This is a genomic window from Thermosynechococcus sp. NK55a (assembly GCF_000505665.1).
GTDB lineage: Bacteria > Cyanobacteriota > Cyanobacteriia > Thermosynechococcales > Thermosynechococcaceae > Thermosynechococcus.
In genome coordinates, this window is the sequence record NC_023033.1 from 741415 (window position 1) to 972100 (window position 230686).

The 230686-nt window shown below is 53.5% G+C and carries 208 protein-coding genes, 5 tRNA genes, 1 other RNA gene, 5 pseudogenes and 1 CRISPR repeat array (2 of these 220 running past the window's edge); of the genes and pseudogenes, 115 read left to right on the forward strand and 104 right to left on the reverse strand.

Annotated elements, in window-relative coordinates; all coding sequences use genetic code 11:
• The 4 genes from NK55_RS03615 to NK55_RS13085 all read left to right on the forward strand — a co-directional run.
• Positions 1-514, forward strand: the 3' portion of a protein-coding gene (locus NK55_RS03615; RefSeq protein WP_024124456.1) for a nicotinate-nucleotide adenylyltransferase. 47 nt of this gene lie to the left of the window's left edge; the window shows 514 of its 561 coding nt (coding positions 48-561); the start codon falls outside the window, past its left edge; it ends in the stop codon at positions 512-514.
• Positions 511-1212: an NrtR DNA-binding winged helix domain-containing protein gene (locus NK55_RS03620; protein ID WP_024124457.1), complete on the forward strand. Its 702-nt coding sequence runs from the start codon at positions 511-513 to the stop codon at positions 1210-1212. Before NK55_RS03615 ends, NK55_RS03620 begins: the two co-directional genes overlap by 4 nt.
• A gap of 17 nt (positions 1213-1229) precedes the next feature.
• Positions 1230-2948 carry an NAD+ synthase gene (locus tag NK55_RS03625; protein ID WP_024124458.1) on the forward strand — a complete coding sequence of 573 codons (1719 nt, stop codon included), beginning with the start codon at positions 1230-1232 and terminating at the stop codon, positions 2946-2948.
• Between the two features lie 554 nt (positions 2949-3502).
• Entirely contained in the window at positions 3503-3652 is a 150-nt protein-coding gene (locus tag NK55_RS13085; protein ID WP_157869651.1) for a hypothetical protein, read from the forward strand.
• On the opposite strand, the gene NK55_RS03635 is transcribed toward NK55_RS13085, so the two are convergent.
• Genes NK55_RS03635 through murC form a run of 3 tightly spaced genes read right to left on the reverse strand, consistent with a single transcriptional unit; the run spans position 3647 to position 7076 of the window.
• Positions 3647-4744, reverse strand: a complete 1098-nt coding sequence (locus tag NK55_RS03635; RefSeq protein ID WP_024124459.1) for a glycosyltransferase — start codon at positions 4742-4744, stop codon at positions 3647-3649. The genes NK55_RS13085 and NK55_RS03635 overlap by 6 nt on opposite strands.
• A 5-nt stretch (positions 4745-4749) precedes the next feature.
• On the reverse strand, positions 4750-5655 hold the full coding sequence (gene murB, locus NK55_RS03640; protein WP_024124460.1) for a UDP-N-acetylmuramate dehydrogenase: 906 nt from the start codon (positions 5653-5655) through the stop codon (positions 4750-4752).
• Positions 5652-7076: a UDP-N-acetylmuramate--L-alanine ligase gene (gene murC / locus NK55_RS03645; protein ID WP_041429041.1), complete on the reverse strand. Its 1425-nt coding sequence runs from the start codon at positions 7074-7076 to the stop codon at positions 5652-5654. The genes murB and murC overlap by 4 nt, the downstream gene beginning before the upstream one ends.
• Positions 7077-7459: 383 nt before the next feature.
• Here murC and NK55_RS12355 point away from each other — a divergent pair, with 383 nt between their 5' ends.
• The 5 genes from NK55_RS12355 to fba all read left to right on the forward strand — a co-directional run bounded on the left by NK55_RS12355 (position 7460) and on the right by fba (position 12196).
• Positions 7460-8539: a Ycf66 family protein gene (locus NK55_RS12355; RefSeq protein WP_024124462.1), complete on the forward strand. Its 1080-nt coding sequence runs from the start codon at positions 7460-7462 to the stop codon at positions 8537-8539.
• 538 nt (positions 8540-9077) lie between these two features.
• Entirely contained in the window at positions 9078-9281 is a 204-nt protein-coding gene (locus NK55_RS03660; protein WP_011056228.1) for a DUF2811 domain-containing protein, read from the forward strand.
• 27 nt (positions 9282-9308) lie between these two features.
• Positions 9309-10709, forward strand: coding sequence for a protoporphyrinogen oxidase (hemG, locus tag NK55_RS03665; RefSeq protein ID WP_024124463.1), 1401 nt, complete (start codon positions 9309-9311; stop codon positions 10707-10709).
• Positions 10710-10711: 2 nt separating this feature from the next.
• Positions 10712-10957 carry a type II toxin-antitoxin system HicB family antitoxin gene (locus NK55_RS03670; protein ID WP_051372775.1) on the forward strand — a complete coding sequence of 82 codons (246 nt, stop codon included), beginning with the start codon at positions 10712-10714 and terminating at the stop codon, positions 10955-10957.
• A 159-nt stretch (positions 10958-11116) separates the two neighbouring features.
• The gene (gene fba, locus NK55_RS03675; protein WP_011056231.1) at positions 11117-12196 is read left to right on the forward strand and encodes a class II fructose-bisphosphate aldolase; all 1080 of its coding nucleotides are present in this window, start codon (positions 11117-11119) and stop codon (positions 12194-12196) included.
• A gap of 129 nt (positions 12197-12325) precedes the next feature.
• On the opposite strand, the gene NK55_RS03680 is transcribed toward fba, so the two are convergent.
• Positions 12326-12399: transfer RNA gene (locus NK55_RS03680), tRNA-Arg, on the reverse strand.
• A 123-nt stretch (positions 12400-12522) separates the two neighbouring features.
• Here NK55_RS03680 and NK55_RS03685 point away from each other — a divergent pair.
• A complete protein-coding gene (locus tag NK55_RS03685) occupies positions 12523-14190 on the forward strand; it encodes a hypothetical protein (protein WP_024124466.1) in 1668 nt (555 codons plus the stop codon).
• Between the two features lie 34 nt (positions 14191-14224).
• A tRNA-Leu gene (locus NK55_RS03690) sits at positions 14225-14306 on the forward strand.
• A gap of 4 nt (positions 14307-14310) precedes the next feature.
• On the opposite strand, the gene NK55_RS03695 is transcribed toward NK55_RS03690, so the two are convergent.
• Positions 14311-15750 (reverse strand): TldD/PmbA family protein, encoded by a 1440-nt coding sequence (locus NK55_RS03695; RefSeq protein ID WP_024124467.1) that lies wholly within the window; start codon positions 15748-15750, stop codon positions 14311-14313.
• Positions 15751-15795: 45 nt separating this feature from the next.
• Here NK55_RS03695 and NK55_RS03700 point away from each other — a divergent pair, with 45 nt between their 5' ends.
• Positions 15796-16431: a TMEM165/GDT1 family protein gene (locus NK55_RS03700; protein ID WP_041429043.1), complete on the forward strand. Its 636-nt coding sequence runs from the start codon at positions 15796-15798 to the stop codon at positions 16429-16431.
• Positions 16432-16461: 30 nt separating this feature from the next.
• On the opposite strand, the gene NK55_RS03705 is transcribed toward NK55_RS03700, so the two are convergent.
• The 5 genes from NK55_RS03705 to NK55_RS03725 all read right to left on the reverse strand — a co-directional run bounded on the left by NK55_RS03705 (position 16462) and on the right by NK55_RS03725 (position 22641).
• The gene (locus NK55_RS03705) at positions 16462-18159 is read right to left on the reverse strand and encodes a hypothetical protein (RefSeq protein ID WP_024124469.1); all 1698 of its coding nucleotides are present in this window, start codon (positions 18157-18159) and stop codon (positions 16462-16464) included.
• Positions 18160-18416: 257 nt separating this feature from the next.
• Complete coding sequence (locus tag NK55_RS13445) at positions 18417-19457, reverse strand: SpoIID/LytB domain-containing protein (protein ID WP_024124470.1); 1041 nt, start codon at positions 19455-19457, stop codon at positions 18417-18419.
• 55 nt (positions 19458-19512) lie between these two features.
• Positions 19513-20601 carry a glycosyltransferase family 4 protein gene (locus NK55_RS03715; RefSeq protein WP_024124471.1) on the reverse strand — a complete coding sequence of 363 codons (1089 nt, stop codon included), beginning with the start codon at positions 20599-20601 and terminating at the stop codon, positions 19513-19515.
• Between the two features lie 10 nt (positions 20602-20611).
• On the reverse strand, positions 20612-21559 hold the full coding sequence (locus NK55_RS03720; RefSeq protein WP_024124472.1) for a F0F1 ATP synthase subunit gamma: 948 nt from the start codon (positions 21557-21559) through the stop codon (positions 20612-20614).
• Positions 21560-21621: 62 nt separating this feature from the next.
• Positions 21622-22641, reverse strand: a complete 1020-nt coding sequence (locus NK55_RS03725; protein WP_024124473.1) for a hypothetical protein — start codon at positions 22639-22641, stop codon at positions 21622-21624.
• Between the two features lie 559 nt (positions 22642-23200).
• On the opposite strand from NK55_RS03725, the gene NK55_RS13655 reads away from it, so the two are divergent.
• A complete protein-coding gene (locus tag NK55_RS13655; RefSeq protein ID WP_041429044.1) occupies positions 23201-23518 on the forward strand; it encodes a hypothetical protein in 318 nt (105 codons plus the stop codon).
• Here NK55_RS13655 and NK55_RS03735 read toward each other — a convergent pair.
• A complete protein-coding gene (locus NK55_RS03735; RefSeq protein ID WP_024124474.1) occupies positions 23488-24072 on the reverse strand; it encodes a GerMN domain-containing protein in 585 nt (194 codons plus the stop codon). The genes NK55_RS13655 and NK55_RS03735 overlap by 31 nt on opposite strands.
• Positions 24073-24220: 148 nt before the next feature.
• Between NK55_RS03735 and NK55_RS03740 the strand changes: the two genes are divergently transcribed.
• Positions 24221-24466, forward strand: coding sequence for a DUF6439 family protein (locus NK55_RS03740; protein ID WP_041429045.1), 246 nt, complete (start codon positions 24221-24223; stop codon positions 24464-24466).
• Here the strand turns inward: NK55_RS03740 and NK55_RS03745 are convergent.
• The gene (locus NK55_RS03745; RefSeq protein ID WP_024124476.1) at positions 24463-24954 is read right to left on the reverse strand and encodes a metal-binding protein; all 492 of its coding nucleotides are present in this window, start codon (positions 24952-24954) and stop codon (positions 24463-24465) included. The genes NK55_RS03740 and NK55_RS03745 overlap by 4 nt on opposite strands.
• A gap of 273 nt (positions 24955-25227) precedes the next feature.
• Here NK55_RS03745 and NK55_RS03750 point away from each other — a divergent pair, with 273 nt between their 5' ends.
• Positions 25228-27033, forward strand: coding sequence for an N-acetylmuramoyl-L-alanine amidase (locus NK55_RS03750; protein WP_024124477.1), 1806 nt, complete (start codon positions 25228-25230; stop codon positions 27031-27033).
• Here NK55_RS03750 and ssrA read toward each other — a convergent pair.
• The 5 genes and pseudogenes from ssrA to NK55_RS03770 form a co-directional block, all read right to left on the reverse strand.
• Positions 27031-27416: a transfer-messenger RNA gene (gene ssrA / locus NK55_RS12660) on the reverse strand. The two genes, NK55_RS03750 and ssrA, sit on opposite strands and share 3 nt — an antisense overlap.
• Positions 27417-27477: 61 nt before the next feature.
• Entirely contained in the window at positions 27478-29184 is a 1707-nt protein-coding gene (locus tag NK55_RS03755) for a helicase HerA domain-containing protein (RefSeq protein ID WP_024124478.1), read from the reverse strand.
• 85 nt (positions 29185-29269) lie between these two features.
• A complete protein-coding gene (locus NK55_RS03760) occupies positions 29270-30079 on the reverse strand; it encodes a TPM domain-containing protein (RefSeq protein WP_024124479.1) in 810 nt (269 codons plus the stop codon).
• Positions 30080-30344: 265 nt separating this feature from the next.
• A pseudogene (locus tag NK55_RS03765) lies at positions 30345-30788 on the reverse strand (SufE family protein).
• 115 nt (positions 30789-30903) lie between these two features.
• A complete protein-coding gene (locus tag NK55_RS03770; protein WP_024124480.1) occupies positions 30904-31947 on the reverse strand; it encodes a 1,9-bis(guanidino)-5-aza-nonane synthase in 1044 nt (347 codons plus the stop codon).
• 507 nt (positions 31948-32454) lie between these two features.
• On the opposite strand from NK55_RS03770, the gene NK55_RS03775 reads away from it, so the two are divergent.
• Together NK55_RS03775 and NK55_RS03780 are read left to right on the forward strand one after the other, a co-directional pair.
• Positions 32455-32898 carry a PepSY domain-containing protein gene (locus tag NK55_RS03775; RefSeq protein WP_024124481.1) on the forward strand — a complete coding sequence of 148 codons (444 nt, stop codon included), beginning with the start codon at positions 32455-32457 and terminating at the stop codon, positions 32896-32898.
• A gap of 154 nt (positions 32899-33052) precedes the next feature.
• Positions 33053-33802, forward strand: coding sequence for a hypothetical protein (locus tag NK55_RS03780; protein ID WP_255325308.1), 750 nt, complete (start codon positions 33053-33055; stop codon positions 33800-33802).
• Between the two features lie 17 nt (positions 33803-33819).
• Here NK55_RS03780 and NK55_RS03785 read toward each other — a convergent pair whose 3' ends face one another.
• From NK55_RS03785 to mrdA, 5 genes and pseudogenes are all read right to left on the reverse strand, one after another.
• The gene (locus NK55_RS03785) at positions 33820-35067 is read right to left on the reverse strand and encodes a cell wall metabolism sensor histidine kinase WalK (protein ID WP_024124483.1); all 1248 of its coding nucleotides are present in this window, start codon (positions 35065-35067) and stop codon (positions 33820-33822) included.
• An 11-nt stretch (positions 35068-35078) separates the two neighbouring features.
• Positions 35079-35756 (reverse strand): response regulator transcription factor, encoded by a 678-nt coding sequence (locus tag NK55_RS03790; protein WP_024124484.1) that lies wholly within the window; start codon positions 35754-35756, stop codon positions 35079-35081.
• A 659-nt stretch (positions 35757-36415) separates the two neighbouring features.
• A pseudogene (locus NK55_RS03795) lies at positions 36416-38517 on the reverse strand (M3 family metallopeptidase).
• 11 nt (positions 38518-38528) lie between these two features.
• Entirely contained in the window at positions 38529-39485 is a 957-nt protein-coding gene (locus tag NK55_RS13965; RefSeq protein ID WP_024124486.1) for a M23 family metallopeptidase, read from the reverse strand.
• Between the two features lie 62 nt (positions 39486-39547).
• Positions 39548-41326 carry a penicillin-binding protein 2 gene (gene mrdA / locus NK55_RS03805; RefSeq protein ID WP_024124487.1) on the reverse strand — a complete coding sequence of 593 codons (1779 nt, stop codon included), beginning with the start codon at positions 41324-41326 and terminating at the stop codon, positions 39548-39550.
• Between the two features lie 118 nt (positions 41327-41444).
• Here mrdA and NK55_RS03810 point away from each other — a divergent pair, with 118 nt between their 5' ends.
• On the forward strand, positions 41445-42104 hold the full coding sequence (locus NK55_RS03810; protein WP_024124488.1) for a hypothetical protein: 660 nt from the start codon (positions 41445-41447) through the stop codon (positions 42102-42104).
• A gap of 15 nt (positions 42105-42119) precedes the next feature.
• A pseudogene (gene hisF, locus NK55_RS03815) lies at positions 42120-42961 on the forward strand (imidazole glycerol phosphate synthase subunit HisF).
• Here hisF and NK55_RS03820 read toward each other — a convergent pair.
• Entirely contained in the window at positions 42936-45374 is a 2439-nt protein-coding gene (locus NK55_RS03820) for a phosphoketolase (RefSeq protein ID WP_024124489.1), read from the reverse strand. The pseudogene hisF and the gene NK55_RS03820 sit on opposite strands and share 26 nt — an antisense overlap.
• A 246-nt stretch (positions 45375-45620) precedes the next feature.
• On the opposite strand from NK55_RS03820, the gene NK55_RS03825 reads away from it, so the two are divergent.
• Genes NK55_RS03825 through NK55_RS03840 form a run of 5 tightly spaced genes read left to right on the forward strand, consistent with a single transcriptional unit; the run spans position 45621 to position 51285 of the window.
• Positions 45621-46049: a DNA methyltransferase gene (locus tag NK55_RS03825; RefSeq protein WP_200865514.1), complete on the forward strand. Its 429-nt coding sequence runs from the start codon at positions 45621-45623 to the stop codon at positions 46047-46049.
• Positions 46025-46276 (forward strand): hypothetical protein, encoded by a 252-nt coding sequence (locus NK55_RS13970; protein ID WP_200865515.1) that lies wholly within the window; start codon positions 46025-46027, stop codon positions 46274-46276. The genes NK55_RS03825 and NK55_RS13970 overlap by 25 nt, the downstream gene beginning before the upstream one ends.
• Entirely contained in the window at positions 46260-47816 is a 1557-nt protein-coding gene (locus NK55_RS03830; protein WP_041429046.1) for an Eco57I restriction-modification methylase domain-containing protein, read from the forward strand. Before NK55_RS13970 ends, NK55_RS03830 begins: the two co-directional genes overlap by 17 nt.
• Before the next feature lie 47 nt (positions 47817-47863).
• Positions 47864-48769: a COG2958 family protein gene (locus tag NK55_RS03835; protein WP_024124491.1), complete on the forward strand. Its 906-nt coding sequence runs from the start codon at positions 47864-47866 to the stop codon at positions 48767-48769.
• Positions 48769-51285, forward strand: a complete 2517-nt coding sequence (locus NK55_RS03840; RefSeq protein WP_024124492.1) for a GIY-YIG nuclease family protein — start codon at positions 48769-48771, stop codon at positions 51283-51285. Before NK55_RS03835 ends, NK55_RS03840 begins: the two co-directional genes overlap by 1 nt.
• Here NK55_RS03840 and NK55_RS03845 read toward each other — a convergent pair.
• Genes NK55_RS03845 through NK55_RS03875 form a run of 7 tightly spaced genes read right to left on the reverse strand, consistent with a single transcriptional unit; the run spans position 51282 to position 60744 of the window.
• Positions 51282-52091 (reverse strand): TatD family hydrolase, encoded by an 810-nt coding sequence (locus tag NK55_RS03845; protein WP_024124493.1) that lies wholly within the window; start codon positions 52089-52091, stop codon positions 51282-51284. The genes NK55_RS03840 and NK55_RS03845 overlap by 4 nt on opposite strands.
• Positions 52092-52096: 5 nt before the next feature.
• Positions 52097-52393, reverse strand: coding sequence for a 30S ribosomal protein S20 (gene rpsT / locus NK55_RS03850; protein WP_024124494.1), 297 nt, complete (start codon positions 52391-52393; stop codon positions 52097-52099).
• Positions 52394-52435: 42 nt separating this feature from the next.
• Positions 52436-53197, reverse strand: coding sequence for a nickel pincer cofactor biosynthesis protein LarB (larB, locus tag NK55_RS03855; RefSeq protein WP_024124495.1), 762 nt, complete (start codon positions 53195-53197; stop codon positions 52436-52438).
• On the reverse strand, positions 53198-54658 hold the full coding sequence (locus NK55_RS03860) for a site-2 protease family protein (RefSeq protein ID WP_024124496.1): 1461 nt from the start codon (positions 54656-54658) through the stop codon (positions 53198-53200).
• A gap of 25 nt (positions 54659-54683) precedes the next feature.
• Complete coding sequence (gene htpG, locus NK55_RS03865) at positions 54684-56612, reverse strand: molecular chaperone HtpG (RefSeq protein WP_041429047.1); 1929 nt, start codon at positions 56610-56612, stop codon at positions 54684-54686.
• A gap of 37 nt (positions 56613-56649) precedes the next feature.
• Positions 56650-57849: a radical SAM family heme chaperone HemW gene (gene hemW, locus NK55_RS03870; RefSeq protein WP_041429048.1), complete on the reverse strand. Its 1200-nt coding sequence runs from the start codon at positions 57847-57849 to the stop codon at positions 56650-56652.
• Positions 57850-57873: 24 nt separating this feature from the next.
• Positions 57874-60744 (reverse strand): UPF0182 family protein, encoded by a 2871-nt coding sequence (locus NK55_RS03875; protein WP_041429049.1) that lies wholly within the window; start codon positions 60742-60744, stop codon positions 57874-57876.
• Between the two features lie 96 nt (positions 60745-60840).
• Between NK55_RS03875 and NK55_RS03880 the strand changes: the two genes are divergently transcribed.
• Complete coding sequence (locus NK55_RS03880) at positions 60841-61380, forward strand: peroxiredoxin (RefSeq protein WP_024124500.1); 540 nt, start codon at positions 60841-60843, stop codon at positions 61378-61380.
• Positions 61381-61382: 2 nt separating this feature from the next.
• Here the strand turns inward: NK55_RS03880 and NK55_RS03885 are convergent, their stop codons facing one another.
• Complete coding sequence (locus NK55_RS03885) at positions 61383-62228, reverse strand: lipopolysaccharide assembly protein LapB (RefSeq protein ID WP_024124501.1); 846 nt, start codon at positions 62226-62228, stop codon at positions 61383-61385.
• A gap of 122 nt (positions 62229-62350) precedes the next feature.
• Here NK55_RS03885 and NK55_RS03890 point away from each other — a divergent pair, with 122 nt between their 5' ends.
• The 3 genes from NK55_RS03890 (at position 62351) to NK55_RS03900 (ending at position 64126) form a co-directional block, all read left to right on the forward strand.
• Positions 62351-62578, forward strand: a complete 228-nt coding sequence (locus NK55_RS03890) for a hypothetical protein (protein ID WP_024124502.1) — start codon at positions 62351-62353, stop codon at positions 62576-62578.
• A gap of 12 nt (positions 62579-62590) precedes the next feature.
• Positions 62591-63616 (forward strand): ABC transporter permease, encoded by a 1026-nt coding sequence (locus NK55_RS03895; protein ID WP_024124503.1) that lies wholly within the window; start codon positions 62591-62593, stop codon positions 63614-63616.
• Positions 63617-63688: 72 nt separating this feature from the next.
• On the forward strand, positions 63689-64126 hold the full coding sequence (locus NK55_RS03900; RefSeq protein WP_024124504.1) for a peroxiredoxin: 438 nt from the start codon (positions 63689-63691) through the stop codon (positions 64124-64126).
• A gap of 93 nt (positions 64127-64219) precedes the next feature.
• Here the strand turns inward: NK55_RS03900 and NK55_RS03905 are convergent.
• From NK55_RS03905 to NK55_RS03940, 9 genes and pseudogenes are all read right to left on the reverse strand, one after another.
• A tRNA-Ser gene (locus NK55_RS03905) sits at positions 64220-64306 on the reverse strand.
• Positions 64307-64385: 79 nt separating this feature from the next.
• Positions 64386-66737: a polysaccharide biosynthesis tyrosine autokinase gene (locus NK55_RS03910; protein ID WP_024124505.1), complete on the reverse strand. Its 2352-nt coding sequence runs from the start codon at positions 66735-66737 to the stop codon at positions 64386-64388.
• Between the two features lie 19 nt (positions 66738-66756).
• A complete protein-coding gene (locus tag NK55_RS03915) occupies positions 66757-67773 on the reverse strand; it encodes an NAD-dependent epimerase (RefSeq protein ID WP_024124506.1) in 1017 nt (338 codons plus the stop codon).
• Between the two features lie 18 nt (positions 67774-67791).
• A pseudogene (locus NK55_RS14195) lies at positions 67792-69064 on the reverse strand (nucleotide sugar dehydrogenase).
• Positions 69054-69836 (reverse strand): glycosyltransferase family 4 protein, encoded by a 783-nt coding sequence (locus tag NK55_RS13450; RefSeq protein ID WP_081711754.1) that lies wholly within the window; start codon positions 69834-69836, stop codon positions 69054-69056. Before NK55_RS13450 ends, NK55_RS14195 begins: the two are co-directional and overlap by 11 nt.
• Before the next feature lie 68 nt (positions 69837-69904).
• On the reverse strand, positions 69905-70240 hold the full coding sequence (locus tag NK55_RS13455) for a glycosyltransferase family 4 protein (protein WP_162147169.1): 336 nt from the start codon (positions 70238-70240) through the stop codon (positions 69905-69907).
• Between the two features lie 19 nt (positions 70241-70259).
• On the reverse strand, positions 70260-71249 hold the full coding sequence (locus tag NK55_RS03930) for an EpsG family protein (protein ID WP_041429050.1): 990 nt from the start codon (positions 71247-71249) through the stop codon (positions 70260-70262).
• Positions 71250-71731: 482 nt separating this feature from the next.
• Entirely contained in the window at positions 71732-71980 is a 249-nt protein-coding gene (locus NK55_RS03935) for a FeoA family protein (protein ID WP_024124507.1), read from the reverse strand.
• A complete protein-coding gene (locus tag NK55_RS03940; protein WP_024124508.1) occupies positions 71977-74136 on the reverse strand; it encodes a CHASE2 domain-containing serine/threonine-protein kinase in 2160 nt (719 codons plus the stop codon). Before NK55_RS03940 ends, NK55_RS03935 begins: the two co-directional genes overlap by 4 nt.
• 405 nt (positions 74137-74541) lie before the next feature.
• On the opposite strand from NK55_RS03940, the gene NK55_RS03945 reads away from it, so the two are divergent.
• The 7 genes from NK55_RS03945 to NK55_RS03975 all read left to right on the forward strand — a co-directional run bounded on the left by NK55_RS03945 (position 74542) and on the right by NK55_RS03975 (position 80211).
• Entirely contained in the window at positions 74542-75582 is a 1041-nt protein-coding gene (locus NK55_RS03945; RefSeq protein WP_041429052.1) for a LysR family transcriptional regulator, read from the forward strand.
• Between the two features lie 106 nt (positions 75583-75688).
• Positions 75689-75958 (forward strand): 30S ribosomal protein S15, encoded by a 270-nt coding sequence (gene rpsO, locus NK55_RS03950; RefSeq protein WP_024124510.1) that lies wholly within the window; start codon positions 75689-75691, stop codon positions 75956-75958.
• A 177-nt stretch (positions 75959-76135) separates the two neighbouring features.
• Complete coding sequence (locus NK55_RS03955; protein WP_255325310.1) at positions 76136-76426, forward strand: PAM68 family protein; 291 nt, start codon at positions 76136-76138, stop codon at positions 76424-76426.
• Positions 76427-76738: 312 nt separating this feature from the next.
• A complete protein-coding gene (locus tag NK55_RS03960) occupies positions 76739-77296 on the forward strand; it encodes a methanogen output domain 1-containing protein (protein WP_041429053.1) in 558 nt (185 codons plus the stop codon).
• 43 nt (positions 77297-77339) lie between these two features.
• Positions 77340-78344, forward strand: coding sequence for a GGDEF domain-containing protein (locus tag NK55_RS03965; RefSeq protein ID WP_024124512.1), 1005 nt, complete (start codon positions 77340-77342; stop codon positions 78342-78344).
• Positions 78345-78509: 165 nt separating this feature from the next.
• Positions 78510-79670, forward strand: coding sequence for a ferredoxin--NADP reductase (gene petH, locus NK55_RS03970; RefSeq protein ID WP_041429054.1), 1161 nt, complete (start codon positions 78510-78512; stop codon positions 79668-79670).
• 184 nt (positions 79671-79854) lie between these two features.
• The gene (locus tag NK55_RS03975) at positions 79855-80211 is read left to right on the forward strand and encodes a hypothetical protein (RefSeq protein ID WP_024124514.1); all 357 of its coding nucleotides are present in this window, start codon (positions 79855-79857) and stop codon (positions 80209-80211) included.
• Here NK55_RS03975 and NK55_RS12365 read toward each other — a convergent pair.
• Positions 80135-81511: an isochorismate synthase MenF gene (locus NK55_RS12365; RefSeq protein ID WP_024124515.1), complete on the reverse strand. Its 1377-nt coding sequence runs from the start codon at positions 81509-81511 to the stop codon at positions 80135-80137. The two genes, NK55_RS03975 and NK55_RS12365, sit on opposite strands and share 77 nt — an antisense overlap.
• A 128-nt stretch (positions 81512-81639) precedes the next feature.
• Here NK55_RS12365 and msrB point away from each other — a divergent pair, with 128 nt between their 5' ends.
• The 7 genes from msrB to NK55_RS04015 all read left to right on the forward strand — a co-directional run bounded on the left by msrB (position 81640) and on the right by NK55_RS04015 (position 89032).
• Positions 81640-82047 carry a peptide-methionine (R)-S-oxide reductase MsrB gene (gene msrB / locus NK55_RS03985; RefSeq protein ID WP_024124516.1) on the forward strand — a complete coding sequence of 136 codons (408 nt, stop codon included), beginning with the start codon at positions 81640-81642 and terminating at the stop codon, positions 82045-82047.
• On the forward strand, positions 82044-84260 hold the full coding sequence (locus NK55_RS03990) for a GAF domain-containing protein (protein WP_024124517.1): 2217 nt from the start codon (positions 82044-82046) through the stop codon (positions 84258-84260). The genes msrB and NK55_RS03990 overlap by 4 nt, the downstream gene beginning before the upstream one ends.
• A gap of 275 nt (positions 84261-84535) precedes the next feature.
• Positions 84536-85108, forward strand: coding sequence for a cell division protein SepF (locus NK55_RS03995; protein WP_024124518.1), 573 nt, complete (start codon positions 84536-84538; stop codon positions 85106-85108).
• Positions 85083-85904, forward strand: coding sequence for a pyrroline-5-carboxylate reductase (gene proC / locus NK55_RS04000; RefSeq protein ID WP_041429055.1), 822 nt, complete (start codon positions 85083-85085; stop codon positions 85902-85904). The genes NK55_RS03995 and proC overlap by 26 nt, the downstream gene beginning before the upstream one ends.
• Before the next feature lie 6 nt (positions 85905-85910).
• Positions 85911-86339, forward strand: a complete 429-nt coding sequence (locus tag NK55_RS04005) for a hypothetical protein (protein ID WP_024124520.1) — start codon at positions 85911-85913, stop codon at positions 86337-86339.
• Positions 86336-87226 (forward strand): 4-hydroxy-tetrahydrodipicolinate synthase, encoded by an 891-nt coding sequence (gene dapA, locus NK55_RS04010; protein WP_041429056.1) that lies wholly within the window; start codon positions 86336-86338, stop codon positions 87224-87226. The genes NK55_RS04005 and dapA overlap by 4 nt, the downstream gene beginning before the upstream one ends.
• A gap of 60 nt (positions 87227-87286) precedes the next feature.
• A complete protein-coding gene (locus NK55_RS04015; protein ID WP_024124522.1) occupies positions 87287-89032 on the forward strand; it encodes a ribonuclease J in 1746 nt (581 codons plus the stop codon).
• A 52-nt stretch (positions 89033-89084) separates the two neighbouring features.
• On the opposite strand, the gene NK55_RS04020 is transcribed toward NK55_RS04015, so the two are convergent.
• Entirely contained in the window at positions 89085-90383 is a 1299-nt protein-coding gene (locus tag NK55_RS04020; protein ID WP_024124523.1) for an AMP-binding protein, read from the reverse strand.
• Positions 90384-90433: 50 nt separating this feature from the next.
• Here NK55_RS04020 and rsfS point away from each other — a divergent pair, with 50 nt between their 5' ends.
• Together rsfS and NK55_RS04030 are read left to right on the forward strand one after the other, a co-directional pair.
• Complete coding sequence (gene rsfS / locus NK55_RS04025; RefSeq protein ID WP_024124524.1) at positions 90434-90853, forward strand: ribosome silencing factor; 420 nt, start codon at positions 90434-90436, stop codon at positions 90851-90853.
• Positions 90854-91299: 446 nt separating this feature from the next.
• Entirely contained in the window at positions 91300-94125 is a 2826-nt protein-coding gene (locus tag NK55_RS04030) for a cation-translocating P-type ATPase (RefSeq protein WP_024124525.1), read from the forward strand.
• Positions 94126-94130: 5 nt separating this feature from the next.
• Here the strand turns inward: NK55_RS04030 and thrC are convergent, their stop codons facing one another.
• On the reverse strand, positions 94131-95219 hold the full coding sequence (gene thrC / locus NK55_RS04035) for a threonine synthase (RefSeq protein ID WP_024124526.1): 1089 nt from the start codon (positions 95217-95219) through the stop codon (positions 94131-94133).
• Positions 95220-95342: 123 nt separating this feature from the next.
• Here thrC and NK55_RS04040 point away from each other — a divergent pair, with 123 nt between their 5' ends.
• Positions 95343-95957: a histidine phosphatase family protein gene (locus NK55_RS04040; RefSeq protein WP_024124527.1), complete on the forward strand. Its 615-nt coding sequence runs from the start codon at positions 95343-95345 to the stop codon at positions 95955-95957.
• A gap of 85 nt (positions 95958-96042) precedes the next feature.
• On the opposite strand, the gene cas5 is transcribed toward NK55_RS04040, so the two are convergent.
• From cas5 to NK55_RS13805, 11 genes are all read right to left on the reverse strand, one after another.
• On the reverse strand, positions 96043-96660 hold the full coding sequence (gene cas5 / locus NK55_RS04045; RefSeq protein ID WP_024124528.1) for a type I-MYXAN CRISPR-associated protein Cas5/Cmx5/DevS: 618 nt from the start codon (positions 96658-96660) through the stop codon (positions 96043-96045).
• Positions 96660-97577 (reverse strand): type I-B CRISPR-associated protein Cas7/Cst2/DevR, encoded by a 918-nt coding sequence (gene cas7i, locus NK55_RS04050; protein ID WP_024124529.1) that lies wholly within the window; start codon positions 97575-97577, stop codon positions 96660-96662. Before cas7i ends, cas5 begins: the two co-directional genes overlap by 1 nt.
• Before the next feature lie 104 nt (positions 97578-97681).
• Positions 97682-98764: a hypothetical protein gene (locus NK55_RS04055; RefSeq protein ID WP_200865516.1), complete on the reverse strand. Its 1083-nt coding sequence runs from the start codon at positions 98762-98764 to the stop codon at positions 97682-97684.
• A complete protein-coding gene (locus NK55_RS13665) occupies positions 98737-99171 on the reverse strand; it encodes a hypothetical protein (RefSeq protein WP_200865517.1) in 435 nt (144 codons plus the stop codon). The genes NK55_RS04055 and NK55_RS13665 overlap by 28 nt, the downstream gene beginning before the upstream one ends.
• 10 nt (positions 99172-99181) lie before the next feature.
• Entirely contained in the window at positions 99182-101467 is a 2286-nt protein-coding gene (locus NK55_RS04060; protein ID WP_024124530.1) for a CRISPR-associated helicase/endonuclease Cas3, read from the reverse strand.
• Entirely contained in the window at positions 101457-102125 is a 669-nt protein-coding gene (gene cas6 / locus NK55_RS04065) for a type I-MYXAN CRISPR-associated protein Cas6/Cmx6 (RefSeq protein ID WP_024124531.1), read from the reverse strand. The genes NK55_RS04060 and cas6 overlap by 11 nt, the downstream gene beginning before the upstream one ends.
• A gap of 289 nt (positions 102126-102414) precedes the next feature.
• A CRISPR array of direct repeats spans positions 102415-104164; the repeat unit is 36 nt; unit sequence GTGCTCAACGCCTTACGGCATCAGAGGTAGAGGCAC.
• Positions 104165-104414: 250 nt separating this feature from the next.
• Positions 104415-104708 (reverse strand): CRISPR-associated endonuclease Cas2, encoded by a 294-nt coding sequence (cas2, locus tag NK55_RS04070; protein WP_024124532.1) that lies wholly within the window; start codon positions 104706-104708, stop codon positions 104415-104417.
• Between the two features lie 3 nt (positions 104709-104711).
• Complete coding sequence (locus tag NK55_RS04075) at positions 104712-106379, reverse strand: type I-MYXAN CRISPR-associated endonuclease Cas4/Cas1 (protein WP_041429058.1); 1668 nt, start codon at positions 106377-106379, stop codon at positions 104712-104714.
• 299 nt (positions 106380-106678) lie between these two features.
• Positions 106679-107293, reverse strand: a complete 615-nt coding sequence (locus tag NK55_RS04080) for a hypothetical protein (RefSeq protein WP_024124534.1) — start codon at positions 107291-107293, stop codon at positions 106679-106681.
• Positions 107294-107304: 11 nt separating this feature from the next.
• Positions 107305-108339 (reverse strand): RDD family protein, encoded by a 1035-nt coding sequence (locus NK55_RS13800; RefSeq protein WP_225871782.1) that lies wholly within the window; start codon positions 108337-108339, stop codon positions 107305-107307.
• Positions 108255-109055, reverse strand: coding sequence for a hypothetical protein (locus NK55_RS13805; RefSeq protein WP_041429059.1), 801 nt, complete (start codon positions 109053-109055; stop codon positions 108255-108257). Before NK55_RS13805 ends, NK55_RS13800 begins: the two co-directional genes overlap by 85 nt.
• A gap of 219 nt (positions 109056-109274) precedes the next feature.
• Between NK55_RS13805 and NK55_RS04095 the strand changes: the two genes are divergently transcribed.
• The 4 genes from NK55_RS04095 (at position 109275) to NK55_RS04110 (ending at position 112591) form a co-directional block, all read left to right on the forward strand.
• Positions 109275-110327 (forward strand): adenosine deaminase, encoded by a 1053-nt coding sequence (locus tag NK55_RS04095; RefSeq protein WP_024124535.1) that lies wholly within the window; start codon positions 109275-109277, stop codon positions 110325-110327.
• A gap of 9 nt (positions 110328-110336) precedes the next feature.
• On the forward strand, positions 110337-110927 hold the full coding sequence (gene leuD / locus NK55_RS04100) for a 3-isopropylmalate dehydratase small subunit (RefSeq protein WP_024124536.1): 591 nt from the start codon (positions 110337-110339) through the stop codon (positions 110925-110927).
• A 383-nt stretch (positions 110928-111310) separates the two neighbouring features.
• The gene (locus NK55_RS04105; RefSeq protein ID WP_024124537.1) at positions 111311-112051 is read left to right on the forward strand and encodes an FHA domain-containing protein; all 741 of its coding nucleotides are present in this window, start codon (positions 111311-111313) and stop codon (positions 112049-112051) included.
• Positions 112052-112264: 213 nt separating this feature from the next.
• Positions 112265-112591 carry a 2Fe-2S iron-sulfur cluster-binding protein gene (locus NK55_RS04110; RefSeq protein ID WP_024124538.1) on the forward strand — a complete coding sequence of 109 codons (327 nt, stop codon included), beginning with the start codon at positions 112265-112267 and terminating at the stop codon, positions 112589-112591.
• Positions 112592-112696: 105 nt separating this feature from the next.
• On the opposite strand, the gene glmS is transcribed toward NK55_RS04110, so the two are convergent.
• Complete coding sequence (gene glmS, locus NK55_RS04115; RefSeq protein ID WP_024124539.1) at positions 112697-114577, reverse strand: glutamine--fructose-6-phosphate transaminase (isomerizing); 1881 nt, start codon at positions 114575-114577, stop codon at positions 112697-112699.
• A gap of 36 nt (positions 114578-114613) precedes the next feature.
• Complete coding sequence (locus NK55_RS04120) at positions 114614-114919, reverse strand: hypothetical protein (protein WP_041429060.1); 306 nt, start codon at positions 114917-114919, stop codon at positions 114614-114616.
• Between the two features lie 330 nt (positions 114920-115249).
• On the opposite strand from NK55_RS04120, the gene NK55_RS04125 reads away from it, so the two are divergent.
• The gene (locus tag NK55_RS04125; protein WP_024124541.1) at positions 115250-116743 is read left to right on the forward strand and encodes a UDP-N-acetylmuramoyl-L-alanyl-D-glutamate--2,6-diaminopimelate ligase; all 1494 of its coding nucleotides are present in this window, start codon (positions 115250-115252) and stop codon (positions 116741-116743) included.
• 20 nt (positions 116744-116763) lie between these two features.
• Positions 116764-118257: a helicase C-terminal domain-containing protein gene (locus NK55_RS04130; protein ID WP_024124542.1), complete on the forward strand. Its 1494-nt coding sequence runs from the start codon at positions 116764-116766 to the stop codon at positions 118255-118257.
• Here the strand turns inward: NK55_RS04130 and larE are convergent.
• Positions 118229-119041 (reverse strand): ATP-dependent sacrificial sulfur transferase LarE, encoded by an 813-nt coding sequence (gene larE, locus NK55_RS04135; RefSeq protein ID WP_024124543.1) that lies wholly within the window; start codon positions 119039-119041, stop codon positions 118229-118231. The two genes, NK55_RS04130 and larE, sit on opposite strands and share 29 nt — an antisense overlap.
• Positions 119042-119193: 152 nt before the next feature.
• Between larE and psb30 the strand changes: the two genes are divergently transcribed.
• Positions 119194-119334, forward strand: a complete 141-nt coding sequence (gene psb30, locus NK55_RS04140; RefSeq protein ID WP_011057084.1) for a photosystem II reaction center protein Ycf12/Psb30 — start codon at positions 119194-119196, stop codon at positions 119332-119334.
• Here psb30 and recJ read toward each other — a convergent pair.
• The gene (gene recJ, locus NK55_RS04145) at positions 119297-121648 is read right to left on the reverse strand and encodes a single-stranded-DNA-specific exonuclease RecJ (protein WP_255325311.1); all 2352 of its coding nucleotides are present in this window, start codon (positions 121646-121648) and stop codon (positions 119297-119299) included. The two genes, psb30 and recJ, sit on opposite strands and share 38 nt — an antisense overlap.
• Positions 121649-121785: 137 nt before the next feature.
• Between recJ and NK55_RS04150 the strand changes: the two genes are divergently transcribed.
• The 3 genes from NK55_RS04150 (at position 121786) to NK55_RS04160 (ending at position 125181) form a co-directional block, all read left to right on the forward strand.
• The gene (locus NK55_RS04150) at positions 121786-123387 is read left to right on the forward strand and encodes an iron uptake porin (protein ID WP_024124545.1); all 1602 of its coding nucleotides are present in this window, start codon (positions 121786-121788) and stop codon (positions 123385-123387) included.
• Positions 123388-123458: 71 nt separating this feature from the next.
• Positions 123459-124199, forward strand: coding sequence for a DUF561 domain-containing protein (locus NK55_RS04155; protein WP_024124546.1), 741 nt, complete (start codon positions 123459-123461; stop codon positions 124197-124199).
• Complete coding sequence (locus NK55_RS04160) at positions 124177-125181, forward strand: RsmB/NOP family class I SAM-dependent RNA methyltransferase (RefSeq protein ID WP_225871783.1); 1005 nt, start codon at positions 124177-124179, stop codon at positions 125179-125181. The genes NK55_RS04155 and NK55_RS04160 overlap by 23 nt, the downstream gene beginning before the upstream one ends.
• Here NK55_RS04160 and NK55_RS04165 read toward each other — a convergent pair.
• The gene (locus tag NK55_RS04165) at positions 125103-126212 is read right to left on the reverse strand and encodes a hypothetical protein (RefSeq protein ID WP_024124548.1); all 1110 of its coding nucleotides are present in this window, start codon (positions 126210-126212) and stop codon (positions 125103-125105) included. The two genes, NK55_RS04160 and NK55_RS04165, sit on opposite strands and share 79 nt — an antisense overlap.
• 87 nt (positions 126213-126299) lie before the next feature.
• On the opposite strand from NK55_RS04165, the gene NK55_RS12885 reads away from it, so the two are divergent.
• From NK55_RS12885 to NK55_RS04210, 9 genes are all read left to right on the forward strand, one after another.
• Positions 126300-126443, forward strand: coding sequence for a DUF3417 domain-containing protein (locus tag NK55_RS12885; protein ID WP_225871784.1), 144 nt, complete (start codon positions 126300-126302; stop codon positions 126441-126443).
• A 475-nt stretch (positions 126444-126918) separates the two neighbouring features.
• Positions 126919-127176, forward strand: a complete 258-nt coding sequence (locus NK55_RS04175) for a hypothetical protein (RefSeq protein ID WP_051372780.1) — start codon at positions 126919-126921, stop codon at positions 127174-127176.
• A gap of 12 nt (positions 127177-127188) precedes the next feature.
• On the forward strand, positions 127189-129804 hold the full coding sequence (locus tag NK55_RS04180; RefSeq protein ID WP_051372781.1) for an ATP-binding cassette domain-containing protein: 2616 nt from the start codon (positions 127189-127191) through the stop codon (positions 129802-129804).
• A gap of 126 nt (positions 129805-129930) precedes the next feature.
• The gene (locus NK55_RS04185; protein ID WP_024124550.1) at positions 129931-132117 is read left to right on the forward strand and encodes an amylo-alpha-1,6-glucosidase; all 2187 of its coding nucleotides are present in this window, start codon (positions 129931-129933) and stop codon (positions 132115-132117) included.
• Between the two features lie 78 nt (positions 132118-132195).
• On the forward strand, positions 132196-134913 hold the full coding sequence (locus NK55_RS04190; RefSeq protein WP_024124551.1) for a bifunctional acetate--CoA ligase family protein/GNAT family N-acetyltransferase: 2718 nt from the start codon (positions 132196-132198) through the stop codon (positions 134911-134913).
• Positions 134914-134985: 72 nt separating this feature from the next.
• Positions 134986-136122, forward strand: coding sequence for a 5-(carboxyamino)imidazole ribonucleotide synthase (locus tag NK55_RS04195; protein WP_024124552.1), 1137 nt, complete (start codon positions 134986-134988; stop codon positions 136120-136122).
• Between the two features lie 12 nt (positions 136123-136134).
• Positions 136135-137670, forward strand: a complete 1536-nt coding sequence (locus tag NK55_RS04200) for a hypothetical protein (protein ID WP_024124553.1) — start codon at positions 136135-136137, stop codon at positions 137668-137670.
• A gap of 2 nt (positions 137671-137672) precedes the next feature.
• Positions 137673-137966 (forward strand): DUF2103 domain-containing protein, encoded by a 294-nt coding sequence (locus tag NK55_RS04205; RefSeq protein ID WP_024124554.1) that lies wholly within the window; start codon positions 137673-137675, stop codon positions 137964-137966.
• Positions 137967-137969: 3 nt separating this feature from the next.
• The gene (locus NK55_RS04210; protein WP_024124555.1) at positions 137970-138971 is read left to right on the forward strand and encodes an ABC transporter permease; all 1002 of its coding nucleotides are present in this window, start codon (positions 137970-137972) and stop codon (positions 138969-138971) included.
• Positions 138972-139041: 70 nt separating this feature from the next.
• Here NK55_RS04210 and NK55_RS13105 read toward each other — a convergent pair whose 3' ends face one another.
• Positions 139042-139185 (reverse strand): hypothetical protein, encoded by a 144-nt coding sequence (locus tag NK55_RS13105; protein ID WP_157869657.1) that lies wholly within the window; start codon positions 139183-139185, stop codon positions 139042-139044.
• Positions 139186-139239: 54 nt separating this feature from the next.
• Between NK55_RS13105 and NK55_RS04215 the strand changes: the two genes are divergently transcribed.
• A complete protein-coding gene (locus NK55_RS04215) occupies positions 139240-139602 on the forward strand; it encodes a single-stranded DNA-binding protein (protein ID WP_024124556.1) in 363 nt (120 codons plus the stop codon).
• 54 nt (positions 139603-139656) lie between these two features.
• Complete coding sequence (locus NK55_RS04220) at positions 139657-141891, forward strand: transglycosylase domain-containing protein (protein WP_041429064.1); 2235 nt, start codon at positions 139657-139659, stop codon at positions 141889-141891.
• Here NK55_RS04220 and NK55_RS04225 read toward each other — a convergent pair.
• Positions 141888-142958 carry an ABC transporter ATP-binding protein gene (locus NK55_RS04225; RefSeq protein WP_024124558.1) on the reverse strand — a complete coding sequence of 357 codons (1071 nt, stop codon included), beginning with the start codon at positions 142956-142958 and terminating at the stop codon, positions 141888-141890. The two genes, NK55_RS04220 and NK55_RS04225, sit on opposite strands and share 4 nt — an antisense overlap.
• Positions 142959-143220: 262 nt before the next feature.
• Positions 143221-143688 carry a DUF4079 domain-containing protein gene (locus NK55_RS04230; RefSeq protein ID WP_024124559.1) on the reverse strand — a complete coding sequence of 156 codons (468 nt, stop codon included), beginning with the start codon at positions 143686-143688 and terminating at the stop codon, positions 143221-143223.
• Positions 143689-143961: 273 nt separating this feature from the next.
• On the opposite strand from NK55_RS04230, the gene NK55_RS04235 reads away from it, so the two are divergent.
• Positions 143962-144894: a DUF1517 domain-containing protein gene (locus NK55_RS04235; protein ID WP_024124560.1), complete on the forward strand. Its 933-nt coding sequence runs from the start codon at positions 143962-143964 to the stop codon at positions 144892-144894.
• 3 nt (positions 144895-144897) lie between these two features.
• Here the strand turns inward: NK55_RS04235 and NK55_RS04240 are convergent, their stop codons facing one another.
• Together NK55_RS04240 and purC are read right to left on the reverse strand one after the other, a co-directional pair.
• Positions 144898-145881, reverse strand: coding sequence for a glucokinase (locus tag NK55_RS04240; protein ID WP_024124561.1), 984 nt, complete (start codon positions 145879-145881; stop codon positions 144898-144900).
• Positions 145882-145894: 13 nt separating this feature from the next.
• On the reverse strand, positions 145895-146626 hold the full coding sequence (gene purC, locus NK55_RS04245) for a phosphoribosylaminoimidazolesuccinocarboxamide synthase (RefSeq protein ID WP_024124562.1): 732 nt from the start codon (positions 146624-146626) through the stop codon (positions 145895-145897).
• A 142-nt stretch (positions 146627-146768) separates the two neighbouring features.
• Between purC and NK55_RS04250 the strand changes: the two genes are divergently transcribed.
• Together NK55_RS04250 and NK55_RS04255 are read left to right on the forward strand one after the other, a co-directional pair.
• Positions 146769-147575, forward strand: a complete 807-nt coding sequence (locus NK55_RS04250; RefSeq protein ID WP_024124563.1) for a helix-turn-helix domain-containing protein — start codon at positions 146769-146771, stop codon at positions 147573-147575.
• 10 nt (positions 147576-147585) lie between these two features.
• The gene (locus NK55_RS04255; RefSeq protein ID WP_024124564.1) at positions 147586-151077 is read left to right on the forward strand and encodes an AAA-like domain-containing protein; all 3492 of its coding nucleotides are present in this window, start codon (positions 147586-147588) and stop codon (positions 151075-151077) included.
• Here the strand turns inward: NK55_RS04255 and NK55_RS04260 are convergent.
• Positions 151074-151394, reverse strand: coding sequence for an MgPME-cyclase complex family protein (locus tag NK55_RS04260; RefSeq protein ID WP_011057339.1), 321 nt, complete (start codon positions 151392-151394; stop codon positions 151074-151076). The genes NK55_RS04255 and NK55_RS04260 overlap by 4 nt on opposite strands.
• A gap of 132 nt (positions 151395-151526) precedes the next feature.
• On the opposite strand from NK55_RS04260, the gene NK55_RS04265 reads away from it, so the two are divergent.
• From NK55_RS04265 to NK55_RS04275, 3 genes are all read left to right on the forward strand, one after another.
• Complete coding sequence (locus NK55_RS04265) at positions 151527-152588, forward strand: Rpn family recombination-promoting nuclease/putative transposase (RefSeq protein WP_024124565.1); 1062 nt, start codon at positions 151527-151529, stop codon at positions 152586-152588.
• Positions 152589-152716: 128 nt separating this feature from the next.
• Entirely contained in the window at positions 152717-153454 is a 738-nt protein-coding gene (fabG, locus tag NK55_RS04270; protein ID WP_024124566.1) for a 3-oxoacyl-[acyl-carrier-protein] reductase, read from the forward strand.
• Positions 153455-153479: 25 nt separating this feature from the next.
• Positions 153480-156221: a valine--tRNA ligase gene (locus NK55_RS04275; protein ID WP_041429065.1), complete on the forward strand. Its 2742-nt coding sequence runs from the start codon at positions 153480-153482 to the stop codon at positions 156219-156221.
• A gap of 139 nt (positions 156222-156360) precedes the next feature.
• On the opposite strand, the gene NK55_RS04280 is transcribed toward NK55_RS04275, so the two are convergent.
• From NK55_RS04280 to NK55_RS04290, 3 genes are read right to left on the reverse strand one after another with little or no spacing between them, the layout of a single operon-like run.
• Complete coding sequence (locus tag NK55_RS04280; RefSeq protein WP_024124568.1) at positions 156361-156717, reverse strand: ribulose bisphosphate carboxylase small subunit; 357 nt, start codon at positions 156715-156717, stop codon at positions 156361-156363.
• A 30-nt stretch (positions 156718-156747) separates the two neighbouring features.
• Complete coding sequence (gene rcbX / locus NK55_RS04285; protein ID WP_024124569.1) at positions 156748-157128, reverse strand: RuBisCO chaperone RbcX; 381 nt, start codon at positions 157126-157128, stop codon at positions 156748-156750.
• Between the two features lie 53 nt (positions 157129-157181).
• A complete protein-coding gene (locus tag NK55_RS04290; protein ID WP_024124570.1) occupies positions 157182-158609 on the reverse strand; it encodes a form I ribulose bisphosphate carboxylase large subunit in 1428 nt (475 codons plus the stop codon).
• 412 nt (positions 158610-159021) lie between these two features.
• Here NK55_RS04290 and ylqF point away from each other — a divergent pair, with 412 nt between their 5' ends.
• On the forward strand, positions 159022-159885 hold the full coding sequence (gene ylqF / locus NK55_RS04295) for a ribosome biogenesis GTPase YlqF (RefSeq protein ID WP_024124571.1): 864 nt from the start codon (positions 159022-159024) through the stop codon (positions 159883-159885).
• A 276-nt stretch (positions 159886-160161) separates the two neighbouring features.
• Positions 160162-160314 carry a hypothetical protein gene (locus NK55_RS13110; protein WP_162147170.1) on the forward strand — a complete coding sequence of 51 codons (153 nt, stop codon included), beginning with the start codon at positions 160162-160164 and terminating at the stop codon, positions 160312-160314.
• Between the two features lie 21 nt (positions 160315-160335).
• Here NK55_RS13110 and bchI read toward each other — a convergent pair whose 3' ends face one another.
• Positions 160336-161403, reverse strand: a complete 1068-nt coding sequence (gene bchI / locus NK55_RS04300) for a magnesium chelatase ATPase subunit I (RefSeq protein ID WP_200865518.1) — start codon at positions 161401-161403, stop codon at positions 160336-160338.
• Between the two features lie 341 nt (positions 161404-161744).
• Here bchI and NK55_RS04305 point away from each other — a divergent pair, with 341 nt between their 5' ends.
• The 3 genes from NK55_RS04305 to rsmI all read left to right on the forward strand — a co-directional run bounded on the left by NK55_RS04305 (position 161745) and on the right by rsmI (position 163689).
• On the forward strand, positions 161745-162179 hold the full coding sequence (locus tag NK55_RS04305; RefSeq protein WP_255325314.1) for an RNA-binding protein: 435 nt from the start codon (positions 161745-161747) through the stop codon (positions 162177-162179).
• Between the two features lie 62 nt (positions 162180-162241).
• Complete coding sequence (cbiT, locus tag NK55_RS04310; RefSeq protein ID WP_024124573.1) at positions 162242-162844, forward strand: precorrin-6Y C5,15-methyltransferase subunit CbiT; 603 nt, start codon at positions 162242-162244, stop codon at positions 162842-162844.
• Positions 162844-163689, forward strand: coding sequence for a 16S rRNA (cytidine(1402)-2'-O)-methyltransferase (gene rsmI / locus NK55_RS04315; RefSeq protein WP_024124574.1), 846 nt, complete (start codon positions 162844-162846; stop codon positions 163687-163689). The genes cbiT and rsmI overlap by 1 nt, the downstream gene beginning before the upstream one ends.
• Here rsmI and cofG read toward each other — a convergent pair.
• The 5 genes from cofG to NK55_RS04340 form a co-directional block, all read right to left on the reverse strand.
• Complete coding sequence (gene cofG / locus NK55_RS04320; protein ID WP_024124575.1) at positions 163670-164617, reverse strand: 7,8-didemethyl-8-hydroxy-5-deazariboflavin synthase subunit CofG; 948 nt, start codon at positions 164615-164617, stop codon at positions 163670-163672. The genes rsmI and cofG overlap by 20 nt on opposite strands.
• A gap of 59 nt (positions 164618-164676) precedes the next feature.
• Entirely contained in the window at positions 164677-164910 is a 234-nt protein-coding gene (locus tag NK55_RS04325) for a hypothetical protein (RefSeq protein ID WP_024124576.1), read from the reverse strand.
• A 9-nt stretch (positions 164911-164919) separates the two neighbouring features.
• Positions 164920-165165, reverse strand: coding sequence for a ferredoxin-thioredoxin reductase variable chain (locus NK55_RS04330; RefSeq protein WP_041429066.1), 246 nt, complete (start codon positions 165163-165165; stop codon positions 164920-164922).
• A 119-nt stretch (positions 165166-165284) separates the two neighbouring features.
• Complete coding sequence (locus NK55_RS04335; protein ID WP_024124578.1) at positions 165285-166277, reverse strand: CHAD domain-containing protein; 993 nt, start codon at positions 166275-166277, stop codon at positions 165285-165287.
• Between the two features lie 207 nt (positions 166278-166484).
• Positions 166485-167087 (reverse strand): superoxide dismutase, encoded by a 603-nt coding sequence (locus NK55_RS04340; RefSeq protein ID WP_024124579.1) that lies wholly within the window; start codon positions 167085-167087, stop codon positions 166485-166487.
• Positions 167088-167278: 191 nt separating this feature from the next.
• Here NK55_RS04340 and NK55_RS04345 point away from each other — a divergent pair, with 191 nt between their 5' ends.
• The 4 genes from NK55_RS04345 to NK55_RS13115 are packed head-to-tail and all read left to right on the forward strand — an operon-like array spanning position 167279 to position 171274.
• Positions 167279-168757: a phosphoglucomutase/phosphomannomutase family protein gene (locus NK55_RS04345; RefSeq protein ID WP_024124580.1), complete on the forward strand. Its 1479-nt coding sequence runs from the start codon at positions 167279-167281 to the stop codon at positions 168755-168757.
• Positions 168758-168790: 33 nt separating this feature from the next.
• Positions 168791-170224: an MFS transporter gene (locus NK55_RS04350; RefSeq protein ID WP_024124581.1), complete on the forward strand. Its 1434-nt coding sequence runs from the start codon at positions 168791-168793 to the stop codon at positions 170222-170224.
• Positions 170221-171063 carry a dihydropteroate synthase gene (gene folP, locus NK55_RS04355; protein ID WP_024124582.1) on the forward strand — a complete coding sequence of 281 codons (843 nt, stop codon included), beginning with the start codon at positions 170221-170223 and terminating at the stop codon, positions 171061-171063. Before NK55_RS04350 ends, folP begins: the two co-directional genes overlap by 4 nt.
• Positions 171064-171109: 46 nt before the next feature.
• Positions 171110-171274 carry a hypothetical protein gene (locus NK55_RS13115; RefSeq protein ID WP_157869659.1) on the forward strand — a complete coding sequence of 55 codons (165 nt, stop codon included), beginning with the start codon at positions 171110-171112 and terminating at the stop codon, positions 171272-171274.
• 7 nt (positions 171275-171281) lie between these two features.
• Here the strand turns inward: NK55_RS13115 and NK55_RS04360 are convergent, their stop codons facing one another.
• From NK55_RS04360 to NK55_RS04370, 3 genes are read right to left on the reverse strand one after another with little or no spacing between them, the layout of a single operon-like run.
• Positions 171282-171752, reverse strand: coding sequence for a hypothetical protein (locus NK55_RS04360; protein ID WP_024124583.1), 471 nt, complete (start codon positions 171750-171752; stop codon positions 171282-171284).
• An 11-nt stretch (positions 171753-171763) separates the two neighbouring features.
• Positions 171764-172057 (reverse strand): Asp-tRNA(Asn)/Glu-tRNA(Gln) amidotransferase subunit GatC, encoded by a 294-nt coding sequence (gene gatC / locus NK55_RS04365; RefSeq protein ID WP_024124584.1) that lies wholly within the window; start codon positions 172055-172057, stop codon positions 171764-171766.
• A 33-nt stretch (positions 172058-172090) separates the two neighbouring features.
• The gene (locus NK55_RS04370) at positions 172091-172612 is read right to left on the reverse strand and encodes a photosystem I assembly protein Ycf3 (protein WP_024124585.1); all 522 of its coding nucleotides are present in this window, start codon (positions 172610-172612) and stop codon (positions 172091-172093) included.
• Between the two features lie 175 nt (positions 172613-172787).
• Between NK55_RS04370 and NK55_RS04375 the strand changes: the two genes are divergently transcribed.
• The 3 genes from NK55_RS04375 to NK55_RS04390 are packed head-to-tail and all read left to right on the forward strand — an operon-like array spanning position 172788 to position 175405.
• Positions 172788-173642: a universal stress protein gene (locus tag NK55_RS04375; RefSeq protein WP_024124586.1), complete on the forward strand. Its 855-nt coding sequence runs from the start codon at positions 172788-172790 to the stop codon at positions 173640-173642.
• Positions 173643-173657: 15 nt separating this feature from the next.
• Complete coding sequence (locus tag NK55_RS12375) at positions 173658-174281, forward strand: DUF4129 domain-containing protein (protein ID WP_024124587.1); 624 nt, start codon at positions 173658-173660, stop codon at positions 174279-174281.
• Entirely contained in the window at positions 174278-175405 is a 1128-nt protein-coding gene (locus NK55_RS04390) for a DUF4350 domain-containing protein (RefSeq protein ID WP_024124588.1), read from the forward strand. The genes NK55_RS12375 and NK55_RS04390 overlap by 4 nt, the downstream gene beginning before the upstream one ends.
• 4 nt (positions 175406-175409) lie before the next feature.
• On the opposite strand, the gene NK55_RS04395 is transcribed toward NK55_RS04390, so the two are convergent.
• Positions 175410-175736 carry a 2Fe-2S iron-sulfur cluster-binding protein gene (locus NK55_RS04395; RefSeq protein ID WP_157869660.1) on the reverse strand — a complete coding sequence of 109 codons (327 nt, stop codon included), beginning with the start codon at positions 175734-175736 and terminating at the stop codon, positions 175410-175412.
• A gap of 189 nt (positions 175737-175925) precedes the next feature.
• On the opposite strand from NK55_RS04395, the gene psbB reads away from it, so the two are divergent.
• The 4 genes from psbB to NK55_RS04415 all read left to right on the forward strand — a co-directional run bounded on the left by psbB (position 175926) and on the right by NK55_RS04415 (position 180423).
• Positions 175926-177458: a photosystem II chlorophyll-binding protein CP47 gene (gene psbB / locus NK55_RS04400; protein WP_024124590.1), complete on the forward strand. Its 1533-nt coding sequence runs from the start codon at positions 175926-175928 to the stop codon at positions 177456-177458.
• A 19-nt stretch (positions 177459-177477) separates the two neighbouring features.
• Positions 177478-177576 (forward strand): photosystem II reaction center protein T, encoded by a 99-nt coding sequence (locus tag NK55_RS04405; protein WP_011057371.1) that lies wholly within the window; start codon positions 177478-177480, stop codon positions 177574-177576.
• A 147-nt stretch (positions 177577-177723) separates the two neighbouring features.
• Positions 177724-179130, forward strand: coding sequence for a histidine phosphatase family protein (locus NK55_RS04410; RefSeq protein WP_024124591.1), 1407 nt, complete (start codon positions 177724-177726; stop codon positions 179128-179130).
• 3 nt (positions 179131-179133) lie between these two features.
• Positions 179134-180423 carry a dihydroorotase gene (locus tag NK55_RS04415; RefSeq protein WP_024124592.1) on the forward strand — a complete coding sequence of 430 codons (1290 nt, stop codon included), beginning with the start codon at positions 179134-179136 and terminating at the stop codon, positions 180421-180423.
• Here the strand turns inward: NK55_RS04415 and fumC are convergent.
• Positions 180351-181754 carry a class II fumarate hydratase gene (gene fumC, locus NK55_RS04420; RefSeq protein ID WP_024124593.1) on the reverse strand — a complete coding sequence of 468 codons (1404 nt, stop codon included), beginning with the start codon at positions 181752-181754 and terminating at the stop codon, positions 180351-180353. The genes NK55_RS04415 and fumC overlap by 73 nt on opposite strands.
• Positions 181755-182213: 459 nt before the next feature.
• Here fumC and hisH point away from each other — a divergent pair, with 459 nt between their 5' ends.
• The gene (gene hisH, locus NK55_RS04430; protein ID WP_041429540.1) at positions 182214-182807 is read left to right on the forward strand and encodes an imidazole glycerol phosphate synthase subunit HisH; all 594 of its coding nucleotides are present in this window, start codon (positions 182214-182216) and stop codon (positions 182805-182807) included.
• Positions 182808-182881: 74 nt separating this feature from the next.
• On the opposite strand, the gene NK55_RS04435 is transcribed toward hisH, so the two are convergent.
• A complete protein-coding gene (locus tag NK55_RS04435; RefSeq protein WP_225871785.1) occupies positions 182882-184186 on the reverse strand; it encodes a PrsW family glutamic-type intramembrane protease in 1305 nt (434 codons plus the stop codon).
• A 225-nt stretch (positions 184187-184411) separates the two neighbouring features.
• Here NK55_RS04435 and NK55_RS04440 point away from each other — a divergent pair.
• Positions 184412-184484, forward strand: a tRNA-Ala gene (locus tag NK55_RS04440).
• 424 nt (positions 184485-184908) lie between these two features.
• Here NK55_RS04440 and NK55_RS04445 read toward each other — a convergent pair.
• Both NK55_RS04445 and chlG read right to left on the reverse strand, forming a co-directional pair.
• Positions 184909-185844, reverse strand: coding sequence for an RluA family pseudouridine synthase (locus NK55_RS04445; RefSeq protein WP_024124596.1), 936 nt, complete (start codon positions 185842-185844; stop codon positions 184909-184911).
• A 9-nt stretch (positions 185845-185853) separates the two neighbouring features.
• Positions 185854-186849, reverse strand: a complete 996-nt coding sequence (gene chlG, locus NK55_RS04450) for a chlorophyll synthase ChlG (protein WP_024124597.1) — start codon at positions 186847-186849, stop codon at positions 185854-185856.
• Between the two features lie 205 nt (positions 186850-187054).
• On the opposite strand from chlG, the gene NK55_RS12380 reads away from it, so the two are divergent.
• The 5 genes from NK55_RS12380 (at position 187055) to NK55_RS12685 (ending at position 190815) form a co-directional block, all read left to right on the forward strand.
• Positions 187055-189988: a CHASE2 domain-containing serine/threonine-protein kinase gene (locus tag NK55_RS12380; protein WP_024124598.1), complete on the forward strand. Its 2934-nt coding sequence runs from the start codon at positions 187055-187057 to the stop codon at positions 189986-189988.
• 139 nt (positions 189989-190127) lie between these two features.
• Positions 190128-190382, forward strand: a complete 255-nt coding sequence (gene psbE / locus NK55_RS04465) for a cytochrome b559 subunit alpha (protein ID WP_024124599.1) — start codon at positions 190128-190130, stop codon at positions 190380-190382.
• Positions 190383-190389: 7 nt separating this feature from the next.
• Positions 190390-190527, forward strand: a complete 138-nt coding sequence (psbF, locus tag NK55_RS04470) for a cytochrome b559 subunit beta (RefSeq protein ID WP_011057382.1) — start codon at positions 190390-190392, stop codon at positions 190525-190527.
• 12 nt (positions 190528-190539) lie between these two features.
• The gene (locus NK55_RS04475; RefSeq protein ID WP_011057383.1) at positions 190540-190653 is read left to right on the forward strand and encodes a photosystem II reaction center protein L; all 114 of its coding nucleotides are present in this window, start codon (positions 190540-190542) and stop codon (positions 190651-190653) included.
• 42 nt (positions 190654-190695) lie between these two features.
• Complete coding sequence (locus tag NK55_RS12685; protein ID WP_071823295.1) at positions 190696-190815, forward strand: photosystem II reaction center protein J; 120 nt, start codon at positions 190696-190698, stop codon at positions 190813-190815.
• Here the strand turns inward: NK55_RS12685 and NK55_RS04480 are convergent.
• A pseudogene (locus NK55_RS04480) lies at positions 190812-191698 on the reverse strand (carbohydrate ABC transporter permease). The gene NK55_RS12685 and the pseudogene NK55_RS04480 sit on opposite strands and share 4 nt — an antisense overlap.
• 82 nt (positions 191699-191780) lie before the next feature.
• Here NK55_RS04480 and NK55_RS04485 point away from each other — a divergent pair.
• The 4 genes from NK55_RS04485 (at position 191781) to NK55_RS12690 (ending at position 196762) form a co-directional block, all read left to right on the forward strand.
• On the forward strand, positions 191781-192815 hold the full coding sequence (locus NK55_RS04485; RefSeq protein WP_051372882.1) for a ribose-phosphate pyrophosphokinase: 1035 nt from the start codon (positions 191781-191783) through the stop codon (positions 192813-192815).
• Between the two features lie 36 nt (positions 192816-192851).
• Positions 192852-194408 carry a bifunctional phosphoribosylaminoimidazolecarboxamide formyltransferase/IMP cyclohydrolase gene (purH, locus tag NK55_RS04490; protein WP_024124602.1) on the forward strand — a complete coding sequence of 519 codons (1557 nt, stop codon included), beginning with the start codon at positions 192852-192854 and terminating at the stop codon, positions 194406-194408.
• Between the two features lie 9 nt (positions 194409-194417).
• Positions 194418-195512 (forward strand): metallophosphoesterase, encoded by a 1095-nt coding sequence (locus NK55_RS04495; protein ID WP_024124603.1) that lies wholly within the window; start codon positions 194418-194420, stop codon positions 195510-195512.
• 110 nt (positions 195513-195622) lie between these two features.
• Positions 195623-196762: an AI-2E family transporter gene (locus NK55_RS12690; protein ID WP_024124604.1), complete on the forward strand. Its 1140-nt coding sequence runs from the start codon at positions 195623-195625 to the stop codon at positions 196760-196762.
• Between the two features lie 1252 nt (positions 196763-198014).
• On the opposite strand, the gene apcD is transcribed toward NK55_RS12690, so the two are convergent.
• Positions 198015-198500 (reverse strand): allophycocyanin subunit alpha-B, encoded by a 486-nt coding sequence (gene apcD, locus NK55_RS04505; RefSeq protein ID WP_024124606.1) that lies wholly within the window; start codon positions 198498-198500, stop codon positions 198015-198017.
• A 197-nt stretch (positions 198501-198697) separates the two neighbouring features.
• Between apcD and serS the strand changes: the two genes are divergently transcribed.
• The 3 genes from serS (at position 198698) to NK55_RS04520 (ending at position 201450) form a co-directional block, all read left to right on the forward strand.
• Positions 198698-199990 (forward strand): serine--tRNA ligase, encoded by a 1293-nt coding sequence (gene serS, locus NK55_RS04510; protein ID WP_024124607.1) that lies wholly within the window; start codon positions 198698-198700, stop codon positions 199988-199990.
• The gene (murF, locus tag NK55_RS04515; protein ID WP_024124608.1) at positions 199987-201330 is read left to right on the forward strand and encodes a UDP-N-acetylmuramoyl-tripeptide--D-alanyl-D-alanine ligase; all 1344 of its coding nucleotides are present in this window, start codon (positions 199987-199989) and stop codon (positions 201328-201330) included. Before serS ends, murF begins: the two co-directional genes overlap by 4 nt.
• A gap of 48 nt (positions 201331-201378) precedes the next feature.
• Positions 201379-201450, forward strand: a tRNA-Asn gene (locus NK55_RS04520).
• 1 nt (position 201451) lies between these two features.
• On the opposite strand, the gene NK55_RS04525 is transcribed toward NK55_RS04520, so the two are convergent.
• The 9 genes from NK55_RS04525 to NK55_RS04565 all read right to left on the reverse strand — a co-directional run bounded on the left by NK55_RS04525 (position 201452) and on the right by NK55_RS04565 (position 209000).
• Positions 201452-202066, reverse strand: coding sequence for a hypothetical protein (locus NK55_RS04525; RefSeq protein ID WP_024124609.1), 615 nt, complete (start codon positions 202064-202066; stop codon positions 201452-201454).
• A gap of 119 nt (positions 202067-202185) precedes the next feature.
• Entirely contained in the window at positions 202186-203094 is a 909-nt protein-coding gene (locus tag NK55_RS04530; protein ID WP_024124610.1) for a MoxR family ATPase, read from the reverse strand.
• Entirely contained in the window at positions 203087-204034 is a 948-nt protein-coding gene (locus NK55_RS04535) for a bifunctional riboflavin kinase/FAD synthetase (protein WP_024124611.1), read from the reverse strand. The genes NK55_RS04530 and NK55_RS04535 overlap by 8 nt, the downstream gene beginning before the upstream one ends.
• Before the next feature lie 106 nt (positions 204035-204140).
• Positions 204141-204401: a 2Fe-2S iron-sulfur cluster-binding protein gene (locus NK55_RS04540; protein WP_024124612.1), complete on the reverse strand. Its 261-nt coding sequence runs from the start codon at positions 204399-204401 to the stop codon at positions 204141-204143.
• Positions 204398-205393 (reverse strand): aspartate carbamoyltransferase catalytic subunit, encoded by a 996-nt coding sequence (locus tag NK55_RS04545; RefSeq protein WP_024124613.1) that lies wholly within the window; start codon positions 205391-205393, stop codon positions 204398-204400. Before NK55_RS04545 ends, NK55_RS04540 begins: the two co-directional genes overlap by 4 nt.
• Positions 205390-205908, reverse strand: coding sequence for a phosphoribosyltransferase (locus NK55_RS04550; protein WP_024124614.1), 519 nt, complete (start codon positions 205906-205908; stop codon positions 205390-205392). Before NK55_RS04550 ends, NK55_RS04545 begins: the two co-directional genes overlap by 4 nt.
• 5 nt (positions 205909-205913) lie before the next feature.
• The gene (locus NK55_RS04555; RefSeq protein WP_024124615.1) at positions 205914-206849 is read right to left on the reverse strand and encodes a phytoene synthase; all 936 of its coding nucleotides are present in this window, start codon (positions 206847-206849) and stop codon (positions 205914-205916) included.
• Complete coding sequence (gene pds, locus NK55_RS04560) at positions 206833-208266, reverse strand: 15-cis-phytoene desaturase (RefSeq protein WP_024124616.1); 1434 nt, start codon at positions 208264-208266, stop codon at positions 206833-206835. The genes NK55_RS04555 and pds overlap by 17 nt, the downstream gene beginning before the upstream one ends.
• Positions 208267-208364: 98 nt before the next feature.
• A complete protein-coding gene (locus NK55_RS04565) occupies positions 208365-209000 on the reverse strand; it encodes a chorismate lyase (RefSeq protein ID WP_024124617.1) in 636 nt (211 codons plus the stop codon).
• A 127-nt stretch (positions 209001-209127) separates the two neighbouring features.
• Here NK55_RS04565 and NK55_RS04570 point away from each other — a divergent pair, with 127 nt between their 5' ends.
• The 3 genes from NK55_RS04570 (at position 209128) to NK55_RS04580 (ending at position 212441) form a co-directional block, all read left to right on the forward strand.
• On the forward strand, positions 209128-209784 hold the full coding sequence (locus NK55_RS04570) for a Mo-dependent nitrogenase C-terminal domain-containing protein (RefSeq protein WP_024124618.1): 657 nt from the start codon (positions 209128-209130) through the stop codon (positions 209782-209784).
• 19 nt (positions 209785-209803) lie between these two features.
• Positions 209804-211126, forward strand: coding sequence for a 30S ribosomal protein S12 methylthiotransferase RimO (gene rimO / locus NK55_RS04575; protein ID WP_024124619.1), 1323 nt, complete (start codon positions 209804-209806; stop codon positions 211124-211126).
• 76 nt (positions 211127-211202) lie between these two features.
• Positions 211203-212441: a sensor histidine kinase KdpD gene (locus NK55_RS04580; RefSeq protein ID WP_024124620.1), complete on the forward strand. Its 1239-nt coding sequence runs from the start codon at positions 211203-211205 to the stop codon at positions 212439-212441.
• On the opposite strand, the gene NK55_RS04585 is transcribed toward NK55_RS04580, so the two are convergent.
• Positions 212411-213265: a DNA-formamidopyrimidine glycosylase gene (locus NK55_RS04585; RefSeq protein WP_024124621.1), complete on the reverse strand. Its 855-nt coding sequence runs from the start codon at positions 213263-213265 to the stop codon at positions 212411-212413. The genes NK55_RS04580 and NK55_RS04585 overlap by 31 nt on opposite strands.
• Positions 213266-213276: 11 nt before the next feature.
• Entirely contained in the window at positions 213277-213507 is a 231-nt protein-coding gene (locus NK55_RS04590; protein WP_011057407.1) for a photosystem I reaction center subunit IV, read from the reverse strand.
• A gap of 200 nt (positions 213508-213707) precedes the next feature.
• Between NK55_RS04590 and NK55_RS04595 the strand changes: the two genes are divergently transcribed.
• Positions 213708-214046: an STAS domain-containing protein gene (locus NK55_RS04595; protein ID WP_024124622.1), complete on the forward strand. Its 339-nt coding sequence runs from the start codon at positions 213708-213710 to the stop codon at positions 214044-214046.
• A gap of 27 nt (positions 214047-214073) precedes the next feature.
• Here the strand turns inward: NK55_RS04595 and NK55_RS04600 are convergent, their stop codons facing one another.
• From NK55_RS04600 to NK55_RS04615, 4 genes are read right to left on the reverse strand one after another with little or no spacing between them, the layout of a single operon-like run.
• A complete protein-coding gene (locus NK55_RS04600) occupies positions 214074-215135 on the reverse strand; it encodes a 3-deoxy-7-phosphoheptulonate synthase (RefSeq protein ID WP_024124623.1) in 1062 nt (353 codons plus the stop codon).
• Between the two features lie 35 nt (positions 215136-215170).
• Positions 215171-216307: an LptF/LptG family permease gene (locus NK55_RS04605; protein ID WP_024124624.1), complete on the reverse strand. Its 1137-nt coding sequence runs from the start codon at positions 216305-216307 to the stop codon at positions 215171-215173.
• 2 nt (positions 216308-216309) lie between these two features.
• Positions 216310-217098 carry an LPS export ABC transporter ATP-binding protein gene (gene lptB, locus NK55_RS04610; protein WP_024124625.1) on the reverse strand — a complete coding sequence of 263 codons (789 nt, stop codon included), beginning with the start codon at positions 217096-217098 and terminating at the stop codon, positions 216310-216312.
• On the reverse strand, positions 217058-217504 hold the full coding sequence (locus tag NK55_RS04615; protein ID WP_024124626.1) for an LptA/OstA family protein: 447 nt from the start codon (positions 217502-217504) through the stop codon (positions 217058-217060). Before NK55_RS04615 ends, lptB begins: the two co-directional genes overlap by 41 nt.
• 60 nt (positions 217505-217564) lie before the next feature.
• Between NK55_RS04615 and holA the strand changes: the two genes are divergently transcribed.
• A complete protein-coding gene (holA, locus tag NK55_RS04620; protein WP_024124627.1) occupies positions 217565-218572 on the forward strand; it encodes a DNA polymerase III subunit delta in 1008 nt (335 codons plus the stop codon).
• On the opposite strand, the gene NK55_RS04625 is transcribed toward holA, so the two are convergent.
• A complete protein-coding gene (locus tag NK55_RS04625; protein WP_024124628.1) occupies positions 218509-218964 on the reverse strand; it encodes a hypothetical protein in 456 nt (151 codons plus the stop codon). The two genes, holA and NK55_RS04625, sit on opposite strands and share 64 nt — an antisense overlap.
• Before the next feature lie 213 nt (positions 218965-219177).
• Here NK55_RS04625 and NK55_RS04630 point away from each other — a divergent pair, with 213 nt between their 5' ends.
• From NK55_RS04630 to NK55_RS04645, 4 genes are all read left to right on the forward strand, one after another.
• The gene (locus tag NK55_RS04630) at positions 219178-219594 is read left to right on the forward strand and encodes a hypothetical protein (RefSeq protein ID WP_024124629.1); all 417 of its coding nucleotides are present in this window, start codon (positions 219178-219180) and stop codon (positions 219592-219594) included.
• Positions 219595-219654: 60 nt separating this feature from the next.
• Positions 219655-219978, forward strand: a complete 324-nt coding sequence (locus NK55_RS04635; RefSeq protein ID WP_024124630.1) for a metal-sensing transcriptional repressor — start codon at positions 219655-219657, stop codon at positions 219976-219978.
• Positions 219979-220005: 27 nt separating this feature from the next.
• Positions 220006-220299 carry a YggT family protein gene (locus NK55_RS04640; RefSeq protein ID WP_041429070.1) on the forward strand — a complete coding sequence of 98 codons (294 nt, stop codon included), beginning with the start codon at positions 220006-220008 and terminating at the stop codon, positions 220297-220299.
• Between the two features lie 74 nt (positions 220300-220373).
• The gene (locus NK55_RS04645) at positions 220374-221171 is read left to right on the forward strand and encodes a DNA adenine methylase (RefSeq protein WP_255325318.1); all 798 of its coding nucleotides are present in this window, start codon (positions 220374-220376) and stop codon (positions 221169-221171) included.
• Positions 221172-221177: 6 nt separating this feature from the next.
• Here the strand turns inward: NK55_RS04645 and NK55_RS12385 are convergent, their stop codons facing one another.
• Positions 221178-222032 carry a hypothetical protein gene (locus tag NK55_RS12385; protein ID WP_024124633.1) on the reverse strand — a complete coding sequence of 285 codons (855 nt, stop codon included), beginning with the start codon at positions 222030-222032 and terminating at the stop codon, positions 221178-221180.
• A 101-nt stretch (positions 222033-222133) separates the two neighbouring features.
• Between NK55_RS12385 and NK55_RS04660 the strand changes: the two genes are divergently transcribed.
• The 3 genes from NK55_RS04660 to NK55_RS04670 are packed head-to-tail and all read left to right on the forward strand — an operon-like array spanning position 222134 to position 226529.
• Positions 222134-223888 carry a M48 family metalloprotease gene (locus NK55_RS04660; protein WP_024124634.1) on the forward strand — a complete coding sequence of 585 codons (1755 nt, stop codon included), beginning with the start codon at positions 222134-222136 and terminating at the stop codon, positions 223886-223888.
• A 26-nt stretch (positions 223889-223914) separates the two neighbouring features.
• Positions 223915-225342: a YdiU family protein gene (locus NK55_RS04665; RefSeq protein ID WP_024124635.1), complete on the forward strand. Its 1428-nt coding sequence runs from the start codon at positions 223915-223917 to the stop codon at positions 225340-225342.
• On the forward strand, positions 225339-226529 hold the full coding sequence (locus NK55_RS04670; protein WP_024124636.1) for a lipid-A-disaccharide synthase-related protein: 1191 nt from the start codon (positions 225339-225341) through the stop codon (positions 226527-226529). Before NK55_RS04665 ends, NK55_RS04670 begins: the two co-directional genes overlap by 4 nt.
• A gap of 122 nt (positions 226530-226651) precedes the next feature.
• Here the strand turns inward: NK55_RS04670 and psbC are convergent, their stop codons facing one another.
• Entirely contained in the window at positions 226652-228037 is a 1386-nt protein-coding gene (psbC, locus tag NK55_RS04675; RefSeq protein WP_024124637.1) for a photosystem II reaction center protein CP43, read from the reverse strand.
• Positions 228021-229079, reverse strand: a complete 1059-nt coding sequence (gene psbD, locus NK55_RS04680) for a photosystem II D2 protein (photosystem q(a) protein) (protein WP_024124638.1) — start codon at positions 229077-229079, stop codon at positions 228021-228023. The genes psbC and psbD overlap by 17 nt, the downstream gene beginning before the upstream one ends.
• A 542-nt stretch (positions 229080-229621) precedes the next feature.
• On the opposite strand from psbD, the gene rbfA reads away from it, so the two are divergent.
• Complete coding sequence (gene rbfA, locus NK55_RS04685) at positions 229622-230002, forward strand: 30S ribosome-binding factor RbfA (RefSeq protein ID WP_024124639.1); 381 nt, start codon at positions 229622-229624, stop codon at positions 230000-230002.
• Here the strand turns inward: rbfA and NK55_RS04690 are convergent.
• Positions 229999-230686: the 3' portion of a sulfite exporter TauE/SafE family protein gene (locus tag NK55_RS04690; protein WP_024124640.1), read on the reverse strand. 200 nt of this gene lie beyond the right edge of the window; 688 of the gene's 888 nt are visible here — the last part of the coding sequence; the start codon falls outside the window, past its right edge; it ends in the stop codon at positions 229999-230001. The two genes, rbfA and NK55_RS04690, sit on opposite strands and share 4 nt — an antisense overlap.

Sequence of the window (230686 nt, forward strand, 5' to 3'; positions counted from 1 at the left end):
CCACGGGGACATTCTCCAGTGGTTGAGCGATCGCTATGACCGCATTTTGGTGTGGGCAGCCGATAACCCCTTTAAGGGGCAACAAACCCCCTTGCCCTATCGCCAAGCCATGCTGAATTTACTGGTGCGCAGTCTCAACCGCCCCAATGTCGAGCATCACCCCGAACTCAGCCACCCTTACACCCTCTATTCCGTTGAGCAGGTGAAGCAGCAGTGGCCAGGGGAACTCCTCACCCTTGTGGTGGGCAGTGATGTCCTTGCGAAGCTACCCCAGTGGTACCAGGCGGAAAAACTCCTCGGCCAGGTGCAACTGTTGGTCCTGCAGCGTCCTGGCGTTGTCATTGCCCCTAAGGATTGGCAAGTGGTGCAGCGGCTGTGTCCCCACGTAGAACTGGCGAACTACTGCGGGCCAGCGGTTTCCTCGACAACCTATCGGCAACAGGGGGATACCCAACAACTCCTGCCAGCGATCGCCCAGTATATTCAGGAGCAAGGACTTTACTCGCACCCATGACGGTCTCCCCTTTGCCCCTGGCAGAATTTGTCGTTGGCGTGGACAACGTCATTTTCTCCGTGGATACGGATCAAAATCGCCTCCTGGTGCTACTGGTGCAGCGACAACAGCCCCCCTTTGCCGGTTATTGGAGCCTGCCCGGCACCCTCGTACGGCAGGGGGAATCCCTTGAAGCCGCTGCTTACCGCACCTTGGCGGAAAAAATTCGCGTCAGTAACCTCTATCTGGAGCAACTGTACACCTTTGGCGAATCGGACCGGAATCCCACCTATGGCAAACGCTATTTGTCTGTGAGTTACTTTGCCTTGGTGCGCTTTGCCGATGCCGAACTCATTGCTCCTGGGGAGTTGCCAGTGCAGTGGTTTGCCCTGAGTGCCTGTCCTGATCTGGCCTTTGATCACAGCAAAATTTTGGCCTATGGTCACCGCCGCCTCTGCAATAAGCTGGAGTATAGCCCTGTGGCCTTTGATGTGCTGCCGGAGTATTTCACCCTCAACGATCTCTATCAGTTCTACAGCACCGTCCTAGGGGCTAACTTTTCCGACTACTCTAACTTCCGCTCCCGGCTTCTGAAATTGGGCATCTTGCAAGATACGCACCAGAAAGTCATCCGCGGGGCGGGGCGACCGGCAACCCTCTACCGCTTCGATCGCGAGGCCTTTGCACCCCTGAAGGATAAGCCCCTTGTTTTTGTCTAACCTTTGAGGAATTGTCTATGGCTGTGCATCTGTGGATTGCACAACTGAACCCCACCGTCGGCAGTCTCAGAGCCAATGCGGCAGCGATCGCCACCGCCGTCCAGGAGATCCGCAGCCAGCACCCTGTGGATTTGGTCATTACCCCGGAGCTGGCCCTCTGTGGCTATCCCCCCAAGGATCTGCTGCTCAACCGCCATTTTGTTGAGGCAATGCAGCAGGAACTGCACCACCTGGCCAGTGCCCTGCCCCCAGCGGTGGCTGTACTGGTGGGAACCGTTTTGCCCAACCCTGACGCTGGCCTCAAGGGTCAAAAGCCCCTCTACAATGGCGCTGCTCTCCTGCGGGCAGGTGAGGTGCAACAGGTCTTCGCCAAGCAGTTGTTGCCCACCTACGATGTCTTTGATGAGTGCCGTTACTTTGCCCCCGGCAGTACAGAGAATCTCTTGACATTGACGACGGCCACCGATCAGCTCAAAATTGGCGTCACAATTTGTGAAGACCTGTGGAACAATGAGCAGTTTTGGGGGCAGCGGCACTACGAGCGCAATCCCGTTGCGGAATTGGTGGCTCAGGGAGCGGATTTGATTGTGAATCTCTCGGCCTCCCCCTACTGTGTGGGCAAACCCAAGTTGCGGCAGGCGTTGATTGAGCACACAGCGCGGCAATATAACTGTCCCTTGATCTATGCCAATCAGGTCGGGGGCAATGATGACTTGGTTTTTGATGGCACCAGTTTAGCGGTAAATCGGCAGGGGGAAGTGGTGAGCCGCGCCAAGGGGTTTCGTGAGGACTACCTAGCCGTGCGCTGGCGAGATGGCGATTTGCAACCCACCGCTATGATTGCTCCCTTGGCCAGAGGTGAAGCGGCGGAAATTTGGCAAGCCTTGGTTTTGGGGGTGCGGGATTATGCCCGTAAATGTGGCTTTCGGCAGGTGGTGATTGGTCTCAGTGGCGGTATTGACTCAGCCTTGGTGGCGGCGATCGCCACCGCTGCTGTTGGCAACAAACAGGTGCTGGGGGTGCTGATGCCCTCCCCCTACAGTTCCGAGCACTCGATTACGGATGCCAAGGACTTGGCAGCGAACCTGGGCATTGCCACGCAGGTTTTACCCATTGCTCCCCTGATGCAGACCTACAGCGAGGTGCTGGCTCCCCTTTTTGCCGGCACTGCCAGCGGCGTGGCTGAGGAAAATATCCAAGCCCGCATTCGCGGTACCCTGCTGATGGCGATCGCCAACAAGTTTGGCCACTTGCTCCTTTCCACCGGCAATAAATCAGAACTAGCGGTGGGCTACTGCACCCTCTACGGCGACATGAGTGGCGGGCTCGCCGCCATTGCCGATGTCCCCAAAACCCGTGTTTATGAGCTGTGCCATTGGCTGAACCAGCAGGCAGCGCAGGGCAGTCCTATTCCCGATCTGCCAATCGCTGGCCCCGTGGTGATTCCCCCCCACATTCTCAGCAAAGCCCCCAGTGCTGAGCTCAAACCCGGCCAACGGGATCAGGATAGCTTACCACCCTACGACATTCTTGATGGCATTTTGGCACGGATGATTGATCGCCACCAGTCGGATCAAGAAATTGCCGCTGCAGGATACGATCTCGACCTTGTGCAGCAAGTGCGGCGCATGGTTCAACGGGCAGAATTCAAGCGCCAGCAGGCAGCACCGGGCTTAAAAATTACCGATCGCGCCTTTGGTTCCGGTTGGCGCATGCCGATCGCAGCCCAGTGGTAGGCCGAGGGTAGCACTCCCAGCAGCGGGAAAAATCATGGTGGTGGATCCGATGAGCATCGCTGTTGCGGTGGGTATTTTCGTCTTTGTCTTTTTGTTGGCCAATTGCCAACCGCATCCTGGAATCGCGAACCCCCTTAAGGAGGTGTTACTCCCCTTGGGTTTTACATGGATCGAGACCACTGATCCCTACCTCTGCGAGCGCAAAGCCACCCTCCGGCTATGCAGGAACCCTTGAGCAAGCCTATTCTCGCCCCATTGACGGCCCGCTGCTGGCTATCTGAGAACAACGCCCATCTGGTTGGCCCATCTGGTTGGGATGATCGCCCAGCCTTTCCCCACTGAGCCCTGGATTTTGGTGTCTGTGCCTACCGCCAAAGGAATGATTGGCGCAATGGTACGCAGGATGTTTGATAGGGTCCTATTGCCATCCCACTTTGTCAAAATCCCGGTTTGTCAAAGTTGAGCCGCAGCTCTTCGGAGCCTCTGGCGTAATTTGCACTCTCCACCCAAACCCCTCCTCCTGTTCCCTGCCCTAGGGCCAAATTTGTCAATGTATGACCTGTATTACCTGCGGCAATGTGATTCTGCGCTCTGGTGGTCAGAGACTCCTGATTGAGCGCCTGTCGTTGACCGGTCAAGAACCTTGGGATGAGGCAATTCAGCAACGGGTACGGACAACTCCCCTCATCCAAAAGACTTTATGAACTCTTCCAGCTGGGTGAGAGGAATCCCATTGCTTGGAGTTCTTGGGTGAGGCGCTGGGCTTCCGCCGGATTTTGATCCCGCAGCAGGACAATGGCTTGACGTAGTTTGTCAAGGCCGGCACTGACCTGTCCTAGACGCAGCAGCAGTGCCCCCTGGTTTTGATAGGCCAAGGCACAGGTCGGATCTAACCTTTGCAGGCGATCGTAGGTGGCCAGGGCATGCCCCCAGCGTTTTAATTGCTTTTGGGCTTCCGCCAGCCGCAGATAGGTAGCAAGATGCATCACCTCAGGGGTGGGCGTCCCTAGAGCCATTTCATAGGCGGCAATTGCCGCTTGCCACTCCCCGCGCTCAGCGTAGAGATTCCCTTGCTGATAGTAAAGTTCATGGGCGATCGCTGGCGGAAGTATCTCAGTCTTTAAGCCCTGTTCTAAACACTGCTGAGCCTGCTCCCAGTCGCCCCTAGCCAGATATACACCGGCTAATTTACTCCACAGGTAGGCATCCTCAGGGTGCTGCTCAAGGTGGTGACGCATGATCCGCTCAGCCCGTTCCTGCTTTTGCTGCCGCTGGTCGCCCAGATAGCCACTGTGGACAATGGCAACACCATTGACATGACCAATTTGCCAATGGGGTTCTCGCTGTTGTAGCGCCAAAACGCTGTCATCAATGGTTTCGTGGTAGGGGCGCTGAAAGGAGATGGCGGGATGACGGCGAAAGAGACGCGCTACGGGCGTATAGGGGGGAATGACACCCAGTTCCTGCCGCAGCAAGGTCACCACCAGCCAGTTGGGTTGCTGGCAAATTTGGGGCAGCAAAGCAGCAAAGGCAGGGGTGAGGGTTTCATCAGCATCCAAAACTAAGACCCACTCAGTGGTCACATACCCTAAAGCAACATTGCGGGCAGCGGCAAAATCATCTTGCCAAGGAATTTCATAGACCTGTGCCCCCCAAGCGCGGGCGATCGCCACCGTTTCATCCTGCGACCCCGTATCCACAATTACTGCCTCATCAACAACGCCGGCAACACTGGCTAGGCACTGGGGTAAGCGTGCCGCCTCATCCCGCACAATCATGCAGAGGGTAATGGCCATAGACCCTAGGCAAAGTCGCCAATCAGCTTTACTTCCGGGTGCAGCCACACCGCCCAGCGATCGGCCACAGCAGTTTGCACATAGCGGATCAGATGATAGACATCCATGGCCGTTGCACCACCACAATTAAGGATAAAGTTGGCGTGTTTTTGGGAAACTTGGGCATGTCCAATCTGGTAGCCCTTCAGGCCCGTTTGCTCAATTAGCCAACCCGCTGTCCACCCTTGGGGATTGCGGAAGACACTGCCACAGTTGGGGAAATCGTAGGGCTGCGTCCGCAGGCGATCGCTCAGGTGTTTTTGGGTATCTGCTTTCACTTGGGCAGGATCATGGCCGGGTTCCAACTGCCATGTGGCTTGCAGGACCAAGCGCTGCGTATCCTGAAGACTCGATGTGCGGTAGCCATAGCCCAACTCCCGTGCCGACACCACTGCCAACGTGCCATCGGGTTCTAAAATCACTACTGACACCAGCCGCTCCGCTGTACAGCCGCCATGGGCACCGGCATTCATCACCACTGCCCCTCCAACGGTGCCGGGGATGCCAACAACCCACTCCAGACCACGCCAGCCGAGTTTGGCACTCTGGTGAGCCAACTTGGGCAAGGGATAGCCTGCACCCACCGTCAGTTGTCCCGTCTCTAGATCAGTTGTGAGATAGCGCAGATGCTTAGTGGAGATCACTAGCCCCGGCACACCGCGATCGCTCACCAGCAGATTAGACCCTGCCCCCAAAACCGTAATCGGCAGTGCCTCCTCCTGTGCCCAAGTATAGGCCGCTTGCAGTTCAGCAATCGTACGCGGTTCCACAAACCATTCGGCACAGCCACCGACGTTGAGGGTGGTTAAGCCCGCTAGGGAGACTTGACGTTGTAGGGGGCACTGGGTTTGGGGCAAGCAGGCCAAGGTCATAGGGCGATCGCCTCAGTGAGGGGAGAGACACTGAATTGTTCCTGATCCGCCATGACAGACGGAATCAGTTGATTGAGGTTGCCAGCCCCAAGGAAGATGACCAAGTCGCCCGGCTGCAGCAGATGCGCCAAGCGAGTTTGTACCGCTTCAAAGGTGGGGCAGTAATCCACTGAAGCATGATACTGACGGGCACAGGTGGCAACATCGGCACCACTAATGGTGCCGGGATTGGGTTCGCCGGCACTATAGATATCCGTGAAGATCACGTGATCCGCGGCGCTGAAGCACTGGCCAAAGGCCTCGAGAAAGATTTGGGTACGGCTATAGCGGTGGGGTTGAAACACCGCCACGATCCGTTGCCAAGGGGCTTGAGTACCCACTTGGAGGCGGGCTGCCTCTAGGGTAGCCATAATTTCACTGGGATGGTGGGCATAGTCATCAATGAAGCGAATTCCATTCACCTGTCCCCGTTCTTCAAAGCGGCGGCGGGCACCGCGAAACTCTAAAAGAGCAGCAGCAATGGTGGCAAAGTCAATGCCGAGATACCGTCCCACTGCAATCACCGCTAGGGCATTTTGCAGGTTGTGGGCACCCAAAACATTCAGTTGCAAAATTCCAAGGGAGGTGCCCCGCTCCCAAATCCGTGCCGTCGTCCCCTCAGAGGTGTATTGAATATGATCCACACAGTAGTCCACCCCTGCTTGCCGTTGCAGACTATAGGTCAACAGGCGCGGATGATGCAGGCGATCGCGGATATTTGGACAATCGGCACAGGCAATCACAATGTCTGCTTGAGTAGCAAACTGCTGAAACGTGGCCACCACCTCTTCAAGGGAATTGTAGTGATCGGGGTGGTCAAGTTCAATATTAGTAATGACGCCAATATGGGGATGGAATTTGCGCAGGGAGCCATCAGACTCATCAGCTTCAGCCACAAGGTAAGGACTTTGACCCACACGGGCGTTGCCCTGCCATGCCGCCACTTCCCCCCCAACAATAATTGTTGGATCTAGCCCAGCCTGTAACAGCAAATAGGCAATCATACTGCTGGTGGTTGTCTTACCGTGGGTACCGGCAACGGCAATACTTTGGCTGCGGTGCATCAGTGCCGCCAGTACATCGGAACGGTGAAAGATTGGACAGCCTAAGTGTTGAGCCGCTTGATATTCAGGGTTATCGCTGCGAATGGCGGTGGAGCAAATGACCTGAGGGAGTGGGGTGAAGGGATACGTTTCAAAGTTAGCAGCACTCTGGCCAATAAAAATCCGCACACCTAACTCAGCCAGTTGCTCGGTCAAACGATTGGGACGCAAATCGGATCCAGACACCCTAAAGCCCTTTTTGGCCAGAATGTAGGCAAGGGCTGACATCCCAATACCGCCAATGCCAATGAAGTGGAATGGACGTCCGCTAAACTCCATCACTGGCCGATTTGCCACAAGCAACTCCTTTACTCCGCCAAAAGAAAATTTTTAGAACCAAAAATAGTAGTGTCAATAGACTCAAGTCAATGAATTGAATATCAACTTAGGCATGAACTAGGTATAAATTCTTAGGCTAATCATAGCAGGTTACCTTGAAGCTCCATGGGCTAATACTGGCAGATCTGGGGTGAATATGTCACCTTGAGCGAAAAAATTTTTTGCAGGCAGTTTATTGAGCATAGCTCAGTCTAGGGTTGATTTCAGGAGTGGCTCAAGAGTTCGACAAAGAATAAACTCTAGCGGAGATAAATTCAGCGGGGTGTATGGTAGAAGGTTGATACCGCCTTGTCGGTGTGCCGTTATCTTGCTGAGGACTGGGAATGCTGACGAACTTGCTAGCTTGGAGTATGGCGATCGCCAGTTTAGGCTTGTATCTGTTGGGCTTCTTTCTGCCGGAACTGTACCGTAGGTTTGATCTGGTGGCCAGTGGCGCGGGATTATTCTTTGCCTTGACCCTGTGGATCTATGGCGATCGCATTGGCGGTGGCTTGCTCCTAGGAATGACAGCTGCAGTGGCTTTAATCCTTTGGTTTGGCGGGCAGACCCTCAGCTATCGCTGGCAACTGACCCACCCCGGCGATCGCACCGATACCCAAAAAGCCCAAGCCCTTTGGCAAAAAGTCCAGTCTCTGCTGCCCGAAGGTACCTTTGCGAAAATCAGTGAGCCACTGAAAGGCCTGGTGAGTCGCTTGGGCAGGGGCTTCCGGAAGCAGCCCGATCGCCCCCAGGCTGCCGTGGATACTCCGCCACCGCCGATGGATACTGGCAACATCAAAGCAGATCTGTGGACAGCAAGCACCCCCACTACCGTTGCTGAACAACCCACTCCAGCCACTGCGGCAGCTGCCGCAGTCCCAGCAGAATCTGCGGAAGCTGAACCAACGGCCAGCCCAACTGCAGACACACCGGCTAATCACGAAGGGGCCGAAACTATCGCCCCAGAAGAGTCAAGTGTTGAAACGCTACAGCCGCCAACTGCTAGTACCCCAGAAGAGCCAGCACCAGCAACAATTACTGCTTCAGAAGCAGCGGTGGCCCCCTCGGAAGAGCCAGCCCCTCCTGAAAAAGGGGTTGAGGCTCCAGAAGCCACAGTGACCGCCGCAGCACCAGAAGAACCCGCATCTCCTGAAACAGTTGTCAATGCTCCAGAACCCACAGCAACCCCTAAGGCAGGGGCAGAGCCGCCTTTAGTCTCTGAAGCTGCTGCCGATGCTCAACCCACAGAAACGATGCCCCCAGCACCGCAATCGCGCACCTCTGCCGCCGATCTCCTAGGGGATATTCCTGAAAATAGTGATGTTGAGGATGCTGAGGACGAGGCAATGGCAGAGGGGATAACCATTGAAAATCCAGAACCTACTGAGGACAGTGACTGGCCGCCCCCCGAAGCCCGTCTGTAACATCTCACTCCAGCGGGTACAGGGCAGGACGAATCGCCGCAAAAGTTCATAAAGTCAGGAATTCATAACTTTTGCCACTTTTATTTTCTCTGAAGCAAAGCTTAATAGAATCTTAATTTTCCCCTAACTTTCCCCAAAAATGCCCCAATTTTCCCAAGGTTTTCCACAGATGGGGGTAAAGTTTTCCACAGGCCTTTGCGCTGTGATTAGGGTTCAAGACATTTCTGGGGATAACTGCCGCTGGCGCCTTGGGGAAAACGTGAGGAGCGCCAAAAGTCTGGAAATGCCCATTCTGTCGTCGATTGTGATCGCCAAGATGGGTGAAAACAAGGATTGACAGCCCCTAGGATAACCCAGACAATGGAGTTCCACCGATAGAGATTCACTTGCTCTGAAACCTTGGGAGTGTAGGGCTAAATCCCGCTCTGAGTCAGCGGTTTGGGGATTTGGTCAGAACTTTTATGGGAGTTTTCCACAGGTTTACCCAGGGCGAGCTGATTGTGCCTGCAATTTTGTTTTTATTGAGGTAACTGACGGTATGAACGCGCAAGCCACGATTAGTATTCTTGCCGAGATTCCAGAGGAGCTACACGAAACCCTGAAATACTACCTCGAGCGGCATCCCGATTGGGATCAGGATCGCGTATTTGTGGCCGCACTGTCACTCTTTTTGCTGCAAAATGGAGAATGCGATCGCCGCACGGCACGGGTCTATCTCGACTCGTTGTTTAAGCGATCCTAAACACTTTGGAGGGTAGCAAAACGGGTGATGGAGGTAGATGTCGCAATTGTTGGGGGTGGTCTCAGTGGCCTGAGTGTTGCTTGGCGGTTGCAGCAGAGCGCCCCGCAGTACAGTGGGGTTCTTTTAGAGGCTAGCGATCGCCTGGGGGGGAATATCACGACCCAAGGGGCGGAGGGTTTTGTCTGGGAACTGGGTCCCAATAGCTTTGCACCCACCCCTGCCCTCCTACAACTCATTGCTGAGGTGGGCTTGCACTCAGAGCTAATTCGGGGCGATCGCCACCTACCGCGCTACATCTACTGGCGGGGGGAACTCTACCCCCTCGAACCCACCCGTCCCCTTGCTTTGGCCACCTCAAATTTACTCAGCCCTTGGGGAAAAGTGCGGGCAGCCCTTGGTGCCTTGGGGTTTGTGCCCCCCTATCTGGGCAGTGGGGATGAGTCGGTTAATTCATTTTTCCGTCGCCATTTGGGGCAAGAGGTGGCTGAACGACTGGTGGCCCCCTTTGTCTCTGGGGTTTACGCCGGTGATCCGCAACAATTGAGTGCCGCTGCTGCTTTTCGTCGTATTGCCCAACTGGAAAAACTAGGGGGTGGGCTCATTGCCGGCGCCCTGCGCCTGCGGCGCCAACAACCTCCTAAACCAAGGCCACCTGCAGAGGTGCAAATGCGACCAGGGGAACTGGGCTCCTTTAAGGAAGGCTTGGCTGCTCTGCCGCGGGCGATCGCCCAACAATTGAAGGCACCGGTTCACCTGCAAACCCCCGTTGAAGCAATCACCCCAGAACCCAATGGTGGCTATCTGCTGCGCAGTGGTGAGCAAACGTGGCAGGCCCGCAGTGTGGTCTTGGCAACGCCTGCCTATCAAACCGCGGCGTTGGTAGCGCCCTTTCAGCCAGCGATCGCCCGTGTTTTGGCTGCCATCCCCTATCCCACCGTGGCCTGTGTGGTCTTGGCCTACCCCGCGGGACTGGGACGCAGTGTACGCCCCGGATTTGGCGTACTGATTCCTCGTGGCCAGGGCATCCGTACCCTTGGCACCATTTGGTCGTCCTGTCTTTTTCCCCAACGCACCCCCGCCGGCTGGCAAGTCTTTACAAGTTTTATTGGCGGTGCCACGGATCCTGATTTGGCTAGCCTTAGGGAAGAAGCCATTGTCCAGCAAGTGCAGCAGGATTTGACCCGCCTCCTTGATTTACCCGCCGCCAAGGCACGATTACTCGGTATGAAAGTTTGGCGACGGGCGATTCCCCAATATCTTGTGGGCTACCCTCAGCAGTGGCAGCAGGTGACCCATGCCCTCAGCCAAACCCCTGGGCTTTTCCTGTGTAGTAACTATGCGGAGGGGGTGGCCTTGGGCGATCGCGTCGAACATGGCAATCGAACCGCTGCTGCTGTTGCTGCCTACCTTTCAGGAGGTCAATCCTAGGGATGTCGCTGTCGGACTATATGAATGCGGCTCTGGAGCGGGCGGTTTATCACTTCAATGCAGAGGATGGTCTGATTTACGGTGAAATTCCTGACCTTGAGGGGGTCAAGACCAATGGCAAGACCGTACTTGAATGCCGCGGGCGTCTTGCCGAACTCTTGGAGGATTGGATCTATTTCCATGTCTCGCGGGGGATTCCGGTACCGGTAATTAACGGCATTGAAGTTCCCGTACGCGAGACTTTCTGAGCCCTAGCCTCTTTGGATACCGCTTATCTATAGAAAAAGGTTGTATTCTCAATAGGCCGGCGATCGCTGCCCTGTAACATAAACGAGCAAACATAGCATAAGATTATCGGTAAGGTTAACGAAGCGATACATCCGCTCTACTAAGGAGGACATCACCCTATGGCACTCGTACCCATGCGCTTGCTGCTAGATCACGCAGCCGAAAATGGCTACGGCATCCCCGCCTTCAACGTCAACAACATGGAGCAAATCCAAGCCATCATGCAGGCGGCCCACGAAACCGACAGTCCCGTGATTTTGCAAGCATCGCGGGGTGCCCGTAAATATGCTGGGGAAAACTTCCTGCGTCACCTGATTTTGGCTGCGGTGGAAACCTACCCCCACATTCCCATCGTGATGCACCAAGACCATGGTAACGAGCCTGCCACCTGCTACTCCGCCATTCGCAATGGGTTTACCAGTGTGATGATGGATGGCTCCCTCGAAGCCGATGCCAAAACCCCCGCCAGCTACGAGTACAATGTGGCTGTCACCAGTGAAGTGGTAAAAGTCGCGCACTCCATTGGTGTTTCTGTGGAAGGCGAGCTGGGCTGCCTTGGTTCCTTGGAAACCGGTAAAGGGGAAGCTGAAGATGGTCACGGGTTTGAAGGTGCCCTCGATCACTCGATGCTCCTCACCGACCCCGATCAGGCTGTAGACTTCGTTGAGCGCACCCAAGTGGATGCCCTTGCAGTGGCCATTGGAACCAGCCACGGTGCCTATAAATTTAGCCGCAAACCCACCGGCGAAATCCTCGCCATCAGCCGCGTGGAAGAAATCCACCGCCGCTTGCCCAATACCCACTTGGTGATGCACGGCTCTAGCTCGGTGCCCCAAGAATTGATTGACATCATCAACCAGTACGGCGGTACAATTCCCGAAACCTACGGGGTGCCCGTGGAAGAAATCCAAAAAGGCATCAAAAGCGGTGTGCGCAAAATCAACATTGACACCGACAATCGCCTAGCCATTACCGCCGCGGTGCGCGAAGCTCTGGCCTTGGCACCCAAGGAATTTGACCCTCGTCACTTCCTCAAGCCATCTATTAAATACATGCAAAAAGTGTGTGCCGATCGCTATCAGCAATTTGGTACCGCGGGTAACGCCAGTAAAATCAAGCAACTCAGCCTCGATGACTATGCCGCCAAATACGCCAAGGGTGAACTGAAGCAAGTAACTCAGAAAACCGTGGTGGTTTAGGAACTCTGCGATCGCTAAGAAACGATAAGTCATGCAACGGAGGGTGGCTACGGTCACCCTTTTTCATTTGAATATCAATAAAAAAACGATGCTTCTATAGTTATCAATGTTTAGTATAGTTTCACTCAACGGGCTTGGAGGGACTCGAACCCCCGACCTGCTGATCCGTAGTCAGCCGCTCTAATCCACTAAGCTACAAGCCCAAGTCAGGAACACTATACTAGCATGAATTTTCCAAGATCTCAAAGGGGGAACAAAAAATTTGCCCACTGGTGTGCCATAGTCGGGAGCGGAGGCCATTGACCCAAAGAGACCCAAAGAGATAAATGCTGAAGAAACTCCACCGCTGGTGCTTGACCACTCCTCATCTGCCGCGATCGCTGGTGGCCTTTGCTGTCAGTCTGGCCGCCCTTACCCTTTTAGATAGCGGTGCTCAGGTCGTCGTAGCTCACCTCAAACGCACTGCTCCAACCCTCTTTGCTTGGTCAGTTGCGGGCACCTTTGACACCAGTTTTGCCCCAGAGGTGTGGCTGTCAGTCATCGGCCTCACCCTTGGCACGTTGATTATTGTGATTTCCATTGCCGCCCAAAATATCCCCAAGATTACTGAACTGTACATGCAGGACTGGATCAGCCTGATCTATGTCTGGAGCCTAGTTTTGGGAGGTGCTCATATCTTCTACATCAAGGTTTTGCAGGACTTGGGGAGGCAGCCCGTTGGCAGCATTCTCTTGAATTTGTATGGACTGTTGCCCTTAGCCATTTTGACGGCGCTACCCTACATTTTCTATATCCTGCAGTCGATCCAGCCGGAAAGTGTGGTGCAGCAAATTTACCGCCACCAGTCTCGCTACATGAGTCAACTTGCCGTCATCTTCAGGGATAGATTCTCCTACCAACCCCAGTTTCTGCGCCGTAGTCAAGCCTACCTCATTGCCGGCCTAAACCAATTGGACGATTTGCTGGCCTATGTGGCATTTCGTGGGACGCAAGCAGAAATTATTAGCGCTGTCAGTGAACTGCTTCAGGACTATATCAGTTGCAAGCCGAACTATCCAGACTATTTCTTTCGCTTGAGTGGTGCGGTGAAGGGGGATATTGCCTTCAAGACCATGTTTGATCAATTTAGCCAGATTGAAGAGAACCACACCTTCTACGAGCAAAAGTGTTTCCGGCTCCTAGGGAATGCCTATGTGCGCTTTTTGGAGGAGGGGCAGTTTCCCCTAGCATCGTTGTGTGGCTCCCAGATGTGCGCGATCGCCCAACACATTCTCAGTAGAGGCGATGACATTTTGCTGGACTTAATCATTATTCGCTTCAATACCATGATGCGCTTTGCCATTAAACACGGTAATCGTCACAATGAGGCACGCAACCTCTATAACTTAGCCTTTCACTATCGGCGGTTTATTGAGAGTCTGGTACATTACCAGCGCCCCCACCTCACCCAAAAATGTGTGAATCATCTGCGGGCTTACGGCAATGAAGTGTATGAGTTGGCGCAAAGTAGTCCTGCCCTTTATTTCATTGTGGATGTCTTTGCCGCTGAGCTCAAAAAGGTCTTAATCCTCGTGAATGAGCAGCGGTGGGAGGAGCGACTACAACTGGAACTCCTTGAGGAAATGCTTCGTTTGGATAATCCGCCGGAACTGCGCCCACCCCAAAATAGCGATCGCCCCTATGGCAAAAGTACAGGCGTGCGCCTACTGCAAATGGGGCTCGCTCTCTTTTACTTGGCACGGCAGCAACCCCAGTTTGCCCAGCGGATTGTTGAGGACATGGTGGAGGATGCAGTGGTTTTGGGCCTGTCGGAATTCAAGCGCCTCTTTCATCAAAATTGCGATCGCCTGCGCCAAGCTGAGCCAAGGTTTTGGGAGGACACCGATCGCGGCAATGCCAACCTATACTACTCAGAGCACACTGAGCAACTCGGCGCCCTACAGACCCTTGTGGATCGCGCTTGTCACACTCTGGAGCTGGCTGAGTCGTCCTAAAGCATGGTAAAGCATGGTATAGTAATAAGTCTGAGGGCGAGTGGCGAAATGGTAGACGCACTACACTCAAAATGTAGCGGGGTTTCCCCATGTCAGTTCGAGTCTGACCTCGCCCATTCCCTAGCCACCACCAAAGACTTGGATATTGGCAAAGGCACATACCGGTGAAGCATGGCCGACACGAATGGCTTGATTGGGTTCGCCCTTGCCACAAAACGGTGTGCCAAAGAGGCCCAAGGTGGAGACATCTCCCACAGCAATCAAACTCTGCCAAAATTCTGGGGTCGTGCCGCGATAGTTGGGATTGCGCAGTGTGCGGGTCAGGCGGCCATTTTCAATCAGCTTGGCATATTCACAGCCAAACTGAAATTTGAGGCGATAATCGTCAATTGACCAAGAGCGATTGGATGCCATGTATACCCCTGACTCGATGTTGCTGATCATCTCATCAAAGGATTGTGTCCCCGGCTCGATGTTCAAGTTGGCCATACGATCAATGGGGGGACGATTCCAAGAACAGGCACGGGCATTGGCCACACCATCAACCCCTGCGCGCTGCTGGCTTTCAAGGCTCCCTAGACCCCGCAGCAGGCGTCCTTCCTTGATCAGATAGAGGCGTTTCGCCGGCACCCCCAAGTCATCAAAGGCATAGCTGGCCAGTTCACCGCTAACGGTGGGATCAAACGTCACATTCAAGAGGGGGGAACCATACTGCCGCTGCCCAAAGTCCTCAAGGCGAATAAAGCTGCCGCCGGCGTAGTTGCGCTCATCCCCCAAGATGCGGTCCAGTTCTAGGGGATGGCCAATGCTCTCATGGATTTGCAGCATCATTTGGTCGGGGGCAAGGACCAGCGTTGTGGTTGTTTCTGGGCACTCTTGGGCCCTGAGGAGTTCAACGGCCTGCTCGCCAATGTGACGGGCGCGATCCCTCAACTGATCAGCACTCAGCCACTCTAGCCCTCCTTGATAGCAGCGGGCTAACCAACCGTGATCTGTCCGTTGCTGCACGACCCCTGGCCCCTGAGCCGTAGCACTCATGTCCGTGAGCACTTGATAAAACTGCTGTTCAATTTGACCGCCATCACTGCTGAACCACTGGCTAGTGGTCTCTACGGTTTGGACAAAGGCGCGGGTTTGTATAATCTCGTCACTCACCTTCAGGCTATGGCAAATATCCTGAAGTAGGTAATTCAACTCCGCCGCTGAAAGGTTATCAAAGGGTTGCTGTTGGGGCGATCGGTAGTGCCCCTTGCCCTTGCCCCGCGCGGCTGGTGTAAAGTTAAAGACCCGCCAATGGGCGGCCGTTTTCGCCTGTTGATAGGCCCGCCGAATCGCCCCATGGATGGCGCTGGGGCGCAAATCTGGGGTTGCTGTATAGGCAAATTGACCATCCACAAGGACCTCTACCATGACACCCCGTTGGCGCGATCGCTGGTTCATTTCAGGATGTCCATCCCGAGCACTGCGAGTCGTGACAATTTCCTCAACGTAACGTAGGCCTAGCCAATCGAGGGGTAAATCAACCTGATTCAAAATAGCAGTCAAGTTCGGTGCAGTCATGCCAGCGTGGTACTGTAGGGGATGGTAAAGTTTGAATCTTTTCCTATGCTAACGGCTTTTACTGCGGGGCTAACCCTAATCACAATTTCTGAGTTAGGAGACAAGACCTTTTTTATTGCCATGATTTTGGCAACTCGTCATAGCAAGCGGTGGGTCTTCCTAGGATCATGGGCAGCTCTAATGGTGATGACAGTGCTTTCAGTGGCCGTGGGCAAGGTCTTTCAACTTTTACCCCGAGAGTTCACCGTTTCCGCCACGATTTTGCTCTTCACCTTTTTTGGTCTCAAGATGCTGATTCAAGGCTGGCGGATGGGGAATAGTCCCTGTGAGGACGAGTGTGAAGCGGCAGTGGAAACAGTGGAAAAAGCGGAAGCCAATCTCAGCCGTTGGGGCAGTAACCCTGCTTGGGCAGCATTTGTGGAAGCCTTTAGTTTAACCCTTATGGCCGAATGGGGCGATCGCACCCAAATTGCCACAATTACCCTTGCTGCCGCTAGCCAGGCCTTCGGTGTTGCCCTCGGTGCCATTGCTGGCCACGGGATTTGTACCGCGATCGCTGTCTTGGGTGGCGGCTTGCTAGCTGGGCGCATTTCAGAACGGACACTGACCTTGGGCGGTGGTGCTTTATTTTTAATCTTCGCGATTGTCACCGCCTTACAAGGGACGCCCAAGCTGTCTTAGGTTGATTATCTTGCTCTCAATCGGAAGCACCTATAGGAGTCGGCCAGAGGTGGAAAACGCCTGCACCGCAGCACAAATAAACTCCTCAAGGGAGCGCACTCCCGCCTGATCCTCAAACACGTTTGGGAGATTGTTTTGGATTTTGGCGCGAATCCACTGGCGATAGTCAGCATTTTGACCCAGTTCGATCGCTTTTTGAACATAAGCAGACGCATCTGGGGCAATTAACTCGGGTATCCCCAACAGCGTCAGAATAGCAGCTGTATGCCGCCCCCGCATAAAGCGCCCCGGTGTCGTCACCATCGGTACTTGGGCATAGTACAGCGCTTCTAGGGTTGAATTGCCCCCTGACCATTCTAAACTGTCTAAGAAAATATCCAGACAGTGCAACACTGAGGTGAAGCCATAGAGGTTTAAGGGGCGAGAGAAAAAGCAGTACTCCCTATAGTCAAGATTTTTGGCAGCAAAGGCCCGTCCTAGGCGCTGTTCAAACCGTTGGCGGCTCTTTTTAGTCATAAAGTGGGTAATAAAGACAAATTGGCAATTTTCCACAGCTGCGGCAATTTCTGGATAGACATAGTCAAACTGTGGCAGATACTTGAAGACACTCTGGAGGCAGCCGTAGATAACCGCATCACTTTTGAGGCCAAATTCCTCGCGGGTAATGGGCGATCGCGAGTCTGGCGGCATAGGACTAAAGGCAATCCCCAAGTTTTTTAGCCTGATGAGTTTTTCAGCGTAATACTTTTCGCCATCGGCTGGTTCCATCAGCTCACTACTGAGGAAATAATCAATTGTGGGCAGGCCAGAGGTGTCGGGATGCCCCCAAGACATACATTGAATAGGGGCCAATCTTAAAGCGGCAATCTGAATCACTTCTAAATCCATCCCCAGTTCGGGAAAAATCACTAAATGCAATTGATCAGCGCGGATCTCCTCAAACCATTCTTGAGGGGATTTGCTGCCCATGACAAAACGATGACAGTAGGTTTTTGCTTGCTCCGTGCAGCGATCGCTAAAATCCCTCACATAGTAACCGTACATCTGAAACTTTTCTCGATCGAGATGTTTGAGCCAGCCATGGAGCATCAGTTTCCAAACCGTATGCTCAAAAAAGTGACCGGAGACGAACCCAATCCGCAGTGGCTCATTGGCCTTAAGGGCTGGCATCTGTGGCCGTTCCTGGGCAGATGGAATAACACTCATCATGACTTCATGGACCATCCGGCCGTATTTTCGTTGCAGATCGCGGGTTTCATCCCCCTGATAGGGCAGTAAAAATGTCCCCAGCATCCCCAACCACTGATACAGATATTTCTTCTGATCCAAAGGGAAGCTTTGAAACCGTTGATAGAAATCGGATATCGATTCCCTAATTTTTTGGCGACATTCATTTAGCTCTTCTACATCTTTGTAAACGTAGAGGAGATAACTTAGAGATTTGAGAAAATCAATGCCAATTTGCCAGTCGGGTCTGAGTTCAATGGCTCTTTCGTAGGCCCTAAGGCACTGTTGCAAATCGCTATCAGCACCACTGAGCAGTGCCAAACGATACCAAGCTTCTGCTAGGTTAGGATCTATTGCTAGGGCATGATTGAGAGCGGAGATGGCTGCTTGATGGTTTTTGTACTTCCATTGATTCAGCGCCAGTTTTTGCCATCCCTGGACAAAGGCAGGATGGGTTTTTTGCGCAGCAGTTTGTTGAATAAATTCCTCGATACACCCCATAATTGAGAGCCTAGCAATGACGACGGTATTGGTCCAAATTTAGGAATGCTCTTCCTTGCTTTGGGACACAATCTCACTATGGTTGTAGATTTTTGCCTATCCGTTTTACAGCTTGCCACACTGCGCACCCACTCCGAGCACTATTCTATTTGTGTTTTCTTGTGCTGCCACAGGAGCGGGCACCCTGGCGATCGCCCGACTTGGCACGTTCCTGAGTGACATTCAAAATAGGCACCCTCTACTGCGGTGAAAAATCGTTATTGGGTTCGAATTTGGGACAAACCTGCCCCTGGGTAGTAGGCGCCTAAGATTTGCAGATAGTTGTAACCGCGCTTGCCCAACTCATAGGCGCCTGTCTGACTCATGCCACGCCCGCCAAAGACCTCCCGCACAATATCGTCGGTAGCGGCATACATCGAAATCATGATGCGGCCGCTTTTGGTGAGAACAATACCCCGCGTCGCTTGCACTGCCGCTTGAGTGGTGTTCCACTCCGTCTCAATGCCGCGATACACTTGCCAGCGTTCGTCGTTCCCCAGATCAAAAAAGCGGCTAGCGGGCTGGAACATGTGGGCAAGGGCATAGGAACGGGCGGCGATCGCCTGGGCCTTTAGGGTCTCCATTGGCCAGTCGGGATAGACCTCTGAACCGACCACACTCACTAAGTACTCTTCTAAGTCCACTTGATTGACAGCCGTGATGGCATTGCCCTGGGCAATGAGGCGGACAATACCGCGATACCATTTATCGCCAACAAAGGTGAGTTGATTGCTGGGGCGAAGCCACAGGGAGGGGGCAAGGGGTTGACCATTCCAGAGCAACATACCCTCGCGGGCCGTTACCACAACTCCCTGGGAAGGAGCAAGGTGCGTTATCACCTGCTGTTGATCATTGGTGACGGTAGTGGCGACTGCGGTGCCAACAATGAGTTGACTTTGATCGCGGGCGATCGCCACCCGTACTTGAGGGGCAGGGCCTTGGCTCGGAGGCACGGGTTGCAAAGCCACTGGGGGCAACATTGCCTTGGCATGGGTAGAGGCAGCCATCGGTGGCTGAGGGGCTGTCTTCGGGACAGTTGCCAGTAGGGGATCGCGGCCATCCAAAATCCGCCGGGGTAGCGGTCGTTCGAGCTGAACGGCATTCGGTAAAGGCATTGGTTCTGACAGCGCAATAGGTGTCGGTGATAAACTCCGCAAAAACCAGACTCCCAGACCCCCACTGGCGATCGTGGCCATCGTAAAGGAAATGAGCAAGGGTGAGCGTCCCCGTTTTGTCCCTTGGAACAGAACCCAGCTCATTCAGGTGTCATCTCCGCTAGCACCTTGCCTATTGTATAGGGGAGCACGGAATTTGCTATGCAACATTTGTTGATTTAGGATGGAAGGAAGCTGCGATCCGCTGGAGCCATTGCTCCACCGTATCCCCATAAACAGCTAAGCTATACTCCTGTTCTGCCTGCTGCCGACAGGCGGCCCGCTCAATTTGATCAATCTTGCCAATGGCGGCAATTAAAGCCTCAACAGAATCTGGGGTAATGAGAAACCCCGTTTGGCCATCGCGGATAATTTCCCTCGGCCCACCACGATTGTAGGCAATGACGGGAACGCCACAGGCAAGGCTCTCAATGACCACGTTGCCAAAGGCCTCAACCCAACGGGAGGTGAGCAACAGGGCGCGACACCGCCGCAGATGGGCTTGCATTTCTCGAGTGGGGAAAAATCCCAGATATTCAATGGGGGCATTGGGGTAGTCAGCTTGGATGCGCTGCCAATAATCTATATCCTGCAACTGTCCCATAATTTTTAAGGGGGTGCGAGTGACATTGACAGCGGCAACCGCATCTTCGAGTCCCTTTTCGGGAGCAATCCGCCCCAGCCAGCAAAGGGCATCCTCTGGTTCTGTACAAAAGTCATAAAGCGAAAGATCAAGGCCACTGCCTAAACACACACAGCGATCGCCAAAGGGGAAGGTGGCCGCTTGGGTACGGGTATAGACACCAATGGTTCCCGGATACTTGTCAATGACACTGGCGATCGCCTGATCCATGACCTCGGAGACTGAGGCCATACTTACCAGATGCCCCACAGGACGGCTTAAAAACGGTGTCAGGTAAAAGGGCAGCCAATCGTAGGCAAAGTTGACAATGACATCAAAGTCCTGTTGAAGCTGCCGCACCCGTGCCCACATATTGGCTAAGACACTATTGGGGGGCAGGAGAATCGGTTGATCGCGGGTTTGATGCTGCGCTGGCACTTGCAGGTTTCCCGCTACTTCTTCAATGGTTGCCGCTACTGGCAAGTGAGAACCCTTGGGGGCAAGGATGTGTAGGGTGTGCTGGCGATCGCCCAAGGCCTGAGCCATATTGAGGATCGTCAATTCAACGCCGCCCCCCTTTCCTGTGCCTAGGGGGCCAACCGAAGTGGAAACAAAAAGGAGCTTCAAAAGTCAACTCCTAGCGCAGAGCCTCAGCACCGGCCACCACTTCGAGAATTTCTTGGGTAATGGCGGCTTGACGCGCTTTGTTGTAGGAGAGGGTCAGGGTACCAATCAGGGCTTGAGCATTATCGCTGGCGTTGTTCATTGCCGTCATCCGTGCTGCTAATTCTGAGGCGGCGGCCTCTTGCAGTGCCCGTAGCAACTGGTTATTCAAGTACAAGGGCAGTAGGGCATCGAGAATTTGCACCGGATCCTGCTCAAAAATCATATCGGGGGGTAGAGCAGGCAGGGTCGAGGTCACTTTCTCGCGGTTGACTTCCAAATGGGAGGCCCGGGTTGTCAGGCGGAAAATTTCATCATCGGCGGTTTCCAGCCCTTGAGGATCTAAGGGGAGCAGGGTTTGGACAACCGGCTTTGAGCTAATGAGGGAGACAAACTTGGTGTAGATGAGCTCCACCCGATCTACCGTTTCCGAAAGGAAGAGGGAGAGCAGTTCACTGGCAATTTGACCCGCTTCACTGGCGGAGGGGATCTGCTCTAGGCCAGAATAGACTGCATCAATGGGATAGTCGCGGCGCTGGAAATATTGAGCTGCCTTGCGACCAACAATCACTAAGGTGTATTTGAGGCCCTCAGCTTCGAGTTCTTGGATACGTTCCTTGGCTCGGCGAATGACGTTGGTATTGTAACCACCGCATAGCCCGCGATCGCCCGTCACCACCAGCAACGCCACCGTCTTCACAGGGCGCTTTGCCAACAGCGGTAAGTCCACGTCCTCAAAACGCAGTCGAGTCTGCAAGCTGTAGAGCACCTGGGCCAAGCGATCGGCAAAGGGACGGCTCGCCATTACTTGCTCTTGGGCACGGCGAACTTTTGCTGCCGCCACAAGGCGCATAGCTTCAGTGATCTTGCGGGTATCTTTAATTGTTTTGATGCGATCGCGAATAGCTTTGAGATTGGCCACGGTAATCTAAACTCCTAAGCAAAGCGTCCCTGCCCTAAAATTTTAGCCCAGAGGGGGATCGCCTAAGCAGTCTTTTCCCTAGGGGTTGACCCACCGGCCAGCATTGTGATCACAGGAACCGCTAAGGCAGCAACAGGGGGAAGAATGCGGCCAAGGGGTTGAGGGAGATTTAAGCTGACGCTCAAGGCAGAAACCACAGTTGCTGCAATGCCACTGATCCAAAGCACTGTGTCGCGTCGCCGTTGTTGTCGCTTCAGGCGGTGATTTTCCTGGGCAGCAAGGGTGAGGTCGGTGGGCACAACGGTTGAGGATTGATTGCGCAATCCTTCTAAATCCTGCTGTAGGCTCTGCAGTTCGTTTTGGACTTGAGAAAGTTCCTCGTGCAGGCGATCGCGCTCTTCTTCCACTTGGGTGAGTTGCCGTGTCACCTCCACCAAGCGTTGAGCAAGGTCTGCATTGGGAGACTTCCCTAAGAGTGCCGTATCCTCCAAAGGCGCCGCTGGGGCAGCAGCTAGGAGAGTTTGCACTTGCTGTTCCAGAGCCGCCTTTTCGGTTTGCAGGGCAGTTAGCTGAGCTTGCAGTTCCTGTACTTGGGAGGCTTGAAGTTGCAACGTCGCGAGTTGCTGCTGCAGTTCGTCCTGCTGAATGAGAGCCTGTGCCAGTTCCTGTTCAAGATTTTGCCGCAGGCCGCTCAAGGTGTCATTTTCTTCGCGAAGACGGGCAATTTCCGCCTCTAGAGGGGCTGTTTCTATCGCTGGGGTTGCTACCTGTGCCCCTAGTTCGTTCATCTTAGCCAAGAGGGCTTCATGCGCCTGCTGAAGGCGCTCCAGGTCTTGGCTCAGTTGATCTCGTTGCTGTTGAACATTGTTGAGTTCTGCAGTGAGCTCGCTAATTTGCGCCTGTAGGGATTGGTTGTGGGCGATCGCCCGCTGTTGTGCAGTAAGGGTGAGGGACTCCAATTCAGCCGTCAGGGAGTTGAGATCAATACCCTGTGCAGGGGGGCCGTCCACCTCACCCAAATCACTGATGATGCTCTCTAATAGGTCGTCGGGTTGGTTGCTAGGGGATTCTGGACTGGCCATGATCCGGATACCTGTGGGAGTGCTAAGAATTGCTCCAATTATAGCGATCGCCGTCCCTATCCTCTAGGCTAGAAGGCGTTCGTTAGTTCTCAAGCTACCTCCATCCTCAAACGCGAACTGGGACTTTGGGGCGCAATTTTAACGGTCCAGGCTCAATGATTGGTACGGGCCTGTTTGTCAGTTTAGGCATCGCCACCGACCTCAGTGGCTCTTGGGTGTTGATAGCCCTCATCCTAGCAGCAGCGATTGTGTAACGGCCTCAGGAGTGCCCAATTGGCTGTCTCCCATCCTGTGAGTGGGGGGCACTGACGACTATGGGTACCACTCCCCTTTTCGGCTCTACAGCAGGGTGGATGTTTTTAGTGGCCAAATCGGTTCCCTCGGCACTGCCGCCCTTGGGTCTGTGGCTTATCTCCTCCAAGGTTGGGCCTAAAAGACAGCAGCAGGCGCTGGCAAGTGATGGCTGCTCTGGGGCTACTGGCGGTCTTGACCGGCGTGGTGGTTTTGGGGCTCCGCCGATCGGCTCAAGTGAATCTGGGGATTCTCCTTTTGAGCTCAGATGCCACCCCAAGGCAAACAACCTGTCGCTGCCATTCTCACTGGGAGTGGGGGGATTGGCTTATTGATCCCCATTGGCAATGTGAAAACTACATGGTCCTTTAGTCCCTTTAGCATGCTGATTGACTACGCCCTTACCAACCTTGCCGCACTGCAACTGAAGGAGCGACAATTCCCCCGCTGGCTTGCGGTTGTGGGTTTACTTGGCTGTCTCGGGCTGGTCTTTTGGGTCGAAGTGCAAGTGGGGGTAGCGGGGTGTGATCTCATGCTTCTTGGACTTGCTTGGCACTACTGGATGCGGAGGGCAAAGGCCGTTTGAAAGTCTTGACGGGTCATCGGTTGCGTCACCTCTAGCCCCTCACCCCCTAGGACACGGAGCGGTTCACCACCAATGGAAATCCAAACCGGTGCCTTGGGATCACTTGCCGTTGCTGTGTACAAGACCTGCCCTAAGCGCGCTTGCATCGAAGCACTCCCCCCGCCCTTGGTAAACTCTGGGGAGAGATCGATATGGATGCCATCGGCTTTGACTTCTACCCAATTGACACGGGTATTTTCCGGAATGCCGGTGGTGACATCTTGATTGGCAGGCCCCGCCAAAAGCCGCTCCAGACGCGATCGGATAGAGAGTTCTGGCCGTGTTGCCGAGGTATTAATCCGTACTGTTGTAGGCACTAAAATGAAGGTGTCCCCTTCATTTTTAACCCAAAAGATTTGAGTTTCCTGCTGCTGGGCAACTTCCGCCGAATTGAGAACTGGATCTCCCTGCCGAGGAGGATTCAAGGTTAGCCATGCCGCTGTACTAGCCGAGGCAAGGCCAATAACAGCCAGCACAATCAATGCGGGGCGGGAGCGGGTGACTTTTGCTACCATCACGATCTCTCCTTGGCGGGATGCACCTGCCTTTATTTTAGACGTGACCATTCAAGGGTAAGGTTCCATTTCCAGGGGCGTTAGGGGCAGGGGACAACTCCTTAAACTAGTTAAACTAATAGTTGTCTCTTTGGATATCGTTTAAGTCATCGTGCAAACCACTCTCAGTACAAAAGAACTGGCTACTGCTCTTTTTGACGCGGTTAGGATTGCTCCCGAAGATTGGCATCGCCTCAAAGGCAATCGCCGTGCCCGTGCCCTCGAACAAGCGGCTGCCGCTCTGGTCTATCTTCTCAAGGAAAATGATGCTGAGGCACTGGCGCATCTCCAACAGGCAGTGGGTTGGCTCGATCGCTCGATTAGTCCACCTCCCTGCCGTACACACCACCACTAGCGGTGCCAGCGTCGCCACTGGGAAACCACCAAATCGCTTGTGACATGGAGTAGTGCCGATAGCTCTAGGCCAAGGGCGATCGCGACTCCGCAGCGCCAATCCACTCGCCACCAGTGATGCAGCCATTCCTGTAGTCCCGTGAGATGACCCGTACAGGCGGCTACGCCAGCAATCAGTCCCAGCCCTAACCCCAGCCAAAAACTGAGATACAGCAAACGAATAAGGGTTCCCACTACTGGGCCATGGGTCCAAAGGGAGCGGTGGCAAAACATCTTTTGATAGGGCAGCCAAATTATCCGTAGCCAGCCCCAACGGTAGTAGGGTAATGAGACTGTATCTAGATCAGGGCTGAGGAGAAAGCCGCCAATGCCAAAGCTGCTACTGGCAATTGCCCCCCAAACCCAATCGCGGGTCAGGGCACTGACTGTAAAGCCAACCATTGGCATAACGATCCATGTCAGGCGATCGTGGGTGCGACCACTGGGCATCCACTCCTCCGAACGCACTTTCCCTGAGAAACTACGGACAGGTACGCTGGATCATGCAATAGCAGAACTTATTGAGGACGGTGTGCGTCTAAGTGAGCTTGAAGCAACTAGGCTGAAATTTGAATTTGATGCAGGGCGATCGCGCAAAACTAAATCGCAGGGTATGCCAGTTCACACACCTATCCCCGATCAGGTATGCTGAGCACGTTTGAGGGCATGGGTTGGCGAGCCAACTGAACCGTGGGATTGCGCATCGCTGGTGGAGGAAAGGGAATGGAGCAACCGTGGCATTCTTGGCAATTTCGAGCTGTGGTGAGTTGTCTATGGGCACCCACCGCCGCATGGGTTATGGCTCAGCCAGCTACAGCCAGGGATCTGCAATTGTGGCGCCTCAACCCTGCCACTAATCAACTGGAAATTCGCACCGAACGCGCTGTTCAGCCCCGTGCTGAGTTGGTCTATAACCCAACCCGCCTTGTCATTGACTTGCCTGGTGTCGTTCTCGGTAGCCCCCCAATCAGTCAAAACTACGGTGGTGCCATTCGCCAAGTGCGGGTTGCCCAGTTTGACCCCCAAACCACGCGGATTGTGGTTGAATATGCGGCGGGTTTTACAATTGACCCACAGCAGGTGCGCTTTCGGGGAGTCACAGCCAATAACTGGTTGGTGCAACTGCCCACACCCCAGCAACAACCCGTTTCGCTACCGACGCCGCCCCCACCGTCTTCCCCTTCCACCCCTTCGGTACCGCCCACAGAGCCCCTGCAAATTCGGAGTTGGCGTGCCGATGGAATAGGTTTTCTAGTGTTTGCCGATCGCCCCTTGGCGGAAGGAAGTTACACCATTCGCCGGCCGTGGCGCGATCGCATGGAAATCCTCCTTAGCAATAGTGAACTCATTCGCAACTTTAGTCCTCGGCGCTTGGAACTGCGCCGCTTTGGTGGGGATCGCATCCGCGCCGAAATCCGTGCCCAGAGCAATCGCCAAGTCCAAATCACCCTCGATATTGACGCCCAAGATGCCGATTGGCAAGTGACTCCCCGTCATGATGGCTTCGTGATTGTGCCCTCAAGCACGGCAATTACCCCGCCGACGGCTCCGCCACGCCCCCAACGACCTAGTGTGATTCCGGCGGCCAGTGCGCAAACCCCGGTCACAACCATCCAGCGCGTTGACTTGGGAGGACGAGAGTTGCTGATTCAGGGCGATCGCACCGTTTTCTATAGCGTGGGCTGGGAAGGCAATCGCTATCGCATTCGCCTACGGCAAGCACAGTTGGACGGTAACCTGCGCGAACCTCGGGTTGTCACCGGTAGCCCCCTGAGCAATATTGAATTTCGCCAAGAGGATGATCAAACGGTTTCTATTCTCCTGACACCAGCGCCCAACTTTCGCATCCTTGGACCTCGTCCCCTCTCTGCGGAATCCTTTGTGGTGCAAATCCAAGGGGTGAATGACTCGCCCACCAGTGCCCCAACACCCATTGATATCCCCCCCACAACCAAAACCCAGCCCCCCAGTCAGCCCGTACCTCGGGGTCGTTTTGTGGTGGTCATTGATCCTGGACATGGCGGCAGCGATCCCGGCGCCATTGGCATTGGCGGCATTCGCGAAAAGGATATTGTACTTGATATCAGCCTGCAAGTTTCGCAATTTTTGCAGCAGCAAGGTGTTCAGGTGATTATGACCCGCACTACAGATATTGATTTAGACTTGGCGCCTCGGGTGGCCATTGCCGAGCGGGCACGAGCAAATGCCTTTGTCAGTATTCACGCCAATGCCATTGGCATCGCTCGCTCCGATGTGAGTGGATTGGAAACCTACTTTGCCCCCGGACGCTCCAGCCGCCTTGCCGTTGCCATTCACAACAGTATTCTCAGTTCCTTGAATATTCGCGATCGCGGGGTACGCTCAGCCCGCTTCTACGTTATCCGCAATACCTCAATGGACTCTACCCTTGTCGAGACAGGGTTTGTGACGGGCGCAGAGGATGCTGCCAATTTCCAGAATCCAACCTGGCGAACCCAAATGGCACGGGCGATCGCCCAAGGTATTCTGAATTTTTTGAATGGGAGATGATGGAGCTGACGGGAGTCGAACCCGTGTCCGCCCTAGCTATTCATCGACTGCTCCTTCACAGGCTTAGCCTTTTTGACCCTCAGGCGGGGACTGTTCCTTATCCCGAACAGTAGGATACTCTGGTAGAGTCTTTGCTAAACAGTCCACCAGAGAGAACTGCCTAGCGCATCCGTTGGGGTTAACCCGCTGCCCTTAACGGAGTCGGACAACGAGTGCTCGAACCTGTTTAGAGGTCTTAGGCTACCGCAGCAGCTTTACGAGCGAAAGGAACGATATTGTTCGCAGTTACTTTTAGGTTGGACTTTGGATTAACGAGAGATAGTCCACTCTCGACCTGCATCACAGCCCAACTTTCACTAGGACGTCGAAGCCGTTTCAGCCCCTTGGCAAGAGCTACTTTTAAGCTAGCGCATTCTTTTAGAGTTGACAACGGGTAGTTATTAGTTATTCGAGTGACCTCCTGCCAGCGGTTTGCGGTTTAGGACGGGGTGCTGCGCCTGCTGTGGCCACTGTACGCTCCAACTGTTTGTGTTTATCAAAATACTGTTGCCACAGGGCAGGAGCATCCAGCGTGTCACCCCCGTGAGTCGTCAAGCGTTGCCGTACCCGGCAGAGGACGGGGGTATTCACACAGGCCCCCGCAATAATCACTTGCCCCTTACTGAGGGCGGGCAGTTCTCTGAGTAAATCTCGACCAGCAGCCTCGACGCCATGCTTGAGGCTCTCTTGATCCACGGGGTTGACAATCCGCAGAATAAACTGGCTCATACACTGGGAGAGAACATCGCTATCGAGTTTGCCCGGACGCTGGGTAATCAGTCCCACCCCCAGGCCAAATTTACGGCCTTCACTGAGAATCATGCGCAGCACCCGCTTACATTGCGAAGGTTCATGGGCAGGGGCAAAGCGATGGGCCTCCTCAATCAAAATAAACACTGGGTAAGGTAGGTATTGCTCATCGTCTTCACAGACCCGGCCTTTTTGGGTATTCATGCGGGCATGGTTGGTTTGGCGCAAAATTGCTGTGGCAATGACCTGCTGCTCCTCAAGGGGAATCTCATTCATTTGCAGAATAGTCACTTGGCCGGGGGTGAATAACTCCTTTGGTGGTAAGTGTTCCCAGGCATGGAAATAGTCGGAGCGCTGCATTTTTTCCAGCTTCCAAGCCAAAGCATCGGCAGAGGAACCGTGCTTGACCTTGCCCTCTTCATCTTCAACGCAATCCACCTCATAGACCGCTGCAATCAAATCTTGGGTACTCCAATGGCGATCGGGATACTGGCGGCGTACTTCATCGTGGGCTTTTTTGAGAATGGCCTGCTGGCGATCGCTCATCTGGGGAAGGAGGGTGAGAATATCGTAAAACTCAAGGGAGGAGACCCGAATTTTAATGTTTTCTGGTCTAATGATCTTCACCTGGGGTTGATAGCCATCTTCCCCTTGAAACTTTGAGTTTCCCCTCATTTGGGTCAAGGTGTCATATTCCCCATGGGGGTCAAGGATCAGCACCGCTGCCCGATTTTTGGGGGACAGCAATTCCTCCACCAACACACCTGCGGTATAGGATTTTCCTGACCCTGTCCCTGCAAGGATGGCCACATGGGTACTCACCAGTTCTTTGACATCAAGGGCAATGGGAACCGCACCCTCCTCGCGCAACAAGAGCGACCCGATATGAGCGGCCCCCGGCATCTCTGGCTTTTTCTTGTTGAGGACATCCTGTAGCAGTTGATCTTCCGCTAAATAGACCTTGGCACCGGGCAGGGGCAGCCGCCGCAAATTATTAAAGCCAAAGACCTTATGAAATTCGCCGATAACTTCTACGGTCATCTCATAGAGTTCCGACGGTTCACAGGTAAAACCAATGAGAGCAGCCACAGCACCAGGATTCAGTTCGTGATCGGCAAACATCCGATCCGGCAGATGCTCAATCAGACGGCAGCCAGTAATTTTACCCAAGACTTGGCGAACAGCACCATCATGGGAGTTTGAGGTTGCACTGGGGGAGTGGCTCAGCTCGTAATAGACAAATTCACCGATTCGCACCGGCTGGATATCAGGAGTAATAAAGACGTATTCGTTACCGCTGTCGCCAGGGCCTTTGACAATGCCGACAATATGACGATGACGCGAGGAATGATGACTGTTCATGGCACAGGATGGGCTCCCCAACCAAGATTGCAGTGTAGCTAACCCCAATCCTACGCGATTTTCCAATCCAGATACTGAAAGGTGCCTATTCCTCAGGTACTAGCGGTGGCCCACTGGGCGCAGGAATCAAAAAGGCAACAATAGCACCTAAGGCAAAACCGGCAACATTGCGCAGAACGGGTAGCCATTCTTGGGTGCGCACCAAAACAGGACCAAGGCCAAAGGCAAAGAACAGCATCCCCCACAGCGGCGAAAAGAGGAGAATCCATTTCCAAGCCACTTTTGCATCGGCACGGCGGGGACGAGCCACAAATCCCAAAATGATGCCGCCAAAGATCGAGGTGGCGAGGGTAAGGAGCCATTGCTCTTGGGGCAATCCCGGCACAGCACGACAGCCTCCCTGGGCAAGGCAGGTTTCAATGGCATGGAGAGATTGTAGAATGGCCTGATCTTCGCCGTTGTCGCGGACAAAGTATTGGTTGCCAAAGCGGGTTTGCAATTCGACCCAAAAGGTGCGCTGGAGGACGCGGTAGGCAGTGTCACCAACATTGAAGTTCAAGAGATTGCCGCCCCGCGTGTCGGCCACTAGCAGAATACTGCGATCGTCTAAGTCCCAAAAATCTCGCACTGCCAAGCCGGGGGTGCGATCGTACTGGGTGAGGACGCGCAATTTCCAGCCCGTCTGTGCTTCAAATTCTGCCAGTTCGCTGTCAAGGTGTTCTTTTTGAACGGGTGTCAGAATCTGTGCTAAGTCAACGACATTGGTAGGCTCAGCGGGCAACAACTCTGGATTGTTGAAGCTATGGGCAGGAGCGATCGCCCCCAACCAGCAGAAGCTAATAAGCACCACGACCAAGCCAATTTGGCAAAACCAGCGCCGAAGTTGTTGAGGCATCGTAATAAAAATTTACAAACGCGATATCTTTTTTAATTATCTTAAGGGCAGACTGTGGAACATGGCAATCAGCCTTGCCCCCGTTTCAGGAAATAATGCAGTATTTGTTCAAACTCCCCCCATCTTTAGATTGTCTTAGATTGTCATTGCTGCCCTGCCCGCCTAAGTTTCCCCTGCACTTTTCAGTGGCACAGGAATAGGACGCTGAGAAAGGCCCACTAAATTCTGGATAGACCTACATGACTGGGTTGGAGATAATAAATCCTCAAGTTGCTGAGCAAGTCTCAGCCAGATGATCGACCAGTGCTTTCTGTTTCATGGTTTGAAAAGTATTGTCAAAACCATTGGCACCAGAAGGAGCCAAGCTCATATCCAGCCCAGTTTGTCGAATGAAATCAGGCTTTAACTGGATGATTTCTGCGGGAGCCAACCCGTTTAATCCTTCGACCAACAGCGCCAGTAATCCCGTGGTTAGTTGCGAGTCGGAGTCGCCCTCAAAAAACACCTTTCCCTGCTGCAAACTGGCAGTCAGATACACCTGAGACACACAGCCGGGGACCTTATTTTCTGCTTGCTCATGGGGAAACACTGGTAGGCGCTTGGCAAACGAAAGCAAATATTCATAGCGCCGCTTCGGTTCCGCCATCTACTGGCAGCGCTGGACAATCCGCTCAAGGGAGTCAGGCAAGGGTTGGGAGGCGGTCAGCATGTCGCGATCGCGGCGTAAGTCGTGTAGTGAAAATAATAATTATTCTTACTATACAAAAAGCAGAGGAACTGCTGGAGGTCCTCTGCTATATCCATAGCATTAGCGCGGGGGACTGCTACAGAGCTAATAGATTGGCGGACGGCTGGCTAAATAATTGGGCAAACTGCCGGGCTGGGCGATCGCGCCAACCACCTTTGCCATAGGCATACCCCGCAATCAGAGGGAAGGCAATCGTTGCTTCCGAAAAAACCATCTGCTCAACATTCTTGTTCACCTTGCCCCAGGAATGGGCCTCCCGCAAGGTTGAACCAGACAGCGCCCCATCGCGTTCATCGGCAACTGTCACCTGAATCGCGTACTTGTGCATCGTCACATCGAACCCCAGCAGTTCCGCCGCAACCACCGTATCTTGGGCAAAGTTTTTGGGAACTCCCCCGCCAATCATGACCAAACCCGTGGATGGACTCGCCAGTTTACATTGGGTTAACTCGCGAAAATCGCGCACTGAATCAATCGTCAGATGAGCATCCGGAGAATTCCACTGGTGATGAACTAAGCCAAAACCTGCGGAACAATCGCTGAAGGCTGGAACAAAAATGGGCACATGATGCCGGTAAGCCGCCAATACCACTGAGGGCGTATCAGTGCCGCCTTGTTCCAGGTAGCGTCCCATTTCTTGGATAAATTCCCGTGAAGAATAAGGGCGCTTTTCCAGCGATTCGGCAATCTCGGCAATGGTCATATCGCAAACCCGCAGTTGATGTTCATCAATGTAAGTGTCATAGATGCGATCAATGCCGTGTTGGCGCAGCAGCTCATCATCCGCCAGCGGATCACCCACATAATGATAAAATCCCAATGCTTCAAAGAAATCTTGATCAACAATATTGGCCCCAGTGGAAACAATCACATCCACCATGTTATGGCAGATCAAATCATAGACCACTAACTTTAGACCTGCACTAAACAAAGAACCTGCCAGACAGAGGATAATCGCGCAATCCGGATCACGTAGCATTTCGTCATAGATTTTGGCAGCCCGTGCCAAGTTGCGTGCTTGGAAGGCCATGTGACTCATGGCCTCCACTAAGGGCACCACATCCAACGTTTTAATGTCAATGGGTTGAACAGTTTTTTGTAGCAACAGCTCGCGATTCATGCCTTTCTCCTGAACCTACTAAAAAAATACGACGTTACCGACGAATTGCTCAGTAAACTGATTACAGGGACTAACTAACAAGCCAGACCGCTCATACTGGGCGCTTCGCAGTGGTCGTACCAGGAGATAGCTGGATCAGATTGTCGCCGCTTGTCTAAGGAAATCTGGAGATCCCAACTTTTAAGCAAGATCGTGAGTGGATTCACCAATTCTGTTTTTGTACACCCCATTGATAAAACAGATAAAACATTTTTCTTACCTTACCTAGATTGAGCCCCCTAGAACACCCCCCCTAAGGGGATAATGGAATCCCTAGGCAAGATGGCTCGATTGCAGTGACTTGAAAATTTGTATCTCAGGCGCAATCAGTAAAATCCAAGAGTGATCAATCAGCGATCGCCCCCCCCACGCGGTTTGGTATCTTGTCACTTTCTTGACACTTGATTTCTAAAGTAGGCTTACCTTCTCTAAGGAAGGCTGAAGTTGATCTACTGGAGAACCATTCCCATGAAACAGCTACTCGCTTTACTTACCCTCGGTTTGCTGGGTCTTTCAGGAACTGGTATGGCGGCAACTAAAGTCCTTGCCCGCCAAAACCACCCCCAGATGGCAACCTTGCCGCAAGCAATGACTGCACAACTGGGGCGCGGTGAAGATCAGGAAATGGAGGAGGCCCGTAAAGAACAACAAGAAGACGCTCAACTGAAAAGCCTAGCCAAAATTACCCCGCAACAGGCAGAGGCGATCGCCCGCCAGGTGACTCCTGGCAATGTGAGTCGTATCTCCCTAGACAACGAAGATGGGAGCGTCGTTTACAAGGTGATCATTGGCCAGCGGGAAGTCATGGTTGATGCCGGCAATGGCCGCGTATTAGAGACGGAGCCATTGGGTCAGGAAGCTGCACACGACACTGCCCCCACAGGCAGTATTCGGGTGCCGCAGAATAACTAGGCTACTCAAGTAAGAGAGAAGAGAGGAAAAGAGTTTTTGCTTCTGATGCTTTCCTCTCTTTTCTTTGCTTTATTGTTAAACTCAGATCATTCTCGGAGAAACCATGATGAGACAACACAATAAAGTTGCCGAGGTCAATCTCTATTTTTGGATCATGAAAATTTTGGCCACGACTCTGGGGGAAACTGCTGGCGATTATCTCTCTATGTCCCTTGGATTGGGCTATTACACAAGCTTTGCCATTACCTTTTCAATTTTGGCAATCATTTTATGGTTGCAAATATCCATACTCAGGCAATATCATCCTGCAGTTTATTGGGCAGCGATCGTGGGAACAACAACGGCTGGCACTGAAGTTTCTGATTTAATGGATCGCTCCTTTGGTCTTGGCTATGCCAAGGGGTCTTTCATCCTAGTGACGGGTTTACTAGTGACTTTTGGCATTTGGTACTTTCGGGAACGCAATTTGAATTATTATCCCATTGTCAGGAAAGACATTGAGTTAATGTACTGGCTATGCATTATTTTTTCCAATAGCTTGGGTACAGCTTTTGGAGATTATCTCACCACTAATCTAGGACTGAGTTACCTGTCAGGTGCCATGCTAACCGCGGCGATTATTGGTGTAATCATGGCATTACATTACTTCACTCAGGTTAATGATATTGTTTTATTCTGGTTAGCTTTTATCTTGACCCGACCATTTGGGGCCACCTTTGGTGATTTCCTGACGAAGCCCCTTACTCAGGGGGGGCTGAGTTTATCCCGCAGCATTGCTTCTTTGGTTACCCTGGGGTTGCTAGGCATTCTTTTAATTGTTTCTACACGGTACCGGCGGCGCAAACATTCGCAAAGGGACTTCAGCCAGCCTCAGGCATTAGAGGAACATGAGGATCAAGAGTGATAGCTATGTAGGTGGAATCAGTCCAGAACTTTCTGCTGTCTTGGAAGCTTCACAGTAAAGCAACTGCCCCGTTGTAGTTGACTACTGACAGTAATTGTGCCGCCATGACGCTGTACAATGGCCTGAGTGATGGACAGACCTAATCCAGAGCCGCCTTCATCGTAGTGCCGGGCTGTATCTGCCCGCCAAAAGCGGTTGAAGATCTGCGGCAGATCCTCAGCCGCAATGCCAATACCAGTGTCCTTGACTAGGATGTAAACGGTGTGGCGATCGCTCCTTACTTCGACGTAGACATGTCCCATAGCAGGTGTGTATTGAATTGCGTTTTGCAGGAGGTTCGCAAAAGCGCGCCCTAACTGTTCTCGGTCACCGCGCACCTGCAAATTGGGGGCAATAGTTGCGGTTAAGACCAGACCACGGCTTGCGGCTTGCGGCTGGTAAAAAGCGACTTGTTCTCTCACTAAATCGGAGAGATTCACAGAACTGGTAGGGAGAGGTGCATTGCGATCGCCACGGGCCAACAGCAGCAAATCTTCTACCAAGCGAGTCATTTGTTGGGTTGCGCTACCAATAGCCATCAACGCCTCACGGTCTTCTGGGCGCATCCCCTCAGCGTACTTAAGAGAAACCTCCACATTGCTGGCGATCGCCATTAGGGGACTGCGCAACTCATGGGAAGCATCGGCTGTAAACTGCTTCAGTTGCTCAAAGCTGGCCTCAATGGGTCCCATAGCTTGGCGGGTCAGCCACAAAATCCCCCAACCACTCACGGCCAAACTCACCATTACCCCCACCCCTAAGCCCCAATCCAAGCGCCTCATGGTATCCTCGAAGGCCGTTAACGATTGGCTGATGCGCACATATCCCACCTGTTGACCGGTGTCAGGATTGAGGATCGGCAAGGTGACTGCCTGCATCCCTGGCTCTCCTACTTGCGTCTGTACAGTTGCCTTGGGATCGAGGGGCAAGGCTAGCACGTTGATTCCCTGCTGCGCAATTAAACGACCCCGTAAATCAAACCACTGCAATGCCTGTTGTTGCCGCTGCAACTGCGCCAAGTCTATATCATCTGTTACTTTAAAATGACGATCTTCGATTTCAACATTAGCCATGACCCCTTGGCCAAGTGCAGTTAGCCGATCGGTCAGTTGTTGGCGTAGGCTCTGCCAAAAGGCAACGCGCACCGCTGCAGCAAAACTGCCTAACACCACCGCCAAGGTCAGTAAATTAGATAGCAGCAAGCGCCAGCGGATGGGACGAAACATGGCTATTGTGCCTAATCTAGCAATTCTAAACAGTACCCCATGCCATAGACATTCTTGATGGCGATCGCCTTACAACCAGCAGCTTTGAGCTTGTGGCGCAAGTTGGTAATGTGAGTTTTGATGGTGTTGTCTCCTGACTCTTCGTCGAATTTCCAAAGCTTATCTCTCAAGACAGAACGACTTACCACATGGTGGGGATGGTTCAAAAAATACTCTAAAAGAACATATTCCTTAGGAGTAAGATGTAGGGGCTGCCCCTGCACTGTTACCCGTTGAGCCGCAGGATTCAATACCAAGTCTCCATACACAAGACAGGGGGGAGCTAGCTCACGGTAGCGACGAGCTAAGGCGCGAATGCGGGCAGAGAGTTCTTCTAAGGTAAAAGGCTTCACTAAGTAATCATCGGCTCCGGCATCGAGGCCAATGACTTTATCTTCCGTTGTGTCCTTGGCTGTGAGCATCAAAATCAATGCAGGAGAGTGGGCTTGGCGTAGGCGCTTGCATAAAGTCACGCCATCCAATTTTGGCAACATCAGATCTAGCAAAATCAAATCAAAATTGCCCGCCTCAGCATAGTTCCAGCCTTCTAGCCCATCTCGAGCAACATCAACAATATGGTGCTGGTGGCGTAAATCCCGAGCTAAGGATCTGGCAATGCGATCATCATCTTCTACGATTAGAATTCTCATGCCTCCATCCCCTTTGCAAGTCATGCCCCCATATCTTAATCCTAAGCAGCATGGTAAGACTACTCAAGATTTATCCACTTTGCGCACCCCATAGGATGCCTGCAACCTCTGGAAAATTCACCCGGACTCGGTGTTGTCAACACTGGAGGCATTCAAAAGACATTCAAAAGACAATGACTAACCTGTGCCTCCAGCCGTCGGCTTCTTGGCAATTTGTCCCCTACGATGTGACGCGAGGAACCAACCTGCCGGAACCATTGCATCATGTTTTGAGCTTTTTTGAGCTTTGCCAAGCAGAAGTTAGCACAGATCACGCTCCTGACTCAGACACTCACAGGAGCAGTTACAGAACCACCGGATTGAGTAAAAACAGGCCGCTGCAAGCCCCTAGCTTCAGATACGGGATGAGTCGCACCTTTTACATAAGCTCTTCATCTTACATAAACAAAGTGACCAACGTGAATCCTTGTTGAAAACCCTGAAACGAAGCCAGGCAAAGGCTTAATTGTATCGGCATTGTGTCGGCAAAGCTGAATAATCAAATCAAGGATAGGCAGCATAAGCTGACGATAAGACTTGTTTCCAACCTCAAGAATACCGAGGTGCAAACCCTTGTGATTGGCGACATCCGAGAGATTCGCAAGTCGGTTGATTCCTTACTAAGGTGATAATCCGCGGTGCCGGAGTAGGGGTTCGGTGCTCGGTGCGCGGCCTCGGAAGGCTTTGAAAATTTCCAGGGGGGTTGGCTGCCGCCAAGGGCAAGCACGGTTTCGCGGTAGCGTCGTCCCATTTCAGCGATGGCCTGCTCATTGTCTAGGCCGACTTCTTCAAAGGCAGCAAAGGCATCGGCACTGAGAACTTCTGCCCAAAGATAGCTGTAGTAACCCGCAGCATACCCCCCGGCAAAAATGTGGCTAAAGCTACAGAGAAAAGCATCCTCTGGCAGGGGGGGCAAAATTGTTGTTGTCTGTGCTAGGCGATCGCGCACCTGTTGCGGGGTTTCTCCCCCTTCTGGTCGGTAGCGGTGGTGCAGCTCCAAATCCAACAAGCTAAAGTGCAACTGCCGCAATAGGGCACTCCCTGCACGATAGGTACGGGCGGCAACCAGTTTTTCGTAGTAGTGTTCTGGCAGAGGTTCCCCGGTTTCATAGTGGCGTGCCATGCCAAAAAGGGTCGGGCGATGGTAGCACCAATTTTCCATAAATTGACTGGGGAGTTCGACGGCATCCCACTCCACATTGTTAATGCCGGCAGCGCCCGCTTCGTCCACCCGTGTCAGCATGTGGTGCAAACCATGGCCAAATTCGTGGAAGAGGGTTTCCACTTCACTAAAGGTCATCAGGCTGGGCTTGCCATCCACAGGCGGCGTTTGATTGCAGATTAAGTAGGCAACGGGTAAACGGGTACGCCATTCTCCCTGCAGGCGATATTTAGCGCGACCCAGGCAGTCATCCATCCAGGCACCACCGCGTTTCTCGCCAGGACGGCTATAGGGATCAAGGTAAAAGTGGGCGATCGTTAGATTGTTTTCATCTAGAATCGCAAAAAAGCGCACATCGGGATGCCAAACGGGGACTTGGCCATCGGCTGGCACAACCGTCACCCCAAAGAGCCGCTTCACTAAGCCAAATAGACCCTCAAGCACTTGAGGTAAAGGAAAGTAGGGGCGTAGTTCCTCGTCCTTGAAGTCAAAGCGGGCTTCCCGCTGACGTTCTGCCCAATAGGGAATATCCCAGTGCTGCAGATCATTGGCTTCGGGTGCCCCTTGGGCAGCAGCAAAGGCTTTGAGTTCTTCCAGTTCCCGCGCAGCAGCACTGTAGCTGACTTGGCGCAGTTCCTCAAGGAGTTGTTCCACACTGGCCACACTGTCTGCCATTTTGCTGGCAAGGCTGAGTTCAGCATAGGTGTTGAATCCTAAAAGCTGGGCCTCTTCGACGCGCAGGGCAAGGATGCGCTCAAGAATTGGCCGATTATCCCACTCACCACTGCTGGCACGGGAGATGTAGGCACGATAGAGCTGTTCCCGCAAGTCCCGCCGCTGGCTGTGCTGCATAAAGGGGCCAAAGCTGGGGAAGTCGAGGGTAATGTGCCATGGCCCTGTTTCTGGAGTTGCGGTGTCAATGCCATCTTGGCGAGCGGTTTGGGCAGCCAGCGCCAGTAAACTGGGGGGAAGTCCAGCCACTTCATCGGGTTGGGTGAGCTTGAGGCGAAAGGCCTTGGTGGCATCTAAAAGGTTGTTGGAGAATTGGGTAGATAGCTCCGCCAGTTCCAGTTGAATGGCATTGAAGCGCTCCTTGGCGGCACCGGTGAGGCCAACCCCACTGTGTTCGGCATTGCGAATGGCTGCTTCAACGATGCGTTTGCGGGCGGGGGGATAGCTCTGAAATTCTGGACTGGCAGCCAGTGCCTTAAAGCCTTCATAGAGGGGGCGCGATTGTCCCAGACGGGTGTAGAATTCCACCACTTGGGGTTGAACTGCTTCGTAGGCTTGACGCAGCTCAGGACTGTTTTTGACCCCTGTAAGATGGCTAACAATACCCCAGGTCCAATCCAACCGATCGCTGAGGCGTTCTAGGGGTTCCACTAACCCTTCCCACGTGGGGGTAAAGGATTGCTCAAGGGCTTCTAGTTCTTGGGTGAGTTCCTGCAACAGTTGGCGCAGGGCGGGCTCAACATGGCTCACCTGAATCTGATCAAAGGGGGGAAAACCATCGCCCCGCAATAGGGGATTCTCGGTGTGAGGGGAGGTCGCAATAACCATTGGTGTCCTACCTAGGTGCGATTCGACTGCTGACGCGCATGGGCGATCGCCCGCTTTAATTGGGCTAAGGCCAATTCTAACCGCGCTTCGGGAGCCACGGGAACCAACCCTTGGGCGGTCATTTCCTGAATTTCAAAGTGAAGGTGCGGCCCTGTGGCGTTGCCTGTACTTCCCACCAGGCCAATCACATCCCCCTGCTTCACCCATTGGCCAGGATTGACAAAAGTCTGGGAGAGATGGGCATAAAGGGTTTGGTGCGGTTCTGGCGGGTGTTGCAAAATGACGGTGAGGCCATAGCCCCCTAGCCAGTTGGACTCAACCACGCGGCCATCAAAAACCGCCAGCACGGGTGTTCCTTGGGGAGCGCCCAAATCTGTTCCTGAATGGAAGCGGCGATCGCCAAAAATGGGATGGATGCGCCAGCCGAAGGTTGAGGTAATGGGCACCGGAAACGGCAAGGGAAAGAGCAGTTGGCCGCGGTTGACGGTCAGCCAACGCAAGGGATTCGCTCCTGGAAAAGGCTGACGTACATAGGCGGGCGCAGCCGCTTGGGCAGATGGCAAAACATTTCTTGGGTTGGCAGCAACCACAGGGCGATGGAAGACTGGAGCAGAGGGTTGGCGGGTGGCAGGGGTGGTGGGGGGTTGAGGACCTGGGGCTTGGCAAATGTTGTGGGGAATGCTCTCGCTAACGATGGCTTGACAGCCTGTGGAGCGTTCTTGGATCACGATGGGAATGGCGCGGGTGGGCTGAAGGTTTTCGAGGGGTTCACTACCGGGGGGTGGATCCACGGGTTCTGTGGAGAACACAAGAGGCTCACTATCCACTGGTTGAACAGGATTCACTAGGATCGGTGCAGCCGCTTCTGGTTCGACTGGCACAGTTTCGGCAACACTCTGGCGAGTCCCCCAGGTCGCTGTCAATAGACCCAGTGTCAGCCCAAGGGCAATGACGCGCTGCTCGATCATGATTCATCCCATCACATCCATTCTTTCAAATTCTAGGCGCAACCTTAGGGAATGACAATCTTCTAGCGATCGCGAATCCGCATATAGGCCTGAATCACCTTGAGGACCATGGGGCCACAGACAGACCCACCGCCACCCCCTGAGTTTTCGGCAAAGGCCACAACAACAATTTCCGGGTTCTCGGCAGGGGCATAGGCGCCAAACCAGGTGTGGTTAGGCCGAGGTGGATCTTCCCCTGTACCACTTTTGCCGGCGATCGCCACCTCGGCAATATTCAGAGCCGCTCCTGTACCATTGGTCACCACCTGTCGTAAGCCTTGGCGGAGCACTTGTACGGTAGAAGGCTTCAAATTCAATGACTGTCGCCAGCGATCAGGATTTTCAGAAGCAATCAGGTGCGGACGCACTTTGTAGCCCCCATTCGCAGGCACGGCAAACATCACCGCCGCTTGAACCGGACTCACCTGCAACGCCCCTTGGCCAATGGCCGTGATTAAGGTGTCGCCGTCGTACCAGCCTTCGCCAAAGGTTTTCCGCTTCCACTGGGGATCTGGGACAAAGCCCGCTGCTTCTCCCGGTAAGTCAATGCCCGTTTTGGTGCCCATGCCAAAGCGCCGTGCCCACTCAATCAGCGTTTCAGGACCAATGGCACGTGCAACTTGACCAAAAAAGGTGTTACTGCTCCAAGCTAAGGCGCCCGCAAAGCCCAAAGGCCCAAAGCCTGCCCGATTCCAATCGTGGAAGGCAAAGCCCCCTGTATAAAGAGCAGGATAGGTCATGAGAACAGTATCAGGGCGGAACTTCCCAGACTCTAGAGCCGCCACCGTTGTTACAATTTTGAACGTACTCGCGGGGGGAAACCCTTGGAGGGCACGGTTGACAAAGGGAAATTGCCGCCGCTGGAGCTCATCCCATTGCTCTTGGGTCATACGGCGAGCAAACCAATTGGGGTCAAAGGCAGGGTAACTGGCCAGAGCAAGAATCGAACCATCGCGGGGATTCATCGCCACGATCGCCCCCGGTCGACTCCCTAGGGCCGCTTCCGCCGCTTTTTGCAGGTCTAAATCCACCGAAAGCATAATATCATTCCCCGGGCGGGCCACCTTTTGCCCAAGAATGCGAATGACTTTGCCTTGGCCATCCACCTCCACCTGCTGACCGCCCCAAGTTCCCCGCAGTACTTTTTCATAGGTGGCTTCCACGCCCATTTTGCCTATAACATCCCCAAGGCGATAGCCCTGATCTCGCCGCGCCGCCAGTTCCTCTTCATTCAGTTCCCCAATGTAGCCAATGATGTGGGCCGCCGTTTCACCATGGGGATAAAAGCGCAGGGCTTCACGGTCAATTTCGACCCCCGTCAGCAAATTGCGGTGTTCTTCGAGAGCAACAATTTGCCCTTGGTTAATCCCTTGGGCAATGCGAATCAACGAAGGGGAATTCACCCCCGCTTGTTTGACCCGCGCCTCGATCTCACTGGCGGGGATATTGAGCACCCGCGAGAGAATCCTCACCGTCTGCGGCCACTCCGGCTTTTTAGCAGCAAGGGGCCAGAGAAAGACGGAGTAGGAGAACTTATTTCCGGCCAAGATCCGCCCTTTGCGATCCAGAATCTTTCCCCGCTCCGGCGGTTTGGGAATCAGGCGAATGCGGTTTTCATCGGCCATCTGGCGGTTGCGATCGCCTTCAACAATTTGCAGGTAAGCCAAGCGACTGCCAATGCCCCCCAGCAAAAATACCGTCATGATTGAGAGCAACACCAAGACCCGACCCTGTTTGCCAACCCCGCGATCGTAGGCTGGGTAGGTGAGGGAACGAGTGGGGTGTGGTTTTAGCATTGCCATAGGCAGGAGGAGTTGATCACTGCGTCTATTCAATTGCCACTCTATCAGATGGGCTGAAACCAGCGTTGGAGAATTCCGATAACCTATAACCTAGAAGAAGTTGAAGTATTGCGGCTGCATGAAGCGATCGCGCCCCCGTCCCCAAGTCCAAGCCCCCAGTCAAAATCTGGACTCATTCCTCGATGTCCTCACGAATACTGTGGGGGTGATGATCTTTGTTTGCCTCTTTGCTAGCTTGACGGCAGCAGTATCTCCTGCTCTTGTGCGCACCCCCATTGCCCGCGAAACCCGCAAGGAGGTGTATTTCTTTGAGTGCCGCGAAAATCGCGTCCTGCCCCTTGAGGCAGATCAAGCCAGTGAGGCCATCGATCGCCACCTAAGGCACGTTAGTGACAACCCCTTTGCATCCCCCGATCAAATTCAGCAAGAACTGGCGTCCTTTCGCTACAGTACCCGCTACTACGATGTACGCCTGAGTCTGGTTCTCCAAGGAGAGAAACCCATTCTGCAAACCCGCTTTGAGCCCCGCGATCGCCTTGGTGGGGAGTTTTTCAACACGCTGGAAAAGCCCAGCTCCAACTTTCGCCGTGTTCTTGATCGCCTCTCACCAGCGCGGTATTCCTTGGTTTTCTTTGTGCGTCCCGATGGCTTTGATTGTTTTCGAGCTGCCCGTGGGATTGCTTGGCGCAGTGGTTTTGATGTGGGTTGGGAACCGATGGGGGAGGGGCGTCCCATTGTCTTTGTCAGTGGCGGTGGTCGCCGTGTTACTGTGCAGTAGCCACAAGGAGGGATGATGCTTGCCAAACGAATTTTGCCCTGTCTGGATGTGAAGGCGGGGCGGGTGGTCAAGGGGGTGAACTTTGTTAACCTGCGGGATGCTGGCGATCCCGTAGAACTGGCTCAGGCCTACAATGCAGCGGGTGCCGATGAACTGGTGTTTTTAGATATTACAGCTACCCATGAAGAGCGCAACATCCTCATTGATGTTGTCTATCGCACCGCGGATCAGGTGTTTATTCCCCTAACGGTGGGGGTGGCATTCAGTCCCTGACGATGATCAAGGATCTATTGCGGGCCGGGGCAGATAAAGTCAGCCTGAATTCGGCGGCAGTGCGGCAACCTGATCTTGTGAATCGGGCCAGCGATCGCTTTGGTGCCCAATGTATTGTTGTTGCCATTGATGCTCGACGCGAAGCCCATTGTGCTCCTGACAATCCCCGCTGGCAAGTCTATGTGCGCGGCGGACGAGAAGCCACGGGTCTAGATGCCGTAGAGTGGGCCGTGGAAATGGCCAAGCGGGGCGCTGGGGAACTATTGGTGACCAGTATGGATGCCGATGGCACCCAGGCGGGCTATGACCTTGAATTGACGCGGGCGATCGCCGAGCGAGTGGAGATTCCTGTGATTGCCTCTGGGGGGGCAGGCACCTGTGAGCATATTCGCGCTGCCCTTGTGGAAGGGAAAGCAGAGGCGGCCCTCTTAGCCTCGCTCCTGCACTACGGCCAACTGACGATCGCTCAGATCAAGGACTATCTACATCAGCACCAAGTGCCCGTGCGCCAAGCAGAACCCCTCCCTCAACCAGCCAGAGAGGGGCTAGGGCATTCAGCTAGAACGGCCATGTCCAGTGGCTAAACTCTGGCTTGTCCACACCATACTCGTAGGCATAGCTGCGGGCGGCAATTTGCATGTTGCGGAATTTTTCCTTGGCATGGGCACCCGCCACCTGAAGTTCAGGGAGGCGATCGATGGCATCAATGGCCAGACTAAAGCGATCAATCTCATTATTGATGGCCAATTCTAAGGGGGTGTTGATGTTGCCCTTTTCCTTGTAGCCCCGCACGTGCAAGTTACGGTGATTGTGGCGGCGGTAGGCAAGGCGGTGAATTAACCACGGGTAGCCATGGAAGTTAAAGATAATCGGGCGATCGAGGGTAAATAGGCTATCAAAGTCGCGATCGCTCAGACCATGGGGGTGTTCGGTTTCCGGTTGCAGCTTAAAGAGATCCACCACATTAATGTAGCGAATCTTGAGCTCCGGAAACTCCTGCCGTAGGAGGGCGATCGCCGCCAACGCCTCTTGGGTGGGAATATCGCCAGCGCTAGCCATGACCAGATCCGGCTCGTAGCCTTGATCGTTGCTGGCCCAGTCCCAAATGCCCACACCTTTCGTGCAGTGAATAATGGCCTGATCCATCGTCAGGTACTGCAAGTGGCGCTGCTTGTCTGAAACAATCACGTTTACATAATTTTTGCTTCGCAGGCAGTGATCTGCCACCGACAGCAGCGAATTCACATCGGGAGGCAGGTAAATGCGGGTCACCTTGGCACTCTTGTTGCAGACAATATCCAGAAATCCTGGATCCTGGTGAGTGAAGCCATTGTGATCCTGCCGCCACACCGTTGAGGTAATCAGCAAGTTCAAAGAGGAAATATCTGCCCGCCACGACAGTTCATTGCAAATGCTCAACCACTTGGCATACTGGTTGAACATCGAATCAATCACATGGACAAACGCCTCATAGGTGGCGAAAAAGCCATGGCGACCCGTGAGCAGATAGCCCTCCAGCATCCCCTCCAGCGTGTGCTCGCTCAGCATTTCAATGACGCGCCCCTCCGGGGACAGCTCACCGCCATCGGCATCCTCATCAAAATACTCGGCAATCCAAAACTTTTTGCTGGCCTCATAAACCGCATTGAGCTTATTTGAGGTGGTTTCATCGGGACCAAAGATGCGAAAATTCGTGGGGTTGTTGCGCATGACATCCCGCAGAAAGACCCCCAAGGGACGGGTATTTTCCGCCTCGATTTGCCCCGGCTTGTCAAATGTAAGACCGTATTGACGAAAATCAGGCATTTTCAAATCTTTGCGCAAGAGCCCACCATTGGCGTGGGGATTCATGCCCATGCGGTAGTGACCCGTGGGCGCCAAAGCCTTGAGGTCAGGACGCAGGGTGCCATTTTCATCAAAGAGTTCCTCAGGGCGGTAGCTGCGCAGCCAGTTTTCCAAAAGCTGGAGATTTTCGGGATTGGTGTGCACATCCGCCAGCGGAACTTGGTGCGATCGCCACGACCCCTCGATCCTATGGCCGTTAACTGCTGCCGGGCCAGTCCAACCCTTGGGAGTGCGCAGGATAATCATCGGCCAACGGGGAAGGGTGGTCACACCCTCCTCACGGGCGGCCCGCTGAATCTCCTTGATTTTGGTTAAACAGTCGTCCAAGGTTGCTGCCATTGCTTGGTGCATAGAGGGGCGATCGGAGCCCTCCACAAAACAGGGCTCATAGCCCAAGCCGCGGAAGTAGCTTGCCAAATCTTGATGGGAAATGCGCGCTAGAATAGTGGGATTGTTAATCTTGTAGCCATTCAAGTTCAAAATAGGCAGTACTGCCCCATCCCGTGCCGGGTTCAGAAACTTATTGATGTGCCACGAGGTCGCCAAGGGGCCTGTTTCTGCTTCACCATCGCCGACAACCGCTGCCACAATCAAGTCTGGATTATCGAAGGCCGCCCCACAGGCATGGGAGAGCACATACCCCAGCTCTCCCCCTTCGTGAATTGAGCCGGGGGTTTCGGGGGTGCAGTGACTACCAATGCCGCCGGGAAAGGAAAACTGCTTAAAGAATTTTTTGAGACCGGCGGCATCCTCACTGATGTTGGGGTAAATCTCGCTGTAGCTACCCTCAAGGTAAACCGGCGCTAACACGCCTGGGGCACCATGACCCGGTCCTGCTAAAAAAATAACCTCCTGTTGATACTTTTTGATAATGCGGTTGAGATGCAAATAGCAAAAGGCCAAGCCAGGACTGGAGCCCCAGTGACCGAGAAGACGTTTTTTAATGTGTTCAGGCTTGAGAGGTTCCCTAAGCAGGGGGTTATCCAGCAAATAGATCATGCCCGCTGCTAAATAGTTACAGGCGCGGAAGAAGGCATCCATGGCCTCAACTTCAGCAGCACTCAGTGGCTGTCCTTGAATTGTGGCGCGAGCAAGACCAAAAGCATGGATATCCTCGGTGAGTGGGGTGGGACAGGGAGGAGAGCTGACCATATAAAGTCCTCGTCAAGTCAGTATGGGTCCTTAGAAAATCAACCTCGACGCTATGGATCAAAGTTGAGCGGCCTGTAAGAAGGGCCGTAGGTCCCCAACAGTCCCATCCTAGGACCTCAAAAGGAAGCAACCAGCAAATGGGCTAAATTTTTAATTATCCACTTAATTATCCATTCGGCCACTGCTGGTTCTTGATGGCAACGCTGAGCAGTCAGCTAGCCCTCGTGAAAAGGATATTCAAACGTCATGAATCCCCAAATAAAATCAAAGCAACGTATAGCCGATTACGGCGAAGTTCTGACGCCGCGGCCCATTGTCAATGCCATGCTCGATTTGGTGAAGCAGGAAACTGAGCGGATTGACTCGCGTTTTCTGGAACCGGCCTGTGGGACAGGCAACTTTCTCACGGAAATTCTAAAACGCAAGTTAAAAATCGTTGAGAAGCGCTACGGCAAGAGTCAATTGGAATACGAGCGCTACGCCGTCCTGGCCGTTTCGTCCCTCTACGGGATCGAGATTCTGGAAGACAACGCCCAGGAGTGCCGCCAAAGGCTGTTTGCGGTTTTCGATGAAGCCTACACGCGGCTTTTCAAGGAAAAACCAAGGAGCAGTGCCGCGAAACGGCGCGCTATATTCTCAAGCGAAATATCGTGCATGGAGATGCCCTTTCCCTAAGAACTGTGGGTGAAAATCCGCAGCCAATCGTTTTTCCCGAATGGTCGCTGGTCAACGGCAGTCTGCTCAAGCGGCGCGACTTTGCCTTTCATGAGTTGGTGAACCATAGCGCGATGCGAGAATTGCCCCTCTTCTCCGACCAAGGCGAGGAGGTGTTCATTCCCGAGCCGGTGAAGGACTATCCGCCGGTTCATTTCCTGGAGGTGGCCCATGCCTACGATGACTAATTACAACCCGGACGTGCTCTCCTGCCTGGCTAACCTCTCCAGCGATGAGGTGTTCACGCCGCCGCAACTGGCTAACCAGATGCTGGACCTGCTGCCGGCTGAGCTGTGGAGCAATCCCGATGCCCGCTTTCTCGACCCCTGCTGCAAATCGGGCGTGTTCCTGCGCGAGATCGCCAAGCGGCTGGACAAGGGATTGGAAGCCAAAATCCCTGACCGGCAGGCACGGATTAACCATATTATGAAAAACCAGCTCTTCGGCATCGCCATCACCGAGCTGACCGGGCTGATGGCGCGCCGTTCGCTCTACTGCTCCAAGACTGCCAACGGCAAGTATTCGGTCTGCACTGCCTTTGACAACCCAGACGGCAATATCCGCTACCGGCGCATTGAGCACACCTGGAAAGACGGCCGCTGCGTCTTCTGCGGCGCCAACCAAGCCAACTACGCCCGCGGCGCGGAACTGGAAACCCACGCCTATGAGTTCATCCACACCGACAACCCCCTTTGCCTTTTCGACGAGCGAAGTGAGGGTTGTCATTTCGACGAGCGAAGTGAGGAGAAATCCATGAAATTCGATGTGATCATCGGCAATCCGCCGTATCAGTTGAGTGACGGCGGCTTTGGCCGAAGCGCGACGCCGATTTACAACAAGTTTGTCCAGCAGGCGAAGAAACTGAATCCTCGCTACTTGGTGATGATTATTCCCTCCCGCTGGTTTGCCGGCGGAAAGGGCTTGGACTCTTTCAGGGCCGAGATGCTAAAAGATGATCGGATTCGCAAACTCGTTGATTTCGAGGATGCCTCCGAAGTTTTTCCGGGTGTGGATATTGCCGGTGGTGTTTGCTATTTCCTCTGGGAACGTGACTCGCGCGGGCCTTGCGAAGTGACCAACGTGCATAAGGGTGAAAAGGTCGTTTCGGTGAGAAGACTCGATGAATTCCCAACCCTTATCCGCCATAGTCAGGCCGTGGCTATTGTCAGAAAGGTGCTCGCCAAGAAAGAGAAGAGCATGAGCGAACAGGTATCATCAGCAAAACCCTTTGGACTTCGTACCTTTGCTCGCCCTCAGAAAGAAGGCGATATATTACTTAGGTGGCATAGTGGCGAAGGCCCTTACAACCGAAAAGACGTAAAGGCCGGCATTGAGATGATCGATAAGTGGAAAGTCATTACTTCAAAGGTCTCTTATGACCACGCCGGGCTGCCTGACAAGAATGGACAGAGACGAGTTTTTTCCAAAATTGACATTCTGCCTCCTGGGACAATTTGCACTGAAACATATCTAATAGTTGGAGTCTATGACAACAAGGACAATGCAGAAAACATGGTTAAGTACCTAAAGACCAAGTTTGTTCGTTTTCTGGTGGCGCAATTATCGTTTTCGCAAGACGTATTCAAAGAGAAGTTTAGCTTCGTTCCCCTCCTCGACATGAACACCGAATGGACGGACGAAAAGCTTTATAAACGATACGGGCTTACGGAAGAAGAGATCGCCTTCATCGAGTCGAAGATTCGCCCGATGGAGGCAACCAATGAGTAGCAATGTTTCTCCATCCATCAGCCTATTTTGACCATGGGAGGCTGATCATGACATTTCTTGAATTAGCAGAGCTGATACTTCGGGAAGAGAAGCGCCCGTTAACTTCTAAGGAAATCTGGCGCATAGCACAAGAAAAAGGCTATGCGGACCAAGTTGGCTCAAGGGGCGAGACGCCGTGGGCTACGATAGCGGCAAGCCTCTATACTGATATAAAAGATAATCTCAACACCAAGTTCACCAAACCAGAACCTGCTCACTTTGCTTTGAAAGAATTTGCCAATGTCGCGGTATTAACTAGCGATGAGCCAAAAAATAACAGGACATCTGAGTACAGAGAAAGAGACCTTCATCCATTCTTGACCTATTTTGCTTACACTTACCAAAGGATCTACACCAAAACGATTTATCATGAAAGTTCTTCCAAAGACCGCTATGCTCAGTGGCTGCATCCAGACATGGTAGGTGTATACTTCCCTTTAGATACTTGGCAACCAGAGGTGCTGGAAATTGCGCGCGATTTGGGAAACCTGGTCCTGAAGTTGTACTCTTACGAAATAAAACGAGAACTTACCTTTAGTAATTTGCGCGAGTCCTTTTTCCAGGCAGTATCTAATTCCTCTTGGGCACATCAAGGATATTTGGTTGCAGCAGAGGTTGATCAGGATGAAGATTTTATAGAGGAATTGAGTAGACTGTCAACTTCTTTTGGAATAGGCGTAATCAAGCTCGATATTCATAATCCGGATAACTCGGAAATTTTAATACCGGCCAAAGAAAAGGAGCTTCTGGATATAAACACAATGAACAGACTTGTGTTAATCAATGGCAATTTCCGCGAATTTCTTAAAGGAATTAAAATTGATTTTTCTAGCCGAGAAATACGCAAAGAGCGTTATGATCAAGTTCTTGGTAGTGAAAAGCTAATAGAATTTATGAACAGTCGAGGAAGCTGATGAGTAGCACCTTCTTCCCCCCGCGCCCCAAGGTCGAGCCGAAAATCTACGCCTACGAGGATACCAACCCCGAATACGCGGGCTTGCTCAAGATCGGCTACACCACCAAGAGCGTGCAGGAGCGGGTGGCGCAGCAGTATCCCACCCTGCGGCCCGGCGGCAAGCTGCCGTATCGCATCGTGCTGGAAGAGCCGGCCATCCGCAACGATGGCACTGCCTTCACCGACCACGACGTGCACCGCATGCTGCGCATCAACGGCATTCAACGGGCGGGCGGCGAGTGGTTCCGCTGCACCGTGGAACAGGTCAGGGCGGCCATCAACGCCGTGCGGGCGGGACAACTCTTGGAAGAGCAGCGCTCCCTCAACTTCACGATGCGGCCAGAGCAGGAGGCAGCGGTGGCAAAGACCATGGCCTACTTCCAAAGCTACCGCCGGGAAAACGGCAAGCCGCCCCATTTCCTCTGGAACTGCAAGATGCGCTTCGGCAAGACCTTCGCCGCCTATCAACTGGCCAAACGCATGGGCTGGAAAAAGGTTCTCGTGCTGACCTTCAAGCCAGCGGTGCAGAGCGCCTGGGAAGAGGATTTGCGCTGCCACGTGGATTTTCAGGGCTGGCAGTTCATCAAGCCCGGCGGGCTGACCTACGAGCAGGCAGATAAAAACAAGCCTATCGTCTGCTTTGGCTCGTTTCAGGACTATCTCGGCCGCAATCCGAAGACGGGCGGCATCAAAGCCAAGAACGAATGGGTGCATGCCACCCACTGGCACTGCGTCATCTTTGATGAATACCACTTCGGCGCCTGGCGCGAGAAGGCCAAAGACCTGTTTGAGGGCGAGGATGAAGCGGAACGCAAAGCGGCCGAGGGCGAAGCGATTGAGTATTTCGATGAGGACATCCTGCCCATCACATCCGACTACTACCTCTACCTTTCCGGCACGCCGTTCCGTGCTATTGCCACCGGCGAGTTCATCGAAGAGCAAATTTACAACTGGACATATTCTGATGAACAGAAGGCAAAAGAGGAGTGGGACGACAGCAACGGCCCCAACCCCTATGCCGCATTGCCGCGCATGGTGCTGATGACCTATCAGTTGCCCGATGACATTCGCGAAGTGGCGATGCAGGGAGAGTTCAATGAGTTCGATCTGAATCTGTTCTTTTCGGCGGAGGGGGTGGGCGACAAGGCGCGGTTCAAATACGAAGACGAGGTACAGAAGTGGTTGGACCTCATCCGTGGGGAATACCTGCATACAAACCTAGATAACCTCCCGCCGGGCGCGCAGAAACCGAAACCGCCGTTGCCCTACGCGGATGTACGACTTTTGAATGTGCTCACCCATACGGTCTGGTTTTTGCCCGGCGTGGCCGCCTGTTACGCCATGCGCAATCTCTTAGCCAAACCACACAACAAGTTCTACCACGATTACAAGGTCATCGTGGCCGCCGGCGCCGCCGCGGGCATCGGGGTGGGTGCCCTGCCGCCGGTGCTGGAAGCGATGGGCGATCCGCTCAAGACGAAAACCATCACCCTGACCTGCGGCAAACTGACCACCGGCGTCACGGTTCGGCCCTGGATGGGCATCTTCATGCTGCGCAACACATCTAGCCCAGAAACCTACTTCCAGGCCGCCTTCCGCGTGCAGAGTCCATGGACGATTCAGAATCCTGACGGAACCTCACCCAACGCGGAGCTGATTCTGAAAGAAGAGTGCTATGTGTTCGATTTTGCGCCGGATCGCGCCCTGCGGCAGATTGCCGACTACAGTTGCCGCCTGAACGTGAACGAGGATGATCCTGAAAAGAAGGTGGAGGAATTCATTCACTTCCTGCCGGTGCTGGCGTATGATGGCAGCGCGATGAAGCAGATAGACGCCGCCGGCGTGCTGGAGATGGCCATGAGCGGCACCACCGCCACCCTGCTGGCCCGCCGCTGGGAGAGCGCGCTGTTGGTGAACGTGGACAATGACACCCTGCGCCGGCTGATGACCAACGAACAGGCGATGCAGGCGCTGATGAACATTGAGGGCTTCCGCACCCTCAATCAGGACATCGCAACCGTCATCAACAAGTCGGAGGCCGTGCAACGGGTCAAGAAAGAGGCCAACGATAAAGCGCTGTCCGCTCAGGAAAAGCGCGAGCTGACCGAACAGGAGAAGGAAGTCAAGAGCAAGCGCAAACAGATTCAGGAAAAGCTCATCAAGCTGGCGACGCGCATCCCCATTTTTATGTATTTGACCGACCATCGGGAACGAACGCTGCGCGATGTGATCACCCAATTGGAACCGGGATTGTTCAAGAAAGTTACGGGGCTGACGGTGAAAGATTTTGAACTCCTCGTCAGCCTCGGCGTCTTTAACAGCGCGCTGATGAACGATGCGGTGTACAAGTTCAAGCGCTATGAAGATCCAAGCCTGGTTTATACGGGTATTAACCGTCACGAAGGGGAAGATATTGGGCTGTACGATACCGTTTTGCGCCGCTCCGATGACTGGCTAAATCAATCTTTAGCCTAGGAAAAGGTGGCAATAGAGGCCTCTGTGGGCAGTGGTAGCCGAAAGAGATGACAGGCGTTGAGAGTTGTCTGCCGTTCTAGTTCCGCAAGGTCACATTGTCGCAGGCGGGCTACGGCTTCGGCCACAAAGCGCAAATAGCTGGGTTCGTTCCGCTTTTCACCCCGCTTGGGCACAGGGGCCAAAAAAGGACAATCGGTTTCAATGAGCAGGCGATCGCTGGGAACTATCTGCGCTGAGGCGTGAATTTGTTTAGCGTTCTTAAAGGTGACCGTGCCGCTAAAGCTAATAAAAAGACCCAGATTGAGAAACCATTCAGTTTCTTCGGGAGTTCCGCCCCAACAGTGCATGACCCCTCGAACCGGACCGCGATCGCGCACAAATTGCTGCAACAGATCCCGGGCCGCCGCCGCTGCTTCGCGACAGTGGATGATCACGGGTAAGTCCAATGCCTGGGCGACCTCCAACTGTGCCCAAAAGGCGGCCTCCTGTTGCTCGCGGTTCGTGGCTTTGTAAAAGTCTAGGCCGGTTTCGCCAATGGCCACCACCTTGGGTTCATTGCTGGCAAGGCTGGCAATTTTCTCCTTGAGTTCTGGCTGCCACTGCTGGGTATCCAAGGGATGGAGACCCACGGCCATAAACACTTCTGGAAACTGGGCACTCAGGCGCTGAATGGCTGGAAATTCCTGCGGTTCGACACAAGCATGCACCAAACGCACCACCCCCGCCGATCGCCAGCGCTCAGCTACTGCTTCCAGATCGGCCGCGTACTCTGGAAAATTCAGATGGACGTGGGTATCCACCAACATGGGGATTAGGCGGCAGGTTGCAGTGTTTTGTTGAGAATCCGTGTCAAGCGCGCCTTGCGACGGGCACCGGTATTGCGATGGAGAACGCCGCGCTTAACGGCTTTGTCAATTTTGCTAAAGGCTAAGTTCAGGCGTTGGTGGACTTCCGCCAGTTTTTCTGGGGTGGGGTCGGCGCTGTACTGACTAATGGCATTCAAGTAATTTTTAATCAAGGTACGCACTGCCGAGCGATAGGCCTTGTTGCGCAGACGGTTCCGCTCAGCAATTTGGGCACGTTTAGCGGCAGATTTAATGTTAGCCACAGCTCACCTGATGATCAATCACACGTTAAGAACAAATAACCATTATAACCGTTGACTGAGCGATCGCAAGATCTTGGCCGCTAGCATGGCGGCCCCAAAGCCATTGTCAATATTGACAACACCAATGCCGGGGGCACAGGAATTGAGCATTGTGAGCAGCGCCGCCAAACCAGCAAAGTTCGCGCCATAGCCAATACTGGTGGGCACCGCAATCACGGGCACTGAGACTAGCCCCGCCACCACACTGGGCAGTGCCCCCTCCATACCGGCAACAACAATTAGCACCGCCATCTGCTCAAGGCGATCGCGCACACTCAAGAGGCGATGAAGTCCCGCCACCCCCACATCCCAAAACCGCTCAACGCTAAACCCTGAGAGCTGCAACGTCACTGCCGCCTCTTCGGCCACGGGCAGATCCGCTGTACCGGCACAGACCAAACCCACCTGAAGCGGAAACTGCGGCGGCAAAATGGGGGCTGTACTGCAAATCTGTGCCTTTTCAAAATAGTGCAGTCCCCCAAGGCGCGATCGCACCGCCTCAAAAACCTCTGGGGAAATACGCGTGGCCATCACACAGGGATAGTGGGGACGCATCCGCTCCAGAATTTCAGCAATTTGCTGGGGGGTTTTCCCAGGCCCCCAAATGACCTCTGGAAAGCCCGTGCGCTGCTGCCGCTGGTGATCAAGGCGCGCGAAATCGCCAACGGGTTCGTAGGCAAGGTGTTGCAATTGGCGATAGGCCGTCTCTACAGTCAGTTCTCCTTGGGCAACTGCCGTCAAAATTTGCCGCAGTGAATCGGGCATTTAGCCTCCAATCCCCAGCCGACCAGCCAGCCCCGGTGCCATTGGAATGAGGGTAGCTGCCATCAAGAACAACAACAGCAGCCCCAAACCGGCACGGGTATCGTCCGGTTCTGTTATTTCATCGAGACTGGGCTGATCCACATCCCGCTGCAATAGCAGGATCACCAACGCCCAATACAGGGCCAAGGGGTTGACAATTGCCACCAAGCCCAAGACCACAAGGGTAATAATCGTCAGTCGTTTGGCGGTTTTCGTACCGTAAATAGCTTGAATAATCCGCCCGCCATCCAGTTGCCCTGCAGGCATCAAGTTCAAAGCAGTCATGATCAGCCCCAGCCAGCCCAGAATCACCAAGGGATGCACCATCACCACTTCGCTGTGCAATTGCTGCCCCAAAAAGAGCTTGGCGATCGTCCCCACTAAAATCGATCCTTGGAAAAAGAGGGTCGGCACCTCTAAACCCTGACCTGTGGGCGAGAGGACAAAGCCAATGCTCAACAGCAGCAGCGAAACACTACCGGCGGCGATCGCCCCCGCGGCCCCGATATCAAACAGTTGACTGCGATTGGCCAGGAAGGATTCAAGGCGGGTCATCGCACCAAAAGTCCCCAACTGCCACGCCGGCAAAAAGATCGGCGGCCCCAAGCGTGCCCGATAGCGTTTGGCCATTAACCAGTGGCCCACCTCCCGCACAGCCGCAATGCCAAAGAGGCCGAGGGCAAAGGGGAGCGATCGCTGAAAGAGGCCGGCAGTAGGATTCCCCAGTAGGCTAAAGCCCTGCAAAATGGCACTGGTCTCGAGACAGGTGCCCAGGGTGGCCACCGCCAACAGCACCGCCGCTAGCTTTTGGAGCTTGCCGGAGCGGATCGGCTCAGTGGTCATCGGCAAGATGACCACCATGGGCTTGCCCTCACTATTGGGCACCATAAAGAGGCGATAGCGATCGGGCAAGGCGGCCTGTAGTCGTTCGGTGAGTTGCTGATGCACCGCTTTAGCCTCACCCCGCAGATTCCCTGGACAGATCACGCCTCCCTTGTAGGGAATGTAATCGGTGGCAAAGTAGGTATCAACACTAAAGATGCTTTGAATGGCTTGCAAATCCTCAGGGGGAAGGCTAGGTTTCTCGGTAGGCGGCGCGGCGGTTGTCTGTTCTGTGGTGGCTTGCTCCAGTTCAGAACGCCCAGAAGCAGCCAAGGGGAGTTCTGCGGTGACTGCCAGCGATCGCAACCACCGCCCCAGGGCAATATAGGCCACAATCGAAAACACCAGCCCAAAGAGGACGGCAGCAAAGTTAATCACAATCCCAAAGCTGAGGCTGCCGAAAACCACCAGCCAAGGGAGCATCAGGACAAGGGTTTGCAGCCATGCCACTATCCCCACCTTGCCATAGGGCAGGTTGCGGTAGAGTCCCCAGGCCAATAGGGCGATCGCTCCCGCCAATAAGCCTACCGTAACTATCATGGATTACCTCCCATATCTGTAAAGGTTAGCGCGTGGCCATCGCTGTCAGTTGGGTTAGCACTTGACTGGCCCGCTCCGTAAATTGCTGCATACCATTGGCATCAAAGGCCCGCTGGGACATCAAGGCCAAATCGTAGATATACTGACACAGCTTTTCGACCAATGTACCCGTTTCTGAGGTGCCGCTGGTTTGAATAATCGTTCCTTGGTTAAGGCTGAGGAGATTTTGCACCAAGGGATGGGCGGTGTTGACAACTAAGATATGCTCCTCCGGCAACTGCGCATTAGCTTGCTGCTGCATCATTGCCATCATCTCCTGCATCCGCCGACTGGCTTCAGGGAGTAGGATCATCGCCGGCGGGGCATCGGCCTTGAGGGCCTCGGTGCGGATTGTCAGCTTTGGCTTTTTCAGCACGGATTCAAAGAGGGCTTTAATCTGCTCACTGCGGGTTTTGTTGGTGGTGGGGTCAATGAGTTCGCTCTCTTTGCTCTTATCAATCAGGGTTTCATCCAGCTCCGCATCCACCCGCAGAAACTTGACATTGCTGTAGTTCTGCTCCAGCCACGGTACAAAGTGAGTATCAATAAAAGTGTCCATAAAGAGAACTTCAATCCCTTGGCTCTTGAGCAGTTGCACATAGGTGGCTTGGTTCACCTCATCGGTGCAGTAATAGACGCGATTGCCTTGGCGCTCCTTGTTGCGCTCTAGGTATTGTTTGAGGGTGGTATAGGTTTTGCCATCCACTTGAATGCCCCCCTCAGCTGCCCAAACGTCGTCGCTGTCTTTGGAGGTCAATTCGGCAGTGGTGCGGTAGATGAGAATGTCTTCCACCTGCTTTTTGAACTTCTCATCGTTGATGGAGCCAAATTTAACAAAGGTGCCAAGGTCTTGCCATAGGTGCACGTAGGCAGCGGGGTCTTCGCGATATAGCTCCTTCAGGCGATCGCCCACCTTCTTGGCAATGTAGTCAGCAATTTTACGAACAGTGCGATCGTTTTGCAGGAAACTGCGGGACACATTTAGGGGAATATCGCTACTGTCAATCACCCCCCGCAGAGGCAGCAAAAAGCGGGGAATGATCTCTTCGCAGTTGTCACTGACAAAGACCTGATTGCAGTAGAGCTTAATTTGCCCCTTGGTGACATCAATATCGGGGCGCAGCTTGGGGAAGTAGAGAATCCCATTCACCACAAAGGGGTAGTCGGTATTGAGGTGAACCCATAGCAGGGGGTCTTCTTGGAAGGGATAGAGATAGCGATAGAACTCCAGATAGTCCTCTTTGCTGAGGCTATTGGGGGCACTCTTCCACGGCGCAATTTGTTTATTGATTTGCTCCCCTTCAAGTTGAATGGGAACGGGTAAAAAGTCACAGTACTTGCGAACCAACTCACGAATACGGGCTGGCTCTAGATACTCCAATTCACTGTCTTGAAGCGTCAGGGTGACTGTGGTGCCCACAGTGGTGCGCTGGCCATCGGAAAGGGTAAATTCCGTGGAACCATCACAGGTCCAATGGACAGGAACGGCGCCTTCACGGTAGGAAAGGGTATCAATTTCCACACGCTCAGCCACCATAAAGGCGGAGTAAAACCCCAATCCAAAGTGGCCGATGATGGCGTTTTCCCCTTCCCCTTTGTACTTTTGCACGAATTCCTCGGCACTGGAAAAGGCCACTTGGGTAATGTATTTTTTGACTTCCTCAGCGGTCATGCCGATGCCATTGTCGGCGATCGCTAACTTTTTGTTTTCTTTATCAATCGTGATCGTCACTTCGGGGTGATCCACATCGCCGCTATATTCCCCAGAGCGTGCCACCATCCGCAGTTTTTGAATGGCATCGACGGCGTTAGAGACCAGTTCCCGCAGGAAAATCTCATGATCGGAGTAGAGCCACTTTTTAATGATTGGAAAAATGTTCTCAGTGTGGATTGAAATGGTTCCCTGTTCCAACATGATCCTTCCCGTGAGTGTATTCTTGGTCAGACAACCTCTAGTGTATCGGTAGGGGTTGCCCTTCCTGTTGGCGGAAAACCGATCCCTCCAATGCTTCCCAAAGACTGACAATGACGTGATTAGCCACTAGAAATCCCTCTGGCTGTGTTAAGTGCAGGCGATCGCCCGCCAAAGAAAGCAACTCTGGAGACATTTTTACCGCTGCTGCCTGTAGGGCCTCAACCCAGGACGCAGGAAATTCAGCCGCCAAAGCCCTCAAAGACAGGCCATCGCTGAGGCGCAAGCCCAACATCAGGGTTTCCAACCAGCGATCCCACAGGGAATCTGGACTCCCTTGATTGAGACTCTCTGGTAAGCTTTGTAGCCATTGATAGTATTCACGGCGGGTACGCGGGCGGCTGAGACGGCGATGTTGGAGATAACTGGTGGCGCCCATGCCAAAGCCATAGTAGGATTGATTGCGCCAATAGACTTGATTGTGACGACAGGCAAACCCCGGTTGGGCATAGTTAGAAATTTCGTAGTGATCGTAGCCCGCTGCTGTTAACATCTCGTGAGCAAGGTGATAGGCGGCGGCAGTCTGATCGTGGCTGGGTAGGGGGGCTGCTTCGGGTTGATAGCGTTTGCTGAAGACGGTTTTTGGCTCAATGATGAGGTCATAGATAGACAGATGCGTTGGCTTGAAGGCGATCGCTTGCGCTAGGGAGGATTGCCAGTCCGCTAAGGATTGTTGCGGCAGGCCCGAAATTAGATCCATGCTCCAGTTTGCTACCCCCGCCCTATGAATCATCTCAACTGCACGCTCAACATCGGCCCCATCGTGACTGCGGCCACACAGCCGCAATAGCTCACTGTCAAAGGCCTGTACGCCCAAGCTGACACGATTGACCCCTGCCCTGAGATAGCCCTGCAATTGTTCTAAGTGAAATGTCCCCGGATCCATTTCCATGGAAATTTCCGCTCCTGGGGCAATGCCCATCTGGCGATCGAGGGCTTCCAGCAGTTGGCCAAAGTATTGAGGCGGGACTAGAGAAGGCGTTCCACCACCAAAAAAGATAGTTTGCAGCGGTAGCCCCTCAGTGGGGGTGTGGGCAATTTCTTGACACAGCGCCGCCACATACTCTTGAATCAGTGAGTCCGCCAGCGTCGGAGAATCTCCCACCACCGTAATTGGAAAGTCACAGTAGAAGCAGCGGCGCCGACAAAAGGGCAAATGGAGGTATGCAGCTGTAGTCATAGGCGTCTTCACTGGTTTTTGCCCCTATTGCGGAAAGAGTCGTTTCAGGGCCTCCTCTAGGGTGGGTGCCATCACAATCCGCTGATTATCCATCACGATGACCCGTGCCAAGGTGGGCAGTCGATTTTGATCGGCTTCGAGGTAAAGGGGTTCAACATACAGGAGCGATCGCTGGATGGGGATAATGAGGAGATTGCCCTGCACCGATCTTGACCCTTGGCGATTCCAGAGGGAAATTTGCTGCGAAATGACGGGGTCCTGATTGATCCGCGCCTCCATTTGTTCAGGACCAAAGACCAGTTCTTGCTTGGGAAAGACGTAGAGCAGAAGCTTGCCATAGTTCTGGCCATCGGAACGAGCCGCTAGCCAACCAATGAGGTTGGGACGATTCACGGGCGTAAAGGGGACCAGGAGAATAAACTCCTCCGTGTAGCCAATGGGCAGCTTGGTAATGAGATAGTAGGGGGCAACCGCTTGGGGTTTTTCGCGGTAGATCTCCTTGGGAATCTGCCAGAGGTCCTCGCGGTTGTAAAACACCACGGGATCGGTCATGTGGTATTTCAGGAGCTGCTCGGACTGCACTTGCAGCAGATCAATGGGATAGCGAATGTGGCGATAGAGCTGGTGGGGCATCGTACTCAAAGGATGAAAAAGAGTTGGGAAGATCCGCTGCCACGTGCGAATCATGACATCCTCAGGTTCCACCACATAAAAGGTGACATCGCCGTTATAGGCGTCCACCACCACTTTCACAGAGTTGCGAATGTAGTTAAACGAGTGCTCCCCCGGATCGCTGTAGGGATAGTAGCGACTGACGGTATAGGCATCAATCATCCAGTAGAGATAGCTGACCCCCGCCGTGCTCGAGCTAGTAGCAATCTCCTGTTCAGAGCGTGGATCAGCCACAACAAGGTAGGGCTCACTGTCAAAGCGCAGGAAGGGGGCGATCGCCCGCACGCGATCCTGAATCAATCGCCGAAAGAGAACCCGTGAGTCTGGCCGCAAGTTGGGGGTCAACAGGAGTTGCCAATCTCGAAAATAGACACTGTAGACCAAGCGTCGCCACCAACTGGCAATGGGCACACCCCCCGTGCCGTCATAGTGGTTATAAACATTTTCAGCCCCCCGCGGAAAGTCCAGTTCCGGGACCTTAGAGGGGACAAAGATATAGGTATTGGTGAGTTCACCGTAATAGATCCGTGGGTAGAAAAAGGGAATACTCTCCCGAATCTGTGGGGGATTGACCAGTAGCTCACCCGTATCGCCAATATCGCGAACAAAGTACTTGGGCAGACCATTGGCTTCCGCCGTATTTACCGGACTGATCGTGAAGCCATAGCCGTGGGTAAACACGAGGTGCTCATTAATCCAACTGCGGGCAAACTGCTGAACCGCACTGTAGTCCACTTCACGAGCAGCAATGAGGACTTGGCGAATTTCTGATTGGTCTTGATCGGGAGCCAGTTTCAGATAGTAGCGATCCAGAAAAGCCGCTGGAAACCGATAGTAGGAGCGCAGTTGTTGCAGTTGGCGGTTGGTTTCGAGAAGGGGGCGGGTATCCCAAAGGCGAATATTGCGGGTGGTGGCCGCATTGGCAGCAATGATTTCGGCATTCAGGTTATTTTCCGGCTGGAAAGGTTCCACCCGCATTTTTTCAAGGTTAAAACCTTCGCAGGTGTGGGTAAGGGTGCGTTGAATGTAGGGGAGTTCCCGTTGCAGTTGGTTGGGTTGAACAATGGCTGCTTCAATGGCTGTGGGTAGGAGCCAATCTACAATCAGGATGACCACCAGATAGCCCAAGGTAAAGCCAAAGAGGCCAGGGGCAATGGGGCCCAACCGCCGCTGCCCTTCTCCGCCCCGTCGAATCGCTGACCAAGCCAACAAACAGGCAACGGCAAAGGCTGAGGCCGAGAGCCAACCATAAAGGGGTAAGCGTACGGTGACATCGGTATAGCCTGCGCCAAAGGCTGCCCCCTTGGTCGAATAGAGAAGTTTATAGCGCTCTAGCCAGAAGCTAAGGGCCACTGTGGCAAAGACAAAGGCACTTAAGCCCTGTAAATGCCGCCGTTGCGATCGCACGAAGCCGAGGAATTTGCCATGACTGAGACTTTCATTGGCAAGGAGATAGCCCAAGGCCGTTCCCCCTAAGCCGACAACACTGAGGTTCACCAACCATAGGCGCAACAGTTCCCACAGGGGGATTTGAAACAGGTAAAAGCTAATGGAATGGTGAAAGAGCGGCTCAGTATGGGGATCACTGGCGGCAAACAGTCCCTTGAGGACAACTGGCCAACTGAGGCTGGCGATCGCCCCCATCGCGAGGCTCAAGAGAATGCCCAATCCCTGAAAGAGACCTACAGGCAACCACAGCCCCAGTATCAAGGCCACCAAACTCAGCCCTAGTAGCCAAGGATTCTGCACCATTTGCAGCGATAGCTCCGCCACCCGCCAAACACTCAATTGCGGCAGCAAAGGGCTGTTAAATGTCATTTCTGAGCGCTGTTGCCACAGTTGCAGCGCGATCGCCCCAATGTGGTAAGTTGCAACAATGAGCAGCCAAGTTAAACCGCCAGCACACAACAAAAGCCGCCATAGCCCCAGCCCCCGATAGGTACTCTGTGCCCTCAGGACTGGATCAAGGGTCACCGTACGTTGCCGCAGCAGCCAGCGTTGCTGCCAGCCATAGAAAAGCTGCGATACCCCCGCAACCGCCAGAAACAGTAGGGCTTGAACACTCCAGCGCTGCCAAACCACCGCCAAATAGCCCAGTTGATGAAACCAAAGGCTCTCGGCAATCAGGCGGCACAGCCCCACCCCAAGGGCGATCGCCAGCACCAATGCACAGAGCCAGCGCAACCAACGGGGCATGAGCTGTACAACGGCGAGCGACGGCATCAACCTCGAAAACTCGAAAAATCGTTAAAAGTAGGGTACAGTGCAGCTAGATACGTTCCTAAGGCCAGTTTAGCGATTTCACTAAGCGATTTCACTATGTTCTTGCGCTCAGGACTTGTTGCCCTTTTGAGTTTGATCCTGTTTCTTAGCCCAGCAGCCCCCAGTTGGGCCCTCGGGGGTGAATTGCCGCCCCTGAATGCCCCCGCACCCGACTTTTCTCTTCCCAGCAGTGTCAACGGTCAGCTCATTTCCCTCAAGGATTATCGCGGTAAGTGGGTGGTGCTGTACTTTTACCCCAAGGACTTTACCGCTGGCTGTACTCTTGAGGCCCAACGCTTTCAACGAGATATTGAGCAATTTCATGTCCACAATGCCGAAGTCATTGGCGTCAGTGCCGACTCCGTGGACTCCCACGCAGATTTCTGTGACAGTGAAGGCTTGACCTTTCCCCTCCTATCTGACCCCGATGGCCAAGTCAGCAAAGCCTATGGTTCGTGGTTGGGGTCTGTCTCGCTGCGCCACAGTTTCATCATTGATCCTGAGGGCATCCTGCGGGAGCGCTATGTGAAAGTGAACCCCGCTATTCACAGTCAGGAGGTACTGGCTCGCCTCGAGGAACTGCAGCAGCAAGTATAACTCTATTGCTGCGGTGAGGGTTCAGGGGTCGCTGGAGATTCCTTTGGCACCTGCTGGGCCGCCCGCTGAATGGCATCTTTATACTTGGCAGGAGCTAATTCCACCGCTTTAGCATAGAGGGAAGCCGCCTCGGTCTTTTTCCCCTGTTCCGTCAGTGCCATCGCTTGGGCAAGCACTGGGCGAAAATCGTTGGGATTTTCTTTGCCAAGATTTTGGAAAAGGGTTAGCGCCTCATCATAGCGTTTTTGAGTCATATAGACATCGCCAAGCAGGAGTTGTACAGCCGTGACATCCACGCTCCCCGGTTGGACTTTATTGGCTTGCTCTGCTCCTTGGAGGGTCTCTTCAATCAGACCAATGGCAGCTTGAGGACGATTTTCCTTGAGGTAGAGATCCACCAGTGCCCGCAGGGCATTGAGGTTCCCCGGCGATTTAGCCAAAACCCCTTGAAACGTTTGGGCAGCCCCCTCGCGATCGCCCGTTTGTTGTTGCGCTTGCCCTAGGAGAATGGCATAGTCTGTTTGTTCGGGTCGCTGAGCCGCCAACCGCCGCAGGGGGTCAATGACGCTGGCAATCTCTCCTTTGCCCAGTTGAATCAGTTGCAACCGCGCCAGCACTAAGCCTTCTAATGCTGTGGCATTGTTAGGTTCCCGCTCCAGCACCAATTGATAGCCCTTTTCTTGGGCTTGCAGCTCTGCAACTTTGTCCCCAGCGGCAGGACTAGCCATCGGGCTTGGGGTAGCTTGGGGTGGCGTAAAGGCACTAGTGAGCAGAGGCATCACAGAAATGGCAATGAAGGGAATCATCCCCAATAGCAACACGAACAGGGTGATCCATTTCTTGCGCATTTTGCCTCCTAACCAACGTTTCCCTTGCCAGTATGATTCTAGCCTAGGGGGCATGGTCATCACTGCCAATTTTCATTTGGCTTCCCCTTGCTAAAATTTGAAAAATTCCTCGGAGAGCTGCCATGAGTGAACTAACGCCAGAAACCATCAATTGTGCAGAGGCCTGTGTCAATGGCTGTGTCTTGGGCGATCGCTGTCCTAACCGCGAGTACATTGCTGCTGCCAGCAAGTTTATGCATGAGACCCCCCTCGATCAGATTTTGCAAATTGCAGCAGATAGCTACCCAAAACGCCTCTTGGCCTCAATTGAGCGCGATCGCCAGCGAGCAGCAAGCCCACCCCAAGAATAACTCCAGCTGTTGATGTCTCGTCTGCGTGCATTGCAGGGGTACTTGCTCCTGCGGCTTTTACTTGCGCCACTCATGCTGTGGACAATTGTCACCGTCGTCTTTTTGCTGCTGCGAGCCACGCCAGGAGATCCCGTGGATGCGATTTTAGGCCCCCGTGCTCCGGCCGCTGTAAAGGAGACCTTGCGGCAACAATTGGGCTTGGCGCAACCCCTATGGCAGCAATACTTGAATTATTTAGGGCAACTTCTGCAATTTGATCTGGGAACCTCCCTCACCAGTCAAGGGGAAGCAGTCACTAGTATCATTGCCAAGCATTTTCCGGCCACAGCAGAATTGAGCCTCGTCAGTCTGGCGATCGCCTTTGGCTTAGGAGTGCTCATTGGCAGTCTCGCTGCGGTTAAATCCGGAACTGCTTGGGATATGGCTGGCCGTCTCTTTGGCATCATTACCTATGCCTTGCCCCTCTTTTGGTTCGGGATGCTCCTGCAACTGCTCTTTGCGGTGAAGCTGCGTTGGCTTCCCTTGGGCAGCCGCTACCCCATCACCGCAACACCCCCCCAAGGCCCCACTGGGCTGTACATGCTTGATGCGCTCCTGAATGGCAATCTTCAGCAACTGGGAACTGCGTTGACCTACTTGCTTCTACCTGCGGTCACGCTGGCGATCGTCCTCAGTGGCATCTTTGAGCGCATTGTGCGGGTGAATCTCAAGCAAACGTTAGTGGCAGATTATGTAGAAGCCGCCCGGGCCCGTGGTATTCCTGAACATCGAATCCTCATTCACCATGCCCTCAAGAACGCCCTAATTCCCGTGATCACGGTTTTGGGCTTCACCCTTGCCAGCCTCTTGGGGGGAGCAGTGTTAACAGAGGTAACCTTTTCTTGGCCGGGACTGGGGCAGCGACTCTACGAAGCCATTACTCTGCGGGATTATCCGACGGTGCAAGGAATTGTGGTTTTCTTTGCCGTGATTGTGGTCGCTGCCAGCATTCTCATTGATGTGGTCAATGCTTGGATTGACCCCCGCATCCACTACTAACTTTTTGGCACCTACCGATACAATAAAGAGCGAAACAACGTAACAAATCTTAAAGCTAGGAGGTTATGCACCATGGCTCTAGCCGTTGGTACACCCGCCCCCCCCTTTACTGCCAAAGACACCCATGGCAACACGGTCTCCCTCAGTGACTTTGCAGGTAAAACCGTGGTGCTGTACTTTTACCCCAAGGATGATACCCCCGGCTGCACTAAGGAGGCCTGTAGCTTTCGCGACAACTATGCCGCCTATCAGGACAAAAATATCGTCGTTTTGGGCGTGAGTGCAGATGACGAAACCTCACACCAAAAGTTCACTGAGAAATTTAACCTTCCCTTCCCCCTGCTGGCGGATGTTGATAGGTCAATTATCAAAGCCTACGACGTGGATGGGGGCGGCTACGCCAAGCGAGTTACCTATGTGATTGACGGCAATGGCATCATTTCCCATGTCTATACCAGCGTGAAAACCGAGACCCACGCCACCGACATTTTGGCGGATCTTGGCTTGTAGGCCACTCCAATAAAGGCATCATTAATAAACATTAATAAAGTAATAGTGAGGCGGCTAGAGCAGCTCTGGCTGCCTTTTTGTTAATTAATTGAACGGAGAGAGAGGGATTCGAACCCTCGGTGGCATCACTGCCACACTCGATTTCAAGTCGAGCGCATTCGACCACTCTGCCATCTCTCCCAGCATTCTTTATTTTAGCCTTAGTTCGAATGCCAAGGGCCAAGGAGTAGACGGCAACAGGTGAAGGATTAGCTGTTCTTCAGGCAGAAAGCCCAGAGATCGAACCCATCTCTAAGTCAGTAGTCTGAGTTTGGAAGTTGCCAAACGCTTGGTTGGCCTTGGCTACATCATTCACCACAATCCCCAGAATCTTTTGCCGTAAACCCAGATCGCAGGCTTTCAGCACTTCGGCCAAGGCCTCCTGTCGTGTTTGCCTTAGGCGCACCACCAACAGAGCCCGCTCTAGTGCTGTCAGCACTCGATATGTATCCGCAGCAGCGAGGATCGCAGGGATATCAACAATCACGAAGTCAAAAGTTTCTTTAGTGCTGTCTAGGAAATCAAACCAACGATAAGAACTAAACAGTGCCATGGGTTCCTGCTGCGCCTGACCTGCGGTCAATACCCAGAGTCCTTCAGTAGAATTGGCCAAAAGACTAGACCAGTGGGGCAGAGGCATTGTTCCCTGCAACAGTTCCCCTAAACCAGTGACGTTGGGAATGCCAAGAGCTTGATGGAGGCTTGGCTGGTGCAAATTGGCATCCACCAGCAAGACCCGCTTTCCCGTCGCCGCTGCCGCCAAAGCAAGATAAAGGGCAACGGTGGTTTGTCTTTCTTGACCACTGATGCCCATAATTGCTAAGGAGTGGGGTAACCCCAACGCTTCTAACTGCGTCAACAGGAAGTAAAAACTTTCCTTAAAAGCAGGACTTACCCCCGGCAAACGGTGCTGCAACCCCCACAACGTCAACGGTGTCTCTAAACGACTAAAAGCCAGTTGATCAAAGGTCTTGGTCACAGGAATCTGACCCAAAATAGGTAAGGGGGTCTGTTGGCGAATCCGCTCCACCTCTAGACAGCGATCATCCAACCAATCCACGATCAAGGCAACCAGCACCCCAGAGACTCCCCCAAGCGCCAAAGCGATCAACAATGCTGTTGACAAACGCATGGTCAACTCATACCGCTTCAGATCCCCAATATCGGAAAGAAGCTTCCATGTAAAGTCGCGCTGGGCAATTTGGAGTTGCAGGTTTTGCCGTGTCTGCAATAGCAGTGTTAGGGATTCTAGTGTGGCTGCAAAACGTTGCTCAATTTTGCGGTAAGGGTTTGCAAGCCTTATCAGTCGGGATATTTCTGCTTCAGTTGCTTGAATTTGATTACTCAATTCCGTATCTGCTCTTTTGAGAGCTTCAAGCTCAACTTTTGCCTCTAGGTATTTCTCAATCAGGGAGTCAGAGACTGCACTTTCGTAACCAATTAAGGCTTCAGGGCGAGGAACTTGGTTCCGGTATCGAATCGTTATTTGTCGACCTTGGCGCTTAGCCTGAGCCAGTAGTTGCCGCTTTTGTTCTTCTAGGGCTTGGACTGTGGGCGATCTGTCCGTTAACTTGCTCCGCTGTTCCACCAACTGTATTTCCGTTTCGGTGAGTCCCTCCAGTAATTTTTCATAATTTTTCGAAGCAGCTAAGTTAGAAGCAGCTAATGCCTCATCAGGAGAGAGCTTTAACTGCGCCTTTAGGGAGTTAAATGCTTCCTGTGTAGATTCCAGTTTTACTCTATTTCGTTTTTTAGATTCCAACTCAGTTAGAAGGTTAGCATAGAGCTGAAGATCACTGATCTCAGAGACTGGAGTTTTAGAAGTCGCAGAAGGTATAGAATCAGGACGTAAAACTCGATTTTGATACCGGAACTCATTGAGTTGACTGTCAAGATCATCAATTTGACTAAGGGCCTTTTGAATTTCTTGGTTAACGTAGCGAAGATTATCTGATATTTGCTCTTGTTTTTGTGTCTCATTAAACTTTTTTAATTCCTCAGCAATGATTTTTAAGGCAGATTCTACCTTTGTTTTATCTTTGGCAATAAAAGTAATATTTACTATTTTTGAGCTACCTTTGCTAAGCAATTTTCGTTCTTCTTGATTCTTACTAATTTTTATGGACTTAAGAAACCTTTTATAGGAATATTTCTCTCGATCTAAATCGGGATTATCTTGAAGAAACTTTTCATAAATGGGTTGGAGGATGGTATCACTACTGAGTATCTGAACTAGTGTTTCTACATCCCCCTCCGTTGATTCTGATTCTAGAGGTAGAGGCAGAGGTGCAAGATTACGGATTAAATCTAACCTTGCCGCTGGTCGAGTACCTAAGGGTTTGATGGGTTCAACTTGCAGCAAAATGGAGTATTGATAGTTCCTCACAAAGAGGTAATAGTACCCCAAGTAGCTAATTGCAACAAATGCACCAACTAATGCAGCAACCGCTGAACGCCGCTTCAAACCTCGCAATAGTTCGTCAATGGTGACTTTGTCAATGGGTCGCGGCTGCCACAAACTCAGTTGTGAAGCTTCAGGGGAAAAGGACAGATGGTTATTTTCACTGGACATGGTGGACTCTCAAGAAATTTTAAAGACGATAGTAGTCACGATACCACTCCACAAACTGTTGTACACCAATCTCAACAGGGGTAACGGGTTCATAACCTGTATCTTCTTTGAGGGCGGTTACATCGGCATAGGTATCAGGCACATCTCCCGGCTGCAAGGGTAAAAAAGTTATGAGAGCCTTTTTGCCAAGGTACTGCTCCAAAAGCTCAATGTAGCGGAGAAGCTCAATGGGACGATGGGCGCCAATGTTGTACACTCGCCAGGGTGCTAAACTGGTGGCGGGATCTGGTGTTTCGCCACACCAAGCAGGGTTGGGGACTGCTGGCCGATCCAAGACGCGCAGAATACCTTCGACAATGTCATCAATGTAGGTAAAGTCACGGTGATGTTTCCCATAGTTAAAGACGGGTAGGGGTTCATTATTCAGGATGGCCCTAGTGAACTTAAACAGTGCCATGTCAGGGCGACCCCAAGGGCCATAGACGGTAAAAAAGCGCAGTCCCGTTGTCGGAATATTATAGAGGTGGCTGTAAGTGTGTGCCATGAGTTCGTTGGCCTTCTTGGTTGCTGCATACAGGCTCAGTGGATGATCAACGTTATCGTGAACAGAAAAAGGTAACTTTCTATTGGCGCCATAAACACTGGAACTACTGGCATAGACCAAATGCTCTACTTGGTGATGGCGGCAAGCTTCTAAAATGTGGAGAAAACCAACGATATTACTATCAATGTAGGCAAAAGGATTTTCTAAGGAATAACGCACGCCTGCCTGGGCTGCTAAGTGGATCACCCTTTGGGGAGAAAAATCTGCAAAGAGCTGGTTTACCCCTTGGCGGTCAACTAAATCAATTTTTCGGAAAATAAACTGACCTGGCTGGCTAGAAGCATTCAGGTGCTCTAAGCGAGATTTCTTAAGGTTGACGTCATAGTAGTTATTCAAATTATCCAATCCAATTACGCGATCGCCCCGCCGTAGGAGTGCTAGAGCCACCCCATGGCCAATAAATCCGGCCACACCGGTTACCAAAACATCCATCACTACCTCCTTGAAAACTTAAAGGCGTCCATCTGCATCTTCCTTGGACAACACCCACTTGACATCATACAGAGCACTTGGGGTTTTTAAGCAACGGCGAATTCCAGCAGCACCCAATTCACAAAATTGACGATGAGCAACTGCAATCACTGCACCATCCCAGTACTCTGGGTACAACTCCTCAATCAGTGAAATGCCATACTCCTTTTTAGCCAATTCAGGATCAGCCCATGGATCATAAACATCTACTTGAATACCATAGTCTCGCAACTCGGAAATCACATCCACAACACGTGTATTGCGAAGGTCAGGGCAATTTTCCTTAAACGTTAGACCCATGACGAGCACCCTTGCTTGTTGTGGATGAATTCCTTTTTGGATTAAAAGCTTAATAAACTGTTAGCTACATAAATGCCCATATAGTCGTTAATTCGTCGGCCGGCTAAAATCAATTCAGAGTGATAACCGTAGGCAGATGCCTGATAGGTTAAATAGTAAGGATCTACACCAACGCAGTGACCGCCTACCAATCCCGGACGGAAAGGTAGAAAATTCCACTTTGTTCCTGCGGCTGTTAGTACCTCTTGGGTGTCGATCCCTAAGCGATTAAAGAGAATAGAAAGCTCATTCATTAAAGCAATATTCACATCTCGCTGAATATTTTCGATGACCTTAGCAGCTTCTGCTACCCTAATTGAGCTGCATTTATAGGTTCCTGCGGGTATAATTGAAGCATAGACACAATCTACAATCTCTGCCACTTCAGGAGTTGATCCAGAGGTAATTTTAACAATCGTTGTCAAACGATGTTCTTTATCTCCTGGATTGATTCGTTCTGGACTATAACCTACAAAGAAATCTTGATTAAAAATAAGGCCAGAAGCTTGCTCAAGAATGGGTACACAAATTTCTTCAGTGACACCTGGATAGACGGTGGATTCATACACAACAATACTGTTGCGAGGGGGAACACTACCGAGATGTTGAGAAGCGGTTTTAAGAAACCCTAAGTCAGGCACTTTGTGATCATCCACAGGAGTTGGAACTGCGACCACAAAAAAGAACATTTTTTCAAGTCTTGAATATTGGTTGTGTAAGTTAAATATGAGGCACTTTTTAGCTCTTCAGAACTAATTTCACCTGTGTGATCATGTCCTTTGATAAGTTGTGATACTCGCAGTAAATTGAGATCATATCCTAATGTAGGATATTTTTTGCCGAACTCTACTGCTAAAGGAAGGCCCACATATCCAAGACCAATCACAGCAATTGAAAGTTTGTTATGTTCCATCTGAATCATTCCACTCTCCTAGCTCCTCTGTAAATAATTGAAGGTACTGGGCATTAATTTTTTTGACGTCAAAATCTTCAACAGCTTTTTGATAACTACGGTACCCCATTAAGGGAATCAACTCTGGTTGCTGAATAAATACTTCCATAGCTTTTGTTAAGGCACTGACATCACGCGGCGGAACCAAAAAACCACTATAGCTGTGAATAACGGTTTCACGACAACCCGGCACATCTGTGGTGATAATTGGTCGACCAATAGCCATGGCCTCCTGAATACTTCGAGGAATACCCTCTCGGTAATAAGAAGGAAGGACAAAAATACTGGTTTTGCCGAAATAGCTTTTACAATCCACAAAGCCAAACCATTGAATAATCCCAGCATCAATGAACTTCTGAAGATCTTCTTTAACTAGAGATCCAGGATTGGTATCAAAATCTCCCAATAGCCAAAATTCAACTTTTGGATAGTTTGCTTTTAGTCGGGATGCTGCTTGCACAAACTCCAAAATACCTTTCTCTCGGAGGAGACGTGCAGCTAGAGTAAAGACTAAAGGAGATGTAGGAGCAGGAGAAAACTGCCACTCATTGAAGTTAACACCAGTACCTTTAATCAAAGCTACTTTATCGCCTGGCAGTTGGCATAGCTTCTTAATTTCAGCACAGTCATCTGAGTTTTGGAAAATTACTTTTGTTGCTGATGGCAGAGTGATTTTATAAAGTAAAGCTAGTATATTTCCTATACATTTATCTCTCATTGATTTATCATTCATACAAAAGAAATATCCTAAGCCTGTAAACAGTGCAAATCTTTTTTCAATTCCTAGGAGCTTGGCAGCAGTTAATCCCCAAACAATTGGCTTAGCAGTAAATGCAAGAATACAGGATGGATTAATTTTTTAATGAGACTCATTAAAGATACTAAAGTGTGAATATCATGAAATGGATTAGCACTATTCCGCTCAAGGTAGAACTCGTCAAAAGATGCCCCTAATTCTAGGATTGCTCTTTTTTCCTTCTCTGAGGATGCAGGAACCATACAGTGAACACTATAACCAGATGTAATTAAGTCAATAATTAAATCCTTACGAAAGTTAACTAGCATAGAAGCTTTATTACCAATGATGGCAAGTCTATAGCTTTCTCTATTAGAAGTATTAAGTGTTGATTCAGACATAGAATACCCCATAATGGTGCTATACGAACGGATACATACGATAGGGCAGCCAAGCAAAAGCATGATCTGCAAAATTGAGCCAAACCCATAATACCGCAAAGCTATAAGCAATAATAAGTATTAGCCACTTGATAAATAGTTTCCAGCTCTTGTCTATAAATAGATAGGGGAACTGACCAAGAACATAGATCTGAATAGGAATAAAATAAAGGCTGAGACGATCAGCTGCGGTACTGGAGCCAGTTAAGAGCAGCAGTGGGGATAAAATAGCTAACCAAGACATTGATAAATAAACTCTACTTGATAGCCTAAAAAGATTTCTAGCAGTATAGCGCTCCAGTAAAAATATGAATCCTGGTAAGAAATTCATTAATAATCTGATAAGAGTACCGGAGGATTGCAGTTGTGCTTCAATATAAGAAGTTGAAAATGCCTGGTTTAAGCTTAAAATAAAGTTCGAAGCGACAGTAAATACAATAAATAAAAAAGATAGATTGATAATATTCAATACTTTTCTGTTTTCAATGGCAGTAATGATTTGTGCGGTCAAAGGGATTAAGAGAATAAATATAGCAGTCTTATGCAGTAAAGTAGCTAGAAATAGGTTCAGAAAAAATGCAGTCAATTTACCTTCAACTAAATCAACTAAGGCAATCATTTCAAAGCCAATGGCGCCGGATTGGCGTGTATATCCCATTGCAACGACAGTGGTCAGGTATGGAAATGCAACTAGTAAACCTGCGTAAGGGTTTTTAATTTGGCGACAGAAGTAAAATAGACCAGATGTAAATATCAAGGCAACCACTGAGTTAACAAAGTAGATGTCTTGGTTCAGAGTTCCTGCTAGTTTGTTTATTGAATGATAACCAAAGTCCTTCAAAATTGCTTCTATGCCAAACCAGGACTGAGATTGTGCTTCATCGAATATGCGTAAGTACGACCCCCAATCAGCACCAACTTCAAATCTTAGGCCAATGAATAAAACATACAAAAAAACAGAAAAAACCATACCATCTCGGTACTTGGAGAATCACTGGTATAGCTGTTAGGGCAAAAACAATGAGGTAGGGCAGCATGAGAGAGCCGTATCTTACTGTAGCTATCTATATTACTTCAAGTGAGCTTGAAACATTGCCGCTATCTACAGTTTAGCCATCCACTGTTTGTTCTGGCTCTAGGGAACTTGAGCTGCTAAACCTATTCCCACGGAATGCCCAGCCAGTCCTAAACGCTGCAGATCAAAGCACTTTAGGTGAGCAGCCACGCAGTTGCTAACTGGGATCGCATCCTGATCCGGTTCGCTATCAGTGTGTGGATAAGACTCGCCACTTCTCCTGCATCCGTGGCGATCGCGACAAAGCACCTCACCAGCCAAGGGTTCCCTGGTTTCCTTGGTACAATTCACGCCATGCCACACCATACAAACCTGAGGAACAAAAGCCCAATGATTAATGGAATAGGCTGTTGCCAATAATCAAGATTTGACCATCTCTAAGGTGGGCCCAGCGGCTCCACGAGAATGGTGCCAGCATCCCCTGCCCGTATAGCTACATCCGTCAGGGCACCCACCCGGACGGCCAAGGTTTGACTGCAGGGGGCACGACGCAGCGGGGTGACAGTTTGACCGACCGTAAGTCCTACGGCCGCAAGGCGGCGCTGCCAAGCGGCTGTCCCGCCAATAGCAGTGATCCGCGCCGGGGTACCCAGGGGAAGGTCAGAGAGCAAGACAGGGCAATTCATGGGCCTAAACGCCGTACCTCTTGAAGGGCTTCTTTTGCCGAGGGGTAGCGATCGCTAAAGTTAAATTTCACCATCTTATTGAGTACTGCCGCTAAACCTTCACTGACTCTGACACACCGTTGCCAATCCAGTTCACCCGTGCGCGCATCTCGCGGTAGATCACGGGGCTTAATGCCCGTTAACGCCTGAAGGATAATCATGCCGACAGCATAAATATCACTGCTGAGGGTGGGCTGACCAGAGAGTTGCTCAGGGGGAGCATAGCCCATCGTACCAATAACAACGGTACTCCCCTGGGCCTTCTCCACTTCTTGAGGTTGAATTTGCTTCACTGCCCCAAAGTCAATTAGGACCAGTTTGCGATCGCTGGCACGGCGAATAAGATTATCGGGCTTAATATCGCGGTGAATCACATAGTGACTGTGGACAAAATTCAAGACTTCTAAGATTTCCCGCAGGAGTTGGATAGCCTCGGCTTCCGTGTGTTTGCGTTTCAGTTCCTCACTCAGGGAGGCACCATCAATAAATTCCTGCACTAGATAGAATTCCCCATTTTCCTCCACATAGGCAAGCAAGAGGGGAATTTGATCGTGGCGTCCTAGCTTTTCAAGGATTTCTGCTTCGGTATGAAAGAGTCGCCGCGCCACCTGCATAAAGCGCTCGTCGGTGCGTCCCGGGCGCAGATGCTTGACGACACAGAGGGGGTTTCCCGGTCGCTGGGTATCCTGAGCCAAATAGGTGCAGCCAAAGCCCCCTGACCCCAAAACTTTTTGGATTTTGTAGCGACCACTGAGGAGGGAACGAGGTTTGCCAGTAATTTCTGTGGGTTCTCGCAGCGCTGCATTGAGGGCTGCCGTATCCTCGGCCATTAACGATCGCAACAGCGCCAAGGCTTTTTCTTGCTCCTGCACTTTTTTTTGGAAAGATCTTTGCTCCTGCTGCGCCTGATAGCTGACGTAGCCTACCATCCCCACACTGCTGAGCACAAGGGCGATCGCCGGCGGCACCACAGGAATCCAGCCACTCGCCATGACAAAAATGCCAAAGCCACCACTAAAGAGGACAATGAGCCCCCCCACGACTGCGCCTCCCAACCACAGGGGTTGCCGCAGCCACCAGCCAAGGACACTCCCCACCCCAGCCCACAGGAGAATCCAGCCTAGCACCAGCGGCAGCGGCCAATACCAAATGGGACCTTCCCCTTCAAGGGCAGCCCTCAGGAATTGACTCACCATTTGCCCATGAACCACCACCCCCGGCATTTGCTGCGTCACCGCATCACTACCGCTATAGGGGGTGAGGAAAGTATCCTTAATACTCGGCGCAGACACACCAATCAAAACCACGCGATCGCGAATGAGGTCTTCGCTCACCCGTCCACTCAGTACATCCGTTAGGGAAACCGTTGGCCCCACCGCGCCGCGTGAGCGGTACTTAAGGAGGGTTTGCATGCCGCGATCGTCCACCCCCACATAGCCACCGGCATCACTGGTAAGGAGGGGAAAATGCACATCATTCAGCGTCAAACCCCTGTCATCGAGTTTGATAGTTTGAGAGGGGTCTTGTTGTAGATAGCGCAGTGCCAACATCAGAGCAAAGGAAAAGGGCGTTGTACACCGCTGCGCCTTGGGATTGCTGATCACAAATAGGTTGCGGCGAATGACACCATCGCTATCGAGGGGAATATCCGCAAAACCCACACGGTCTGGCACCTGTGCTGGGGGAATACTTGGTGGCGGGGGCACCTCGGGTTGTTCCACTGTTTCGCCCGCTGATTTGCACACTGGAATAATGCGTGGGTTGATACGAATCATGTTTTGCAGCTCATCGTGGCCGGGGGGCTGGGGCAAATCACGGAAAATATCCAAGCCAATGGCACGTGGGCTGGCGGCATTGAGGCGGGCGAGAAGTTCTGCCACAGTGGCATCCGGCAATGGCCACGTTTTTTGGGCTTGAATGTCCTGCTCCGTCACCACCACCGTCAGGATGCGGGAATCAGGATCACGAGCGGGTTGCGATCGCACATAAAAGTCATACAAACTCAGTTCCGACGGCTGAAGCAGTCCCAGTTGGCGCACACCGATCACCACAGTAGCCGCCCCTAGAGTCGTGGCAAGAACTGGCATCGGCAGCCATTTTGGCCAAGGGTAGGACACGATTTCAACTCCTCGGGCAATTGTCCAGCGGCTCCCCAAGAGCAACGCTAGACCGATTTTAGCTTTATCGGCAGAAAGCCCAGCGCTGTATTGGTGAATGCTGCTCGAGCAACAGGGTATGGCTTTAAGAAGCGGCCAGTGCAAGCACATGCTCGCGCGGTGCTAGATGGGCGATCGCTCGCTCCCCAGCCCAATAATGTAACAAAACAATGTAACAATTTGTAACAAAAATCAGTAATCGCGCGGGGAAAACCCAACCCTTACAATAGGTTTCAGACGTGCTATTTTGCGTTACTGGCACGCCAAGCTCAGCTTTCTTGTGCGGGGATACATACCATATTGGGCATGATTCCTGATAAGTTCAGAAAAACGCCTCTTGGTGGCACGCCTATGGCCTCAATGCCTATGTCCGAACTGCCCTTTTCCCTTGATCAATTGCGAATCCTCAAGGCGATCGCCCTCGAAGGAAGTTTTAAGCGAGCCGCTGACAGCCTCTACGTCTCCCAACCCGCAGTGAGTTTACAGGTGCAAAACCTTGAGCGCCAACTGGATGTTCCCCTATTTGACCGGGGGGGGCGCCGCGCCCAACTCACCGAAGCTGGACAGCTCCTACTGGCCTACGGCGATCAAATTCTCTCCCTGTGCCATGAAGCCTGCCGTGCCATCGAAGACCTGCAAAAATTACAGGGGGGTACCCTGATCATTGGCGCAAGCCAAACCACGGGCACCTACCTGATGCCCCGCATGATTGGGCTATTTCGCAGCAAATATCCCGAAGTCGCTGTTCAGCTACATGTGCATTCCACCCGCCGCACCTGCTGGAGCTTGGTCAATGGTCAAATTGATCTAGCGATTATTGGCGGTGAAGTTCCCTCAGAACTGAGTGAGCAAATCACTGTTACCCCCTACGCGGAGGACGAACTGGCACTGATCTTACCTGTGGATCATCCCTTAGCTAGTGCCGAAACCCTCACCAAAGAAGACTTGTATAAGCTGAGCTTTATTGCTTTGGATGCCCAATCCACCATTCGCAAGGTGATTGATCAGGTCCTTCAGCGCGCCAACATTGACCCTCGCCGCCTCAAGGTGGAGATGGAGTTAAATTCCATCGAGGCGATTAAAAACGCCGTGCAGTCGGGCCTGGGGGCTGCCTTCGTCTCCATTTCCGCCATTGAGAAGGAGTTACAACTGGGGAGCCTACGGCGGATGGGTATCGAAAATGTGGTGGTGAAACGTACTCTATCGCTGATTACCAATCCCAATCGCTACCGATCGCGGGCAGCGGAGGTCTTCTGCCGCGAAATTCTCACCCAATTTGCCACCTTCGCCATCGATACAGAACTGACAACGGCCAAACCGCCCATCTCCGATAGTGAAAAGCCCCTTAAGGAACTGCTGACGATCGCCCCCCTTGAGGAAAACAGCACCAATGTCAGTAATTCTTAGGGCAAAGCACGACCAGCCCAGGGGCAGAATAGTCCCCTTCACGGGAGTTTATTATTTCGAAAAATCGGAGTATGATAGTAGATCGCGCTGTTCATAACGGATGACCATGGCCCTGCAACACGACGTCAAACAAGAAATTATCAACACCTACCAGATCCACGGTACGGATACTGGCTCTGCGGATGTCCAAGTTGCCATCCTCACAGAGCGGATCAAGCAGCTTTCTGAGCATCTCAAGGTGAATAAAAAAGATCACGCCTCTCGCCGAGGACTCCTGAAAATCATTGGCCGTCGCAAGCGGCTATTGGCCTATATCCATCGCCACGATCCCCAACGCTATCATCAACTCATTGAACGTCTGGGAATTCGGGGTTAAAGACAATGGCAAAACGGTCGGATCTGCCTTTTGAGCCTAAAAAGAAAAAGGAGCAACCAATTCTGCTAAAGCTCCTGCTGCCGCAGCCGTCCGTTCTAAGGCCCCAAAATCCTCAGCCAAGCAAGCCAAAAAAGTACAGGTATTCCAGAAATTGTCAGCCAACGGATGGTCACTCGGATGGCAATCTTCTGCGGTACCCCCACCCTCTTGGGACTGATGACATTTCCCCTCAGCTATTTCATTGTCCATGAGGGCTGGTTCAAGTTGCCCAATGTGGTCGTTGTCATTGCTAGTCTCAGTCTTTTTGGCCTTGGGGCCCTGGGGCTAAGCTATGGGATTCTTTCTGCCTCTTGGGATGAGCACGAGCAGGGAAGTTGGCTCGGCTGGCGAGAATTCCGCACCAATTTTGGTCGTGTTGTCGAGAGTTGGCAAGCCTATCAGGCCAAGCGATCGCAAAATGCTGAATAGGCGGAATGCTGAATAGTCGAATAGGTGCGATCGCTGATTCGCGTATGCTTCTCTAATTAAGTTCAATTCTAATGTCTAATCAAGAAAATATCAGGAATTTTTAGAGATTTTTAGCAATTTCTGTAGATTCTTTACTATAACCTTATAAGCTTATATTTGCCATCAATTCCTATAGTTACCCCCTTTCGCGAATAACTGAGCACACTCAGCAGCACCTCAGGGGGAGTTCCTGCCAACATCCGGTGCTCTCAGCATGGCCAACGGCAAAGGGTGCTAAAATCGCTCAAACCCTGTTCCCCTCGGAGAATCCCTATGACAGCAAAGGAAATGTTCCGAGCTGAAGCCTACACAAACGTGGGAAATTTGCCCATTGACCTACAGTCCTCTAGCTTTCTGCAACATTTGCTGGGGTTAGTGGCAGAGACCCTTGAAGATATTGTCGGGCTGGATGATGCTTCTGGCTTTATTGCCCTTGTGGGACAGCAAATGGGCAATCACATCAACGAGCTTTACACCCAAGCCCTTGGCGATCGCCCCCTTGATGCTAAGACAGTGGCTCAAATTCTTGTAGATCTCAAAAACCGCATTGAAGGGGGATTTTTCCTGATTGAGCAAGATGAGGAACGCATTATTTTAGGGAATCAGCGTTGCCCCCTTGGCAGTGGTGTGATTGGTCATCCCTCGTTGTGCATGATGACCTCAAGTGTCTTTGGCGTCATTGTGGCGCACCACTTGGGCTATGCCAAGGTTTGTATTGAAGCGGCGATCGCCAATGGAGATCAAGGGTGCCGCGTGGTGATCTATACCCAACCCACTGCTGCTGCCGCTGCTGCCAAAGGACGAGAGTACTATCCCATTGAATCACATTAGGCCAGTCTAAGCTAGGCAAGTAGTTCATTGCAGCGGGATCAAGATGAGCAACTTTACACTCGATATTGGCGCATGGATTGATCTGTTGCCGGAGCCAACGCTGGTCATGGATCCCCAGGGCAACATTGTGGCCATTAACTCCAGTGGCCGTGAATTTTTTGGCGGCAGTGTGCTTGATTGCAACCTTAGGGAACTCGTAGCCACTCCTGCGGAGAAACTCAAAAAATGGCTGCTTCTTTGGCAACAGGCGGCGCAAATGGTGCCCGGCACTCTGCGAGACCCCCAAGGCCAAAAAATTGAAGTGGAAGCCGTGGGCATCCACCGTTGCCAGCCCCCCTTGATTCTGCTGCGCGTCTTGCGCCAACCTCGGTTTCTACGGCAGTTTATTGTCCAACGGCAACAGTTTGAGCAGTTGCAACAGCAGATGGCACGGCAAACGGCCTTGATTGTAGAGCTCCAGCAGCGGCAAAAACAACTAGAGGCAGAAAACCACCATCTACAGGAGATCTCACAGCAAGATAGCCTGACCAAACTGGCAAATCGGTGTGCTTTTGAGTCCTATCTGCGGTTGGTCTGGAAGGAAGCGGCAGCAACCCATACTCCCTTTGCCATTGCTCTGCTGGATATTGACCACTTCAAGCGCTACAACGACACCTATGGCCATTTGGCGGGCGATCGCGCCTTGCAACAGGTTGCCCATGCCATTCAGTCCCAAGTGCAAAAGGCGGATCTGGTGGCTCGCTATGGTGGTGAAGAGTTTGTGCTTCTGTTGTGCCAGAGCCACCATGACGCTGCCATTTGTATCTTAGAGCGGATTTTTAACCACATCCGCAGTTTAGAAATTCCCCATGCCAGTTCACCGGTAAAACCCTATCTCACCGTAAGCGCTGGCATTTGCATTGCAACTGCAACCCCCAGGGACTGCCCAATCTCTGAGGTTATCGCAACCGCCGATGCCGCTTTGTACGAGGCCAAACGCTCAGGGCGCGATCGCTATGTGTTGCAAACCTATGCTTGGATGAGTGCGCCTATCTCCTCCAGCCAATAAATTCAGCCCTGTCCCTCGGGAAAGGCCCTGTAGCTGCCGCCGCTAGATATAATGTGGGTGACCAAAGCACGGCCATCCCGTAGCCAAAACGTGATAGTTGATCGCGGTTGGGACGTTGTGTTGCAGAATGTAAAGCTGAGTTAATTTTTGGAGATCGTGTAGCCCATGTACAATGCGACGAATTCTGGCAGTCGGATGTTTCGCTATGAAGTGGTGGGACTGCGACAAAATGCCGAAACTGAGAAAACCAACTATGCCATCCGCAACAGTGGCAGTCAATTTTTCAACGTTCCCTATGACCGCATGAATCAGTTTATGCAGCAGATTACCCGTTGGGGGGGCAAAATTGTTAGCATTCAACCCCTCAATGGTACGGCTGCGCCCTTGGCTGCCACCACGGAACCTGCCTCCAATAATGGTGCTGCCCCCCTTAAAGAAAAGAAAGTTGATATTCCTGTCAATATCTATCGCCCCAACAATCCCTGCATTGGTAAGGTCATCTCCAATGAAGAGCTGGTGCGTGAAGGGGGCGAGGGAACGGTCAAGCACATTATCTTTGACATTTCTGGTACCGAGTTGCGCTATCTCGAAGGTCAAAGTATTGGCATTATTCCTGCGGGTACCGATGCCAATGGCAAACCCCACAAGCTGCGCCTCTACTCTATTGCCTCGACCCGCCACGGTGACTTTCAAGATGATAAAACGGTCTCCCTGTGTGTGCGGCGGCTAGAGTACAAGGACAAAGAGACGGGGGAAACCATCTATGGCGTTTGCTCCTCCTACCTCAACCAACTGCAACCTGGCGATGAGGTGAAAATTACAGGGCCCGTGGGTAAAGAAATGCTCCTGAGCGATGACCCCGAAGCCACAATCATTATGCTGGCAACGGGAACTGGGATTGCCCCCTTCCGTGCCTTCCTGTGGCGCATGTTCAAAGAAAATAACCCCGATTATCAATTCAAGGGGCTGGCATGGCTCTTCTTTGGTGTCGCTTACACTGCAAATATTCTCTACAAGGATGAGCTAGAGGCAATACAGGCCCAGTATCCCGATCACTTCCGCCTCACCTACGCCATCAGCCGTGAGCAAAAAACTCCTGACGGCGGCAAGATGTACATCCAAGGTCGCATTGCTGAGCATGCGGATGAAATCTGGCAACTCCTCCAAAAGAAAAATACCCACGTCTATATGTGTGGTTTGAGGGGGATGGAGCCGGGTATTGATGAGGCAATGACGGCAGCGGCAGCCAAAAATGGTGCCGATTGGCAAGAGTTCCTCAAGGGCACGCTCAAAAAAGAAGGCCGCTGGCACGTCGAAACCTACTAGGGAGATCATTGGGGGGCGATCGCCCCCTTTTATGCAATTGCCGCTTGGATCTGTCAGGATAGGAGTAAAGGGAACAGTGACCGAGCAATCAATGTCGGGTGTTAGGGTCACTAAAAGGTACCCTACTTGACGCTAAGTTGTCAGTATTCCCGTATTCTAATGGTGAGTCACCCAGCGATCGCGTATGATTTATCCTCGCTTTCTGCGCAAAGCCTACCGTAAAGAACCCATCTCGGCTTTTCTTCTGCTGATGGGAGGGGTGGATTCCACCATTGGTGGCTTGGGGGGCTACAACGGTCTGCTGCTATTGGGTCTAAGTGTGATGGGAAGTGCACTTCTCTATCGCCTGCTCCAGCGATCGCCCGAACGTCCTCTTCCTGAGAAAGTACCCCAGTATGCGCTGCCGCCCCAATCCTCCCAGCCCTTGCCGATGCTGACGATGACCCGAAAGCACCCCCCCTGCCCTAGGCCAAAGCTGAGATCATTGTCTGAAATTTCCACAAGATTTCCTGCCATTCCCGTTCAGGGTGAGAGCCCTTGACAATACCTGCCCCAGCAAAGAGATGGGCATGGTTGTCCTGAAGGTGGGCAGAGCGAATTCCGACAATGAATTCCCCTTCTCCAGTGGGTGTTACCCAACCAAGGGGCGCAGCATAGCCATTGCGATCAAAGGGTTCCAGTTGCCGCAGCCAATGTTGGGCCCGGGCAGCAGGATAGCCCGCCACTGCTGGTGTCGGATGCAAGGCCGCCACCACTTGGAGAATATGAATCGGTTGAGGCAGGGGTGCCTGAATCAAGGTTTGCAGATGTTGAATATGACTCAATTCAAGGATGCGGGGTTTTGCGGGCACCTCACAGGTCATGCCCAGCCGTTGGAGGGTTTGGCAGAGAAATTCAACAATGACCTGATGCTCGTAGCGTTCCTTGGGGCTGTGGTAAAGGCCATGGCGCAGGTTTTGATCCTCCTGTTGGGTTTGCCCCCGGGGACGGGAACCCGCCAAGGCATCGGCCCAGAGAACGCCATTGGCAATCTTGACCAAGCGTTCGGGACTGGCTCCCAAAAAGACCTGCTGCCCCTGTTGGCCAACACTGAAGATGTAGGAATTGGTGTACTGCTGGCGCAGGTTTTGCAACGTTCCCAGCCAGTTAAACCCCTGAGGCTGCTCTAGGGTGAGGGCAGCGGCTAAGACCAATTTTTCGATGTCTCCCTCCTCGAGGAGCTTGAGGGCATGCTTGACCCTGCTAATGAATTGTCCATACTGCTCAGTCAGGGGGGGTCGGGCGATCGCCAGGGGGGGTGGACAGGGGGGCGGATCAGCGAGAATGTGTGCCATTGCCCGCTGCACCAGTTGCCCGTCTTGCCAGAGGCGATGGGGTGTAGTGGTCTCTAGGGCACAGTTGAGGGTGAGCCAAACCTGATCCAGACGCTGAATGACCTGCCAGCGGGGTAAGACCCCCCGGTTAGAGCCTGTGTGATCCCAAAAACTGAATTGACAGAACATACGCGGTTCGGCTGGAGCGATCGCCCACACGCGGCTGAGGATGTGTTCACTAAAACGCTGCAGTTCCCCAAACCGTTGATGTCCCTGAACACTGCTGGTCGCCACTGCACCACAGGCAGCAACAATCTCCCCCGCTTGCTCAAGGTAAAAATGCTCACTTTCACCACTGACGTGCATCAGACCAGCCAGCAGCATCAGGGGATCAACTGTTGGTAAAGCGATGCCTAAACTGAGGAACTGACAATTGGCCTGCTGTGCTGCCTGAATTCCAGCGCTGACCTGAGTATAAAACTCGGACTCAGAGGATAAATCAAAAGTAAGGGGCAGCGAAACCGGCATAACCAAACAAGGTCAAGATTGCCCTTACATTTTCCCCTTGCTAGGGAACCTTTGGCAAAAAGACTGGAACTTGCCAATGTCACTGATTATGCTGAGGAGTAGGATCACAGTCTATTTCTGAGGCAAGTATGACTAAGGTTGTGAAAACAGATGCAGAATGGCAAGCTCAACTGACTCCTGAGCAGTACTATGTCACCCGCAAAAAGGGAACGGAGCGCGCCTTCACGGGCTGCTACTGGAATAACAAAAAGCCCGGTCTCTATCGCTGTGTCTGCTGCGGCACACCCCTCTTTCGCTCCGAGACAAAGTATGATTCCGGCACGGGTTGGCCCAGTTTTTGGCAGCCCCTTGATCCCAACAATATCCGCATGGAGCGGGATCTTTCCCACGGCATGGTGCGCACGGAAGTCTTGTGTGCTGTCTGCGATGCCCACCTGGGTCATGTCTTTGAGGATGGCCCGCCACCCACAGGACTGCGCTACTGCATTAACTCAGCAGCACTGGCATTTATCCCTGAATCTGCCGCCTCTTCATGAGTCCCGTGATTGAGCAACTGCAAAGTCTCAACCGCATTTTGGTCAAACTGGCACGGCGGCAGCCCTTCCATGGGGCGAACTTTGAGGAGATTTTGCAGGATATTCTCTGTACGAGTGCCCGGAGTCTCAATGTGGCACGGGTGAGTCTTTGGTTTTACGCCAGCGATCGCCAGCAGATTGAATGTGTGCACCTGTTTCCAGCGTCGGGGCAAGGGTTGACGGCAGGGATGAAGCTGACCGCCAGTGACTATCCTCGCTACTTTGCGGCTTTACAAGAGGAGCGCACGATTACCGCCCATGAGGCCTGGGTTGATCCGCGCACCCAAGAGTTTCGCCAAAGTTACCTCGAACCCCTTGGCATTACCTCGCTGCTGGATGTGCCTATTTGGGTCGAAGGGGTGATGATGGGCATTCTCTGCCATGAGCACGTGGGGCCGCCTCGCCAGTGGACGGTGGCGGAGGAGCAGTTTGCTGCTTCCCTGGCTGATCTCCTGTCCTTGGTAGTGGCAAGTCGCGATCGCCACCGCGCCCTCAAAGCCCTAGAGGAAAGTGAAGCCCGCTTGGCCACCTTCTTTCAAGCCACCTCTGAGGCAGTCGTCATCCATGAGCAGGGGACAATTCTCGATGTGAATGCAGCCACCGAACGGCTGTTTGGCTATAGGGCTGCAGAACTGGTGGGTCAGTCGGTGTTATTGCTGACACATCCAGAATCGCGATCGCTGATTTTAGAGCGAATTCAGCAGCCAACGGATGTTCCCTTTGAAGCTCTTGCTCGCACCAAAAGTGGTGAAGTACGGATTGTTGAGGTTCAGGGAAAATCAATTGTCTATCAGGGGCGCTGGGCACGGGTGGTGGGGATCCGGGATATTACACAACGTAAAACCGCTGAACAGAAGGTGCAATTGGCTGCCCAACAGCAACAACTACTTGCGGAAATTGCCCTGCGCCTTCGCCAAACGCTGGAACTGCCAGAGGTGCTCAATACCACAGTGGTGGAAGTGCGCCGCTATCTCCTCAGCGATCGCGTGTTTATTGTCTCTTTTGATCCGAGCACAGAAGAAATTCAAGTGGTGGCTGCGGCCATGGCTCCCCAGTGGCACACGAACCTGGAGGCTCTCCTGCAAAACGTGCCTTATCGTTCACAGCTGCTGACGACACCGGCCCCCCTCTCCTGCGGGCAGGAAAGTCTTGATTCCCATCTGCGACAGGTGTATGAAGCGCACCACATCCAATCCTGCCTGCTGATTCCAATCCAACATCAGCCCCAAGGCCTGTGCTTTTTACTGGGTGTCCACCAATGTGACCGCCAGCGAGAGTGGCAGCCCCACGAACGCGCTTTCTTGGAGCAGCTGGCAACTCAGGTAGCGATCGCCCTCCAGCAAGCAGAACTTTATCAACAATTGGCAGCCTTGAATGCCAATTTGGAACAGCAGATAGCCGAGCGCACTGGGCAGTTGCAGCAGAAAATGAGTGAACTGGAGGAACTCAACCGCCTCAAGGATATCTTCTTGCATGCGGTGTCCCATGATTTACGCACCCCGGTCCTAGGTACCCTCATGCTGATTAACCATCTCTTGCAGAGCAACACCAGCGACACGATTGCTGTACCCCGCAGCACCTTAACCTGTATTCAGCACAGCCAGCAGCGTCAACTGCATCTGATTGACACACTGCTGCATATCCAGGTGGACCGGCAACCTTCCCTCTCCTTGGCGATCGCCCCCACATCCTTAGCAACGCTTGTCAACGACATCTTGGCTGATTTGCAACCGCTGCTTCAGAAAAATAAAGCGACGGTGAACCTACAAATTCCTCCCACATTGCCCCTTGTGCCCGTTGATCCTATCCAACTGCGACGAGTCTATGAGAATTTGATCACCAACGCCCTAAAACACAATTGTCCTGGGATAACCCTCACGCTGATCGCAGAGGAACAGGGAGATAGCGTTTACTGCATTGTCAAGGATAATGGCGTCGGCATCCCCCCTGAGCAGCAACCACACCTCTTTGAGCTCTATTATCGTGGCGGTGCAAGCCACCTTCGTACGGGCATCGGTTTAGGTTTATATCTCTGCCGACAAATTATTATCGCTCATGGGGGGGAGATCGGGGGTCAAAGAGGGGGATTCCGAGGGAGCGACTTTTTGGTTTCGGATTCCCTTAGCCGACCGAATTTAGCGAATAGGCAGGCAGCCCCGCACTGTTACCCTTGACAAACCCAAGGCAAAAGCGAGACACTTAAGGCCAACATCATCTTTTTATCTCGGTTTTGTGTAAAATGGCCAGTTGAAGTTTCCTGTTTTAACTTTACTCTCGTGGACATTTGTGCATAGGTTCCCTTCTAGCCACGAAACTAAGATTGTTAAAACACGAGAAATCCCATCTGGCTTTTACATTTCTGACCTGTCGCGGCAACAATACCACGGCACTTCAGAAGGGTTATACAACTCATACATTTACATTGACTTAGGAGCAATAGTGAGTCGTTATGTTGGGCAAACTCCGTGACCTGATGGGTCTAACCCCCGAAAGTGACATCTACGATGAGGAATACCCTCAAGGAACGGCACGAACACTAACCAGAGAAGCTGATGTGGAACCGCTGCCCACATCGCGGCCAAGCCTGAGTCATGACTTCGACACCAGTTCATCCCCTTCGGTGACCACTGGTTCAGTACCGACAGGATCAACTGCCTCCAATGTGATTGGTATGCCTAATGCCGGCCGTTGGTGGGGGGCAGTGGCCGAAGTGTTGGTGATGCAGCCCCGCAGTTTTAGTGAAATGCCTGAGGTGATCAAAGCCCTCAAGGAGCGCAAGTCTGTGGTGCTCAATCTGACCTTGATGGAGCCAGAGCAAGCCCAACGCTCGGTGGATTTTGTTGCCGGTGCCACGTTCACCATTGATGGCCATCAAGAGCGTATTGGCGAGAGTATTTTCCTCTTTACGCCAAGCTGTGTCCAAGTGAGTACCCAAGTCGGCGGCGTTCGCCCAAGTGCCACACCAACCCCCACACCCCCGCCCGCTTGGGGTATGGATGCCCAACAACAGCGTAGTGCCTAGGGTGCCTGCCGTTGGGATCATTGGCTGTGGCCGCATGGCGGAGGCAATGCTTTCGCGGCTGCTTGTGAATGGTCTATTGCCAGACCAGGTGTGGGTATCGGCGCGATCGCCCCAGCGGCAACAGTACTTAGCCCACACCTACGGGGTTAGAGTAGCAACGAACCTAGAGGTAGCCACTGCCGAAACGCTCCTAGTGGCGGTCAAGCCACAGGTCTTTGCCGAGATTGAGTCGGAACTCGCGGATACGCCGGTAGCTCAGGAGATGGGGGTTGTCCTTTCTATCATGGCGGGCATCCATAGTGGGCGGCTGCGGCGGCTTTTTCCCCAGCGGTTGATCTTTCGGGCGATGCCGAATACACCAGCACAGGTGGGCGCCGGCGTGATTGCCCTTGCGAGTGACAGTGCCGCCAGTGAACTGGAGGTTCAAAAGATTAAGAATTTGTTGGGGGTGCTGGGGCAGGTGGTGGCTGTCAGTGAAGGGCAAATGGATGCGGTCACGGCGCTGTCTGGCTCTGGCCCTGCCTTTGTTGCTCTAATTGTCGAGGCCCTCTGTGATGCTGGGGTAGCGGTGGGCCTATCGCGATCGCTGACACAGGAACTCGTTTATGGCACAATAGCAGGCACAGTACAATTACTTAAGGAGCGTGGGCTGCATCCGGCGCAACTCAAGGATGCGGTCACCAGTCCTGCGGGGACAACCATTGCGGGTCTCGAAGTACTGGAAGCTGCCGGTATGCGTGGAACCCTTATGCAAACGGTAAAAGCGGCCTACGAGCGTTCCCAAGCCCTCAATTAAGTGCCTATGCCCAACTCTCCCACAACCGCTGATCCCCCCGCCATTGAAGGTTTAGATGTGAAGGTGGTGTTCATTGACTCCTTTGCCTGTGTTACTGCCATCACCGCCCTGGGTTTGAGCCAAATTGGCCACTGCAGTCTATTGTCTTCTGTACCCTACCGTTGGGGATTCGCCGTGGGAGCGATCGCCGCCTATCGGAATCATACGAAAATTCTGGCGCTGACCCTCTCGCAACTGGTGCAGCGGGAGGCAGGGCTCAAGGACAAGGGCTACGCCGTGAGTGAAACCGCAGAGAAGTTGACCATTGATTGCTCGCCCCAAAGCTGGCAATGCGGGGCAACCATTCTGGAAAATTTGGGCGATCGCCGGCGCCTGTATAGCCGTGCGGTCACGATTCGGCAACTGCAACCACACTTGGCTGAGGGTGGACTGTGACTGACTTGGGACGTGTAATTACCGCCATGATTACGCCATTTACAGCCGATGGCGCGATCGCCTACGATGTGGCGGCAAAACTGGCACAGCACCTTGTGGCCAATGGCTCCGATGGCATTGTTGTTTGCGGCACCACCGGCGAATCTCCCACCCTCACTTGGGAAGAGGAATTTCAACTCTTTCAAACGGTGCAGCAGGCTGTGGCGGGCAAAGCCAAAATTATTGCCGGTACGGGTTCCAACTCCACCCGGGAAGCTGTTTATGCCACGGCAAAGGCCGCAGAACTCGGCCTCGATGGTGCGCTCTTGGTTGTCCCCTACTACAACAAACCGCCCCAAGAAGGACTCTACGCCCATTTTCAAGCGATCGCCAAGGCAGTGCCGGACTTTCCCCTCATGCTCTACAACATCCCCGGCCGCACCGGGCAAAACCTGCTGCCAGAAACAGTCATCCGCCTTGCTGAGTACCCAAACATCGTTGCCATCAAAGAAGCCAGCGGCAGCCTTGATCAAGCCAGTACCCTGCGCGCTGCTCTACCGCCGACCTTTCGCATTTACGCCGGCGATGATTCCCTGACGTTGCCACTACTGGCCGTTGGTGGTTATGGTGTAGTCAGCGTGGCTAGTCACCTTGTTGGCTCACGCATTCAAGAAATGATCCAAGCCTTTGTCCAAGGAGACACGGCCAAAGCCACAGCTATTCACTGTCAACTATTGCCACTGTTCAAGGTTTTATTTGTGACGACAAACCCGATTCCGATCAAAGCCGCCCTTAGCCTCCAAGGTTGGTCAGTGGGTGAACCCCGACTGCCCCTCACGTCTGCGAGTGACGCTGTGATTGGCCAATTGAAGGCTGTTTTAGATGACCTTGGCCTACTGCAGTCTTAAGACAACGCCGGGCATTTCCCAAGCTGCACCTTTTTTGTTCGTTTCATTGTAAGGAGACCTATGAGTCAATCCGCTGCAACTGCTGCCCTAAAAATTATTCCTCTCGGTGGGCTGCATGAAATTGGCAAGAACACCTGCGTTTTTGAATTCCAAGATGAAATTATTTTGTTGGATGCAGGGCTGGCCTTTCCCACGGATGGGATGCACGGGGTCACTATCGTCCTACCTGATATGACCTACCTGCGGCAAAATCGCGACAAAATCAAGGGGATGATTGTGACCCACGGCCATGAAGATCACATTGGTGGCATCCCTTTTCATCTGAAGCAGTTTGATATTCCTGTCATCTATGGCCCGCGCCTTGCCATGGCGCTACTGCAAGGGAAACTGGAAGAGGCGGGGGTTGCCGATCGCACCGAACTTCGCCCTGTACAGCCTCGGGAAATGGTGCGCTTGGGCAAAAATTTCCTCGTGGAGTATATCCGCAATACCCACTCCATTGCCGATAGCTTCTCGGTGGCGATTCATACCCCCATTGGCGTGATTATCCACACAGGGGATTTCAAGTTTGATTTTACCCCCGTTGATGGCGAATGCTTTGACCTGCAGCGGCTAGCGGAGCATGGGGAGAAGGGGGTGCTCTGCCTCATTAGTGACTCCACCAACTCAGAAGTCCCCGGCCATACCCCCTCGGAGCGATCTGTCTTTCCCAACTTGGATCGTGCCTTTAGCCAAGCGGAGGGGCGGATTATTTTTACTACCTTTGCCTCTTCGGTGCATCGTCTCAGTATGGCCTTGGAATTGGCTCAAAAGCATGGCCGCGTGGTCTCGGTCTTGGGTCGCTCGATGCTCAATGTGATTGCCCATGCCCGGCAGTTGGGCTATATTCGCTGCCCCGATGATCTCTTTGTGCCGCTGCACATGATGCACAAGTACCCGGATCATCAGGTGATGTACCTCACCACGGGCTCCCAAGGGGAACCCCTCTCTGCCCTGACGCGGATTTCCAAGGGGGAACACAACAAAATTAAAATCCGCCCCGGGGATACTGTCATTCTCTCGGCTCACCCGATTCCAGGGAACACGATTGCCGTGGTGAACATGATCGATCGCCTGATGCTGCAAGGCGCCAAAGTCATCTATGGTCGCGAACAGGGCATTCACGTCTCTGGTCATGCCTGCCAAGAGGATCAAAAGCTGATGCTGGCCTTGACGAAGCCCAAGTTCTTTTTACCTGTGCATGGAGAACACCGCATGTTGGTGAAACACGCCCAAACGGCTCAGAGCATGGGTATTCCCCCTGAGAATATGGTCATTATTGACAACGGCGATGTGGTGGAACTGACCCGTGACTCGATTCGGGTCATAGATAAGGTACCCGCTGGCATTGAGCTACTGGATCGCGGTGGCATTGTCAAAGCCCATGTGCTGCAAGAGCGGCAACAACTGGCTGAGGAAGGCATTATCACCGTGGCGGTGGCGGTGGGGACTGATGGCAGTCTGAAAGCTACGCCCGAAGTTCACCTGCGGGGCGTGGTCACAGCCATTGAGCCACAGGCTTGGCAGGCTTGGGTACAGGCCACGGTTGAAACCGCCTTGAGCGATCGCTGGAGCGAATATGCCCGCAATGGCGATGTGGACTGGGCGGGGGTCAAAGCCCACATTGAACGGGAACTGGTGCGACTGGTGCGCCGTGAACTTCAGGGCAATGCCTCAGTCCTATTGCTCCTGCAACCCATCGAAGTCACCCCCCCTGTGGCAACAGGAATCCGCCGGCGTCGCAGCACGACTTCTGTGGTTGGCTAGGGACCAGAGCCACCCCTTGCCTAGGGTTCTGCGTTTGCAGGCGGCTGCTTTCCTAGGAAACATTGGGGAGATGGATGGCAGACAATGGCACTTTTCCCTGAGGGGTACGGGGAATGTGGTCAACCGGAACCCAGCGCTTGGGGCATTTGTAGGCGCTGCACTGCTGCTTGAGCCATCTGCTGAGGACTTCCGGGGAAGCCTCTCCCACATAGAGAGCAACGACCTGTTCGCCCCAAAGGGGGTCGGGGGCGCCGTAAATATAGATATCTTGCACAAGGCCGCTGTTGAGCAGTAATGCCTCTAGCTCTTCAGGGTAGATATTCTCGCCACCGCTGATGATTTTGCGGCTGCTGCGTCCCAAAATGTAGAGGCGATCGTCTCGCCATTGAGCGCGATCGTCGGTTGGGAAGATGGCTGAGTGAAAGAACTCAGGGTAATAGCCAAGGGCAAGGGAAGCCGCCTGAATCTGAATCTCGCCCGTAGGGGTCAAATCAATCTGGGCATGGGGTAAGACTTGACCACAGGAGCGATCGCCCGCCCAAAATTCCCCCTGTCGCTGGGCACAGATCATACCTGCGGTTTCTGTCATTCCATAGGTGAGACATAAGGGCAATCGCTGCGTTGCCGCTTCCTCTAACAGTTGTAACCAGGTGGGGCCGCCGCCAATAAAAATCCCCCTTAACTTCCCTAACCACGGTAGCGGTTCCGTGAGCACCTGCTGCAGTTGCCGAGGCACCAGCGAGAGCCACAGATCAAGATTGGCAGGGGGTATGGTTTGCCGTAAGTCCTGTAAATGGCTCGCCAGATAGAGTTCTCCCCCACTCCATAGCGATCGCACCACGGGCATCAGGCCACTGACATGGTACAAGGGCAAAATACTCAGGCAATGAATCGTTGATTGCTGGAGATGACTTTGCAGCCCCATCACCGCTGCCTGCAGGCTGTCCACCGTGTGAATTGCCCAACGCAACCGCCCTTGCGTGCCGCCAGTGGGAATTAGAATCCAGCCCTGGGGCCATCGTTCTCCAGATCCTTGGGGGTCTAGGGGGGGCACCGTTCCCCAAGCCATAAAATTCTGCGGCAAGATTGCTGCCACCTGCTGCCACTCTTGGGACTGCCATTGGGGATTGGCCAGTAACAGGGGCGTGCCTGTGGAGAGTGCTGCTAGAAAACCCCTGAGAAAAGAGAGGGGATCGGGTTCGGCGAGCACGAGTACCGTTGGCTGCTGCTGCTGGAGTTGCGCCTGACCGTGGGCTAATTGTTCGAGGAGGATGGCGGTAGCACTGTGCCATTGTCCGTGGCGGGCGCACCACAGCCAGTGAGGGGCAATACTCGTAAGGTTTTGTAACAAATTTGTCCTGCACCTCCCGAAACCAATGGGTAAAATCAAAGGATGAAGGAGTGCGTTTAGGAGAGAGCAGCCTGAGTATTCAACAGATGCAACAGGTAGCGGCAATTACTGACCCTAGCCTTAAACTAGCATGGACCGCCGCCTATGCCGCCGACGATCGCAAGGGAGTGGATATCTGTCTTTTAGATGTAAGGGGCGTGTCCTACCTCAGTGATTACTTTGTGATCATTACGGGACTCTCAAAAACCCAAGTGCGTGCCATTTACCAAGGGATTGAGGAGGCGGCTCTCGAACATTGCCAACGCCAACCCCAACATATTGAAGGCCAAGCGGAATGTTCATGGGTGCTGATGGACTACGGTGATGTGATTGTCCATGTGCAGTTGCCCAAGGAGCGCCAATACTACAACCTTGAGGCCTTCTGGGGCCATGCCCAGCGCCTTCCCTTTGCGCCCTTGGTGACGACCTAGGGGGTACAGGTAGGCGGTTCTTTTTGGCCTGCTACGGGGGGCGATCGCCAAACATAGCGCCATACCGCTTCTCGCACCCTTGACCCCTATTGCTGCCCCATTCCCAGAGTCAGGGCCCGACTGATTTGCTCACGGGTTCTCCTCCTAGCCGAACAACTACCCCTGACTCTGCCCGTTATCCTCTATCAATCGCAACTGGCCGCGAAACGCTACACGCTGTTGCAAAATGCGAGCGATCGCACCGCAGTACTCACCTTTGATCTGGCAACCTGAGCACCCTTGCCGCCTACAAATCGTAGCCCCGCCATCAAGACACTGGGGCAACGGAACAGTGTGGGGTTTTGGACACAGCCTGAGCAACCCCTAACGCTTACGGGGACTATTGGCAGCGGTTTGGTATGGTGAAGATAAAGAAAGGATAAAAACAGTTTATCTGCCCATCCACCATGACCTCCTCCAACGCCACCTCCAACCTTGATCGTGAGTCAGTTTGGCATGCTCTGAGTGCCGATGAAGCCATTAGCCGTCTTGGGAGTGATCCCCAACAGGGGTTAAGTTTTGCAGAAGTGCAACGGCGACAAGCCCAATATGGGCGCAATGAACTTGTTGACAATGGCCGCCGCCCCCGCTGGCAGATCTTCACGGATCAGTTTCGCAATGTAATGCTGATCATGCTGCTGGTGGTGGCCTTCATTTCTGGCACATTGGAGATTCTTGAATCCCTCCAGGAAAACAGGATTCCCTTCCCCAAGGACGCAACCGCAATTCTGGTGGTGGTGATTCTCAATGCCATTTTGGGCTATGTTCAAGAAGCCCGGGCTGAGGAGGCTCTAGCAGCCCTGAAAAATATGGCCGCACCCAAGGTGCGTGTCCTGCGGGAAGGCAAAGTCATGGCAATTGACTCCCCTGAACTGGTTGTCGGGGATATTTTCTTTTTGGAAACGGGGGTAAAAGTGGCTGCCGATGGTCGGCTTCTAGAAGCCGTTAACCTGCAAATCCGCGAGGCTGCCCTTACAGGTGAAGCAGAAGCCGCTAGTAAAAATGCTGCGAACATTTTGCCCCTTGATACTGAAGTGGGCGATCGCGCCAATCTAGTGTTTGCAGGCACAGAGGTCAGCCAAGGGCGAGGGGTCGCCGTCGTCACCGCGATCGGCATGGATACCGAACTGGGGAAAATTGCTGCTGCCCTCCAAGGGGTCGAGCAGGAACCCACACCACTGCAAAAACGGATGACCGAGCTGGGAAATCGCTTAGTGGGGTTTTCCTTGGTGCTGGTGAGCATTGTTGTGATGGCGGGGGGGCTGTACGACCCTTCACTGCTGCGGCATCTCATTGAAGTTTCCCTGAGTATGGCGGTGGCAGTGGTCCCCGAAGGCTTGCCCGCTGTGATTACCGTCACCCTTGCCTTGGGAACGCAACGGATGGTGAAACGCCATGCCCTGATTCGTCGGCTGCCGGCAGTGGAGACATTGGGGAGTGTGACAGTTATCTGCTCCGACAAAACAGGTACCCTCACCCAAAACAAAATGGTGGTGCAGGCGATCGCCACAACGTCCTATCGTGCCAAGGTGAGGGGCAATGGCTATGAACCCAAGGGGGACTTTTACGACGCCAATACCGATGACCCCTTAGCACTGTACGAACGGCACCTACTGCTACTGGCAGGGGCACTGTGTAATGATGCCCTGCTCAAACAACACGCAGCCGAATGGGTGATCCTCGGTGACCCGACAGAAGGCTCCCTCCTGCCCTTGGCCGCCAAGGGGGGCATTGATCTGAAAGCGCTACGGGAAACGGCGGAGCGGGTCGCTGAGTTTCCCTTTGATGCCAATCGCAAGCGCATGAGCACCTTCTATCGCAGTGAGTCTGTTCCTGCGATTCCCGCCAAGGAACCCTACTGGATGATCACCAAAGGGTCACCCGAGCTAACCCTGGAACGCTGTCAATGGCGGCAGGTGGGACAAGAGATTCAACCCCTAACACTGGCGGAGCGCCAAGAGATTCTCGCTGAAAACGATCGCTTTGCCGCTCAGGGTCTGCGGGTCTTGGGGATTGCCCATCGCTACTGGTCAGAGTTGCCGCCGCCAGAGAGTGTCGAGACCAGTGAGCAGGAGTTAATTTGGTTGGGGCTGGTGGGCATTCTTGATCCCCCCCGCCCGGAGGTGCTGGAGGCCGTCGCCACCTGTCGCACTGCCGGCATTCGCCCGATGATGATTACAGGCGATCATCCACTGACTGCCCAGGCGATCGCCAGTCAAATTGGCATCTGTGAGTGGGGCGCTCCGACCCTCACGGGTCGGAACATTGAAAAAATGAGTAGCGAGGAATTGGATGCTGTCACCCCCACCGTCAGCGTCTATGCCCGGGTTTCCCCAGAACATAAACTGCGGATTGTCAAATCGCTGCAACGTCACGGTGAAATTGTGGCCATGACTGGCGATGGTGTGAATGATGCCCCCGCCCTTAAACAAGCGGATATCGGGATAGCCATGGGGATGACGGGTACTGATGTCACCAAGGAAGCCAGTGATATGGTGCTCTTGGATGATAACTTTGCTACGATTGTGGCCGCTACCGAGGAAGGGCGAGTCATTTACAGCAACATTCGTCGCTTTATTAGATACATTCTCGGCTCCAATATTGGCGAAGTGATTACGATCGCCTGCTCACCCCTGCTGGGACTAGGGGGCGTTCCCCTAACGCCCTTGCAAATTCTCTGGATGAACCTAGTCACTGATGGCCTACCTGCCCTTGCTCTGGCCGTTGAACCGGGGGACCCTGAGGTCATGAAGCGCCCTCCCATTCAGCCGAATGAGAGCATTTTTGGCCGCGGCATGGGTTCCTACATGATTCGCGTTGGCTTGATCTTGGCCATCGTCGGCATTGCCCTCATGGTATGGGCGTATAGCTACACTGCCGAGCACATGGAGGGGGGTCTAGATCCACAGCGTTGGACAACTATGGTCTTTACCACCCTCTGCCTTTCCCAAATGGGTCATGCCCTTGCTGCTCGTTCGAGTACACGACTGACCATTGAAATGAACCCCGCCTCCAATCTCTTTGTTTGGGCATCGGTTATTTTGACAACGATTCTGCAACTACTGCTAATCTACGCTCCACCCCTGCGGCAGTTTTTTGGTACCTACCTGATCTCGGGAACTGAGCTAGCCGTCTGTATTGGCTTTAGCATGCTTGTCTTTGTCTGGGTGGAGCTGGAGAAACTGGTGTTGCGGCTATTCAATAAGGGCCCAGAACTCAAGCTATTGGAATAGGCTCCCTAAAAGCCCATCACCTTGGCCACGGTTTGTTCTGTGGGTTCAATGTGGCGGTGGAAGCGATCGCTCTCCTGCTTGAGCGCTGTTTCTGGATCCTTGAGGCCATTGCCCGTCAGCACACAAACTACCGTGGCACCGCTGGGCACCTGATCTGCTAACTTCAAAAGGCCAGCCACAGAAGCGGCACTCGCAGGTTCACAGAAGATTCCTTCCTCGGAGGCCAGCAGACAATAGGCATTCAGGATTTCCTCATCCGTAACGGCATTAAAGGCACCTTGGCTGGCTTCCTTGACCGCGATCGCCCGTTGCCAGTTGGCAGGATTGCCAATACGAATGGCCGTCGCAACCGTTTCGGGATGCGTAACAATCTCACCCTTGACAAGGGGGGCAGACCCCGCTGCTTGAAAGCCCATCATCCGCGGCAGGCGATCGCAACGGTTTTGCTCACGATACTGGCAAAAGCCCATCCAGTAGGCGGTAATGTTACCGGCATTGCCCATAGGAATGCAGAGCCAGTCGGGGGCATTGCCCAAGCTATCTACCACCTCAAAGGCCGCTGTTTTCTGTCCTTCCAGCCGATAGGGATTGACGGAATTGACCAGGGTCACGGGGTAGGTTTCCGCCATGAGGCGCACAATTTCCAAGGCTTTATCAAAGTTGCCCTCAATGGCAATGACTTCAGCACCATACAGAAGCGCTTGGGCGAGTTTTCCTTGGGCAACATAGCCCTCTGGCACCAGGACATAGGCGCGTAGTCCAGCTCGTCGGGCATAGGCCGCCGCAGCGGCTGAGGTATTCCCTGTGCTGGCACAAATCACCGCCTCAGCACCTACTTCCTTGGCCTTGGAAATGGCCATGGTCATGCCGCGATCCTTGAAGCTCCCGGTGGGGTTAAGGCCATCGTACTTGACATAAACTGAGACGTTGCGGCCAATCCGCGCTGCAATTTGAGGCACCGGAATCAATGGCGTATTCCCCTCATAGAGGGTGATCACTGGGGTGCGATCGCTCACGGGCAAAAAGTCACCGTAGGCGTGAATTAGGCCATGCCAAGCAGGACGGATGGGGGGAGCAGAGAGGGTTACAGGCACAGGTACGCAGTCAAGAAATATGAATAAACTTGAGGCTGAGGATAGAGTGCAGCCACACAGTAGGATAATTTTAGCCATCAGGGGTTACACTTGCCAATTGCCTCGCTGGGGGAGAGCTACACAATGCGTTTAATTTTGATTCGTCATGGAGAAGCTGTTGGCAATGATTCGGGCGTCATGCTGGGACGGCAAGATGTGCCCCTCACAGAACGGGGACGGCAGCAAGCCCTTGCCCTGCGGGAAAAACTCCCCCGACCGAATACCATTTACACCAGTCCACTGCAACGCTGCTACGATACGGCTACGCTGATGAATCCCTGTCCCGACTTAAAAATTCAAGAGCTAGCGGAGTTAATTGAAATTGATCAAGGAATTTTTACGGGACTGACATGGGCACAGGCACAGGCACGACATCCTGGCCTCTGTGAAGAACTGGAAGAGAGCGATCACCTGATTCCAGTCCCCGAAGCCGAGTCAATGGCCATGGCTTGGCAGCGGGCAAAACAGGCTTGGAAACAACTGCGACGCCACAGCGATGAGGACTGCGTTTGGTGTATTAGTCATGGCGGTTTTTTGCAGTGCCTCGTTAGTGTGGTGCTGGGGAGCGATCGCCTCTGGGGAATGGAGATTCCCCCCGCCGCTTGGTTTGACTTCTCAGTACGGCTGGATTTAGATGGACGCTTTGAAGCGGAAAATACCCGCTGGTGGCGCATCAATGCCTTCAATCAGTTCCCCTAGCCATCCAGCCGCATTAGGTTGTCAACAAACTGCACTGGGCGCAACTAGGGTAAAGATGGCGCCCGCAAAACACTGAGACCCTCAGCTAAGGAATTGTTACCCAGCACGCTTCTTCATCAAATTCATCAACTAAACGAAAGCGTTGAAATGTTCCTCGGCCGCTTTGGCGATCGATCCAGATGGGCAGGCTAATCAGACCGCGGTTGTCCCGAATGAGCCAGTGGATTGAACCGTCGTTGTCACGATAGGGGCGGATGCCATTCACCAGTGCCCAGGATTCTCCTAGACTGAGCCCCCCAAAGCGAGTGATTTGAGCGGGGGTGGAAAGGGCCCTCGCCACCCGGTCGGCGAGCTTCACTGTCCCCGCTTCTTTATTGGAATCAATCCGAACAACCACTTTCAAATCTGTGAGCAGTTCGTGGTAATTGGGTTTTGAGAACTGGCTAGTTGAATAAGTTCCCAAGTTTTGTTTGCTGTACTTATGATGCCGTTGCTTCCTCAAAATTCGGGAGATTGGTGGATCGCCACCGATGATGCCAATGGCTAGCTTTACTCCCTGATGTTTGTTTATGTCAACTTCCCCTACAAGGGATAGAAGAAGTCCATAAATTGTGGATGGCGGTGGGTAACGATAGGTTTCTTTGTAGTCTCGGGCAAAGTTGCGGGGAAAACTGGTACAGGGACAATCAATGTAAAGTTGCATTAGGCAGGCACCTTAATGTTCAGTTGTTGCTGGAGTTGTTCTTTGGCTTGGGCGATCGCTTTCTTTACCCCACGGTAGACTTGAACCCCTAAGGTCTTTAACTGCTCACCATAGGGAGTATCCGCTATCTCACCGCCAACAATTAACTCATTAGCTTCTACATCCCCCACTTCAATCAGCCGCACTAGCTGTGGGCAGCCCACCGATTCCCCAATGCGTTTGAACACGCCCATAATCCAAGGGCTTGGATCATCTGTTATCCGCAGAACAATTGACTCTGGGCGAAAGTCGTACAAGAAGCGAGCATGGTTGCCCCCCACATGACGTACAGCGGCAATGGCATCCAAGGCTAACAGTGCCCGCTCAGGTTTGCTCAGGCCTTCAGGCGTGAGGGCAATCGTGTATTGATAGGCAGTGTAGTGAACCTCAGTGTTATGAATCGAGGTTTTGCCCTTCTCACCTCCCTTGGAACCAAAGGTCACATCGCCCCAGTAGGGGTCAAGGCTCATAGCACGGCTAACTTCCAAGGCACCGCGCCGTTTTCTGGTGTCATCCTTTTTATCTTTCCCCTTTTTGGCGTCCATATAACCAAATAGGTCGTCATCAATGTATTTTTTGTGGCTGAATTCTTCATCTTTGAAGCTATATTTGTCGGTCTTAGAGTCATCGGTCTTAGAGTCATCGGTCTTAGGGTCATCGGTCTCAGGGTTAAATGTACGATTCACTTCTGGTTCGTAATGATTTTGAAAATACTCCCGCAATCCCCAACGAATTGCCTCTGCACTGACAGTGGTGTATTGATCATTGCCGCGGGTAATTTTTTGCAGTGTTGAGAGGGTGCTGCCGTCTCCTTCTCCCCGATTGTTAGCGGCAATAGCTGTTGCAGTGACGATAGTGGCAAATAGGTGCTTGGTCATGATTTAGATCTCCTTGTCAAAACTTGTCAAAATTAATTAAGCATTTGTGTTGAACCCGCCGCCACTCAACCTATCCCCAGTGCTACGTATTTATTGAAAAGATCTCAGCCTGCTGCTTCTAATTCTTCAGAGGTGCTGGTTGAGTCTTCAGATTTTTCATCAGATTTTCCATAGGTAGCGATCGCCAGCAGCACCAAATCCCGCGCTCGCCGCCAGTGTTTCTCTCGATGTATCCAGTGGAAAATCTGCGGTCCTTTGCCCTGGGCATTTTTACTGCGGAACTGACTCAGGAAGCTAACCAACGCTGTAGCAAATTCCTGCTGTGTGCTAGGTCGCTTCAAACGATAAATGACCTTATCGGTCACTTGCTGATAATCCAGATCACGATGTTGTTTTTCAGCTTGATTGATCTGTCCAGACAGATATTTTCTAAATGCAGCCTGCACCACATCAAACAGCACTTGTTCTTCAGCATTTAAGTATTCAGTCATTTTTACCAATCCTTTGCGTTCATGGCCATAGATTTGGTTGGCTTTACGAAACTCAAAAAAGCCTGCATACCAAGGTTTACCAGTAATCAAGTTATCACAGATCCAAGACAGTGTTGTAGAAGTACGCAGCCAATTTTCTTGATTTTTATTTTGTTGAATACGTGCCGGAAAGGTCTGCCGAGCCACTTCATACAAGTCCAGAACTTCATCCGTAGCTTGGAAACGATATACCGCTTGCTTTAAATAACTTTGTTGTGCATCCCAGATTTGCTTGCCTAACTGGTAAACTTCACAGTAGGTCACCCGAAACTGTCTGAATTCTTCGATGGTTTTTTCCTGCAACAGAAAAGATAGAGCAGATTCGCTAGCACTGCTGCTCCGAAAGTCTCGATAGGTACGCCCTGGTAGGGCTCGGCGTCTCTTGACCCAGTGCGTTAAGTTTTGAACCTCGGGAATCACCAATGCTGACCGTTTTGAACTTTTGCCACCAATCGTTTGGGGAGGCAGTTCATAGTAGCCACAGGCAACGGGCAGAAATAGTAAGGCCAGAAAACCTTCGGGAGATTCCCCATAAGCCCCATTGACAGGGCATTCCAGCAATCCAGGCAAGTGATTTCCCTTGACTGGAATTTCTTTCTTGAAGGCACCCTCACGGTTAAAGGCATCGTTTATTTTTCCTCTTCCGTGTAATAGCACTCCGACAGTGGCTTTATCTCGGTTCGAATTTCCGGCTCACCTGGCTCAATCAAAAACGTGCGGGTGATAGTTTTTTCTTTGAATTGTCGCTGTTTATTGTGCTGGAGAAAAGTTGATAATACGCCCCGAGTGAAACTATATTGCCCCTGCTCATCGAGCTTGAGAGCAGGAACATTGAGATAGCCCGGTTCGTTAATCTGATACGTTCGGTTCAGTAGCCATCGCACAACATCCTTGTCTTTCCCTTGCCATTGAAGTTCAACGGACTCATCAGTCACCTGCCAAGTCAAGGGAGCCTGATGACGTTGAGGTTCCAGGTCGGCTAGCACTAAGGCCAACCCTGCAATCCCAGCGCGATGGGGTAAAAGAAAGTTTGGATCAAAAATTGATAAGGTAAATTTTCTCACAATCCCTCTCCTACTTAAGCGCAAACGCACCCAATTCTGAATCATAGCCCCACTGTTCCTGAGGGGCGATCAAGTATCCCCGGCGGTGGCGCTGCCAACCTTGGATATTGTTCGCAGGTAGTGGAACAGTGTATCGAGCGAGTTCACTCCATTTAAGCTGGGCAACTGTCGGCTGATCCTGTTCCAGAAGAGCAGTGACGGTATAGCCCGCCTTGCGCAAGGGGGCCGGGTAGGTTTTCCATTTGCCGTCTAGCCAGACAAAGTGATCTTTGGGTGTGTGTTGGATGTTTAAGTTCTCTAGCCAAGCAGCTAACTGTCTTTGACTGACTTCTTGAGCAGCAAACTTTTGGATCAGTGCTTCACCTGCCTTTAGCTGATCCTGACTGTAGGGAAAACCAGTTTTTTCATCGGGGTAAAAGAGGGCATCCCGGGGATGGCCACAGTACTGGCGGTTGAGGCGCCCCAAACGCTGGATTAAGCCTGCCGGGTCAGCTATTTGAGAGACTAAAAGTGTTGCGGATAAGTCTAGGGACATCTCAGCAACCTGTGTAGTGATGGCCAAGATGGGCTGATCCTGTTTGAAGGCATCTACAACTGCCCGATGGCGATCGACGCGATCGCCATAACGAAAGCGACTGTGATAGAGAAAGGGTCGCAGTCCCCGAGCTTTGGCTTGCTGATACACAGCGATCGCCGTATCCACTTGGTTGCAGACCCACAGGACTTTACCGCCCTTGGCCAATTCCTGCTGAACCCATTCCCAGTCGGGCTCGGTCAGTTGATGGAAACGATAGCGAGGCAAGTCTTCCAGCTCTTGCGGACCTTGGACAACCTCTACAGGCTCTCCCACTGCTTCCTTAATTGCCTCTACCTGGGTGGGTAAAAACGAGGCAGACATGAGTAAGATGGGCGCTTTAACCACCTTGAGAAATCGCAGTAAGGCGCCAAAGAGGGCCTCATCATAGCAGTGAACCTCATCAAAGACGAAAGCAGCATTGGCGATCGCCGGGAAGCAATACAGGGGACGGCGATGACATTGCAGAAGTCCCAAAACAGTATCGACAGTGCAAATATTGACCTTTGCATCCCATGCTTTGAAGGCTTCCAATTTCTGAGCTGTTTCATTCACTGATCCATCGCCATTATTTACTTCTTCGCCTGTGCAGGCTAGCTCCAGGTCAACAGCCGAGCGGGAGTGCAACAGTTCCGACTCCACTTTGTTATGAACATAGCCTAGAAAGCCTTCGGTGCTCGTGCCTGTAGTGGGATAGCAGAAAAACAGCTTGCGCCCGATCGCGTGTTTTTGTGCCCAGCAGTAGGCACCGAGAGTTTTACCGCTACCGCAACCTGCACGTGCCAGCGTTACCCGCTGAGGTGTATTGGCTAGATCCGTTTGAAATGGCCGCAGTGAATGACCACACAGCCGTGTGTTAATCACTGTTTGCAAATCAGCCTCGGTCAAGGTCTGTTTTAGGACGTCCTCAATCCACTGCTGGAGGCTGATTGCCATCTGTCCTGAGGCTGAGGCAATAGCATCTGCTGCCACAAGGAGTGCTTTCACTACCGCAACAAAGGCAGCATCTGGCTCCCACTCATCAATAAAAGCATCCAAGACCTTCTCCCCTTTATCCTTGATAGTTTTAATTTCCCATTGCTGCGAAAACTGAGAGAGGGGAAGATCTTGCGGCAGCCCTAGCGTTCTCACCCCGTAGTGAATCAGCTTGCAGAAGTAAGGATGCTTGACATACCAGTGCAGGCAAGTGTCTCCACTGCCTTCCCGGACTTCCACAAGTTTACCGGTGTCTTTACCGTCTTTGCCCCCTAGTTTGAGGTGATGACCCCCAGCAGCAGCGATCGCTGTCATGAAGTCAGCATTTGGACATTGAACAAGCCATTCTCGGAACTCCCATGCCAGTAGCACAGACCCCACTTCATGACGGATCAGTTGAGGGCGCTCCAAGGGATTACGTTGCGGCGACACCGATGGATTGGAACCAATGAGAGAGTATCTAACAACCCCTTGGAATTGGTGGTTTGCCTTTCCCCAATCGTGAAGATAGGCCGCTAGTCGTGCCGTTGCCTCCAGGGTTGCAAAGCTGCTATGGCGATCGCCCAACCCAAACTGCTGGAGCAAATTTGAGCCTAAGGAATGAACTAAGGTGGTTATTGACTTCACAACGGCAGCTGTGTGGCCGACCAAGTCATGGTCTTCTCCCCAGTCAGGATTTCCTGGTAGCGAGGATTTTGCCAACAAAATATCTGGCTCTAGTTTGGGTGGAGTAAACCTAGGCGGCATCCAAGCTCTCCTTTACAGGATAAAACCAACCACAGCCAAAATGTTGGCGTCCGCCTAAACCATGCCATTGCAGCTTGAGTGAGTCCGCTGCGCTCAAATCCTCGACCACTAAACGGTAGCCCACCACTTTTTTGCCCTTTACTTGAATTGTGCGCCGTGCAAGGTTACCGTTGGGGTCAGAGGGAATAAATGCTGTCCCCTTAATCCCCAAATCACTGAGAGCCTTTTGACAAGATTTTAGAAAATACTCCGGCACCTCTAAATGATCAATTGTCTCTAACTTGAAAGTGACCAACCGAGAAGCAAGGGTTTGTGAGGGTTTTGGCAAGGCAATGCGGGGCTGCACCAGTCGAATCAAATGCCCCTGAATATCAAGCACTTGGTTCTGGAAAAAGCGGTACCACACTTGTACCCGATCGCTCAGACAACGGATGCGAAAGCGTGAAGCACGGTTGAGATAAACAATCCCCTCACCGTTAGGAATTCCAGGAATACTGCTAAGCCGCAGGTCGCTTGGTATGTCTGAAGGTAGATTGGGCTGGGGTGATTTTTGCAACTGTTGCTTAATCGCTGAGTACAATGCGTAGCCATGATCGGCTGGCAAAGTTCTTCCCCGCAGGCTGTAGTGCAGTTCAAGAAAAGAACATTGATCAGTCATTGCTTGGTCCTAAATAATGTTGCCCCCACCCTAAAGGGAGCTTTCCAGTTATTCAGTTATTTATTGCTCCCTAAGGACAGGGTACCTCATATTCATGCCCTTTGAATCATTATTTTTAATGATTTTCTCAATCATTATTATTGCTAAACTCACCATAGATGTAAGCTAACAACGTCCTTTAGTCTGTATGTTAAACAATAGGATAGCGAAAGAGGTGCTTGGTCAAGATTCTTAATTAATTCGTAAAGAAAGGTAATTTATCAGAGCACAAGTCTCTAGGGTAATGCCTGTGCTCAACGCCTTACGGCATCAGAGGTAGAGGCACAGGTCCGCAGGGTTCTTTCCAAGGGGCTTCCGTGCTCAACGCCTTACGGCATCAGAGGTAGAGGCACCTTCCAATTTCTGGGCGTAACAGAAGGTCTCCCGCACGTGCTCAACGCCTTACGGCATCAGAGGTAGAGGCACTTCTTCATTCCGCCGCCTACTCTAGTCAAAAAGAGTGCTCAACGCCTTACGGCATCAGAGGTAGAGGCACTTGAGAATTCCAAGGTTCTGGCCGATACCAGCTAGTGTGCTCAACGCCTTACGGCATCAGAGGTAGAGGCACTTAGATAGAGGTAGAGGCACCAACAAAAGGCGGTGCGTGCTCAACGCCTTACGGCATCAGAGGTAGAGGCACGGGAATCCGAGAAGTCAGTAACTATCAAAAGGCGGTGCTCAACGCCTTACGGCATCAGAGGTAGAGGCACGGTTTTCGGGGTACTAGACTATCCTATAAATAGGGTGCTCAACGCCTTACGGCATCAGAGGTAGAGGCACTCTGAGCTCCGCCGTTTAATCTGCCGGGCTTTCGTGCTCAACGCCTTACGGCATCAGAGGTAGAGGCACTCTCATTCGGGTCATACGGTGCAATCACATCGGCAAACAATGCGTGCTCAACGCCTTACGGCATCAGAGGTAGAGGCACTGCTCTATAACCCACCTGCGTATCTTTCGGTAGCTTTTGTGCTCAACGCCTTACGGCATCAGAGGTAGAGGCACTCGAGCGTAAGGATTCCTAGCGCAAAAGCCGCGCATGGTGCTCAACGCCTTACGGCATCAGAGGTAGAGGCACTTTTTCCGCCAAGCGGAAAGGAAGTTCAAGATCTCGTGCTCAACGCCTTACGGCATCAGAGGTAGAGGCACGCTCTGCGAGAACGGTGATTACGATTTTGCGTTATAGTGCTCAACGCCTTACGGCATCAGAGGTAGAGGCACAAAAGGAGGAGAAAATGACGGACAAGGATAGTGTTGTGCTCAACGCCTTACGGCATCAGAGGTAGAGGCACGTCCAGATTTTCTGGCCCTTGCCGGATCGTTGGGGTGCTCAACGCCTTACGGCATCAGAGGTAGAGGCACTGATCACCTCGTAACCCCTGAGACTACCCATTAGTGCTCAACGCCTTACGGCATCAGAGGTAGAGGCACAAGGTTGACGGGCCTGCAGAAGACTTTGCTTTAGTGTGCTCAACGCCTTACGGCATCAGAGGTAGAGGCACCAACTAATAGACGGGACAGATGTGGATATTCAAAAGTGCTCAACGCCTTACGGCATCAGAGGTAGAGGCACTCTAGGTTCCGCCGACGGGACCCCCCGTAACTCTTGATGTGCTCAACGCCTTACGGCATCAGAGGTAGAGGCACGCAATCTTATCCTCAAGCTGCCAACAGCAGAAAAGTGCTCAACGCCTTACGGCATCAGAGGTAGAGGCACCGTCGTCACTATAATAATCAAATTTGTCGCCAGCCTCACAGTGCTCAACGCCTTACGGCATCAGAGGTAGAGGCACATGAAAGAAAAAATACTAATCTCAGACCAACCGGTGCTCAACGCCTTACGGCATCAGAGGTAGAGGCACTCTTGACGCGAGATTGGGCACTTTCCACTTCAGAGGTGCTCAACGCCTTACGGCATCAGAGGTAGAGGCACAAGGTAAAGATTGCTTCCAGCTGCTCTAGGTTTTGTGCTCAACGCCTTACGGCATCAGAGGTAGAGGCACTGACCCGCCTCAAAAGCCTCTCTAGAACTATATTAGCACAGGTCATTTTCAAGTATGTCAGCCACTTGATTTTTTTGGCTGTAAAGTTTTTAGCCTGGCCCCGTATTCAGTTGTCAATTCCACTCTGGGGAATAGGTTCAGAGATTTTCAAGCACCTCTAAATCTAACAAAAACTCTCAAACCATGTCAAGGGGCTATTTTTGAATATTGATGAATTGAGAGAATATTTGAGTCCAGAGGTGCTTGCACGCTAGAAGATCTTGAAATTCTGCTGCGACACTGGCCATGCCCCTGAACGGTTGCAAGCACGGACCCGCTCTATGCATTGGTTGCACAGTCCTACGATTAGGAGATCATCTTCCTCAGTTAGGACTTTTTCGAGCTGCCAGCGTAGCTTTTCCCGCTCTCGAGGTGTGAGACGACAGCGAAAAATTGAAAACTGCAATCGTTCACCGTAGCCCTCCAACTGCTTATAAACCTGTCGCCATCGCTTGGGATCGCGGATGTCATAGCAGATGAGGTACCAATTTTTAGATTCAGCCATGGTTCAGCGCAAAATGAGTTTGCCAAACAACCCCGCTTCCCCGCTCCACTCCTTTTCTAGTAGGCGCACTTCCAGTTCCAAGAGTCGCCGATAGGTGAGGGAGTAGTTGGTGACTGGGTGTTTCCATGTTTCACCTTTGCGAGCTTCATAGAGCTCAATGAACTTACGCCGACCATAGTCACTCAGCCATACGTGATCTCGGCGTACTTCAAAGCACTGGTCAAGGTTCCACTGCATGCGGTTAATTGACCCAATAACCACCATATCCACAAGGGGGACACGGAAAATTTCCATCAAATCTAACGCAAGGGGCGGTGCTTGAGTACGCGGCTGGTGATAAAAGCCAAAGGCTGGCTCAAGACCAACCGTGAGAATAGCATTCATCACATCCCTGAGGAGCATGCCATAGCCAAAACTCAGCAACGCATTAAACGGATCTTTAGGGGGGCGGCGATTGCGACCGTTGAAGTGCAACTTCTTGGGAACGTGATCCGCCAGTAGATAGGGCAACGCTGAAAAATACAGGGCAGCGAGATGGCCTTCAATACCCCGTAGAGTCTCTAGGGAATCGGCTTGGGAGAGGGTACTGAGGTGCCGCTCCATTTGGGTGGTGATATCCTGTAATGGCGGCAGAGGGTCTTGGCGATTCCGCTGTCCTCGCAGGAGCAGGCGGCGCTGACTCTGTCCCCGACAATTCACCAGTAACCGGGCAAGATGTAAACACTGATCTGGGTTTGTCAGGGCTTGATATTGACGAATACGCCGCTGAATACTGCCTTTGCGGTTGTCAATGCTGCCGATGTAACGCCCACCACTGCTGATGAAGTGAATACCAATACCCTCATCGGCGCACAGATGAATGGCGGGGGTGGTAATTTGGGCAAATTTGTGGATCACGACTTGACCCACCTGCTGAATGGGTAGCTTTTGCTCAGGTTGATCTTGAATCGCAATCCTGAGCTGCTTGCCAGCGCGCTTGATGAGAGCTTCGCCAACGGTGATGTGGATAATCTCCCGTTCGTCATCCCTTGGAAATAACCGCAGGGGTAAATGCTCAGGATCCCGAGCGAGGCGGGCTTCTTCGGGTAGGCAAACAGGTGCTAAGGAGCAGTTGAGGCAGAGTCTTTCATTGCTGCATACAGGGGGACGTTCTAGGGAAGCGCGCAGTTGACGTGCTTGCTCAATCGTGTCGCGCACCAGTTGGCGGCCTGACTCATCCACAGGAACTCGGACAGTGACGTTATCCCGGTGATAGTGAATGCGGCCTTCGGGCACAGTGACGCCGAGAACGGTTTCCAGTAAGCAGGCATAGGCCAAAATTTGTACCCTGTCACTGTGCCAAGCTTGGGGCTGTCGCTGGCGATCGCGATAACAGCGACCGATTTTGTGCTCATAGGGAATTAAATGTCCCTCAAGGGTGCGCAGGGCATCAACTTGTCCGCGTAAGCCCAGAGCGATGCTTTCAAGACGGAATTCTTGCCAATCTCCCCGTTCTAGCTTTTGTAGTTCTACGTGGAGCCGTCGCCCCGCAAAGACTGACTCATTTTGGGTGTACAGCTCTTCAACTTCTTCAAGATAAAATAGCCGCCGACAGTAGGTAAAAGCCCGCAGGGAGCTGACGCGCAGGGTCTCCGTTTCCGCACAGGCAACCATCTGTTCCATGATTGACATCTCCAGTCAGAAGATGCCACTAGTTTATCCATTGCCCTTCAGAGGAAAATGCAAGGTAAAAGGGGAAAAGAATTTCCTCCTCTGAAAATGTTGCTGGCAGGGACACGCCCTTGGGTGTTTACTAGGGGCAATGAATTGCTGCCATCGACGCTTGGCAGACAATCAACCACCCTAGGCAGCAGCTGTTGCCGAATCTATCTCCTGCATTTTTAGCCTTCAGCAAGACAACTCATTACTAAATTGGGGCAAGGAGACATCATCCCTTGGCATTGTTCTAGGGTTAGGAGCTGCAACGCTCTCTAAAGATGGTTTCGCCACTGAAAACTGCGTTTCCATGCGGGCGATCGCGGGGGCAATTCCTGCAACGAAGCTGTTACATGGTTAAAGACCTCCTCCATTACCGGTAGGGGCACTTGATCCTCAGCCTCCAAAAGAAGCGCCAGCCGCTGTCCCCCCTGTAGCTGCATGAAGTACAATTCTTGGTGAATTGGTCGTGGCACTGGCAAATAGCGCACTTCACCGCGCAGGCGCCGTCCCAAAATGCGTCGCTCAACTGGGGTGGATGTGGTAGTGGGGGAGCCCCCCAGTTGGGTAAAGCGCAGCCAATTGCGCAACTCCTGATCCGAGAGACCCCCTAGTACTTCATCTATTTTGGGTAGAGCAATGAGGCTCACCATTAACTCGTGCTCCCCGGGTACAGCATTGGCGGGATAAACCACAGCAACGCCATTCTCACCAAAAGGGGTGGGGGGCGAAAATGGGAGGGGTGTTTCAAAGGATAGCCCCAGCAGTTGATAGCGTTGGGGGACAAGGGCAACCGTCTGAATTGTCGGTTCACTCGCCCGCCCCATGAGCAGGGGAAACGCTCCCAAAAGGGCCAGACTACAACAACCAAGGGTCAGCAGCAAACGCATAAACTCTCACACTAGGGGGATGATTGATGTCGTTGACGATAGGCAATGTATAGACCCTCTAGGAAGTCTTCGGCGCTCAGGGAGGGCCAGTGGGCAGGATAGGTGGGCAGCAACAGGGGTTCTAATTGTTGGCGCAGCTCTTGAGCTGCTTGGTAACGACCCACAGGACTCAGGCGATCGCGACTATTGAGGTAGTTCCGTAGTAGGAGATAGTGTTCGGGGGTCATCTGTTCCCAGTGGGCGAGCGATCGCAACTCCTGCACCCAAGCCGCCTGTGATTGCCGAAGGGTTATCCCTTGGGGTGCAAACCGCGTCGCCTGTTCATCTTGAATCACCAAGGTACCTGCCACCCTATCTCCTAGGCGTTTTTCTGATGGAGATAACGTCACCAGGAATGCCCCTATACCCAAAAAAGCAAAATCAATGGATTGCAGCAAACTGCGCAGCGTCGCCTCCCGCAGACCAATGGGGCGGCCATTATCCTGAACAACCCGAATTTCTGCGTATCGCTTGCCGGGGGTTTGTCCCTGCCAATAGGTTTCAAAGAAAATGTAATAGCCGTTGTAGAGGACAAAGATCACCAATAGGTAAATGCCCAAACTCCAAGCTTCAATACTCTGACCACTGGCGGGTAGCACCTCAATCAGCCACGGGTAAAGCGCATAAAAGATGTACCCTGCCGCCAACGAAAAGAGCACAAGGGCGGTGTAGAGAATCACCTGATCAATGACCCAAGCTAAAACACGGCTGCCGATTCCCCCAAGGGCAAAGTCCAATTCAATACTTTCGGGCGTGCGTAATGTTACCCGCCGCAACCAACGCAAGGGGTTGACCGCTTTAGAGTGCACTTGAAACGCTGCCCCTTCATTGCGTACCCGCAGATCCCAATAGAGAACTGCCTTGATCCCTTGCCACAGGGGCAGGAGCAAAACTGCGACAAAGAGGCCAGCGACGGGAATAATCACCACACTATTGAGAATACCGCCAAGGAGATTGACGGGAATAGTTGCCAGGGAAGCAACAAAAACACCGCTAGGGTATGCCATGCCTGTCCCTGCGTCAGTTGCCAACTGCGCCAAATGGACTTGAGGGGCGTACATTCCGGTTCAAGAGCCAAGACCACATCAACGAGGGAAAGCCGCGCCATAAAGTAGCTAATCACCAACAGCGCAAGGAGCACTAGCAACAGGATGCCGAGGAGAAAACTTAACAAGAAGAGACCTCTTGCGGGCTCAGTTTGGATATTCTGCTCCAGGAATTGCCCTAAGGGCGATCCCACCAAATAAAGTAAGTAGCCGATCGCCCCCAAGACCATATAAACCAAAAGCAAAATAAAGCTGACAATCAGAGTAGCCAGCAGATAATTCCACATCTTGGGAAAAATGAAGCTGCGGGCTTCCGATTCCGATTCCTCAAGGGCAGTGAGAGCAGCATAGATCCGGCGAGAAAGCAGGGCACCACTGGCCATCAGCCGGGTCCAACCAAAGAGATAAAAAGGCAAAGCGACCAGGATACCAATGCCTGCAAGCAAGAGAAACAGAGCAACATTATTGATGGCTCCAGCGAGAATCCCGCCAACAATCAGGGCCACAGCGACGATCAGCACGGCGGCAATGGTGAGCAGAAAAAACCACGCATGGGCAAAAAGGCTCAAAAGAAAATAGCGGTTGCCCTGATGACGGTACAGTTCCAAAGCAATCGTGACCACATTGCCACTAGAGAGAGAAGGGAAAAGCCGTCCTCGCTGTTGAAAAGGCCACATTCGCAATACTCAACCAATTGGAAATCGAGACGATCCTAACGTTTGCACCTATCGGTCCCTGCGCCATCTTTGTAAAATTTGTTAACATTAGAACCATTTAACCCTTCTTTTCTTCGTTCATCGCTGTTGTTGTTCTGTTCTTGATGGCTGAGGTGTGGGCATTGACCCCCCTGGTCAGCTCAGGTATTGGTTGCGTTTTCGCCAGTTCAAGGAGCACGTATGGCACTGTACGCAGAACTACATCGACATTTAGGTGGCTCAGTGGTACCGCGCATCCTTTGGCGGTATTTTCAGCGGAACGATCGCTCCCTTGCTGATCGCTTTCCCGACTATGAGGAATTTGAAGCCTTTTATACTCGCCCCCGCCAATCCCTTGAAGAATACCTCGAACTCCACACCCTAGTGGAGAGTGTGCAAACGCCGCAAACCTTGCCCTATTTCATTTTTCGTTTGATTCGCGGCGCCTATATTTTTGAAAATTTGGCCTACTTGGAGTTGCGCTATACCCCCTACCTGCGCACGGATCCGCAGCGATCCCAGAGCGATCGCATTGAGCAGATGGCAGACATTGTCAAAACCGTGGGTCTAGCTTGCCAAGTGCCCGAGTACCCAATTGTCACTAGCCAAATTCTCTGCATGCACACGCGGCTACCCTATGCCGTCAACCGTGCCATCGTTGATCTGGCGGCGAGTTTTCCTGAGTTTGTCTGTGGGATTGACTTGGCTGGGGGCGATAGCGTCTATGGCGATCGCCTGGCGGAATTTATTGACCTCTATGCCTATGCCCGCGATCGCGGTCTGAAAACCACGGGTCACCTCTACGAAACGGTGAATGGCTGCTACCCCGAATTGCTGCCCTATCTACAACGCATTGGCCATGGCATTCAAATTCCGCTGCGCTACCCAGAGCTGCTCAAAGAAGTTGCTGCAGCGGGGCAATGCCTTGAAGTGTGCCCCACCACCTATTTTCAAACGGGTACCCTTGAGAGCTATGAACAGTTGCGGCTGATTTTTGAACGCTGCTTTGAGGCAGGGGTGGATGTGGCCATTTGTACCGATAATGCGGGTCTGCATAATGTGCGGCTGCCCTTTGAGTACGAAAACTTGCTGACCTATGACATCCTGAACTTCAAGGAATTGCAAGCCTGTCAGGAAGCGGCTTTTCGCCATGCCTTTGCTTGGCCCCATCCGCAACCGCCGACCCTGCTCCTGAGTAACCTGCTTCAGAGCAATTCACCGCAAACTGCCCTTGCTGGCTGCGGTATCCAGTAAGATAGACTTATGAGCAAGATTGAACGCATTACAGGTCGGGGCCTTCCCCTGCGAGGCAACGATATCGATACCGACCGCATTATTCCAGCGCGGTTTCTCCGCTGTGTCACCTTTGATGGCCTCGGAGAACATGTTTTTGCAGACGATCGCCAGTCGGGGCAGCACCCCTTTGACCTGCCTCAGTACCAAGGGGCCCGGATTCTAGTGGTGAATGCCAATTTTGGCTGTGGCTCGAGTCGTGAGCACGCCCCCCAAGCGATCGCCCGTTGGGGCATTCAAGCAATTGTCGGCGAAAGCTTTGCTGAAATTTTTGCGGGGAACTGCTTGGCAATGGGGGTTCCCTGTCTGACGGCAGCCCCAGAACAGGTACAGGCACTGCAAACGCTCTTAGAGAATCGGCCCAGCACAGAACTGACCCTAGACCTGCACGCCCTGACCCTGACGGCGGGGGATCAAGTGATTCCCCTAACCGTAGCGGAAAGTAGCCGACAAATGCTCATTTCTGGTCAATGGGATGCCTGTGGTCAGCTCTTGGCCCATCGTGACAAAATCCAGGAAGTAGCAGCGCGACTACCCTATGTGCAGTGGGCCATTCGGTGATGTACCCCCGACGCTGATGCTGACAGACTGATCCATTAATACATTTTCCATTGATACATTTAGAGTGCGGGCTGCTCAGTGACCTCTGCTACTGCAGCGGGCGTTTCCTGAACTGTAAGGAGGGGATGCCCCACCGCTGGTATTGACTGCCCCATGGGTAAAATTTCGCTAAAAACCTGCCTAGAATGTGATCAATATCACAGCAACCCTAGGGAAAACCGGCAAAGGTAGAAGTAAGCACACAATTTAGACCACTTGTTGAAGTGTCACGTTTTGCAACGTTGTTCCTGCCCTAACTTAAGCTGAAGGCGGAAAGTATTTAGAAAGTATTTAGATTTGCAGAGGGAATGATTTTTTGAGGGCGATTAAGACGGAGAGATAAAATGAGTGGCCTGCAAGAGGAACGGCATGTCTTGATTTTGAATACGGTCGGTGGACGGCGGGCGATCGCCCTTGAGGCAGCGGCCTACTCCCTTGGGCGCGATGAGAGTAATGCCATTGTTATTGATTTTGAAACAGTTTCCCGCCAGCACGCCATTCTCCTGCGGGTCCCTGTCCCCGGCACCACCAGCTATCGCTATCGTTTGGTGGATGGCAATGCCAATGGTAAACCCAGTACCAACGGCACTTTTGTCAATGGCAAGCGCATTAGCAGTCATGAATTGCAACACGGCGATGTCATTCTCTTTGGCCGTAAAGCCAAGGCCTCCTATCTCCTGCTCTCCATGGCGGATACAGAGTTTAGCCAATATCTGCAATCCATTGCTTTCCAAAGCATTAAATCCGATCTGCGGGGTGCAAAGGAAACCCTGGTGGGCATGGAGCTAAGTGGCGAACTGCGGCGAACCCCCAACCGTGAATTGGTGGCAGCTGCAGCCACCCAGTTACACCCTGAACTTGAACCAGCAAAAGATACGTTGCCTAGTGAGAGCGACAGCGAGGCAAAGGGGAACAACAAAGAAACCCTCCATGAAAAAGAAAGCCAAGGATTAAAAACGAACCTCGTGGCTCTAGGGGCGATCGCCCTTGTGGTTGTTGCCATTACCATAGGAGCGGTCTGGAGAGCGGGCCTCTCCCCCAATCAACCGCAGGGATCACCACCTGCCACCCCAACCCGCAACTAGCTTAACCCAGATCCTTACATCGCTTTGATAAATAGTTTCAAAGTATAAACAATCCCGTATAATAGTCGCTCCCCTGAGTCCCTTTGCTAAAATAAAATCAATAATGAAATGCGTTCTACAACTAGCTGGGAGGTTGCGATCGCCCTAAAATCATAGGTTCCGCAAAGAAACATAGAGACATTTCAAAAGCAAGCAACTTTTAGGAGAACCTGAATGACAAAGCGAGATCACAACAAAGTCTATAATGTCACTTTGGTGAACGAAGCAAGGGGCCTAAATAAAACGATTCGTGTTCATGCCGACGAGTACATTCTCGATGCGGCTGAAGCCCAAGGTATTTCTCTACCCTACTCCTGCCGTGCTGGCGCCTGTGTCAACTGCGCCGGTCGCATCATTAAAGGTACTGTGGACCAGTCAGATCACTCCTTTTTGAAACCCAAGGAGCTGGATGCTGGCTTTGTGCTGCTGTGTGCCGCCTATCCCACATCGGATTGCATCATCTCAACCCACGAAGAAGACAATTTATTGAACTTAACTTAGCTTTTGCCTCAACGTTGTTGTTGAGGAGTGTCTCCACTTCGGCTTTATAGATTTCCCTCCAGCCGAGGGGGTGGTAGGATTAATAATTCATAATTCCTGAAAAGGCTACTCAACGGTTACTGACTTGGCAAGGTTGCGGGGTTGATCAACATCTAGACCACGGCGGGCAGCAATGTGATAGGCCAACAGTTGCAGAGGCATCACCGTCAAGACCGGGGAGAGAAGCTCATCAACCTCAGGCACCGGTAAGAGCTTATCAAAGGTGTGCTGGGCTTCGGCCTCGTCAAGGGGGGTAACACCAATGAGGCGAGCATCACGAGCGCGGGCCTCTTGGGCATTGGAGAGGACTTTTTCAAAGACACTGCCGGGCATGGCGATCGTGAGCACTGGGACTTTGGCATCGAGGAGGGCGATCGGGCCATGTTTCATCTCACCCGCAGGATACCCCTCGGCATGGATATAGCTAATTTCTTTGAGTTTAAGGGCACCTTCAAGGGCAATGGGAAAGTTGATCCCGCGTCCCAAAAAGATAAAGTCTTGGGTTTCCCAGAAGTCATGGGAGAGAGCTTCAATATAGCGTTCTTGGCTTTCTAAAATTTGCTCCATCTGGGCGGGCAATTGCCGCAACCCAGTCACCAGTTCCGCTAACCGGGAGCGATCGCAAGACTGCCGCTGCCACGCCAATTCGAGGGTCAGCAGATAGAAGGCTATCAACTGGGCAACAAATGTTTTTGTAGCTGCCACGCCAATTTCAATGCCGGCACAGGTATCAATAATGTGGGGCACCAGATGCCCTAGAGTACTTTCGGGCCGATTGGTAATCCCTAACAAACGAGGTTGGAGAGCGCCATCAAGGCCTCGGCGGCGTTTTAGCTCCATCTCTAGGGCCGCAAGGGTGTCTGCTGTTTCCCCAGACTGGGTGACACCAATGGTGAGGGTATAAGGTAGCAGAGGCGGCGGCGCATAGCGAAACTCTGAGGCATATTGCACACTCGTGGGAATCTGAGCCACCTGCTCAAGCAGATATTTGCCCACCAGGCCGGCGTGCCAACTGGTTCCACAGGCAACAATTTGAATGTGCTGTAGATTATCCAGCAAACTGGGAGGAAGATTTAATTGCACAGGACTAAAGGGACTGGCCACATCCCAATCGGCTCGTAAATAGTTCTCTAAACAGGTGCGGACCACCCCCGGCTGCTCATAGATTTCCTTGAGCATGTAGTGCTTAAAGCCCTGCTTTTCGACCATCACAGGGGTCCAGTTGAGGGTACGGGGGGTTTTGCGTAGGCGATGTCCCTCAAAGTCATAGACCTCAACCCCTGTGGGCGTCAGCCGAGCCAGTTCCCCATTTTCCAGCGGCAACACCGCACGGGTATAGGGAATAATCGCTGGGGTATCCGAGGCACAGAAAAATTCCCCTTGGCCAAAACCAATCACCAGAGGAGCCTGTTGCCGTGCCACGATCAATTCATCCGGGTAGTCTGCACAGATAACGGCGATCGCAAATGCACCTTCCAATTGATGTACGGCTTGGCGTACCGCTTCTAGGAGGCCGTTGGCCGTGGGGGTCTCAGGCAATACTTCGGCAATCAGGTGGGGGATGACTTCGGTATCTGTTTCCGAGCGGAAAATGTGCCCCCGCGCCTGTAGTTGGTCCCGCAGTTCCCGATAGTTTTCAATGATGCCATTTTGCACCACAGCTAGGCGATCGCGACTGTCACGATGGGGGTGGGCATTGTGTTCCTCTGGTTTACCGTGGGTTGCCCAACGGGTGTGGCCAATACCGACATGGGCAACAATGTCCAGCTGTTCAACCTTCTCCACCAAGTTCTGGAGTTTGCCCTTGGCGCGCACACAGAGGAGTTCGCCCTCATTGAGTGTGGCAATGCCAGCGGAATCATAACCTCGGTATTCCAGCTTTTGCAGGCCCTGGAGTAGGACTTGCGCCGCTTGCTGGGGGCCAATATAACCAACAATGCCACACATAAATAGACCTCGTAATCTGAGAGAAACAGGGGTGCTCTAACGACGGCTGGCAAACTGGGGCAGTTCCACCTGTGGTTGTTTCAGGGGAGGTCGTGAACGGGTAGCAAAGCGTTCTTTGGTGAATTCGGCTTGCCAAGGCTGAATGCCAATCGGCTGAATCGAACGCCGATGGGAAACTGCTGACCTAGTGATCCTGTCTAAGGGTTTGGAGGCGGTGCTGGAGGGAGCCTCAACTTGCTGAATTGTTCTTTGCCAAGAGGTTTCGATCTGGCGGCGAGAATTGGCGATCGCTTGCCATTCTTGATCATCAATGTTCCACGCTACTTTCTGCCACTCACTCATCACCCAACACCCACACTTTGATGACAGGTTATTATTCGGATTTTTATGAACTAGATTATCGGAATTTTAACAAAAGGCAAGCTTTGGGCAAAAATTGTCACAGGATGCCAGAAAGACAGCCTGTAACTCCCGTCACCTGCTGTGTTGAGCAATTACGCCCATCTCCTAGGGTTCATGCGGTTTCAGGGGAACTCAAGACACTTCACAAACTGGCACGTGCCTTTCCGGTTCCGCCTCTGGGGAGCGGGGCAATTTGTTTTCGTATCTTTTACAGACGAGTGCCGTAGTGCCACAATACCCTAAACAGCCTATCACTGGAGATGCACAGCCATGAACCTGCGGGAACTCCTGACAGCGGCAGCGATTACACCGGGTTTTGAGCATCCTGCCCTCGATCAAGAGGTGAAGTCCCTGAGTACGAATTCTTGGGAGTGTGAGCATGGCTCGTTGTTTATTGGTATGCCGGGCACACGGGTGGAGGGGGGCAATTTTTGGCCAAGTGCCTTGGCGGCAGGGGCGATCGCCGCGGTGGTGTCTCCCCAAGCCAAACCCCGTGAGGGAGATGCCTGTGTAATTGTGGTGCCCGATATTGAGCGTGCCTGTGGTCGGCTTGCAGCTGCTTTTTATAATTACCCCGGCCAACATCTCAGCCTGCTAGGGGTTACGGGTACCAACGGCAAAACAACCACCACTCACTTGGTGGAACATCTCCTCAACAGTGTTGGCTCGCCAACAGCACTCTTGGGGACGCTCTACAGTCGGTGGCCGGGACACTGTGAGGTGGCTAGCCATACAACGCCCTTTGCGGTGACCCTTCAGGCGCAATTGGCCGCTGCAGTGGCCGCAGGCTGTCGCTTTGGGGTAATGGAGGTCAGTTCCCATGCCTTAGCGCAGGATCGGGTGTGGGGCTGTCAGTTTGAGGTGGCGGCTTTTACTAACTTGACCCAAGATCATCTAGACTATCACCGCGATTTGGAGGACTATTTTGCCGCTAAGGCCAAGCTCTTTACCGCTGACTACCTGAAGGGTCGCGCAATTCTCAATGGCGATGATCCCTTTGGCCAGCGACTGGCTCAGCAGTTGCCCCGCGATCGCTACTGGACCTATGGCTTAAGCAAGGATGCGGATTTTCGGGCTGAGAATCTCAACTATCGCATCAATGGTGTGGCGGGCACGGTTCATACCCCCCTCGGTAGCGGTACCCTAGACTCACCGTTGGTGGGACAGTTTAATGTGGCCAATGTGCTGGCAGCGATCGCGATGGGAGCAGCGGTGGGGCTACCCCTTGATGCCATGCTCAAGGCCCTGCGTGACTTTCCAGGGGTGCCGGGGCGCATGGAGCAGGTGCGCCTTGACCCAGAACAGGACATTACCGTTGTCGTGGACTATGCCCACACTCCCGATAGCCTTGAGAACCTGCTGAGGGCAGCTCGTCCCTTTATTCCTGGCAAACTGATCTGTGTCTTTGGCTGTGGGGGCGATCGCGATCGCAGCAAACGTCCCCAAATGGGAGCCATTGCCGCTCGCTTGGCGGATCAGGTAGTGGTCACCTCGGACAATCCCCGCACTGAGAATCCACAGCGGATTCTCGATGACATCCTTGCCGGTATCCCACCTGAAACAGCGATGATTGTTGAGGGCGATCGCCGCCAAGCTATTCTCCAAGCCATTCTGAGCGCCGCCCCCGGCGATGGCGTGATTATTGCCGGCAAAGGCCATGAGGACTACCAAATTCTCGGTACCGAAAAAGTGCACTTTGACGATCGCGAGGAAGCCCGAAATGCCCTCAAGGAGCGACTCAAACAACCACGGCAGGGGGGCTAACATGCCACAATAGGGGATTGTTGTCCCAAAGCGAGCAGATTGTGATTGAGGCAGAGGTTCACCGCCAATTACGGGCATTTTTACGCAGCAGTGGCGATCGCCGGTGGCCTCACCATCTCACCTTGGCGCGGTTGGTGGCCCGTGCCCTGCGGCTGCGGCGGGGGTGTTTACTTCAGGTCAGCCAGCGGGCGGTGTTACAACATCGCTATGGCCTGAGTTATCTGTTGCCGCTGCTGTTGTATCCTGAACCGGCCCTGCTAGTTGTCCCCCAGGAGCGACTGACACGGCTACTGCACCAAGAAATTCCTGAACTGCTCACCTTCCTTGCCGTCACCAAACCAATTCAGCATAGCCACTGCCCGCAGCCAGTGTTTGAGGGAGTGCTCGTGATGAACCTCGAGGACTGGTGTCGCCAAGCCACCCCCCACCCCAAGGTTGTCACGATTATTGATGGCATTGAAGCCTTGCCCCAAATTGCCCAGCAGCAGATGACCTGCACAATTACCACCAGGGATTGGGAGCACTTGAAACTAGCGATTCCCAGTGCCGTTGGCGCCATTCGCCAAGTTTATGCCCAGTTGGTGCAACACCTCTTTCAGCGGCCTCAGAATCCCTATGGCGACTATCTGCTCACCCCCACAGAACAGCAACCCCTCCTTGATCTGCTCCATCAATGGCCGCAGTCGCTGCCTCCCCAGTGGTCGCAATTGCGGGACTACCTCAACCGCAGTGACACAGTCATCTGGGGCCGCCGCCATCCCACGGTAGGCTACTTTACCCTCCATGGCCACCCCCTGAATTTGCGTCCCTATTTTCAGGAGATTTGGTGCCAAGCCCCCTTTGTCCTCATTGGCAGCGGACCCGATACAGACTCCCCTCTGGCCTATGTGCAGCAGGACCTAGGGATTCCGCCCCAAACGACGATTAAATTTGCCAGCGATCGCCACAGTGAAGCCATTACCCTTGCGATCGCCGAAGACTTACCCCTGCCCAATACCCCGGAATTTGCCCCGGCGGTTCTGCGGCGTCTCTACGATCTCATTGGCACGATTGGCCATCAACGGGCAGTGATCCTTGTCAGTGATGTACCCCTGCGGGAACAGTTGGCCACCCAATTGGCTGCCCTCTACGGTTCACGGGTACAGGTGGAGACGACGGCCCTTGAGACGAACACGATTTTAGTAACGGGGGAAACCTTTTGGCTGCGCCATGGGGCACAGTTACCCTGCCCGGCCCTATTGGTCCTGACGACGTTGCCCTTCCCCTCCCCGGAAAAAGCAGTGGTGAGTGCCCGCATTGAATGGCACAAGCGGCAAAAACAAGACTGGTTTCGTCAATATCTCTTGCCCGAGTGCTTGACGGTGCTAGATCGTGCCCTTGCCCCTGTCCGTCAGGATGATACCTTGGTGGCCATTTTGGACCGGCGGCTTACGGAGCGCAGCTATGGCCGCGAAATTCTCCAGAGTCTCAGTCCCTACAACCGCGTTAGGGATCGCGCCCAATCCCCGCGTTGAGTTTGCCACTGCGAAAGCCCTCCAGATCCAAGGTGACATCGGTAAAACCAAGGGACTGAAAGTGATTCACCAGTTGCTCAAGATCCGTCATCGTTACAAAGTCAGCAATCTGCTGTTGGGGCACCTCAATGCGAGCGGTATCGCCATGACTGCGGACACGACACAGTTCCCAGCCCTGCTTGCGCAGGTAGTATTCGGCATTGCCCACCCGTTGCAGCTTGGCAAGGGTAATTTCTTCACCGTAGGGAAAGCGCGAACTGAGACAGGGTTGGGCGGGTTTATTCCACCAGGGCAGCCCTAGGGATTTGGCAATTTCTCGCACTTCTAGCTTGCTAATGCCAATTTCGGCTAGGGGCGATCGCACCCCACGTTCTTTGGCCGCCGCAATGCCCGGACGATAGTCTTGGAGATCATCAGCGTTTACCCCATCAAGAACATACTCATAGCCCCAAGCCTGCGCCAGTTCCCGCAGGCGATCGTGGAGTTCACTTTTGCAAAAGTAGCAGCGATTCACGGGGTTGGTGGCGTAGTTGGGGTTCTCCAGTTCATGGGTTTCAATCAATTCATGGCGAATGCCAATGGCTGCCGCTTGAATGCGCGCATCCTCTAGATCCGCTGGAAATAGGGAAGGGGAGACCGCCGTGACCGCCACCGCCCGATCGCCCAAGACATCCTGAGCAACTTTGGCCACCAGGGTACTATCAATACCACCAGAGTAGGCAATCAAGGCTCGATCGAGTTGACCGATGAGATCGCGTAAGGCCGCTAGTTTGTCCACGCCCATCACCGACCGATTTTCTGAGAATTCTGCTCCTACAGTGTAGCTTAGGGGTGAGAGCAAAACACTCAGGCACCCGTTGCCAAATGCTGCGAGTGCTCCCCCCTGCTCTAAAATAAAATCACGAACGGATAACCGCTGATTACTCGGGAGAACCTATGGGAATTTTCAATGGTATTATTGAGTTTCTTAGCAATATCAACTTTGAAGTCATTGCTCAACTCACCATGATTGCCATGATTGGCATTGCAGGACCAATGATTATTTTCCTGTTGGCCGTGCGTCGCGGCAATTTGTAGGCCATTTCTTTTTCAAAACTTTGGCAGTCCCCCACGTTTGTGCTAACCGTGCCAAATCCTTGGCTTGCAGTTGATACCAGCGTTGCAATCGTGCCAGTTCTTCGGTAATGCTCAGGGTGGGGGCAAATTCTTCGCAGCCATAGCCCAGATGGCGCAGGATCGCTACCAGCGTACAGGGGGCAATCCAATAGGTTTGACTTAAGGCTAAAAGATTCACTTTAGCCCCTTCTTTGGCTTTCAGCTCATTTTGAATGGAGAGGATGAGGGTCGGTGGGGGGGCGATCGCGGGTCGTTGGTACCCCACATAGACTATTTCGGGCTGGGCAATGGCCAATAACCAACGCAAATGGGTAGAAGAGGGGGGCAGGGACCAGAGGATGAGTGTGCGACAGCGGTCGCGGGGGCGATCGTAGTGAATGGCTGCTGTGGTGAAGTTGGGAGGGACCTCAGGGCGGCCATAGCCATAGAGCAAGACATGGTCGCGCAACTGCGGCAGGAGCGTTGTCAAAGGCGGGAGGGGTTGCCAACTGGGAATCGGGTGACTCGGTGGCTCGGGGACGTACCACGCCAGTGAGGGTTTGACTCCCTTGAGTTCGAGTTCCAACTGGGTTTCGCCATTCCAAGTGTGGGCTGTGAGGTGATAGGCAATATCTACTCTGGTTGGCAACGGCAAAAATGGTCCCCAGCGCCAAGCCTTAGCGGTCATCTGCTGCCCATTCTGCTCTAGGGTGAGTTTCAGGTGCTCCCCCTGCTGACCCATGGGCGTTTGTTCGAGGATCTTGACCCCGCGACTACAGAAAATAGGCTGAGGATTCTCACTGCCAAAGGGTTGCAATTGCTCCACTTGAGTGTAAAAGTCCCAGGTCAGTTGCTCAAAGGAGATTTCGGCATCAAGGGTGACCAGGGGACGCAGATCCTCGGGTTTGAGACAGGTTTGGGCAAAGGCCCGCAGGCGATCGCGCCAAGCCGCTAAATGCTCTGCCCGTAGGCTAAACCCCCCGGCCGCTTTATGACCGCCATATTTCAACAGCAAGTCCTTGGTGGCCTCAAGAGCCTCAAAAACATGGAATTCTGGAATACTACGAATTGAGCCACGAATTGTCGTCTCATCTTCATAGGTGCCAATAAACACAGGTACGCCGTAGCGCTCCACAAGACGGGAGGCCACAATGCCAATGACCCCATGGTGCCAGTTGGGCTGGACGATCACCAAAACCCATTCCTGTTGGGGATCAAAATCCGTCTCTTCGAGGTGGGCGATCGCCGCCGCTTCAATCTCGGCACAGAGATCCTGACGGCGACGGTTGGTTGCTTCACAGAGGGCTGCCAGCTCCTGAGCACGGTCTGGATCGTCCGTTGTCAACAATTCAATCACTACTTGCGGGTCACCAATCCGGCCAATGGCGTTGATCCGCGGTCCGAGACGAAACCCCACGGCCGTGGGTTTTAGGGAGGCGTCCTGCTCGGGTAAACAGCGCGCCATTTGCATCAGTGCTTGGACGCCCACCAGAGGAGAGGTGGGAAGGGTTTGCAATCCCTGCTTGACCCAGCGGCGATTCACCCCCGTCAAGGGCGCCAGATCGGCAATTGTGCCAAGGGTACACAGCTCCCGCAACGGCCGCACCAGTGGCCGCCAGTTGCCCAATCGCTGCGCCAGGGACACAGCTAGAATATAGGCCATCCCCACCCCTGCGAGGGTATGGTAAGGCGAGGTCGGGGAAACTAGTTTTGGATTGAGAATGGCATGGGCAGGGGGCAGTTGCGGTGGTACATCGTGGTGATCCGTCACAATGACTGTCAGTCCCAGTTCCCGCGCCTTGAGAATCGGTTGGAGAGCAGCAATGCCGTTGTCCACGGTGAGAATCAGTTTGACGCCGCGGTCGTAGCACTCCTGCACAATCCGCTCATTGATGCCATAGCCTTCATGCATGCGCGAGGGAATTTCATAGTCAATGTCTGCTCCCAGATGGCGCAGGGCACGCAACAGCAGGGCGGTACTTGTCATGCCATCGGCATCGTAATCCCCACAAATGGTCATCTTGTCGCCGTGGGCGATCGCCCGTTGCAGCAATTCCACTGCTAAATCAAGGTCAGGAAAGACCCTGTTGGGAGGCGGTAGCTCTAGGGTTTCCGGTTCGAGAAACGCCCGTACGGCTGTAGGGGTTGTAAGACCCCGCCGCAAATAAATTTCCGCCAGCGATGAGTGGCAACCCAGAGTCCGCCTCAAGGCGTCCCGACACTTAGGATCAATCGGCGGCAAAAGCCAACGTTGCTGGGGAAGAACACCCATGATGCGGAGGGGGGAGATAGGCAAAGCAACAACCCCAATGCTAACTTGAGGCTGGCTTTGGTTGACAGGCTGAAAGAATTAGAATGATAATCATTAGCATTCTTATAGAGCCTTAGTGAATCCCCTAGGCAAGGTCTTGGTGTGAGGTTAGGAAGGCAAGTATGGCAAAATCCCTAGCAACGGCCATTGTCGGTGCCGTTGGCGTTAACGTTTTCTTTTTGAATTCCGCAGTTTTCGCCCAGAGGCCAAATCCGCTGTCGGCAAGTGCCAGCATGGGGCAAGTCACCTCTGTCTCGCAGCTTTCTGATGTGCGCCCCACTGACTGGGCCTATCAAGCCCTAGCCTCCCTTGTGGAAAAATATGGCTGTGTTGCCGGCTATCCCGATGGCACCTTTCGCGGCAGCCGCGCCCTGACGCGGTTTGAAATGGCGGCGGCATTGAATGCTTGCCTCGATGTGGTGAGCGATCGCTTTGCCAGTAAAGAAGATCTCGCTACACTGCAACGGCTCTCTCAGGAATTTGCTGCCGAATTAGCCACGCTTCGCGGGCGGGTAGATCAGCTTGAAGCGCGTACTGCCAACCTAGAAGCTCAGCAATTTTCCACAACTACCAAGTTATCCGTGGATGCCGTGATGGCCTTTCAAGCCGGTGGAAATACAGGCCAAGTAGTCGATCCCGTCACGGGGACTGGGTTCGCAGGGGGAAGCTACAACCCCACAGCGATCAGCCGTGTAGAACTGACCCTGAATACCAGTTTCCGCGGTGACGACTTGCTGACCACTACGCTGGAGGTGGGTAACAATGGCGTAGATACGTTTGGAGCAACGGGGATTGGTACCAACGGCCTCCTTGCCGGTGGTTCTGTAGATTATGGCGGTGTTGCAGCGGCTGCGAATCTATTTCGCCTTTTTTATACCTTCAAGCCCACGGCAGACCTGACAATCGGTATCGGCCCACAGTTTTACCCCAGCGATATTGTGGATACCAACAGCTACGCTAACAATTCATTCACGCATTTTAGTTCCAACTTTTTTATCAACAATCCTCTGATTGTTCCCTTTGCCGTAAATGATCCCGGAGGGGCAGGGGTGAGTATTGAATGGAACCCAGGAGGAGGGTTCTTTACCCTGCGCAGCGTCTATGTTGCCGCCACTGCCAACGCCCCCGGCGGTGTAGCCACAGGGGGGGGGCTGTTTGGGGATCCCTATCAGGGAACTGTGGAATTAGAGTTTGCGCGTGCCTTTGGGGCCAATGAACAAAACAATTTTGCTGTTCGCCTGCAATACACCAACGCCTCGACCTTGAACATTTCCCAAAATGCAGCTGGGATCAATGCCGAACTCTCCCTGGGCAAGTTTGGCCTCTTTGGGCGCTATGCCTACTCCGATATGAAGCTCTATGGGGATGGGGCCACCATTAATGGTCTAGGGCCCTTTGCCGTCGATCCGGGTGCCCTAATCATTCCTGCCGGTGGGCAAGTGAATACTACGGCGCACACATGGATGGTCGGCCTTGCTTACCGGGATTTGCTCACCGAGGGGTCACTATTGGCAGCGGCAGTGGGCCAGCCCTTTATTAATTCGCTGCCCTCAGCCCCGCAAGTTAATGATGCCACCCAAATGAACTATGAACTCTTTTTCCGCTATCCCCTGAGCGACCATATTTCAATTACACCGGTGTTTATGGCGGTAACCAATGCCCACAATCGGTCTGACAGCAGTCCCCTTTTTCAGGGGCTGATCCGCACCACGTTTAGCTTCTAGGGAAAGACCTACAGTTGTTGTGAAATGGGCGGTAGGATAAAAAAATGCACAATTATGGAACGCTTAAGTCTATGCTGCATCCGCGTTTGGCTGCTGCCTTTGAGCAGCGTTCGGCTCTCAAGATTATCAGTGGCCTGAATAACTTTGATCGCGATCGCGTGCGGGCGGTGGTGACCGCTGCCGATCAAGGGGGCGCCACCTTTGTGGATATGGCTGCCGATCCTGAACTGGTGCGCCTTGCAAAGGAACTGACGACGCTGCCAGTCTGTGTGTCGGCGGTGGAACCGTTGCAACTCCTACGGGCAGTGGCCGCTGGTGCCGATCTGGTGGAAATTGGCAACTATGATAGCTTCTATGCCCAAGGGCGAGTGTTCAGTGCTGAGGAAGTGCTGGCCTTGACGCGCCAAACCCGTGAGCTGCTGCCCCAGACTATGCTGTCGGTGACCGTGCCCCATACGCTGTCCTTGGATCAACAAGTTGCCCTGGCTGAGGCCTTGGTGGCCGCTGGTGCCGATGTCATTCAAACGGAGGGGGGGACGAGTAGCCAGCCCCACCACGGCGGCACCTTGGGTCTCATTGAAAAAGCAGCTCCCACATTGGCAGCCGCCTATGAAATTTCCCGTGCCGTTTCGGTGCCGGTGCTGTGTGCTTCGGGGCTTTCGACGGTGACGATTCCGCTGGCGATCGCCGCTGGGGCTGCGGGGGTTGGGGTTGGTTCTGCCGTCAACCAACTCAACAGTGAAGTGGCCATGGTGGCCAGTGTGCGTGCCCTTGCCGAAGCCGTCAAAGGTGCCATTGCCGTCCACCGCTAACCCTGTGGTCAACCCCTCTCGATTGGCGCTGGCCTGTGCGAATCGCCTTTTTGAGACGGCGGACAATCGGGAGCGGTTCCTCCAGGCGCTAATGACCCCCCCAGCTTATCCTGCCACTGTGCTTTGGTGTGGGGAGCCGGCTGCTGCGCTCCCTTTTGTGGCCTTACCGCCGCTGCCGTGGCAGCCCCCCTGGGTGAGCCGCTTTGTTGCCGGTAGTCCAACGGGTCAACACCCTCTCCATGCAGCCGGTGCTTATTATTGCTTGGATACCTCCTCGGTGTTTGCGGCGGTTCCCCTGCTCACCCTGCCCCAGGAGCCGTCCTTGGTGATAGATGTGTGTGCGGCGCCTGGCGGCAAGAGTCTCTTTGCGTGGCGATCGCTGCGCCCTCGCTACCTCATCTGCAATGAGACCATTGGCAAGCGGGTGGGGATGCTCATTGGCAATCTCAAGCGCTGTCGCGTGCATCCCGTAGGGGTCACTGCTTGGGATAGTGAAGTGCTGGCTGCTGAGTTCCAAGGCACTGCCGATGTGGTGATTGTGGATGCCCCCTGCTCTGGCCAATCCCTGCTGGCCAAGGGGCAAAAAGCCGATGGGTGCTTTCATCCACTGACGATTCGCCACAACCAACGGCGACAAAAACGGATTCTAGCGGCGGCAAGCGCCATTGTGCGCCCGGGGGGATGGCTGCTCTATAGCACCTGCACCTTTAGCCAAGATGAAAACGAGGATGTGGCGGCTTGGCTCATGGCAAAGTTTCCGCAGTTGCTTCCTCAACCGGTGCCGGCGCTGGCGGCCTATCAATCCCATTTAGCAACATTTCCTTGCTATCGACTATGGCCCCACCAAGGGGAAGGGGCGGGTGCCTTTACAATTCTCTGGCAACATCAGGGCAAGGGAGAATCTCATCCCTTCCCGGCATTGGGGGAACGTGGCGCCTTTGGCGATCGCTGGCGCTGGCACTCCAGTTCCCAACCGGCATAGGTGATGGCAGCAAAGGCATTTTGATCTAAGTACCGACTGAAAATGCGACTACTGGCGATCGCCGCCCGTCCCATTAATGTTGCTCCTAGAAGCTGCCCTTGGCGATTGATCACCACTTGCCCTAAACTCTGACCCTCGGGAGTCAACTGCTGAATCTCCCAGCATTGAATGGGTTCCCTAAGGTACTGCTGCGCTTGCCGCACATTCCAACCCACACGAGCAATGGGCACAGGTAAGGCAATCCACCACGGTTGACGGTAGTAGTCCAGGGTCATGGGCTTTCGCTGTAAAATCTGGCGGGCGATCGCAAAGGCTTCAAAGAATGTCAGGGAGGGCAAATGGTATCCCCGCTGCCAACCGCCACAGGCGTAGACTTGGGGATGACTCGTGCGCCCTTGGGGATTGATTCGCAACCACCCTTGCGCATCCCGCTGCAGGTGTTGCACATTCAAAGAGGTCGGATCAGGTGCTTTGCGCCTTCCCAGAAGTGGAACCCCCAAACCGAGACCACTTAGAGCAGCGTGCAGGCGATCGTTGAACCAGGCATCTTCCGTTGTTACAACCGGCAGCCCTTGTCCATTAGCATCAGAAGCTTTGCCAGACCAGTGGTGCCAACAGGCTCGCTCAATCCTGCTGAGGGCGTCCAGATCATGAAAATCCATTGCCGCCGGCGCATCAAGGAGCAAATAGCCTCGGGCATAGAGGCGATCGCCGCCCACCTGAAAATGACAGCGCGGCCGCCAAACAAATTCCCCCACCCCTGTGATCACATCTACCCCCACCAGTTCCAAGACCCTAGGGGCATAGCGCCGCTGTCCGTGGCGGAGGTGGGCTTGAAAGTGCTGCCAATGCTGAGCATCTAAGCTTAGGGGCGGAAACTGCGATAACCACCAGCGTTGCCACTGCCACTGCCACTGCTCATCAGGAGGTGGGATCACCAAGCCAATCCGCCCCAAAGGGGCACAGCGATAGGCAAGATCCAGCGCAAGGGGACTGGCCGCAACAATCAGCAAATCGTACTCAAAACGCATCGGAAATTAAGAGAAATTAAGATAGAAACGACAACACTGGCAGCGCCCATCCGCACGTTTAACGTTCGTCCCCACTGGCCACAACGTTTGGCACCCCTGTGGGAATTGGCCTACAACCTCTACTGGACGCGGCACGCAGCGGCAATCGCCCTCTTTCGCCGCCTCGACCCAGAACTGTGGGAGCAACAACCACAGCCCGATTTTGGGATGCATTGCCCAGATCCCCACTGAGAACCGCTTTTGGGCATAGAGGGAGCGGGTAATCAACCAATTTCAAGAATATGCCCAGCCTGTGCAGACGTGGTACCAGCAAACCCGCACCAATGCGCCCCGGCGATTGTATTGCCTATTTTTCCCTTGAATTTAGCCCCACGGAGTGCCTGCCAATCTATTCGGGGGGCTTGGGATCACCTCAAATCCGCCAGCGACCTAGGACTCCCCTTGGTGGCGGTGGGGTTGCTCTATCAAAAAGGCTATTTTTATTGATTTTTATACCCTGGCCCTGAAGCTGATCACGACTTCCCAAGGCCAAGAACTCCGCATTCGCGTGGATTACTCCAATCGGGAAGTGCAAGCACCGATCTGGCAAATCTAAGTGGGGCAGCTTTCCTTCTATTCACTGGACACAAACTTGCTAGAAATGCTAAGAAACAGTCCCTACGATCAGCCGACAAGGCGATCTACAGCGAAAGTGGCACACCTACAGATGGCCGATCAAGGCCTCTTTCAAAAACTCTTTATGGCAGTAGGGGCGGCACAGTGGGAGGAAAACAGTGATCTGGCAGAGCGCGCGGATGCTTTTGTAGCACACTTTGGCCGCCTTCAAGATACCCTAGGGAGTAAGCTCTTGCCCGCTTCTCTGAGGGTCTTTGCCCAACCAGTGGCGACTTTCTTGGAAAACCTTGACGATGCTGAGCGGCTCGGCTTTCTGCCCGATGCAGGGGCTGGGTTTACAATCCAGTAACTGCACAGTCAAATGGTTCATGACTACATTCGAGATCCAGCCGTTTTAGTCCCTAGTTTGCAGGCCGCCCATGAGTTTGTTCCTGTCCTGATTGAAACGGCTGCTCGGTTTTGCTCAGGCATCAAACACGCATCAAACAAGCATCCCCTTTCTCAATGGCCTATGCGATCGCCCCCGCCAAAAACGGTTGTTGATCTACCCACCGTCACCCTTACCCTCGAAAGTCAAGGGAAAACGCTGACCTATTCCCTGACCCAACCAGAGCATCGCTTGGGGCGCGATCACCAGTGGGCGGATTTGGTGGTGCCCGATGATCCACTGTGGTCAGTGATTTCCGGCCGCCATGCCGTTTTTAAGCAACAGGGGGCAACCTACTACCTCTGGGATGGAGATGGCAATCAACGCCACAGCACCAATGGCACCTTCTACAACCGACGCCGCATCGGCATTGAAGAGGGCTTTGCCCTCGGGGAAACCCTACGCCTAGAAATTGGCCAAGACCCAAAAAACAAAGTGCAATTGCTGGTCCAGATCCAGTTTGCGGGAACCGCCAGTCCACCACCCTTACCGCAGCAGCGCCGCCTTGTCCTCAAAACCCTCAAGGAATGGCCGCTGACTTTAGGGCGCCAAGCGAGCAACAGCTATCAGCATTGGCAACTGGATGCCCCCACGGTGTCCTTGCGCCACGCCAGCATTGATCGCACCAGTGCGGGTCTCTACGTTCTGAGGGATTTGGGCAGCAGCAACGGCACCTATGTCAACGCCAAACTCCTAAAAGGTCCCTACACGCTGCGCAACGGTGATCAGATTCGCATTGGGCCTTTTGTCCTTCTCTACCGCCATGAGACCTTAGAAATTACGGATCAGGGCAGTCATCTTCGCATTGATGCTTGGGGATTGGAACGACGGGTAAAAACACCAGCGGGCGATCGCTCCCTCTTACAAGGGGTTTCCTTTGTGGCGGAGCCGAGACAACTTGTGGGTATTGTCGGTGGCAGTGGTACGGGGAAATCCACCCTCTTAAAAGTGTTGATGGGGCTAGATCCACCTCAGGAAGGACAGGTGCTGCTCAATGGTTTGAATTTGCATCGCCATCTTGGCACCTACCGCCACCAAATTGGTTATGTACCCCAAGATGATATTGTCCATGCCCGCCTCACAGTGGCCGAAGTCCTGAATTATGCGGCGCAACTGCGCTTACCGGCGGATACCGATGCCCAAAACCGCAGGGCAGCAATTGAGCGAGTGCTTGAACAGGTGCAGTTAAGGGGTACGGAACATCAACTGGTGGCCAGCCTCAGTGGCGGTCAGCGCAAGCGGGTGAGTATTGCCGTTGAGCTATTGGCCAATCCCAAGCTCTTTTTCCTTGACGAACCCACCTCGGGTCTAGATCCCGGGCTAGACTTTTTGCTGATGCAGTTGCTGCGGCAATTGGCAGATCAAGAACGCACAATTGTTTTGGTTACCCACGCCACGAGCCATGTGTATCTGTGCGATCGCCTACTCGTTCTTGGTCCCGGGGGGCGTCTTTGCTATTTTGGCCCGGCCGATGAGGCTCGTCAATTCTTTAGTCCAACGGGCGATCGCCCCCTGAATTCTGTGGCTGAAATTTATGCCCTCCTGACTCCCGAAAATAGTGCTGCATGGAGTCAAAAATTTCGCCAATCTGCCCATTATGAACGCTACCTTGCCAGCCACCTCAGTATCGGGTCCCACTACGAGAGTACCAGTGTTCTGGGGGCGGAGAGTCGTCCCAATGCCGAACCCCCACCGCAGCAGCCGGCACCGCCTCACCTCTACCAATGGCGGGTATTGTGCCAACGCCAGTGGCAACTCCTCTGGCGCGATCGCCTCAGCCTTGTCTTAAATTTGATCAGTGTCCCTATTGCCCTGCTGCTCACCCGCTTTGCCAGCGATCGCTCCCCCTTTGGGCCCCAAGATCCCCCCAGTCTGCTGCAAGCGGCTCAAACCCTGCGCATTCTCTTTGTCTTTACCTGTGCCTGTCTTTGGGTGGGACTCTCGGGCTGGGCGCAAGCCTTGATCACAGAGGTGGCCATCTACCGCCGCGAACGCCTTGCCAATCTCAGTCTCTGGGCCTACATGGCAGCCAAACTCACCCTTGGCAAGGGCATGGCCTTGGCACAAACGCTGCTCATTACCCTGGTGGGACTGTTGGCCTTTGGTCTGCCAAAGGGTGCCCTCCTCCCTTGGCCCCTAGGGTTTGGCATCACCACCTTCCTGACGCTCGTGGCGAGTCTCTGTTTGGGTCTTTTGATCTCGGCGGCCGTGCACAACAGCGATCAAGCAAGCAAGATTTTACCGCCGTTGCTCCTGCCGCAAATTATCTTTGCCGGCGTCCTCTTTAAGCTCACGGGCGTTGCAACGGCTCTCTCTTGGCTGACAATTGGCCGTTGGACCATGGGTGCCTATGGTACCTTGATTGACGTGAATGGTATGGTACCGCCACCCCTCGATTTTGGCCTCTTTGAACCACCGCCCCAGCCCTTTGATCCGACGCCTGTCTATGCCCCCACTTGGGATAATCTGCTGCTGAATTGGGGAATGCTGATTCTCCACAGCCTCATTTACACGGGTGTGGCCACGTATCTGCAAAGCCGCAAAGGCTAACACCGCCTGTGCAAACTGCTGCTGTACCTTCCGCATATTTACCTATTGCGATGTCCCCCATCGTAAAGGACGATCTAGTCAATTAGCTAAAATTTTTCCATCTCAAGTGAGACCGCTGCTGCACCCATGGAGACTGATGTTGTTTCCCTGTACGGGCGCGACTACATTCCCATTGTTGCTCCGCCCCTGCCGGCCACCAAAATTCAAACCCACCCTAAAACCGTTCCCGTTCTCAAGGATGATGATGTGCTGCTCATCTGTGATGAGTTGGGCAATATCTGCAATGATGAACAGCAAACGGCGATTACGGGGCTGTTTTGCCAGGATACCCGCTTCCTGAGTCAAGCGGAGTTGCGGGTGGGGGGCGATCGCCCAGTGCTGCTGAGTTTTCACTGTACGGGTAGCCACGCCCTCAAGGTAGTGTGTACCAACCCCAAACAACCCGATGTGCCAGCGGAAGCGTTGGCGATCGAGCGCTTCCTAGTGGTACGGGGCGCCCTCTTTGAAACGCTTCTGATTACCAACCACCAAGTACAGCCGGCAGTGGTGGATATTCAACTTACCTTTGCAGCAGACTTTCAGGATTTATTTGAAATTCGCCAATACGGTGGTGGTCGCCCACAGCGGGGACAGACGTTGCAACCCGTCGGTTGTGAATTACGCCACACCAAGGGACGCGCCGATCTCTGCTTCGCCTATCAAGGTCTGGATGGGGCCCTGATGGAGACCCAAGTTCAGTTTTTGGGCACTCCCCCCGACCGTCTTGATGACACCACAGCCACATGGCACCTTAAGCTCGAACCCCAAGGCTACCACCGTATTCACTATTGCGTCCGTCCCTTTACCAATGGGGCACCTACGGCACAGGTAGCAGTGCCTTCCTCCCTAGCGGCTGCGGATCAAGCGGCTCGACAGGAACGGCAACAATGGTGGTCAGACTGTACAGAAATCGTCACCTCGAATCCGCAGTGGAATCGCATCCTGCGGCGGGGGATGGCGGATCTCTATATGCTGTTGCAGTCCTTTGGCCATGGCAAGGTTTTGACTGCGGGTATTCCGTGGTTTGCGACGCTCTTTGGTCGCGACTCCATTATTTCAGCCATGCAAACGCTGATCCTCAATCCGGCGATCGCCCGTGATACGCTGCGCACCCTTGCCCACTACCAAGGCAGGGAGGTCTGTCCTGAGCGCGATGAGCAACCGGGGAAAATTCTCCACGAGCTGCGCTTTGGCGAAATGGCACGCAACCGCGAAATCCCCCATACCCCCTACTACGGCACAGTGGATGCCACCCCCCTCTGGCTAATGCTCTACAGCGACTACTATGCGTGGACAGGCGATCGCGCCACCTTAGCGCAGCTATGGCCCCATGCCCTTGCTGCCATGGCTTGGATTGATCAACAGATGGCTGCCACAGGCTACCTCAGCTACAATCGCCAAGCCGGAAAGGGGATTGACAACCAGGGCTGGAAGGACTCCGGTAACTGCATTGTCAACCGCTGCGGCGAACTTGCCCAGGGCCCCATTGCCCTCTGTGAAGTCCAAGGCTATGTCTATGCTGCCAAAACTCGCCTCAGTGTCATTGCTCACGCCCTGGGCTATGGCGAGTGGGGCGATCGCTGGCAGCGGGAGGCCACCGACCTCAAAGCACGCTTTAACCGCGACTTTTGGCTGGAATCCGACGGATTCTATGCCCTTGCCCTCGACGGTGACGGTCGGCCGGTGGATAGCCTCACTTCCAATGCTGGCCAATGTCTGATGACAGGGATTTGTGACCCCGAGAAAGCCCAACGGGTGGGGCAACGTCTGCGGCTCCCGGATCTGTTCAATGGTTGGGGGATTCGTACCCTGAGCAGCACCTCCCCAGCCTACAATCCCATTGGCTACCACTTGGGGTCAGTGTGGCCCCACGATACCAGCCTGATTGCCTTTGGCCTGCGGGCAATTGGCGATAGTGACTTTGCCCTGACGCTTGTGGATACCCTTTTTGATATGACCTGTCGGCAGCCGGATTTGCGTCCCCCAGAACTGTTCTGTGGCTTCGATCGCCAGACCTATCCCCAGCCCGTACAGTACCCAGTGGCCTGCTCCCCCCAAGCCTGGGCAACCGCCAGCCTCTTCCAGTTCATCCAGATCATGGTTTGGCCACTTGTGGATGCCCCCCAAGGCAAATTCTTGCTCCACCAGCCCCTGTTGCCCGCCAGTATTGAGGAACTCCACATTCGTAATCTACGCCTTGGCAACAGTCGCTTTGAGCTGCGGCTCTGGCGCACGGGGGCAAATGGCTGTGACTGGGAACTCCACACCGCGTAACAAAGCGTAACTTGGGGCGATCGCCCTCGCTAAAGTAGAGGTGGCTCAGTTCCCACCTTTTGTAGCACCAGTAACCGCATGACCCGAACCACGACCTACGACATTTGGCGCGCCGGTCATCAGCCCCTGCGTCCCCTCTTTGCCCCCAAAAGTGTGGCTGTCATCGGTGCCAGCGAAAAAGAAGGCAGTGTTGGCCGCACCCTGCTGTGGAATTTGATTCAAAGCCCCTTCGGCGGCACCGTCTTTCCCGTTAACCCGCACCGCAGTTCTGTGTTGGGCATCAAGGCCTATGCCAGTGTGACGGCTATCCCAGAGGCGGTTGATCTCGCAGTCATTGCCACCCCTGCGGCTACAGTGCCAGCGGTGGTTGCCGAGTGTGCCGCAGCAAGCGTCAAAGGAGCCATTATTGTTTCAGCGGGGTTTCGCGAAGTAGGGGCAGCGGGACTGGCTCTTGAGGAGGAGATTTTAACCATTGCCCGTCAGGCACGGATGCGCATTATTGGCCCCAATTGTTTAGGGGTGATGTGTCCGCCCACGGGTTTGAATGCCACCTTTGCTGCCAAAATGGCGCGATCGGGGCATGTTGGCTTTCTCAGTCAAAGTGGCGCCCTGTGTACCTCAATTTTGGACTGGAGTTTGCAGGAGAATGTCGGCTTTAGTGCCTTCGTCTCCATTGGCACGATGCTGGATGTGGGCTGGGGTGACCTCATCTACTACCTAGGCGATGATCCGCAAACCCGCTGCATTGTTATCTATATGGAATCTTTGGGGGATGCGCGATCCTTCCTCTCAGCAGCGCGGGAAGTGGCCTATATCAAGCCCATTATTGTCATCAAAGCCGGACGGACTGCTGCCGCTGCCCAGGCCGCTGCTTCCCATACAGGGGCATTGATGGGATCCGATGCAGTGGTGGATGCAGCACTAGAACGCTGTGGGGTGCTGCGGGTGGAAACCATTGAAGATTTGTTTGACATGGCAGAGGTTTTGGACAAGCAATCGCGTCCCAAAGGCCCCCATCTGACGATTCTCACCAATGCTGGCGGCCCGGGGGTCTTGGCTACTGATGCTCTGATTCGTGCAGGTGGCAAACTGAGTTCTCTCTCCGCGGATACCCTACAGGCACTGAATCAAGTGCTCCCCCCCGCTTGGAGCCACGGCAACCCCGTGGATATTTTGGGGGATGCAACCGCCGATCGCTACCTCAAGGCACTGCAACACTGTGAAACGGATGCCAACAGTGATGGCCTACTGGTGGTCCTCACTCCCCAAGCCATGACGGATCCCTTGGCGATCGCCCAAGATCTTGCCACCTATGCCCAAAACCGTCCCAGTGGTGCCAAGCCGATTCTGGCCAGTTGGATGGGGGGCAACACAGTGAAACCAGGGGAAGCCATTCTCAACCAAGCGGGCATTCCCACCTATGGCTATGCCGACACCGCTGCCCGCATCTTTAGCTATATGTGGCGCTATAGCGACCACTTGCAGGCACTGTACCAAACGCCCGCTTTGCCCTTGACCACTACCCCCCCGAATCGAGAGTCTGTAAGTCAACTGTTTGAGCAAGTGCGCAGCGAGGGACGTACCCTGTTAACGGAGTGGGAAGCCAAGGCTGTTCTTGCTGCCTATGGCCTGCCAGTGGTGGAAACCTGTATTGCCCGCAGTGAAGCAGAGGCAGTGGCTGCTGCCGATCGCCTCGGGTATCCCGTGGTTCTCAAGCTCTATTCACCAACAATTACCCACAAAACCGATGTTGGGGGTGTCGCCCTCAATCTTCCCGATGCTGCTGCCGTCATCACTGCCTACCAACAAATTGAGAAAAATGTCACCACTGCTGCGGGAGCGAGTCATTTTGCTGGCGTCACTGTGCAGCCAATGATTCCCTGGAAAGGGTTTGAGCTCATTGTGGGCAGTTCCACCGATGCTCAATTTGGTCCAGTGATTCTCTTTGGCACAGGCGGACAGTTGGTGGAAGTTTTGGAGGATACAGCGATCGCCCTGCCCCCCTTGAACACCACCCTAGCGCGGCGCCTCATTCAGCAAACCAAAATCTCCCGTGCTTTTGCCGGCGTGCGGGGCTGGCCAGCCCTTAACCTTGCCCTGCTTGAGGATCTGCTCGTACGCTTTAGCCTACTGGTGGTGGAGCAACCGTGGATCAAAGAAATTGACATCAATCCCCTGCTGGTGGCACCCCCCGATCGCCTACTGGTCTTAGATGCTCGCCTTGTGCTCCACCAGCAGGAAAGCATGTTTGTTGAGCCTGCAATTCGTCCCTATCCCAGCCAATACGTCAGTCCGTGGCAGTTGCGCGATGGTACCCCAGTGCTGATTCGCCCCATTCGGCCAGAGGACGAACCCTTGATGCGCCAGTACCACGCCACCCTCTCGGAGCAGAGCGTCTATTTGCGCTATTTCCACCTGATGAAGTTATCGCAGCGGGTTGCCCACGATCGCCTGGTGCGCATCTGTTTTGTGGACTACGATCGCGAAATGGCCCTTGTGGCGGAACACCAAGGGGCCGCAGGTCCTGAAATTATTGGCGTTGGCCGCCTTAGCAAGGATCACTTTAGTCCCACGGCGGAGTTTTCGCTGTTGATTAGCGATCGCTGGCAGCGGCAAGGCCTGGGGACGGAATTGCTGCAGCGCTTGATTCAAATTGGCCGCGATGAAGAGCTGAGGGCAATCCACGCCTATGTTCTCAAGGACAACGAGGGGATGATCCGTATTTGCCGCAAACTCAACTTTGAATTGACTGCCGGCGATGATCCCAGTGTTTGGTTTGTGCAGCTCACTCTCTAGGAGTGGCCGTGAGGGACCATTGACGTAGGACAATAGTTGCCGTTGAGTCTATTGCGGAAATTGTCGGACATCGTGGATAAAATAACGCGGGTTGGTGTCATTGGTGGGGGCCAGTTGGCTTGGATGCTGGCACTGGCGGCCAAGGAGATGGGACTTTCCCTATGGGTACAAACGCCTGCAGCAACGGATCCCGCCGTTGCGGTTGCCGATGGCGTGTGCTATGGGGCAATCACCGATGGGGCGACCACAGCCCGACTGGCTGAGCACGTTGATGTGATTACCTTTGAGAATGAGTTTGTTGATCTGGAGGAACTCCAGCACTTTGAGCAGCGGGGGGTTTGTTTTTATCCCCGCTTGGCCACTTTAGCTCCTCTCCTGAACAAATACCAGCAGCGGTGCTTTTTACAGGCCCTGGGGATTCCTGTACCAGAGTTCGCCTATTTGGGCGATCGCCCCCCCAGCCTTCCCTGTGTGATTAAAGCCTGTCGCCATGGCTACGACGGCCAAGGGACGTTTGTCATTACCGATCAGCAGGCCTGGCAGCAGTTTCAGCAACACTGGCCAGAAATTCCACCCCAAGGGTTTTTGGTGGAAGCCTTTGTGCCCTATGTCAAAGAACTGGCGATCATGGCAGCGCGATCGCCCCAAGGGGAGATTGCCCTTTATCCGGTGGTGGAAACGCAGCAGGTGGCTGCCATCTGTCGCTGGGTGATGGCTCCTGCCCCCATTCCCCCCCAAGTCAGTGAGCAAATTCAGCAGATCGCCCGCCAAATCCTGACGGCGCTTGATGGCGTGGGTATCTTTGGCCTTGAGTTTTTCCTCACAGCCACGGGGGAAGTACTGGTGAATGAAATTGCCCCCCGCACCCACAATTCCGGACACTACACCATTGATGCCTGTGTCACGAGTCAATTTCAGCAGCACTTGCGCGCCATTAGTGGCCAGCCCTTGGGCAGTCCTGACATGCGGGTAACCGCCGCCGTCATGGTCAATCTCCTGGGCTTAGCCGAACCGCAGGTTGACTATGGGGCAAAATGTGAGGCCTTGGCGGCTCTCCCCCACGCGCACCTTCACTGGTATGGTAAAAGTCAAACCTATGCGGGTCGCAAGTTGGGGCATATCACAGTTCTTTTGGAAGACCCAGGGGCAGCAATGCCAATCATCGAGCAAATCGAAGACATCTGGTATAGTACGCCTGTTGTTGTGTGATTGTTCCTGCTGATGCGTTTTCACTCCTTTCCTCAGCCCCTTGATCGGGCTGCTTTGAGTGTGCTCCTTGTGGCGCTGGTCCTGACCCTTTTGCTGTTATGGGGGGGCGATCGCACCCAAGCCGAAGTGCGGGACTTTTCATGGCAAAACCGCGATGTGGGAGCAAGCGATCGCGCCTTTATTCTTTCCTTTAATCGGCTGATGGATTGGTCCTCGGTGGCAACCCATCTCAAGATTGAGCCACCCCTTGAGGGTAAGGCCAGTTGGTCAGGGCGCCGTTTTGCCTACACGCTGACGCAGCCGCTGCCCTACGGTCAAACCTTCAAAGTCTCCTTAGAGGATGCCGTTTCTGTGCCCCAAGGGAAACCGATCAAACCCTTTCAGGGGCAGTTTCGCAGCCGCGATCGCGTCCTGGTCTATCTTGGCTCTGGTGCCGAAGAGGGTCGCCTCATCCTCTATAACCTGACGCTGCAACAAAAGATATTCCTCACTCCCCCCAATCTGCGGGTGTTTGATTTTCAGCCCTATCCCGCCGGCGATCGCATTCTCTTTAGCGCAGGGGAGCGGGGCGAGCAAATGGGCTTTGATCCTCAACTGTACACCGTCACCACCGGGCTATACTTCAATGCCCCCGATACCCCCCGCCGTCAAGCCCGTCCTGCAGGCGAAATTTCCCTAATTCTCGATAACAGCGAGTACCAAAATCTGCGCTTTCAGTTGGCCAATGACGGCAGCAAAATTGTGGTGCAGCGGGTGAATCGTCTCCAGCCTGCGGATAGCTCCCTGTGGCTCCTCGATGAAAATTTTCAGCCCCGCCGCCTCAACCAAGCCGCCGCCGGTGATTTTCGCATTGCTCCCGACAACCAGCATTTAATCATTGCCCAAGGGCAGGGATTGGCCATTGTGCCCCTAGAAGCCACCAATGATGAGAGTAACTTTGACTTTTTGCCCCAGTATGGCATGGTGCTAGATTTTAGCCGCGATGGGCGACAAGTGGCCACAGTGAAGTTTAACCCCAACTTCTCGCGATCGCTCTACGTGGTAGACATTTTTGGCGAGCATAGGGAGTTGCTGACCATCAACGGCTCAATCATTGCCGGTCAATTTGACCCCAGCGGTCAATTTCTCTATGTCATTCTCACCCGCATCGAAGGGGAAGGCAATTACCGCGAAGTTCCCTATCTTGCGCTCCTTGATCTGAATACTAAGGAACTGTTCAAGCTCAAGGATTTTGACCCGCAGCAGGAGCTATATCTGAGCTTGGCCCCCGATGGCCGTACATTGGCCGTTGACTCCGTTGAGGGACGCGAAATTCCCGCTGAGGTGGATAATAGCGATCTGTACAGCGAAACTGCGCCAGTCAACCCCCGCCCCAGGGATCTGGTAGAACTGCCCACTGCCCCCCAAGGATTACCCCCGCCACCGCATCAACTGCCTGCCCAACGGCATCAAATTTGGCTTCTCCCCCTAAAATTAGATCAAGATAAAATCGTCGTTGGGATGCCAGAACCTTTGGCACCCGGCTTGCAAGCACGGTGGTTACCTTAACAATGGCAGCAACAACGGGTCGGGTTGTCCTCAATCACTCTACGCACATTGAAGGCTTGATTCCCGTCTTGGAAAAATTAGCCAAAGTGGCGGGGATTAGGACACTGACCCCCGGTGTCATTGCCCCTGTCAAAGGTAAATCCCCCCATCTGCATCTACGGGTTTCGGTGCCCATCAAAGGCGGGTTTAAGGTGATTGCCCGCCGCGGCAAAACCGTGCAGGAAGTCTTTGTTGTCACCCAGCTCAGTGAAGCTGAATTGAAAGCAGCCATTGATGCTGTGCTGGCCTCTAAATAAGCCATGCTCAAATCCATTGGCCAAGGCCTTGGGAATGAAACGAGCCGCCTGATTTTGCGGCGCCTGGGGGAGGCCCTGATCACGCTGCTATTGGCCTCGGCGTTGAGCTTTGCGATTATGCAACTGGCACCGGGGAACTATCTCGACAATCTCAAGGCAGATCCGCAGATTTCTTTGGAACGTTTGCAGGAGCTGGAGCAGCAATTTGGTCTCGACAAGTCACCTGTAGAGCAATACTTTCGCTGGCTGTGGCAGATTATTCGCTACGGCAACTTTGGGACAAGTTTTGTTTATCAGCGATCGGTGGCCTCCCTATTGTGGGAGCGAGTACCCGCCACCCTCCTGCTCTCCTTAAGTTCGATTCTGCTGACCTGGGGCTTAGCCATTCCCTTAGGAATTTGGGCAGCGGTAACCCAGGATCGTTGGAGCGATCGCCTGCTGCGGGTCGTGAGCTACATTGGCCAAGGGTTTCCTAGCTTCATTACCGCCCTCTTGCTGCTCTTTCTTGCCCAAAGTACCCCCTTGTTTCCAGTGGGGGGGATGACCAGCCTGTTTTACGATGATCTTCCCTGGTGGGGCAAAATCCTTGACATTGGCTGGCACCTCATTTTGCCGAGTGTGGCGCTCACCCTCACGAGCTTTGCCGGCCTGCAGCGACTCATGCGGGGAAATTTACTGGATGTGCTGCGCCAAAACTACATCCAAACCGCCCGCGCCAAGGGACTGCCAGAATCACGGGTAATTTATGTCCATGCCCTGCGCAATGCCGTGAACCCCCTGATCACGCTCTTGGGGTTTGAATTTGCCAACCTCCTCAGTGGTGCCTTTATTGCCGAGTTTTTCTTTAACTGGCCGGGTCTTGGTCGCCTGATTTTACAAGCAGTGACGGCTCAAGATATTTATGTGGTCATGGCCAGTCTGATGATGGGGGCAGTGATGCTGATTGTCGGCAACCTACTTGCAGATTTACTCCTCAAGTGGGCTGACCCACGGATTAGGCAGTAGCCACCCCTGCCCCAGAGATTAAACACCCTCAAGGCAGCAGTAGACCCACTCAAGGCCCAATGCCGTTGATCTAGAGGATGCGGTTGGGGGTATCCTCTTTTTCTACTTGGCAGAAGTAGCTTAAATGGAAGCTGCTGAGGAACCCAACACCACTGGTGAGGTGCACCACCGCTTGCTTTTCCTCCGAGACGTGGAGTGAATGGAGACTTATCATGACAAAGCTGAAGTTTGCAATAATGGGGCAAAGAGCAATCTGAGGCAGTCAGCTATGAGTCTAAACCTGGTTCATCTAGTGGGTCATGTGGGTGGTGATCCGGAGGTGCGCTATTTTGAGTCGGGGAGCGTGAAGTGTCGGCTGACGTTGGCAGTGAATCGCCCCACCAAGGATGATCAACCCGATTGGTTTAACTTGGAAATTTGGGGCAAAACGGCTCAGGTGGCTGCTGACTATGTGCGCAAAGGCACGCTCCTGGGCATTAAGGGCAGTCTGAAGTTCGATCGCTGGCAAGACCGCAACACGGGTGCCGATCGCTCCTCACCGGTGATTTTGGTTGAGCGCATGGACATCCTCAGTTCCAAGCGGGACAGCGACCCCAGTGCTGTGCCAGCCGGCTACGTTCCAGAAATCTAGGAATCATAATCCGTTACCAGTACGTGCCGTCACACCGTCCCTGGCGTTGCTACCATGCCTAATCCTGCTCGAGATCTTTGGCAGTCGGTGACCCAAACCGTCACGCAAGCGGTGCAGACGGTTCACTCTCGCTTTGATTGGCAACAGGTCTCCCTGCGGGAAAATGCCCGCACCCCTGAACTATGGGTGGAGTACCGCGGTCAACGGCAAGTCTTTCCCTTAGTTGGCGATCGCTACATTCTTGGCCGCAGTCAGAGTCGCGCTGACATTGTGATTGACGCAGAGATTGTCAGCGGTACCCATGCCCGCCTAAAACGGCTCACTCCCACAGGCGTCTTTCAAATCCAAGACCTAGATTCCACCAATGGCGTCTATCGCAAACGGCAGCGCCTACAAACCAGTGAATTGCACCACGGCGATGTCGTTACCTTAGGCCCCCCAGAAGTCAAAGGCGCCGTTACCCTCCGCTTCCACAATCCACCCCCCCCTTGGGTTCGTGTTCTCACCTACAGCATTTGGGGGGCGATCGGCATCAGTGGCCTTGTAATGGGATTACTTGCTGCCGAAGCGAGCAAAGTGGCGGTGCGTCCCCTGCCCCCCCTTGAGCAAGGCCCGATTATTCTCCTCGATCGCCAAGGGGAACTGATCAATCCAGTGGAAGATCACCCCCACCGTGAACTTAAAGCTCTCAATGATTTTTCCCCCTACTTGGTTCATGGGGTTCTGGCCTCTGAGGATGTTCGCTACTATTGGCACTTTGGGGTAGATCCCATAGGCATGGCGCGGGCAATTGTCACCAATCTACTCACGCGCCAAACCCGCGAAGGGGCCAGTACTCTCTGCCAGCAACTAGCACGGACCCTTTTTCGCTCCCAAGTCGGTACGGAGGACAGTTTAGGCCGCAAATGGCGAGAAATGGCGGTTGCGCTGAAGTTGGAATTTTTCTACAGCAAAGATGATTTGCTTTTGGCCTACCTCAACCGTGTCTATTTGGGCATGGGAAATCGTGGCTTTGAGGATGCGGCTCAATTCTACTTTGATAAGCCCGCCAAAGACCTGACGCTGAATGAGGCGGCTACGCTGGTGGGGATTCTGCCTGCCCCCAACCGTTTTAATCCTGTGCGCGACTACGATGCGGCGGTAGATTACCGCAATCGGGTCATTTTGCGCATGGTGCAGCAGGGCTACATCAGCAAAGAAGAGGGCGATCGCGCCCGGCGCTCCCGGATTGAAATTAGCCCCAAGGCGCAGAAATTCTTCAGTGCCCAACGCTTTCCCTACTACACGGACCATGTCTATCAGGAGCTTGCCCAACTCCTTGGGGATGAACTGGCTCAAGAGGGCAACCTGATTGTCGAAACTGGCCTAGACCCCCGCTGGCAAGAACTGGCCGAAACCAGTCTGCGCAATTTCATCCGTACCACAGGCAGCGCCTATGGGGTGCAGCAAGGGGCCTTAATCACCCTCCAGCCCAGCAGTGGTCTCATTCGTGCCCTTGTGGGGGGTGTGGACTACCAAAAAAGCCAGTTTAATCGTGCCACCCTTGCTCTACGCCAGCCCGGTTCGACCTTCAAGGTGTTTGTCTATGCCGAAGCACTCATAAAAGGACACACAGCCGGCGAAACCTTTTCCTGTGCACCCGTTTTCTGGCAGGGACAACAATTCGAGGGGTGTCGTGGCGGTGGTGGCACTATGGATCTGGCCACGGGTTTGGCGCTTTCTGAAAATCCCATTGCCTTACGCCTTGCCCAAGCCGTTGGTTTAGAAGCCATTATCCGCTTGGCCAGAGCGATGGGAATTACGACACCACTGCAAGCTGTGCCCGGCCTTGTCCTTGGTCAAAGTGAGGTAACCCTTCTGGAAATGAGTGGGGCCTTTGCCGTGCTCGCCAATGGGGGGCAGCGGATTCCGCCCCATGCCATTCTCACGGTTCGCGATGGCGGCGATTGCCGCCAACGCAATGACTGGCAAACCTGTCGCCTCATTTATGCGGCCAAGGAGGAAACGCCCCAACGAGTCCTGGATCTCGCGATCGCTAACGAAATGACCACCCTCTTGAGTGCGGTTGTCAGTCGCGGCACTGGGCGTGCGGCCGCCATTGGTCGCCCTGTTGCTGGCAAAACCGGCACGACAAATGATGGCCGCGATCTCTGGTTTATTGGTTACGTGCCCACCGCCGATATCCTCACTGGTATTTGGCTCGGCAATGATGACAATAGCCCTACCCAAGGCAGTAGTGGGCTGGCGGCTGCCCTTTGGGGTGAGTATATGGGACGTGCCCCAGATTAGTTTTCCTTCGGGAAAAAGCGCACCGCTTCAGCCGCCACGTTCACAGCAGTACCAATGGGAATATCCACAGCAAGGGGCTGGCGGGCATGGAGTTCTTGGCCGGAGGGCAGTTGAATACAGTAGCGATACTCGCGACCGAGAAACTGGCGATCGCGAATCACAAAGCAACTACTGGCTTCAGGGTCTGGCTGTAGCTGGAGATCTTCTTCGCGAATCATCACTTCCCCTTCCCCCTTCGCCAAAGCTGCCAAAAGAGGAAACGTGCCAACATCGGTGCGCACCTGAGCCCCTTCGGCATAGGCAGGCAAAAAGTTGGCTTGGGTAATAAACCCGGCCACAAATCGTGAGGCAGGGCAGCGATAGATGTCTTCAGGGGTACCCACCTGCTCAATTTTGCCCTGGCGCATCACCGCCAAGCGATCCGCCAGACTCAGAGCCTCTTCCCGATCGTGGGTAACAAAAATGGCCGTCGTCCCAGTTCCCTTGAGGATCCGGCGCAATTCCTCCCGCAGTTGTAGCCGCACCTGGGCATCAAGATTACTCAGGGGTTCATCGAGGAGAATCACGGCTGGCTGGGGGGCGATCGCCCGGGCTAAGGCCACTCGCTGCTGCTGTCCCCCAGACAGTTCATGGGGATAGCGCTTTTGCATTCCCTCTAGGTGCACCAGGGCCAAGACTGCTGCTACTCGCTCCTGAATTTGCGGCTTACTAAGGCGTTGTTGTTGCAAACCAAAGGCAATATTCTCAGCCACCGTTAGATGGGGAAACAGGGCAAAATCCTGAAAAACCATGCCCAAGGACCGCTGTTCTGGCGGTATAAACACATTTGCCCCTACGACACAGCGATCGCCCACCCTAATTTCCCCAGCATCTGGCGTATCCAGACCGGCAATTAAGCGCAGTAACGTTGTCTTGCCACAACCCGAGGGCCCCAATAGGCCCAGAATTTCCCCCTCCTGGACAGAGAGGCTGAGATCGCGAATTGCCGGAAAACGCTCAAAAGACTTGTGTAAATGGGCAACCTGGACAGCCGTTTTCAACATTGGCATCAGGGAAAGTGTAGTCATGAGCACCCAGAAAGTGAACTGTCTGCAATGCAGCCCCTTGGCCAGAGAAGGCCCCCAAAGGGGTGAGCCAGTGCTGGCAACAAGTTATTTCCTTGAGGTATGCCCTACCTCAGCCAAGGGCACTAAGGGAAATCAAAGCACCCCCACTGCATTGGGAATTATTTGCAGTAATCAGCGCTGCTCCTAATTTTGGCACAAAAGTGCTCACCTGTTGCAGAATTTTGGCAATTGCCACAGTCCCTTTTCAGGTTGCCGTTTCCCCCTAGCTGGCATTGAGAATGCGCTGCACAATTTGCAGACCCGTCACCGCTTGCCAACCAAAAAGGACCACCAAAAACAGATTTAGGGTCATGTGCAAGGCACGAGCCACCTCACTGCCCTTTTGCATAAAAGGGGTTAAGCTCGCAGAAATCGCAACCAATGCTGTCATTGCTAGCCCCACAATCAAGTGCGGCCCGACAAAGAGCTTGCCATTATTGATGTAGGTGACCGCCATCCCGCCAATCGTCCCCATGACCATCAAGGCCAATAGGATGGCACCCACTTGGTGGTGCTTGACATTCACCTTGGCTTGGATCAGGGCTTTCTTTTCCTCACCGCTGAGGGTGCGCAGGCGACGGGTTTGAATCCCTAAATACATGGCGTAGAGCGTGAGCGCAAAAAGAATCCACATCAGTACCGGGTGGGCAAAGGTGATCACCGGCTTAAGAGGCGCAGGAATCTCAATCATTGTTTTCGTGAACAGAACTCGGCAGGCAAAGCATTCATCGAAAGTTTGCTTCTCATATCGTAATACAGGCCCTTTCTAAAATATGGCCTACACAAATGCCTACACAAATAGGGATAAACGCCTCTCGAATTTTGACCGCTGCCAGCGTGTCCCATCTATGGGAAAAGGGCCTTAGGGTTTGATTGGACCTCACCATCTGTTCTATGGATAACAAAACGTTAGACTTAGAGCAGGACATCTCCTTCGGTGTGTCAATCCTTGGGAACACAATTTATGATGAAAACTTTTTGGCAACGTCTCAAATCTATTGCAGCAATTGTGGCAGTGGGGGTATTAATTGCCCATCTTGTCCTTGACAGTGGTACTGCATGGGCAGCCCGCAGTGGTGGACGTGTCGGAGGTGGCTCCTTTAGTCGTCCGGCGCCCACCCGTTCCTACCGTGCCCCCCGCAGTGACTACGGGTATGCTCAGCCCGTTCCAGTCTATGGCGGTGGTTTTGGCTTTCCCTTCTTGATTCCCTTTTTTGGTTTTGGCGGTGGTTTTGGCGGCCTATTCACGATCATCATGATCGGTGTGCTTGCCAATATTTTTATCTCCACCTTCCGCAACTTCCGCAACAGTGGCGATGACTCAGAAATCTACCAAGACAACCCCGTCGTCTCACTGCATACGCTGCACGTGGGACTTCTCGCCCAAGCTCGCGAACTCCAAGAAGAACTGAACCAACTGGCGCTCACCGCCGATACCCAAAGTCCCGAAGGTCTGACCAAAGTGCTTCAAGAGGCCACCCTTGCCCTGCTGCGCCATCCCCAATACTGGGTCTATGCCCACACCAGCAGCCAAGAAACGAAACTACTGCAAGCGGAAACAGCCTTTAACCAACTGGCGCTTGCGGAGCGCAGCAAACTCAGTGCTGAAACTCTTTCCAACTACCGCCGTGAGATTAAGCAGACAGCGATCGCCCCTGTGGTGAGCAATGATGTGGGGGAATACATTGTCGTGACCTTGGTAGTGGCTGCCACTGGACGCTTGAAATTGCCCGCAGTCAGTAATGACCTAGAACTGCGGCAAGCACTGCAACAGTTGGGCGGCATTGGTAGCGATCGCCTACTGGCCGTTGAAGTTCTGTGGCAACCCCAAGCCATTGGCGATACCCTTACTGCCGATGAACTGCTAGTGGCCTATCCACAACTGCAGCACCTCTAAGCCCTAGACCCCCTGAGCAGCTAAATGTACTGCGCCCCGTAATCCCACCTCAGGATTGATGATCACAGCAACGTACAACTGCTCCATCAGGGGGCGAAACCGTCCCTTATTCACAAACCCTTGGAGAAAGGTGCCATCGGCCATTTTTGCCAGAATTTTGGGGGCAATCCCCCCAGCAATGAGTACTCCGCCTAGGGGTAAACTTTTGAGGGCAAGGTTGCCCGCCTCTGCCCCATAGGCATCCACAAACATCCGCAAGGCTTCCGCACACAGGGGATCCCCCTGCAGGCCGTATTGACTCACCACGGCGGCGCGCTCCTCTCCTCTTGCCATTGCTGCTGCGACCACTGGTGACTCGGCAGCAAAGTTGACACTCTTGAGATAGTCGTAAATGGCTACCAGTCCTGGGCCAGAGACCACCCGCTCTACGGAGACCCGCTCATAGGTTTGCCAGAGATAGCGCAATAGGCCCATTTCCTGTTCATTGCGCGGTGGAAAGTCGGTGTGACCGCCCTCAAGGGGCATGACTTGGTAGCGATCGCCCTGCCAAATGAGCAGTGCTTCCCCCAAGCCAGTACCAGCTCCCAATAGGGCAATAGGCGCTTGGGGACGCCGCGGCCGCTCCTGAAGGACAACAAAATCCGTCGGCGGCAGTACCAATGCCCCATAGGCCACGGCTGCAAAATCATTCAGCAGCGTCACGCAAGGAATCTGCAATGCCGTCTCTAACTCGGCAGCACTGACCCGCCAGCCCAAATTGGTCACCTGAGCCACTTGATCAATTACTGGGCCTGGAATCCCCAGACAAACCCGCTGGGGATGGGCAGGACTCTCCTTGAGAAAGGTTTGCAAAAGGGCTGTCAAGTCAGGGAAATCGCGGCTAGTGTATTTCGCCCTGTGGAGCAACTGCCCATCACTGCCCACCACCTCCCATAACTCCACAAGGGTTTTTGTGCCGCCAACATCGGCGCCGAGCACAACGGTCATTCCCCACCCCTTGCTAACTCACGCTATGGGCTAACACGCGCTGCATCACGAGGGCATAGGCATCTTCAATGGCCCCCAAATCTTGACGAAAACGATCTTTGTCAAGAATACGCTTCTCAGGATCGCTTTCATCCCGATTCCAGAGGCGGCAACTGTCGGGACTAATTTCATCCGCCAAGAGAATCTCACCCGTCGGACGGCGGCCAAACTCTAGCTTAAAGTCCACTAGGGTAATGCCACACTCGGCAAAAAAGTGACTGAGATAGGTATTGACTGCCAAGGCCATTTGCCGGATCTGGGTGACCTCCTCAGCCGTTGCAACCTGTAATAAACGCAGGCGATCTGGGGTCAGCAGTGGGTCGCCGAGATCGTCATTTTTGAGGTAAAACTCCACCAATGGGGGATTGAGTTGTAATCCCAAAGGCAATCCCGTCTGCCGACAGAGGCTTCCCGCCGCCTGGTTGCGCACCACTACCTCAAGAGGAATCATCTCTAGCCGCCGAATGTGCATCTTGTTTGGCGCGACTTGGGCAATAAAATGGTTGGTGATGCCCTGAGCCGCCAAATACTGAAACAAATGGCTGGCGATCGTGCAGTTCATCACTCCCTTGTTTTGGATTGAGCCACGCTTCTGAGCATTAAAGGCAGTGGCATCATCCTTGAACTCCGCCAGCAAGATGTCTGGATCTGCTGTGGCATAAATAACCTTTGCCTTGCCTTCGTACAAGGGAGAAAACTGAGTCATAAAAATAAGGTGTGTCTAAAAGCCAGATCTAGCCTAGCAAAGGCAGTCCCCCAATCCGCAGCAGCTTGCTATAGGATAATCCCAATGGCTAACCCCCCCCTTCGGCAAATTGGCATAGACTGACGGCAGGAGATAGATAGCGATGCCTCACCTCAGTGATCAACAGGCAGAAAAAGTGGCAGAAATTGGTGCCTTCCTCCACGACAAGCGACTCGAACTGGGTCTGAGCCTTGAGGAGTTGGCGGCCAAAACGTTGGTGCGCCAGTCAATTCTTGCAGCCATTGAAAATGGCAGTCTCGAGGAGTTGCCCGAACCCGTCTATATTCAAGGATTTATTCGCCGCTTTGCCGATGCCCTTGGTCTTGACGGCAAAACTATTGCCGCCAACTTTCCAACGGCCACTGACCCTGTGGAGCGCTCTGATAAGCCCAGTGTTCGCAACGGCGGACTCGGTTGGCAGCTGCGCCCAATCCACCTTTACCTGACGTACTTTGCCCTTGTGGCAGCAGCAGTGGCTGGGTTAGCCTATCTCTTTCGTCCTCAAGCCCAAAGCATTACTGATCTACCCCCCGCACCTACACCTACCCTGTCCCCAAGCCCCACACCTACCCCCACAGCAGCGGCAACGCCGACGCCCAGTGCCACTACCCCTGAAATGGTTAAGGTCAAGTTGTCCCTCTCCGATGTCTCATGGCTAGAGGTGGAAGCCGATGGTCAAGTCGTCTATGCCGGTATTTTGAAGTCGGGAACAGAGCGCAGTTGGGAAGCCAAGGAACGTTTAATCGTCCGTGCGGGCAATGCTGGTGCTGTCAAGGTGAGTGTCAATAATGGCCCATCCCAGCCCATGGGAGGGCTCGGAGAAGTTACAGAAAAAGAATTTCTTGCTAGTCAGGCCACTTCCGAGACCACTACCACGTCAACAGCACCTGAGCGTGCCGTCTCAAACTAGGTTCAAAGCTATGGATGCGACAGCCACCTATCAAGTGGGGGGAAGTTTGCCCACCACATCGGCAGTCTATGTCCGACGGCAAGCGGATGCCGATCTGTTGGCCGCCCTCACCGCTGGCGAGTTTTGTTATATTCTCAATTCGCGGCAAATGGGCAAATCCAGCTTGCGGGTGCAGGTGACGCAGCAACTGATGACAATGGGGTACCGCTGCGCTGCCCTCGACATTACCAAAATTGGCAGCCAAAATATTCAGCCTGAGCAGTGGTATGCCAGCTTTGTTGGCGCTCTCATTCAGGGATTTCAGTTAACTGATGTGGTTGCGTTGCGCTCTTGGTGGCGCGATCGCCAGCTTGTATCGCCGATTCAACGCCTCAGCGACTTTGTAGAAACGGTACTACTTGCCCACACCCGCGAACCTCTTGTGATTTTCATTGATGAAATTGATAGTCTGTTGAGCCTACCCTTTTCGACCGATGATTTTTTTGCTTGGATTCGTGCTTGCTACAACCAACGGGCAGATTGTCCCGAATATCAGCGCTTAACCTTTGCCCTTTTGGGTGTGGCCACCCCCGATCAACTGATTCAAGATAAGCAGCGTACTCCCTTTAATATTGGCTGTGCCATTGATTTACAGGGATTTACCCTTGCGGAAGCCACCCCTCTACTGAAGGGCATTGCCCATCTTAGCGACAACCCCAATCAACTCCTGGCAGAGATTCTCCACTGGACGGGCGGCCAACCCTTCCTAACCCAAAAACTCTGTCGCCTCCTGCAACAGCACGGGTCATTCATGCCAGCGTTAACCCTCTGCCAGCAGTTAGCCCAGTTTGTCCAAGATCATATTCTTCAGGATTGGGAGCGCCAAGATGAACCAGAACACCTAAAGACCATTCGCAATCGCTTGCTGGCCGATGAACAGCGCATCGGTCGTCTCTTGGGTCTCTATCAGCGCATTTTAGAAACGGGGGGTGTTCCCCTCGATGGCAGTAGTGAGCAGCGCGCCCTAGCTTTGACGGGGTTGGTGTGTCAGCGCCAAGGCAAGTTGCAGGTGTTTAACCCCATCTATGCCCAAGTTTTTCATGCCCAGTGGGTTGAGCAACAGTTGGCACAACTGCGCCCCTATAGTGAGGAATTCCAAGCATGGTTGCGCTCTGGCGGGAGTGATGGCTCTCGTCTGCTGCGGGGACAAGCTCTTGAGGAAGCATTGGTCTGGGCCAGTGGCAAAAGTCTCAGTGATTTGGATTATCAGTACCTTTCTGCCAGTCAAGAAGCTAACCAAAAGGCAATTCAAGATACTCTGCTCCTTGAGCGCAAGGAAAAAGAAGCGATCAGTGCCGCCAATCAAATTCTGGAGGCAGCTCGCCGCAAGGCCAGTCGTTTGACCCAGCGGGCTTTCATGGCCCTGGGCATTGTTTCTGTGATTTCCTTGGGGGTGGCGGCAATTTTGGCCAAAACCCACGTCGATTTGCAGGCCAGCCAAGAAAGTTTAGCCCTTGAGCAAACCAGTAACGATCTCCTAGAACGGTTTCAAAGCCAAGAGTTGCCTGCTCTGCTGGCAGGGATTCAGGCAGGACAGGACTTACAACGATTGGTGGGCGATCGCCCTCTGAGTCAATACCCCACCACGCGCCCCCTCTTTGTGCTCAATTTTTTCCTCGATCACATTCAAGCCCGCAACCAATGGCAGAGTGAAAATACCCCCCTGATGGGTGCTTTTTTGACTGCCGACGGTCAGCAGTTGAGCATTAGTGAAAGTGGCCTTGTGGAGTTTTGGCAAGTGAACGGCGAGCGACTCAACGCCCAGTCTTTAAAGATTGGCAATGTCAAGCTGGCACGGATGAGCCCTGAGGGCGATCGCGTGGGTCTGCTCAATGACAAGGGCGAAATTTCCCTGTGGCGTATCGAGCCACAAAAACTCGTTCTTGAGCAGCGTTTGCCTGCCCTGCCTATCAACAACTTCCGCTTTAGTCCGGAGGGGGAAGAGTTGATGGCCACCACAACCACGGGCGACATGCTGCGCTGGCGCCTTGGGGGGGAATTACTGGCCACTATTTCCACCTCTAGCCAGAGTATCAATAGCTTGAGTTATGCCATCAATGGCGATCGCTTGGCTACTGCCGATGAGGAAGGCTGGATTCGGGTTTGGTCCCGTCAGGGGAAACTGCTCCAAGAATGGCAAGTCCAAGCCGATCTTCCCGTTCCCCAGACCAGTTTGACGTATCTTAGCAATGGTCAACTGGCAACGGTGGGCAAAGATGGCACCCTCCGCCTTTGGAACACCAAAGGGCAACAAATCAATCAATGGCGCGTCAGTGCGGCTCCAGTGTATTTTGTGGGGACGTCTCCTGTGGGCTATCGTTTATTGACCCTGAGCACAGATAATACCATGCGTTTGTGGCAGCCAACGGGTGAATTGATTGCTGAGTTGAGAAGTCATGAACGCCTGATCAATACCGTCAGCTTTAATCGAAAGGGGTCAGTCCTCCTCAGTAGCGATCGCGGGGGGCAAATGACGCTGTGGTACCTCGATCATTACCGCACGGAACACTGGCTTGCCAATCAAGAAAGTATTTGGACAGTGGCCCTCGATCCTGCAGCAGCGACGCTGGTCACAGGCGGCAAAGATGGCCGCGTCAAGCACTGGCGAAGAGATGGCACCCTTCTAGCCACAACCCCAGTTCTCGATCTCCGAGGCATCAACCAAGTGCTCTTTAGTCCCAGTGGTCAACGGGTGGCGATCGCCACCAAAGGGGGAAAATTGGTAATCTGGAACCTGGCAGATCAGTCCCAACAGACCTGGCAACTCCCCATCAAGGTTCCGCTCTACACCCTGTCTATGGATCGCCAAGGGCGGTACTTGGCGGCAGGCGATGAAAAAGGCACCATTTATCTTGTTGACCTCCAGCGGCCAGAGAAAATTCAACAGCGCAAAAGTGCAGGTGAAATTTGGAGCCTCAGCTTTCATCCGGCACTCCCCCTGCTCGCGAGTACGGGATCTGCAGGCACAATTGAGGTCTGGAATTTTGAGAGCGATCGCCTTGCCTATCGCCTGAGCCCTGGTGCAGGATGGCTTGCCAGTCTTGAATTCAGTGCCAATGGCCAATTCCTCGCAGCGGCTGGTGAAAGCGGCTCAGTCTATTTGTGGTCAATTCACGGCAAAAATCCCCCCAGCAATCCCCGTGTGTTTCGTGCTCACCAGCGGAGTATTGTGAGTCTCAGTCTGAGTCCCGATGGTGAAATGATTGCCACTGCCTCCCCCGATCGCAGCGTGCGGGTTTGGAACCAAAAAGGCCAGCTCATTATGCTGATTGACCGCATTTCTGCCATTCCCTACAGCATTGATGTGAGTGGCCGCGATCAACTTTATGTGGCGATCGGTACTGAGGATGATGAGATCTGGATTAGCCCGCTGGCCACCCTAGGACAGTTACTAACAAGCGCCTGTGATTGGCTCAAGGACTACCGTCAACAAAATCCCACTGTTGTTCAAGCCTGTCCCTAGACACTCGCCAGGGAGGCAAGGGGATTCGGAACCTCCTCGCTGGTGAATTGCCCCATGAGGACATACTCCAAGCGCAGCTTTAGCCATTGGATAAATTGCTGATTGGTAGAGATAATGGCTGCAGCAGGCTGCGGACAACGCGCCTTCTGTTCAGCAAACTGGGGCTGCTCTAAAAAGGCAGGCTCTGGCACCAGCCAAAAATCAATCTCTTTACCCTGCTCGCGGTAGTGACGCTGCCGCTCGCGAAACACTTCCTCAAGGGGTTCTTCCTCAGTTAAAAACTTTTTGCTTGCGAGAATGTAATAGTACGTCGCCATAGAGATCTATGCAAAACCACAACATATTCTATGCTGTCCCCAGCTTACCATAGGGGGAATCCCTGCTTCCATAACCCTCTAGTTCTGAAGTTTTCTGAAGTTTCTGGTCGGAGCGATCGCTCTAGCGAGCCCATGCGCCGCGATTCCCTGTTCTATCAACTGTTTGCCCAACTGCCCCAAACCCTCTTTGACCTGTTGGGCAAAGACACCCCTCAGGGGTATCGTTTTGACTCAGTCGAGCTGAAGCAAACCGCCTTTCGCATAGATGGCGTCTTTGTGCCCCCTGACCCTGCGGGCACGGTCTATTTCTGTGAGGTGCAGTTTCAGCGGGATAACACCTTCTATGAACGCTTCTTTGCGGAGATTTTTCTCTATCTGCGCCTGTATCGCTCCACCTTTGCGGACTGGCAAGCGGTGGTGATCTATCCCAATCGGCAAACGGAGCAAGAGTCTTTTGACCCCTATGACCTGTTGGTTCATAGTTCCCGCCTGCGGCGAGTCTATCTCAATGAATTGGGGGCGCCGGAGAGTTTGCCTTTGAGTCTGGGGTTGATGCAGTTGACGGTGCTGCCTGAGGCAGAGATGCCGAGAGTGGCCAGGTTACTGGCTGAGCGCGCTCAGGGGGAAGAGGTCCCAAGGTCAGAGGCCATAATAGAGTTAATCACGACGATTGTGCTGTACAAGTTCACGGAGCTGAGTCGGGAGGAGGTGTTGCGGATGTTGGGGTTTACTACTGAGGAACTGAAGCGGACACGGTTTTATCGGGAGGTGTATGCTGAGGCGCGGGAGGAAGGATTACAAGAAGGAAGACAAGAGGGACGAGAAGAAGGACTTCAGGAAGGCTTGCAACAGGGATTGCAACAGGGATTACACCAAGGCTTGCAACAGGGATTGCAACAAGGCTTGCAGCAGGGATTGCAACAGGGCTTGCAACAGGGCTTGCAACAGGGATTGCAACAGGGCTTGCAACAGGGCTTGCAACAGGGATTACAGCAGGGATTACAGCAAGGCTTGCAGGAGGGAGAAGTGCTAGTTGTCTTGCGCCTGCTGAGGCGGCGGTTTGGGAGTGTGCCTAGGGAGCTTGAAGAATGCATTCGTCACCTCTCTCCCAATCAAATCGAAGCTTTGGCAGAAGCACTTCTAGACTTCACTGACCTAGAGGAAGTATTTGCGTGGCTAAATCGCTCCGCCTAACAATACCGCCTCGATTGCTGATCAATTGCGATGACATGCCATAGCCCCAAGAGGGGTAACATCCGCTGTTAAAATTTGTGATGGGTTATTCATAGGTGGAGCATTTTTGCCCTTAGGAGAGAACTAATTTGAGCGAAGCAACCGTTGCCATTGTCACTGGTGCCTCACGGGGGATTGGTCGGGCGATCGCCCTCGAATTGGCCAAGGAAGGAGCCACTGTGGTTGTCAACTACGCCCGTTCTGCTGAAGCGGCCCTTGAAGTCGTTCAAATGATTGAACAACAAGGGGGGACAGCGATCGCGATCGCTGCCGATGTGTCTGTCCCTGAGCAGGTCGATACTCTCGTAGCCAAAACCGTAGAAACCTACGGCCGTGTGGATGTACTGGTCAACAATGCCGGTATTACCCGCGACACGCTGCTGCTGCGTATGAGCCTCGAGGACTGGCAGGCGGTGATTAACCTGAACCTGACAGGGGTTTTTCTGTGTACTCGGGCGGTAAGTAAACTGATGCTCAAGCAAAAGCGGGGACGGATTATCAACATTGCGTCGGTGGCAGGGCAAATGGGCAACCCCGGCCAAGCCAACTACAGTGCTGCCAAAGCTGGTGTGATTGGGTTTAGCAAAACCGTGGCCAAAGAACTCGCCAGTCGAGGTATTACCGTCAATGCCGTTGCCCCCGGCTTTATTGCCACTGAGATGACAGCTGGACTCAAAGCAGAGGAGATTCTTAAATTCATTCCCCTAGGACGGTATGGCGAACCCACAGAAGTGGCGGGGATGGTGCGCTTTTTAGCCTTGGATCCAGCAGCCGCCTACATTACGGGGCAAGTCTTCAATGTGGATGGTGGTATGGTGATGGCCTAGGCGCCTTGGAGTAGTGCAGCAACCCATGACCGACGCGATTACCCTCCCCAGTCAATACGATCCCAAGCAAACGGAGGCCAAGTGGCAACAGCTCTGGGAAAGCAGTGGTGTCTTTCACGCGGACCCCAACCACCCTGGTAAACCCTATTGCATTGTCATTCCGCCTCCTAATGTCACTGGTAGCTTACACATGGGGCACGCCTTTGAGCATGCCCTGATTGATGTTCTGATTCGCTATCACCGCATGATTGGCCGCAACGTTCTCTGGCTACCGGGGACAGACCATGCCAGTATTGCCGTTAGCACGATTTTGGATCAACAGTTGCAGGCGGAGGGCACCAACCGCTTTGCCTTGGGACGGGAGGCCTATCTAAAGCGAGCTTGGGCATGGAAAGAGTCCTCAGGGAAGACAATTGTCGGCCAAATTCGCCGCTTGGGGCTGTCGGTGGATTGGTCGCGGGAACGCTTTACGATGGATGAGGGGCTGTCGCGGGCAGTTCTTACAGCTTTTAATCAGCTTTATGAAGCAGGACTCATCTATCGCGGTAAGTATTTAGTAAACTGGTGTCCCTCCAGTCAATCGGCGGTCTCGGATTTAGAGGTAGAAAACCGTGAGGTGCAGGGGCATCTCTGGCATTTGCGCTATCCCCTGACAGATGGGTCAGGGTATTTGGAGGTGGCCACAACCCGTCCGGAAACGATGCTGGGGGATACGGCAGTGGCGGTTCACCCAGAGGACGATCGCTATCGCCATTTGATTGGCAAAACACTGCGCCTGCCGCTTATGAATCGGGAGATTCCGATTATTGGGGATCCCTTGGTGGATCCCACCTTTGGCACCGGCTGTGTCAAGGTCACCCCTGCTCACGATCCCAATGACTTTGTCATGGGGCAACGCCATCGCCTACCGATGATTAACCTGATGAACAAAGATGGCACGCTCAATGAGAATGCCGGCGAGTTTGCGGGTCTGGACCGCTTTGTGGCTCGTAAACAGGTGGTGGCTCGTCTAGAAGCGGAGGGCTTTTTGGTGCGGGTGGAGGACTATAAGCACACCGTTCCCTATAGCGATCGCGGCAAAGTACCCATTGAACCGCTGCTGTCTACCCAATGGTTTGTGAAAATTCGTCCCTTGGCGGATGCCGCCCTCAAAGCCTTGGATAGACGGCATTCCCCTCGCTTTATTCCGGATCGCTGGGCAAAGGTCTATCGCGATTGGCTGGTGAACTTGCGGGATTGGTGTATTTCACGGCAACTGTGGTGGGGGCATCAAATTCCCGCTTGGTACGTGGTCAGTGAAACCGAGGGCGAAGTGCGCGATGATACTCCCTTTGTGGTGGCAATGGATGAGACGGCTGCCCGCGCCAAGGCAATTGCCCAATTTGGCGAGGACATTCAACTCCAGCAGGATCAAGACGTATTGGATACGTGGTTTTCCTCTGGCCTATGGCCCTTTTCTACGTTGGGTTGGCCCGATGATACGCCAGACTATCGCCGCTATTACCCCAACACCACCCTTGTTACCGGGTTTGACATTATCTTTTTCTGGGTGGCACGGATGACAATGATGGGTCAGTACTTCACAGGTAAAATCCCCTTCCGTGATGTCTATATCCACGGCTTGGTGCGGGATGAAAACAACAAAAAAATGTCCAAGTCCGCCAATAATGGCATTGACCCGCTGATTTTAATTGAAAAATACGGCACCGATGCGCTGCGCTATAGCTTGGTCAAGGAAGTCGTGGGCGCTGGTCAGGATATTCGCTTGGCCTACAACCGCAAAACCGATGAGTCGGCAACCGTCGAGGCGGCGCGCAACTTTGCCAACAAACTTTGGAATGCCTCCCGCTTTGTGCTGCTGAATCTAGAGGGACAAACCCCTAGCCAGTTGGGAACCCCGCGACGCCAGGACCTGACCGCTAGCGATCGCTGGATTCTCAGTCGCTACCATACAGCCATTCAAACCACCCGCGAGCGCATTGAAAGCTATGGCCTGGGGGAGGCGGCCAAGGGACTCTACGAATTCATCTGGGGGGATTTTTGCGACTGGTACATTGAACTGGCGAAACCTCGTTTACAAGGGGAAAACGCCAAAGCCAAGCGCACTGCTCAGCAAGTACTGGCCACGGTTCTCGATGGTACCTTGAAGCTGCTCCATCCTTTCATGCCCCACATTACAGAGGAAATTTGGCACACGCTGCATCAGGTGGGAGACAGTGAAGTTTTAGCGGTACAACCCTACCCGAAAGTGAATCGCCGCGCCATTGACCCTGAGCTTGAAGCCCAATTTAGTCTTTTGATTGAAACCATCCGCACAATTCGGAATCTGCGGGCAGAGGCAGGGATTAAGCCGGGATTGTATATTGCCGCCCTGATTGAGGCAAGTGCTGAGGAAGCATCCATTTTCAAAGCTGGAGCTGCTGATATTCAACACTTGGCTCGCCTCGAGTCCCTAACCATTGGCACCGGGCTGCAAATTCCACAGCAGGTCTTTAGTGGTGTTGTTGGCAAGAGCGAGGTGCTCATTCCCCTAGGGGGGGTCGTAGATCTGGAGGCCTTGGTAACGAAGCTCCAGAAGGAGAGCGATCGCCTGAGGAAAGACCTTCAATCTTTAACAGCTCGCCTCAACAACCCTAATTTTGTCAACAAAGCCCAGCCAGAGGTGGTTGCTACGGCCCAGGCACAATTGGCTGCCGCCCAACAGCAACTGGCAATTATTGAGCACCGACTCCAATCCTTGGGGGTCGATGACAAAACCCAACCCTGACGAGTAGAAAACGGCACAGCAAGCTCTCGTGTTGAGATCGCGAGCCTGTCAAACGTAGCGGAATGACTAGGGGGGTGTTTCCCCCCTAGTCTGCAATTCAACTGTAATGAACTGAGAAGATCTCAGCTTTAATTCAGCTTTAATAGCGATAACCGCTGTAGCCGCTGTTAGTCTGATTGGGCTTATAGACAATAAAGCCCATCACTTGGCACTGCTTGATATTGTCAAAGGCAACAACACGAATGAAGCAGTTGGGATATTCCGAGCGGCACTGCTGCACTTCATTCAGCACCTCTTGGGCATTAGTGCAGTTAAACAGCGGCAGTTTCCACATCGTCCAGTAGTGGGTTTCGGCATCGGAGGTCTCATTGAACTCCACACAGGGGTGATAGCCCTGATCAATCGCGTACTGGATTTGGCGAGCAATTTGGGCATCGCTGAGGGGAGGCAGGTAGGAGAAGGTTTCGTAACGACGCTCTTTAGGCAGTGTCTTCATAGCTTCCTCAATTGGTTCACAGTCAACAAACTATTCAGGGGTTTCTGGGTTGCTGCCCTCAACATTGGCTTCAGAGACTTGGGTCATCCGCTCCAGTTGTTGACAGCGCTGTTGCAAGTTGGCCTGCTGGATGCCCGCACGTAGCATTTCCGGTAGATAGTCCGCCACCATTTCCGCGAGATGTTCGCGTACCGTGAGAATGCGAAAACCGAGATCGGGCTGTTGGCGAAAGAGGGCTTCCAAGTAACGTTCACCATCTTGGACACTTTCTTGACTCGTGAACTGGTGTAGCCAGAGGGATCGCGGTGGATCAGTTTCGGCCAGTTGCCCAATCACGGTTCGCACCGCCTGATAGGTGAGATAACTAATCAGGGTTTTGGTGGTTTGCTTGGCAATGTGCTTGACATCCATAGACCTACGGGGAAATCGTTGCCTTAGCTCCGATTGAACCCCAACTCCACCAGCTAGACCGTGTCTTGCGCTTCAAACTCGAACTTGATTTCTTTCCAGAGTTCGCAGGCAGCAGCCAGTTCCGGACTCCAGCGAGCTGCTTCGCGGATAATGTCGCCGCCTTCGCGCATGAGGTCACGACCTTCGTTACGAGCTTGGATACAGGCTTCTAGGGCAACCCGGTTTGCAGTTGCTCCCGGTGCATTCCCCCAAGGGTGACCCAAGGTACCACCACCAAATTGCAGCACTGCATCATCACCGAAGATGTCCACGAGGGCAGGCATGTGCCAAACGTGAATCCCACCCGAGGCCACGGCCATCACACCGGGCATCGAGGCCCAGTCTTGGGTGAAGTAAATGCCACGGGAGCGATCCTGCTCAATGTAGTTTTCCCGCAGCAGATCGACAAAGCCGAGGGTAACGGCTTTATCCCCTTCGAGCTTACCGACAACGGTACCGGTGTGGATGTGGTCACCGCCAGACATCCGCAAGCACTTGGCCAATACCCGGAAGTGTATCCCATGGTTTTTCTGACGGTCAATCACAGCGTGCATGGCGCGGTGAATGTGCAACAGGATGCCGTTGTCGCGGCACCATTTCGAGAGGGTGGTGTTGGCGGTGAAGCCAGCGGTGAGAAAGTCGTGCATGATGATGGGCATTTCCAGTTCTTTAGCGAACTCTGCCCGTTTCAACATTTCCTCGCAGGTAGGAGCGGTGACGTTCAAATAGTGCCCTTTGATTTCACCGGTTTCTGCTTGGGCTTTGTGAATGGCATCAGCAACAAACAGGAAGCGATCGCGCCAGCGTTGGAAAGGCTGGGAGTTGATGTTTTCGTCATCTTTGGTGAAGTCCAGACCACCGCGCAAGCATTCATAAACGGCGCGGCCATAGTTTTTCGCCGACAGACCCAACTTCGGCTTAATGGTGCAGCCCAAGAGCGGACGACCATATTTGTTCAATTTGTCGCGTTCCACTTGGATACCGTGGGGTGGCCCTTGGAAAGTCTTCAGGTAAGCCACAGGAATGCGCAGGTCTTCAAGGCGCAGAGCTTTGAGGGCTTTGAAACCAAACACGTTCCCGACAACGGAGGTCAGCATGTTGGTAACAGAGCCTTCTTCAAAGAGATCCAGCGGGTAGGCAATGTAGGCGATGAACTGATTGTCTTCACCCGGCAGGGGTTCGATGTCGTAGCAGCGACCTTTGTAGCGATCCAAGTCGGTCAGCAGGTCAGTCCAGACGGTGGTCCATGTACCTGTCGAGGATTCTGCGGCAACGGCGGCGGCAGCTTCTTCAAAGGGCACGCCTGGCTGCGGGGTGACACGAAAGGCCGCTAGAATATCGGTATCTTTGGGGGTGTAATCAGGGGTGTAGTAGGTCAGGCGGTAGTCTTTTACCCCTGCCTGATACCCAGCTTTCTGGGATTTGGATTGCGTATAGGCCATAGACGTTTTTCCTCTTTAACAGTTACTGTGCCGAATAGAGCAATCTCTACGGGCAACCTTTGCAATGGGTAGTGTGAACGCTACGATTCCCCGAAAATGGGGCAAAATTGAGCAATGCAAAACTCAGCGAGATGATGCAACCATCCGCAAGCCTGTGATATCGTCGTAGGTCTTATGCTTAGCATCAGCTTAGTTGATGCCCAATGCAATAACTTTTGCTTTGGAGATTCTTAATTATTCTATAGGTTTGGGTTATCAATCTTTAGATTTGTTTATAGGTTTCTAATCGGAGGTGCGCAACTATAGTCTTTTATCTATTCAAAAGACACTAATGATTACCTGAAATCAATTTAATGCCACTCATGGGGGGCGATCGCTCTATTGTTTTTGAAAAAAAGGGGGTGGAATTTCTATGGGTCCGATCATTCAATGGTATCCTGGCCACATTGCCAAGGCAGAACGTGCCCTCAAGGAACAACTGAAACAGGTGGATGTGATCTTTGAGGTGCGGGATGCACGCATTCCCCTTGCCAGTTGCCATCCCCAAATTCGTCAGTGGGCTAGTGGCAAACAGCGCCTCTTAGTGCTCAATGGAATGGATAGGATTAGCGATCGCGATCGCCAGCAGTGGCTGACATGGTTTGAGACCCAAGGGGAAACAGTTTTTTTCACCAATGCGCAGCGGGGTGAAGGGATTCGCCGACTCGAACAGGCTGCGGTACGGGCGGGGGCGGCCATCAATCAACGCCGTCAACAGCGGGGCATGCAAGTAAGAGCCGTGCGAGCTGTGGTTTTGGGGTTTCCCAATGTGGGCAAATCAGCCCTCATTAATCGCCTCTTGCGGCAGCGGGTGGTTGAGAGTGCAGCGCGTCCGGGGGTGACGCGGCAACTGCGCTGGGTGCGCTTGTCCCCTGCCCTCGAACTCTTGGATGCCCCAGGGGTATTGCCCATGAATTTCAAGAATCAGGAGGCGGCGGTAAAACTGGCCATTTGCGATGACATTGGTCAAGCTGCCTACGATCCCTGTCGGGTGGCACCAATGCTTGTGGATATCATGCAACAGTTGGGGCATGCCGATCGCCTTAGGGAGCGCTACGGTCTGGCCCTTAGCAACACCGGTGAGACCTACCTTTATGACCTTGCTGCTAGCCGCTACCATGGTGACTTGGAACGGGCAGCCAGGCAACTGTTGCAGGACTATCGCCGCGGTTACCTGGGGGCGATCGCCCTTGAGCATCCTCCTCAATCCAGCAACAGCACCATAGCATCGTCCTGATGTAGCTTTATGTAGCTATTTCCAAATCAAGTTTTTATGAAAACACTTATCCTGACTGTGGGCAATCAGCAGGTCAGCTGGCGGTGCCGCAATGGAATTGTTCGCAGTTTTGGGGCGGATGGCCCCCCCTCAACTGGATGAACTGTATCGGAAATTTGGCGTTGCGCCAGGTTTCCATGATCCTGAGGGAAACTACCGCCACAGGGTGCGCTATTGAAGTGAGATTAATATCGCAATGGCGTTGTTCACCGCAATCAAGGGATCAGCTGTGAAGAGTTGACTCAGTTGGCAGATGTTTCCCCAGCGGCATCCCCCGCAGAAATTCATCAAGGGCTGTTAAATGCCCTGCGCGAACTTCTCAAAAAGCAAACGCGTGAAGAACAAATGCCTGAAAAGGGGTGGCGCGATCGCTCTACGAGTGCGGACTAAGGCAATTGCAATCATCGGAGCCTAGGCAGGAATCTCCACACCAAAGACCTCTTGGAAGACTTTGCCCACCTTGTAGCCGGAATCAATGGACTCTAGGGGATCCTTGCGCAGTCGGTGCCGCAGACAGAGGACAATCACCCGCGCAATGTCCTCAACGGTGACATCTGTGCGTCCCTCAAAGGCAGCCAAAGCCTTGGCGGCGCGGTTAGTGACAATGTCTCCCCGCAGGCCGTCCACATCCAGCTCAGCACACACTTGGGAAATTTTTACTCGCAGCTCGTGGTCAATGGTGACCTTGGGCAATAGGGCTTGGGCGGCGACTAACTTAGCTTGCAGGGCTTCCTGTTGCGCCTGGTATTTCGCCAAAAAGGCTTCGGGGTTTTGATCAAATTGCGATCGCTGTTCCACAATTTCCACGCGCAGGCTTGGATCCTTGACGGTCCGAATCTCAGCGTGCATGCCAAAGCGATCCAGCAGTTGGGGTCGCAATTCCCCTTCTTCGGGGTTACCAGAGCCAACTAGGACAAAGCGTGCTGGGTGACGAATTGAAATGCCCTCACGCTCAACGGTATTCCAGCCGGAGGCAGCGGCATCCAGCAGGACATCCACTAAGTGATCATCCAGCAGGTTCACCTCATCCACATAGAGAATGCCGCGATTTGCCTTGGCCAAAAGTCCTGGCTCAAAGGCTTTTACCCCCTCCGCAAGGGCTTTTTCAATGTCAATCGTGCCGCACACGCGATCTTCTGTGGCTCCCAGGGGCAGATCCACCATGGGTACTTTTTTCTTGATGGTGTGAATGGGTTCACCGGCTGCTACGGCCACCTTCACAGCATCACTCATGAGATCGGGATCACTGGGGTGACTATTGAAGGGGTCATCGGCAACCACCTCAATTTCTGGCAGCAAATCTGCTAGGGCACGAATGGTGGTTGATTTGCCCGTGCCGCGATCGCCCATAATCATCACCCCACCAATTTTGGGGTCAATGACATTGAGCAACAATGACAGTTTCATTTCGTCTTGACCGACAATTGCCGCAAAGGGAAAAACCGGCCGACGAGGCACAGCAGTCGGAGTCACAGGCATCACATCGCAAAAACAGCATTGATTATTGTGCCACATTGCGTTTGTGCTGCCACAGCAAAATTTTTCCGCAAAATCCTAGCCCTAGGTGGAGAAAGCGTGATAACCTTAGGAGAGATAACTCAAGAGCTAAGTGCGCTCATTGCCTTTGCTCTGCCCCATCAATCAAGGTTCTCAATTAGCAACAATCGCTGTGAACCAATTTAGCCATTCCACACCACTAACAGCAGTAAGGTCTTTACATGCCATTCTTGGCTCTAGGCCTTGGTTACGAGCGGTTTCTCACGCCCGACTGTCCATTTTTCAACCGTGTTGTTTTTAAGCTGCCTAAGGGAGGTTTCTTTATGTCTGTGCGTTTATATGTGGGCAATCTGCCGCGTGATTTGAGCCGCGAAGAGTTAGAAGCCCTATTTAGCCAAGAAGTGGGCGAAGTGGCTACCACTAAACTGATTACGGATCGTAAGACAGGTAAGTGCCGGGGGTTTGGCTTTGTCACCGTCGAATCCGAAGAAGTAGCGGATCAAGTGATTGAGAAACTCAACGGCTACACCTTTAAGGACAATCCCCTCAAGATTGAGAAGGCCAACGACAAGCCCAAGTCTGAAGCTAAAGAAAAAGAGGAAGCAGCGGCAGAAAAAACACTGCCAGCAACCGCAGCAATAACCGCAAAAATAACAAAAACAATGGGCGGCGTACTCAAGTCAATTCTGCGCCGGCTGAATATAGCTCCATGGATACGGAAGCTGCGCAACCCGATCCCCGCTGGGCAGATGCCTTAGCACAGCTCAAAGAGCGGCTCCTCGCTCAAAGCAGCAACGCTTAAGGATTTTAGGCTGTTGCTATGACGGTGGATCCCTGGCCATTTGTCACTCCGGGTATCCCCGATAGTCTGTTTGCGCGATTACCAGGTATTCCCCTCACCCAACGGGAAACGCGGTTATTGATGCTCTCCTATTTGCGGCTTGAACCGGACTCTTGCCTTTGGGATGTGGGAGCAGGCACAGGGACGATCGCTGTTGAGGCAGCCCGTTTGGCAAAGCGGGGACAGGTGATTGCAATTGAACGGGATGAAGAAGTCGTTGATCTGATTCAGCGCAATTGCGATCGCTTTGGGGTCAAGAATGTACAGATTGTTGCTGGTTTGGCTCCAGACTGCTTTCCTCAGTTACGTCACACACCGCAGCGGATTTGCCTGGAGGGGGGGCGCCCCATCAAAGAAGTTTTACTGCGAGCGTGGGAGTATCTTGCCCCCGGTGGTCGCTTGGTGGCGATCGCCAGTAGCTTAGAAAATCTCTATGCCCTCTCTGAGGGTTTCGCGACCGTCCAAGCCCGCAGCCTAGAGGTGGTGCAATCAGTGATCAATCGTCTGGAAACGCGGGGCGGCCACCAAATTTTTGCAGCCGTGGAACCAATCTTTATTCTCAGTGCAGAAAAAATCTCCTAATGGGCATTGGGCAATTGTGGGTGGTGGGCACCCCCATTGGCAACCTTGAGGACATGAGCGCTCGTGCCCTGCGTATTCTCAAGGAAGTGGATCTGATAGCCGCCGAGGATACACGCCACACTGGCCGCCTGTTACAGCATTTTGGCATTACCACACCCCAAATTAGTCTCCATGGGCACAATACCCAACAGCGAGTCCCCCAATTGCTTCAGCGCCTAGAGGCGGGTCAACAGATCGCGCTCGTCAGTGATGCGGGCCTACCGGGGGTGTCGGATCCCGGTTATGAATTAATTACCGCCTGCATTGCTGCAGCGATTCCCGTGACGCCGATTCCCGGCGCGAATGCTGCCTTAACAGCTTTGATGGCCGCAGGATTACCGATGAATCGCTTTTGTTTTGAAGGGTTTTTGCCGACTAAGGGGCGCGATCGCCAGCAGCGACTAGCAGCCCTGCAACAGGAAACACGCACGATTCTTCTCTATGAAGCCCCCCATCGCTTGGTGCAAACAGTAACAGAGTTATGTCAGGTTTTGGGGAGCGATCGCCCTGTTGTACTTGCCCGCGAACTTACCAAACGCCACGAAGAATTTTGGCGGGGAACCCTCGGTACTGCCTGCACTTATCTACAGGAGCATCCCCCCCGGGGCGAATACACACTGGTTTTAGCCGGTGCCCCTGAACATTCTCTGGCCGTGAACCCCAATTATCTCGCCAGCGAATTGGCAACACTGCTCAACCAAGGTCTTTCTCTCACCCAAGCCAGCCGTCAACTGGCGACTCTGACGGGGCTTTCGCGGCGTGACATCTATCAACTAGGGCTGCAGCTTAAACAGGAATCTCCTTAACCTTCTCCTGCAAGGGCCGTGGCAACCAATCCACAAACTGCGGATAAACTGGCAGTCGTGGCCCTAATTCCCATCCCCAAGCTGCTAATTGTTCCCTGAGCACTGCTAGATCGGTGTGGGGATAGTCTGGATTGACATGATCTAAGGGGACAATACCCCCCAAGTCGCGAGCGCCGGCCTCTAGGCACGCGCGAAAGACCGCTGGTTCTGTGACTAGATTGGCAGGAATTTGAATCGTGATGTCCTCAGGCAAGAGCGATCGCGCCCACTGCACCACCTGGGGTAATTGCTCCAGATCAAAAGGGGGTAGCCTCTCTGCCTGCTGCTGCCCAGGACTGTGGGGCTGCAGAATCACCTCCTGAATGTGTCCCCACCGCCGATGACACTCAGCAATAGCCGTGAGAGTCTCTGCCCAATCCTGGGGCGCTTCACCAATCCCCAAGAGCAATCCCGTGGTGAAGGGAATGCCCAGTTCTCCGGCCTGTTCCAGTTGGTGTAAACGAAGTTGCGGAGCCTTACTGGGGGCATGGCGATGGACACTTTGCAACAACTTGGGTGTCAACTGCTCCAGCATCAGCCCCATGGAGACATTCACTGTCTTGAGGACGGTCATTTCTGCTCGACTCAGGGGGCCCGCATTGGTATGGGGCAAAAATCCCTGATCCAACGCTAAGGCTGCTACATCATAGAGACGCTCTAACCATTTGGCACGCTGGGGACTGTTGGGGGCAACTTCGCCACTGAGAATGAGGATTTCCCGTACCTGTTGCGGATCAAGCTCTGCCAACTGTTTGGCCGCCGCCTCTAAACTCAACCAACCACTCGTGCCAATGTCCTGACGAAAATTACAGTAGGTACAGCGATTAAAACACTCATAGGTCGGCACAAGGGTGAAGGCTGGACTGTAGGTGATGGTGCGATCGCCCATAGGAGACTAACGAAAAAGTGCTCTTATCTCAGCATCAGCGCCCTCAGGGGGATGAGTTCTTAATAACGGGCGATCGCGAACACGTAGAGGGCATGGCCTGCCAACAAGGTGAACCACAGGAGCGTTACTGTCGGCATAAAAGGCACCGCCGTGGGTTGTAGCTGATGCCAAAACCAGCCACCAGAATTAAACGCAGCAAAAAGGGCAACATGGACAGCAAAATTCATGCGATCGTCCAAGCGGCGGTAGCTCGGATCGCGACGATCGGGCTTACGGGGCCAACGGGGAGGCATAGAGGGTACCTAAATCACTGCCAGCTCATCGGGGTGCAAATGGGCAACAAACTTGGGACTAAACCGCACTTGAATCGGGTAGTTGGGACTAATGGGACGGCCTTGCCAGTCGCTGAGAATAGCGCAAATTTCCCCTTCCATCCCTTGAATATCAAAAGGTTCATTGCGGTGATCGGGATGGTGATAGACAATGGTGGGGGTCTTGACGCGGACCCGCAGCCCAACACTTAAAGTTTGTGGCTCCATAACGCTCATTTGTTGTGTGCTCTCCTCGACTGGCAGGGGTTTTATTTTTATCGTCGCATACGGACTGGCAAGGGCGATCGCCCTCGGACAATTGAAAATCAATTGTTACCATTACCCACCAACCTCTGTCAGTTGGCAGAGGAGATGATTGGGTGATCGAGGGGGCTGCCATTGGCACTGATTGTCATTGGTGGCATCAGGAGCAGCGAGCGCACTTGATGGCGTTTTTCGGGGCTGAGGTATTCCTGCTGGACACAGCGCCAAGTTTGCCACTGGCGTGTTTGCTCAAGGGCAATCATTTCTGCCAGGCAAGGAGAGGCTTGACGGAGATTGAGGCCAAGTTGGGTACGGAAAAAGTCATCAAGGACAACGCCATCGTGAAGGGTCCCTAGGAGTTCTTGCAACTGCGCAAAAGCACTCACCTGTTCGTTGAAGGCGTCTCCATAGACACCGCTAAAGAGTTCCATTTGGTAGCGTACCCGTTTGGTTTGCTTGCGCAGATCGTGGAGATCTTCACCCGCCGTTTGTAACCACTGGGGTGGGTTACTGACTGCCAAAAAGAGGGGGCGATCGCCCTGCCATTCAATAGCCACTTGCCACCCCGGATGGAGCAGGAGCTCACACACCAAGGGCAATAAAATGTCTGGGGCAATCAGTTCCGTGGGTAAGTTGGCAATTTCACGATATTGAGGGGCAGCTAGCCATTCTTCTAGACCCTGTTGCAATTTGCGATAGCGATCGCTCCGCAGCAATTGAAGCGCTTTTTGCAGCAGTTCTGCCCGCTGCTTTTCGAGCTTTTTAATGAGCTTGGCCAGTTGTTGTTGCTCACAGCGGGGCAGGTGAGGGTAATACTGCTCTTTGAGCGCCAGCATCATCACATCCAAATCCCGTACGGGACTGAGGCTGCCGGCGATCGCCCGTACCCGCTGAATGGAGACCCCCTTGGGCAAACGTACCGTATTACAAAACACCTCCAGAGCCGTTCGCAGGCGGCGCAGACCAACGCGCATCTGATGAATCGCCTCAACATCGCGATCGCGAATCACCCCCGGCTCGTGTTTGCTAATTTTGCGGTAGTACTTTTCAAAAGCGGCATAGGCAATATGCCCTAGGATCTCCATAGGACCCCCTCCCTGCTCAACGCCCAAAGGAATACCACCATCAAACTAACGTTTATTAACCAAGGTTACTTTATTTCTTAAGTTTCACTTAACCCTATTCTACCGTTGTGGCTGAATCACTGCTTGGCAACAAAAAACCCCGCTCAACTGGAACGGGGATTCAGTGAAGTCATTCAGTAACAGCCAAATAGAAAAAAACTGGGAATCTTAGGCAGCTGCCAAGTTCTTAGCAACAAAATCCCAGTTCACCAGTTGGTTCAGGAAGTTATCAATGAAGTCGGGACGACGGTTTTGGTAGTCGAGATAGTAGGCGTGCTCCCAAACATCAATCGTCAGTAGGGGCACTTGACCGTGAACCAAGGGGTTTTCGGCATTGGGCGTTTTAGTCACTTTCAGTGTGCCAGCTTCAAGCACCAGCCATGCCCAACCGCTGCCAAATTGGGTCGCTGCGGCATTTTTGAACTGGGACTTGAATTCGTCGTAGCTACCAAAAGCACTGTTGATCCGAGCAGCCACATCACCCGTAGGAGTACCGCCGCCACCTGGCTTGAGGCTATTCCAGAAGAAGGTGTGATTCCACACTTGAGCGGCATTGTTGAAGATGCCCACTTTGGCAGCATCGCCATAGGTCATGCGAATGACATCTTCAAGGGATTTGTCAGCGAGTTCCGTATCTTGAGTCAGTTTATTGAGGTTATCCAGGTAGCCTTTATGGTGTTTGCCATAGTGAAATTCAAGGGTTTTTGCAGACATTCCATAGGGTTCAAGGGCACCCGGATCAAAGGGAAGGGGTTCTTGTACAAATGCCATAGTGTTCAATACCTCTCTGAAAGTGATGCAAGTTTAGGCTACTAGAGATCAGTCATCGCCAAAAGGCACCTAGCGGCAGTGCCCATCGCCTAATTAACAATTCGCAATAATTATATCATCCTCCTTTCTCCTTCGGAAAAGGGCTGTGCCGCAGCATGATATGTTCAGAGGGGTTTTGGGTCTTGCGCTCTATGGTTGGTTCTGTCCTGCGCCTAGATCAAGTTTTGATTCCTGAGGATGCCCCAATTCGCTTTGGTACCGACGGTTGGCGCGGCATCATTGGGGCTGAGTTTACCTTTAACCGTCTGCTGCGGGCAGCTAAGGCAGCGGCGGCAGTACTTTACCAAACCTATGGCGATGGCAGGACGCCGCGAATTATTGTCGGTTACGATCACCGGTTTTTAGCGGAACACTTTGGTACAGCCGTTGCCCAATTGCTGACAAGCCAAGGCTATGAGGTTTGGCTTTCTAACTGTGCGGCACCCACACCGGCCTTTAGCTGGGCTGTCAAAGCAGAGGGAGCCATTGGCGGCTTGGTCATTACGGCAAGTCACAATCCCGCTATCTATGCAGGACTGAAGGTGAAGGGCGCCTTTGGTGGATCAGTCCCCACACCTGTTACCCAAGCCATTGAAGCACAGTTAGCTCAAGGGGAGCCGCCACCCGTGGGGGAGGCCAAAACAGACTATCAAGTCTTTGATCCGTGGCCCAGCTATTGTGCGGCGTTGCGCACTCATGTTGATCCCAGCCCCATTCGTGAGGCGATCGCCACGGGTAAACTGCGCGTCTGTGCCGATGTCATGCATGGGGTTGCCGCCGGGGGACTGGAGCGATTGTTGGATTGGCCCATAGAAGAGTTTCGGCGCGATCGCGACCCCCTCTTTGGCGGCGGTGCCCCTGAACCCATTGGCCGTTATTTAGCCGCTACCCAAGAACAACTGCGGCAACAGCCCAGTGCCACTCCTACGATATGTTTAGTCTTCGACGGTGATGCCGATCGCCTGGCAGTCATTGATGGCGAGGGGGTACTGTACACTGCCCAAGAAATGATTCCCATCTTGATTGACCATTTAGCACAGCACAGTCCCTATCGGGGGGCAGTGATTAAATCCATTAGCAGTTCGGATCTGGTGGCACGAGTGGCAGCCCACCATGGCTTAGCGGTGATTGAAACGCCCATTGGCTTCAAGTACATTGGCGATCGCATGCTGGCCGGCGAAGCTGTCCTCTTAGGCGGTGAAGAATCAGGGGGAATCGGCTATGGCCACCATCTCCCCGAGCGGGATGCCCTCCTGTCGGCACTGTACCTATTACAAGCCCTGGTGACCTCCGGCTTAAGCGTGGGGGAATACTATCAGCAGTTGCAGGTAACAACAAACTTTTACAGTGCCTACGATCGCGTTGATCTCACCCTCACGTCCTTGGCACAGCGGCAAAAACTAGAAGCACTCCTAGGGGAGCATCCCTTCACCCAGATTTTGGAGAGTCCCGTGAGCCATTGGGACACCATTGACGGCTACAAGTTTCATCTGGCCGATGGCGGTTGGCTACTGATTCGCTTTAGTGGCACCGAACCTCTGCTGCGCCTCTACTGCCAAGGGAAAACCCCTGAACAGGTGCAGCGCATTCTACAATGGGCCAGTCAATGGGCAGTTGCAGTTGCTGGCTAATCGTTAAAAAAACAATCCAATGGACAAAGCATCATGCCATCAGACCCATTCAGCCAAAATTCCGCTGCCACCAGTGCCCGTCCGCCCCTTTCCCTGTGGACAAAACTTGCCTTTGGCGCCGGCGATCTTGGAACTGCCATCACTGCCAATTTACAGGTGTTTTTCCTGATGGTGTTCTTGACCAATGTGGCTGGACTCAATGCTGGCTTGGCGGGAAGCGTGCTCATGATTGGCAAAATTTGGGATGCCATGAATGACCCGATCATCGGCTACCTGAGCGATCGCACCCCCGTGGGCAAGTGGGGACGCCGCCACATCTGGATGATGGCAGCCGCGATTCCCTTTGGCTTGAGTTTTTGCTTGAACTGGTGGGTACCAACGACGGATCAAGGGTTGCTCTTTGGCTACTACGTCCTCATTGGCCTATTGTTTAACACGTTTTACACGGCGGTAAACCTGCCCTACACTGCCCTCACACCAGAGCTCACTGAAGATTACAACGAACGCACCCATCTCAATAGTTTTCGCTTTGCCTTTTCCATTGGGGGTAGCATTGGCTCCTTACTCCTTGCTCAGGTCGTCTTCCAGAACATTCCCGATCCCCAAGCCCAATACTTGATCCTCGGGGGCATTGCCGCCGTCTTGTCTGTTTTGCCCATCTATTGGTGTGTCTGGGGAACACGGCAGCGGGTGCAAGCCTTTGAACGCGGTATTCGCAATCCTGAGCACCGCCCCTTACCGCTGCAAACGCAACTGCGGCTGGTGTTTAGCAATCGTCCCTTTCTTTATGTAATGGGAATCTACCTGTGTTCTTGGCTGGCGGTGCAAATTACTGCCTCGCTGATTCCCTTTTTTATTGGCGATTGGTTGCAAATGTCCGCCGCTGCCTATACCCAAGTGGCGCTGACGGTTCAAGGAACCGCGATGATCATGCTCTTTGTCTGGAGTGCTGTGAGTCGTCGCCTGGGTAAGAAGGCAGTGTATTTCATGGGAATGAGCCTGTGGATCATTGCCCAGGGCGGTCTCTTTTTGTTGCAGCCAGGACAGACAGCGCTGGTATATGTCTGTGCAATTCTGGCGGGCTTTGGGGTTGCGACCGCTTATCTTATCCCTTGGTCAATGATTCCGGATGTGATTGATCTGGACGAACTTGAGAGTGGCCAGCGGCGGGAGGGGATCTTCTATGCCTTTATGGTGCTGCTGCAAAAAATTGGTCTTGCCCTGGGTCTGTTCTTTGTGGGTCAGGCTTTGCAGTGGGCGGGTTACATTTCTACTGTCGCCGGTGCCCCACCCCCAGTGCAACCCCCTTCGGCACTCTTGGCAATTCGCGTTGCCATTGGACCTTTGCCAACCTTCTTTCTCATTGTGGGGATGATTTTGGCCTATCTCTATCCCATTACCCACGCTGTCCACCAAGAGATTCTTTTGCAGTTGCACGCCAGACGCCAAGGAGAGACTGAGGCATGAAGGGTTGGTCTGTGGGCGATCGCACCTTTGTGTGGGGAGAGCGCACCTACATTATGGGCATCTTGAATATCACCCCCGACAGTTTTAGCGATGGTGGTGACTTTTTTAATCCTGCCAGTGCCGTTGCCCATGCCCTAGAAATGGTTGCCGCCGGTGTTGATGTCATTGATGTAGGGGGGGAGTCCACCCGTCCGGGAGCTAGTGAAGTGCCCATTAGCGCTGAGTTGGCTCGGGTGCTGCCCGTGATTGAGGGCATCCGTCAGCAGTCCCAGATTCCCATTTCCATTGATACCACCCATGCGGTGGTTGCCCAGGCAGCGGTGGCAGCAGGTGCCAATATTGTTAACGATGTTTCAGGGGGGCAGGCGGATCCTGAGATGTTGGCCACGGTAGCGGCATTGGGGGTGCCCTATATCCTCATGCATCGGCGGGGAACCCCAGCCACCATGCAGCAATTAACTGACTACGAGGATTTGATCGGCGATTTGCTTCGCTATTTTCAGGAACAAACCCAGCGGGCGATCGCCAGCGGCATTCCTCCTGAGCACCTGATGATTGATCCTGGCATTGGCTTTGCGAAAACCACGCCCCAAAACCTCACCCTTTTACGGGAATTGCCGCAATTTCACACCCTTGGCTACCCAATCCTCCTTGGCCCCTCGCGCAAACGCTTTATTGGCGATGTCCTAAACCTGCCCCATCCTAAGGACCGAGTTTGGGGTACCGCAGCAGTCTGCTGCCATGCCATTGCCCAAGGGGTGGCGATGGTGCGCGTCCATGATGTGGCAGCCATGGTGCAGGTGTGTCGGATGGCCGATGTGCTCTGGCGATCGCCCTAGGGAGACTCCAACCATTTGAGGATACTAACCGCCATCAGAAAATGTCGTGGTTGCAACCGCAGAAACCTTTGAGGCCCGCGGCGAAGCCACGGCTGTAGGGCTCACCCATCCTGAAGTCATTGGTGGTGCCCTGGGGGTCAGGGAGCGGATAGTGCACTTGAGCGCTTTTCCCAGGGAAATTCCCCAATCGAAGCGCCGCCGGCTTGATTAGGTAAGCCCTAGGGGCAATTGCTGCGCCCCGGAGCAGGCACACACAGTTCCCACTCGGCATTAAAGGGTTCGTAGCCCAGGGCCACTCCCGCTCGTTCCGCTTGGTAGCGCACCTCCTCAAAGCAGTCAAAGCCATCGGGGCGCACGGCAATGATAATGTACTCGCGATCGCTCTGACGACGTAGATTAGCCAACAAAATTGCCAAGGTGGAAGTGGGCTTGTCGAGGTCTGCTTTGGGCACAAGCACTTTTTGGGGATGCATGATCACCCCCTCGCGACGGCACTCTAAATAGCGAGGGGTACGTTCCGCATTTTGGGCGTTTTCCCGTGCCAAAATTTGCACATTAGTGCGTTCTCGCCCAAGGCTACTGGCACTGATGATCACCACTAATAGGATCAGGGTGCCAATGGTGCAGGCCAAGATCGAGAGGAAGGGAAATAAGTCCAGTTGCAAATGGTGGGATTGACGCCGCCGCACAGACTGATGCCTTACATAATTTTGGGCACGCGGAAAAAGTCATCTTCGCGCTCGGGGGCGATCGCTAGCAAGTCCTCCCGATGTGGCCAAGGTTCCAACACATCAGGACGGGTTACATTACTCACCTCAATGGCTCGCGTTGTTGGCGGCACCTCCGTAACATCCAGTTCACTCAGTTGATTGACATAGTCGAGGATGCTATCTAGTTGCTGGGTCAGTGCTTCAATTTCACGGTCATCAATGGCAAGGCGAGCTAAATGAGCCACCTTGCGCACATCTTCTGCAGTAATGACTTTGGTTGCCATTGGTGATCCTTATAGAAATTTTCGAGAAGTTTTTTAGAAATACACATCAATATTGGAGCGGCCAGTGGTTTTCAGCCAGTTCTGCGCCTCTATATAGTTATTGGGGGCCAGTTGAATTGCTCGCTTCCAATAGTCGGCGGCACGATCAAAGAGTTGTTCAGCCTCCTCCAAGCGCTGCTGCTCTTGTGCCTGTGTCCCCAAGTAGTGGTAGATCACTGCGATATTGTTGAGGGCTTGGGGCATGCGGGGATTGAGTTCAAGGGCTTGGTGGTAATACTCCAAGGCTTTTTCATGCTCGCCATTGCTGGCATGGATCAGGCCAATATTGTAGAGAATGTAGCTGCGATCGGTGGGGTCTTCCTCTAGTTCTAGGGCTGCCTGGTAGTTCTCCAGCGCCTCGGCATATTCTCCATCCGCTTGGGCAGACATGCCATCGCGATAATAGGCAAAGGCAGTTTTTGACTGCGAACTGGTGGGCAAGACCTTGAGAATGAGGTCAGCCATGACCGTAAAGGTTTTGTCAATAAAATTGTCGTTCCGTTGCGATCGCGGCATAGGGCTTCCTTGAACGGCCTCTTGCCTAGTGTATCAAAAGCACCACCCGCGATCGCCCCTCTAGCCAATGCCTAAGATTTGTAGCGTTCCGCCAAGAAGCTCCTAAGGCAGCCCTAAGATCGTCCTAGTGGCCCTCCGTGCCGTGATACTCACCAGCTTTGGGAGTTTAAGATTTATGATTGAAAATATTCTATTGGCAGACTCAGGAACTGGACAATCCGAACAAATGCTCAAGTCGCTGATGGAGTTGCCAGCGATTCAACGGGCTGCCGTCACCGTTTTGCACGTGATTCCACCGAAAATTACTGCCGAGGAGATGGCCGAACAACGTCAAGCAGGTGCCAAACTCCTAGCGGAAGCTGTTGCCCGACTGCACCTTGACCCCGTCATTAGCGTCAATACTATGCTGCGGGAGGGCGATCCTAAGGATACAGTGCTCCACGTGGCCGATGAAATCAATGCCGACTTGATCATTATGGGATCGCGGGGACTCAAGCGCCTGCAATCCATTCTCGAAAACTCCGTTAGCCAGTATGTGTTTCAACTGTCTTCGCGGCCGATGCTCCTAGTGCGCGATGACATCTACGTCAAGAAAATCAACCGCATCATGGTGGCACTCAATCATTCTGCTGCAGCCAAAGCCTCCTTGGACTTAGCAGTGCGCCTAATGGAGGGGGTCAAGGGCGGCAAACTCATTCTTGCCCACGTCAATCCTGACCTCAAGGGTCATGCTGATACCCCCAGCAGTGCTGCCGAAAAAGAGCCGCTTCTTGCCGAAGCCGCAACGGTGGCTAAGCAGCGGGGTGTGGAATACCAGTGTGTCCTGACCACCGGCAAACCCGCTGAAGAAATCTGCCGCATTGCTGCTGATACCAATGCCGATCTCCTGGTTCTGGGTTCTCCGGATCGGCGGCCCTCGATCGCTCGCAGTTTACCCGACTTGGATCGCCTTTTGGGCACTTCCCTTTCTGACTATGTCCGGGTCTATGCCGAGTGTCCCGTGCTCTTTGTGCGACAAGCGGAGGCCTAGGCGGGTCTAGCGGCGGTGACTTTTTGGGATGATTTGCGCTGGCAGAGCGATCGCCAGTGGCAACAACTGCGTGAAGCCCTTGAGTACACCTTTCTCCAACTCTTTCGCCAGCAAACAGAGCCCTTTTGGCAAGACCACCCCTCCTTAGAGGGATGGCTACGCTGGTTCCTTCAGGGGGTCTTGCTGATTGGCCTCGGCGTAGGCCTCTATTTCCTAGGACGCAGCCTCTGGCGATGGTGGCAACGGCGATCGCGCTCCTCTTCACCAACAGCAATTTCTACCCTTGGGGAGCGACCCAGACCGGTGCGGGAATGGCTGGAACTTGCCCAAAACCTACAATTGGCGGGGGACTATAGAGGGGCCTGCCGCGCCTTTTACATGGCCTTGTTGTATCGGTTGCAGGAGGCAGGCTGGCTGCGGCTTCAGACCCACTGGACCAATGGCGACTACCTGGGGGAATTGGAGCGGCTCTTTCAACTGGGGGAGCGATCGCCAACTGTAGGGCGGAGTATCCAGCATCTCTTTCAAGTTCACAGTCGCAGTTACTATGGCGCCGAGCCAGTGGATGCCCAAACCCTAGCCAGCTGTCAAGCGGCCTATTTTGAGGTGGAACCCTTCCTGCGGGAGACCCAGCAATGATCGCGATCAAGCGTCGGCAGTGGTTTTTCCTTGGCTTCGCTGTCCTTGTGCTGTTGGCGATCGGCCTCCTGATGGTGGCGGTGGCTCCCAGTAGCCGCGCTGGCTCCTCCTTTGATTCCTCTCCGTGGGGCACGCAGCAGTTTTATACTTACCTAGAGCAGCAGGGGTTGCGGGTGGAGCGCTGGCAGCATAACTATAGCAACCTCAAGGGCAAAGGGCACATTCTCATTCAAATCACTGGTCGTCCCATCGGTTGGCCACCGACCCTTGTGGCGTGGCTGGCTCAGGGCAATACGCTGGTGCGCTTTTACTGGCACGGCGAACCCACGGCAGCCCCCTTTGAGACGCGGCTCTCAATGCCCCTGGGCACTGTCTTGATTGAAACCCGCCGCCGCGTTCCTTTGCAACAGGGCGATCGCTCTCTCCTTAGGGATGATCACGGTTTGATTGTCTATCTCAGACGCTCTAATACTCCCCATAACCATGAACAGCGCATCCTTGGCGTCTATCCCTGGTTAGTGGCCAATGCCTATGGCGGTGAAACCGGTCTTGCCAACTTTGCGGTTGTAGCTCAGCTCCTGCAGGAGATAGCCGAACCGCGAACAACACTATACTTTGATGAATGGCTCCACGGCTACCGCCAACGCACTTCAGAGGAGGTGCCTAGGGAGAGGGTGCCTCAAACCCTCTTCGACTACTTCAGTCGCACCCCTTGGTTGGCTGTGGGGTTGCAGTTTGCCCTGTTGCTCCTCCTTTTGCTATGGCAGCAAAGTCAGCGTTTTGGGCCACCGCTGCTGGAAAAGGAACCTGTCACCAGTAATAGTGCTGCCTATATTGAGGCCCTCGCGGGGGTTCTGCGGCGGGCACAGCAGCGGCAGTTTGTCCTAGAACAGCTTCAAGATCGCTTTCGCTACGACTTAGCTCAGCAACTCGGCCTTGCAGCCAGTCCCCCTCATCTGCCTCAAGATTCTGAACTCCTTCAAGCATGGCAGAGTGCAACGGGGCGATCGCCTGACCCCCTTCAAGACCTGCTCCGTATCCGCCATAGGGTTGACGATGCCCAGTTGCTCAGGTGGCTAGAGCAGGCCGCTAATGTCCTACAAACTCTGAAAACGACTGTTTGATTACCTAGCCCTTTGGCTTTGTCTTCACAGACACTGGCCCATAGACAAGGGTTTGACAAGCCAAACGATAATTTTCGGGCTTACGGCGGAGCTTGCGCTCTTCCACAGGGGTGCGGGGCGAGAGGTTTTCCATGCCTTCGACAATCTCAACAATACAGGTGCCACACTGGCCATAGCCCCCACAATTAAAGAGCTTGCCCTTAAGGGTATAGAGGTCAACCCCCGTTTCCATTGCTTTTAAGCGCAGATTCGCACCATCAGCAGCAACAATTTCCTTGTTTTCGTTAACAAACTTAATATTTGTGCCCACGAATTCAGCTTTGCTTGCCATAGGAACCTAGGCTAGTTACCATTCTTAATACATTCTCATTTTGGCAGAAAAACTGCCCAACCGTAGCTGAAGTTACGGGTAAATTGGCCGTTAAACTCTTAGTAGGGAAGCGGTTGTTACCGTGATCCGGCTGCTTAATAAAATTTGTTCATGCAAACGCTAAATTTTTGTATAGGAGGAGCGTAGTCAATGGGACTACCCTGGTACCGAGTCCACACTGTCCTGATCAATGATCCAGGGCGGTTGATTGCGGCCCACCTGATGCACACGGCATTGGTCGCCGGTTGGGCAGGGTCGATGGCTCTTTATGAGCTCGCTATTTTTGATCCCAGTGATCCCGTTCTCAACCCCATGTGGCGGCAGGGAATGTTTGTGCTGCCCTTTATGGCACGGTTGGGGGTCACGGGGTCTTGGAGCGGTTGGAGCATTACTGGCGAAACGGGGATTGACCCCGGTTTCTGGAGCTTTGAGGGGGTTGCCCTAGCCCACATCGTCCTGTCGGGTCTGTTATTCTTGGCAGCCTGTTGGCACTGGGTCTATTGGGATCTCGAACTCTTTCGTGATCCTCGCACCGGTGAGCCTGCCCTCGATTTGCCGAAAATGTTCGGGATTCACCTGTTCCTTGCTGGTCTGCTGTGCTTTAGCTTTGGCGCCTTTCACCTGACGGGTCTGTTTGGCCCTGGGATGTGGGTTTCTGACCCCTATGGCTTGACGGGCAGCGTCCAGCCTGTTGCCCCCGAATGGGGACCCGATGGCTTTAACCCCTACAATCCCGGTGGTGTTGTGGCTCACCATATCGCCGCAGGCATTGTCGGTATTATTGCTGGCCTCTTTCACATACTGGTGCGTCCACCCCAGCGGCTTTACAAAGCTCTGCGCATGGGGAATATCGAAACCGTCCTCTCCAGCAGTATTGCGGCCGTCTTCTTTGCCGCCTTTGTCGTTGCTGGCACGATGTGGTATGGCAGTGCCACCACGCCCATTGAACTCTTTGGGCCGACTCGCTATCAGTGGGACAGTAGCTACTTCCAACAGGAAATTAACCGGCGCGTGCAGGCCTCTCTCGCCAGTGGCGCCACCCTGGAAGAAGCTTGGTCGGCTATTCCAGAGAAACTGGCCTTCTACGATTACATTGGCAATAACCCCGCTAAAGGTGGTCTCTTCCGTACTGGCCCGATGAATAAAGGGGATGGAATTGCCCAAGCTTGGAAAGGCCATGCCGTCTTCCGCAACAAAGAGGGTGAAGAACTCTTTGTGCGTCGGATGCCTGCCTTCTTTGAAACCTTCCCGGTCATCCTCACCGATAAAAACGGCGTTGTCAAAGCCGACATTCCCTTCCGTCGTGCGGAGTCGAAGTATAGCTTTGAGCAACAGGGGGTTACCGTCAGCTTCTACGGTGGTGAATTGAACGGCCAAACCTTCACTGATCCACCCACCGTCAAGAGCTATGCCCGTAAGGCCATCTTCGGTGAGATCTTCGAATTCGATCAGGAAACCCTGAACTCCGACGGGATTTTCCGCACCAGTCCCCGTGGCTGGTTCACCTTTGCCCATGCGGTGTTTGCCTTGCTCTTCTTCTTTGGTCACATTTGGCACGGTGCCCGTACCCTGTTCCGCGATGTCTTCTCTGGGATTGATCCAGAACTGTCGCCGGAGCAAGTGGAATGGGGCTTCTATCAAAAAGTGGGCGATGTCACCACTCGCCGCAAGGAAGCTGTTTAGTCATTCCTAGGGGACTACTATGGAAACCATCACCTACGTTTTCATCTTTGCCTGCATTATCGCCCTGTTCTTCTTTGCCATCTTCTTTCGTGAGCCGCCGCGGATCACTAAGAAGTAGCCTCTGACCCATCCCTAAAGAGGGCTTTAATACTTGCCGATCGCCCCTGCGGTCGGTTTTTTGATGTTTATTTGATCTTCAGGGAGATGAGGGGCGCCGATTCCTGAATCTTTCGCTTCCGACGCCGCGGTTTCTGGTACAGTCTTTATGGCACAGTGGGATGCCCAAGCTTGTTGTCTGTCAATCGCTAAGGAGAAACCTCTGAGTACCCGAGTCATTATTGTCCGCCACGGTGAAAGCACGTTTAATGTCCAAGAGCGGGTGCAAGGTCACAGTGATGCCTCTGCGCTCACGGAGCGCGGTCGTTGGATGGCGGCCCAAGTGGGTCTAGCGCTGCGGGGTATTCCCATTCGCAAAATTTACACCAGTCCCCTGAAACGGGCAAAGGAAACCGCAGAGGTCATCCATGCTCAGCTCCAAAACACCGAACTCAAGCCACCCCATTCCCTTGATCTGCTCAAAGAGATTGCGCTGCCAGCTTGGGAAGATCTCCCCTTTGCCGAAGTGAAGGCTCGGTTTCCAGAGGACTATCGCCGCTGGCAGGAAGCCCCAGACACTTTGATGATGAAAATCACCACAGAAAGTGGCCAAACCAAGGAGTTTTTCCCGCTACTGGATCTCTACGATCGCGCGGACATGGTCTTGGAAAGGCTGCTAGCGGCTCACGCCAATGAAACGATTGTCATTGTGGGGCATAGTGGCATGAACCGTGCCTTGATCTGCACGGGCCTCGGCTTGGGGGTCAAGGGTTACCTGCGGCTGCAGCAGGCCAATGGTGGCATTAGTGTCTTAAATTTCAGCAACGGCTTGCGGCAACCCGCTCAACTGGAAGCTCTCAATCTCACTAGCCATCTCAATGATCCCTTTCCACAGCCCCGCTTCAAGGAGCAAACGCTGCGGGTCTTTCTTGTCCGCCACGGTGAAACGGACTGGAACCGTGCAGGACGCTTCCAAGGGCAAATGGATGTGCCCCTCAATGAAAATGGCCGTGCCCAAGCGGCGGCAGTGGCTGAGTTTCTCAAGGATGTCCCCTTCCACCATGCCTTGAGTAGTCCACTCCTGCGTCCCAAGGATACGGCCTTGGCAATTTTGCAGTACCACCCCAATGTGCAGCTGGAGTTAGAGCCAGCCCTTGCAGAGATTAGCCATGGGGACTGGGAGGGCAAGTTTGAACCCGAGGTGGAGGCGGCCTACCCGGGTGAACTGGAACGTTGGCGGACCACCCCTGCCCTTGTACAAATGCCCAATGGCGAAAACCTCGAACAGGTGCGCGATCGCGTGGTCAAGGCCTGGGAACTCTGGCTGCAGCGCTGGAAAACCAATGCTCCCACCCCCCACAATGTCTTGGTCGTGGCCCACGATGCCACCAATAAGGTCTTGCTCTGCCACATTGTTGGTCTTGGCATTGAAAACTTCTGGCTCTTTAAGCAGGGAAATGGCAGCGTCACGGTGATTGACTATCCCCTCAAGGGAGGTCTGCCGCGCTTGCAGGCAGTGAATATCACCACCCATTTGGGAGGGGTACTGGATCGGACGGCGGCGGGAGCGCTGTAGGGGATGGTGTGGCGATTGTTGCAACAGGTGCGGCTGCTGGATCCCGTCAACCGCCAAGACCAACGCGCGGATGTGCTGCTAGAAGAGGATCAACTGGTGGCGATCGCCCCCGCAGCGATTCCCCCGGATGCCGAAGTTATTGATGCCTCAGACTGGGTTTTGGCACCGCCTCTGGTGGATCTCTACAGCCACAGTGGTCAACCGGGCTACGAGGCACGAGAAACCCTAGATAGCCTTTTGGCCGCCGCTGCTGCCGGGGGGGTGCAGTATTTAAACCTATTGCCCACCACGGAACCTGTGATTGATGATCCTGCCCTTTGGCAAGCACTACAACGGCAGATACCCCCCACCGCTTGGCCACAGGTACGGGTTTGGGGCGCACTCACCCAAGGATGCAAGGGAGCCGCCCTAACGAATTTAGCTGAACTGGCGGCCAGTGGTGTGGTTGGTTTTTGTGATGACCGCGGCTTGACCCATTGGCCCTTAGTACAGCGGGCACTAACCTATGTCCAGCCCCTGGGAAAACCCGTTGCCCTTTGGCCCTTTGATTCGGCCTTGGCGGCGAAGGGTGTGGCGCGGCAAAGTGGGGTTGCCACGCGTTTAGGCTTGGCGGAGCAACTGGTCTGCTGTGAAACCATTCCGCTATTGGCGATTTTGGAATTGGCACGCACGGTCTCAACGCCGATTCACCTAATGCGCCTGTCAACCGCTCGCAGTGTCGAGATTCTCGCTAAGGACAAACCCGAACAGGTGAGTGCCAGTGTGTGTTGGTTGCATCTACTTTTTGAGGTTGAGGACTTAGCCAACTACGATCCGAATCTCCGCCTTGACCCACCCCTAGGAACGGCCAGCGATCGCCAAGCGTTGATTGAAGGCATCAAAACGGGAATCATTGAGGCGATCGCCATTGACCACACCCCCCTGCTCTACGAAGAAAAAATGGTTTCCTTTGCCGAGGCACTCCCCGGCGCCATTGGCCTTGAATTAGCCCTACCGGCTCTGTGGCAGGAACTGGTTGCCAAGGAGTACGTGAGCGCCCTGCAGCTTTGGCACGCCCTCAGCACGGCACCGGCGCGTATTTTGGGCATGGAGCCACCCCGCCTAGAACCCCACAGTCGCAACTTTGTTCTCTTTGATTCCAGCGTTACTTGGACAGTCACGCCCCAAAGCCTGCGATCGCGCGCTCGCAACACCCCTTTTTGGCAACAATCCCTGCGGGGTCAACTGGTGCCCTTTTCGCCAAGCATCCGCTCTGGTCGTACCCACCGGTCAAACTCCTCAGCAGTGAGATAGCCCAATTCCACAGCCGCTTCCTTAAGGGTTTTACCCTCACTGTAGGCCTTTTTCGCGACTGCTGCCGCCTTGTCATAGCCTATGTGGGGATTGAGAGCCGTCACCAACATCAGCGATCGCTCCACATAGGTTTGAATTTGCTGCCGATTTGGCTCAACTCCCACCAAGCAATGGTCGGTAAACGATTGAACCGCATCACTCAGGAGGGCAATAGATTGCAGCACATTGTGAATGATCAAGGGCTTATAGACATTTAACTCAAAATTTCCTTGGCTGCCCGCTATTCCCACCGCTGCATCGTTGCCCATGACCTGAACGCACACCATCGTCAAGGCTTCGCATTGGGTGGGGTTCACCTTGCCGGGCATAATCGATGACCCCGGTTCATTGGCAGGTAACGTCAATTCCCCCAGACCACAGCGCGGTCCCGAGCCCAACCAACGAATATCGTTGGCTATTTTCATCAGTGCGGCAGCCAGGGTTTTGAGAGCACCACTGAGCATCACGAGGGGATCATGGGCTGCCAAGGCGGCAAAGGGATTTTCAGCTTTGCGAAAGGGATACCCCGTCATTTGGGCTAATTCTGCTGCCACGCGATCGCCAAAACCAGCGGGTGCATTCAACCCCGTCCCTACTGCTGTAGCGCCAATGGCAAGGGGATACAGATGCTGCAGGGCATATTCAATATGGGCTTGACCGGCCGCAATTTGACTGGCGTAACCAGTGAATTCCTGACCTAGGGTCAAGGGGACGGCATCCATTAAATGGGTACGGCCAATTTTGATAATCTCCGCAAAGGCAGCTGCCTTTTCCTGCAATACCGTCAAGAGATGGCGCAGCGTTGGCAGCAGGCGCTCCTGCAGGGCAAGGACTGTGGCAACATGCATGGCCGTGGGAAAGGTGTCATTGGAGGACTGGCTACAGTTCACATGATCGTTGGGATGGATGGGGCTTTTGCTCCCCTTCACTCCTCCCGCCAGCTCAATGGCACGGTTGGCAATTACCTCATTGACATTCATATTCGTTTGAGTGCCGCTACCCGTCTGCCAGATGGAGAGGGGAAACTGATCATCCCACTGTCCTGCAATGACTTCATCGGCGGCTTGAATAATCCATTTGGCTTTCTCAGGGTCTAAAACCCCCAAATCACGGTTGGCGATCGCCGCCGCCCTCTTGAGCCGTGCCATGGCATGGATCACCTCTAGGGGCATGGGCTGACTGCCAATGGCAAAGTACTTGAGGGAACGTGCCGTCTGAGCCCCCCAATAGCAATCCGCAGGCACCTCAACGGCACCGAGGGAATCGTATTCTAGGCGAGTTTCAGTTGTCATGCAGAACGATTCAACCAATCATTACAATCATTAATAGAGAATTATCCCAACTCACTGCCCATTCCTTCCTTGCGTGCCCCTTAAAGGACTTCATGGCTGACACCATGGTGCTTAAGACTGGCATATAGATAATTACAGATAATACAGACAATGTGGCGTTCCTCTCTAAAGGCTCTAGATTGCTGGGCAATCCTTGCCCAATATAAGCTGGCACAGACGGTTGATACTCTGACAAGCGAAGTAGGGGATCAACCGGTTTTAAGTCCTCAATCACCTCCTCAGGCATCGGAGGGGGAATTGTTCTCAGCGGAGGGCTCTTGCTTAGGCACTTTTGAGCACTTCAGGGTCCATAGTACAGCCCTTTTCAGGCGGTGGTGAACACCCCTGTAGAATTAGGTAGGGTTAATTTTGGGGGAATCTCCTGTGAGCGCACCAGCGATCGCCATCATTGACTACGATATGGGAAATTTGCACTCCGTCAGCAAAGCCCTTGAGGTCGTCGGCGCCAGCCCTCTCATTAGCGATCGCCCCTCGGAGATTTTCGCAGCGGATGCGGTGGTGCTTCCCGGCGTTGGTGCCTTTGATCCCGCCATGGCTCAGCTTCAAGAGCGAGAACTGGTGCCCGTCATTGAGCAGATCATTGCGCAGGGAATGCCCTTTTTGGGGATTTGCCTTGGTCTCCAAGTGCTCTTTGAATGTAGTGAAGAGGGAACAGAACCTGGCCTTGGTATTTTTGCAGGCAAAGTCAAACGCTTTCAGTCTGAACCCGGCCTCACAATCCCCCACATGGGCTGGAACCAACTGACCTTGACGCAATCCGCCTCTCCCCTTTGGCAACATCTACCACCGAGCCCTTGGGTCTATTTTGTCCACTCCTACTTTGTTGCCCCTGAGGATCCTTCATTAGTGGCGGCAACGGTGTGCCATGGTCGGCAAACGGTAACGGCAGCGATCGCCCGCAACAATCTATTTGCTTGTCAATTTCACCCCGAAAAGTCCGGTGCGGTGGGTCTGCAATTACTGCGCAACTTTGTTGCCTTGGCCAAAGATTGATAGCTAAGCTCTTGAGTCTTAAATCGATTGACGCCATTGAATTGACTCCATTGAAGCAGTGACAGCCAGTTGGCCTAACGGTACCCATAAAAGCGGGTGGCAAAGTTTTGCGATCGGGTAGGGGACAGTTGACGTGCTTTCAAAATAGCAGCGGTGAGAAAGACATAGGCGACAATCCCCACCACTGCCAAACCCATCGGACCAAAACGGGCAGCAGCCGTATTCCAAAGGGCGTGGAGGCCGGCGGCAAAACCAAGGCCAACGGTTAAAATCAAGGCAGCGCGACGGGGTCGCAAGACACTCAGCCCCACACAATAGCCTAAATAGCCCGTATAGGCCATATGTCCCGTCAATGAACCTAACACCCGCGGAATGAGCACTTGCAGACCGGCTAAATTACCAAATTGACCTGCAATACTGGGGACGTACTGCCCAAGGGTTTCTGTCCACGTAAAACCGAGGCCAGCAGCCGCTCCCAAAAGAATGCCATCTAGGGGTTCCCATACGCCCACCTTTTGTTTCCACGGACTAGGGAGCCATCGCCCCACCCCATAGGCCACGCCAATTGGTAAGGCCTTGAGTAGCTCTTCCATTAATCCGGCACCAATGAAGTTACGGCTGAATAACACCCAAAATGAAGGATGGGGCGGATGCAGTTGGCCGGGTAAGACGGTGCGGAAAAGATAGATCATGACTGGCAAAATCGGGCTTTGGAGAATCAAAATTTCCAGCGTCAAGGTGCCTAGTAAAACCCATATCGGTTTGGGTTTGCCACAGAGTTGATAGATGAAGTAATAGGCAGCACTCCCTAAGTAGAGCGCCAAGATGACTTTGAAGGCATCGGGGGAGCCGGCAGTGGCAAAGAGTAGGATGACCGCAATAACAGTAACCATCCCCGGTACCAGATAGGCTTTGCGTACCCAGTCGGGATGAATCGCAAAAATAGGCAGGAGTTGGGTGAGGGTGAGGGGTTGATCGGGCTGGGTGCTCACGACTTCGGTCAGGGGTAGGTATTCGAGGACAAATTCGGGTCCTTGGCGTCCTAATTGAATGCGATCGCCCGCATTGAGCACAGTTAAGGTTTCCACCCGCTGTTGATTGACATAGGTACCATTGACACTCCCCAGGTCAGCGATCGCCCACACGGGAATCGCGCCCCGCTTTTGACAGGTGAATTGGGCATGGTGGCGAGAAACAGAGGTATAGATGTGAGCGTCAAGGACAATATGACAAGTATCGGGATCGCGGCCAATGATCGTCACATCCTCTTGGGAGAGCCAAAACTGCCCCCTTTCAGGGGAGACTTGTCGCAGCACACCCGCATACTTCAGGGTTGGATTGAGGGGAGAGCGATCGCAATTCATTAGTACCCGTGTCAACTGCAAGGGGACGATGAGAATCCCAAAGTCCTACCTGCTTAGCACTCACACCCACTATACACTGGCCGCTTGATACTTCCTTATGATCGGGCTTTGATCGGGAGGGCGATCGCACCAGCACAGGGAACGGGAAAACTGGGGTAGCGCTTTTGAGTAGAGGTTTGCTTTATAACTAGGAGTTGACAAAGGTCAGTACTTTGGGTGATGATAAAGTTCTGCTGATTCGGGGCTATAGCTCAGTTGGTAGAGCACTTCAATGGCATTGAAGGGGTCAGCGGTTCGAATCCGCTTAGCTCCATCGAAATGAGTAAAGTTTCTTGTTTTTTCTCATTGCCCCCTAGGCACAGTCATTCAGCAGACTTTCGCTACTGTCGTCAAAGGATGAATGCGTAGCCCCCAATTTGAACTCAACCAAGTCTTGGAAACTATCCAAGGCATGCAGGCTGCTATTCAGACAATTCACAAAAGCTAGACATGCCACCGCGAACGAGCGCTTTCAATACCTTAAAAATTGATGCTCCTAAGTCAAAGCTAAAGCAGCCAATTAAGGTCGTGGAAGCTCAATGGGGACAGCCCATTGACACCCTTAAGTCACATTGCAGGACATCTCTAAACAGCACACAGGAACTGCTCCGCGGCCATGGGGCTTTCTTGTTGGACTATTGGTAGCCACTGGTAGCCACAGTGGGCTTGTTGGCAAGGCTTTTGATATTGGACTTGCCTCAACCTTGATTGAGGGCTTGCTGGCGCAATATTCGCAGTAGTTTTTCTAAATGCCCTGGGAGAGGAGCGATCGCCACAATCTCTTCGCCACTCCGGGGATGCTGCAATTGTAAGCGATAGGCATGGAGAGCTTGGCCGGGAAGCTTCACTTTTAGGGGGCTGCCGCGGCCATAGAGGGGATCCCCCAACAGCGGCCAACCTAAATGGGCCGCATGGACGCGGATTTGATGGGTGCGCCCCGTTTCTAGGCGAAACTCCACAAGCGCACAGTGGCGAAAGCGCTCCTTCACGTACCAGTGGGTAATGGCAGTGCGGCCTTTTTCAGGGGGCACTACCGCCATCTTTTTGCGATCCACCGGGTGACGACCCATGGGCGTCATGATGGTTCCACTGTCCTCGGGGGGTTGGCCATAGACAACACCAAGGTAGTGGCGCTGCATTTGCCGCGTTTTCAATTGCTGTTGCAAATGGTGTAGGGCAAACGCTGTTTTGGCGACAACCATCACCCCAGAGGTGTCTTTGTCTAGGCGATGCACAATCCCTGGTCGCTGGACACCACCAATGCCCGTCAAATCAGGACAATGAGCTAATAAGCCGTGAACTAGCGTGCCGTGGCTATGACCGGGGGCAGGATGCACCACTAAATCCACGGGTTTATTGAGAATCAGTAACTCCTCATCCTCGTAGAGAATACTCAGGGGCAGGGGTTCAGGGACTAGATCCAATGGCTCTGGCGTAGGGAGCACCACCTCCAGTACCTCACCACCACTGAGGGGCTGATTTTTGCGATCGCAAACTTGACCATTGAGGCGTACGTGGCCCCGTTGGATTAACTGCTGCCAGCGCGATCGCGAGAACTCAGGATGCTGTTGGGCAAGGAACGCATCGAGGCGATCGCCCCCCTTTTCGACCCTGAAGGTTAGCGATGTCGTCATGCCCCCCAACTACACCAGCGTATGCCCAAGGGCTAAACCCACCACTAGCATCCCTAAAACCAGAAAGGGTTGAGCACTGGCTTGGTACTTCACATCGTTTTTTAGGGGATCCCGCAGGAAGTACATATCCTGAAAGACAATTTGGGGAATAATCAGCAAAATCAGCAGCACAGCATAAAGATTGGCATGGATCGCCATCAGGTAGCCCGCAATCCCCAACTGGAAAACGTCAATCATCAGGACGCAGATCCAAGCTGCCGTGGTAATACCAAACATCACAGGCAGAGACGCCAAACCCAGTTGGCGATCGCCCTCGACGCTTTTGAAGTCATTGACAATGGCAATCCCCAAGCCCGCCAGACTGTAAATCAAGGTCAAGATCACAATTGTTGGCGTCAATTCACCAAAAAGGGCGTGACCTGCCCACCACGGTAGGGCCATGTAGCTTGCTCCGAGGGCATAATTTCCCAACCAACCATTCTTTTTTAGTTTCAGGGGCGGTGCAGAGTAAATATAGGCCAAAAAGCCCCCCAGCAAGGCAATTTTGGTCACGGGGAACGTGGGATGGTCAGCCCATAGATCGAGTAGAACCGCTACAGCCAAACCCGCAACAACAAGGAAAATAATCTGCGCCCGCACTTGATTCAGGGAAATGGCTCCCGAAGGAATGGGACGGTAAGGTTCATTGATCGCATCAATCTCGCGATCGTAGTAATCGTTGAGCGTTTGCGTATAGCCAGCCATCAAAGGCCCCGACAGGAACATACAGGTGGCTGCCTTGAGAATATCCTCCAGACTCCATGTAAATCCCCCCGAGGAGGCTGCACCACACACCACCCCCCAAATCAGGGGAATCCATGTAATTGGCTTCATTAATTGCAGGCGAATTTTCCAGATATTGGTCTCACCGCTTTTGGCACCCTTCATGCCCAGCAGTTGACGTGCCGCTGCTGTTGTACTTTCTGAAGAGGTTGGAGTCGTCGTTGAATCGGGGGTTTCCGTCATAGCGCTTGTTGTGCTCAGCAATCACCTCAATGATTATAGTCGTTTCACTTTCCTCCACCTAGGGGGATATTGTTTGCCTCTGGCGTGGGCAGGATGTTAAGAGTTGCCCTCCTCAATTTGCCGATCGCCCGTGGTGTAGGTCAGGATAGAAGCGAAACTGCTTTTAGGATCTTGCAGCGTCAGCGGAACAGTTCCAAGTTGTGCTATGACCCCTGTATCCATCCCTAATCATCTTAAACGTGCTTTACCGGCGGTTATTGCAACAGCAATTGCCACGCTGGGTGTCCTTGCCCTGCGGGTGGGTGGCTTCCTGCAACCCTTGGAATTAAAAGTCTATGACCAATGGCTGCGCTGGCGATCGACACCCGCCACCTCCCAGCGACTCCTGATTGTTGAGATTACCGAGGCAGACATTCAAGCCCTCAAGCAGTACCCAATTCCTGATGAAGTGCTCATTCAAGCTATCAATGAATTGCAGGAGTACCAACCTAGGGTCATTGGCATTGATATTTTTCGCGATTTTCCGGTTCCTGATCGCTTCAAATTGCCGACCGATGGGCTGCCCTCCCTCGGACGGATGATGATAACCCAACCCAACACCGTCATTGTCTGTAAAGTGGGAAGCAAAGCGGCTCCCGGCATTTCCCCCCCCGCTGGACTGCTGAATGATCAGGTGGGGTTTGCTGATATTCCCATTGATGATGATGGGGTGGTGCGCCGTGCTGTTTTAGCCACTCAACCAGAAGCTAGTGATCGCTGTTCTACCCCTCAATCCTTTGCCCTTGCCTTGGCGCGTCTTTTTCTGGGGGTTAATCCCCAATCCGTTACTCAAAACCGCCTTGACTTGGGAACCGCTCGCTTTCAGGCCTTAACCAGCAACTGGGGGGGCTACAACAACCTAGACGCCACCGGCTTTCAAATCCTGATCAACTATGCCCACCCAACCCAGCCCTATGAAACAGTCACCCTGAGCGAAGTGCTCAAGGGTCAAGTGCTGCCCTCCAAGGTGCGCGATCGCGCCGTCCTCATTGGCGTCACTGGCAGCAGCAGTAACGATAAATTTTTGATTCCAATTGCCCTGCTAGGGCAAACCAACCGCCTTACTCCCGGTGTTGTGGTTCAAGCAGCCATCCTTGAAGATTTGCTAGCAGCGGCTCTCGATAATCGCTCCCCCATTGGTACATGGCCACAGGCGGCGATCGCCCTTTGGATTCTCGCTTGGTCTGGCCTCGGTGCCCTGATTATTGCCAAGGGACACCGCTGGGTAATTGTGCCGCTATTGGTTGCTGGGGGACTGGGTCTAAGTGGTCTCACCTTTGTGCTCTTTTTACAGGGGAGTTGGATTCCGCTGGTGGCTCCTCTCGTTAGCTTTGGCAGTGCAGCGATTTTGATGCTTGGCTATCGCGCTTTGGGTCCTGCTGAATCAATCTCTACGCCAACGGCTGTCTCCAGTAGCCCCCTAGGAACTCCCTTGGAGTTAATCACTGGAGACATGGGTCAATTCACTCCACCTGAATCAGCCCCCCTTTCGCAAATTCCCGCAGTCTCCCCAACGGCAGTTTCTCGCCTCGAGACGGATACCAAGGCAACGGTGGTGCAACCGGAAACGGCAATTTCCTTGACCCCCATTGAACCCACCCCGCCCCCTGGGGATCAATCCCCCACAGCGCCGACTCTCCTCACCGCCGTCGCGGATCAAACTTCGCCCACAGAAAGTCGTCAGACACCACCACAACCTATTGCCGAGAGGGAAACCTTCTTAGTGGTTTACCCTGATGACGGTGCAACTTCCGCCACCAAATTACCAGAAACCCCTGAACCGACCCCTGTAGATCTTCCTGAAACCCTGGTGGGGGTTCCTGCCCCGCAGCCAACCGCTCCCTCAGCGATACCCCTAACACTGCCCCCTGATTTACCAGAAACCCAACTGCCGGTTCCCGAAGCCTTGAGAACAATGCCGCCGACCCCTAGCGTCCCCAGTGTTGATTTGCCTGAAACACCACTGACGCCACCAGAACCACTGACCACCCCAGAACTGACCTCGACACCATCCACCCCATTCACCACCAGGGTGGACTTGCCTGAAACCCAATTGTCAACCCCAGATGCCCCTAGGGGAGAGCGGTCGGAAAGAGAGCCATCTAACCCTGACCTCTTGACCTCGATGCCTGCGGAGCCCACCCCGCTTTCAGGGATGATTCCCCCCAGGACAGTCCCCTCCCCTCCACCCCCAACCACAGAAACGCAAGAAACGCAAACACCGACTGGCACCGAGCCCAAAACCACCGCCATTTCTGACATCGCCACAGAACCCAGTGAACCGCTGCCACAAACGGTTGGCGGACGCTACCGAGTCCTGAGTCAACTGGGGCAAGGTGGATTTGGCCGCACGTTCTTGGCTGCGGATTTACACCTGCCGGATCATCCGATTTGCGTCGTCAAGCAGTTGGTGCCCTCCCGTAAGGATGAACGCTTTTTGGCCATTGCCCGTCGCCTCTTTCAGCGGGAAGCAGAAACCTTAGCCCAATTGGGTGAGCACCAGCGCATCCCTCGATTACTGGCCTACTTTGAGGAGGGGGGATATTTCTATCTCACCCAAGAGTATGTGGATGGCGAATCCCTCAAAGAGGAGTTTGAAAAGAAAGTTACTCTCTCCCAAGGGGAAGCGGTTGTGATTCTCAAGAGTATTCTGGAAATTTTGCAGTACGTGCATCAGTTTGGCGTCGTGCATCGGGATATTAAGCCCGCCAACATCATACGCCGCCGCAGTGATCAACAGCTGTTTTTGATTGACTTTGGCGCAGTCCGCCATGTCCAGCCAGAGGATCTGCTCCAGCATGGCAAATACACGATCTCGATTGGTACCCGTGGTTATGCGCCTAGCGAGCAAATGGCAGGACGCCCCGTGATTGCCAGTGATATTTACTCTTTGGGCATGGTAATTGTTGAAGGTCTGACGGGGCTCGCTCCGATGGATTTACCCTCTGATCCCCACAGTGGTGATATTGTCTGGCAGCCGGGACGGCATCTTTCGCCGCAGTTTGTTGCCATTATCAATAAAATGATCAAGTATAACTTTCGCGATCGCTACCAGAGTGCTGTGGAAGTGCTCACTGACCTCGCCAAAGCTGGTTTATAGCCTCAAAGATGGTATGTTCTTGCCTGAGGGAACAGGTGTGGGCTTCCGATGGCCAAAGCTCAATCCTTGTGAAAAAAGGCTGTATGATAGAAAGTAGCGTTTCCTTTTTTAACATTAGACACTTTGGAGGCATCGCAACGTGGCTGGAACGACAGGAGAACGACCATTTTCCGACATTATTACCAGTGTCCGTTATTGGGTGATTCATAGCATCACCATTCCGGCGTTGTTCATTGCTGGCTGGCTCTTTGTCAGCACCGGTTTGGCCTATGATGTGTTTGGCACACCACGCCCCGATAGCTACTATGCTCAGGAACAGCGGTCGATTCCTCTGGTGACCGATCGCTTTGAAGCCAAACAACAAGTCGAAACCTTCTTAGAAGAGTTGAAGTAGGATTGCCATGACCAGTAACACACCCAATCAAGAACCCGTTTCTTACCCAATTTTTACGGTCCGCTGGGTGGCCGTTCACACTCTCGCTGTGCCCACGATTTTCTTCCTCGGGGCGATCGCGGCAATGCAGTTTATCCAACGTTAGGAGGGTGCACCCATGGAACCGAATCCCAATCGTCAGCCGGTCGAACTGAATCGCACCTCCCTGTACCTAGGGTTGCTGCTGATCTTGGTTCTTGCGTTGCTCTTTTCAAGCTACTTCTTTAACTAAATTTCTGCATCTATAACTGAATCTGCTTAGGAGGAATTGATGATGTCTGAAGGCGGACGCATTCCCCTCTGGATTGTGGCTACAGTGGCCGGCATGGGAGTGATTGTGATTGTGGGGCTGTTCTTCTACGGTGCTTACGCTGGTCTGGGCTCCTCTCTCTAGAGATTGGGGTCTTGACGCGTGCGCAATTGTAGCCACAGGAGTCCAAGGGTAACCCCCAAAAGCAGCGTTGCTGCAGCAGCCGCATAGCCAAAGTCAAATAATGCAAACGCCTGTTGGTAAATATAAAATACCAGCAGGTTTGTTGTATCCAGGGGGCCGCCACCCGTTACCACATAGACCTGCTCAAAACTGCGTAACGTGAAAATCGTTGTTGTTACAAACACTAGAACTAAAGTGGGTCGCAGCCCCGGCAGCGTAATGTGGCGAAATTGTTGCCAAGCATTGGCACCATCGAGAAGTGCGGCTTCATAGCGATCGCGGGGAATCGTTTGCAGCCCCGCCAAAAAGACAACCAAATTAAATCCCAACTGCTTCCAGCTACTGAGCAAAATCAGCACTGGCATTGCCCAGGTCGGATCACTGAGCCAAGCAATCGGTTGCCCCCCGAAGGTTTGTACCAGTTGATTCACGGGGCCGTCGGTTTGAAACAGCCACCGAAACCCTAGGCCTGCGGCCACAATTGAGGTCATAGTGGGTAAAAAGTAGGCCGTACGGAGCCAATCCCGTCCCTTGATCCCTTGGTTGAGACCCACCGCCAAGAATAAGGGCAGCACCATCGTCGGTAGCACCGTTGCCACTGTGAAATAGAGAGTATTGCCAATCACCTGCCAAAAGTCTGGACTGAGGAGTAACTGTTGATAATTGTGCAGGCCAACCCAACGCGCCCCCTCTTGACTAAAACCACCCGTCGTAAAACTGAGATAGACAAGGTACAAAATTGGCAAAAAACAAAAATTGTCAGAAACAAAAGTGCAGGTAGAAGGAATAACCAAGCTACCCCGGTTGATGACAAAAAACATTCCCCAATCGTAGGAATTGCGATCGCGCCATTAGCAAAGATGATGACCTCAAAATTTCGTCTGGCTATAAATTCAATCCTAGGGGAGTGGCGCCCGAAATTGGAAATGATAAGATCAAAATCAAAACGCACGCCAGCTTGGGGAGATGCTGTGATTCACACTGCGCCATTGCCCACGACTAGCCCCTCTCACATTTCTGACCATAGTCGTCTAAAGCTGTTTTCGGGTTCTGCCAACATTGCCCTTGCTCAGGAAATTGCCTGCTACCTTGGTATTGATCTCGGCCCAATGGTGCGTAAGCGATTTGCCGATGGCGAGCTGTATGTGCAGATTCAAGAGTCGATTCGCGGTTGTGATGTCTACCTGATTCAGCCCTGTTGCCGACCTGTCAATGACCACCTGATGGAACTGCTGATCATGGTGGATGCCTGCCGCCGCGCCTCAGCTCGTCAAGTGACTGCAGTGATTCCCTACTATGGCTATGCCCGTGCCGATCGCAAGACAGCAGGCCGCGAATCCATTACCGCCAAACTAGTGGCCAACCTGATTACCCAAGCAGGTGCCAGTCGTGTCTTGGCTATGGACCTGCACTCAGCCCAAATTCAAGGCTACTTCGACATTCCCGTGGATCACGTCTATGGTTCACCCGTGCTCCTTGACTACCTGCGCAGCAAAAATCTAGAGGATATTGTGGTGGTCTCACCGGATGTGGGTGGAGTAGCGCGGGCCCGTGCCTTTGCCAATAAGCTTGATGATGCGCCCCTAGCGATTATTGATAAGCGCCGCCAAGCCCACAATGTGGCCGAGGTGATGAATGTGGTGGGTGATGTTAAGGGCAAAACAGCGGTACTCGTGGATGACATGATTGATACAGCCGGCACCATTTTAGAGGGGGCGCGACTCCTACGCCGCGAAGGTGCCAAAGAAGTCTATGCCTGTGCCACCCATGCCGTCTTTTCGCCACCGGCGATTGAGCGGCTCCAAGGGGGCGATTTTGAAGAGGTGATTGTGACCAATACGATCCCTGTGCCGGAAACGCAACGCTTTCCCCAGCTCACGGTGCTCTCGGTGGCTAGTATTCTTGGAGAAACCATTTGGCGGATCCATGAAGATAGCTCTGTGAGCAGCATGTTCCGCTAAAATAGGGGTTCTTGGTCGCCGAGGAGGATTGCAGGCATGGGGCGAATTGCCTTGCTCAGCACCAGTAATAAGCAGGGGCTGGTGGAGTTGGCTACGGCCTTGGTGCAGGAGTTTGGCTTTACGCTCCTGAGTAGTGGTGGCACCGCAAAGACCTTGCAGGCGGCGGGGATTCCTGTGACAACAGTCTCTGAGTACACAGGGGCACCAGAAATTCTTGGTGGACGGGTCAAGACCCTGCACCCGAAAATCCATGGCGGCATTTTGGCACGGCGCGATCGCCCCCAAGACGAGGCCGATCTGCAAGCCCAAGCCATTCATCCCATTGATTTAGTGGTTGTTAACCTCTACCCCTTTGCCGAAACAATTGCCCAACCCAACGTCACCCTTGCCGAGGCCATCGAGCAAATTGATATTGGTGGGCCGACGCTGATTCGCGCTGCCGCGAAAAACCATGCCCATGTGACAGTGTTGGTAGATCCCAGTCAGTATGAAACTTACCTTCAGGAATTACGATTATACGGGGAAGCCCAACCTGCCTTCCGCCTAGCCTGTGCCCAACAAGCGTTTGCTCTAACAGCCAGTTACGATCAGGCGATCGCTGAGTATCTTCAAGAAATAACGTCCGCCGGTACGGAACCAGACATTCTCCCCCCCGTTTTTCACCTCACCGGACGGCAAAAACAAGTCCTGCGCTATGGCGAAAACCCCCATCAACGGGCTTCTTGGTACATCCGTGGGGCACACCCCAGGGGTTGGGCCGCTGCCCACCTGCTCCAGGGAAAAGAACTCAGTTACAATAACCTGCTAGATTTAGAAGCCGCACGGGCAGTGATCAGTGAATTCCTAGGGGACAGTGCCCCCGCTGCCGTCATTATTAAACACACCAATCCCTGTGGCGTCGCTGAAGGCAAAACCCTAGTGGAAGCCTATGAACGGGCCTTTGCAGCCGATAGTGTCTCTGCCTTTGGCGGTATTGTTGCCCTAAACCGCCCCTTGGATGTGGCCACTGCTGAAGCCTTAACCCGTACTTTTTTAGAGTGTGTGGTGGCTCCCGCCTGTGAGGAAGCGGCACTGCCGATCCTGAAAACCAAGCCCAAGATGCGGGTTCTCACCTTACCTGAGTTGCATACTGCTCCGACCACGGCAATTCAAACCATTGCCGGCGGCTTTCTTGTCCAAGATATTCACCCCCTCCCCATTGATCCAGAGGCATGGCAGGTGGTCACAGCCACTGAACCCAGCCCAGAGTTGATGGCGGAACTGATCTTTGCCTGGAAAGTTGTGAAGCACGTCAAGTCCAATGCCATTGTTGTCAGTCGCGATCGCCAAACCCAAGGGATTGGGGCTGGTCAAATGAATCGGGTCGGTGCTGTGGAAATTGCCCTCAGTCATGCTGGTGAGGCGGCGCGGGGGGGAGTGCTGGCCAGTGATGGCTTCTTCCCTTTTGCCGATTCTGTGGAAGCGGCTGCCCTTGCCGGTATTGCTGCCATTATTCAACCGGGGGGCAGTCTGCGCGATAGTGAATCTATCGAAGCAGCTAATGCAGCGGGAATTGCTATGGTCTTTACCAACCGGCGACACTTCCGCCACTAGGAAAGCGCAATGGCAGTGCGGCTTGGCATTATCAGTGATCCCCACATTGCCCTGCCGGAGACAATTCCGACAGATTACCCGCCTATTTTTCTTTATGAAATTAGTATCCCTGCCTTTGAAGCCGCCGTCACCCATCTCCTTGATCTCGGCATTGATGCCCTGCTGATTCCTGGCGACCTGACACGGGATGGTGAAGTGGCAAACCACCACTGGCTCAGTACCTATTTACAAACACTGTCGGTGCCCTGTTATGTGATTCCCGGAAACCACGATGTGCCTCTACCGCTAGGGGACAACAGCCGCATTGGCTGGGCTGACTTTCCCCAGTGGTATGCCCATGCGGGCTATGGCAACGCTGGCAAGCATTACTACCAAGCCCTACTTGCAGAAAATCTGCAACTGATTGCCCTCAACTCCAACCAATTCAGTCCAACAGGACAACAGCTGGGAGTCGTCGATCAAGGGCAGTTGGCATGGTTAGCGGCTCTATTGGCAGAACCCTTTGCCGGACTACGCCTGGTCATGATTCACCACAATGTCCTTGAGCACTGGCCACAGCAGAGCCAAAGCCCGATGGGGCAGCGCTACCTCTTGGAGAATCGGGCAGAGCTATTGAACCTGTTGCGCTCGGCGGGGGTGGCGTTGGTCTTAACCGGACATCTCCATGTCCAAGACATTGCCTATGAGCAGGGGTTGTTTGACCTAACGACCGGTTCCCTCGTCAGCTATCCCCATCCCTATCGTCGTCTCATTTTGCAGGAACACCCCCAAGGGGGCTGGCAGGTGGCCGTGGAATCCTACCGCATTGAATCCCTGAAGGCCTATCCCACCTTGAGTGACCTCTCCCGCCAATGGATGCTGCAGCGCGGCGCGGGGTTTATGGTGCGCTTTCTGACATTGCCGCCCTTTAATTTATCGGAAACTGAGGCCAAGCCCCTCGCCCAAGCCCTATCCTCCCTCTGGCCAGACATTGCCCAAGGAGATACCCAAGTCATGCTACCGACTTTACCGGAACCCTTGGCCGCCTACTTTGCTCAGTTTAACCACAGGCCACCAAGGGAGCATCCCCAGCTCCGGGACAACAATACAGTCTTTGTGATTTAAGTCTTTGCGATTTAGCTGATGCAAATTCCCTTTGCTTTCCCTTTGCTTTGACGGCATTGTCCCAAAACCTGTTCTAATAGGGGGTTGAGGCAGGAATTGGATGCAAAGTAGTGACATTTGGTCAGTGGATTGGCTTGCTGGTACTGGGGATGTGTCTTTACATCCTCTGGGAAATTCGCCAAGTGTTACTCTTGGTCTTTTTGGCGGTAGTCTTGGCAACGGCCCTCAACTGGCTGCAACTGCGGCTCCAAGGCTGGGGACTGCAACGGGGGCGGGCGATCGCCATCAGTATTAGCTTGACTTTCCTGATCATCTTTGGCTTCTTTTGGATGATTATTCCTCCCTTTTTACAGGAAGCGCAGCAACTGGGTGTGTTGATTCCCAAGGGTCTAGAACGGGTGGAAGCATGGCTGGATGGCATGGCTCATCTCTTACCCAGTGGTGGCCTTGACGACACACCGATGATCAATCGACTGATCGCCCAATTGGAACCATTTCTCCAGCAAATCCTTAACAATTTCTTTGCTCTGTTTTCCAATACCCTGGCGGTCTTACTGAATACGCTGTTGGTCCTGGTGCTGACGGTGATGCTAGTGATTGATCCTCAGCCCTATCGCCGAGGGTTTATTCGCCTGTTTCCAGCATTTTACCGTTCTCGCATTGACACCATCCTCAGGGAAAGTGAACAGGCACTCTTGGCTTGGCTAGCAGGGACAGGCTTGAATATGGTGGTGATTGGCGTCGTCAGTGGCCTTGCGCTGGCTCTATTGGGAGTGCGGTTGGTCTTAGCCAATGCCTTCCTCGCAGGACTTCTAGAAGCTATTCCCAATATCGGCCCTGCCCTCAGTGTAATTCCGCCAATGATTATTGCGTTTATTGATGATCCATGGCAGTCGGTGGCTGTTCTCATTGCCTACATTCTGATTCAACAGTTGGAACAATACCTGCTGGTGCCCGTTGTCATGGCCAAACAGGTGGCTCTACTGCCTGCTGTGACGCTGGTGTCCCAAATTATTTTTGCTATCTTCTTTGGTTTTCTAGGCTTACTACTGGCACTGCCTCTAGTGATTGTGGGTCAGATTTGGTTTACGGAAATTGTGCTCAAGGACATTCTGGATCGCTGGCAGGCCAGCCCGCCACCTGAAGTGTCAAATCCACCAATTTTGCCCCTGCCCCCGGCGAGCCCACCTGCTCCCGCAAGTCCTGCCGCATCTGCTCCAATTTCTGAGGATGATTCAGTAGATCAATAATTTGTTGGGCAACGGTCTGCGGGTCAATGGGACCCACCAGCTCTGGGACAATTTCTCTGCCTGCCCAGATATTAGGCCACGCCTTGTAGCCGAGACCCTGTTTCACCAAGTCCCAATCTATCTCTGGCGATCGCCACAGCTGCCAAAATCGCCACCAGCCCAATCCCTTGGCAACAAGTGCCCAAAACACCAACGCTGTCCACTGCCGCCCGATCGCCGGCAAGCCCACCAGCAACCCAGCCAATCCATCCCAAGGGTGTGCCCGCTGTACCCGCAGTTGTTGTGCAGGCAACAGAACAATCATCGGCACATTCAAGGCAGCCAGTTCAGCAGTATTGGCGCCAACCGTAGTCACACAGAGAGCAACCTGCCGCAGCAGGGGATAGTTGGGTAACTGCTGCCAGAGATAGATCTTTGTACCCCTCGGCGTCTCCAGATAGGGCAGGCCTTCCCTTGGCTGGATCAGTGTGGCAGTTGTGCCCTCAACGTGCTTGAGTTCGGGGTTAAAGCGAGGATTGGCATAGCAACTGAGGGTGTTGAGCGTCAGGGTCGGTGCCACTGGAATCACACAGTGAATCGGGGGATAAGCAGCCGCTAAATGGTCGGCGATCGCCAAGGAAAGGGGAACCCCCAGCTTGAGCTTATTGGGCTTGGATCCTACCATCAACCCCACAAGGGGAGCATCTGGGGCAACGCCCAACTGTTGGCGGACATTGGGGAGAGAATCGAGGGCAAGGGCTTGCGCATCGGTCATCAGGTCCCCCACCACCGCCACCTTGGCCTTGGTGTTGCCCACGGCTAGAGGACGCCGCAGCCCAATGCCATCCACCCATCCTTGCCAGCGTGGCTGCCACTCGCAGTAGAGCACACAGCGATAGCCCAAGCGCTTGGCCAATAGTACCGCAAAGAGTTGATCTCCCCCCAAAAAGACCACAACCCCCTGGGGAAACCAATCCCAATTGCTGCGAGTGGTCTTTGTGCGTAGGAGGTGCCAAAATTCGGTGGCTGGCAGCACCCGAGCTACCCCTGGATAGCGGCGAGCAATCTCTGCTTCCTGACCACTTGCATGGGGACAGGGAACCATCACCACTGAAACCCGCCACCCCTGTTTGACCTGTTGCTGCAGCGTTGTTACAAAAGGGTAGACCCAAGTGGCCAGTTCACCGGGACCATTGCTGACAACCACAATTTCAAGGGGAGATGTCATAGGTTCTCTTCCCCTTGAAGGAAGAATTGACTGCCGCCCGTCGCCCTAGGACATTTCCTGAATAATGTAGTCAAAGTAGGGTGCCGCCACTTCAGCATCTTCAGTGCTCAAGAGGGCCAAGGAGGCGTCCTTGAGGCAACGTATGGCTTCTGCCATCCCTGTCATCGGCACACCAAGGGAGTTGTACATTTCCCGTACCCCAATAATACCCGTGCGCTCAATGGGGTCTTTGTCACCGGCGAGGATGCCATAGGTAATCAGGCGCATATACCAGCTATAGTCCCGTAGACACAGGGCACGCTGTTTCTGGCCGTAGGCGTTGCCCCCCGGTGAGATAAAGTCAGGCCGCTTCTGCCACAGTTGCTTGCTGGCTTGCTCTACAATCCGTTTCTCATTTTCGGCCAGGGTTGTGGCAATGCGGAGGCGTTGCTCACCCGTTTGGAAAAAGTCACTAATCGTCTGGAGTTCGCCCGTGGTGGGGTAGCGCAATTCATCGTCCGCTTTAAGAAGAACCTGACTAATGACACTCATATTGCTAACACCGCTTAATACATCCCTCATTTTAGAGGACGGCGACCCCTTGTTGACACCACCAATGATCAAAATCTCAACGGTTGGTAGGAGGAATTTAGTCATCTCGATAGTCAACAACACTAAGACAGCTCCCTAGAGTCAATTTCCCCCTTGGTGATAGGATCAATGCGGTTTGCGCTGGTTTTCGTCCACCTGTGATTGATCTAAAACAACTGCGAGAAAATCCCCAAGCCTTTGGCGATCGCCTGCGGCGGCGCGGCGGTGACTTTGACCTCGACCGCATTTTAGAATTGGATGCGCAGCAGCGACAGCTTGAACAACAGCGATCGCAACTCCAAGCCCGCAGTAATGAGATTGGTGCCCTCGTCGGCAAAAAGATCAAGTCCGGCGTTGCCCCCACTGACCCCGAAATTCAAGCCCTCAAAGCCGAGGCCAACGATCTCAAGCAAAAACTCAGTGATCTGGAGCCCCAGGAACGGCAGTTGAAAGAGGAGCTAGAGAGCCTGCTGCTGACGATTCCCAACCCCCCCAGTGAGACCACCCCCATTGGCCGTGATGAAACTGACAACGTTGAGGTGCGGCGGTGGGGGGAGGAGTATAAACCCACCTACCCTTGCCAGCCCCACTGGGACATTGGGACTCAATTGGGACTCTGGGATGTGGAGCGATCGGTCAAAGTAGCTCAGAGTCGTTTTGTTACCCTATTAGGCATGGGGGCTGCCCTTGAGCGGGCCTTGATCCAATTCATGCTCGATAGCCACCGCGAACGCGGCTATGTGGAAGTCTTGCCGCCTTTGCTGGTCAATAGTGCCTCGCTGACGGGAACAGGGCAGTTACCGAAGTTTGCTGAGGAGAGTTTTCGCTGTGCCGATGACGATCTCTGGCTAATTCCGACAGCGGAAGTACCCGTGACGAATCTCTACCGTGATGAAATTTTAGCCGCCGATCAACTCCCCATTTACCACTGTGCCTATACCCCCTGTTTTCGCCGCGAAGCAGGCAGCTACGGCAAAGATACCCGCGGTCTGATTCGACTGCACCAATTTAACAAAGTGGAGTTGGTCAAGTTTGTTCACCCGGAAACCTCTGCCGCTGAACATGAAGCCCTGGTGGCGGATGCCGAGTCCATTCTCCAAGCCCTGAAGCTGCCCTATCGAGTGATTGAACTGTGTACTGGGGATTTGGGGTTTGGTGCTATGAAGTGCTACGACCTGGAGGTGTGGCTCCCCGCTGCGGGTTGCTACCGTGAAATTTCCAGTTGCTCTAACTTTGGCGATTTTCAGGCGCGGCGTGCCAAGATTCGCTTCAAAGGGGCTAAGCAAAAGGGAACGCAGTTTGTCCACACTCTCAATGGCTCTGGCCTAGCTGTTGGGCGAACCATGGCGGCCATTCTCGAAAACTACCAACAACCCGATGGAACGGTGCGGGTACCGGAGGTGCTGCAACCTTATCTGAAGTGCAGCCACATTGGCGGGGCAACATCGTGAAGACCACCCTAGGGGCGATCGCCCAAGCTTTGGGGTTAGACACGACTCATCCAAATCTGCCCATCACAGGAATTTGCACCGACTCTCGCCAAGTCGCCGCTGGCAACCTGTTTGTCGCCCTGCGGGGGGCAACCTTTGATGGCCATCAATTTGTCGATCAGGCAGCTGCCGCTGGAGCGATCGCCCTGATGGTCGAAACACCGCTGTCTGCTGCGCTTCCCCAACTTCAGGTGGCCAATACCCTGAGTGCCTATCAGCGCTTGGGACAGTGGTGGCGGCAGCAATGTCCAGCCAAAGTTATTGCCGTCACTGGCTCCGTGGGCAAAACCACCACCAAGGAAATGATTGCTGCTGTCCTCCGTCACTATGGCACGGTCCTCAAGACCGAAGCCAACTTCAACAACGAGATTGGCGTGCCCAAAACACTTTTACAACTGGAACCCCACCACCAGTTTGCAGTGATTGAAATGGGGATGCGTGCTCGCGGTGAAATTGCCCTGTTGAGCCAGATTGCCCAACCGGATGTTGCGGTGATTACCAACGTTGGCACTGCCCATATTGGCCGCCTTGGTTCGCGGGAAGCCATTGCCCAAGCCAAATGCGAACTTCTTGCGGAAATGCCCCCAGGGGGAACAGCGGTGCTCAATGCCGATAGTCCCCTACTTTTGCCGACAGCGGTGCAGGTCTGGTCAGGGCGCACTATCACCTATGGCCTTGAGGGGGGCACCCTACGGGGAATCTACCAACCGCCCCAAACCCTCCATGTGGGTGGACGCACCTACACCGTCCCCCTTGCGGGGGCACACCATGCCCTGAACTTTCTGGCTGCCCTTGGGGTGCTGCAAGCCTTGGACATCGAGGGCGATCGCCTGCCTTCACAGTTGACGCTAGAATTGCCCGGTGGTCGCGGTGGTCGCTATCGCCTCGAACCAGATATTCTGCTTTTAGATGAAACCTACAATGCGGGCCTGGAATCCATGGTGGCGGCTTTGCACCTGTTGCGATCGCTCCCCGGTCAGCGACATCTGGCGGTTCTTGGCCCGATGCGGGAATTAGGCGCCTTTTCTCTCTCCTTCCATGAGCAGGTGGGGGCAACTGTTGCCGAATTGGACCTCGATGGCCTCTTAATCCTCGATCAAGGTGACGAAGGGGCAGCCCTTGCGCAGGGAGCAGGGCGGATTCCCACTCAACAATTTGGTTCCCATGAAGAATTGGTGGAGTACCTATTGCGCGAGTTACAAGCAGGCGATCGCCTCCTCTTTAAGGCCTCCCATGCCGTTGCCCTTGATCGAGTGGTCACTGAACTGCGGCAGCGCTGGCCAAAACTGCAGTCGGGTTGAGACTTGCCAACAGCGGTGAACTACGCTACATTAGAAAATTGCTGATATTCCTCAGTAGCTCAGCGGTAGAGCGGTCGGCTGTTAACCGATTGGTCGCTGGTTCGAATCCAGCCTGGGGAGTTTAGTAACTTGAGCCGCGATAGCGCCGGCGAGGCTGGCCGTTATCTTCACTCTTTGGTGCCGGAGCTGTGTCGGCAACGGTGCGAATGCCGCGATATTGGGTATTGGGTGGAGCAGCCAGAGGCAGGGGCGCGGGTACTGACGGGGTTGGGACTGGTGTCGGTGCTGTTAAGCAACTGAGGCTTTGCATTAGGGCATCCTGCTGAATTGGTAGGGCATCGAGGATCTCTAACACTCGAGTTAGATGGGAAACAGCTGTAGCAATGAGACTCGACTCTTCGATACGGGGCAAGAGATCCACAGCCCCCATACGCAAGGCCCAGCGCCGTTCTACTGCACTAATTTGGCGATCCTGACCCGCTGTAATGACCACAGGCATCCCCGGAAAACGAGACTGTGCCACCTGACAAAAGCGGTAGGGATTGGTGACCGTCATCCCCATATCCAACAGGAGCAATTGGGGCAATGCTAAGCCAGCCGCTTCCATCTCCTCTAGCAAAGTAAGAACGTCAGCATCAAGGTTTTCCCAAATGACAGTAATGCTTTGACTGCTGAGGATGTTGTGCCAAATTTCTCCCTGCCGTTGGAGGGCTTGTATCATGAATATCGTTGTCATAAATGCTTAAATCCTTCGACGGTTGCGAGGGCAATCGCAATGTTAAAAAGACTTAAACACTACAATGACAGGTTGGCGATTGCAGAGATGTTCATAGAGAACAGTCGCACCAACTCTCCCTAGGGAACCGCTACCGTTTCCAACAATTCTGCCACACAGGCACGGCCTGAGCGCCCGGCGGCTGTAATCAAACGATGAGCCAAGACGTGGGGAGCCAATTGCTTCACATCATCGGGGAGGACATAGTCACGGCCATTCAGGAAAGCCAAGGCCTGAGCGGTGCGCTGCAGCATCACCGTACCGCGAGGACTGACCCCCAAGGTAATGCAATCACTTTCGCGGCTCGCCCGCACAAGGGCAAGAATGTACTTTTGCAAGACTGAATCTACCCGCACCTGTAGCACCTGCTGCCGCAACTGTTGAATCGCCGCCAAGCTCAGGCACGGTTCCAGTTGATTGACATCTAAGCCCCCCTGCACCCGTTGCAGCATTTGTAGCTCCTCTTCCTCGGTGGGGTAGCCCAAACTAAAACAGAGGGCAAAACGATCCAACTGCGCCTCCGGCAGTGGAAATGTGCCTTGGTACTCCACCGGGTTTTGGGTGGCAATGACGAAAAAAGGCTGAGGCAGGGGGTAGGTGACACCATCAATGGTGACCTGGTACTCTTCCATGACCTCTAGAAGTGCTGATTGGGTCCGCGGCGTAGCACGGTTAATTTCATCCGCCAGCAGGATATTGCAGAACACAGGACCTGGGCGAAACTCAAACTCCGCTGTTTTGGGATTCCAGATATTAGTGCCCGATAAGTCGGTGGGCAGGAGATCGGGGGTGGCTTGGATGCGCTGAAAGGTGCCCGCCAGCGATCGCGCCAGGGCTTTAGCTAAGAGGGTTTTTCCCACCCCTGGTACATCCTCCAGCAAGACGTGTCCCCCCGCCAGCAATCCCACCAACAGCAGTTCAATGGCCGCTTCTTTGCCCACCATAACTTGTCCAAGGTTATTCACCAGTCGCTGTAGGGGTTCACGCATAGGAGACTACTCGTTCTAAGAGATCAGCCGCTACTTGGCAATCGGCAGCAATTTGCGCTTGTAGGGCAGCCAAACTGGAAAATCTGAGCTCAGGACGAATAAATGCCTCCAGGTGGAGCGTGATCTCTTGGTTGTAGAGATTTCCCTGCCAGTGCAGTAGGTGCACTTCCGTCCTGACCTCCTGCCCCCTCACTGTGGGTCGCACGCCGATATTCACGACCCCCACCTGCTCCCTGGGGAGAGCTGCCCCGCTGACACGGCAGGCATAGACACCGTAGCGAGGCAATAATTTTTCGGGAGGGAGGGCTAAATTGGCCGTAGGAAATCCCAACTGGCGGCCCAACTGTTCCCCTTGAGTTACCGTGCCTGTTAAGGTATAGGCGCGTCCCAACAGCTCCCGTGCCAAAGCCACATCTCCCGCGGCCAGGGCGGCTCGTACTGCTGAACTACTGACGCGATCGCTCCCCCAACAAAAGGGGGGCACAATATGCACCGCAATGCCAAAGGCAGCACAGAGGGTGCGCAAATCTTCCGCTGTCCCCGATCGCCCCCGGCCAAAGCCAAAATTAAAACCAACACTCAACACCTTGGCCTGCAACTGCTGTACCAAAATCTGCTCAACAAACTCTAAAGGCGAGAGTTGGGCCAGGGCCTGGGTAAAAGGCAGCACAATCACCTGTTCAATACCATACTGGTTCAAAAGGGCCCGTTTTTCGGCCTCTGGGGTCAGCAGCAATCGCTGTTCTCCCGTAAAAAATGCTTGGGGATGGGGCGAAAACGTAATCACTGAAGGGCAACAGTCGGCAGGCGCTGCCTCAAGGAGAGTACGGATAACCTCTTGATGCCCTCGATGGACACCGTCAAAGTTGCCCAGGGCGATCGCCGTTGGAGTTTGCAAGGGTAGGGCACTCTTAAATTGACACAGAAAACATTTTGACACATCGCACCCAAGTGCAACACGCCAGAAAACCGCCATTGGAATTTTCTATTCACTTCATAGAATAGATTCCCATTTGGTCTTGACCACTGTCGAAGCTTGCCTTGCCTCACCAGGTGGGATCCCGAAAAACATAAGCCGTAATGTGGGGGCAGTCGTCTAAAGTGGCGGGGGCGCGATCGCCCGCAATCGTGGAGATACAGGCGCGAATTTCCGCGCCGTCCTCCAGTTCAAGGGTACAGGCACCGCAACTGCCCATGCCACAACCCGTGGGAATCTCTACCCCCGCGCGTGCTGCCACGCTCAGCCAACCTTCACCCGCTGCCGCTTCCACAGACACCTGATCCGGCAGAAACGTTACTCTAATCATGGCTTGACTCCGTGGTACGTTCCCATCAAATACAGTAATGCCATCCGCACTGCCACCCCACTGGCTACCTGCTGATTCACTAAGCTGAACTGGGGATCATCCAGTAAGGCCGAACTCAATTCCACACCGCGATTCACCGGTCCTGGATGCAATACTCGCACATCGGGTCGGCACAGGCGCAGCCGCTCATGGGTAATGCCAAAGTGTTGATGGTATTCCCGCAAACTGGGAATTAAGTGCTGATCCATGCGTTCCTGTTGCAGGCGCAGGGTCATGACAATATCGGCATCGGTTAGGGCGGGTTCCAGCGTCCAGTGGAGGGTTGCCCCATAGTCTGCAAATTCTGGCGGCAAAAGGGTGGGCGGCCCTGCCAAGTGAACATCGGCCCCAGCGGTCTTGAGGCTATAGAGGTTCGATCGCGCCACGCGGGAATGACGAATATCGCCAACAATGGCAATTTTTTTTCCCTGCAACAGGGCACAGCGGGGCTGACGCGGATCGTAGAGTTGGCAGAGGGTAAACAGATCAAGGAGCGCTTGGGAGGGATGCTCGTGCAAGCCATCGCCGGCATTGAGAACCGCCACTTGGCCGCCCAGGCGATCCATTTCCGCAGCAATCGTATGGGGTACGCCCGACTGCTGATGGCGAATCACCATGAATTCTGCCCCCATCGCCCACAGGGTCTTAGCGGTATCCAGGATGGTTTCCCCTTTGTTGAGGGCTGAGGTGCCAGGAGAAAAGTTGAGAATATCGGCAGAAAGACGTTTGGCCGCCAGTTCAAAGCTATTGCGAGTGCGCGTCGAGCTTTCAAAGAAGAGATTGGCCACAACCCGCGCTTGGAGGGTGGGGACTTTTTTGGTGCGACGATTCAGGACTTCCTGAAAGCTCAGTGCTGTTTGCAAAACAATATCCAGCTCCGCCAGTGTAAAGTCTTGGAGGGAGAGGACGTGGCGACGCTGCCATTGCAGAGGTGGAGGGAGGGTAGGCGTCATGGACAGGAGGTTAGCGTTTGAGCAAGATCAGCGGCTGTCAGGTGTTCGTAGCGTTCAAAGGGTTGATGGATCCAAGGATTTTCGGGCAGGTAATGAACGTAGTAGTCCGGACGAATGCAAGAGGCCGCTTTGTACCAGAGGACAGCGGTGCGCACTTCCTCCACTGCAAAACCATATTTAACCTCCAGCCAGCGCCGGCTTTTTTGCAATGAAAGACCAGAGTCCACCAAATCATCCACCAAAAGGACATGGCTGCCCAGGGTAGCGGTGGTCATCGTTAAGTCCTGGGCAAAGGTAAGGCGACCCCGCTCTTGATTATTGACACCGCCATAGGAGGACACTGCCAGAATTGCCAGGGGTTGATTAAAGAGGCGGCTGAGAATGTCCCCCACCCGCAGGCCGCCCCTAGCCAGGCAGAGAATTTGATTGAACTGCCATCCTGATTCATAGATGGCGATCGCCAACCGTTCAATTGTACGATGATACTCTTCCCAATCTACGTACAAATCTGCCATGGTACCTAGAAGCTGGCCTTGAACCAAGAAATGGGAATAGAAAGCAGCTTGCGCCAGTCAGAAACAAAGGCGCGCCGATTAAAGACATCGTAATCGTTAGCTTCAATGACATCAAGAATCTGGCGATAGAGCATCAGCGCTGACCACACGGGCCAACGGGCATCCCGCTCGAGGTAGGCAACCCCCACTTCTGCTTCTCGATAAAATTGCCGTGCCCGCTGAATTTGAAAGCGCATTAGTGCCCGCCAGCGATCGTCAATGACTCCGCGCTGTAGGTCTTCTTCGGTGTAGTCAAAGGCAGCCAAGTCCTCTAGGGGCAGATAGATACGCCCCCGCCGCATATCTTCGCCCACATCCCGCAGGATATTAGTGAGTTGATTGGCAATGCCAAGGGCAATGGCCTGATCCTTGAGGGTACCTTTGGCCCGATAGGGATCCACCCAAGGGGCACAGAGGCGATCGCTATAGGGGTCTCCCCCCATCACCCCAAGGGACATTAAGCCAACGGTACCAGCCACGCGATAGCAGTAGAGTTCTAACTCAGCAAAGGTTTCATAGCGACTGCGGTGCAAGTCCATCCGCTGCCCAGCAATCATGTCCCGAAAGGGTTGGATGTCGAGGGGATAGTGCTCCAGGGTTGCCGTCAAGGCCAAGTCCATACCATCGTGGGGGCGACCGGCAAAAATGTCTTCAAGGCGGGCTTCCCATTCATCGAGGGTGGCAATTGTTGTCGTTGCTGCTTGCGGGCCATCCACCAGTTCATCGGTGCGTCGACACCAAACGTAAATCGCCCAAATGGCCCGGCGCTTGGCCAGGGGCATCAACAGTGTGCCGAGGTAAAACGTCTTGGCGTAGGTGGCAGTGACCTGACGACACAACTCGTAGGCTTCGTCGAGGGAAATCAGGGGAGGGACGTACTCGGCTCTAGGCAGTTGCAGCATTGGCGACAGTCTGAGTAGAGGGTTGGGGGGGCTGTGGGGCGTTGCTCTCTGCAAGCCGCTTCGCGATCGCCTGCGCTGTCAGCTTACCAGAAAGCACGGCACCTTCCATACTCCCTAGGTAGGGCTGCAGGGTGTAGCTCCCCGATAGGAAGAAGTTAGGAATGGGCGTGGCCTGATCCGGGCGAAAGGCTTGGCGGCCGGGGGTGGCTTTATAGACTGAGCGGGGGGTTTTTACCACCGCTGTTTTCAGCACTTTAGCAGGTTCCGGTAGGTGATTGGGGAAGAGCTTGGCCAGTTCCGCAAGGGTTGCCTCAATAATGTCCTCATCACTACGACCAATCCACTCCGCGGCAGGCGCCAATACCAGCTCTAGCATTGACTTGGCGGGATCGGCATAGCCCTTGCAGGTTTCGCTCATATCGGCATAAACACTCAGCAGAGGCGATCGCGAGAAGAGCAGGTGATCCACCGTAGGCAATTTGCGATCAAACCAGATTTGGACGTTAATCACAGGGACGCCTTCGAGGCCATTCAGCTTCTGGAAGAAAGGCAGGTCTTGCCACGGCTTCGGCAGCAACAGTTTAATCGCATCCACAGACATTGCCGACACGTAGGCATCGGCAGTCACTTCAAAGCGCTGTTGTCCCTCGCGATCGGCCATCACAAAACTCTGCACTGAAAGGTCCTCCTTGAGAACAATTTCCCGCAGGGCAACATTGGTATGGACTTCACCCCCCCGCGCTGTCACGTAATCCACAATGGGCTGACACAGCCGTTCTGGGGGTGCCCCATCCAAGAAAGCAATTTTTGAGCCATAGCGCTCCCGCAGGAAGCGGTTCATCGCCGTCAGGGGAATCGTGGCCGAGACTTCATCGGGGTTCAGGAAGGTGAGTGCCTTGGAAGCTGCAATAAAAATGTCGGAGTTTACCCGCTCATCGATCCCTTGGCGTTGTAGCCACTCTAGAAGGGTGTACTGATCCATTGCCTCGACGTATTTTTGGCCGCGCACAATCGCTGGCCACAGCCCCAAGGCAAAGCGGCACTTCTGCTCCCACGTCAGCATATCGTTGTTGCGCAAAATGGAGAGCAGCACATTAAAGGGGGCAGGAATATCCGGGACATCAAACCACGAGAGGACCCCTGGCTTTTCCGGTTGGTTAAAAATCAGGGCATGGCGTTTCCATTGTAGGCGATCGCTAATCCCCAATTCCTCTAGGAGTTGCAGCATATTGGGGTAGGCGCCAAAAAAGGCGTGCAAGCCTGTTTCCACCCAATCGCCATCGGCATCCTGCCATGCCGCCACCAAGCCCCCAAGAACATTGGCACGCTCAAACACAATCGGGGTGTGTCCTGCATCCACTAGATACTTGGCACAGGCTAAGCCCGCTAAGCCACCGCCGGCAATTGCAACTCGCATGAATAACGCTACCCTAACTGACGAAGATGAACCCAGTCCCTTAGGGGGACAAAAATCTTTTCATATTATATTTACAAAACGTTACGGAAACACCCGCCTTAGGCTAATGTTGGGTCTGCATTTGCCCAATAGGCTGCACTTCCCATCGGGCCAAGGTAACGGCAGAGGTAGGGAGAAAAGACTTCATAGATGAGGGTAATGGGACGGCGATCGTGCCAAAAGAGGTAATGGCGTCCCCAAAAGGGTCCTGCTTCCCCAAAGGCTGCCGCCAACGTTTCAGAGTGGCCTAGATACACCGCCTGAATGTCCCGATAAAGCTCCACCTTGCGCTGGGCGAGGTTTGTCCAAATGGGCATGGCACGGTTTTGCAAATACTCATCCACATGGGCGGCTTCCCACCAGGAGGTGGCATAGGCCAAGCGTTGACCCGACGCTGTGCGTAGCCACACTTGACGCCGGAGCCGTGGGCCGGGAATTAGTTGCAGTTGCGCGGGGGCGCGATCGCTGGCATGGCCAATGGCCGACATATCAATCACATCCACTTCCGTGGTTTCGCCAGTCAGCAGTTGCAAGTGGCGAGTGGGGGAGCCATCCCCCAGAATCAGGATTTGCCACGCCGGCGCTAAAAGATCATGGGGCAGTCCTTGGGCGATCGCCGCCGCATCCCCCTGCCAAATGGGATCAAGGGCATACCAAGGGGTTGAGCAGGTGGAGGGCAACAGCGAAACAGTCAAGGCCGTGACACAGTGCTTAACAAAACTTCGTCAATTGTAGCAAGGATTTTCTCTGTGGCTGAGGGTGGCACGGAAGGCCAAGACCTAGAGTACAGTCGTAGTGAGCAGCACTCTTGGGGTAACCTCTATGGCAACCACCGCAGCATGTACCCTTGAACTCACACCGGAACAAACGGCCATTTGGATCAAGGGGCTTTTGAGCGTTGCCTGTGCCGATGGTCATTTTGATCCGGAAGAGAAGCAACTGATTGCAAGCCTGATTCAAGAGGAAATTGCTCCGGAAATTGACACTGATCACTTTGCCCCCGTCACCGACGCAGAACTGGTGGCAGCCTTTGGGGGCGATCGCGCCCTTGCCGAAAATTTTGTGCGTACCGCCGTGATGGTGGCGCTTGCCAATGGCATTTACTCCCAATCAGAGGATGCCGAACTGCAACGCTTCTGCAGCGCCTTAGGACTAGAAATTGATGCCCTAGAGTCCCTAAAACATACCCTTGATGGTCAGCACGGGAGCAATGAACAAACCCTGCGCCTGTTGGATCCCGTGCGCCATTGGCTGGATGGGTTAGAGGTCAAAGATGCCAAGGTCGCTCGCTTTCTCTGCCGCCTGATTCCCCCCCAATGCCCCTTTGAGCGCGACATTACCCTCTTTGGTCGCAAGATTGTCCATATTCCCCCCCTCTGTAAACTCAATCCCCTTTATGATCAGTTAGTGGGGCTGCGCTTCCGCGCGCTCACCTATTTAGCGGATGAGTGCGGCGAAGACATTACCCCCTACTGTTAGATGGTGCTGACCTGTTTAGATGCCAAACCCAACAAAACCGAAAATTGCCTTTGCCCACCTTGGCTGTGATAAGAACCGCGTGGATACGGAGCACATGATTGGTCTGCTGGCCGCAGCGGGCTATGGGGTGGGTACCGATGAAACCGAAGCCGACTACGTCATTGTCAACACCTGTAGCTTTATTCAAGCCGCCCGCGAAGAGTCGGTGCGCACCCTAGTAGAGCTGGCGGAGGCCAATAAAAAAATTGTAATCACAGGCTGCTTAGCCCAGCATTTTCAAGGGGAACTATTGGCAGAGCTGCCCGAGGCGGTGGCCGTTGTCGGCAGTGGCGACTACCAGCACATTGTGGAGGTGATTGAGCGGGTAGAAACGGGTGAGCGAGTACAGCAAATTAGTGCGGTGCCCACCTACATTGCCGATGAAACCGTTCCCCGCTACCGCACCACGCCGGCGCCTGTGGCCTATCTGCGGATTGCTGAGGGCTGTGACTATCGTTGTGCCTTTTGTATCATTCCCCATCTGCGGGGCAACCAGCGATCGCGCTCCATTGAGTCCATTGTTAGCGAAGCTCACCAGTTAGCGGCTGAGGGGGTCCAAGAAATTATCATTGTTTCCCAGATTACGACAAATTACGGCCTGGATCGTTATGGCCAACCCCAACTGGCGACTCTGATTCGCGCCCTCGGCGAAGTGGATGTGCCGTGGATTCGCTTGCACTATGCTTATCCCACTGGGCTAACCCCTGAGGTGATTGCAGCAATGCAAGAAACCCCCAACATCTTGCCCTATTTGGATTTGCCATTGCAACATTCCCATCCCGAGGTCCTACGGGCGATGAATCGGCCTTGGCAAGCAGGGGTTAACGATCGCCTGATTGAACGGCTGCGGCAGGAATTACCGGAAGCAGTGATGCGGACGACCTTTATTGTGGGCTTTCCCGGTGAAACCGAGAGCCAGTTTGAGCATCTCTGCCAGTTTGTGCAGCGGCATGAATTTGACCATGTGGGGGTGTTTACCTACTCCGCCGAGGAGGGGACTACTGCCTATGATCTGCCGGATCAGATTCCCGAGGAGATCAAACTGGCGCGGCGCGATCGCCTCATGGCACTGCAACAACCCATTGCCCACCGCAAAAATGCCGCTGAAGTGGGTAAAACCGTGCCAGTGCTCATTGAGCAGGAAAACCCGCAAACGGGGGAATTCATTGGGCGATCGCCCCGATTTGCCCCGGATGTGGATGGGGTTGTCTATGTCAAGGGAGCCGCTACCCTAGGCACGATTGTCCCCGTAGAAATTACTGCTGCTGATATTTACGATCTGTACGGCATCATCCCCGCCTAAGTTCGGTTTTAACCCTAGGCGAATCGGAAACGTTGGGGCTATGGTCAAGGCAGTTGGGGACGTTGCATGGGCTGCTATGGGGCGCTCGCATTCCACCATTGATCGTTATGATACCCGTGCCAGCGATCGCTTTTGGCAGTGGCAAGCGGGGGTTGCTGCCTTAGAAAAATTATTGGCAGTGATACATCCCATTGAGGGCTTTTTAGTTTCTTTCCCCAGCCTTATTCTTCAAGACTGTCCCTTAAAAACCTATGTCCTCATTCCCCAGGGGCGATCGCTTCCCTCCTTGCCGCCGTCAGAGGCCAATTCTGCTCTACCGGCAATGACCCTTTTGCCCCTAGTTCAGGGGGGGATGAGTCCCTTTTGCTTGCTTCTAAGTCCAGAGGTGAATCTTTTGCTGGTTTATCAAAGGGAGCAAGGACTGCACTTTTCCTTTGCCCCTGAGGAAATTCATGCTTTTTGGCAGCAGTTGCGGCAGCAACTTCCCTTAAGCGATCTCCACGCCATTGATCAGTGGTTTGCCAGCGTGGAGATGGTACCCCCGAGCTATCGCTTGGTGAGTCAATTTGGTCAATGGCTGCTGGACTATAGTCAACCGGAGACCACGCCCCTGCCTGTAACTTCTATCCCCATGGCCCCTGACATTCCGCTGCTCCAAGCCCTCTCCCACGAGGTGCGTACCCCCCTCACCACCATTAATACCCTTATCCAATTGCTACAACGGCAAGAGAATCTCCCTCAGCGCACATACCAGTATCTGCAAAAGATTGGTCAAGAGATTCAAGATCAAATCAGCCGCTTTAATCTCCTGAGTGATGCTGCTGAAATCTTCACCAGTCCTAACCCCAAACCCCGCCTTGCTTTTGGGCAGACCCACTTGGCGGAACTCTTGACAACCAACTTGGCTCGCTGGCAAAAACAGGCGGCGCGGCGTCAGGTCAAATTAGTGCTAGATTATCCGCCCAACTTACCCGTTGTCCTCAGTGATCCAGCCTCCTTAGACCAGGTCTTGACTGGGTTAGTGGAATACTATAGCCAAACCCTTGCCTCGGAGAGTGAACTGCAATTGGTGGTGCAGCGGGCAGGACAGCACGTGAAGCTAGAATTACGATCGCCCCAGTACAAGCACCGCAGTGATCTTGCTGCCTTGGGGCACCTCCTCCTCTGGCATCCGGCGACCGGACAAGTGAGTCTGAACTTTCAGGCGGCAAAACTCCTCATTGAAGCAGTTGGCGCTAAGGTGATTCAACGGCGCGATCGCCAAGCGGGAGAAATTCTCACCCTTTACTTGCCCATTGCCGAAAACAGTGGCTGACACTGGGGACAATAGTGACTGGAGCGCCCTGCCAAGCGCAGCCGTTCAATGGTTGTGCCACAGACGCGGCAGGCCTCCCCTTTGCGACCATAAACCCATGCTTGAGCCCCATAGCGACCATTCACCCCCGCCGGCGTGACAAAGCTACGAATTGTCGTGCCCGCCGCTGCAATTCCTGCCCTCAGCACTTGGCGAATGACCTGGTGGAGGCGCACAATCTGCTCAATGGTTAGGGTATTGGTGGGTAGGGCGGGGTGCAGACCACTCAAAAAAAGACTCTCATCGGCATAGATATTGCCCATGCCCGCAACAATAGTTTGATCCAAGAGCGCCGTTTTAATAGAGCGACGACACTGAGCCAGCCGGGCCGCCAAGAATGCCACTGTAAAAGCCTCACTCAGGGGTTCCGGTGCCAAGGTGGCCAGCGCGGGAATTGCTTTCTCTGGGCGGCAGTGTGCAGGAACCCACCAACAGCGACCAAAAGTTCGTTGATCCACAAAGCGGAGTTCTGCCGTCGTTGGGAAAAACCAGCGCACACGCGTATGGGGACAGGGGGGCTGGGGAGTGGTTAGCCACAACAACTGGCCACTCATGCGCAGATGAATCACGAGGCGACTGCCGTCATCTAGGTTGGCCAAAAGGTACTTGCCCCGTCGTTGCCACTGTTCAATGGCGCGATCGCGCAAGCGATCGATGAACGCTTGCGGCTGTTTGGGAAGGGCAATAGAACGGGCTAGAAGTACGTTAACCTCAACAATAGGTTGTTCAAGGGTGACGACTTCTAGCCCACGACGTACTGTTTCAACTTCTGGTAATTCCGGCACGATCCCAGAAACTATTTACCTTTTTTGGGAGGAGCCACTTCCTGCACTTCGTGGAGCGCGAAGTTATTCGTGTTCACACCGCTGGCACTGCCGCTGTAGCCCGTGTAATTGACTTTGTCGAAGCGCACAATCACAGGGTATTTGACGCCGGGGGTCTGATCCACAGAGGCGACGGTGCCCACTTCGTTGTACCAGTAGGATTCAGGGCGGAGAATCTTGACTTTAGAACCACGTTGCACCATGAGTTATCGTCCTAAAAATTTCTCAACGGCTAGAGTTAAGCCTACTATGATTACTACGGCTTGTTACGCTCGCTCCACAAAATTTCACAGAGCCCGCCATTTCTGGAGCGAAGTAAAGGGCGGTTATGTGTTTGCTCCCTTGCGAATCTCTGTGAAAAAAGGCTGTATACTAGCGGGGAACTCCTTTCCGTCGTCCTGTTATGGCCAACACTGTCGAAGTGATCAAGCTGTCTGGGGTCTTTGGTGGTCCACAAGCTCAGGAATTTCGTCAAACCATTAGTGAGCTGGTTCAAGGGGGGACTAAAGCTCTATTGCTGGATTGTGGGAATGTTACCTTTATTGACAGTTCTGGCTTGGGTGCTCTTGTTGTGGCCCTGAAAACTGTCCGTGCAGGTGGGGGACAGCTTTACCTATGTAATATTCCCAAACAAATGATGATGCTCTTTGAACTCACGAGCATGGACAAGGTCTTTCAAATCCTCAAAGATGCGGAAGAATTCTTCTCATTGAAGCTACCTCCCCAACAGACCAGTAACTAGCTTCTCTTCCTTTGGGAGGCGATCCGGTTATCTGGCGACCAGTTGGGATCCTACGGCACTCGCCAATTGCTCGAGCATCGTTACTGTTGTCGCAAAGTCGACGCAGGGATCGGTAACACTTTGGCCATAGACCAACTGTGAGAGATCTTTGGGAATTGGTTGATTACCCGCCTTGAGATGGCTCTCGATCATCACACCCGCTAAATAACGGGAACCTTGCTGCACCTGCTGGGCGAGATTCTCACACACTAGCACTTGGCGTTGGGCGTCTTTGGCGGCGTTGGCATGGCTACAGTCTACCATTAGCCGAGGTGTGAGTCCCTTGCGCTCTAAGAGTGCAGCAGCCATCTCGATGTGGGCCGCAGAATAGTTGGGGCCGTCTTTACCGCCGCGCAACACAAGGTGAGTATCAGGATTCCCGGTGGTGGCAACAATACTGGCACGGCCTTCAGCATTAATTCCCAGAAAATGGTGTGACTGCTGTGCCGCGATCATGGCATTAATCGCAGAATCTAAGTGACCATCAGTGCCATTTTTGAAGCCTACGGGCATCGAAAGACCCGACGCCATTTGACGGTGAGTTTGGCTTTCGGTGGTGCGAGCACCAATAGCTGTCCAACTGACAACGTCGGCAATGTACTGGGGAATGATCGGATCGAGTAATTCTGTAGCGGCGGGTATTCCCAAGTTGGCCAAATCCAGCAGTAGCTTGCGGGCGAGGCGTAGCCCAGTGTTGATATCATAGCTGCCATCGAGGTGCGGATCGTTGATGAGGCCTTTCCAACCTACAGAGGTCCGTGGTTTTTCAAAGTAAACCCGCATAACAATTTCAAGACTATCCTGCAGGCGATCGCGCACCCGAGCCAACTTTTCCCCATATTCCAGCGCTGCCTTGACATCATGAATTGAACAAGGCCCCACAATGACGAGTAGGCGGCGATCGCGCCCCTTGAAAATGTCACGAATGCGATCGCGAGTGGTGGCCACAAGGGTAGCTTGGGATTCAGTCAGCGGTAAATCCGCCAGCAGGGTAGCAGGCGTCAACAAGGGTCGCGTCTCAACAACGTGAAGATCAAACGTTTGCGGCATGGATGAGCAATCAGCACTTCTTTCATCATAACTCTCTAGCTGCGATCCGCACGCCACAGTAGGGCGATCGCCACCACCAAGCCAATACTGTGGGGCAACCACGCCGCCGCCAGGGGCGAGAGGGTGCCAATCGTCCCCAGTGCACCGAGGAAAAACGTAAGCACGTACTGACCAAACACCACCGCCACACTAATGCCAAATCCCTGCCGCCCCCGCCGTTGGGAGGGACTGAGGCCAAACCCCACCCCTAAAAGGGCAAAGACCACGGCCAAAAAAGGCTGAGCATGGGACTGAGCCAAATGAACCTTGAGGGCACGCACCAGTTCTGGCTCTTGATCGGGATCGAGACGTTGCAGGGCACGGCGGGTTTGGGTGATCGAGAGCTCATTCACATCTGTGGGCCGCAGTGGCTGGGATTGGGCAGGCCGAGGCAAGCGGATCTCCTGTTGGTCAAATTGCAAGAGATTGCGGCTGACCCCCGTGTGGCTAATTAGATAGGCTATTCCCCGAGAGAGTAACCAGCGACTCTCACGTACATTCCACTCAGCGGATTCAGCACTAATGACCTGAGTCACCTGCGGTTCCGAAAAATCCAAAACCGTGATCCCCTGAATGCGGCTGCCATCAAAGCGATGCCCATAATACAGTCGCCGCACATTCCCGTGGCGATCGTACTCAGGGTAGAAAATATCGGTGCCTGAGCCAAGGGTGCGCTCCTGCTGCAGTAACTCGCGCATGAGTTTTTGCGATTCATACTTGGCGATCGGTACCGCTGTTTCATTCAGCGCGAGGGTCAACCCACTCACAAATAGAGCAAAAACCACCACAGGTATGAGGACACGGGCCAGACAAATGCCCACACTGCGCAGGGCAATCCACTCCCCTTCCTCCGAGAGCCGACTCATCGCCCCCACAACCGCCAGTAGCACAGCCATGGGAAAGACCAAGACCAAGACGGCAGGCAGTTGATAACTAATCAATTGCAGCAAAATCGCTAGGGGCAGTTGAGCATCGGCGACTTGCCGCACCAGATCAAAAATCGTGCCGACGGTCAACGCCAAGGTGGTAAAGACGGTGAGGCCAAAAATAAACCCCGGCAGTAGTAGCGAGAAAAGATACTGATCCAGCTTGGGAAGGGTCGGCAGCCAGATCTGCCGCAGTGCTCTAATCATGCCTAGAAACGAAAATCCTCACCAAGGTAGTATTGCCGCACTTTGGCATCCTGTGCCAATTCCCAGCTATTCCCGGCAGCTAAAATCTGCCCTTCCCGTAAAATGTAGGCGCGGTCAATAATTTCCAGTGTTTCCCGCACATTGTGATCGGTAATGAGAATGCCGATTTGGCGATCGCGCAGCTTCGCAATCATGTCCTGGAGGTCATGCACGGCAATGGGATCTACCCCCGCAAAGGGCTCATCGAGCAGTAAAAAACTGGGGCCTTGGGGACCTGCTGCCAAGGCACGGGCTAGTTCGGTGCGCCGCCGTTCTCCCCCTGAGACTCGCCGACCGAGGGTGTGGGCAATATGGGTCAGCCGAAATTCAGTCAGCAGTTGATCCAAGCGATCGCGCCACTGCCGCCGAGGCACTCCTGTTTCCTCTAAAACCAAGAGAATATTTTCAGCAACCGTCAACTGGCGAAAGATACTTGGTTCTTGGGGCAGATAGCCAATGCCCCGCCGTGCCCGCTGATGTAGGGGAGCATGGGTAATATCCTCATCATCCAGCCATACTCGACCCTCATCCGGTCGTTCAATCCCCGTGGCCATGTAAAAGGTTGTCGTTTTTCCTGCACCATTGGGCCCCAGCAGACCCACCACTTCTCCCCGTGCCACCGAGAGACTGACATGATCCACCACCCAGCGACTGCCATACCGTTTACATACTCCCTCTAGGCGAAGCGTGGTCGGTAGTGCAAACCGCCCGCTAGGGCTGCACAGGTGTAAGAATTTGTTGGTTAGGGTCATCTGGGATCATTAAAATAGATTCGACTTGGCGGCTGGGGGCGGGTAGAGCGACAAATTTTGCTTCCTCAATAAGATAGGTGATGGTATCGGCCCGAAGACTGTTCCCCTGTTGCAAAACATACACATTCCCACTGAGGACAATGCGCCCCTCACGGCTGAAGTATTGTGCCTGTGCCGCCGTGGCCTGAATTTGGCGGGCAGGGTAACGCAGTTGCACATTGCCCTGGGCTGTAATCACCCCCGTGATTGCATTTGCTTGCTGTACATCAGCCAAGATGGTGAGGGCTTGGGAAGGGGTTTGTTGGGAGTCTGCGGGTCGCCAGAAAAGGGGAGCAATTGCTAACCCTACTCCCAGTGTACCTATTACCAAAAGGCGGGATGGCCATCGGGAACAAGATTGCAGCATTTCCTTAAATTCTCCGCCACAATGTCTTTATCCTAGTGGATGAGGGAAAATTTCCGCATCATGCCCGTTTACTTCTACTGGGGGGAGGATCAATTCCAACTCGAGCAGGCCGTCAAAAACCTACGGCAACAGGTCGTTGATCCCCTTTGGGAGGGTTTTAACTTCGAGAAATTTGCTGGGGAGGAGGCCGAAGCTGTTCAAGCTGCGTTAGCACAGGTGATGACGCCGCCCTTGGGAGGGGGCGATCGCTTGGTGTGGCTGGTGAATACGACACTGGGTCAACGCTGTAGTGCGGAACTACTTGCCGATTTAGAACTGACCTTGCCGCAAATTCCCCCGAACTGTCATTTGCTCCTCACCAGTACCCAAAAACCCGACAGCCGCAGTAAAGCTGTCAAGCTGCTGCAGCAGCATGGCAACATTCAGGAATTTAGTCCAATTGCCGCTTGGAAAACCGCTGAGATTGAACAGCAGATCCGTGAGGCAGCTCAACGCTATCAGCTGCACCTGCCCCCGGAAGGGGTACAACTGCTGGCAGCGGCCGTGGGTAATGACAGCCGCCAACTCCACAACGAACTAGAGAAATTGGCTTTGTTTGCGGGCGATCGCCCCCTTACCGCTGAAGACATCACAACCCTTGTTCATGCCACCCAACAAAGCAGCCTCACCCTTGCCAGTACCCTGCTGCGGGGAGATACAGCTGCTGCCCTGACCCAACTGGAGGACTTGCTGCTACAAAATGAACCCCCGTTGCGCCTTTTGGCTACCCTGACGAAACAATTTCGCACCTGGTTGTGGGTCAAGTTGCTCAGCCATGAGCGGGACAATCAACGGATTGCCAAGCTAGCTGAGGTCGGAAATCCGAAACGGGTCTATTTCTTGCAAAAAGAAGTAAACGCTGTTGCTCTGCCTGCCCTTCAGACCTGTTTACAGATTCTCTTAGCCACGGAGTATCAACTAAAGCTAGGGGCTGAGCCAGTGGCGACCCTACGCCAAGGGATGATTCAGCTTTCCTTGGCCTGCTCACGGCGTTCTTGGGGCGATCGCTCTGGGGGCGGTGACAGTTGACTCGAGGGCAGCCGCGAAGGTTTGCGACTGGGACGATTCCACGTTTGCCATGCAGCTTTTACCCCAGCAAAGACACTCCGGGTGGTCACTTTCACCTCTTGGACTTGGCGTTTTGCCGCTGCAATCCCTTGATCCACCTGCTTGACCACGTTCCCAGCACTTTCTACCCCTTGGCTAATGTCGTCGGTGAGATCGCTAATCTCTAGACCCGTCAAGCGAATTGCTTCTAGGGTAGGGGGAAGTTCACGCCCCAAGGTATCAAAGAGCTTTTCAGCACTGCGAGCAGCCCGTGCTAACTCCATAAATGCCGGAATTGCAGCAACCAGAACGGCTGCCAAGCATACGGCCACCAATACCAGTGACACCGCCAACCAAAAAATTGGTTCTGTCACGTTGCTTCGTCCATTGAGTCTTGCAGGGGATGTGTCCCGATACTATCACGACTTCCCTAGGAGCAACAGTTACAGGAGTGAAGCCCAAGGCAGAGGGCCACTGAAGAACTGAGAAATGAGCCGTAATATTCATGCCCAAAACCAAGCGCAACTAGCAAGTTTGCTACAATTGCTGTGCAGCCATTGGTTGCTGTTCCGTGCGAGGAATCATCAATGTCTTTACGCCAGCCGTTGCTCTGGGGAGGTGCCACAATCGTTATCTCTTTGATCAGTTTAGGGGCGGCTGCTGCTCCCTTGCCCAAATGGCGGGAGCGCTTCAACCTGAGATCTCAGCAAGCCCAACACATGCAGGCGATCAACGAACGGTATAGGCAAAAAGTGCAACAGGTGGCATTGAACACGACTAAAGAACACCTAGAGAAATTCTTCGTGGCCGGTGCCCCCACAGCTGAACTTCAGCAACGATTTGACTTGGTGATGAGCTTACAGCAGATGCTGCAACGGAGACGTTTTGCGGCTGCTTTAGGAATCCAGCAAGATCTCACCCCTGCTCAGCGCCAACACCTGGCGGCCATGAATTGCCAACGCTTGGTGAATTTACCCAATCACCGGGGGGTAACCATGCCCTAGTTTGGTTGGCTTCTTGAGGTATCTGCTGATCGTTGGACTGATTGTTTAGGACGGTTTGCCGTGAGCACTGAATCCCATTCTCATTTTTCCCCTTCTGTGCATTCCCATCCCCATCATCACAGTGAAGAATCCCTGCGGGCAATTGTCAATCGGCTTTCGCGGATTGAGGGACATGTGCGCGGCATCAAAACGATGGTGCAGGATAGTCGTCCTTGCCCCGAGGTGCTGATTCAAATTGCCGCCGTGCGGGGAGCATTGGATCGGGTGGCACGATTAATTCTAGATGAACACTTAGATAAGTGTGTTACCCATGCGGCTCAAGAGGGGCGCATTGATCAGGAACTCGCCGAACTCAAAGCTGCCCTTGATCATTTTTTGGGATAATAGTTCGGGATAGCGTAATCAATGCCAATGCCTGCTGTTGTTGTGGTCAATTGGGTACTGGGAATCATCCTCGCCATTTTTACCCTGATCTTTTTGGTGCGGATTGTCCTCACGTGGTACCCACAGATTAGCCTCACCCAAGGGCCATTGAAAGTGATTTACTGGCTCTCAGAGCCGGTGCTGGCACCCACCCGCCGCATTGTGCCGCCTCTCGGGGGAGTCGATATTAGCCCGATTATTTGGGTGGGTATTGTTACACTCCTTCGGGAATTACTCGTGGGGCAGCAGGGGCTGTTGTTCATCCTGTTTCCACCGGCCTAGTGGGAACAGCAACGATCCTCAACCCGAGGCCGTTTCTCAAGTGGGCGGGGGGCAAGTCCCAATTACTGAGCCAAATGGCCCCCTACTTACCTCGTCAATGTCGCTGTTATGCTGAGCCATTTTGTGGTAGTGCAGCGCTCTATTGGTATCTCTTTGGCCAAACCCAGCAAGGGCAGTTTCAATTTCAGCAGGCGCGGTTGAGCGATCGCAATCCTGAGCTTATTAATTGCTACCAAATCGTGCGCGATCGTGTTGAGGACCTGATTCAGAAACTCACAGAATATCGACAACAGCACAGTGAAGCCTTTTACTATCACATTCGGAGTTGGGATCAACAGCAACTTGATCCCCTGACCCGTGCCGCTCGCTTGATCTATCTGAACAAAACCTGTTTTAACGGCCTCTATCGCGTTAATCGTGCGGGGCGGTTCAACGTTCCTATGGGGCGTTATCGCAATCCCCAGATTTTTGATCCTGAGGCTCTGCGTCAGGCGAGTATTGCCCTCCAAGACGTGACGCTGAGTGTGGCCGATTTTCAAGAGGTCTTAACTTGGGCAGCGGCGGGAGACTTTATTTACTTTGATCCACCTTATTATCCTCTTTCCAAAACAGCCAGTTTCACCAGTTACACCGATCAGCCCTTTGGCGAGGCAGAGCAGATTGCCCTAGCTCAGGTTGTCGCTGAGTTGGCTCAGCGGGGATGCTACGTCATGCTTAGCAATGCCTGGGTTGAACCCATGCTGCAACTCTATCGCTGTTGGCGTTGCATTGAACTTAAGGCCAGCCGTGTCATCAACTCCAATGGCCATAAACGCGGTAAGGTTAGTGAACTGTTGGTTGTCACCTATGGTTGCTCAACCCAGGAATTCTGACAAGGCTCATTCAGGGAAGTATTTACCCCGTGTTGTGATCATGACGGCGCCCCGTTCTCGAATCAAATCCTTGGCGGCCCGTTCCAAGCGATAGCCAAAAAAGAGGGGACGAATCTCCTCACTGGCCTCTACCTGAGCCACAAGGTTCAAGAATCGTTCCACCTCTGATTCGGTAATGTTGCTTTTCACCTCTCCTAGCACCAATACAGGACGCCCCGCCACCTGAGCGCGAATCACTAAATCAAACTCATACTCGCCATTGTTGCGCAGGGGCAGGGTGTCGCGATCGCAAAACTCAATCTCTATCCCCCAACGATACTCTAGAATTTCTGGCACTACTTCCAAAGCCAAGTCCTCCAGGGAGCCACCGAGGGCTTCACTGAGACCTCCCACCTGCCGCGCCAGTTGTTTCACTGCCCTTTCTGTGCGCTCTTGGGCAGCAGACAGCCGATCTACAGCAACAGCTAGCTGATCCACCCGTTCTTCAGTACGTTTTTGGGCTTGGGCAAGTTCCTCTACCCGCTCCTCAGTGCGTTTTTGGGCTTGGGCAAGTTCCTCTACCCGCTCCTCAGTGCGTTTTTGGGCTTGGGCAAGTTCCTCTACCCGTTCCTCAGTGCGTTTTTGGGCTTGGGCAAGTTCCTCTACCCGTTCCTCAGTACGTTTTTGGGCTTGGGCAAGTTCCTCTACCCGTTCTTCAGTACGTTTTTGCGCTTGACCCAGATCGGCAACGATTGACTTCAGTTCATTGAAGTCCTTCGCCCTTACGACGTCGTCATAGGCCTCACGAATCACTTCCACCAGTAGATGGGCCTGTTCCGGTGTAAAAGCAGTCCGTAACTTTTCTTCCAGCGTAGATGCCATTGCCTTTGGAATTTGTTGGTACTTTACATTCTAACGACAACCCAATTTGCCGGTTATTAGTGATTAAACTATAAACAATCAGGTGGCTTGAGGACGGTGTGATGGTGAAAGATGGGTTACGCTACTGGCCGCTGGGTATGGCTTTTCTTTTAGGAGTGGGTCTTGAACCCGTCAGAGCAGCGGAGATGTCTCTATCCCCAACTGGTCTAGCAGAAGAGGAGTTGATTGCTCTCATTGAAGCAGACCCCCTTGCCCAAGCTCGCCTGCCACAATCTGAAGGCTCTGCTATCGATCTATTGCCGCTGCCACCCCAGCCCGCCCCAGAAGTTGACCCCCCTCGAAAATCTCCCCCTTCCCTACCGACGACCATTGAGGTCAAGGTTGATTCGCTGCCTTCTCCTGTGGAACCCCCACCAACAACGACTGACAATTCTCCAGAGAATTCTCCAGAGGCCCCAACAACACCGCAACTAACAGCAGAGCAAGCAGTACAGGAGGCGCGTTTAGCACTTCTACGGGAGGGCGATCGCTACTGGCAATTAGGCGAGCTAACCACAGCCCAAACCTACTACCAAAAGGCCAAAGCTGACCTGAATGTCCCACCACCCCGTGTCACACCTCCCGCTGTACTGGAAATTAGTCAACTGCCCCCTGCGGCCCAAGTCTATTGGCGAGAAGTTCAGTCTGGCTCCCAACTTTACAGTGCCCAAGCAGTGCCGCTGCAGCTCTTGGTGGAACAATTTCCAGAGTTTATTCCCGCTCAAGTGCGGTTTGCCGAGTTTCTAGCTCAGCAGGGTTCCCTCAAAGAGGCCTATGCCCATCTAGAGAAGGCCGCTAGTCTCTACCCAGATCAGCCGGAGATTCAACGTAGTCTGATCACAATCTACGATCGCCAGCAGCAGTGGCTGGAAGCAGCTCTTGCCGCCCAGCGGTTTGCCCTCCTGAATCCTGATCATCCTGCTACACCAGAATTTGAGCAACTGGCCGCAGAGCGCATGCAACGATTCCGGCGCCGTCTTCAAGGGCAATTGCGCGAAGGCATGGTTATGGGTGCCCTCACCGGCCTAGTCGGTGTCGCCCTCACGGGCAATCCCCTGCTGTCTTTGAACTCGATTCAAATGATGACCTTGATGATGCAAGGGGAGTCTGCCCTAGGCCGCTCAGCGGCGCGGAATATTAGCCGCCAAGTCAAGCTCCTTGAGGATGCGGAAGTACAGACCTATGTCAATCAAGTTGGGCAGCGCCTTGCCAAAGTGGCCGGTCGCAATGAATTTGAGTATGAATTTTTTGTGATAAAAGACAATGATCTCAATGCCTTTGCCCTTCCCGGCGGCAAGATCTTTATCAACTCTGGTGCAATTCTCAAAGCGAATACCGAAGCGGAACTTGCAGGATTACTTGCCCACGAAATTGCCCATACAGTCCTCTCCCACGGTTTTCGCCTGATGACCCAAGGCACGGCCACTGCCAACTTGACGCGGCTATTACCCGCTGGTGGCTATGTGACAGGGATTCTCGTGACTAGCTATAGTCGTGAAATGGAGCGAGAGGCCGATATTTTGGGCACGCAGATTCTCGCAAGGGCAGGCTATGCCGCTGATGGCCTACTTAACCTAATGCACACCCTCAAAAAGGAATACCGCCATCAGGAGCCACCGCTACCGTGGTTTTCCACGCACCCTCCTACTAATGAGCGCATTCGCTATATCCGTGGTTTGATGCGCGATCGCGGGTACACCCCCTTTGCCTTTGAGGGGGTCGAACGGCATCAACAAATTCAAGCGCACTTGCGTACCCTGGTGGATTCCCCTAATCCCCCAAAATCCAAAGGGGAAACTGCCAAGACACTCCAATAGCTCTGAACGTTTTGAATATGTTTTGAATGTCTCGACACCGTTTTCAAGCCCTTGAGTACGAACCCGCGTTTCTTTCCCTAGGGGAAGAGTACTGGGACGAGGTACAGGCAGCAACATTTCCGCGGCATATTCTGCGTTTTCGCAATGATGCTCTCTTACCCTTGATGGGCTTAGATCCTGCTGAAGTCACGGATGTCGATTTTATTGCAGCCTTTGGCCAGTTTCAGGGGCGAGAACCCTTTTTGGCGATGCGTTACCACGGCTATCAGTTTGGGGAATATAACCCCCGTTTAGGAGATGGTCGCGGGTTTCTCTATGGCCAGTTTCGCGGTGGAGATGGTCAACTGTATGACCTTGGCACAAAGGGTTCTGGCACCACCCCCTATTCGCGAGGCGGAGATGGTCGCCTTACATTAAAAGGGGGTGTCCGTGAAGTTTTGGCCAGTGAACTGCTGCATCGCTTGGGGGTGCGTACCTTTCGCAGTCTCAGTTTAGTGGAAACGGGGGAATCCCTGTGGCGAGGGGATGAGCCATCGCCGACACGATCAAGTGTCTTGGTGCGCCTTGGGCGCTCCCATATTCGCTTTGGTACCTTTGAGCGGCTCCATTATCTGCGGCGACCAGACTTGATTCAACGGTTGCTCGACCACGTCATTCACTACTACTATCCCCATTTGCTAGAGATCCGAGACCCCAAGGAACGGGGTTGTGTCTTCTATCGTGAACTGGTGGCACGCACAGCGGATCTGGCGGCACAGTGGTTGGTGGCGGGATTTTGCCATGGTGTTTTGAACACCGATAATATGGCCATCACGGGTGAAAGTTTTGACTATGGTCCCTATGTTTTTTTGGAACGGTATGATTTAGGATTTACGGCGGCCTCCTTTGACTACTATGGCCGATATGCCTATGGCAATCAACCGGCAATTTGTGCTTGGAATCTGGAGAAACTGCAAGTCCCGCTGTCTTGGGTCATTCCCCTTGAGGAAATGGCAGCAGCGCTGAAAACCTTTGGGGATCGCTGTCAAACCACCTACTTGAAACTGATGCTCAAACGCCTCGGTTGGGCAGATCTTCCCCCAGAGCTTGGCCGTTCCCTCGTAGCGGCGACCCAAGCTTTCCTCAGTCGCAGCATCATCAGTTATCCTCAATTCTTTATCAGCTTGCGGCAGGAATTTTCCCCAGAGTGGGCTGCCGATGTGGGTCATTTCTTTTCGGGAAGCCTAACCCTGACACCCGCTGATCAGAAATTGCTAGAGGCTTGGAAAAGATGCTACTTTGAGCTATTGCAGCAGGCAACTCCACCACAGCGGGCAGCGATTCCCCAGACCCTACGGGCAGCCAACCCCCTTGTCATCCTCACTCGCCCCCACATCGAACAGATTTGGCAAGCCATTGATCAGGAGGATGATTGGTCGCAATTTACGGCAACTCTTGAGCTAATGCAAGCATGAAGCGACTCCTTTGCCTCAGTAATGGTCACGGTGAGGACGCGATCGCCAGTGTCACTTTACAAGCCCTGAAACAGCGTTGCCCAGATATAAATGTAATGGCGTTGCCCTTGGTGGGCTTAGGGTCTGCCTATACTCGGCTCGGTATTCCGCTGTTGCACGCAGGAAAAGTCCTGCCCTCCGGTGGGTTTATCTACATGGATTTACGGCATTTATGGCGGGATCTCAAGGCTGGTTTGCTGGGACTTTTAGGATCGCAGATTCGCACCCTCCAAGCTTGGCAGCAGTTGGGAGGGCATCTTTTGGCGGTGGGGGATATTGTGCCATTATTGCTGGCCTATGGCAGTGGCGGCACCTACAGTTTTATTGGTACTGCCAAGTCTGACTATTACCTTTACGATGGGACGGGGCGCCCCTATGGCTGGGGAATGGGTTGGGCAGGCAGTGACTATCTTCCCTGGGAACGGTGGTTGTGGCGATCGCCCCGCTGTCGAGGCATTTTTATCCGCGATGAGCTAACCGCCAAAGGGCTGCGGCAATTGGGTTACACCGTTCACTACTGTGGCAATCCAATGATGGACTTAGTGATGCCCCCCCCTGGGCAATCCCCCTTTACCACTAGAACTATTGTGCTGCTGCCGGGGTCTCGTGCCCCCGAGGCCTACCGCAATTGGCAACACATTCTAGGGGTACTGACACCCCATCAGGATCAGCCCCTGACATGTCTTGCCGCTGTGAGTCCCAGCCTTGATTTACAGCTTCTTGAGCAGAGTCTGAAGGGTTGGCAACCGATAGCCAGTCCATTACCCAAGACCACCGCATGGCGGTTGGGTCAGCAACAACTAATCCTAAGTTCACACCACTTTCGTGAATTTTTACACTGGGCAGAAGGGGGTATTGCCCTTGCTGGAACCGCAACCGAGCAGTGTGTTGGCCTCGGCAAGCCAGTCGTTACATTTGCCGGTGAAGGTCCTCAGTTTACCCGTCGTTTTGCCCGCCGTCAAAAACGCCTACTGGGGGAGTCCATCTTTTTTCTAGATGATCCCCTAGAAGCCCTCCCTACCCTCTGGGGTATTTGGCGAGATTCTGAGTTACTAGCTCGAATTGCCGCTAACGGTGTCGAGCGTATGGGGCGTCCAGGAGCGAGCGATCGCATTGCTGCCCAACTTCTAGAAATACTCACCGATTAAGTCTTCAGTGACACTGCCATATTCCCCGAAGGGGATGGGTATTCTGGCGCCGCTCTACAAAAAAAAGACCCCCATCGGTCAATGGGAGTCAAGAGGTGCTAAGTAAGAATCGGTGAGCTGCCCTAATCTAGGCTAGGCATCGAGAGCACGGGTTCAGACTCACGGTCAATCCCCTTCTCAAAGCCAGCCGCTGCCGCCCGGGCACGCCCTGCATGCCATAGGTGACCCACCAAGAAGAAGAAGGCCAGAACAAAGTGGGAGGTTGCTAGCCAAGAGCGGGGAGACACGAAGTTCACCGAGTTAATTTCGGTGGCCACACCACCCACAGAGTTGAGAGAACCCAAGGGAGCGTGGGTCATGTACTCAGCGGCACGACGTTCCTGCCAAGGCTGAATATCATTTTTGATCTTGTTCAGGTCAAGACCATTGGGACCACGCAGGGGCTCCAGCCAGGGACCACGGAAATCCCAAAAGCGCATTGTTTCACCACCGAAGATAATTTCACCAGTGGGAGAGCGCATCAGGTATTTGCCAAGACCCGTGGGACCTTGAGCCGAGCCAACATTGGCTCCCAGCTTTTGGTCGCGGATCAAGAAGGTCATTGCCTGCGCCTGAGAGGCCTCCGGACCCGTAGGGCCATAGAATTCACTGGGATAGACCGTGTTGTTGAACCAGACAAAGCAGGTGGCAATGAAGCCCATCATGGAGAGGGCACCTAAGCTATAGGAAAGATAGGCTTCTCCAGACCAGATGAAGGCACGGCGTGCCCAACCGAAGGGGGTCGTCAGGATGTGCCAAATACCACCGGCAATGCAGATCAGACCGATCCAAATGTGACCACCGACAACATCCTCAAGGTTATTGACGCTGACGATCCAGCCCTCACCCCCAAAGGGAGACTTCAGCAGATAGCCAAAGATGACCCTTGGGTCAAGGGTGGGGTTGGTAATGACGCGGACATCGCCGCCACCGGGTGCCCAGGTGTCATAGAGACCACCAAAGAACATGGCTTTAGCCACCAGCAGTAGGGCACCAATACCAAGGACGATCAGGTGGAAACCAAGGATCGTCGTCATTTTGTTTTTATCTTTCCAGTCGTAGCCAAAGAAAGAGGAGTATTCCTCAAGGGTTTCAGGGCCACGAATCGCATGGTAAACCCCACCAAAGCCGAGAACGGCAGAGGAAATCAGGTGTACCACTCCAACCACAAAGAAGGGGAAGGTGTCCACGACTTCCCCACCAGGGCCAACACCCCACCCAAGGGTGGCAATGTGGGGGATGAGAATGAGCCCTTGCTCATACATTGGCTTCTCGGGAATGAAGTGAGCCAACTCGAACAGGGTCATGGCACCGGCCCAGAAAACAATCAGGCCAGCGTGGGCGACGTGGGCACCCAAGAGTTTGCCGGAGAGATTAATTAGACGAGCATTACCGGCCCACCACGCGAAACCGGAGGATTCTTGGTCGCGATTGGTGGCAAAAATCGAATTACTAGAGAGCGTTACCACGGGGGAGTACCTCTTCTGGGAAAACAAAGTTTTCATGGGGTTGGTCTTGGGGCGCCATCCAAGCACGGATGCCCTCGTTCAATAGCAGGTTCTTCGTGTAGAACGTCTCAAACTCAGGGTCTTCCGCGGCCCGAATCTCCTGCGAAATGAAGTCATAGGACCGCAGGTTCAACGCTAGACCCACCACGCCAATCGCACTCATCCACAGCCCCGTCACCGGCACAAACAACATGAAAAAGTGCAACCAGCGCTTGTTCGAGAAGGCAATGCCAAAAATTTGGCTCCAGAACCGGTTTGCCGTCACCATCGAGTAGGTCTCTTCCGCCTGTGTCGGGCTAAAGGCTCGGAAGGTGCTGGCACTCTCCCCATCTTGGAAGAGGGTATTTTCCACTGTGGCGCCGTGGATGGCACACAACAGGGCACCCCCCAGCACACCGGCTACCCCCATCATGTGGAAGGGGTTCAAGGTCCAGTTGTGGAATCCTTGGAAAAATAGCAGGAAACGGAAGATGGCGGCAACCCCAAAGCTGGGGGCAAAGAACCAGCTGGATTGCCCCAAAGGATAGATCAAGAAGACGCTGACAAAGACGGCAATGGGGGCACTGAAGGCAATGGCGTTGTAGGGACGGATGCCCACCAGGCGGGCAATTTCAAACTGCCGCAGCATGAACCCAATCAGACCAAAGGCGCCGTGCAGGGCAATAAAGGTCCACAGACCGCCCAGTTGGCACCAGCGGGTGAAGTCCCCTTGGGCTTCAGGGCCCCACAGCAGGAGCAGGGAGTGCCCCATGCTGTTGGCGGGGGTGGAAACGGCAACGGTCAGGAAGTTGCACCCTTCCAGGTAGCTGGAGGCCAGGCCATGGGTGTACCAGGAGGTAACAAAGGTGGTACCGGTCAGCCAGCCCCCCAACGCCAGGTAGGCGCAGGGGAAAAGCAGGATGCCTGACCAGCCGACAAAGACAAATCTGTCCCGTTTGAGCCAGTCGTCGAGGATGTCAAACCATCCCCGTTCTGCTGGCGCTCGTCCAATCGCGATCGTCATGGAATTAAATCCTCTTGCAGATATAGATGCCAGATTTAGAACCTTACAGTTGCTGGTAGGGCGTTATCAGCTCCTTAAAAATTTAAGAGCGATCGCTCCAGCATCCTGTTAATTTGGCTTCATAAATAAGAAACCCATCCCTCGCTAAGGCTTGAGCTAGTAGGTAGTTTTACCTAGTTGCTGTTGGCGCCCACCAAGGGTAGGTTAAGCACCCCATCAGCATTTGCTGTGGGAGAGCTATATTAACGTGATAGCGGAATTCTTACAAAATATCAAGGTGATTGTTGCCTAGCTTCTCAGGTTTCTCATTTTTGAGCAAGGGTCCCAAATTAGCAAGATTAGCAAGACAGCAGAAAATTGAGGCTTCAACCTAAACAGAACACCAGCAGGAAATATTAAGTATTGTAACCCTGCTGGCAGCGGTTACTGCTCCAGAGGTCTTGAGCGATCGCCCCCAAACCAGAAACAGAGGAATAGCTATCCTGATAAGATTAGGAGAGGTGCAGGATAGTCTTTGCCAACATGAGAAAAGGAGGCCCGCCATGGCGACTGAACGACGGGTGGCACGGGTAGCAGAATTAATCAAGCGGGAAGTCAGCCAGTTGTTAATGTATGAAATCCGCGATGAGCGCGTGGGAGCAGGCATGGTCAGTGTCACCGCTGTGGAAGTTTCCGGTGATTTGCAGCACGCCAAGATTTTCGTCAGTATCTACAGCACTGATGAGGTACGGCGCTCAACGATGGCGGGATTGAAAGCGGCTTCGGGCTTTGTGCGGCGGGAATTGGGGCAGCGCATTCGCCTGCGGCGGACACCTGAGGTTGTGTTTATTGAGGATCGATCGCTCGAACGGGGCAGTCGCGTTCTTTCGCTGCTCAATCAAATTGGGCAACAGCAGAGTACCTCAGAAGCCCCAGCGTCTTAAGTGCGGCCTGGTCTTGTGGGAACGGATGCAGTAAGATAGTGCCTCGGCAGCAGGGAGGAGCTTTTGCTGCGCTGGGGCGGTGCCAGTAGGGTTTTCAGGATCACGAAGGCCGCAATGCCAATTAAGAAGTAACCAAAGCCCTGCTGAAGTCGCTTGGCAGAAATGCGATGGCTGAGATAACTCCCGACAACAGAACCACCAGCGGCTGCCAAGGTTAGTGTCAGGGTCAAGCGCGGATCCAAGGTAACAGTGCCCAGGTAGCCCCAAACCGCCGCCACCGAATTAATAGTAATAATCAGCAGTGAGGTCCCGATTGCCTGCCGCATTGGAATTTTTCCCAATAAAACAAGGGCGGGCACAATGGCAAACCCCCCACCAACCCCCACCAACCCCGTTAGAACACCCACACCTAGGCCTTCAGTGGGTAGCCACAGCCAACAGTACTTACATACTGGGGGGGCATAAAGCTGGCTTTCAAGGGAACTTTCCGGCGGGGTTAGTTCAGGGGCAGGGGGACGCTGTTGCCGCCGAATCATTAAAATAGCCGCTACCATCATGGCAACGGCAAAGAGTAGGAGTTGCACCGTATCGGTAATCCAGGGCAAGGCTGCCAGGCGTGCTCCCAGGTAAGCACCCACCATGGTTGCCGAGCCAAAAATCAGAGTTAGACGCAGGTTGACGTAG

Coding starts and splice junctions, on each gene's coding strand:
- NK55_RS04060 (WP_024124530.1), bottom strand. CDS start 101,467: ATGCCGCCTAGGTTTACTCCACCCAAACTAGAGCCAGATATTTTGTTG.
- NK55_RS03955 (WP_255325310.1), top strand. CDS start 76,136: ATGGCAATCTTCTGCGGTACCCCCACCCTCTTGGGACTGATGACATTT.
- NK55_RS13085 (WP_157869651.1), top strand. CDS start 3,503: ATGACCTGTATTACCTGCGGCAATGTGATTCTGCGCTCTGGTGGTCAG.
- hisH (WP_041429540.1), top strand. CDS start 182,214: ATGGGAAATTTGCACTCCGTCAGCAAAGCCCTTGAGGTCGTCGGCGCC.
- NK55_RS13455 (WP_162147169.1), bottom strand. CDS start 70,240: ATGTCTGAATCAACACTTAATACTTCTAATAGAGAAAGCTATAGACTT.
- leuD (WP_024124536.1), top strand. CDS start 110,337: ATGAGCAAGATTGAACGCATTACAGGTCGGGGCCTTCCCCTGCGAGGC.
- NK55_RS04275 (WP_041429065.1), top strand. CDS start 153,480: ATGACCGACGCGATTACCCTCCCCAGTCAATACGATCCCAAGCAAACG.
- NK55_RS13655 (WP_041429044.1), top strand. CDS start 23,201: ATGCCACCCCAAGGCAAACAACCTGTCGCTGCCATTCTCACTGGGAGT.
- NK55_RS04190 (WP_024124551.1), top strand. CDS start 132,196: ATGACCCGAACCACGACCTACGACATTTGGCGCGCCGGTCATCAGCCC.
- NK55_RS04265 (WP_024124565.1), top strand. CDS start 151,527: ATGCGCCGCGATTCCCTGTTCTATCAACTGTTTGCCCAACTGCCCCAA.
- NK55_RS04670 (WP_024124636.1), top strand. CDS start 225,339: ATGAAGCGACTCCTTTGCCTCAGTAATGGTCACGGTGAGGACGCGATC.
- NK55_RS03990 (WP_024124517.1), top strand. CDS start 82,044: ATGAGTCCCGTGATTGAGCAACTGCAAAGTCTCAACCGCATTTTGGTC.
- NK55_RS04260 (WP_011057339.1), bottom strand. CDS start 151,394: ATGGCGACGTACTATTACATTCTCGCAAGCAAAAAGTTTTTAACTGAG.
- rcbX (WP_024124569.1), bottom strand. CDS start 157,128: ATGGATGTCAAGCACATTGCCAAGCAAACCACCAAAACCCTGATTAGT.
- fba (WP_011056231.1), top strand. CDS start 11,117: ATGGCACTCGTACCCATGCGCTTGCTGCTAGATCACGCAGCCGAAAAT.
- NK55_RS04075 (WP_041429058.1), bottom strand. CDS start 106,379: ATGTCAATCATGGAACAGATGGTTGCCTGTGCGGAAACGGAGACCCTG.
- gatC (WP_024124584.1), bottom strand. CDS start 172,057: ATGGCAACCAAAGTCATTACTGCAGAAGATGTGCGCAAGGTGGCTCAT.
- NK55_RS04280 (WP_024124568.1), bottom strand. CDS start 156,717: ATGAAGACACTGCCTAAAGAGCGTCGTTACGAAACCTTCTCCTACCTG.
- NK55_RS04630 (WP_024124629.1), top strand. CDS start 219,178: ATGTCTTTACGCCAGCCGTTGCTCTGGGGAGGTGCCACAATCGTTATC.
- NK55_RS04410 (WP_024124591.1), top strand. CDS start 177,724: ATGGCACAGTGGGATGCCCAAGCTTGTTGTCTGTCAATCGCTAAGGAG.
- purH (WP_024124602.1), top strand. CDS start 192,852: ATGGGGCGAATTGCCTTGCTCAGCACCAGTAATAAGCAGGGGCTGGTG.
- NK55_RS12685 (WP_071823295.1), top strand. CDS start 190,696: ATGTCTGAAGGCGGACGCATTCCCCTCTGGATTGTGGCTACAGTGGCC.
- NK55_RS04205 (WP_024124554.1), top strand. CDS start 137,673: ATGGCAGCAACAACGGGTCGGGTTGTCCTCAATCACTCTACGCACATT.
- NK55_RS04395 (WP_157869660.1), bottom strand. CDS start 175,736: ATGGCAAGCAAAGCTGAATTCGTGGGCACAAATATTAAGTTTGTTAAC.
- NK55_RS03935 (WP_024124507.1), bottom strand. CDS start 71,980: ATGAATTGCCCTGTCTTGCTCTCTGACCTTCCCCTGGGTACCCCGGCG.
- cas5 (WP_024124528.1), bottom strand. CDS start 96,660: ATGCAACTTTACATTGATTGTCCCTGTACCAGTTTTCCCCGCAACTTT.
- NK55_RS04215 (WP_024124556.1), top strand. CDS start 139,240: ATGAGTCTAAACCTGGTTCATCTAGTGGGTCATGTGGGTGGTGATCCG.
- NK55_RS03735 (WP_024124474.1), bottom strand. CDS start 24,072: ATGGTAGCAAAAGTCACCCGCTCCCGCCCCGCATTGATTGTGCTGGCT.
- NK55_RS03845 (WP_024124493.1), bottom strand. CDS start 52,091: ATGTTGGTGGATACCCACGTCCATCTGAATTTTCCAGAGTACGCGGCC.
- NK55_RS04590 (WP_011057407.1), bottom strand. CDS start 213,507: ATGGTGCAACGTGGTTCTAAAGTCAAGATTCTCCGCCCTGAATCCTAC.
- NK55_RS04110 (WP_024124538.1), top strand. CDS start 112,265: ATGACAAAGCGAGATCACAACAAAGTCTATAATGTCACTTTGGTGAAC.
- NK55_RS04185 (WP_024124550.1), top strand. CDS start 129,931: ATGGAGACTGATGTTGTTTCCCTGTACGGGCGCGACTACATTCCCATT.
- ylqF (WP_024124571.1), top strand. CDS start 159,022: ATGGGTCCGATCATTCAATGGTATCCTGGCCACATTGCCAAGGCAGAA.
- NK55_RS03790 (WP_024124484.1), bottom strand. CDS start 35,756: ATGAGAATTCTAATCGTAGAAGATGATGATCGCATTGCCAGATCCTTA.
- NK55_RS04165 (WP_024124548.1), bottom strand. CDS start 126,212: ATGCGTTTTGAGTACGATTTGCTGATTGTTGCGGCCAGTCCCCTTGCG.
- chlG (WP_024124597.1), bottom strand. CDS start 186,849: ATGACGGAAACCCCCGATTCAACGACGACTCCAACCTCTTCAGAAAGT.
- NK55_RS03880 (WP_024124500.1), top strand. CDS start 60,841: ATGTTCTTGCGCTCAGGACTTGTTGCCCTTTTGAGTTTGATCCTGTTT.
- NK55_RS03820 (WP_024124489.1), bottom strand. CDS start 45,374: ATGGTCAGCTCTCCTCCCTGTCCCACCCCACTCACCGAGGATATCCAT.
- folP (WP_024124582.1), top strand. CDS start 170,221: ATGAAGGGTTGGTCTGTGGGCGATCGCACCTTTGTGTGGGGAGAGCGC.
- NK55_RS04105 (WP_024124537.1), top strand. CDS start 111,311: ATGAGTGGCCTGCAAGAGGAACGGCATGTCTTGATTTTGAATACGGTC.
- cas6 (WP_024124531.1), bottom strand. CDS start 102,125: ATGACTGATCAATGTTCTTTTCTTGAACTGCACTACAGCCTGCGGGGA.
- NK55_RS04495 (WP_024124603.1), top strand. CDS start 194,418: ATGGCAGTGCGGCTTGGCATTATCAGTGATCCCCACATTGCCCTGCCG.
- glmS (WP_024124539.1), bottom strand. CDS start 114,577: ATGTGTGGCATTGTTGGTTATATTGGCCCCCAGCAAGCGGCGCAAGTC.
- NK55_RS04125 (WP_024124541.1), top strand. CDS start 115,250: ATGAACCTGCGGGAACTCCTGACAGCGGCAGCGATTACACCGGGTTTT.
- NK55_RS03875 (WP_041429049.1), bottom strand. CDS start 60,744: ATGCCGTCGCTCGCCGTTGTACAGCTCATGCCCCGTTGGTTGCGCTGG.
- murC (WP_041429041.1), bottom strand. CDS start 7,076: ATGGAGTTTAGCGGACGTCCATTCCACTTCATTGGCATTGGCGGTATT.
- rbfA (WP_024124639.1), top strand. CDS start 229,622: ATGGCGACTGAACGACGGGTGGCACGGGTAGCAGAATTAATCAAGCGG.
- NK55_RS03960 (WP_041429053.1), top strand. CDS start 76,739: ATGACAGCAAAGGAAATGTTCCGAGCTGAAGCCTACACAAACGTGGGA.
- NK55_RS13800 (WP_225871782.1), bottom strand. CDS start 108,339: ATGGCATACCCTAGCGGTGTTTTTGTTGCTTCCCTGGCAACTATTCCC.
- NK55_RS12385 (WP_024124633.1), bottom strand. CDS start 222,032: ATGGCATCTACGCTGGAAGAAAAGTTACGGACTGCTTTTACACCGGAA.
- NK55_RS04040 (WP_024124527.1), top strand. CDS start 95,343: ATGCGTTTAATTTTGATTCGTCATGGAGAAGCTGTTGGCAATGATTCG.
- NK55_RS04155 (WP_024124546.1), top strand. CDS start 123,459: ATGCTGCATCCGCGTTTGGCTGCTGCCTTTGAGCAGCGTTCGGCTCTC.
- pds (WP_024124616.1), bottom strand. CDS start 208,266: ATGCGAGTTGCAATTGCCGGCGGTGGCTTAGCGGGCTTAGCCTGTGCC.
- NK55_RS03625 (WP_024124458.1), top strand. CDS start 1,230: ATGGCTGTGCATCTGTGGATTGCACAACTGAACCCCACCGTCGGCAGT.
- NK55_RS04645 (WP_255325318.1), top strand. CDS start 220,374: ATGGCCCCCTACTTACCTCGTCAATGTCGCTGTTATGCTGAGCCATTT.
- NK55_RS03770 (WP_024124480.1), bottom strand. CDS start 31,947: ATGAATCGCGAGCTGTTGCTACAAAAAACTGTTCAACCCATTGACATT.
- NK55_RS04525 (WP_024124609.1), bottom strand. CDS start 202,066: ATGACAACGATATTCATGATACAAGCCCTCCAACGGCAGGGAGAAATT.
- NK55_RS04250 (WP_024124563.1), top strand. CDS start 146,769: ATGCCTCACCTCAGTGATCAACAGGCAGAAAAAGTGGCAGAAATTGGT.
- NK55_RS04540 (WP_024124612.1), bottom strand. CDS start 204,401: ATGATTAGAGTAACGTTTCTGCCGGATCAGGTGTCTGTGGAAGCGGCA.
- fumC (WP_024124593.1), bottom strand. CDS start 181,754: ATGACAACTGAAACTCGCCTAGAATACGATTCCCTCGGTGCCGTTGAG.
- NK55_RS04340 (WP_024124579.1), bottom strand. CDS start 167,087: ATGGCATTTGTACAAGAACCCCTTCCCTTTGATCCGGGTGCCCTTGAA.
- NK55_RS04095 (WP_024124535.1), top strand. CDS start 109,275: ATGGCACTGTACGCAGAACTACATCGACATTTAGGTGGCTCAGTGGTA.
- NK55_RS13105 (WP_157869657.1), bottom strand. CDS start 139,185: ATGATAAGTCTCCATTCACTCCACGTCTCGGAGGAAAAGCAAGCGGTG.
- NK55_RS03725 (WP_024124473.1), bottom strand. CDS start 22,641: ATGGCCAGTCCAGAATCCCCTAGCAACCAACCCGACGACCTATTAGAG.
- NK55_RS03785 (WP_024124483.1), bottom strand. CDS start 35,067: ATGTTTCGTCCCATCCGCTGGCGCTTGCTGCTATCTAATTTACTGACC.
- NK55_RS03670 (WP_051372775.1), top strand. CDS start 10,712: ATGTCGCTGTCGGACTATATGAATGCGGCTCTGGAGCGGGCGGTTTAT.
- NK55_RS04600 (WP_024124623.1), bottom strand. CDS start 215,135: ATGCCGCAAACGTTTGATCTTCACGTTGTTGAGACGCGACCCTTGTTG.
- NK55_RS12355 (WP_024124462.1), top strand. CDS start 7,460: ATGCTGACGAACTTGCTAGCTTGGAGTATGGCGATCGCCAGTTTAGGC.
- NK55_RS04665 (WP_024124635.1), top strand. CDS start 223,915: ATGTCTCGACACCGTTTTCAAGCCCTTGAGTACGAACCCGCGTTTCTT.
- NK55_RS04405 (WP_011057371.1), top strand. CDS start 177,478: ATGGAAACCATCACCTACGTTTTCATCTTTGCCTGCATTATCGCCCTG.
- cas7i (WP_024124529.1), bottom strand. CDS start 97,577: ATGACCAAGCACCTATTTGCCACTATCGTCACTGCAACAGCTATTGCC.
- NK55_RS04660 (WP_024124634.1), top strand. CDS start 222,134: ATGGTGAAAGATGGGTTACGCTACTGGCCGCTGGGTATGGCTTTTCTT.
- NK55_RS04595 (WP_024124622.1), top strand. CDS start 213,708: ATGGCCAACACTGTCGAAGTGATCAAGCTGTCTGGGGTCTTTGGTGGT.
- NK55_RS04580 (WP_024124620.1), top strand. CDS start 211,203: ATGGGGCGCTCGCATTCCACCATTGATCGTTATGATACCCGTGCCAGC.
- NK55_RS04240 (WP_024124561.1), bottom strand. CDS start 145,881: ATGACCGTTGTGCTCGGCGCCGATGTTGGCGGCACAAAAACCCTTGTG.
- NK55_RS04445 (WP_024124596.1), bottom strand. CDS start 185,844: ATGACGACATCGCTAACCTTCAGGGTCGAAAAGGGGGGCGATCGCCTC.
- purC (WP_024124562.1), bottom strand. CDS start 146,626: ATGACTCAGTTTTCTCCCTTGTACGAAGGCAAGGCAAAGGTTATTTAT.
- NK55_RS04210 (WP_024124555.1), top strand. CDS start 137,970: ATGCTCAAATCCATTGGCCAAGGCCTTGGGAATGAAACGAGCCGCCTG.
- petH (WP_041429054.1), top strand. CDS start 78,510: ATGTACAATGCGACGAATTCTGGCAGTCGGATGTTTCGCTATGAAGTG.
- NK55_RS03895 (WP_024124503.1), top strand. CDS start 62,591: ATGTCTCGTCTGCGTGCATTGCAGGGGTACTTGCTCCTGCGGCTTTTA.
- NK55_RS03695 (WP_024124467.1), bottom strand. CDS start 15,750: ATGACTGCACCGAACTTGACTGCTATTTTGAATCAGGTTGATTTACCC.
- NK55_RS04080 (WP_024124534.1), bottom strand. CDS start 107,293: ATGCGTTTGCTGCTGACCCTTGGTTGTTGTAGTCTGGCCCTTTTGGGA.
- NK55_RS13965 (WP_024124486.1), bottom strand. CDS start 39,485: ATGATCGAGCAGCGCGTCATTGCCCTTGGGCTGACACTGGGTCTATTG.
- NK55_RS04335 (WP_024124578.1), bottom strand. CDS start 166,277: ATGGAGATCCTAGGGCATATTGCCTATGCCGCTTTTGAAAAGTACTAC.
- NK55_RS03860 (WP_024124496.1), bottom strand. CDS start 54,658: ATGATAGTTACGGTAGGCTTATTGGCGGGAGCGATCGCCCTATTGGCC.
- NK55_RS04230 (WP_024124559.1), bottom strand. CDS start 143,688: ATGATTGAGATTCCTGCGCCTCTTAAGCCGGTGATCACCTTTGCCCAC.
- NK55_RS03930 (WP_041429050.1), bottom strand. CDS start 71,249: ATGGTTTTTTCTGTTTTTTTGTATGTTTTATTCATTGGCCTAAGATTT.
- NK55_RS04350 (WP_024124581.1), top strand. CDS start 168,791: ATGCCATCAGACCCATTCAGCCAAAATTCCGCTGCCACCAGTGCCCGT.
- NK55_RS04030 (WP_024124525.1), top strand. CDS start 91,300: ATGACCTCCTCCAACGCCACCTCCAACCTTGATCGTGAGTCAGTTTGG.
- NK55_RS03885 (WP_024124501.1), bottom strand. CDS start 62,228: ATGCGCAAGAAATGGATCACCCTGTTCGTGTTGCTATTGGGGATGATT.
- proC (WP_041429055.1), top strand. CDS start 85,083: ATGCCCAACAACAGCGTAGTGCCTAGGGTGCCTGCCGTTGGGATCATT.
- holA (WP_024124627.1), top strand. CDS start 217,565: ATGCCCGTTTACTTCTACTGGGGGGAGGATCAATTCCAACTCGAGCAG.
- murB (WP_024124460.1), bottom strand. CDS start 5,655: ATGACCTTGGCCTGCTTGCCCCAAACCCAGTGCCCCCTACAACGTCAA.
- htpG (WP_041429047.1), bottom strand. CDS start 56,612: ATGTTGGAACAGGGAACCATTTCAATCCACACTGAGAACATTTTTCCA.
- psbD (WP_024124638.1), bottom strand. CDS start 229,079: ATGACGATCGCGATTGGACGAGCGCCAGCAGAACGGGGATGGTTTGAC.
- NK55_RS04485 (WP_051372882.1), top strand. CDS start 191,781: ATGATAAGATCAAAATCAAAACGCACGCCAGCTTGGGGAGATGCTGTG.
- bchI (WP_200865518.1), bottom strand. CDS start 161,403: ATGCCTGTGACTCCGACTGCTGTGCCTCGTCGGCCGGTTTTTCCCTTT.
- NK55_RS03830 (WP_041429046.1), top strand. CDS start 46,260: ATGCCTACGATGACTAATTACAACCCGGACGTGCTCTCCTGCCTGGCT.
- NK55_RS04370 (WP_024124585.1), bottom strand. CDS start 172,612: ATGCCGCGATCGCAACGGAACGACAATTTTATTGACAAAACCTTTACG.
- mrdA (WP_024124487.1), bottom strand. CDS start 41,326: ATGGCAATGCTAAAACCACACCCCACTCGTTCCCTCACCTACCCAGCC.
- NK55_RS13450 (WP_081711754.1), bottom strand. CDS start 69,836: ATGAATGATAAATCAATGAGAGATAAATGTATAGGAAATATACTAGCT.
- NK55_RS04545 (WP_024124613.1), bottom strand. CDS start 205,393: ATGACGCCTACCCTCCCTCCACCTCTGCAATGGCAGCGTCGCCACGTC.
- apcD (WP_024124606.1), bottom strand. CDS start 198,500: ATGAGTGTCATTAGTCAGGTTCTTCTTAAAGCGGACGATGAATTGCGC.
- NK55_RS04345 (WP_024124580.1), top strand. CDS start 167,279: ATGGTTGGTTCTGTCCTGCGCCTAGATCAAGTTTTGATTCCTGAGGAT.
- NK55_RS03755 (WP_024124478.1), bottom strand. CDS start 29,184: ATGAACAGTCATCATTCCTCGCGTCATCGTCATATTGTCGGCATTGTC.
- larB (WP_024124495.1), bottom strand. CDS start 53,197: ATGCCCGATTCACTGCGGCAAATTTTGACGGCAGTTGCCCAAGGAGAA.
- NK55_RS04235 (WP_024124560.1), top strand. CDS start 143,962: ATGATGAAAACTTTTTGGCAACGTCTCAAATCTATTGCAGCAATTGTG.
- psbF (WP_011057382.1), top strand. CDS start 190,390: ATGACCAGTAACACACCCAATCAAGAACCCGTTTCTTACCCAATTTTT.
- NK55_RS04530 (WP_024124610.1), bottom strand. CDS start 203,094: ATGCGTGAACCCCTACAGCGACTGGTGAATAACCTTGGACAAGTTATG.
- NK55_RS03900 (WP_024124504.1), top strand. CDS start 63,689: ATGGCTCTAGCCGTTGGTACACCCGCCCCCCCCTTTACTGCCAAAGAC.
- NK55_RS04415 (WP_024124592.1), top strand. CDS start 179,134: ATGGTGTGGCGATTGTTGCAACAGGTGCGGCTGCTGGATCCCGTCAAC.
- NK55_RS04180 (WP_051372781.1), top strand. CDS start 127,189: ATGGTTCATGACTACATTCGAGATCCAGCCGTTTTAGTCCCTAGTTTG.
- NK55_RS04390 (WP_024124588.1), top strand. CDS start 174,278: ATGATCGCGATCAAGCGTCGGCAGTGGTTTTTCCTTGGCTTCGCTGTC.
- NK55_RS03635 (WP_024124459.1), bottom strand. CDS start 4,744: ATGGCCATTACCCTCTGCATGATTGTGCGGGATGAGGCGGCACGCTTA.
- NK55_RS03835 (WP_024124491.1), top strand. CDS start 47,864: ATGACATTTCTTGAATTAGCAGAGCTGATACTTCGGGAAGAGAAGCGC.
- NK55_RS04325 (WP_024124576.1), bottom strand. CDS start 164,910: ATGCCTCCCCGTTGGCCCCGTAAGCCCGATCGTCGCGATCCGAGCTAC.
- NK55_RS04290 (WP_024124570.1), bottom strand. CDS start 158,609: ATGGCCTATACGCAATCCAAATCCCAGAAAGCTGGGTATCAGGCAGGG.
- NK55_RS04305 (WP_255325314.1), top strand. CDS start 161,745: ATGTCTGTGCGTTTATATGTGGGCAATCTGCCGCGTGATTTGAGCCGC.
- NK55_RS03965 (WP_024124512.1), top strand. CDS start 77,340: ATGAGCAACTTTACACTCGATATTGGCGCATGGATTGATCTGTTGCCG.
- NK55_RS04150 (WP_024124545.1), top strand. CDS start 121,786: ATGGCAAAATCCCTAGCAACGGCCATTGTCGGTGCCGTTGGCGTTAAC.
- msrB (WP_024124516.1), top strand. CDS start 81,640: ATGACTAAGGTTGTGAAAACAGATGCAGAATGGCAAGCTCAACTGACT.
- NK55_RS04475 (WP_011057383.1), top strand. CDS start 190,540: ATGGAACCGAATCCCAATCGTCAGCCGGTCGAACTGAATCGCACCTCC.
- NK55_RS04570 (WP_024124618.1), top strand. CDS start 209,128: ATGGCAACCACCGCAGCATGTACCCTTGAACTCACACCGGAACAAACG.
- cas2 (WP_024124532.1), bottom strand. CDS start 104,708: ATGGCTGAATCTAAAAATTGGTACCTCATCTGCTATGACATCCGCGAT.
- cbiT (WP_024124573.1), top strand. CDS start 162,242: ATGACGGTGGATCCCTGGCCATTTGTCACTCCGGGTATCCCCGATAGT.
- rimO (WP_024124619.1), top strand. CDS start 209,804: ATGCCAAACCCAACAAAACCGAAAATTGCCTTTGCCCACCTTGGCTGT.
- psbB (WP_024124590.1), top strand. CDS start 175,926: ATGGGACTACCCTGGTACCGAGTCCACACTGTCCTGATCAATGATCCA.
- hemG (WP_024124463.1), top strand. CDS start 9,309: ATGGAGGTAGATGTCGCAATTGTTGGGGGTGGTCTCAGTGGCCTGAGT.
- NK55_RS03995 (WP_024124518.1), top strand. CDS start 84,536: ATGTTGGGCAAACTCCGTGACCTGATGGGTCTAACCCCCGAAAGTGAC.
- hemW (WP_041429048.1), bottom strand. CDS start 57,849: ATGACTACAGCTGCATACCTCCATTTGCCCTTTTGTCGGCGCCGCTGC.
- NK55_RS12380 (WP_024124598.1), top strand. CDS start 187,055: ATGACCCCTGTATCCATCCCTAATCATCTTAAACGTGCTTTACCGGCG.
- NK55_RS04605 (WP_024124624.1), bottom strand. CDS start 216,307: ATGATTAGAGCACTGCGGCAGATCTGGCTGCCGACCCTTCCCAAGCTG.
- NK55_RS03620 (WP_024124457.1), top strand. CDS start 511: ATGACGGTCTCCCCTTTGCCCCTGGCAGAATTTGTCGTTGGCGTGGAC.
- NK55_RS04120 (WP_041429060.1), bottom strand. CDS start 114,919: ATGAGTGAGTGGCAGAAAGTAGCGTGGAACATTGATGATCAAGAATGG.
- NK55_RS03975 (WP_024124514.1), top strand. CDS start 79,855: ATGATTTATCCTCGCTTTCTGCGCAAAGCCTACCGTAAAGAACCCATC.
- larE (WP_024124543.1), bottom strand. CDS start 119,041: ATGGGCGTGGACAAACTAGCGGCCTTACGCGATCTCATCGGTCAACTC.
- NK55_RS03890 (WP_024124502.1), top strand. CDS start 62,351: ATGAGTGAACTAACGCCAGAAACCATCAATTGTGCAGAGGCCTGTGTC.
- NK55_RS03705 (WP_024124469.1), bottom strand. CDS start 18,159: ATGGGGTGTATCGAGGAATTTATTCAACAAACTGCTGCGCAAAAAACC.
- NK55_RS04005 (WP_024124520.1), top strand. CDS start 85,911: ATGCCCAACTCTCCCACAACCGCTGATCCCCCCGCCATTGAAGGTTTA.
- NK55_RS03775 (WP_024124481.1), top strand. CDS start 32,455: ATGAAACAGCTACTCGCTTTACTTACCCTCGGTTTGCTGGGTCTTTCA.
- NK55_RS03780 (WP_255325308.1), top strand. CDS start 33,053: ATGAAAATTTTGGCCACGACTCTGGGGGAAACTGCTGGCGATTATCTC.
- NK55_RS04555 (WP_024124615.1), bottom strand. CDS start 206,849: ATGCTGCAACTGCCTAGAGCCGAGTACGTCCCTCCCCTGATTTCCCTC.
- rpsO (WP_024124510.1), top strand. CDS start 75,689: ATGGCCCTGCAACACGACGTCAAACAAGAAATTATCAACACCTACCAG.
- NK55_RS04200 (WP_024124553.1), top strand. CDS start 136,135: ATGCGTTTTCACTCCTTTCCTCAGCCCCTTGATCGGGCTGCTTTGAGT.
- NK55_RS03700 (WP_041429043.1), top strand. CDS start 15,796: ATGCTAACGGCTTTTACTGCGGGGCTAACCCTAATCACAATTTCTGAG.
- NK55_RS03915 (WP_024124506.1), bottom strand. CDS start 67,773: ATGGATGTTTTGGTAACCGGTGTGGCCGGATTTATTGGCCATGGGGTG.
- lptB (WP_024124625.1), bottom strand. CDS start 217,098: ATGACCCTAACCAACAAATTCTTACACCTGTGCAGCCCTAGCGGGCGG.
- psb30 (WP_011057084.1), top strand. CDS start 119,194: ATGGGAATTTTCAATGGTATTATTGAGTTTCTTAGCAATATCAACTTT.
- NK55_RS12365 (WP_024124515.1), bottom strand. CDS start 81,511: ATGCCGGTTTCGCTGCCCCTTACTTTTGATTTATCCTCTGAGTCCGAG.
- NK55_RS04330 (WP_041429066.1), bottom strand. CDS start 165,165: ATGAGCGTTATGGAGCCACAAACTTTAAGTGTTGGGCTGCGGGTCCGC.
- NK55_RS03945 (WP_041429052.1), top strand. CDS start 74,542: ATGTCCGAACTGCCCTTTTCCCTTGATCAATTGCGAATCCTCAAGGCG.
- NK55_RS03810 (WP_024124488.1), top strand. CDS start 41,445: ATGAAGCGATCGCGCCCCCGTCCCCAAGTCCAAGCCCCCAGTCAAAAT.
- NK55_RS03825 (WP_200865514.1), top strand. CDS start 45,621: ATGAATCCCCAAATAAAATCAAAGCAACGTATAGCCGATTACGGCGAA.
- NK55_RS04220 (WP_041429064.1), top strand. CDS start 139,657: ATGCCTAATCCTGCTCGAGATCTTTGGCAGTCGGTGACCCAAACCGTC.
- NK55_RS04375 (WP_024124586.1), top strand. CDS start 172,788: ATGATTGAAAATATTCTATTGGCAGACTCAGGAACTGGACAATCCGAA.
- NK55_RS04615 (WP_024124626.1), bottom strand. CDS start 217,504: ATGCTGCAATCTTGTTCCCGATGGCCATCCCGCCTTTTGGTAATAGGT.
- cofG (WP_024124575.1), bottom strand. CDS start 164,617: ATGGGCGATCGCACCATCACCTACAGTCCAGCCTTCACCCTTGTGCCG.
- NK55_RS04550 (WP_024124614.1), bottom strand. CDS start 205,908: ATGGCAGATTTGTACGTAGATTGGGAAGAGTATCATCGTACAATTGAA.
- NK55_RS13445 (WP_024124470.1), bottom strand. CDS start 19,457: ATGAGCTGGGTTCTGTTCCAAGGGACAAAACGGGGACGCTCACCCTTG.
- NK55_RS13805 (WP_041429059.1), bottom strand. CDS start 109,055: ATGTGGCCTTTTCAACAGCGAGGACGGCTTTTCCCTTCTCTCTCTAGT.
- NK55_RS03750 (WP_024124477.1), top strand. CDS start 25,228: ATGGAGCAACCGTGGCATTCTTGGCAATTTCGAGCTGTGGTGAGTTGT.
- NK55_RS04225 (WP_024124558.1), bottom strand. CDS start 142,958: ATGACTACACTTTCCCTGATGCCAATGTTGAAAACGGCTGTCCAGGTT.
- NK55_RS04640 (WP_041429070.1), top strand. CDS start 220,006: ATGCCTGCTGTTGTTGTGGTCAATTGGGTACTGGGAATCATCCTCGCC.
- NK55_RS03760 (WP_024124479.1), bottom strand. CDS start 30,079: ATGCCTCAACAACTTCGGCGCTGGTTTTGCCAAATTGGCTTGGTCGTG.
- NK55_RS03660 (WP_011056228.1), top strand. CDS start 9,078: ATGAACGCGCAAGCCACGATTAGTATTCTTGCCGAGATTCCAGAGGAG.
- NK55_RS04175 (WP_051372780.1), top strand. CDS start 126,919: ATGGCCGATCAAGGCCTCTTTCAAAAACTCTTTATGGCAGTAGGGGCG.
- rsmI (WP_024124574.1), top strand. CDS start 162,844: ATGGGCATTGGGCAATTGTGGGTGGTGGGCACCCCCATTGGCAACCTT.
- NK55_RS03745 (WP_024124476.1), bottom strand. CDS start 24,954: ATGCCCAGTGGTCGCACCCACGATCGCCTGACATGGATCGTTATGCCA.
- NK55_RS03840 (WP_024124492.1), top strand. CDS start 48,769: ATGAGTAGCACCTTCTTCCCCCCGCGCCCCAAGGTCGAGCCGAAAATC.
- NK55_RS04255 (WP_024124564.1), top strand. CDS start 147,586: ATGGATGCGACAGCCACCTATCAAGTGGGGGGAAGTTTGCCCACCACA.
- NK55_RS04015 (WP_024124522.1), top strand. CDS start 87,287: ATGAGTCAATCCGCTGCAACTGCTGCCCTAAAAATTATTCCTCTCGGT.
- NK55_RS03685 (WP_024124466.1), top strand. CDS start 12,523: ATGCTGAAGAAACTCCACCGCTGGTGCTTGACCACTCCTCATCTGCCG.
- NK55_RS03910 (WP_024124505.1), bottom strand. CDS start 66,737: ATGTCCAGTGAAAATAACCATCTGTCCTTTTCCCCTGAAGCTTCACAA.